The organism is Microbispora sp. NBC_01389 (assembly GCF_045040095.1).
GTDB lineage: Bacteria > Actinomycetota > Actinomycetes > Streptosporangiales > Streptosporangiaceae > Microbispora.
This window is the reverse complement of sequence record NZ_CP109552.1, coordinates 1385172-1615857: the sequence shown is the minus strand read 5'-3', so window position 1 is coordinate 1615857 and position 230686 is coordinate 1385172. Positions and strand designations below refer to the sequence as shown.

Below are 230686 nucleotides of genomic sequence, written 5' to 3'. Positions count from 1 at the left end.
CAGCCGCTCCTCCTCCCGCACCAGCGGGGTCCAGCCGGTCGCGGCGAGGGCGTCGCAGGCGGCGGCGAGCGCGACCGCGCCGAGCACGTTGGGCGTCCCCGCCTCGTGCCGCGCCTCGGGGTCGTCGCTCCACTCGGTGGTCTCACCCACCGCACGCACGGCTCCGCCGCCGCGCAGGTAGGGGTCGGCGGCGGCGAGCCAGTCGGGCCGGCCGGCGAGCACGCCCGCGCCGAACGGCGCGTAGAGCTTGTGCCCGGAGAAGGCGACGTAGTCGAGGTCGAGCGCGGCGAGGTTGAGGCCGCGGTGCGGGACGAACTGGGCGGCGTCCACGGCGATCCGCGCGCCGTGCCGGTGCGCGATGTGCGCGAGCCCGGCGATCGGCCACAGCTCTCCGGTGACGTTGGACGCGGCGGTCACGACGAGCAGGGCCCGGCCCTCGATCGCCGCGAGGGCCTCGTCGGCGGCCCGGACGGCCTCGCCGGGGAAGGCGGGGGGATCGAGCCGTACGGCGTCGGCCCAGGGCAGCAGCGAGGCGTGGTGCTCGGTGCCGAACACGACGACCGTGGTGCCCTCGGGGAGGCTGCGGGCCAGCAGGTTCATCGCGTCGGTGGTGTTGCGCACGAAGACGAGGGCGTCGCCGGGGCGGGCGCCGACGAAGGCCCGCACGGTGTGCCTGGCCTGCTCGTACCGCTGGGTCGTGAGCTGCGAGGCGTAGCCCGCGCCCCGGTGCACACTGGAGTAGGCCGGCAGCGCCGCCGCGACGGCGGCGTTCACCGGCTCCAGACAGGGCGCGCTCGCCGCGTAGTCGAGGTTCGCGTACGGCACGAGCCGGCCGCCCCGGACCGGGACCTCCAGGTCGGCGCCCACGACCGCGGGTGTGCGTACGGGCTCGGACACGGGGTTGGGCTCGGATACCGGATCGGGCTCGGATACCGGATCGGGCTCGGATACCGGATCGGGCTCGGATACCGGATCGGGCTCGGATACCGGATCGGGCTCGGATACCGGATTGGGCTCGGACACGGGGGTGGCGGGCTGCTGCGGGACGAAGGTGAGAGTGGACAACGCCAGGTCTCCTCGGGTCAGGGACCCCTGCCATGGCGTCGTACGGCGGAGCCCGCGCTTGCCCGGCGCACCGCGCGCCGGACCCGGTCCTCACCCGGGGCACCCCGCCGCGAGCGCGAGGGTTGCCGGCCAGCAAGCCGGGGCTTGACGCTGGCACTCATGACCTGAGCGCACTATAACCCGGAGAACGGGCGATCCGGCAAGTCCCCTGGTGAGAGGCGCTTTACCGTTATGGTGTCCTATGTGAAGTTTGATCCCTGGAATCCGGAGTTCGTGGCCCACCCGTACGACGCCTACCGCGACCTGCGGGACAACGATCCGGTCAGCTTCTTCGAGCCGGCCGGGCAGTGGCTCGTCGCCCGGCACGCCGACGTGAACGCGCTGGTGCGCGACCGCCGCCTGGGCCGGTCCTACCTGCACACGGCGACGCACGAGGAGTTCGGCCGGGAGCCCGAGCCGGACTTCCAGGAGCCCTTCTGGCGGGTGATCCGGGCCGGGATGCTCGACGTGGAGCCGCCGGTCCACACCCGGCTGCGCCGCCTGGTGTCCAAGGCGTTCACGCCCCGGATGGTCGAGTCGCTGCGCCCGCGCGTACGGAGGATCGCGACGGAGCTGACCGAGGGCCTGGTCGAGCGCGGCGGCGGCGACCTGCTGGCCGAGGTGGCCGAGCCGCTGCCGGTGACGGTGATCGCCGAGATGCTGGGCGTGCCGGAGGCCGACCGCCACCTCCTGCGCCCCTGGTCGGCGGACATCTGCGGCATGTACGAACTGCACCCCTCGCCGGAGGCCCAGCACACGGCCGTACGCGCCGCGACCGAGTTCGCGGCGTACCTGCGCGACCTGGCCAGGGCCCGCCGGGAGCGGCCGGGCGACGACATGATCTCGGCGCTCGCGCAGGTCGTGGACGACGGCGACCGGCTCACCGAGGACGAGCTGATCGGCACCTGCGTGCTGCTGCTCAACGCCGGGCACGAGGCCACGGTCAACGCCACCGGCAGCGGGTGGTGGGCGCTGTTCCGCAACCCCGGCGAGCTGGCGCGGCTGCGCGCCGACCCCGGCCTGATGCCGGCGGCGGTCGAGGAGGTGCTGCGCTACGACACCCCGGCGCAGATGTTCGAGCGGTGGGTGCTGGAGGACGTCGAGGCAGGCGGGGTGACGATCCCCCGGGGCGCGGAGGTCGCGCTGCTGTTCGGCTCGGCCAACCGGGACCCCGAGGTCTTCGACGAGCCCGACCGCCTCGACGTCGGCCGGGTGGACAATCCGCACATCTCGTTCGGCGCGGGCATCCACTTCTGCCTGGGCGCCCCGCTGGCGCGGGTCGAGATGGCGGAGTCGTTCGCCGCGCTGCTGCGGCTCGCGCCCCGCCTGGAACTCGCCGAGGAGCCCGCCTGGAAGCCGAGCTACATCATGCGCGGCCTGGAGTCGCTGAACGTCACCGTCTGACGACCTGGCTGAGCCAGCCGAAGCCGCCGAGACCGGCGGGGTCGATGAGCTCGGCCTCCTGGGAGGCCCGGCCGAGCGCGCGCACGTAGCCGGCGGGATCGGCGGACGCGAGCGCGAGCGGCGGCCGGGCGCCGGTGACCCCCAGGTCGCGCAGCGCCTCCCGCTGCGTCGTGAGCGTGGACGCCCGCGCGCCCGCCCGCTCGCCGGCCGCCGCGCAGGCGTCCAGCGCGACGTGGGCGGTGACGTCGCACGACCCGTCCGGTACGGCGGGCACCGCCGAGCCGTCGCGATAACCGGTCAGCGTGCCGAGGGCGGGGCGCCGCCCGGCGAGATGGGCGTAGTCCACGGCGACCGCCGTGCCGCGCGCCAGCCGCGCGATCACCCCCGCCCACGCCTCGTCGCGGGGGCGGCCGATCTCCGCGCGCTCCCCGGCCCGGCCTGGCGGCCACCAGCGGTCCAGCCAGGCCAGGTCCTCCGGATCGGGGACGGGACCCGGCCGCTCCGCTCCGGTCGCCGGGTCGACGAGCACCAGTCGGGGGCCCGCGGGGGTCATCTCGGCGACGTCGAGGGGCACGTTGTCCAGCCACTCGTTGGCGACGATCAGCCCGGTGATCCCGTACGGGACCGCCGGCTCCCAGGCGACCTGGGGATCGAGCCCGCCGGGCCGGGGGGACAGGTCCACCGCGACGGCCCGCAGCCGGGCCGCGAGGTCCGGCGGCGCGGCCGCCACGACGCGGGCGGCCAGCAGGCCGTCGCCGCTGCCCACGTCCGCGAAGGTGACCGCCTCGGGGTGCCCGAGGGCCGCGTCGACCCGCTCCAGCAGGCGCAGCACCGCCCCGGCGAAGACCGGCGAGGCCTGGACCGAGGTGCGGAAATGGCGGCCGGGGCGCTCCCGCAGGTAGAAGCCCTCCGCGCCGTAGAGCGCGCGCTCGACGGCCTCCCGCCAGGTGACCTCCACACCGCATCACGCTACCGACACGCGCGGCCCGTGGCGAAAATCAGTCACATTCGTACCTGTAGCTCAACATAGGCCAGTTAGAAACGGGACAAAATCCGACCGTCGGGCCCGCCGTGGTCATACTCGGCATGGCCTGATCCGTGCGGCACGACCTGGCACCGGGCCGGCGGGAGCGCCGCCGCTACGCTGAACCGAGGGGAGGCGTCATGGACACAAGTGACCGCCCGGCGCGGCTCGCCGTGGGAGTGCTCGGCGCGGGACGGGTCGGCTCCGTGCTCGGGGCCGCGCTCATGCTCGCGGGTCATCGCGTGGTGGCGGCCAGCGGCGTCTCCGACGCGTCGCACCGGCGCGCCGCCGACCGTCTCGGCCGCACGCTCAGCAGGCCGGACGAGGTGATCGCGAGGTCCGAGCTCGTGCTGCTCACCGTGCCGGACGACGTGCTGCCCGGCCTGGTCTCCGGCCTCGCCGCCACGGGCGCCGACCTGCGCGGCAAGCTGCTCGTGCACGCCAGCGGCGCGTACGGCCTCGGCGTGCTCGACCCCGCCGCCGAGGCGGGAGCGCTGCCGCTCGCGCTGCATCCGGTGATGACCTTCACGGGCCGCAGCGACGACCTGACCAAGCTCAACGGCTGCTCGTTCGGCGTCACCGCGCCGGACACGCTGCGGCCGGTGGCCGAGGCGTTGGTCATCGAGATGGGCGGTGAGCCGGTGTGGATCGCCGACCAGGACCGGCCGCTCTACCACGCGGCGATCGCCGGGGCGGCCAACCACATGGTGACGCTCATCGCCGAGTCGCAGGAGCTGCTCGCGAAGATCGGTGTCGAGCATCCCGGCCGCATGCTCGGGCCGCTGCTCGGCGCGGCCCTCGACAACGTGCTGCGTCTCGGCATCGGCGGGCTCACCGGGCCGGTCGTCCGCGGCGACGCCGGCACCGTGCGCAAGCACGTGGACGCGCTCATCCTGGCCGCCCCCGAGGCCGCGGACGCGTACGTCGCCCTGGCGCGGCTCACCGCCGACCGGGCGCTGGCGGCGGGGCTGCTCAAGCCGGAGGCGGCCGAACGCCTGCTGGACGCCCTGGGAGGGAACATATGGACGTGACCGTGGCCGCCGACCGGGACGCCCTCGCCAGGGCGAGGGACGCCCTCGGCGCGGGCAGGATCGCCCTGGTCCCCACGATGGGGGCGCTCCACGAGGGCCACCGGTCGCTGGTCCGGCTGGCGCGCGAGCACGCCGACCACGTGGTCGTGAGCGTGTTCGTCAACCCCCTGCAGTTCGGTCCCCACGAGGACTTCTCCCGCTATCCCCGCACGTTCGACGCCGATCTCCGGGTGTGCGAGGAGGAGGGCGTGGCCGTGGTCTTCGCGCCCTCGGCCGAGGACATGTACCGGCCCGACCGGCAGGTGGAGGTCTCGGCGGGCGGCATGGGCGGCACGGCCGAGGGCGCCTTCCGCCCGGGTCACTTCGACGGCGTGCTGACCGTGGTGCTCAAGCTGTTCAACCTGGTGCGGCCGGACGTCGCGGTCTTCGGGCAGAAGGACGCCCAGCAGCTCGCGCTGATCCGGCGGATGACGGCCGACCTCGACGTCCCGGTCTCGATCGTGGCCGCCCCGACCGTACGCGAGCCCGACGGGCTGGCGCTGTCGAGCCGCAACCGGTACCTGTCGGAGGCCGACCGCCGTACGGCTCTCGCGCTGTCGCGGGCCCTGAGCGCCGGCGCCGCGCGGGCACAGGCCGGGCCGGCCGGGGTCCTCGACGCGGCCAGGGCCGTGCTGGAGGAGGCGGCCCGGTTCGGCCCGCCGCTGCTGCTCGACTACCTGATCCTGGCCGATCCCGCGACGTTCGCGCCGGTGGGCGGCGACCACCGCGGCGAGGCGGTCCTGGCCGTCGCCGCCAAGGTGGGCACCACCCGCCTGATCGACAACATGGTCCTCACGCTCTAGGAGGGGCCGGGGCGGGACCACTCGACGAGGGGCGTTATCGTCATTATGACGAAAGGGGATCCCCTCATGGTGGCGCTCGCACGCAGACTCACCGCCCCCGCACCCGGCTGGACCGTCGAGGCCGACGCGGTCGTGATCGGCTCCGGCATCGCCGGCCTCACCGTGGCGCTGCGCCACGTCGAGCTCGACCCGCGGGCGCGGGTGCTCGTGGTCACCAAGGACGTCCTGTCGGCCGGGTCCACCCGCTGGGCGCAGGGCGGGATCGCCGCCGTCCTCGACCCCGAGGACACGCCCGACGAGCACCTCAGGGACACGCTCGTCGCCGGGGTCGGCCTGTGCGACGAGGAGGCCGTACGGATCCTGGTCACCGAGGGTCCCGACGCGCTGAAGCGGCTGATGAGCCACGGCGCCGAGTTCGACCGGGACGTCGACGGAGGGCTCCAGCTCACCCGCGAGGGCGGGCACCGGCGCAACCGCATCGTCCACGCGGGCGGCGACGCCACCGGCGCCGAGGTGCAGCGGGCACTGGCCGAGGCGGTGCTCGCCGAGCCCCGCATCGAGGTCATCGAGCACGCCCTCGCCCTCGACCTGCTCCTCGACGCCGAGGGCCGTGCCTGCGGGGTCACGCTCCACGTGATGGGCGAGGGCGCCCGCGACGGCGTGGGCGCCGTACGGGCCGGGGCCGTGGTGCTCGCCAGCGGCGGCATGGGCCAGATCTACGCGGCCACCACCAACCCCGTCGTTTCCACCGGGGACGGCGTCGCGCTGGCCCTGCGGGCCGGCGCGGTGGTCAGGGACATCGAGTTCGTGCAGTTCCACCCCACGGTCCTGTGGCTCGGGGCGGGCTCGACCGGCCAGCAGCCCCTCGTCTCCGAGGCCGTGCGCGGCGAGGGCGCGGTGCTCGTCGACGCGGCGGGCGAGCGCTTCATGCGCGGCGTCCACGAACTGGCCGACCTCGCGCCCCGCGACGTCGTCGCCAAGGCGATCATGCGCAGGATGGGCGAGACCGGCGCCGACCACGTCTATCTGGACGCCACCGGCTTCGGCGAGGACAGGTGGCGCACCCGCTTCCCGACCATCCTCGCCGTCTGCCGGGAGCACGGCATCGACCCCGTCACCGAGCCCGTCCCCGTCGCCCCCGCCGCCCACTACGCGAGCGGCGGCGTGCGCACCGACCTGTACGGCAGGACCAGCGTGCCCGGCCTGTACGCCTGCGGCGAGGTGGCCTGCACGGGCGTCCACGGCGCCAACCGGCTGGCCTCCAACTCCCTGCTCGAAGGGCTCGTCTACGGCGAGCGCATCGCCGCCGACCTGGCCGCGCGCGACCTCGCGCCGCGCGAGCCGGCCCCGCGCGACGACCGGCCCGAGGGGCTGGCGGACCCGCGTACCCGCGCCCGGATCCAGAGCCACATGAGCCGCGGCGCCGGGGTGCTGCGCGGCGACCGCAGCCTCGCGGAGGTCGCCCGCGCGCTCTCCGACGCCCGCTGGACCCCGGTCGCCGTCGAGCCCTGCACGGAGTCGTGGGAGGCGACCAACCTCCTCACCGTCGCGTCCGCGCTGGTCGCCGCGGCGGCCGTGCGCGAGGAGACGCGTGGCTCCCACTGGCGGGAGGACCACCCCGACCGCGACGACGCCCGCTGGCGGGCGCACATCGACATCGCCCTGACGCCGGAGGGACTGACCTTGACGCACACGCCCCACGACGACCTGCGGACGGAACTGCACGAGGACGGCCTCGACCCGGACGCCGTGCTCGGCCTCGTCCGCGCGGCCCTGGACGAGGACCTGGCCGGGGAACAGGACGTCACCTCGGTCGCCACGATCCCGGCCGGCCAGCGCGCGGTCGCCGACGTGGTGGCGCGGAAGGAGGGCGTGGTCGCCGGCCTGGCCGTCGCCGAGGCCGTCTTCCGCCAGGCCGCCGGGGGAGCCGAGGTCGAGCGGCACGCCGCGGACGGCGACCGGGTGCGCCCCGGCGACGTGGTGATGACCGTGCGCGGCGCCACCCGCGACCTGCTCACGCTGGAGCGCACCGCGCTCAACTTCCTCACGCACCTGTCCGGCGTCGCCACCCAGACCCGGCGCTGGGTGGACGCCGTCGAGGGCACCGGCGCCCGCGTCCGCGACAGCCGCAAGACCCTGCCGGGCCTGCGCGTCCTGGAGAAGTACGCCGTACGGGCGGGCGGCGGCGTGAACCACCGGATGGGCCTGCACGACGCCGCGCTCATCAAGGACAACCACGTCGTGGCCGCCGGAGGCGTCGCCGAGGCCTTCCGCGCCGTGCGGCGGGCCTTCCCCGGCCTGCCCATCGAGGTCGAGGTGGACCGGATCGACCAGATCGAGCCGGTCCTCGCCGAGGGCGCCGACGAGATCCTGCTCGACAACTTCACGGTGGACCAGCTGGCCGAGGCCGTACGCCTGGTGGCCGGCCGGGCACGGCTGGAGTCGAGCGGCGGGCTGACCCTGGACGCGGCCCGCGCGGTCGCCGAGACCGGAGTCGACTACCTGGCGGTCGGCGCGCTCACCCATTCGGCCCCGGCACTCGACCTGGGTCTAGATCTTCGTGGGGCATAATCGGGGGATGCTTCTCACCATCGACGTCAGCAACACCCATACGGTGCTGGGCCTGTTCGAGGGTGAAGAGGTCATCGAGCACTGGCGCATCGCGACCGATCCCCGCCGTACGGCGGACGAGATCGCGGTGGTGCTGCAGGGCCTGCTCGGGCAGTCGCCGCTGCTCAAGGACGCCGACATCAGCGGCATCGCGATCTGCTCCACGGTCCCGTCGGTGCTCAACGAGATGCGGGAGATGTCCCGGCGCTACTACGGCGACGTCACGGCGGTGGTCGTCGAGCCGGGCGTCCGCACCGGCGTGCCGGTCCGGATGGACAACCCCAAGGAGGTCGGCAGCGACCGCATCGTGAACGCGCTCGCCGCCACCACCCTGTACGGCGGGCCCTGCGTGATCGTCGACTTCGGCACGGCGACCTCCTTCGACGCGGTCTCGGCCCGGGGCGAGTACGTCGGCGCGGTGACCGCCCCCGGCCTGGAGATCTCCGTGGACGCGCTGGCCACGGCCGGGGCGCAGCTCCACAAGGTCGAGCTGGTGCGGCCGAGGTCGGTGATCGCCAAGAACACCGTGGAGGCGCTCCAGTCGGGCATCCTCTACGGCTTCGCCGGGCTGGTCGACGGCATCGTGGACCGCATGACGGCCGAGCTCGCCGCCGACCCCGACGACGTCACCGTGGTCGCCACGGGCACCGGCGCGCCGCTCGTCATCGGCGAGGCCCGTACGATCGACGTGCACGAGCCCTGGCTCACGCTCATCGGCCTGCGGCTCGTCTACGTCCGCAACACGTCCTGAAAAACCTGTCCTGACGACTCCCTCGCGTACGGGACCATAGAAGGCAGGATCCCGTTCAGAGAGGACTGACGTGATGGACGCCGACTGGGTGGCGCGTTTCGCCGACGAGGTCATCGCCGAGGCCGAACGGCGCGCACCGGGCAAACCCGTCGTCTGCGCGTCCGGCCTCAGCCCCTCCGGCCCGATCCACCTGGGCAACCTGCGCGAGGTCATGACCCCGCACCTGGTGGCCGACGAGATCAGGCGGCGCGGGCACGAGTGCGTGCACATCATCTCGTGGGACGACTTCGACCGCTTCCGCAAGGTTCCCGCGGGCGTCGACCCCTCGTGGAACGAGCACATCGGCAAGCCGCTGACCGCCGTCCCGGCTCCGCCCGGCAGCGAGTATCCGAACTGGGCCGAGCACTTCAAGGCGCCGATGATCGCCGCGCTGGCGGAGATGGGCGTGGATTACCACGGCATCAGCCAGACCGAGATGTACACCTCCGGGGCCTACCGCGAGCAGGTGCTGCTCGCCATGCGCGAGCGGCGGCGGATCGACGCGATCCTCGACCAGTACCGCACCAAGAAGGCCAAGGCCAAGGAGGTCCTGGACGCCGACGAGGCCGCCGCCCTGGAGGGCTCGGGGGCCGCGGGCGAGGACGACGGCTCCGGCGCGGGGGGCTACTACCCCTACAAGCCGTACTGCTCGTTCTGCGACCGCGACCTGACCACGGTCACGTCGTACGACGACGAGACCACCGCGTTGTCGTACACCTGCGTCTGCGGGCACGGCGAGACCGTCCTGCTGTCCGAGCACACCCGCGGCAAGCTGGTGTGGAAGGTCGACTGGCCGATGCGCTGGGCGTACGAGGGCGTGGTCTTCGAGCCGTCGGGCGTCGACCACAGCTCGCCGGGCTCGTCGTTCGTCGTCGGCGGCCAGATCATCCGCGAGGTGTTCGGCGGGCACCAGCCGATCGGGCCGATGTACGCCTTCGTCGGCATCAGCGGAATGGCCAAGATGAGCAGCTCCAAGGGTGGCGTGCCGACCCCGGCCGACGCTCTGTCGATCATGGAGCCCGCGCTGTTGCGCTGGCTGTACGCCCGCCGCCGTCCCAACCAGTCGTTCAAGATCTCCTTCGACCAGGAGATCCAGCGGATGTACGACGAGTGGGACACGCTGACCAGGAAGATCGCGGACGGGACGGCGCTACCGGCCGACCGGTCGGCCTACCGCCGGGCGTCCAGCACGGCGTCCGCGCCGCTGCCCGAGACGCCGCGCCGGCTGCCGTACCGGACGCTCGCGTCGGTGGTCGACATCGCGACCGGCCACGAGGAGCAGACGCTGCGCATCCTGCGCGCCTTCGACCCGGAGATCGGCGGGCTGGACGAGCTGCGGCCGCGGCTCGACCGCGCCCGGCACTGGGTGAACACCTACCTGCCTCCCGAGGACCGCACGCAGGTGCGCGAGACGCCCGACAAGGAGCTTCTCGACACGCTCGGCGAGGGGGAGCGGGAGTCGCTGCGCCTGCTGCTCGACGGTCTTGACGACCACTGGTCGCTCGACGGCCTGACGACGCTCGTGTACGGCGTGCCGAAGGTGCTGGCCGGGCTGGAGATGGACGCCAAGGCGGCGACGCCGGAGCTGAAGGCCGCCCAGCGCGCGTTCTTCGCCCTGCTCTACCGGCTGCTCGTCGGCCGTGACACCGGCCCGCGCCTGCCCACGCTGCTGCTGGCGGTGGGCCGCGACCGGATCCGCGAGCTGCTCGACCCGGGTCGCACGGCCTGACCGCCCTGCCCGCTGTGTTCCACGTGGAGGACGTGGAGGCCGCCAGGGAGGCGGATGACCGGCGGCCCGCCGCCGCACCTTGACGGCCTTCGGCAAAGGCGTTTACCGTCCCTGGAGGGTGGGCCGACGAATCATCGTCGTGGGGGAGGGCGGACGATGGGTTATCCGGAGGTCGTCTACCGTGGTGAGGACCTCGCCACGGACCTTGAGCGTGCCGGTCTCACCGAGGAGGATCTACTGCTGCTCGCCGAGCTGGCGAAGGGTGTGACCGCCGACCGGGTGGGCCGCAGCCTTGACGTCAGCGGCCGTACGGTGCGGCGGCGACTGCGCTGCATCTGCGACCGGATCGGCGTGGCGACCGCGATCGAGGCGGTCGCCTGGGCCGCCCGCCGCCGTCTCATCTGAGCACGTTCCGAACTCGTCCGGCCGCGCCCGCGGGCGCGGCCGGAGTACGGTGATCGCGCGGGGTGGGATCGCGCGGGTGGGATCGTGCGGGGTGATCAGTCGGCGACGCGCACCCCGCCCGCGAACGGGCGTCCGGCGATCTTGGCGATGTGGATGACGTCACCGGTGCGCGGCGCGTGGACCATGTAGCCGCCGCCGATGTAGAGGCCCACGTGGTGCAGGTCGGAGTAGAAGAACACGAGGTCGCCGGGGCGGAGCTGCGCCGTGGAGGAGATGTGGGTGCCGGCCGTCCACTGGTCGCCTGTGTAGTGGGGCAGGCTGATGCCGACGGACTGGTAGGCCGCCATGACCAGGCCAGAGCAGTCGAACGAGCGCGGTCCCTCCGCACCCCAGACGTACGGCTTGAGCTGCTGCGCGAGGGCCCAGCGCGCCGCCTGGGCGGCCTTGCCGTCACCCACGATCGGGAACGACATCCGCCTGCGCGTCTCGGTGCCGACCTCCCGCGAGACCTGCCGGTAGAGGCTGCTCTCGGTCTTCGTGATGAGCTTCGTGATCGTGTCCCGCCGCGTGTCGAGGGCGTTCAGCAGCTTCCTGACCTCGCTCTGGCGGGCGGCGGCGCTGGACTTGGCCCGGGCGGCGGCGTCCATCGCCTTGCTGACCTCGGCGACCTCCTGGCTCTGCTGTAACTCCAGCGCGTACGTCGTGGAGGCCTGGTCGAGGTACTGCCGCGGATCGGTGGACTTGACGAGCACCAGGGCGTTGCCGAGCCCGTTGGTCATGTAGGAGTGCTGGGCGAGGGCGCTCGCCTTCTGCCGGCGGGTGGCCAGCTCGGCCTCGCTCTTGGCGAGGTTCTTCTTGGCGAGATCGGCGGACCGCTCGGCCGCCTTCAGGCGTACGCGCTCGCCGTTGTACTGCTCGGTGAGGGTCTCGATTTCGCTGTAGAGGTTCTCCACCTCCGCGGCGAGCTCCTTGAGGCTCGGCTTCGGGTCGGCGGTCGCGCGGACCACCGGAGCGCCGAATGTGACCGCGGCGAGCGCGACTCCGACGAGGGTGAACCGCCGGATGGCACCCGGACCGGCCGGGCCGGCTCCGGGCCGTCGGCGACGGGCGTGCCTGCCCGCCTGCCGTCCTCCACGCATGCGCAACCGAGCTCCTCTCCCATAGGTGCTCCCGCACCGGCCGGCGTCGTCGCGACGGGCCGTGTGGCGGGGCACTGCCGAGCGCCTGCCGGGTTAGCTGACGGGTTCGGGCCGGAGCAGCCCTACCTTGCGGATTCACCCCTGGACGATCCGAACCTGAACCGATCCTGATCCCGTGGATTGGGTCCCCGGCTCCTCTCCGCACCCGGCGCCCGACAGGGTCCGGACACCGGCGCTTTGAGGATTCGGCGCCCGATCGTCGAGAGTGCTCACGACGATCGGCATCGTCGCTGGACATTAGTGCACCCTGAGTTGTTGCTCAACCAGAACTCGCAAACCCGTCTACGTTTGACAACCAAATGATCACGGCCGGGTCACGAGTTGATCAGCGATACGGGTGGGTCTACCTGGGTTTGTGGTGCTTTGTGGCCGTCTGAGGTGCTGGTCGGACAGAGGGAAAATCGATGCGGAGCCGAACGTGCGTTCCGGCGGCCGAGCCGGCGCCGATCCGTATCCCGGTGGCTACAGACCGTCAGGCGTGATGTCGGACGGACCGTTTGGGATTGACCGTAAATCGGAGCCTGCCCTCGTCGATCCCCGGGCCACGCGCGGGGGCCGAAGGCGGCGGGAGGGGCACTAGGCTGGCCGTTCATGGAGCAGGTCGCCGCGCAGACACCGAGCGGATCCGGCGCCCGGGGCGTGGTGGTGCGCCGGGCCAGGACCCCGGACGTCAGGGAGATCCGCCGCCTCGTCGACGCGTACTCGGGCGTCGGGCCGCGCCTGCTGAAGAAGAGCACGGTCACGCTGTACGAGGACGTCCAGGAGTTCTGGGTCGCGGAGATCGACGGGGAGGTCGTCGGCTGCGGCGCGTTGCACGTGCTCTGGGAGGACCTGGCCGAGATCAGGACGGTCGCGGTGGATCCGGCGGCGCGCGGAGGAGGCGTCGGCCACCGGATCGTCGCCGAGCTCATCGACGCCGCGCGCGGCCTCGGCGTGCGCAGGGTCTTCTGTCTCACGTTCGCCGTGAAGTTCTTCGCCCGCCATGGTTTCGCCGAGATTCAGGGCACTCCCGTGTCTCCCGAGGTGTACGCGGAACTCCTCGCGTCGTACGACGAGGGCGTCGCCGAGTTCCTCGACCTGGAGCACGTCAAGCCGAACACGCTGGGAAACACGCGAATGCTGCTGCATCTCGATCGCCATTGAGTCATAATGCCGACATTGGTGGCTGATCTTGACGCTGGTGGTCAGCCACTGCAAAGGTGACTGTTGATACGCGTGTCGCTACTTTTAGCGATATCAGCGTGTGCTACTGAGATGCGGCGCATGCGTCTTCGAAACGAGGTGACACGGTGGGCACCGGACAGCCGCCGTACCCCCAGGACGAGTCGGACGGGACGCCACCGCCGCCCTCGAACCACGGGTACAACACGGACAGACCTTCCCAGGACTACGACCCCGAGGCCACGGTCGTCGGCTATCGGGCACAGCAGACGGGTCCGCAACAGACGCCCGGCCAGGACCCCGCCCAGGGCGGCTACGGTCAGCAGCAGGGCTATGGCCAGCAGCATGGTCAGCAGGCGCCGCAGCAGGGCTACGGTCAGCAGCAGTACGGTCAGCCGTCGCAGGGCGGGTACGGCCAGCAGCAGGGCTACGGCCAGGAGACCGGCCCGCAGGGTTACGGCCAGCAGCATGGTCAGCAGGCGCCGCAGCAGGGCTACGGTCAGCAGCAGGGCTATGGCCAGCCCTCGCAGGGTGGCTATGGCCAGCAGCAGTACGGTCAGCCGTCGCAGGGCGGGTATGGCCAGCAGCAGGGCTACGGCCAGGAGACCGGCCCGCAGGGTTACGGTCAGCAGCACGGTCAGCAGGCGCCGCAGCAGGGCTACGGCCAGCAGGCCGGCCCGCAGGCTTACGGTCAGCAAGGCTACGAGCAGCAGGGCTACGAGCAGCAGGGCTACGAGCAGCAGGGCTACGGCGGTCAGCAGGGTCAGCCGACGGGCGGCTACGGTCAGCCGTCCCAGGGGGGCTACCAGCAGTACGGGCAGCAGACCGGCCCACAGGCGTCCGGCTCGCAGGCCTACGGTCAGCAGGGCTACGAGCAGCAGGGCCACGGCCAGCCTGGCTACGGCCAGCCCGGTTACGGGCAGCAGGGTTATGACCAGCAGGGCTATGGTCAGCAGCAGTACGGCCAGCCCGGCTATGGCGGTGGGCAGGCCGCGCCGGGGTACGGCCAGCCCGCCTACGGGCAGTCGTACGCGCCGCAGGGGGCGATCCCGCCCGGCGCGCCGGCCCCGCTTGCGGAGTGGTGGCAGCGCCTCCTCGCCCGGCTGATCGACGGTTTCGTCATCGGGGTCCCCTACGCGATCCTCAACGCCGTCATCTGGAGTGTGGTCTTCACGCCCGCCGCCTTCGACCTGACGAAGGGCGTGACGACCCTGGAGAGCGGCGCCTTCCTGGCCACGCTGCTCGTGTCGGTGCTGGCGGGCGCCGTGATGGCCGTCTACGAGTTCTTCATGCTGCGCTCGCGCGGGCAGACCCTCGGCAAAATGGCGATGGGCATCAAGGTCGTCCCGGTCGGGGGAACGCTGGACGCGGCGGGGCTCCCCCAGGACGTGGCGCTCAAGCGCGCCGGAGTGATCTACGGCTTCCAGTTCCTGTCGTGGATTCCCGTCATCAAGTTCCTCGCGAACCTGGCCGCCCTTCTCAACGTGCTGTGGCTGCTCTGGGACAAGCCGCTGCAGCAGGCCTTGCACGACAAGGTCGCCAACACCGTGGTGGTCAAGGTCAAGTAATGACCGCGGACGGGGCCGATGGCGTGCGCCATCGGCCCCGTTTTTCGTATGGCGTGACGGTTCCGGGCGCCGGCGGCGCCCGCTCCGGAAAATTTGGTAACGGGACCACCGGGACATGCCATGCTTGGCGGACCGGCGCATCCGCCCGTGAGGTGGCAATGACCGCGACCCCGCCGCGTCAATCCCTCCGGTCCGCCGCCGCCACCCCGCCCCAGGCCATATCCGGCCGGAGCGGCTTAAGGAACCCGCTTGGCGCTCTTAAGGGCCCGAAGGTCGCGCACCGGCCCTTATGGGCTCCTCGGCCTGCCCGTCCCCGGGGAGCCCCCGCGCCGTCGCCCGAAAGCGCGGGCGGTTTGCCCGCGCGAAACCATAGGCGGCCACGGCCGCCGGGGACGTCCATACGTTTGTGCCGTGGCCGGTTAAATCGATCTTCGGATCGCCCGCTCAGTGGATCTTGGGGGGAGCGGTGCGGTCCTCTCTTTTTGCGAGCCTTCCCGGTGCCGGGGATCTGCTTAGACGTTTGTATATCCCGTCAAGGGCGCGCCGGTCGTACCAGAAGGGTCACGGTTGCCATGAAGATCCGGTGCCGGAGGACGCGGCGTCCCCTCGTTTCCGTGGCGCTCGTCAACGGCACGGCGTGCCGGGACGGGCCTATTGTGTGTGAGTTGTGCGAGCGTCGGATGGAGAGCCGCATGGAGAGGCCGATTGCCGCTTCCGACTTGTCGTCATCTCTTCGTTCATGGCGGTCGTCATCCCGCTGACCTGCGGCTTCATCGCCGTGAGCGAAGGAGCCGGCGGAGTGGGAGCCCTTGCCGCCCCTCCGTGAGTAGTGGCCGCGAGCGGCTGAAACATCGGGGGTGGACGGCTTCCGGTGACCGTCCGGCCCGGCATTTGGGTACGATTTCGTGGTGCATCCGGTAAGGCCGCTGGAGAGACGAGGATTAGGCTGTGGCCTGCGGGGCACCCCGGAAGGCGCGCCTGGCCCTCCCGGCGCTATGGTCGTATGAGGGTGACCGGCCCGGCAAGGGGCCCGGGACCCCGGCGTGTCCTCGGAATTTCCTCGGGTGCACCTAATGACACCCCGGCACGAGCGAGGCAGAATGTCAGAGGTATTGTCCGCCTTGATACCTTCCGCGGTCGTCGCCGGCGGGGTCGTCTACGGCATCGTAAAGTTGGTACGTTCCGACGCGGCGGGTCTCCGCCCGGCACGGGAGCCACGCGAGAAGTCACCGGACGCAGGAGTTCCTGAGAATCCGCACTCTTGAATTGTCAGCCGGGGGAAACCGGGTATATGTTTGGCTGACGAATCAAAGTATGGGCTGCGAAAGGATTGCCGGATGGCCAAGCACACGCAGGTGATTCTCATCGACGATCTCGATGGCGGCGAGGCCAATGAGACGGTCACCTTCGCGATTGACGGCACGTCTTATGAGATTGACCTGAGCGACGGCAACGCGAAGCGGCTGCGCGACGCGCTGTCGCCTTTCGTCGGCGGCGCGCGGCGGGCGGACAGCGGGCAGGTCCGCGGTCGTCGTCGCGGCGCGGGCGGCGGGGGCCAGCGAGCCATGACCCGCGAGAAGAGCGCGGAGATCCGCGCCTGGGCGAAGTCTCACGGACATCCCGTGAGTGAGCGCGGCCGCATCGCCGCCTCGATCGTCCAGGCGTACGAGGACGCGCACTAGGCGGTGCGGGGTGCGATCCGGATCGCACCTGCCGGGTCTTCACCCGTCGCGGCGGCCGAGTGGCGCCACGCCAGGCGTCACCGGCGAAAGTTCCGGGTGAAGCGCGGAGTTTCCGCGGGACCGGAGAGGCCCACTGCTCTGCTTTGGGCTCCTCTGTCGCATTGTGATGCCTTGCGCCGGGCCGGTCGCCGGTGTGGCGTGATCCGCGGGAAGGTCCGTAACCGCATCGCCGATCGCGCGGTTATCCGGTTCGTCGGAGGACCTGACGATCGCATAACCGCGCGATTGAGTTTGCCCTCCCTAAAACCTCGTTCGCTTGCGGCGTATCGGGAACATGTCACCCCCGGCAGGGGGTTGGATAGAGCGTGAACGCCCTGCGCTTGGGGAACCCTTCCGCCGAGGACCGGGTCGCTGGGTCGGGGCTACCGTGCGGGACGGCGTGCCGGATCTCCCGGATCCGCCTGACCGCTCTGTGAGGAGCGACGACATGTTCGAGAGGTTCACCGACCGTGCGCGGCGGGTTGTCGTCCTGGCCCAGGAAGAGGCCCGGATGCTCAACCACAACTACATCGGTACCGAGCACATTCTTCTTGGGTTGATCCATGAGGGCGAGGGTGTGGCGGCCAAGGCTCTGGAGAGCCTTGGGATCAGCCTCGAGGGGGTGCGCCAGCAGGTCGAGGAGATCATCGGCCAGGGGCAGTCGGCGCCGTCGGGGCACATTCCCTTCACTCCGCGTGCCAAGAAGGTGCTCGAGCTGTCGCTTCGTGAGGCGTTGCAGCTTGGGCACAACTACATCGGCACCGAGCACATCCTGCTGGGTTTGATCCGGGAGGGTGAGGGTGTCGCGGCGCAGGTGCTGGTGAAGCTGGGCGCTGACTTGAACCGGGTGCGGCAGCAGGTCATCCAGTTGCTGCACGGTTACCAGGGCAAGGAGCCGGCGGCGGCGGGCGGGCCGCAGGAGGCGGCGCCGTCGACGTCTCTGGTGCTGGACCAGTTCGGGCGGAACCTGACCCAGGCCGCGCGGGAGGGCAAGCTCGACCCCGTGATCGGCCGGGACAAGGAGATCGAGCGCGTCATGCAGGTCCTCTCCAGGAGGACCAAGAACAACCCGGTGCTGGTCGGCGAGCCCGGTGTGGGCAAGACCGCGGTGGTGGAGGGCCTGTCCCAGAAGATCGTCAAGGGCGAGGTGCCCGAGACGCTGAAGGACAAGCAGCTCTACACGCTGGATCTGGGCGCGCTGGTAGCCGGGTCGCGTTACCGCGGCGACTTCGAGGAGCGCCTGAAGAAGGTCCTCAAGGAGATCCGCACGCGCGGCGACATCATCCTGTTCATCGACGAGCTGCACACGCTCGTCGGCGCGGGCGCGGCCGAGGGCGCCATCGACGCCGCCAGCATCCTCAAGCCGATGCTGGCCCGCGGTGAGCTGCAGACCATCGGCGCCACGACGCTGGACGAGTACCGCAAGCACCTGGAGAAGGACGCGGCGCTGGAGCGCCGGTTCCAGCCGATCCAGGTGGCCGAGCCGAGCCTGTCGCACACGATCGAGATCCTCAAGGGCCTGCGGGACCGCTACGAGGCGCACCACCGGGTGTCGATCACCGACAGCGCGCTGGTGGCCGCCGCGACGCTGGCCGACCGCTACATCAGCGACCGGTTCCTGCCCGACAAGGCGATCGACCTGATCGACGAGGCCGGGTCGCGGATGCGGATCCGCCGGATGACCGCGCCGCCGGACCTGCGCGAGTACGACGAGAAGATCGCCGACGTCCGGCGCGAGAAGGAGTCCGCGATCGACGCGCAGGACTTCGAGAAGGCCGCCGCGCTGCGCGACCAGGAAAAGCAGCTCCAGCTCAAGCGCGAGCGCCGGGAGAAGGAGTGGAAGGCCGGCGACATGGACGTCGTGGCCGAGGTCACCGAGGAGCTCATCGCCGAGGTGCTCGCGGTGGCCACCGGCATCCCGGTCTTCAAGCTCACCGAGGAGGAGTCGCAGCGGCTGCTCCGCATGGAGGACGAGCTGCACAAGCGGATCATCGGCCAGGACGACGCCATCAAGGGGTTGTCACGGGCGATCCGCCGCACCCGCGCCGGTCTGAAGGACCCGCGCCGCCCGGGTGGCTCGTTCATCTTCGCCGGGCCGTCGGGTGTGGGGAAGACCGAGCTGTCCAAGGCGCTGGCGGAGTTCCTGTTCGGCGACGAAGACGCGCTGATCATGCTGGACATGTCCGAGTTCATGGAGAAGCACACCGTCTCGCGGCTGTTCGGCTCCCCGCCCGGCTACGTCGGGTACGAGGAGGGCGGCCAGCTCACCGAGAAGGTGCGGCGCAAGCCGTTCTCGGTCGTCCTGTTCGACGAGATCGAGAAGGCCCACCCGGACATCTTCAACTCGCTGCTGCAGATCCTGGAGGACGGTCGCCTGACCGACGCCCAGGGCCGGGTGGTCGACTTCAAGAACACCGTCATCATCATGACGACCAACCTCGGCACCCGGGACATCTCCAAGGGCATCGGGGTCGGGTTCGCCCGCTCCGACGACACCGAGTCGAACTACGACCGGATGAAGGCGAAGGTGCAGGAGGAGCTCAAGCAGCACTTCCGGCCGGAGTTCCTCAACCGCGTCGACGACATCGTGGTCTTCCACCAGCTGACGCCCAAGGAGATCATCCAGATCGTGGACCTGATGCTCGCCCAGGTGGCCGAGCGTCTCAAGGACCGCGACATGGGCCTGGAGGTCTCCGCGGCGGCCAAGCAGGTGCTGGCCGACCGGGGATACGACCCGGTCATGGGCGCCCGTCCGCTGCGCCGGACGATCCAGCGGGAGCTGGAGGACACCCTGTCGGAGAAGATCCTCTACGGCGAGCTGCGGCCGGGCCAGGTCGTGAAGATCGACATCGAGGGCGAGGGCGACAACGCCACGTTCAGCTTCACCGGCGAGGCCAAGAGCCCCTCCGTGCCCGACTCGGCGGCCTCGATCGCGGAGACGGTCCAGCGCTGACGGTCGAGCGCTGGCGGTCCAGCGACGACCCGTGTAGCCCGGACAACCTGTTCCACCCGAAGGGGCGTTCCGCGAGGGGCGCCCCTTCGGCGTGCCGGAGCACCACACGGCCGGCGAGGCTCCGGACGATCTCCGGGTAAGGCGATCTCCAGGTAACACGCGCGCAACAGAGTAGACGAGAACCGGTATCACACCACCGAACGTAGTACTACACTCTGTAGAGTCAGACTGCCTCACCGGCATGCCGGTGACGCAGGCATGACGGGCCACTCGTGTCATTCCCGCGACGTACCTGAGATCCGCTGCGGGAGGGACGCCTTGGACCGGGCGTACGGGGGAGGCTCGGTCCGGCCGGGTGGATCCCGGTAGTAGGAGGACCGGCGTCCCATGCGGTCGGGACACCCCCCGTGGGTGAAATGGCGGTCCGGAAGTGCACAAGCCTTGGAGGCACCTGATGCGCCTGTTGCACGACGACGGGACGCTGGTTCACCTGGCCTACAACGCGGGAGTACATCCCGCCGAGGACCTGGAGAACCTGATCGCCCACCTCACGCGGTACGCCGTGCCCGTGCGCAGGAGGCTGGGCGTCGACCGGCTGGGCATCGGCCTGTGGCTCGCCCCCGCCGTGGCGGACCACCTGGTCGCCGACCGCATCGAACTCGTGCGGCTGCGCCGCTCGCTGGAGGAGCGCGGTCTGGAGTGCGTCAGCCTGAACGGCACCGGCGGGCGCAACCTGGACGTGCCGGGGCCCGACTGGGCCAAGCCGGAGCGCTACCGCTACACGATGTCGCTGGCGCGGATCCTCGCGTTCCTGCTGCCCGACGACGTGCAGTCGGGCGGAATCTCGACGATTCCCATCGGCTGGCGCCGCGACTGGCCCGCCGACCTGCACGCCATCGCCTCCCGCCGCCTCGAACGGCTCTCGCGGGAGCTTCGCGGCCTCTACAGCGTCACCGGCAAGACGATCCGGGTGGGATTCGAGCCCTGGCCCGGGTGCGTGCTGGAGACCACGGAGCAGGCGCTGGAGCGCGTGTGCGACATCGACTCCGAGCACCTCGGCGTCTGCCTGGACGCCTGCCACCTGTCGTGCGGCGCGGAGGAGCCGGACGCTGCGCTGCGCGGGCTCGCGCTCGCGGGGGCGCCCGTGGTCAAGCTGAGCCACGTGCACGACCACGGCCAGGAGATCCCGAGCACCCAGCCGGTGATCGCCGACACGCTCGCCGCGATCCTGTCGGGCGCGGTGAACGGCACCGCGCACGTGGAGGTGGAGGCCCACCACGGGACCACCCCCAAGGCGAAGAGCCCCGCCGCCCTCGTCGCGAAGCTCGCCGACGATCTCGACTGGACCCGCCGCAACCTCACCGCCCTCGGCCTGAAGCTCGCCGCCTGACGACCTGGCCGCCTGACGACCTGGCCGCCTCACGACCTGGCCGCCTCACGAACCAGCCCCCTGACGAACCGGTCAGGAGGGCAGCTGGTAGGTGCCGTCGGGCAGTGTCTCCGCCAGGCCGTCGTCGAGGAGACCGTCCAGGGCGCGCTCCCGCTGCACGTGGTCGGCCCAGACGGCGTCCAGCGCCTGCTTCGGCACCGGGCCGTGCGCCTCCCTGAGCACGGCGAGCAGGCGTCCCCGGCACTGCCGGTCGGTGCCCGCGTACGTCTGGCCCTGACGCGCAGGGCCGTCGTGGGCGGGGCGGCCGGCCAGCCGCCAGGCGCACCGGGAGGTGACCGGGCAGCGCTCGCACCGCGGCGCCCGCGCCGTGCAGACCAGCGCGCCGAGCTCCATCACGGCGACGGCCCAGCGCGGTGCGCCGACGGGGGGCACCAGCGACTCCGCCAGCCGCCGCTCGGCCGCCGTGGGAGCCTTCGGCGGATACTCCTCGCCCCGTACGGCCCTGGCCAGCACCCGCCGCACGTTGGTGTCCAGCACGGCGTGGCTGCCGCCGTACGCGAAGCTGGCCACGGCCGCGGCCGTGTAGTCGCCGATTCCCGGCAGGGCCAGGAGTTCGTCGTACGTGGACGGCACCCGTCCCCCGTGGTCGGTCGTGACGGCGCGCGCGCAGGCGTGGAGGTTGAGCGCCCGGCGCGGGTAGCCGAGCCGTCCCCAGTGCCGTACGGCCTCGCCGGGAGACTCCTTCGCGAGGGCCTCCGGAGTGGGCCAGCGCTCCATCCACTCGGTCCACACGGGCAGCACACGGGCGACCGGCGTCTGCTGGAGCATGATCTCGCTCACCAGGATGCCCCACGGAGACGCCTCTGGACGTCGCCAGGGCAGATCGCGGTTGTGCTCGGCGTACCAGTCGAGGATGGGCTCACGCAGGGAGGCGGACACAGCCCCGACCCTATCGACCGGCCGCGCCGCGCGGGGCCGGATGGTGGGCTCCGCCGATGCCACGCATCGCCGTCCAAGTCCGGAAAGGACCGGCAGGCCGATGGCCTGGGAAAGCGCATGACACGGCGCGTTGTTTCCCCTGCCGCGCCACGTCTCCTCATACTGTCCGTATGGATCCGGACACTTTCCGTGGTGATGTGGGCGTCGAGGGGGCTGACGTCTACTGGCGCCGCCGGGTGTCGGTGCTCACGGGGATGCTCGTCGTGGTGGCGGTCGTGGCATGGGCGTGCAGCAGCGCCTCGGGACGGTCGGACGACACCGCCGCCGTCAGGGCGACGCCCTCGGACCGGCTGGTGGTCTCGCTTCCCGCAGGCCTGCCCGCGAAGACCGCCGTCTCGGCCGCGATCCCGGGGCAACCGTCCCCGTCCACGCCGGGCTCGGCCTCGCCCACGCCCGGCAGGCCCCGCCGTCCCGGCGACCCCTGCGACGAGAAGGACCTCGTGCTCGCCCTGCAGAGCGGGCAGGACGTGTACGGCAAGGACACCGCGCCGACGTTCCTGCTGACGATCGTGAGCACGGACAGGGTCGAGTGCACGGTGGACGTGGGGCCGCGCACCCTTGAGATGCGGGTGATGTCGGGCGGCGAGCGGGTGTGGTCGACCGCCGACTGCGTGGCCGGCGACGGCGTGGACCGGCAGGCGCTGGATCGGGGGATCCCCTTCGTCCGGACGGTCCGGTGGGATCGCCACCGCTCGGGCACCACCTGCGCGGGCAAGCGGGCGCCGGCCGATCCCGGGACGTACGTCGCGACCGCGCACGCGGGCCGGCTCAAGAGCCCCAAGGTCGTCTTCCACCTGCGGTGATCGGCCCGCCTGGGACACGGGTCAGAGATAGCGCTCCAGGATGGACGACTCGGCGAGGCGGGACAGGCCCTCGCGCACACTGCGGGCCCGGGTCTCGCCCACGCCGCCGACGGCCTGGAGGTCGTCGGTGGTGGCGGCCAGCAGCTTCTGCAGGCCGCCGAAGTGGTCGACGAGCCGGTCGACGATCGCGCCGGGCAGCCGGGGGACCCGGCTGAGCAGGCGGAAGCCGCGTGGGCTGACGGGTGAGTCGAGGGCCTCGGCGCCGTGGTGGCCCAGGATCTGGGCCACCTTCGCCAGGTCGAGCAGGTCGCCGGAGGACAGCTCGTCCAGCTCTCGTGTCGCGTCGCCGTCCCCGTACGGGCGCGCGCCGAGCGAGCCGGGGACGTAGTCGCGGATGATCTGCCGGTGGTCGGTCTCCACCCCGGCGAACAGCTCGTCGAGCTGGAGGGACAGCAACCGCCCGTCGGTGCCGAGCTCGACGACGTAGCCCTCGATCTCCCGGCCGATCCGGCGGACCATCTCCAGGCGCTGCACCACGACCGCCACGTCGCGCACCGTCACCAGGTCCTCGATCTCCAGGGCCGACAACGCGCCGGAGACCTCGTCGAGCCGCATCTTGTAGCGTTCGAGCGTGGCGAGGGCCTGGTTGGCCTTGGACAGGATCACGGCCGACCCCTCCAGGACGTAGCGGATGCCGTCGAGGTAGAGCGCGATGATCCGCATGGACTTGCTGATCGCGACGACCGGGAGCGACGTCTGCCTGGCCACCCGCTGCGCCGTACGGTGCCGGGTGCCGGACTCGTCGGTGGGGATCGCGGGGTCGGGCACGAGATGCACGGCCGCGCGCACGATTTTGAGCTGGGCCACGTCGAGCACGATCGCGCCGTCCATCTTGGCCAGCTCGCGGAGCCGGGTCGCGGAGAACTCGACGTCGAGGGTGAACCCGCCCGTGCAGATGTCCTCGACGGTGCGGTCGTACCCGAGCACGATCAGGCCGCCGGTGTGGCCACGCAGGATGCGCTCCAGGCCGTCGCGCAGCGCCGTCCCCGGGGCGAGCGCGGCGAGCACGGCCCGTCTGCGCTCGTCGGCCGCCTTGTCGTTGTCCAGCACATGCACCTCGATGGGGCTCGCCCGATCGTCTCCGTGGGATCGTCTGTCTACCGGTCTTCTTTTCTACCGGTCCTCTGTCCACCGGCCTCGCGCCGCGAGGTCCGCGACGCCGCGAGGTCCGCGACGCACGCCCCGGCCGGCCGGTCGAAGCCCCTCAGGGCTCGACGAAGGCCTCAGTTTACTCGCGTGACGTCATGCTCATCTGTGGCACAGCGCACCCCACCCCGGCTCAGCCCATGTGGTTGAGGGCGTCCCAGACGTTCTCGACCTCCGTCACCTCGAAGCCCGGCGCGAAGGAGGTGGTGCGGCCGACCGGCGAGCGCAGCGCCACGAGACGGCCGCGGCTCGCCGCGTTGTCCAGCCGGGGGGAGTCCTCCTCCAGCGAGCCGGACGGCACCAGGGCACGGGTGAAACCCAGCCGTGCCGCCTCGGCCAGCCGCCGCCGCACCTCCCGTACGGGCCGCAGCTCACCGGCGAGGCCGACCTCGCCGAGCACGACGAGCCCCGAGGGCAGCGCCTGGTCGCCGGCCGCGCTCACGACCGACAGCATCAGCGCGAGGTCGACGGCCGGGTCGGTCAGCCGGATCCCGCCCACGGTCGCCGTGAAGACGTCACACTTGCCGATCTTCGCGCGGAGCCGCCGTTCTATCACGGCGAGCACCATCGCCACGCGGTAGGAGTCGAGGCCCGAGGAGGTGCGGCGGGGCTGCGGGGCCTCGGTGGGGCCGACCAGGGCCTGAAGCTCCGCCGGGAGCGGCCGGGTGCCCTCGATGGTGACGGTGACGCAGGTGCCCGGCACCGGCTCGGGATGGCGCGAGACGAACAACCCGCTCGGGTCGGAGATCCCGGTGATCCCGCGCTCGTGCAGGTCGAAGCAGCCGACCTCGTCGATCGGGCCGAAGCGGTTCTTCACCGCGCGCACCAGCCGCAGCCGCGAGTTGCGGTCTCCCTCGAAGTGGAGGACGACGTCCACCAGGTGCTCCAGCACGCGGGGGCCGGCGATCGTGCCGTCCTTGGTCACGTGGCCGACGAGCACGGTCGTCATGGCCCGCTCCTTGGCGAGGCGCACCAGGTTGCCCGCGACCTCCCTGACCTGGGTCACGCCGCCGGGCACGCCGGAGACGTCGGCCGAGCCGATCGTCTGGACCGAGTCGACGATCAGCAGAGCGGGCCGCACCTTGTCCACGTGGGCCACCAGCGCGCCCAGGTCGGTCTCGGCCGCGAGATAGAGCCTGTCCTCGATCGCGCCGATGCGGTCGGCCCGCATGCGCACCTGGGCGGTGGACTCCTCACCGGTCACATAGAGGACGGTCTCACCCTGCGCGGTGCGGGCGGCGGCCTCAAGGAGCAGCGTCGACTTGCCGATGCCCGGCTCCCCGGCGAGGAGCACGACCGCGCCGGGGACCATGCCGCCGCCGAGCACGCGGTCGAGCTCGGGCACGCCCGTCGTCCGCGCGCTCGCCACCTCGGCCTTGACCTGGCCGATGGGCACGGCCGGCGCGGTGACCGCGCCCGGCGTGACCACACGGACACCCTGCCGGGCGCCGGCCTCCTCGACCGTGCCCCAGGCCTGGCACTCCCCGCACCTGCCGACCCACTTGACCGTCGTCCAGCCGCACTCGCCGCACCGGTACGCCGGTTTCGCTGCCCTGCTCACGTGCGGGAGGCTACCGGTCGACGCCGACAATCCGTTCCCGAACCCGCTCGGAAGCCGCCCCGAAGCGGTACGGCGGCGGGCACGGTGGTGGGCCGGGCGGCGCCGGGACGCCGCTCAGCTCTCCGGCTGCTCCGGCTTCGCCGGTACGTAGAAGGCAGTGGTGCCGGCGACCGCGGCGTCCACCACGTCCTCCGGCGCGCCGGAGGCCAGGTACGCCTCGCCCCACGCCGCGCTGCTGTGCGTCATGAGCGCGCGCGCCTCGTCCGACCGCTCCCACGCCGAGGGGTCGTCGATCATGTCGCCCCGCAGGTGCAGACCCAGCCCGAGCAGCGCCAGGTCCCAGCCCACTCCGGTGGCCCCCGGCCCGAACCGGTCCCAGAACTCCGCCGGCACCACGGCGACGTGCTCCAGCTCGAACACGGTGCGGTCGTCGCCTTCGGGAGTGAGCCGCACCTCGACCTCGCTGAAGCCGGGGTTCTCGCCGAACAGCCAGCTCACCCGCAGCAGCCGCGGCGGCTCGCACCGCAGGATCTCCCCGCCCGCGTTGCCCTGGAGCTGGTAGTGCCCGCCGAGCTTCAGCTCGCCGGTCACCGGAAGGAACCAGCGGCCGATCCGCTCGGGGTCGGTGCAGGCGTCCCACACGTCCTCCACGGCGGCGTCGTAGGTGCGCCGCAGCAGCACCGTACGGGCCTCTCCTTCCGGCAGGTCGCGCGTGCCGACCCTGCGGTGGACCTCGTTGATGTCGTCGATGAAGTCGCTCATTGCCGCTCTTTCCCTATGTCGTGGACCTCGTGCCGGGCCGTCTGCCGGCCATCGGTGCCGCCGGGCCCCTGCCGGAGCCGCCGTTCCCGTTTTCCCCGCGCCAGTTCCGTGTCGAGCGCGTCGAGCCGCTGCTGCCAGAAACCGCGGAACCGGTCGAGCCACGCGTCCATCTCTCGCAGCGGAGCCGTCTCGACGGCGTACAGCCGCCGCGTGCCCTCCGCCCGTACGGACGTCAGCCCCGACTCGCGCAGCACCCGCAGGTGCTGGGAGACCGCGGGCTGCGAGATCCCGAACTCGGCGCGGATGGCGGCGGTGACCGCGCCCGACGTCTGCTCCCCTTCGCTGAGCAGCTCCAGGATCCGGCGTCGCACCGGATCCCCCAGCGCGTCGAATGCGTGCACGGGCCCACTATGCCGAGGTCAGCTTATAAAAGTCAATGCTTATATAAGCCGCCCCCGGTATCACAGATGGTCCACGAGGTCGGCGAGCAGCAGGCGCTTGGGCTTGGCGCCCCTGATCTGGTGGACGACCTCGCCGTCGCGGTAGAGGTTGAGGGTGGGAAAGCCGAGGACGTCGTAACGCCGCGCGATCTCGGGGTGGTCGTCGGCGTTGAGCTTGGCCACCGTGAGACGGCCGCCGAGCTCGGCGTCGATCTCCTCCAGGATCGGGGCGATCATCTTGCACGGCGGGCACCAGTCGGTCCAGAAGTCCACCAGCACCGGCGTGGAGCTGCGCAGCACCTGCTCGTCGAAGTTCTCCGCGGTCAACGTGATCATGATTCTCCTCGTCGTGTCACCAGGCAGCCGGGGCAGGCCGAGGTGAGCTGGGCGGCCACCTCGGCGCGGCGGGCGAGCAGGTCCCGGATGCGGTCGTCGATCTCGGCCAGCTTGCGCTGGTACACCGCGACCGACTCGGGGCAGGAGCCTCCCGACGGATGCCCCGACCTGAGGCAGTCCACGAACGGCCGGGCGTCCTCCAGCGTGAAGCCGACCGCCATCAGGGCGCGGATCTCGGTGACGAGCCGGACGTCCGACTCGTCGTACTCCCGGTAGCCGTTCGCCGAGCGGCGCGCCCGGATGAGGCCCTGCTGCTCGTAGTGGCGCAGCGCGCGGGTGCTCACACCCGTGCGCCGGGCCAGCTCGCCGATCCGCATCGGTCTCCTCCTCGGCCCGCCCGCCTCCGGGTACGACGGTAAAGGTTGACGCCGGTGACAAGGTCAAGGGCGGAGCTCGGAATTCCCGCACCTCCGAGAATTTCCCCCACCTCCGAGAACTTCCGCCACCTTCAGAATGCCCGCCACCTGAGGACGTTCGGATAGGCGATCTCCAGGCCGCCGATCTCCCGCAGCGCGTCCTCGGCCACCTCTGGGGTGAACTCGATGCGCAGCACCGCCTCCAGGTCGGCCCGCGACTCGAAGGTCATGCGCAGGTCCAGCGGCTCACGCCGCCAGCCCTGCCGCGACCAGAAGCGCTCCACGGCCTCGGGGGAGTACGACGGCACCGACCGGCGGAACCAGCGGCCGAAGGCGTCGCGGGAGGCGTCCACGTCCACGACGAACGCCACGCCGCCCCGGCGCAGCACTCTTCCGAGCTCGCGCAGCCCGGGTTCGCACCCCGGGCCGAAGAAGTACGCCCAGCGCGCCATCGTCACGTCGGCCGACGCGTCGGGGACGGGCAGCGCCTGCGCGGTGCCCGTGCGCACCGCGACGTTGGGCAGCGCCGCGCATCGGGCGGCGGCCCTTGCGGCGAGGCCGCCGTGCGGCTCCACGCCCACCACCCTCGCCGCGGACGCGGCGAGCGCCGGCAGGTGGAAGCCCGTGCCGCAGCCGATGTCGAGCACCGTCGCGCCGTCCCACGGTCGTACGGCCCGCATCGCGGCCTCCACCGCGCCCGCCGGTCCGACGGCGCGGTTCTCCAGCTCGTAGACCTGGGGGGTGTTCCAGATGTTCGGGCTGGGTACGGCCCCGTTCACGATCCGTGCCATGCGCCCCACATTAGTTCGCGACCTTGGGTAGTTGATTGTGGCGAAGCGGCGTGCGGCGCGGGTGCGGCTTAGGCTGGATCCGTGAACGGGCGCAGGGAGCGAACGGACGGCCACGGCCACGGGACTGGAACGTGCCCCGGGGGCCGCCAGGGGAGGCTGGCCTCATGAGTGACATCCGCGTGCCCAGCGGCGAGGTGGCGTTGTCGACGGCGTCGGTGTACCCGGAACGGACGCCGGACGCCTTCGAGCTGGCCGCCAGGCTCGGGTACGACGGCGTAGAGATCATGGTCGGACAGGACCCGGTCAGCCAGGACGTCGAGGTCCTCCAGCGACTGCGCGACCACTACCAGATCCCGGTCCTGGCCATCCACGCGCCCTGTCTGCTGGTGACCCAGCGGGTGTGGGGCCGCGACCCCTGGGTGAAGCTGCGCAGGGCCCGCGAGGCGGCCGAGCGGCTGGGCGCGCGGACGGTCGTCGTCCACCCGCCCTTCCGCTGGCAGCGCGACTACGCCAAGGAGTTCGAGAAGGGCCTGGCGAGGATGCGCGACGAGACCGACGTCGTCTTCGCGGTGGAGAACATGTTCCCGCTGCGGGCGAGGGGCAACGAGGTCGTGCCGTACGCACCGGACTGGAACCCCGTCGACTACGACTTCCCCGACGTGACGCTCGACCTCTCCCACACGGCGGTGTCCGGCTCGGACGCGATGGAGATGGCCACCAAGCTGGGCGACCGGCTGGCCCACCTGCATCTGGCCGACGGCCTGGGCACGACCAACAAGGACGAGCACCTGGTCCCGGGCCGGGGGACGCAGCCGTGCGCGCCGATGCTGGAGCGCCTGGCCGGGAGCGGATATCGCGGGCTGGTCGTCCTGGAGATCAACACGCGCAGGGCGGCCAGCCGCACCGAGAGGATTGAGGACCTTACCGAGGCGCTCGCGTTCGCCAGGCACCACTTCGCCGCCTCCTCGACCGCCTCATGAACGACGGCCTCATGAGCGACGACGGCCTCATGGACGACGACCTCGTGACCGACGGCCTCGCGAGTGGACGGCTGACCGGCAGCCACCGGGTGTTCGACCGCGTCTCGGAGGAGTACGACGCGACCAGGCCGCACTATCCGGAGGCCCTCTACCTCGCTCTGGAGGAGCTGTCGGGCATCCGGCTCGACGGCGCGACGGTGATCGACGTGGGGGCGGGCACCGGCATCTCGACCCGAGGGCTGCTCGACCGCGGCGCCCGGGTCGTCGCCGTCGACCGGGGCGAGCGGATGCTGGCCCGGCTCCGGGCCCGCACGACCTGCCCGGCCCTGCTGGCGAACGGCGACGACCTGCCCTTCCGCGCGGGCGTGGCCGACCTCGTGACCTACGCCCAGTCGTGGCACTGGCTCGACCCCGCGCTGTCGGTCGCCGAGGCCGTACGGGTGACCCGGGCGGACGGCGCGGTCGCGGGGTGGTGGAACAGCGTGGACCCCGGCAAGGCCGACTGGCTGGCGGCCAACCAGGTGCGGATCGCCGAGTCATGCCCGGGCTACATCGGTCCGGTGCTGCCCGGGTGGAGCATGCCGCCCATCGCCGCGGCCATGTCCGGCGATGGTCCCGGCGGCGCCTTCGGCAGTGGTCTCGACGTGGCCGAGACCTGGGTCACCTGGACGAGGTCGGTGCGGCTGGAGGACTTCCTCACCGACCTGCGTACGCACTCCTACATGGCCAGCATGGACGGCGACGTGGTGGCGGGCCTGCTCGCCCGGGAGCGCGCCGAACTCGGCCGCGTGTTCCCCGACGGCAGGCTCACCGTGCCCATGCGCGTGTACCTCGCCGTGGGACGCAGGGGCTGATCGTGACCACCGAGGTCCCCGAGGTGCCGGAAGCCGGCCGCCGGCCGCGGCGTCCCGGCCGGCGGCCGGGCGCGGCGGACACGCGTGGGGAGATCCTGGCCGCGGCGCGCAGGGTCTTCGCGGAGAAGGGCTTCGACAAGGCCACGATCCGGGGCATCGCCCGCGAGGCCGGCGTCGACCCCGCCCTCCTCCACCACTATTTCGACAACAAGGAGGGCATGTTCGTCGCGGCCATGGAGTTCCCCGCGGACCCCTCGACGGTCCTGCCCATGCTCCTCGCGGGGCCGCGCGAGGAGATCGGCGAGCGGATCGTCCGCTTCATCCTCACGATGACGGCGGACCCGGCGGCGCGGGAGCGGGTGCTCGGGGTGATGCGGACGGCGATGGTGAACGAGCAGGCCGTCGGCATGATCCGGGAGTTCTTCGGCACCGCGATCCTGGGCCGGGTGGCCGAGGCGCTCGGCATCCCGCCGCTGCGGACGGAGGCCGCCTTCGCCCAGATGTTCGGGGTGGTGATGATCCGGTACATCCTCGGGATGGAGCCGATGGCGTCGGTGGACGTCGAGGAACTCGTGACGCTCCTGGCCCCGACGGTGCAGCGTTACCTGGATGGGTGAGCGCTGGTCGGGCCCGTCACCGGGGCCGATGGACCGGGGCGGAGCCCGCTTACACTCGTATAGAGCTTCGTTCTAGTCTGGTGCCGCCGGGCGGGAACGCTGTGACACGTGCCACGCGCCCGGTGTGACCGGCATATGTTACTCGTCGGTACCATGCGGAAAGCGGGTTTTCCACAGGGCGGGTCCCAGCAGTCCCGGGGAAGGCCGCGCGTGCTTATGGTGGCAGCCGACGTCGAAAGTGGGAGGGCTCGTGCTCTGGGTAGCGATAGCGGTAGCCGGCCTGGTCGCGACCGCCGCCGCGGTCGCGCTGGCGGCGCGGCGTGTGCTGTTCCTCTACCGGCTCGCGACCAGTGGGCAGCCGGCCCCGGAGCGGATCGAGTACGCCCGGCGGCACGCCGGCGCGGAGGTCAGAGCGCAGCTTGTGGAGGTGTTCGGTCAGCGGAAGCTGTTGAAGTGGACGCCGTCGGGCACCGCGCACTTCTTCGTGATGTGGGCGTTCTTCATCCTGGCCTCGGTCTACCTGGAGGCGTACGGCGCGCTGGTCCAGGGTGCGGTCACCGGCAGGCCGGACTTCCACATCCCGTTGATCGGGACCTGGCCGGTGCTGGGCTTCCTGCAGGACTTCATCGCGGTCGCCGCGCTGGCCGGGCTGGTGGCCTTCGCGATCATCCGGGTCCGGAACTCGCCCGGGAAGCTGGGCCGCGACTCCCGGTTCTCCGGATCGCATCTGGGCGGTGCCTGGCTCATCCTGTTCATGATCTTCAACGTGATCTGGACGATGTTCCTGTTCCGCGGGGCGGCCGTCAACACCGGCAACCTCCCCTACTCCTCGGGGGCCTTCGCCTCTCAGGCGGTCGCGAAGATCCTGCCCGTCAGTGAGGGGCTGGAGGCGGCGGGCCTGCTGCTGCACATCGGCGTCATGCTGGTGTTCCTCGTCATCGTGGTGAACTCCAAGCACCTGCACATCTTCACCGCGCCGCTGAACGTGCTGTTCTCCCGCCGCCCGGACGGCATGGGCCCGGCCCAGCCGATGCGCAGCGACGGCAAGGTGCTCGACTTCGAGGAGGCCGACCCCGAGACGGACGTGTTCGGCCGCGGCAAAATCGCCGACACGTCCTGGAAGGGGTTCCTCGACTTCTACACGTGCACCGAGTGCGGGCGCTGCCAGTCCCAGTGCCCGGCGTGGAACACCGGCAAGCCGCTGTCGCCCAAGATGCTCATCCTCGACCAGCGTGACCACGCCTTCGCGGTCGCGCCGTACCTGCTGGCGGGGGAGAAAGAGAAGGAGAGCCTGCCGCAGGACGTGCTGGCCCTGCTGGACAAGCCGCTGGTCGGGGAGGACGGGGTCATCCATCCCGACGTGCTGTGGTCCTGCACGAACTGCGGCGCCTGCGTCGAGCAGTGCCCGGTGGACATCGAGCACATCGACCACATCCTCGACATGCGCCGCTACCAGGTGATGATCGAGTCGTCGTTCCCGTCCGAGGCGGGGGTGATGCTCAAGAACCTGGAGAACAAGGGCAACCCGTGGGGCATGCCGGAGAGCAGACGCGCCGACTGGATCGAGGAGCTCGCCACCTCCGCGGACGGGCAACGCATCGAGATCACCCTCGTAGACGACAGGATGCCCGAGGACACCGAGTACCTGTTCTGGGTCGGCTGCGCCGGGGCCCTGGAGGACCGGGCGAAGAAGACCACCAAGGCCGTCGCGGAGTTGCTGCACATCGCGGGCGTGAAGTTCGCCGTGCTCGGCCCGATGGAGGCGTGCTCGGGCGACCCCGCCCGGCGTCTGGGTATGGAGTTCCTGTTCAGCATGCTGGCTCAGCAGAACGTGGAGACGCTGAACGAGGCCGGCGTCAAGAAGATCGTCGCGACCTGCCCGCACTGCTTCAACACCCTCGCCAACGAATACCCGCAACTCGGCGGGCACTACGAGGTCGTGCACCACACCCAGTTGCTGGCGCGTCTGGTCGAGGAGGGCAGGCTCACGCCGATCACCCCGATCGAGGAGAGGATCACCTACCACGACCCGTGTTTCCTCGGCCGGCACAACAAGGTCTACGCCCAGCCGCGCGACATCATGGCCAAGGTGCCCGGGGTCCAGGCCCAGGAGATGCACCGCTGCAAGGAACGCGGATTCTGCTGCGGTGCCGGCGGCGCCCGCATGTGGATGGAGGAGCGCATCGGCAAGCGGATCAACACCGAACGGGTGGACGAGGCGCTGACCACCGATCCCGACACCGTCTCCACCGCATGCCCGTTCTGCCTCGTCATGCTCGGCGACGCGATCAACGAGAAGAAGAACACCGGTCAGGCCAAGGACTCGATCGAGGTCGTCGACGTCGCCCAGCTCCTCATCAAATCCGTCAGGCAAGGGTAAACGGCTCTTTGCCGACGGATTGCACAATTTGTGGAATCTCTCCGTCAAGACGAGCGATACAAACATGTTTCAGTGAAGAGCCGACAAACGCTTCCTCCACATAACAGGAGAATCACGGTAACCTCAACGTTGGCTCAATCGACGGGGAGGGGGCAGCGCGTGGGTGTTGTCGTCAGCGACGCGGAGGTCACCCTGGCCGACGTCCTCTCCCTGCGGCTGGCCATCGAGGAACCGCTCGTTGACGGCGCCCGGCTCATCCTGCGGCAGCGGGGCACCGGCCAGGAACGACACGTCACGCTTGGCGCGTCGGGCAGGAGGACGAGGGACGCCAGCGTCGCGATCTCACTCACGCCGCTGGATCTCGGGCCGGGCCGCTGGGACGCCTACCTCGAACAGGACGGCCCCCGCACCCGGATCCAGAGCGTCGATCCCGGCTTCTCGCTCGACCGCCTCGACGCGTACGCGCTCGGGCGGCGCACCCTCGCGTACCGCGCCTACCGCACGCGTAATGGATATCTGGCGCTGAAGATAGACGAGGCGGAGCCGGCCGCCGACGTCCGGGCGGTGTGGTTCCGCGAGGGACGCTTCGAGGTCACGGGCCTGCTGGCCTACACGGGTTTCGACGACGACGACCAGCACCACCCGGCCACGCTCGCCCTGCGGCACGGCGACCCGGGCGAGACCGTGCGGTCCTCGGCCACCGTCCAGGGCGTCCGCTTCCACGCCGCGCTCTCGCTGTGCGACGTGCTGGCCGCCACCCCCGGCTCGCAGGGCACGTGGCAGCCCTACCTGGAGGTCGACGGCCTTGAGCGCGTGCTGTCGCTGAGCGCCCGGCTGGACGACGTCGAGGGCAAGCGACGCCGCGTCCACTATCCGCGCGCTCTCGTGGACGGCGTCCCGATCAGGCCCAGCTTCACCTCCGGCGACGATCTGCTCCTGGAGGTGGGGGCGTGAGAGTCGCCTTCGTGCTCCCGTCGGCGTACGGCATGCGCGGCGACGTGCGGGCCGTCCTGAACCTCGCGGGAGGGCTGGCCGCACGGCACGAGGTGGAGGTGGTGAGCGTCCGGCGGACCAGGGAGGCGCCGTTCTTCCCGGTCGACCGCCGGGTGGCGCTGCGCTGGCTCGTGGACGCCCGGCCCGGCGTCCACCACCTGCTGCCGCGGGGACAGGTGCGCACCGAGGTGGCCCTGTGGCGGATGCTGCGCGGGCTCCGCGCGGACGTCGTCGTCACCACCCGGCCGTCTCTGGGGGTGCAGGCCGCCCGGCACGCGCCGCGCGGAGTCGTCCGAATCGCCCGGGAGTGGACCAGGCCCTCGGTCTCCGGCCCGATCCGCCGCTTCTATCCCCGTCTGGACGCGGTGGTCACCACCACCCCCGGACGCCGCGACGAGTGGGTGCGCCTGCTCGACGACGACCTGTCGGTCCACGTCATCCCGGACGCTCTGCCGCAGGAGCCCTGGCCGCGGTCGCGCATGGACAACCGGATCGTCAGCGCGGGCGGCAGGCTCGTGGCCGGCAAGTCGTACGACCAGCTCGTGCGCGCCTTCGCGATCGTCGCGGACAAACGGCCCGACTGGCGCCTGCGGTTGTACGGCGGAGGCCCGGAGGAGCGGCGGCTGCGCGCCCTCGTCCGCGACCTCGCCCTGCACAACCACGTGTACTTCATGGGCACCACCCCCGACCTGCCGGGCGAGTTCGCCAAGGCGTCGGTCGTGGTGGCGCCGTCCCGGCAGGAGGCCCAGGGCATGGCCGTCATCGAGGCGCTGAGCTGCGGGGTGCCGGTCGTCGGCTACGCCGGGCCACGCGGCCCGGCCGAGTTCCTCCGCCCCGGGCTCGACAGTGTGCTGGCGGCCGAGGGCGAGGACGACGTCGAGCCGCTGGCCGGCGCGCTGCTCACCCTCGTCGACGACGAGCGCCGCCGGATGGCGCTCGCGGCGGGCGCGCTGGAGAGCGCGTCCGGCCACGCAGCGTCCGGCGTCGCCGCCCGCTGGGAGGAACTCATGTACGGCCTGCGCTCCCGTGACTGACGAACCTTCCCCGCATGGGCGGAACCCGGCCGTCCTCGCCGTGCTGACCGGGACTGTGGCCGTGTTCGTCGTCGGCGTGGTCGCCCTCTACCTCGCGTTCGCCGCCGACGACGGGGCCTCGGCGGCCCCCCGGGCGATCCGGGCCTCGCAACCGGCCCCCGCGCCGTTGGTGCTGCCGTCCGCCTCCACGGTCTTCGCGTCGGTGGCGTCACCCAATCCGACAGCGACCTTCATCGAGCCCGTCGACCCGGCAGCGACGACGTCGCCGTCGCCCGGTGGCACGGCTGTGACCTTGTCCGCCGATCCGATCGGGAGAAGAGAGGGAGGGAACGGGTCGGGGACGCTGTCCGTCGCGACCGAGGTGGCCGGGAGGCTGGTCACGCTCACCCACACCGGACCGGGCCGGTTCACCGCCGTGACGCTCGACCGGCAGGGCGTGGAGCTGGACAGGCTCGTGAGCACGACAGGCGACTACAGGGGCACCATGATGCTCGACGTCGAGTCGGGCGAGCCGGCCGCCTCTCTGAGAATCGAGACCGACCGCGTCTGGACCGCCACCATCACGTCACTGACGGCGGCGCCGGTCTGGAACGGCCCGGTTCTCCGGGGGAGCGGCACCCGGGTCTTCCGCCTCGACCGGCGGGTCTCCCGAAGCACCGTGGTACACGCCGTCCATCCGGGTGCCGGCACGTTCTCCGTACGGGTACACGGGCGCTCTCGGTCCACCTACCCCGACAAGCCGGAGGTGCCGGTCGACACGGAAGGCGCCTACTCCGGCGACTTCCGGCTCCAGCCGGGGAGCGGCTGGGTGGAGATACGCGCGGACGGAGACTGGACGCTCACCCGCCCTGCCTGACCGGCCCCGGACGGTGCGCGAAGTCCTACTCGCCGGGGGCGGTGAGGAAGGCGGCGGCGGAGGCGACGGATTCGTGGGCCGGCAGCACCGAGTCGAGGCCGGTGATCCTGAGCATCCGCGCGAAGCGGCCATGCGCGTTGCTGAGCGCCAGATCCCCGCCGACCGCCCTCAGGGCGGGCAGCGCACCCAGGAGAACGCTCAGCCCGGTGGAGTCGCAGAACGTGAGACCATCCGCGTCGACCACGATGCGGGGCGGGGTGCGCAGCCCGACCGCCTCGGCGAGGCAGGAGCGCAGGGCGGGAGCCGCGACCAGGTCGAGTTCGCCGTACATGTGGACGACGACGACATGGTCCTGGAGGACGGTGAGCATCGAGAAGGTCTCGCGCTCTCCGTACGGTCCCCGTTCCACTCGCGCTCGCCTCTGTTCGCCTCGTCCCGTCCGGTCGAGCCCGGGAGCCGCCGGAACCCGTCCGTCAATGATTGCACATGACAAACGATGCCCCGGACAGGCGATCGCGCAGGTCCCGGCAGCTCTCCGCGGGGCAGGCCGGTCGATACCCGCGCCGGGTATCGTTGAAGGATGCACGGGTACAGCGGGGACAAACAGGCTTACCTCACCCGCCTGCGCCGGATCGAGGGACAGATCCGGGGGCTGCAGCGGATGGTGGACGAAGAGGCCTACTGCATCGACATCCTCACCCAGGTCTCGGCGGCCACGCGCGCCCTTCAGGCGGTGGCCCTCGGCCTGCTGGAGGATCACATCGGCCACTGTGTCGCCGACGCCGTCAGGAGCGGCGGCCCCGAGGCCGACGAGAAGATCAGGGAGGCTTCGGCCGCCATCGCCCGCCTCGTACGGTCCTGAGCGGGCCGGGCGCGGCCACCACCGGCACGCCGGAGCAAGCCGTCCCGGGCGCATCAGGACGCCCGGGACGGACCATGCTCTCAGTTCTTCAGTGGCTCGCCGAAGTCCGCAAGCCGAGCGCGTTGTCGAGCTCTTCCAAGGTCAGCCGGTTCTCCGTGATGTTCACGGCCTCCAGTACCTCCACGTAGAGCGCGATCTCGTCCAACGCGACACGGTCGTGGACCCGGGAGTCCAGATCGTCGTGCCCCACCGCGTCGTCCTTCCTTCCGCAGCCCACACCCATCACGAGGTTACGTCCGGGTACTCCGCCGCGACATGGCCCATCGTGACCATTCCCGATCCGCACCTCGTGTCCCTCGGTGACCATTTTTCCGATGCCGAGATCACGATTCGATGAAAGGGACGGTGATGGAGGGAAGGGATTGCTAAAGCGGAGGTAAGGACGAAATATCCGAATTTGACGTTTCGAACAGCCAGGCCCCGGACTCCTCCAGGTCAGGCCGGTGATCCGCCCGCGGCTCCTGCGGGCGCGGGTCGTCCCGCTGCTGGATCAGGCACTGGACGACCGCGGCGGGCACCGCGAAGCCCTCGGGCGGCGCGGGCGTGCCGGTCAGCGCGCACCACGCCAGTCCCGCCGCGTACGCGGCCCCGAGCAGGGCCGCGGCGGTCGTCCGGTCGGGCGGCACCAGCGCGGCCGGCAGCACTCCACCCGCCGGCCAGCACCCCCGCAGCGGATGGGCGGGGTCGGCGAGCGCGAGATAGAGGGCCTGCCGCAGTTCGTCGTCCATCCAGGGATACAGCGCGTTGACTACCCGCGCGGTGCCCGAGGCCCCGGGAGCCCAGGCGGGCTCCGAGACGCCGCAGACGCCCGCGACGTCCGCGGCGAGCAGCGCGGCCGCCACGGCCCGGGGGTCCATCCCGCGCGAGGCGGTGTAGGCGAGCGCCTCGACCAGGTCGTACAACGTGTGCCGGAAGTGCTCGCCGGGCGCCCACTCGGGGAGCGTCGCGGAGACGAGGTGCGGCGGGCAGCGCGCCAGCCAGGCCTGCCGTACGGCGCCGCCGGGGAGGGCATGGTGGTCCAGCCAGGGGCTGGTGAGCAGTGGCTCGGCCATCGCGATCAGCGCCTCGGCGCGCGGGCGGAACCGGGCGTCGGCGCGCAGCACGGTGGCGGTCTCGGCCATCAGCCCGGCCAGTCGCAGGCCCGCCTGCTGCGCGCCGGAGCGCATCCGCTCCGCGTAGAGGGCCACGAGCGCGTCGAGCGAGCCCAGGGGCAGCCAGCGCACCCAGTCGTCACCCGGCAGCGGGCGGGCCAGGAACTCGCCGAACATCGAGAGCATGACCTCGTTGCCGTCGAACGCCGGAGCGTACGCGCACCACATGATCGTGCCCCACACGGCGGCCACCGTGCTCGCGACGTCGCCGGCGAAGATCTCCCGGTAGGCGCCGCCCAGCGGGAAGTCCTCCCGGCGCAGTCCCCGGTGGGCGAGCAGCAGCGCCCGGAGCCGTTCGGTGATCTCGGGCGGCACGTCCGGGCCGACGAACGCCTGCGTGGACCCGCGGTCGTAGGCGAAGTCCGGCCCGGCCGGGATCAGCGCGGGCGGGACCGCCACGCCCGGCGGGTGCGGCCGGGCGCCGGACCGGACCGCCGGGTGCAGGGGGGGAGCCGAGAGGTGCCAGCGGCCGTCCACGCGGTCGAGCCGGTACCAGCGTGCGTGCGCGCCGAAGAGCCAGCGGGAGCCGTCCGGGGCGAGCAGCGCGCGCTGCGCGAGCGTGTGCGCCCGCGTGAGCGGGGGAAGAAGCGTCCAGCGGGGATCGCCGACGACGGCGCGCACGTCCCGTTCCATCGCCGTGAACCCGTCCCAGTACACCCGGTAATGGTAAATCGCCGGTAAGGGCGCGTGCGGAGCACGCGGCCCGGACGGGGTCGCCGGTGAAAGTTTCACCGGCCACGGCCCGTCTGACCGGGTCCGACGACTTTTTTGGCCGTCAGTCGACAAAACCCGGCATGCTTACCTTGGCAGGGACTGTCCATGACGTATTGCATAGGTGCTCGTGACTGAGATCCAGCAGGCGGGGGCCGACCGGGAGCAGGGCGTGGCCGGGGAATCGGCCGACAGGACGCCCGTGGACGCTCCGGACGGCGCCGCGACCGGTGAGCAGACGGAGACGCCGCGCCCGGAGCGGGAGAGTCGCGGATGGCGGTGGCCCGGCCGTCCCGGTGACCGTACGGCCCTGCTGATCTGGTTCTTCTGGCACATCGCGACCTACATCTACATGGTCCTCGCGGCGCCGGGACGCACCGAGGCGCCGCTGCTCGACCGGCTCACGCCCTGGGACGCCGAGAACTTCATCGCCATCGGGCAGTACGGCTACGACGGCACGCCGGGCATGCCGGACGCGCCGAAACTGGTGGCGTTCTTTCCCGGCCTGCCGATGCTCCTGCGGTCGCTGCACCTGTTCGTCTCGAACTGGGACCTGGCCATCGTGCTGGTGTCGTTCGTCGCGAGCGCCGTAGTCGCGGTGGCCCTGCACCGGCTGGGCGAGTCCTATCGCGAGGGCAGCGGCACCTGGGTGGTGCTGGCCTTCTTCCTCAGCCCGTTCGCCACGTTCCTGCTGGCCGGATACTCCGAGGCGCCCTTCCTCGCGCTGGCCGTCCCGGCCTGGCTGCTGGCCCGCAAGGGCAGGTGGGAGGCGGCGGCCCTGTGCGCCGCCTTCGCCTCGTCGGTGCGCATCTCCGGCCTCTTCCTGGCGGCGGGCCTCGCGGTGATGTTCCTCGTCTCCGCGAACGGCCTGCGCTCGACCGGGTGGCGGACGGCTCCCTGGCTGGTCGTCCCGGGCCTGCCGGTGCTGGCGTACATGCTCTATCTGTGGCACCGCACCGGCGACGCGATGGCCTGGAAGGCGGCGGAGGCGGAGTATTGGGGGCGTTTCCCGGAGAAGCCGTGGATCGCGTTCGTCAACACCTGGAACAGGTCGATCGACGAGCCCATCCTCGCCACGTCGTACCGCGAGGACATCATCGCGGGGCTCGTGCTGGTCGTGCTGATCCTCTTGATGCTGGCGCGGCGGAACTGGGCCGACGTCGCCTATCTGGCGCCCCAGGCGGTGGCGCTGCTGGCCATGTCGTCGTTCTACATGTCGATCGGGCGGGCCTCGCTGCTGTGGTGGCCGCTCTACGTCGCGGTGGGCGTCGCGGGGAGCCGGAAACCGTGGGTGATGATGGCCTATCTCGCGATCGCGGCACCAGTCATGGCAATCAATGTCGGGAATTTCACCACAGGTGCGTGGACGGGTTGATCCGCTTCTGAGTAGCTTCCTGCCTTATGGGGGCGTTTGTGGCAGGGGTGGCAATTGTCGGATTTGTGGTGGCCGGTCTTCCGGCGCCCGGCGACACCTACCGGGTGAACGTCCTCACCTACAACGTCTGCGCGGCCGGCAACCGGGCCGGCACCTGCGTCCGCGACCTGACGCCGCAGCGCCGCCGGACCTGGGCCGGCCAGGTCTCCGCGCTGATCCGGTCGAGGGACGTGGACGTCGCCTCCTTCACCGAAATGTGCTACGCCCAGGTCGGCCTCCTGCGTCATGAGCTGCCCGGATATCACCTCGTCTGGTACGGCTACGCCAGGGGCGGCGGGGTGGGCCGCGAGGACCGGTGCAGGACGCTCTGGCGCGACCTCACGCCGCACACGGCCCCGCCGGACGGCAGGACCTTCGGCGTGGCGCTGGCGCTACGGAACGGCACGCAGGGCCCGCCGCTGCGACGGCTGCTGCGCGCCGACGCCCCGGCCGCGCCCGGCGAGACGGTCCACCCGCGCGGCCTGCTGTGCGCCCGGGGCGACGTCGGCCCGCGCCGATCGGTCTGCTGCGTGACGCACATCTCCGGCACCGAGACGCCGCGGCAGGTCACCGGTCTGGTGAAGAGGTACGCCGAGGGCGCCCCGGTGATCCTCACCGGCGACTTCAACCGCGAGCCCGGCGACGCCCAGCTCACCGGCGTGTACGGCATGGGCCTGGGCGACGGCGGCTACACCGAGGCGGACGCCCCCGCGTGCGGGTCCCTGCGCCGGGGCGGCGACCCCACGACGCGCGGCGGCCGGAAGATCGACTACATCTTCGCCAGCGAGGCCGACTACCGCCCGGGCGGCGCCGAGGCCCTTAGGACCGACCCCGAGCTCTCGGACCACCTGGCGCTGGCCGGCACGCTCATCGGGACCGAACCGAGGCCGCGGCGTGACGGCGGGCCTTGGCGAGGTAGTTGTCCGGCGTCCCCGCGAAGGAGGCGCGGTCGTCGTCGGTGAGCTCGCGGACCACCCGCCCCGGCACCCCCGCGACCAGCACGCCGGCCGGGATCCGCCGTCCGGGCGGCACCACGGTCCCGGCGGCGACCAGGGACCCGGCCCCGACGACCGCTCCACCGAGCACGACCGCGCCGATGCCCACCAGCGCCCCCGTCTCCACGTGCGCGCCGTGCACCATCGCCCGGTGGCCGAGGCTCACCCGGTCGTCCAGGATCACCGGTTCGCCGGGGTCGGCGTGCAGGCAGCACAGGTCCTGGACGTTGACCTCGTCGCCGACCTCGATCCGCTCGTCGTCGCCGCGCAGCACCGATCCGTACCAGACGTTCGCGCCGCGTCCGAGCCGCACCCTCCCGACGACCACCGCCCCCGGGGCCACCCACGCCTCCGGGTGGATGATCGGCGTCGCGTCGTCGTCCAGGTCGGCTACGTACGGCATCCCACGATGATCCCATGAGCCCTCCGGCGGGCGTGACGGGACGCCCCGCGGGTTTTCCCGTCCGGCTGCCGCGTTCAGGTTGCGATGTGCGGCGGATAGCAGGAAAGTCGTGTCCTGGCGTGCGTTACCGTCGTTGTCTCCGACCCCCAGGGCTTCCTATGACGAACCAGACCGACAACTTCCCCGACCTGATGAGCGACGACTCGTTCGAAGTCGTGATGCGTGGATACAGCCGCAGGCAGGTCCACGACTACATGGTCCGCACCCGCAACCAGATCCGGGACCTGGAGGAACGGCTCGCGCGTACGATCGACCAGGCCGAGCAGAGCCGGCTCGAACTGGCCGAGGCGCGGCGCAAGATGACCGAGTCGCCGCAGAATCCCGACGAGCTGGGCGAGCGGCTGAGCCAGATCCTCAAGCTGGCGCAGGAGGAGGCGACGGCCAACAAGGAGGCGTCCGAGGCCGAGGCCACGAGGCTGCGGGACGGCGCCACGGCGGAGGCCGAGCGGCTGGTGACGTCCGCGCGCGAGCAGGCCGACGCGATCAGGTCCGCCGCCCAGGACGAGGCCGAGCGCCGGGTCGCCGACGCCACCGCGACGTCGGAGCGGCTGCTGGCGCAGGCGGGCGCGGATGCCGACGAGACGCTGGGCAGCGCCCGCGCCGAGGCCGACGAGACCCTCCGCTCCGCCCGCGCCGAGTCGGAGCGCCTGCTCACGGACGCCCGGACGGAGTCGGAGCGGCTGCTCGTCGATGCGCGCGGCCAGGCCGAGGCCATGCTGGCGGCGGCGCAGCAGCGGGTGACCGCGCTGGACGAGCACACCGGCCGCCGGGTGGCCTACCTGACCGACACCCACACGGAGGTCGTCCGCCGCCTCAACGAGATCGGCTCGGTGCTCGGTGACCTGATGCACCGGGAGTCGACGGCCGGGGCGCTGGTCGACGAGGCCACCGTGCTGCCGCCCGCGCCGCAGGTCCAGGCTCTCGGTGCGGGTGACTTCGCGCCGCAGCCCCGGGAGATCACCGCGCCGTCCGGGGAGGAGCCGCCCGGCGCGTCCGAGTCCGGGATTCACACGCCTGGGAGCCACCCGGCCGAGGGCGACGAGGAGGAGGCCGTCCTGGTCGTGGACGCGGGGCGCGCCGAGCAGCAGGACCACGCCGACGCCGGTCACGTGGAAACCGGGGGGCACGCGGAGATCGGGCCCGACCTGGCGGCGTCGCCCGAGGACACCGACGTCGACCTCGGCCGCGTACGCCGCGCCGCTCCGGGCGAGGAGCGGGTCGCCGGCGAGTGAGCCGCGGGAACGCGCGCTGAACGATCTTTGGTGGCGGAAGCCCCCGCCCCCGATCGGGTCGGGGGCTTCCGCGCTCATGGATCGGCGGCGGCGTCGCACTCCTCCTGCTCGCGCAGCTGCTCGCGCAGCCCGTCGGGCTCGTCGGCGTCGATGGTCATCGCGCAGCCGGCCGCCCGCTGGGCCGAGGTGAGCGGGCGGTGCCGGGTGGCCCACCACCGGCCCGCGTCACTCCGCCAGATCGTCCACTCCGGAAACTCCCGAGCGATCTCGGCAAGGCGTCGGTCAAAGGACACCCGTCCACCTTCCCTCGCCGTAGGCCCGGTGTTCTTGACGTCTCTTTCTTCACGGTGCGGGACTTCTCTAGAGAAATCAATGATCGGGATGGACAGGTCAACCTATCGGCGGACTTGTCCAGTTGATCTACGCGTCGAAGTCGTACTGGAGTACGTACGACGCCGCGTCGAGCGTCATCTCGTTGACCTCCACCGCCACCCCTCCCTCCGCGAAGGCCACCCGGGTGACGGAGATCACCGGCGTGCCGGCCGGGAGGTGCAGCAGTTCGGCCTCCCCGGGCAGCGGCATCCGCGCCCGCACCTCCTCACTGAAGTGGACCGGGGCGTGGCCGAGCTCGCCCAGGCGGGCGTACACCCCTCCGGGACCGGTGTCGGGCAGGACGACCGCCGTGCCCTCCACGAGATCGGCGGGAAAGCAGGACGCCGCGAGCTGCACCGGACGGCCGTCCACCGAGTAACGGCGGCGGCGCACCCAGACCTCCGCCGCGCCGAGCACGCGGCCGGCGTGCTCGCTCGCGGCCTCGCGCAGGATCCGCACCTCGTCCACCGTGTACGAACGGCCACGCGTGTCGGAGTCCCAGATGGCCAGGCCCTGGGCCCACTGCTCGCGCGAGAGCCGGCGGGACCCGTGGCGGCGGATCGGGCGGAACAGGCGTACGTAGACGCCCGATCCTCGTTTCGGCACGGCGAGCCCTTCGTTGATCAGCACGGCGAGTGCCTGCCGCGCCGTGGCCCGTGCGATGCCGTACTCGTTCATGAGCGCGTTCTCGCCCGGTAGCCGGTCCCCGTCACCGAGTGCGCCGGACAGGATCTGATCGCGCAGCCTGTCGGCGATGCGGCGATAAATCGGGGACTCATGATGCACCGGGGACTCCGTCACGTTTGATCACCCTCTGTCACCAACGGGGGATTGGCGTCTCCAGAGAACTTGCCCCGTCTTGTCCACGATCGCACAGAGTCTTGGGTGCGTCTTGTGCTTACTTTGGGCTGATAGTGCCGCTGTGGTGATCTCTGGGGTTTATTGCCGTCCGCATTCGGTGGAACGGTCCCCACCGGTATGGCTCTGCCGTCCACGCTGTGTCATCGCATGCTCTACAAGATCGGATATTTCGGGACATAATGCGGAGAAGGAGGAGGTGCCGATGGGTGTCAGCCGTGCCGAATGTCAGGATCTCGACGCCAGGGACCCGCTGAGAGGGTTCCGGGATGAGTTCTCGCTTCCTCCCGGGGTCGTCTACCTGCTGGGCAACTCGCTGGGCGCGCTGCCCCGGCACACGCCGGAACGGGTGGCCCGCACCGTCGAGACCGAGTGGGGCAGGCACCTCGGGGCCAGCTGGAACACGGCCGGCTGGTGGGACATGCCGCAGACCACCGGCGACCGGATCGCGCCCCTGATCGGCGCGGGCCCCGGCGAGGTGCTGGCGGGCGACTCCACCTCGGTGAACATCTTCAAGGTGGTCACTGCCGCCCTGCCGCTGCGGCCGGACCGCCGCGTGATCGTCTCCGATCTCGACAACTTCCCCACCGACCGGTACGTCGTGGAGGGCGCGGCCCGGGCGCTCGGCTCGTACGAGATCCGCGACATCGGTGAGCGGGGCCCGTCGCTCGCGGACGCCCTCGACGACGGCGTGGCGCTCGTGCTGCTCTCGCAGGTCGACTACCGGACCGGCGCCGCCCGCGACATGGCGGCGGTGACGGAACAGGTGCGGGCGGCCGGCGCGCTGATGGTCTGGGACCTGTGCCACAGCGCCGGGGCGATGCCGGTGCGGGTGGGCGAGGCGGACTTCGCGGTCGGCTGCACCTACAAGTACCTCAACGGCGGGCCGGGCGCGCCCGCCTACCTCTACGTCGCGCCGCGCCATCAGGACGCCGTCCGCAACCCGCTGTCGGGCTGGCACGGCCACGCCGCGCCGTTCGACTTCGAGCCGCACTACCGTCCCGCCCCCGGCGTGCGCAGGTTCGCCACCGGCAGCCCGCCGATCCTCTCGTACGCCGCGCTGAACGCGTCGCTCGACATCTGGGAGCGGGTGGACCTGTCGGAGGTGAGGGCCAAGAGCCTGGCCCTCACCTCGCTGTTCGTCGACCTGCTCGACGACCTGGTCCCCCCGGGGCTCGGGCTCGTCCTGGCCACTCCCCGCGACCCGGAGCGGCGGGGCAGCCAGGTCAGCTACCGCCATCCCCAGGGCTACCCGGTGGTGCGCGCGCTCGCCGACCGGGGCGTGATCGGCGACTACCGCGAGCCCGACCTCGTCCGCTTCGGTTTCGCCCCGCTGTACCTGCGCCACGTGGACGTGTTCGACGCGGCGACCGCGCTGGCGGAGGTGCTCGGCGAGGAGCGGTGGCGGGACGAGCGCTACGCCCGGCGGCTCACCGTCACCTGACCGGACCTCCGGGCGGCCTGTCGCGTCACGCGTACCCGCGTCGGCGCGTCCGGCGGGTGGAGCCGGGTGGAGCCGGGTGGAGCCGGGCGGCGTCCTCAGCGGCGGCGGGCCAGCCCGGCGACGATGTCGCCCGCCAGGGCCACGCACTTGTCGCAGATGCGCCCGCCCTCGCCGTGGACCATGTGGACCCGCGGCCCCGGCGGCCTCCGGCAGAAGGAGCAGGCGACCTCGCGCTTCATGCGGCGGTTGACCAGGTGCCGGTGGGCGAAGGCGGGGGTGAAGCGCCTGCGCGCCGGCCGGTGGACGTAGCCCAGCCGCTCGCCGATGGCGGTCCAGGACGCGCCGGCCTCCCGGGCCCGGCGTACGGCGAGGTCGAGCAGGGCGTCTGCCTCGCCGCCCGGTTCGCCGCACAGCGCGATCGCGGCGGACAGCACTTCCAGGGGATCTTCGGGGTCGGTCGCGCGCGAGCGGGCCCGCTCGAGTAACTCAGATGCCTCCATGGCGCACACCATAAGCCGCCTCCCACAGACGATCAACCGCGTCGACGCGGCGACGCCGTAGCCTGGACGGGTGAGGATGCCCGAGGGCCGAGCCCGCGAGTTGTTCGCGGCGGCCAGGGTCGCCCGCCTCGCGACCGCCGGGGCCGAGGGGGCGCCGCGCCTCGTCCCGGTGACGTTCGCCACGGCGTACGACCCCGAGGCGACCGGTTCCCGGGACGTGGTGGTGACCGCCGTGGACCACAAGCCGAAGAGCACCACGGACCTGCGGCGGCTGCGCGACATCCGCGACGATCCCCGCGTCTGCCTGCTGGCCGACCACTACGAGGAGGACTGGGCGCGGCTGTGGTGGGTGCGGGCCGACGGCCGGGCCCGCGTCGTCGAGGGCGGGCCCGCACACGACCGGGCCGTGGCGTGGCTCGCCGCGAAGTACGCCCAGTATCGCGAACGCCCTCCGGCCGGGCCCGCGATCCTCGTCGAGATCGACCGCTGGTCGGGCTGGTCGTACACCCGGGATTCGGGTCCGCTCCCCGGCGGCGAGTAGACCGGGCGGGGGCGGGCGGAAACGGGACCGGCGGCGAAGGAGCGCCGGTGGGAGCGGGACCGGGATCAGCCGGACGGGAAGGGGTCGTCGCCCCGCGCGATCGCGCCGAGCATGCGGGCCGTGAACTCCTGGGCCGCGCTGTGGAGGCCCGGCCCGAAGCTGATCCGGGCGACGCCGAGGGCCGCGAGTTCGCGGATGGCGGGCATGCCCGGCTGGAAGTACACGTTGACGGGCCCCCCGATCTCCCGCACCAGCGCGCGGATCACCTCGGGGTCGCCCGCGAGGATCGGGTACACGCAGTCGGCGCCGGCCCTCAGGTAACGGCGGCCGCGGTCGATCGCCTCGGCCAGCCGTTCCTCCGGAGACCCTGAGCCGTGGATGAAGGTGTCGACCCGGGCGTTGATCACCAGGTCGACGCCGGCCTCGGCCGCCGCCGCGCGTACGGCGGCCAGGAATTCGGCCTGCTCGGCCGCGCCGAGCAGGGACCCGGTCGCGGGGTCGGAGTCCTCCAGGTTGCAGCCCACGGCGCCCGCCGCGGCCAGTCGCCGGACCAGCAGGGCCGGGTCGAGGCCGTAGCCGCGCTCGACGTCGGCGGTGACGGGGACGGACACGACCCGGCTGATGCGGGCCACGGCGGCGAGCATCTCGTCGACCGGGGTGTCCTGCCCGTCCTCGTAGCCCAGGGCGGCGGCGACCGCCGCGCTGCCGGTGGCGACGGCGGGGAACCCGGCCGCCGCGACGGCCCGCGCCGAGGCGGCGTCCCAGGCGTTGGGCAGGACGACGGGGTCGCCGGGCACGTGGAGCGCCCGCAGGGCCGCCGCTTTCTCGCGGGCCGTCGCCGTGCCGTGGATCTCAACCATGGGGACACCTTAGAGATCGCGGCCGTGCCCTCCGGGCGGCGCCCTGGGCGCGTGCCCGCCGGATCCCGGCAATGCCTGCCGGGAATGAGGGCGGACGCCCGGAGGTTTCAGGGGTCGGGGCGCGTGTCCGTGTCCGTCCCACCTGTGGATACGCTCGCGGAGCCCCCCGATCCTCCGTCAACCTCTTCAGGGGAGTCCGTCCATGAGCGCAACCGGCCAGGCAGGCACCGACAGCCGTCCCAAGGTGGATTTCTACTTCGACCCCATCTGCCCGTTCGCGTGGATCACGTCGCGGTGGATCCTGGAGGTCGAGAAGCACCGGGACATCGACCTGCGGTTCCGGGTGATGAGCCTCTCGGTGCTGAACGAGGGCAGGGACGAGCTGCCCGAGAGCTACCGCGAGCTGCTCGGCCGAGGGTGGGGCCCGGTGCGGGTGTGCATCGCCGCCGCCGAGCGGCACGGCGAGGGCGTGCTGCGCGACCTCTACACCGCGCTCGGCACCCGCATCCACAACCAGGGCAACGACGACTACGAGCTTGTCGCCAAGGAGGCGCTCGCCGAGCTCGGGCTGCCCGCCGAGCTGGCCGAGGCCGCGGGCTCCGACGAGTACGACGAGGCGCTGCGGCGCAGCCACCACGAGGGCATGGACCCGGTCGGCGACGAAGTGGGCACCCCCACGATCCACATCGACGGCGTGGCGTTCTTCGGCCCGGTGATGACCCGCATCCCGCGGGGCGAGGAGGCCGTGCGCGTCTTCGACGGCGCCTACGACATGGCGCGGTTCCCGTACTTCTACGAGCTCAAGCGCAGCCGTACCACCAGGCCGGAGTTCGACTGACCCGGGGCGGTCTCCCGGCGGCTCCCGGCGGCTCCCGGCGGGCCGCCGGAGACCGTCTCCGATCCGCTTCGTTCAGGCTCCGAACAAACGTGGTGGCGACACGCCGTCGTAACGGCCGGGTAACCGGCGGCTGCGACGGTGTGGGCGTAAGAAGGCGCAGCCACTTGTTTTCGCTCCTGAACTAAGATGACCCGTGACGACGGGGAGGTCGGTCATGGCGAGGCCCGAGCGCAGGACGGTGCGGGACATCCGCAGGGGCAACCGGGCCGTGCTGCTGCACACGCTCTACTTCTCCGGGCCCACCAGCCGCAACGACCTCACGGCGCGCACGGGCCTGAGCGCCGCCACGGTCAGCACGATGACCGCCGGCCTGCTGGGCGAGAACATCGTGGTCGAGGCGGGCCAGGTGGAGTCCGACGGCGGCCGTCCCCGCGTCCTGCTGCGGGTCAACCCGGAGTACGGCTTCGCCGTGGGCGTCGACATGGCCGAGAACCACGTCCGGGTGGGGTTGTTCGACCTGGAGATGACCGAGCGGGCCAAGGTCGACTACGTGCTGCGGCCGGCCAGGCACGATCCCGAACTGGTCGCCAGGCACATCCTGGCGGGCGTCGAGGTCGTGCTCTCCGACGCGGGCGTCCCCTCCGAGCAGGTGCTCGGCATCGGCGTGGGCGTCCCCGGCATCGTCGAGCCCGGCCCCGACGGGGTCATCCACGCCAAGCCCTTCGGCTGGGACGGCGTTCCGCTCGGCGCGCTCCTGCGCCGCGGCACCTCGCTCCCGCTGTACGTGGACAACGGCGCCAAGACGCTGGGCCAGGCCGAGCTGTGGTTCGGCTCCGGCCGGGGGTCCACCGAGGCGGTGATCGTGCTGCTCGGGGTGGGCGTGGGCGCGACGATCGTGGCCGACGGCACCACATTCAGAGGGGTCAGCAACAGCGCGGGGGAGTGGGGGCACACCAAGATCGTGGCCGGCGGCCGGCCCTGCCGCTGCGGCGGGCGGGGATGCCTTGAGGCGTACGTCGGGATCGAGGCGATCCTCGACCGGGCCGGCGTCGCCTCCCAGGGCGACTGGGAGGAGGATCTCGACCGGCTGCTCGCCGCGGAGTCCCCGGTGATCCAGGAGACCGTCACCTACCTCGGAGTGGGCCTGGCCAACCTGGTCAACCTGGTCAACCCGGAGAAGATCGTGATCGGCGGCTGGGTCGGCGCCCGGCTCGGCGAGCGCCTGCTGCCCGACATCCGCCGCGCCACGGCCGCCGACTCCCTGGCCGAGCCGTACGCCGCGACGTCGATCGTCCTCGGCCGGCTCGGCCCCGACGCCGTCGCGCTCGGCGCCGCCACGCTCGTGCTGGAGGAGTTCCTCAACACGCCCGAGGTCGCCCGTATCACCGCCGTCGGGTGACCCCGGACGAGGGTCAGAACCATCGGGGAAGAGCCGGGATCACCCCGGTGCTGCTCGTCAGTTCACCTGCCCCGCGCCCGACGAGCCAGCGGACCGCATCGGGCATCGTGCCGGAGACGATGGGGCCGCCGGCACCGAGGACGACAGGGTCGCGGCCGGCCGCGGCGACGGTGACGTCGACTCGTTCTCCGCGCCGCCGCCACGCGCGCAGCACATCAGAGGCGATCTCGCCGAGCAGGTCGGGCGGGAAGTCCCGCATGTCCGCACCGTTGTCCAGGTCCACCGCGTGCACCCAGACCTCCCGGGCGCGCATCCAGGCGGTCTCCCGTACGGGCACCAGCCGTCCCTGCGCGGTGCGCACCTCGACGTCCCAGGCGGCGCCGGGAAGGTCACGCCATTCGACGTCGAGATGCGCCACGGTGTGCGCGAACAGGCTGCGCAACGCATGCGCCGGCAACGTGCCGCCCCGCCGGATCTCCGCGTCCCGCTGCTGCGGGGAGGCGTACATCGGGGTCTCGACCCCCGTGCGGGCCCACTGTAGGAGACGGCTGAGCGCTCTAGCGTTGTATCCGACGTGGGCGACGACGTGCCGGCGTGACCATCCCGGCAGCAGGCTCGGCGCCTCCAGCTCGGCGTCGGTCAGCTCGTTGAGCCTGCGCGCGAAGTAGGCGGTGCCGAGACGTGCCCAGGCCAGTTCTCCGGCGGGGGCGTCGGGCGAGTCGTACCGGGCCCCGGGGCCCTGCCGTTCGCGCAGCGCCGCGCGTGCCGCCTCGTCCGGATCGGTGCTCATCCCGGCACCACCTCGCGACCCGGTTCGGCCACCACGACATTGCACAGCTCGCCGATGCCGTCAACGCTCGTGCTTAGGGTCTGGCCGGCCGCGAGGTAGCGGCCCGGCCTGCGCGCGTGGCCGACGCCACCCGGCGTTCCGGTGGCGATGACGTCGCCCGGTTCGAGGGTGACGATGGTGGAGATGTAACACACCAGTTCGGCGGGGCCGAAGACGAGGTCGTCGATCGCGGCGCGCTGCACCTCCTCGCCGTCGACCCGGGTGGTCAGCAGCGCCCCCGCCGGGATCTCCTCGGCGGTGGCGAGGACCGGACCGAACGGTGTGCTGCTCTCCCAGGTCTTGCCCTGGAGCCACTGCGGAGTGCGGTACTGGTAGTCCCGCATGGTGACGTCGTTGAGCACGGAGTATCCGGCGATGGCGGCGGACGCCTCCTCGTCGGTGGCCCGGCGCACCCGCCGGCCGATGACCACGGCGAGTTCGCCCTCCCAGTCGACGCGGTCGGATTCGGCGGGGAGCCGGAGATCGTCGCGGGGGCCGATGAGAGCCTCGGGGTACTTCGCGAACAGCGTGGGGTGTTCCGGCAGCTCGCGGCCCATCTCCGTGATGTGGGTGCGGTAGTTCAGCCCGACACACACGATCTTGCCGGGCCTGGGCACCACGGGCGCGAGGACGGCGGTGGCGAAGTCGTGCCGGGGGCCGTCGGCGGCGGCCACCGCCGGCAGAGCGCCGGCGCGCAGGAGCGCGCCGACGTCGGTGAACCCCGTCTCGACCGCGGTCGTGCCGTCCACGCGGACGGCGGCGGTGCTCTGGCCGAGACGGATGGTCGCGAGCCTCATCGCTGCTCTCCCTCACTGTGCACACGGTTGAAGTGGAGACGCTCCATGATCGGAGCGTCGGAGAATCGGAACAGGTCGAACCGGCTTCGCGCCCGCAGGGACCACGGCACCCACGACGGGATGACGAACAGGTCGCCCTTGGCGAGATCGTGCTCCACGCCGGCCAGGATCACCTGTCCCGTGCCCTCGAACACCTGGAAGACGCTGGAGCCGACCTCGCGGCGGGTGGGCGTGGCGGTGCCGGTCCGCAGCCGGTGGAACTCCGCCCTGATGGTGGGCATGACGTCCCCTCCGGTGGTGGGGTTGACGTAGCGGACGGCGGCGTGGCCCTGTTCCACTGTCGCCGGCAGGCCCTCGTCCTCCAGCAGGAGCTGCTCGGTCAGCGCGGCATCGGTGTGCTCCCACCGGTAGGCGGCGATCGGAGAGGACACCGTGTCACGCAGGCCGGACAGCGGCCGCAGTCCGGGGTGGCACCACAGCCGCTCGCTGCGGGAGTAGTTCGGCGTGGCGTAGTCGGTGACCCGATCCGAGCCGAATTCGAAGAAGCCGACGTCGGTGTGGTACGAGAACGGGATGTCCAGGCCGTCGAGCCACGCCATCGGCTGGTCGGTCTCGTTGTGGTGGCCGTGGAACCGCCATCCCGGAGTCAGCAGGAAGTCGCCTCTCGACATCCGGACCGGGTCGCCGTCCACGACTGTCCAGACGCCGGAGCCCTCGACGACGAAGCGGAACGCGTTCTGCGTGTGCCGGTGCTCGGGTGCGGTCTCCTTCGGGCCCAGGTACTGGATCGCGGCCCACAGTGTCGGGCTGACGTACGGGCGGCCGGGAAGGCCGGGATTCGCCAGCGCGATCGCGCGCCGCTCGCCTCCGCGCCCCACCGGGACCAGCTCTCCCGCCGCCTGAGCCAGGGGGTAGAGCGTCGACCAGCGCCAGACATGCGGTACGGCCTTCGGCCGCGGGTGCGCCGGCATGAGGTCGCCGATCTGCGTCCACAACGGGATGAGGTGCTCGGCCTCGAAGTCCCGGTAGAGCCGGTCGAGCTCCGGGCCGTCTCCTCGGGTCATCCGGCCGGCGGCCGGTTCGTACGCGACCGGCTGGTTCTGGGGGGTCATCGTCGGGCCTCCGTAGCTGAAAGGCCCGGCCGGCACCCGCAGCCGGGTGCCATGCGGAGCCTCGTCCTCGACGTGCGTTTCCGCAGCTCTCCCGGGGAATGCTGCCAAACTATTCCGTCTCGCGCAAAACTAACCTACTATCTTTCTGTGGAGCAGAAAGATCCGTACCGGGTCGAGGCGGTGGACCGGGCGCTGGCCCTCCTGATGTTGCTGGCCGAACGGGGCCGGCTGAGCGTGACGGAGGCGGGGCGGGAGCTGGACGTCGCCCCGTCCACGGCCCATCGCCTGCTGTCGACGCTGTGTCATCGGGGCTTCGCCGCGCAGGGCGACAAGCGGCTGTACCTGCCGGGGCCCGCCCTGCTGCAACTGCGGACCATCGAGATGCCGGCCCTGCCCGATCGGATACGCCCGTACCTCCAGAAGCTCTTCGACGCCGTGGGCGAGACGGTGCACCTCATGGTGCGGATCGACTCCGAGGTGCTCTTCGTGGACGGGATCGAGGGCACCCAGTCGCTGCGCGTGGGGCTACGTGTCGGCGCGCGGATGCCCGCCTGCCGCACGTCCGGAGGCAAGGCGATGCTCGCCGATCTCGAACCCGAGGAGATCGACGCGCTCCTCGCGGGCGGGACGGCCCCCTCGCCGGGCGAGAAGATCCGTGACCTGGCCGCCCTGCGCCGCGAACTGGCATCCGTCCGCCGCAACCACTTCGGATGCAACCACGACGAGAGCGAGCCCGGGGTGACGGCGGTGGGCGCCTCGATCGGCGTCATCGACGGCAACCACGCCGCTCTCGTGGTCGCGTTGCCCACCGTGCGCATGGCGGCCGGCGGACTCGAGGCCGTGACCGCCGAGCTCCTGCGGGTCTGCCGCCAGGTCGGACGGGACGTTGCCGGGCCCCCGCGCCAGTGACCGCGCTCGCCCGGTCATCGAGGTAGACTCCGGCGATATTCGGTCAAGGCGTCATATAAAGGTCATTCCACTACAAAAACCAACGTTGTTCCGCGTGGGAGGTCCCCGTGCCCATGTCCTGGACGACAGCTTCCGAAGAGCCGCTTCGGCAGCACGGCCGGCTCCGTACCGGCGACGCGGCCCTGGCCGAGCAGGTCGTCGCCGAGGTATACGAGCCGCACACGCTGCGACCCCTGGACGGCACCAGCCTGGACGCCCGGCTCAACGCGGTGCAGAACGGCGGCCTGACGCTCGGCTACCTCACGTACGGCACCGAGGCACGGATCACCCTGCCGCCGAGTGACCACTGGTACCACGTCAACATCACCCTCGCCGGGAGCAGCCGGGTGGCCCGCGAGGGCGGCGAGCGGGGCACGACCAGTGGGATGGGCAGCGCGGCGATTCTGCTGCCACACCGCGCGCAGACGATCGACTGGGCCGCGGACGCGGCCCAGTTCGCGTTGAAGATCCCCCGCGCGGACATCGAGGGCCACCTCGCCGGCCTGGTGCGGAAGACGATCGACAAGCCCATCGACTTCGACCTGGTGATGAACCTGGAGTCGCCCGCGGGCAGGGGGCTGTTGCGGTGCATCGAGTTCGTGCGGGCGGAGTGGGACGAGGGCGGCATCCTCGCGCGTGACGCGGGATCACGCCGACAGCTGGAGTCCATGATCCTGACGAATCTGCTGGTCGCCGCCTCGGGGCCGCACCAGCGGCTGCTGCGGCAGGAGACGGACACGGTGAGACCCGGCGTGCTGCGCCGCGCGCTCGACTACGTCCACGAACACGCGCAGAGCCTGCCGACGCTGGCCGATCTGACCGAGGCGACCGGGGTGAGCGCGCGGACGTTGCAGCTCCAGTTCCTCACCCACCTTGGCTGCACTCCCACCCAGTACCTGCGGGACGTGCGACTCCGCGGGGCCCGGGCCGACCTGCTGCACCCGCCCTCGGATTCGGTGACGGTCGCCGACGTGGCCGCCGCCTGGGGCTTCTACAACCATGGCCGGTTCTCGTCGCTGTACCGGTCGATCTACGGCGAGTCGCCGTCGGAGACGCTGCGCAGGACGAAGAGCACGTGACCGGCGGGGTGGGGACGCGCTGCCGCGCGTCCCCACCCCGGATCGGGCGACTCAGACGACCTGCACGATGTGCTTGTACTCCTGGAACTCCTCAAGGGCGCGGGTGCCGTTCAGCCGGCCAAGGCCGCTCTGCTTGTAGCCGCCCTCCTCGAACTGGTCGAGCACCACGGCCCAGCCGTTCGTCCAGACCGTGCCCGCGTCCAGCGCGTCGGCCACCCGCAGCCCCCGGGCGCCGTCGGCGGTCCACACCGAGGCCGCGAGGCCGTACTCGGTGGCGTTGGCCTTGCGCACCGCCTCCTCCTCGGTGCCGAAGGTCTCGAACGTGGCGACCGGGCCGAACAGTTCCCGCTGCACCAGGGGTGAATCGGTGTCGGACACCCCGTACAGCGCGGGGCGGTAGTAGGCGCCCCGCGCGAGACTCTCGTCGTCGGGCCGGCCGCCGGGCACGATGACCTCGGCATCGCCGCATGAGGCGGCGATGAGATCCTCCAGCCGCTGCCTTCCCGCGACGTCGACGAGCGGGCCCATCTGCGACCCCTCGGCGTCCCCCGGCCCCACTCGCACCTGGCCGAGCGCCTCGGCGAGCCGGGCCTTGACCTCCTCCGCCACCTGCTCGTGCACCAGGACCCGGCTGCCGGCCATGCAGAACTGACCGGCGAACGTGGTGATCCCGGCGACGATCGTCGGCACGGCCGCGTCGAGGTTCGCGTCCTCGAAAACGATCATAGGCGTCTTGCCGCCCAGTTCGAGGGAGAGCCGCTTGAGCGTCGTGCCGGCGTCGGTCATGATCTGCCGGCCGACCGTCGTGCTGCCCGTGTAGCTCAGCGCGGCCACGTCCGGGGAGCCGACCAGCAGCTTGGCGCCCACGCTGCCCGACTCGTTGAACACGTTGAGCACACCGGCGGGCAGCGAGGGGCAGTCGGCCAGCAGTTCGGTGAACCGCGTGTTGACCAGGGCGGTCTGCGCTGCCATCTTCATGACGACCGTGCATCCCGCGGCCAGTGCGGGGGCGAACGAGCGGACGGCGAGGACGACCGGCGAGTTCCACGGCACGATCACGCCGGCGACGCCGATCGGCTCGGCCAGCAGCGTCGAGTAGACCCCGGGGCGGACACGGTCGCCGCGGCCGGAGGAGGTGAGCGCCTGCGCCGCGTAGTAACGCAGCTTCGACGGTGTCAGGCTGAGCTCGAAGTACGCCTCCGGGAGGATCTTGCCGTTCTCGCGGGCGAGCATCAGGGCGAGCTCGTCCGTGGCGGCCTCGATCCGGTCCGCCATCTCGTTGAGGACCCGGGCGCGCAGCTGCCGGTCGGTGCGCCACGCGTGGGTGGCGAAGGTGTGCTTGGCGATCCGGATCGCTTCCCGGACCTGCGCCTCGTCCACCTCGTAATAGGTGCCGAGCGGCTCCCCGTCGGCGGGTGAGCAGGACACTCCTGTCGTGTCAGAGGCGACCCATTCCCCGCCGATGTAGTGCCGGGCGGGGGCCTGACTCTTCACGATTCTCTCCTTGTGTGTCGTGATGTGGCGTATCGGGGTGCGAAGACTTGTCGACGGCCGGATCAGCCGGAGGCTTTCCTGCTGTAGCGGACGGTCAGCGGAGCCGGGCCGAAGGTCTGGCCGGCCAGCCGTTCGGCGAGCACCACCGCGGCCTCGCCCAGCTCGTGCAGTTCGTCGAGGACGTCGGCGGCCACCTCGTGGTCGGCGAAGGCCCGGTCGACGAAGAACGCACTGTTGGGGGCGGTGAGGGCGCCGAACCAGCTCAGCACGTCGCGCAGGTGTCGCTCGGCGGAGAGGTAGTGGTGCGGTGCCGCGGCCACGGTGAGGATGGCCACCGGTTTCGACCGCAGCGCCTCGACCGGCAGCATGTCGATCAACAGCTTGAGCGTGCCGGTGATCGACGCGCGGAAGACCGGAGACGCGATCACCACGGCGTCCGCGTCGCCGACCTTCGTCGCGGCGTCGTCTCGCCAGGTCGACACGACGGGGCCGACCGCCGTCTCCGGCGCGATGCGCTCCACCTCCCACCCGGGACGGCGGTCACGGACGCCGGCCTCCAGTAGCCCGAGTGCCCGTGCCAGTTTGCCGGGAGGAGTGGGACTCCCATAGATCGTCACGAGCTTCACGCGGACACCGCCTCCTGCAGGTCGTAGTCGAGGAACCTGCCCTGGAAGAACAGCAGCGGGTGCCGTGCCGGGCCGGCTGCCAGGTCGTCGACGGATGCCACGACGACCGAGTGGTCGCCCGCATCGATCTCCTCGACCACGTGGCACTCCAGCCAGGCGAGCGTGTCGGGGAGGAGGGGCAGCCCGGATGGCGAGGGGTGCCACTCGACCCCGGCGAACCGGTCGATGCCGGTTCGCGCGAACCGCCGGCCGATCTCCCGTTGCCGGTCGCTCAGCACGTTGACGGCGAGGCGGCCGGCCCGCCTGATCCGCGGCCAGGTGGTGGACGTCTTCTGCGGGCACAGCAGCACCAGGGGCGGCTCTATGGAGAGCGCGCTGAACGCCTGGCACGTGAAACCGACGGGCCTGCCCTCGTCGAGCGAGGTGATCACGGTCACCCCGGTGCAGAAGTGCCCGAGGACCGCCTTGTAGTCATGCGCATTGGTGCTGGTCAGCTTGGTCATGCAGCCGCACCTCCCGGATCGTCCGGCCTCTCAGTTCCGCAGCCCGGCCTCCTTCATCAGGGGCAGCACCCGCTCGCCGAAGTACTGGAGCTCCTCGACGTAGTCCAGGAAGCCGACCATCATGCCGTCGACCCCGGCCTTCGAGAGTTCGACCATCTGCTCGACGACCTGCTCCGGCGTGCCGATCAGGGGGTAGCCGCCGTACCCGAGGATGAAGCGCTCCTGAAGGCTCTTGACCTTGTCGAAGGATCCGCTCTCGGCGCCGAGGCCACCCGACACCATCCGGGCGACCTCCCAGTCGCCCTTTTCGAGGATGTGGGAGAGGAAGGCCTTCGTCTCCTTCTCGGTGTCCCGGCAGATGATGTTGCCGTAGCTGAGAATGCCGAGATCCCGGCCGTGCTGGTGGGCGATGGAACGGACGCGGCTCGCGGTGTCCCTCGCCTCCTCGGGGTCGGCGAAGGCGATGAAGTTGAAGTCGCACTCGCGGGCGCAGAACTCCAGCCCCGCCGGAGAGTTCCCCGCGTTCACCAGCACCGGGTAGGGCTTCTGGATCGGCTTGGGGTCGGAGAAGGCGTCCTTGATCTCGAAGAACTCACCGGTGAAGTCGACGGCGGCGGCCTCGGTCCACATGCGCTTGACGATGGTGATCCACTCGGAGCCGTAGCGGTAGCGGGCGTCATGTTCCCGCTGTGTGCCGCCGAACATCTCCATCTCGGCCTTGTACCAGCCCATGGTCATGTTCAGGCCGAAGCGGCCGTTGGAGATGTGGTCGACGGTGACCGACTCCTTCGCCGCGACGATGGGGTGCTTGGTCGGCACGTGCGTGGTGGAGAACACCATGATGTTCTCGGTCGCCTGCGCCAGGCCCGCGGCCCAGGTGTGGGTTTCGTAGTTCGAGCCGTTGAAGTTGGTCTCCCCGCCCATTCCGCGGTACCTGGCCACCGGGAGCATGGCCTCGAAGCCGAGCCTGTCGGCGATCTGGGCGATCCTCTGGGTGTGCTGCCAGCTGAGCTCGTAGGACGTCTCGGCATGGGTCGCCATCAGCCCGTGGCTACAGTTCGCGCCGAAGATGCCCAGCTTCATCTTGTTGTCGTTGAACATGGCGACACCGCTGGCGCGGCGGGCCTCGAGCAGTTCCTCATAGGTAGGGGCGGGGACGGTAGCGGTCACTGAGATCTCCTGGTTGAGCAGGGACGACGCCGTGGGGGACGGCCTCTCGAGATGTTGCGGCAATGTAAACAGGGGCTCGGAACGGCGACTATGCACAAAGCGCATGAGCAGGGGCCGACAAACGAAGAGGCTCCCTTTCGAGCTCCGGCCACGGGCCTGGTGGTCGCGCTCGCCTACCGGGCTTGACCGCGGCGCGTCTGCACGTCCGTTTTTTCTTATTGTGAACTAAGCCTTGACATAAGAAGCGTGGAGACGGACGCTCATGCCGCCGAACCTCTCCATCCCCCAGGTCCCCCGCCGAGGGGATCCGCCCAAGGAGACCGCATGCCTCCCTCCTCCCGTCTCCGGCCGCGCACCCGGCGCCGGCGTGCCGGACTCGTCACCGCCGGTCTCGCCGCGCTGTCCACGTTCGCGGCGGTGACCGGCGTCATCCCGGCCTCCTACGGCGCCGCGGCGGCCGTGTGCGGCACGGCGAACGCGGCCCAGGGCCGGCCGTCGTCGGCCTCCTCCACGGAGAGCGCGGGCACACCCGCCTCGGCCGCCTTCGACGGCAACACGGGCACCCGCTGGTCGAGCGCGTTCAGCGATCCCCAGTGGATCCAGGTCGACCTCGGCAGCTCCCAGCAGATCTGCCGGGTGGCCCTGAACTGGGAGACCGCCCGCGCCCAGACCTTCAAGATCCAGGTCTCGGCCAACGGCTCGACGTGGACGGACGCCACCGCGACCGTCACCGGCGCGGCCGGCACGCAGACGCTCGACCTCGCGGCCACCGGCCGCTACGTCCGCATGTACGGCCTCACCCGCGCCACCCAGTACGGCTACTCGCTCTGGGAGTTCGGGGTCAACGTCGTCACCGACGGCGGCACCCTCCCCGGAGGCGGCGACCTCGGGCCGAACGTGCGGGTCTTCGACCCGTCGATGTCCGGCGCGAGCATCCAGAGCACGCTCGACACGATCTTCCGGCAGCAGGAGTCGAACCAGTTCGGCAGCCAGCGGTACGCCTTACTGTTCAAGCCCGGCACCTACAGCGGGCTCAACGCCCAGATCGGCTTCTACACCTCCATCGCCGGCCTCGGCCAGTCGCCCGACAACGTCACGATCAACGGGGACATCACCGTCGACGCGGGCTGGTTCAACGGCAACGCCACCCAGAACTTCTGGCGCTCCGCCGAGAACCTCGCCGTCGTCCCGGTGAACGGCACCGACCGCTGGGCGGTCGCGCAGGCCGCGCCGTTCCGGCGGATCCACGTCCGCGGCGGGCTGAACCTCGCGCCCAACGGGTACGGCTGGGCCAGCGGCGGCTACATCGCCGACAGCAAGATCGACGGAACGGTCGGGCCGTACTCCCAGCAGCAGTGGTTCACCCGTGACAGCAACATCGGCGGCTGGACCAACGGGGTCTGGAACATGGTGTTCTCCGGTGTCGTCGGCGCTCCCGCCCAGAGCTTCCCGAACCCGCCGTACACCACGCTGGCGCAGAGCCCGGTGACACGCGAGAAGCCCTACCTGTACGTCGACTCGGGCGGCGCCTACCGGGTGTTCGTCCCGTCTCTGCGCGCCAACTCCAGCGGCGCGAGCTGGGCGAACGGCGCGACTCCCGGCACGTCGATCCCGCTCACGCAGTTCTACGTCGCCAAGCCGTCCGACGGCGCGGCCACGCTCAACCAGGCGCTGGCCCAGGGCCTCAACCTGCTGTTCACGCCCGGCGTCTATCACCTGAACCAGACGCTCAACGTGACCCGGCCGGACACGGTGGTGCTCGGGCTCGGCTACGCGACCCTGATCCCGGACGGCGGCGTCGTCGCGATGAACGTCGCGGACGTCGACGGCGTGAAGCTCGCCGGACTGCTGTTCGACGCCGGGACGGTCAACTCGCCGGTGCTGCTGCGGGTCGGCCCCGACGGCGCCTCGGCGGGCCACGCGGGCAACCCCACCTCGATCCAGGACGTGTTCTTCCGCATCGGCGGCGCGGGCCCCGGATCGGCCACGACCAGCCTCGTCGTGAACAGCAGCAACACGATCATCGACCACATCTGGGCGTGGCGGGCCGACCACGGCGCGGGCGTCGGCTGGAACAGCAACCCGGCCGACACCGGGCTGATCGTCAACGGCGACAACGTGACGGCGTACGGCCTGTTCGTCGAGCACTACAAGAAGTACGAGGTGATCTGGAACGGCCAGGGCGGCCGGACCATCTTCTTCCAGAACGAACTGCCGTACGACCCGCCGAACCAGGCGTCCTGGATGAACGGCTCGACCCGCGGCTACGCCGCCTACAAGGTGGCCGACTCGGTGACCACCCACGAGGCCTGGGGCCTGGGCAGCTACTGCAACTTCAGCACCGATCCCTCGGTCGTGGCCGAGCGCGGCTTCGAGGCGCCGACCAGGTCGACCGTGAAGTTCCACGACCTGCTCACGGTGTCGCTGGGCGGCGTGGGGACGATCGCCCACGTGATCAACAACACGGGCGGCGCGGCCCAGGGCACGGCTACCGTGCCGGTCAACGTGGTCAGCTACCCCTGATCACCGGCTGGGCGAGACGCGGCGCGGCCGGGGGGCCGGGCGGGCATGCGTGGACGCTCCGGCGGCGGGCAGGGCGGGCCGGCGGTCACCTCCGCCGGCTGCCCGGCCCGGACGAACTCGCGCAGGGTGCGGGCGCTGGTGTGGCCGGACAGGGACATCAGCATCGGCGCCGTCCAGCCGTCCTCGGCGAGGTGGGCCAGGCGCGAGTGACGCAGGCGGTGCAGCGTGTATCCCTCGCCTCCGGGGTCGAGGTCCCGGGTGGCCCGTTTGAACAGGTGCTCGGCCCGCTCGTACGACAGGCGGCTCCGGCCGGTGTGCGGGCACAGGTCGGCCGTCGCCGATGCGCGGCCGGGGCCCGGCCTGCGGTCGGTGCGGAAGAGCGGGCCGCGACGCCGGTCGCCGACGAGCGGGGGCAGCAGCGCGGCCGTTCCCGCCTCCCAGCGGATCCGGCGCCGCCTGCCGCGCACCACGGCGCTCATGCCGCGCAGATCGAGGTCCTGCACGTCGAGTGAGAGCGCCCACTCGGCCGGAGCCGCGCTCTCGTAAAGCAGCATCCACAGGGCGCGCTCGCGGGGCGCGACGTCCGGCCGCGCCCACAGGTCCTCCAGGTGCGGCCGGGCGATGGGACGGACTCGCCCGCGAGGCTCGGGCCGCCGGTCGAGCGCCGCGCTCAGGTCGGCGGACTTCAGTCCGTGCCCGGCTGCCCAGGCGGCGAACGACCGTAGCGCGGCGCGGTGCCGGTTCCAGGTCGCGCCCGCCGCCGTGCCCCACTCCGCCGCGAAGACCTCGGCCACCCGCTGGGGGGTCGCCTCCTCCAGGGGAAGGTCCGCGCCGAGGCGCAGGCACAACCGCGAGAGGGTCTGGCCGTACGACCGCAGAGTGCCGGCCGTCAGGCCGGGGCGGGCGAGGAAGGCCCGCACGGCCTCGCCGAGCACGACGCCCTCGACGTCCCCGATGCCCGCGACACCCGCGACGCCGCCGACGCTTCCGATGCCTCCGATATCCGCGACGCCTTCGCCCCCCACGTCCCCGGCTCCTCCGACGCCCGCGACGCCGCCGGCACCGTCGGCGGCGTAGGTCGCGGCGCGCCGCAGCAGGACCTCGCGTTCCGGGGCGTTGCGGGTGAGGGACGCCGCGCGCTCGAACTCCGCGCGGGCCTCGTCACGTCGGCCGAGCCGGGCCAGCAGGTCACCGCGTACGGCGGGCAGCAGGTGATAGCCCGCGAGGGCCGGTTCGCCGGTCAGCGTGTCGGCCAGCGCGAGGCCGGCGTCCGGCCCGTACGCCATGGCGAGCGCGACCGCGCGGTTGAGCCGGACGACCGGTGTGGGCAGCACCTGGACCAGCGCGTCGTAGAGGGCGGCGATCCGCGGCCAGTCCGTCTCCTCCGCCGTGGCCGCCCCTGCGTGGCAGGCCGCGACGGCCGCCTGCAGCACGTACGGCCCGAGCGGCCCACCGGCCTGCCGCGCCCGCAGCAACGCGGCGAAGCCGCGCCGGATGAGCAGCCGGTCCCAGCGTCCCCGGTTCTGCTCGTGCAGCACGACCGGTTCCCCGGACGGCCCGGTGCGGGCGGCCGAGCGCGACTGCTGGAGCTCCATCAACGCGACCAGGCCGTGCGCCTCGGCCTCGCCGGGCACGAGCCCGGCCAGCAGGCGGCCGAGGCGCAGGGCCTCCAGGCAGAGGGACGGCCGCATCAGGTCGTCGCCGGCCGTGACCGAATATCCCTCGTTGAACACGAGGTAGACGACCTCCAGGACCGATGCCAGCCGGGCCGTCCGATCCGGCTCCGACGGCACCTCGAACGGCACCCCCGCGTCGGCGAGCGCGCGCTTGGCCCGGACGATCCGCTGGGCCACGGCGGTCTCGGTGACGAGGAAGGCACGAGCGATCTCGTCGGTGCGCAGGCCGCCGACGAGTCGCAGCGTGAGCGCCACCCGGGACTCGGCCGACAGCACTGGATGGCAGGAGACGAACATCAGTCGCAGGACGTCGTCGCCCACCTCTCCGTCGACCGCGCCCAGAACGTCGTCCATCTCACGGGCGTCGTCGCCGGGACGCGTGGCGAGGTCGTGGGCGAGCCGCTCCTGCCCGCGGCCGTGCCGGTCCTCCCTGCGCAGGTGGTCGACGGCACGTCGTTTGGCGACGGCCGTGAGCCAGGCGCCGGGATTGTCCGGGGTGCCCGACGCGGGCCACTGCTCCAGCGCGGCGAGGACCGCCTCCTGCGCCAGTTCCTCCGCGAGGCCGACGTCGCCGACCATCCTTGCGAGACCGGCGACGATCCTCGCGGACTCCAGCTTCCAGACCGCGTCGATCACACCGCGTTCGTCACGGGAAAGGTCGTCACGGGGAGGGTCGTCGCGGGACGTCACCCGGCCGATCAGAGCATCCGTGCCGCTCACCGCGCAACCCGGGTCCGGCGGCCGGCGTCAGCGGGGCGCGTCCTCCGGGCCGAACACCTGCTGGACGGCGCCCTCACCGTCGCCGACGATCTTCCAGAAGCGGCGGGCCAGTTCGATCGCCTCCTCGCGAGAACGGGCCTCGACCAGCGCGAAGCCGACGACGGCCTCCTTCGACTCGGCGAACGGGCCGTCGGTCACGGTGACCTCGCCCCCTCGGGAGGTCACCCGTAGGCCGCCCGGCTCGAGCCCGCCCGTGGCCAGCAGCACGCCGGACCTGGTCATCTCCTCGATGAAGGCGCCCATCTCGGCCATCATCGCCTCGTCGGGAGTGGAGGAGGTGCTCTTGGTGGTCATCAGGAAGCGCATCGTGGTGTCTCCTTGTGTTCACTGTGCGGGCCGATCGCGCCGGTCCGCCTTGTCTCACCTACACGTCGTACGGGCGCGGGCGAAACAGACACCACCATCTTTCTCCCTCTGACCAGGGCTTCTCTCCTCGATGTGACAGGGAATGCGCACACGTGATCTCACGCGGTGGGCCGGGCGGGCATGACGATCGTGGAGTGGATCCTGCGGACGCGGCCGGGGGCGGGCTGGTTGGCGAGCCGGGGACGCAGGACCGCGGCCAGATCGCGGAGGAACTCCCGGAACTCCTCGTCACTCAGATACATCGCCACCTGCCGGTAACCCACCCCGTCCCGGCCGAGGTCGAAGTCGTCGCGGTCGAGATACCGGTCGAAGTCGGCGAGCAGCGACGCGACGAACGTCATGAACGCCTGCCGGTGGTCGTCCGCGCCGAGCCCGGCCGCGTCCTCCGCGGTCACGTGCGCGTTCGCCGTGCGCAGCCGGTAGGACCGCTCGAACGTGCCCCTGACCTTCCGCTCCGCCACAATCTCGATGATCTCGCCCTCCACGAGCGCGGCAACCTGGCGGTACAGCGTGGCCGTGGGCACATCGGGCAGTTCCGATCGCAGCTCTCCCGTCGTCAGTGTCCGGTCGCCGAGAAGCGCCTGGACGATACGTAGCCGGACGGGATGGAGGAGCAGTTCCGCTGTGGCCATGATCCTATGTTCTCACAATTGACATCATTCTCATAGTCGATAACAATGGCCTCGTACACGACAGAAGCGACGAAGGAGCCGCCCCATGAGCACTGTGACCATCACCGCCGACGCCGTAGCCGTCCGCCTGAGCGCCGCGGAGAAGGTCGGCGCGCTGCGCGGGGACCTCCGCGTGCCCCGCTCGGCGGTCCGGTCCGTCGAGGTCGTCGAGGGCGTGCCGCTGCGGGCCGTCCGCGGACTGCGCACCGGCCTCGCCATCCCGGGCGCACGTAAGCTCGGCACCTGGCACCGGCCCGGTGCCAGGGAGTTCGTGGACGTGCGCGGCGGCCAGGCGGCGGTGCGCATCCACCTGGAGGGGCAGAAGTACGACTCGCTGCTGCTCGGCGTGGACGACCCCCGGGCCGTGGTGGCCGCACTGGCCCCCACCGGGGCGTGAGGACCCCCCGAGATCCACACTGGCGGCGACACAGAACGACACGGAAAGACACGGTCAGGACATGCGCGACATCGACCTCACCTTCGACTCGGCCGGCCAGCGGTTCGCGGGCACGCTGACGCTGCCCGAGGGGGACGGCCCGTTCCCGGCCGCCCTGCTCCTTCCGGGCTCCGGGCCGGTCGACCGCGACTCCGACCATCGGCGGCTTCCGCTGAAGGTGACCCGCGAACTGGCCGAGGCGCTGGCCGCCGCCGGGATCGCGACGTACCGCTACGACAAGAGGGGCGTCGGCGCCAGCACGGGCGTGTTCCTCGCGACGGGTTTCCTGGAGGGCATGACCGACGCCGCCGCGGCACTCGCCGCGCTGCGCTCACGCCCGGAGATCGATCCTTCCCGGGTCGCGGTGGCCGGGCACAGCGAGGGCGCCCTGATCGCGGCGAACCTCGCCGCGACCGCCGAGCCGATCGCCGAGCCGGCCCCCGAGTCGGCCCCCGAGTCGGCCGGAGAGCCCGGCGGGTCCGAGGAAGGGGCCGGAACCGCCGCCCGGCCGGTCGTGGCGGCAGTGGTGCTGCTGTCGCCGTCCGCCAAACCGGGTGCCGAGACGCTGCGGTGGCAGGCGGAGCGCCTGGCGCCCTCGATGCCGGCGCCCGTCCGGTGGCTGCTGCGGCTGACCCGCACCGACCTGGTCACGAAGGTGCTGAAGAACCACGAGCGGATCCGCCGTACGACCACGGACGTCGCCCGGATCGGCGGCGTGCGGATCAACGCGCGCTGGACCCGCGAGTTCCTCGATCACGACCCCGCCGCCGACCTCAAGGGGATCCACGCTCCGGTCCTGGCCGTCACCGGGGAGAAGGACCTCCAGGTGGATCCCGCCGACCTGGCCCGGGTCGCCGAGTTGGTCCCGGGGCCGGTGGAGACCCACCTGATCCCCGACCTCGACCACATCCTGCGCCGGCAGCCTGGCCCGCCGTCGCTGCGCGCCTACCGCCGTGAGGCGCGGGAGCCGGTCGACGCGCAGGTGAAGGGCCTCGTCACGGGCTGGCTCGCCGAACGCCTGTCCCCGGACGCCCACCCCTGACATCCGCACGCCGGGCCCCCTCGCTCTCCGCTTCGCCGGCGACGCCGGCGGATGATCCTCGGATCAGTCGGCGTCTTTCGGCGTCTGGGCCAGGACCTGGTCGGCGGTCGCCGCCACCACGGCCGCCGCCGTGGAGATCTCCCTGACCTGCTCGGCAGGCAGGGCGCGCAGCACCTTCTCCAGGGCTTCCAGATCGGCCTGGTAGGCCGCCGCCATCGCCGCCTGCGCCCTGGTGGTCCGTCCCGCCTGGTCGACCGCCCGGCCGAGAGCCCGGCCGGCCCGTTCGACGACGGCGCCGAACTCCCGCGCCGCCTCGACGGCCACTTTCTCGATGTTTCTCGCCCACTCGGGCGGTTGGTCGCTCATCGCCGTCCTCTGCGTGGAGGTCTTTCCCGTGCGGTCTTCCCGTAGGCACGACTCGCCCCCGGAGTGTGCCGGATCAGGGCCTAATGCCCCCCGTACGGGCACTACACCCGATCACCCGCAACCTTTGGGAGTTCTTCGTGATTGAAACCGGAGTGCCTGGGGCAATAGAGGCGTCATGGGTGCTGGATGGCTCTCCCGATGGCCGGTGATCCGGCAGCTCAAGGGAGAGGACGGCAGGGGGCGGGCGGCGCGCTCGCCACGTACGGACGCCCTTCGCCCCAGGGTGGAGGACGCCGACACGGTGGCGCGCTCCGTCTGCCCCTACTGCGCCGTGGGCTGCGGCCAGCTCGTCTACGTGAAGGACGGGAAGGTCACCCAGATCGAGGGCGACCCGGCCTCGCCGATCTCACGCGGGCGGCTGTGCCCGAAGGGGTCGGCCAGCAAGCAGCTCGTCACCCATCCAGGCCGCCAGACGAAGGTCCTCTACCGCAGGCCGTACGGCACCGAGTGGGAGCCGCTCGACCTCGAGACCGCGATGGAAATGATCGCCGACCGGGTCGTCCGGACCCGGCGCGAGACCTGGCAGCAGACGCACGAGGGTGAGGAGGTCAGGAGGACTCTGGGCATCGCCAGTCTGGGCGGGGCGACGCTCGACAACGAAGAGAACTACCTGATGAAGAAGCTTTACACCGCCCTCGGCGCGATCCAGGTGGAGAACCAGGCGCGCATTTGACACTCCTCCACCGTCCCCGGTCTGGGGACCAGCTTCGGGCGTGGCGGCGCGACCCAGTCCCAGCAGGACCTCGCGAACGCCGACTGCATCGTCATCCAGGGCTCCAACATGGCCGAGTGCCATCCGGTGGGGTTCCAGTGGGTGATGGAGGCACGTCAGCGCGGCACGAAGGTCTTCCACATCGACCCGCGGTTCAGCCGGACCAGCGCGTCGGTGGACCGGTATCTGCCGATCCGCGCGGGAAGCGACATCGCGCTGCTCGGCGCGCTGATCAACCACGTGCTGTCGAACGGGCTCGACTTCCGCGAGTACGTCCTCGCGTACACGAACGCGGCGACCCTGGTGAACAGGGAGTTCCGCGACACCGAGGACCTCGACGGCCTGTTCTCCGGCTATGACGAGGAGACCGGCAGGTACGACCCGTCCACCTGGGCGTACGAGGGCGACAGGCCCGAGGAGGAGGAGCTCACCGAGGGCGGGAGGCACCACGCGGAGGCGGCCGGGTCCGACTCCTACGGCGCGCGCGGCGCGGGCGCGAGCGCGTCGCCGCCGTCCGACCCGACGCTGACCGACCCGCGCTGCGTGTACCAGATCCTCAAGAGGCACTACTCCCGCTACACGCCGGAGATGGTCGAAGAGCTGTGCGGCATCCCGCCGGAGCGGTTCCGGGAGCTGGCCGAGGCGGTCACCGCCAACTCGGGCCGCGAGCGGACCACCGCCTGGGTCTACTCGGTGGGCTGGACGCAGCACTCGGTGGGCGTGCAGTACATCAGGGCCGCCTCGATCCTGCAGTTGCTGCTCGGCAACATGGGCCGTCCGGGCGGCGGGATCATGGCACTGCGCGGCCACGCCAGCATCCAGGGCTCGACGGACATCCCGACGCTGTTCAACCTGCTGCCGGGATACATCGCGATGCCGCACGCCCATCGCCACGACGGCCTCGACGACTACCTGGAGCGGGAGGGCTCCGACACCGGCTGGTGGGGCAACCGGCGGGCGTACGTCGTCAGCCTGCTCAAGGCGTGGTGGGGCGACGCGGCGACCGAGGACAACGACTACCACTTCGACTACCTGCCGCGGCTCACCGGCGACCACGGCCACTACTCGACGGTGATGGGCCAGATCGACGGAAAGGTCAAGGGGTACTTCGTCGTGGGGGAGAACCCCGCGGTGGGGTCGGCCAACGGCAAGGCGCAGCGGCTCGGCCTGGCCAACCTCGACTGGCTGGTGGTCCGCGACCTCGTGATGGTGGAGACCGCGACGTTCTGGAAGGACGCGCCCGAGATCGAGACCGGCGAGCTGCGGACGGAGGAGATCGGCACCGAGGTCTTCTTCATGCCGGCCGCGACCCACGTGGAGAAGGAAGGCACCTTCACCAACACCCAGCGCCTGCTGCAGTGGCGGGAGAAGGCGCTCGACCCGCCGGGGGACTGCCGCAGCGACCTGTGGTTCTACCACCACCTCGGCAAGCGGATCAGGCGGCGGCTCGGCGACGACGAGATCGACCGCCCGGTGATGGAGCTGACCTGGGACTACCCCGAGATCGGCGAGCGGCGCGACCCGTCCGCCGAGGCGGTGCTGCGGGAGATCGGCGGGGTGGACGCCGACGGCCGCCCGCTGGCGTCGCTGCGCGAGCTGAAGCCGGACGGCTCGACGAGCTGCGGCTGCTGGATCTACTGCGGGGTGTACGCCGACGGGGTCAACCAGGCCGCCCGGCGCAAGCCGCACACCGAGCAGGGCCCGGCCGCCCTCGAATGGGGCTGGGCCTGGCCGGCCAACCGGCGCATCCTCTACAACCGCGCCTCGGCCGACCCCGAGGGCCGCCCGTGGAGTGAGCGGAAGAAGTACGTCTACTGGGACGCCGAGCAGGGCAGGTGGGCCGGCCCCGACGTGCCGGACTTCGAGGAGGACAAGGCGCCCGGCTACGTGCCGCCGGAGGGGGCCAAGGCGCAGCACGCGCTGGCCGGCACCGACCCGTTCATCATGCAGTCGGACGGCAAGGGCTGGCTGTACGTGCCGTCGGGCCTGTCGGACGGTCCCCTGCCCACCCACTACGAGCCGCACGAGTCGGCGGTGCGCAACACGTTGTACGGGCAGCAGGCCAACCCGGCCCGCCGGACCATCGACCGGCCGGAGAACCCGTACAACCCGGCGCTTTCGCCCCGGTTCCCGTACGTCTACACGACGAGCCGGTTGACCGAGCACCACACGACCGGCGCGATGAGCCGGCCCCTGCCGTACCTGGCGGAGCTCCAGCCCGAGGCGTTCTGCGAGGTGTCCCGCGAGATGGCCGAGGAGATCGGCCTGGAGAACGGCGGCTGGGCGACGATCGTCACCGCCCGCACCGCGATCGAACTGCGCGTGCTGGTGACCGGGCGGGTACGGCCGCTGCGCGTCAACCGCAGGACCGTCCATCAGGTGATCATGCCCTACCACTGGGGCTACGGCGGGGGCGGCGTGGTCACCGGGGACGTCGTCAACGACCTGGTGTCGGTCGTGCTCGACCCGAACGTCTACATCCAGGAGAGCAAGGCCGGCACCTGCGACGTCCTGCCGGGACGGCGCCCGCGCGGCCAGGCGCTGCTCGACTTGATCGAGAGGTACCGCGATGGCTGAGCGCGTTGGTTTCTTCACCGACACGACCATCTGCATCGGCTGCAAGGCGTGCGAGGTGGCCTGCAAGGAGTGGAACGACGTGCCCGACGACGGGTTCGTGTTCCGCGCCACCTCCTACGACAACACCGGCTCGCTCGGCGCGAGCACCTGGCGGCACGTCGCGTTCGTCGAGCAGGACGGCCGCTGGCTGATGATGTCGGACGTGTGCAAGCACTGCACCCACGCCGCCTGCCTCGACGTCTGCCCCACCGGCGCGTTGTTCCGCACCGAGTTCGACACCGTCGTCGTCCAGCCGGACGTGTGCAACGGCTGCGGCTACTGCGTGCCCGCCTGCCCGTACGGCGTGATCGACCGCCGGGAGGACGACGGCCGGGCGTGGAAGTGCACGCTCTGCTACGACCGGCTGCGCGGCGGCATGGAACCGGCCTGCGCCAAGGCGTGCCCGACCAAGTCCATCCAGTTCGGGCCGCTGGACGAACTGCGGGAGCGGGCACAGGAGCGCGTCGAGCGGCTGCACGCCGAGGGCATGACCGACGCCCGGCTGTACGGCGAGAGCCCCGACAACGGCGTCGGCGGCACGGGCGCGTTCTTCCTGCTGATGGACGAGCCGGAGACGTACGGCCTGCCGCCGGACCCGGTGGTGACCACCCGCGACCTGCCCGCGATGTGGCGCTGGGCGGGCGGCGCCGCGCTCGCCCTCGCCGCCGGCGTGGCCGTGTGCTTCGCCGGCAGAAAGCCGTGATCGGTTCAGTGGGTTCGATGGGTTCGGGTTCGGTGGGTTCGGGTTCGGTGGGTTCGGGTTCGGTGGGTTCGGGTTCGGTGGGGAGGGTCTGATGCCGAAAGGCCAGGGCGAGGTGGTGCCGGAGGCGCCGTTCCGGTCGTACTACGGCCAGCCGGTCGTCAAGCAGCCCATCTGGCACGAACCCCACATGCCGACATATCTCTATCTGGGCGGGCTGTCCGGCGCCGCGGGCGCGATGGCGGCGGCGGCCCGCGTGGCCGGGCACGACCGGCTCGGGCTGGCCGCCCGGGCCACCGCCTTCGCCGCGGCGAGCGCCGGCACCGTCTTCCTCGTCGCCGAACTGGGCAGGCCCAAGCGCTTCCTGAACATGCTCCGCGTGTTCAAGCCCACCTCGCCGATGAGCGTCGGCTCCTGGACGCTGGCCGCCCACAGCGGGCTCACCGGCGTCGCGGCGGGCTCGGCGGTGACCGGCCTGCTGACCCCGGTGGGCGACGCCGCGTCGGTGGCGAGCGGCCTGAGCGGCCTCGCGATGGCGACGTACACGGCCGTCCTCCTCGCCGACACCGCCGTGCCATCGTGGCACGAGGGGATGCGGGAGCTGCCGTTCCTGTTCTCGGGGAGCGCGCTCGCCTCGGCGGGCGCGGCCCTGATGCTGACCACCCCCAGGGCGCAGGCGGGGCCCGCCCGCGCGGCGGCGGTCGCCGGCGCCGTGACCGAGGTCGTCGCCGGCGAGGTGATGGAGCGTCGTCTGGGCCTGCTCGGCGAGCCGTACCGGACGGGCAGGGCGGGCACGCTCATGCGGGCCTCGCGCGCGCTCACCCTCGGCGGCGGCCTGCTCGCCGCGGTCGCCGGGCGCAGCCGGACCCTCACGGCGCTGTCCGGGCTCGCGATCACCGCCGGGGCGCTGTGCACCCGGTTCGGCGTGCTGGAGGCGGGCCGCGTCTCGGCGAAGGACCCGAAATACACCGTCGTCCCCCAGCGTGAGCGCCTCGACGCCGGCCGCCCCGCCCCCGTCCCCGGCCGCTGACCTGGCCTGACCTGGCCTCAGGCGAGTCGTACGACGGCGGTCTCGCGCGGGACGAGCCGGCCGACGACCGGTGCGCCGGGGACCTCGCCCGCCACCAGGAGGCCGCCGGAGGTCTGCGCGTCGGCGAGCAGGAGCAGGTCCTCCTCGCCGAGGCCGCCCGGCTCGAGATGCGGGCGCACCCAGTCCAGGTTGCGGCGCGTGCCGCCGCTGACGAACCCGTCGCGTACGGCCTGCCGCGCGCCCTCCAGATAGGGCACGGCCGCCGCGTCGACCACCGCCGTGACGCCGCTCGCCCTGGCCAGCTTGTAGAGGTGACCGAGCAACCCGAAGCCGGTCACGTCGGTCGCGCAGCGGGCCCCGGCGGCCAGCGCCGCCCGCGAGGCGTCCCGGTTGAGCGTCGTCATCACCTCGACCGCCTGCGCGAACACTTCGCCGGTCGCCTTGTGCCGGGTGTTGAGCACGCCCACGCCGAGCGGCTTGGTGAGGGAGATCGGCGTCCCCGCCCGGCCCGCGTCGATGCGCAGCAGCCGCTCGGGGTCGGCCAGGCCGGTGACCGCCATGCCGTACTTGGGCTCGGGGTCGTCCACGCTGTGCCCGCCCGCGACGTGACAGCCCGCCGCCCGCGCCACGTCGAGGCCGCCGCGCAGCACCTCCCGGGCGAGGTCCATCGACAGGGTCTCCCTCGGCCAGCCCAGCAGGTTCACCGCGACGACCGGTTCGCCGCCCACGGCGTACACGTCGGAGAGCGCGTTGGTCGCCGCGATCCGCCCCCAGTCGTACGGATCGTCCACGACCGGGGTGAAGAAGTCGGCGGTGGCGACGACCGCCCTGCCCCCCTCGATCCTGACCACGGCCGCGTCGTCGCCGTCGTCCAGCCCGATCACCAACTCGTTGGCGTACGCCGACGGATCCGGGGCCACGAGCCCGGCCACGATTGTCTCCAGCTCACCCGGGGGGATCTTGCAGGCACAGCCGCCGCCGTGCGCCTGCTGGGTCAGCCGCAACCCGGCCCGTTCCGTCGTCTCGGTCATGCCGCCCCCGTCCGGGTCGTCGTTCACGTACGCCGCGCCGCCGCCGTGGGGCACCGCCGGGTCCCTACCCCGTTCCAGCTAGGTTTCTGCCTGGAGGTGTGTGGGTGCCTGGTGGCCCCCGCGGTCTTCAAAACCGACGAGGCCGAGGTTCTCGGCCTGGCGGGTTCGATTCCCGTCCACCTCCGCTCCTCGCCGGCCTCTGCGGCAGGCCGCCGGACTCGCCTCTCACGGCCGAAGCGGTGGTAGAACTGCCGCACCGTGGTCCGGATGCCGTCCCTGCGATGGAGGCTCACGTCTGATGCTTCAGGCGCCGAATCGCCGGTGGCTACAGGTGAACTGCCCGGTCACGGTGCTGGTGATCTGCCCGGACAGGCGGACGGCTGACTGGGCGGCGGAGCCCATCGATACCAGCCTGCCCGGCTTCCAGCTGAAGTGCGGAGTGATCGGCCCGGCCGAGATTCCGCCAGTCACCAAAGTCGCACAGGCGGCAGAGCATCCGGAGTTGGCTGCATTGTCGGTGATGAGCCATGGTGACGACATCTCCGTGGTCAGGGCATTCATTTCCGCGCTGGAGTACCTCCCGGACGATCACGCTCCGCAATACTATGAATACGCTTACCGCTTGGCCTCTGAGGTTGCCCGACGTGTCATGGAGGAGATGATGGAGTCCACTACCTGGCCGGTCTACAGTCCTTTCGCCCGGCAACACTACGGCAGAGGCCGAGAGGAAGGCCGTGCGGAGGGTGAGGCAAGGGCGGTGCTGACCATCCTGGAGGTTCGGAACATCCCGGTCTCCGAGGATGACCGCACCTTCATCATGGAGTGCACGAATCTGGAGCGGCTTGACGAATGGGCGCGGCGGGCCGTCACTGCGACCTCGGTCGCGGATCTGTTCACCGAAGAGTCCTGATCGCGCTACGGGTGGGGGATGCGTTCGCCGTACCCCTGGTGCGGCAGCGCCTTCAGTCGTCGTGCGATGAGCGGGTTCTCCTGCCGGCCGTGTAGGCGGCGATCGCGACCAGAAGGGCCGCAACGATCTGGACGGTTGTGGGTGATCTCCCTCGACGCGCGCAGCACGAGTTCGGAGAGCCCCGCCGGGACGCCGGCCGTCCATGGGACTCCTTCCCTGGGCGGTCATCAGGAACTCGCGGACGACGACTCCGCTGTTACGGCCCGGACGGGAGATGAGCGTGACCGGCGGGGCCCGGGGGGTTCCGGCAATCCCGTGCCGGCGCGCGCAGTAGGTTGAAGTGTGGATCCACGGAGGCGGGTGCCGCGTACGGACGCCGTGCTGGCGGACCCCCGGCTGGCCGAGGCGGCCGGGCGGCTCGGCCGTGCGGTGGTGAAGGAGGCGGTCGTACGGGCGCAGCAGCGGGTGCGTGACGGCGAGATCGAGCCGGAGGACGTCGCCGAGGCGGCCCTGGCGGCGCTGCCGAGACACGCGGCGAGCCTGCGGCCGGTCCTCAACATGACCGGCGTGCTGCTCCACACGAACCTGGGCCGGGCCCCGCTGTCCCCGGCCGCCGTCGAGGCGGTGACGGTGGCGGCGGGGGCGACCGACGTCGAGTTCGACCTCGTCACCGGAGCGCGGGCCCGCCGTGGGCGCGGCGCGGCCGAGGCGCTGGCGCGTGCCGTGCCGGGCGCCGAGCACGTGCACGTGGTCAACAACAACGCCGCGGCCCTGGTCCTGGCCGCGACCGCGCTCGCCGCCGGCCGGGAGATCGTGATCAGCCGCGGTGAGCTGGTGGAGGTCGGCGACGGCTTCCGCATCCCCGACCTGCTCGTCTCCACCGGCGCGCGGCTGCGCGAGGTGGGCACGACCAACCGCACCACCCTGGCCGACTACCGGGAGGCGGTCGGCCCGCAGACGGGGTTCGTGCTCAAGGTCCACCCGTCGAACTTCCGGGTCGAGGGCTTCACCGGCGCCGTGGAGGTGGCCGAGCTGACCGGGCTGGGCGTTCCGGTGGTCGTCGACATCGGCTCCGGCCTGCTGGAACGCGATCCGCTGCTGCCCGAGGAGCCCGACGCGGCGAGCGTGCTGCGGGCCGGCGCCGACCTGGTCACCGCGAGCGGCGACAAGCTGCTCGGCGGCCCGCAGGCGGGCCTGCTGCTCGGCCGCCGTGACCTCGTCGAACGGCTCAGGCGGCACCCGCTCGCCCGCGCGCTGCGGGTGGACAAGCTGACGCTGGCCGCGCTGGAGGCGACGCTGCGCGGCCCCGCGACACCCGTACGGCAGGCCCTGCACGCCGACCCCCTCGCGTTGCGCGAGCGGGCCGAGGCGCTGGCGAAGGCGATGTGCCAGGCGGGCCTCGACGCCGACGCGGTGCCCGCCGAGGCGACCGTGGGCGGGGGCGGCGCTCCCGGCGTACGGCTGCCGAGCGTGGCGGTGAGCCTGCCGGAACGGCTCGCCGTACCGCTGCGGCGGGGCGAGCCCCCGGTGGTGGGGCGGGTCGAAGGAGGGCGGCTGCTGCTCGACCTGCGCACCGTGCCGCCGCAGCGTGACGGCGAGGTGCTCGACGCCGTGCTCCGTGCCGTGCTCGGCGCGGTCGGCTGATGCGCCGCCGGCCCGGGGCGAAGGCAAGGCCGCCGCGTGGCGAAGGAGGCGGGAATGCACGTCGTGGCCACGGCGGGGCACGTCGACCACGGTAAGTCGACGCTGGTGCGGGCGCTGACCGGGATGGAGCCCGACCGCCTGGAGGAGGAGCGGCGGCGCGGGCTCACGATCGAGCTCGGGTACGCCTGGACGGCCCTGCCCTCGGGAGAGCGGGTCGCCTTCGTCGACGTGCCCGGCCACGAGCGGTTCCTCGGCACGATGCTCGCGGGGGTCGGCCCGGTGCCCGCCGTGATGTTCGTCGTCGCCGCCGACGAGGGGTGGATGCCCCAGTCGGAGGAGCACCTGGTCGCGCTGCGCACCCTCGGCGTACGGCACGGCCTGCTCGTCGTGACCCGCGCGGACCTCGCCGACCCCGGCCCGGCGGCGAAGGACGCGGGCGGCCGTCTCACCGAGGCCGGTCTCCGTACGGGACCGTCGGGCGGAGCGGTGGAGACGCCGGCGGTGAGCGGGCGCACCGGCGAGGGCCTCGACGCGCTGTGCGCCGCCCTCGACCGGCTGGTGGCGGCGCTGCCCGCGCCCGATCCGGAGGCGCCGGTGCGGCTGTGGATCGACCGGGCGTTCAGCGTGCGCGGCAGCGGCACCGTCGTGACCGGCACGCTGCCCGCCGGCCGGGTCGAGGTCGGCGACGAGCTGGCCCTGGACGGCGAGCGGGTGCGGGTGCGCGGCCTGGAGTCGCTGAAGGAGCGGGCCGAGTCGGTCACCGGGGTGGCGAGGGTGGCGCTCAACCTGCGCGGGCGGGTCGCCGCGGACCGCGGGCACGCGCTCGTCACGCCCGGCGCCTGGACGGCGACCGGCCTGGCCGACGTGCGCGTGACGATGGCCGAGGGCGCGCGGGGGCCGCTGCCGGGGCGGCTCACCGCCCACATCGGCTCCGCGTCGGTGCCGTGCGAGGTCCGGCCGCTCGGCGCGGAGGCGGCGCGGCTGCGCCTGGCCCGGCCGCTGCCGCTCCACCTGGGCGACGTGCTGCTCCTGCGGGACCCCGGCCGGGGACAGGGCGAGCTCCGGGTGCTGGCCCGGGCGACGGTCCTCGACGTACGGCCGCCGGAGCTGCGGCGGCGGGGCGCGGCCCGGGAACGGGCGAGGGCGCTCGCGGAGGCGTCGGCCGACGCGGCGTCTCTTCTGCGCACGCATCCGCTGCTGCGCGAGAGCGAACTGGTCGCGATGGGCTGCCCGCCGCCGGGACGGCCGGTGACCGCGGACTGGCACGCCGGCCCCGGCCACTGGACCGGCCTGCTCGCCCGGCTGCCCGAGGTCGTGCGGCGCTACGCGGAGGCGCATCCGCTGGAGCCCGGGATGCCGCTGGAGGCCGCCCGCCACGAACTCGGCCTGCCCGACCGCAGGCTCGTGACCGCCCTCGTACGGCCCCCGCTGACCGTGGCGGACGGCCGGATCACGACCGGCCGGACGGCGGGGCTGCCCGCTCCCGTCGCCCGGGCGGTGCGGACCCTGCTGGACGGCCTTTCCGAGACGCCCTTCCAGGCGCCGGAGGCCGGGCGGCTGGCGGAGCTGGGCCTGGGGCCGCGCGAGCTCGCCGCCGCCGTACGCGCCGGGGCGCTGCTGCGGGTGGCCGACGGGGTGGTCCTCGCACCGGGCGCCGACGCCCGGGCGGCGGCGGTGCTGGCCCGGCTGCCGCAGCCGTTCACGGTCAGCCAGGCCAGGAGCGCGCTCGGCACCAGCCGCCGGGTGGCGGTCCCCCTGCTGGAACACCTCGACCGCCGGGGGTTCACCGAGCGCGTGGACGACGTCCACCGCCGGTCAGTGTGAGGGGACGTCGCGGGCGCCGGACGCCGGGTTGCCGGGGTCGACGCCGAAGCTGATGACACGCCGCGGGTGGACGCGGATGATCGGGCCCGGGAGGGGCGCCGCCGAGTCCGCCGGTTCGGCCAGGGCCTCGCCGTACCCGCGTATCTCCAGGCAGCGCACCTGCCAGGGATCGACGGACGGGACGTCGTCCACGACGAACGCGACCCTGCCGTTGGCCAGGACGTTGCGGAATTTGCGGCTCGCCGCCATGGCGCGCCCGGCGATGTCGATGGTCCGGAGCCCGGGGTTGTAGCGGAACCCGATCGGGCTCACCTGGAGCGTCCCGTTCGGCTGGAGCGTGGCCAGGCGGCCGATCCGCTGACCGCGGAGGTACTCGATCTCGCGCTCTGTGAAGATCATGGCGCCATTAAATCATGTGTTTGATTGACACTTGTCACTCAACTGAATGAATGGCTAGAGTGAGGCGCATGTCATCAGCACGACGCGCACCTCAGGAGCGCGGGCAGGCGGCCGAGAGGACCCGGGAGCGCATCCTGCGGGCGGCGGTCGAGGAGTTCGGCGCGAAGGGGTACGCGGGCGCCCGTACGGCTTCCATCGCCGAGCGCGCCGGGGTCAACCAGCAGCTCATCTCGTACTACTTCGGCGGCAAGCAGGGGCTCGTCGAAGAGCTGCGCCGCAGGTGGGCACGCGCGCAGGAGAGCGCGACGCCGCCGGGCGCGACGTACGCCGAGAGCGTGGCCGCCCATCTCGACGCGACCCTGGACAACCCGGACTGGTCCCGGCTGGTCATCTGGCAGGCCCTAGGCGACAGCCCGGCAGGCGCGGCCGACAGCACGGTCGGCGCGGGCGGCAGCCCGGCCGGGGACAAGGACGACGAGTGGGCGGCGGCGCAACGCACCCGGCTGCGCGAGGCGGTGGAACGGACCCGCACCCGGCAGGCGGAGGGGGAGATCACCGACGAGCTGGACGCCGAGTTCGTCCTGCTGGTCGCCTACGCCCTGACTTTCGCGCCCATCGCGCTGCCACGGGTGGTCGAAGGGATCGTCGGCGCCGATCCGCTGTCGAAGGAATACCGCAAGTGGGTCGTGGGACAGCTCGCGGCCATGACGAGGAGACGTTCATGAGCAGGACGGTCGTGTTCTCCGCCTACGGCGGTCCCGAGGTGTTGCGCGTCACCGACGTGGAGCCGGGCGAGCCGGGCCCTGGAGAGGTCAGGGTCCACGTGCGGGCGGCGGGCGTGCAGCCGTTCGACGCGCTGTTCCGCAGCGGGCAGGCCCGCTCCTACATCCCCGCGAGCTTCCCGCAGCGGCTGGGCAACGAGTTCGCGGGCGTGGTCGACGCCGTCGGCGAGGGCGTCGGCGGGGTGGCGGCCGGTGACGAGGTCGTCGGCTGGGCCATGCTCGCGTCGTACGCCGAGCACGTCGTCGTCCCCGTGGACCAGGTGGCCGCGAAGCCGGCCGCCATGCCGTGGCCGGAGGCCGGTGTCCTGTCGGCGTCCGGGCAGACCGCCGCGACCGCGCTGGAGCTGCTGCGCGTCGGCGCGGGCGACACCCTGCTCGTGCACGCGGCGGCCGGCGGAGTCGGCACGTTCGCCGTACAGCTCGCCAGGGCGGCCGGGGCGACGGTGGTCGGCACCGCGAGCGAGCGCAACCACGCCTATCTGCGCGAGCTCGGCGTGATCCCGGTGGCGTACGGCGAGGGGCTGGCCGGGAGGGTGCGCGACGCGGCCCCGGGCGGGGTGGACGCCGCGCTCGACGCGGCCGGGACCGTGGAGGCCCTGGAGGTCTCGGTGGAGCTCGTGGCCGACCGCACACGGGCGGGCACGATCGCCTACCAGCCGGCCGCCGACCGGTTGGGCGTGCGGCGGCTGAGCACCGAGCGCTCCGCGGCGCGGCTCGCCGGGCTCGTCACCCTGTGGGAGAAGGGTGAGCTGCGGGTGCGGATCCAGGAGGCCGTTCCGGTCGAGGAGGCGGCGCGCGCGCACCGGCTGATCGAGTCCGGCCACGTCACGGGCAAGCTCGTCCTGGTCTTCTGAGCCTCCGCCCGGTCAGGCGGTGAGCTCGCCGCCCAGGGGGGAGGCGGGGTAGCCGGGCACTCCGCCGCGGGCCTTCCACGGCTCGTGGACCAGGTTGTCCGGCAGGGACGCCAGCTCGGGGACGTACCGCCGCACGTACTCGCCCTCGGGGTCGAACTTCTTCGCCTGCCGCAGGGGGTTGAGCGTGCGGTAGGGCCGGGTGTCGTTGCCCGTCCCCGCCACCCACTGCCAGTTGCCGGAGTTGTTCGCCATGTCGCCGTCCACGAGCCACTCGCCGAAGTGCGCAAGCCCCGCGCGCCAGTCGATCCCGAGCCGCTTGGTCAGGTAGGAGCCGGTGATCAGCCGCACCCGGTTGTGCATCCACCCCTCGGCGCGTAGCTGCCGCATCCCCGCGTCGACGATCGGGACGCCCGTCGTGCCCTCCCGCCAGGCCGCCTCCGCCTCCTCGTCGCGCCGCCACTCCACGTCTCTGTCCCGGTAGTCGCGCCGGCCCATCTCCGGGAAGTCGCTGACGACCTGGTAGTGGAAGTCGCGCCAGCACAACTGCCTGACGTATTCCTCGCCGCCCGGCCTCCCGGCCGTGCGGTCGACGACCTCCGACGGCGACACGCAGCCGAAGTGGAGATAGGCGCTGAGCATCGAGGTGCGGCCCGCCATCCGGTCGCGGTCCTCGCCGTACGAGGCCAGCCCGTGGCGCACCCAGTGGTCGAGCCGCCGCCGTCCCTCGCTCTCCCCGCCGCGCACGATCCCGTACGGCTCCGGCGGCAGCTCGGGCAGCTCTCCGGGTTCGACGCCCGGCGGCAGGCGCAGCCGGTGGGGTGCGCCGAGCACCGGCCGGTGGGCCGTGCCCGACCAGGCCCGCCAGTAGGGCGAGAACACCCGATAGTGGTTCGACCCGGACGAGCCGGGGGTCAGCGCGCCGGGGGGCACCACGGTCACTCCGGGAAAGAGCCGGAACTCCAGCCGGTGGGTCTCGCACTCCGCCGCGAGGCGCCGTTCCCGCCGCCGGGCCAGCGAACTGACGTCCTCACTCGCCCAGATCGCCGACGCACCCGCCTCGGTGGCCAGCCGTACGGCCTGGGCCACCGGATCGCCGTGCCGTACGGCGAGGTTCCCGCCGAGCGCCCGGAGAGACGACCGCAGGTCGTGGAGGCAGGCGTGCAGGAAGTCGCGGCGGTGCCGGGCCTCGATCGCGGGGTCGAGCACGAACAGCGGCACGACGTGCCTCGCCGACGCGCACGCCTCCGCCAGTGCGGGGTGGTCGTGGACCCGCAGATCCCGGTTGAACAGCACGACGACGGCCTCCACGCTCGTCTCTTCGTGGTCCCCGGCATCGATGGTTGCGGGAGCGCCCGGAATCGACGGAGATCGCGAAGATCAGCCGTGCAGGGTGCGTACGGCGAGAACCGCGAGCCAGGCCCAGCCGATGGTGACCGAGACGCGCTGGATCAGTCCGCCCAGATCGACGAGGCTCTCCTTCTGGGCGAAAGCGGCGCTCGCCAGCACCATCGTCGCGGCGAAGAGCAGACCGCTCGCGACGGAATAGATCGCCCACCCAGGCGTGCCCGACCAGGCGAACACGAAGCAGGCCGCGGTCAGCGCCGCGAACCCGGCGAGCGAGAAGAGATCATGCAGAACTCCCGGCCGGGTGTTGGACTCGGGCAGGTCGGGGGTTCCGGGGGGATAACCGCTCACCGGATCCGTACGGAAGATCCCCCCACAGAGCAGGCCGATCGCCCACACGCCGACCAGCAGTGCACCCCAGTGCGAGGGTCCGGCACGCCAGAGGCCGACGGCGAAGGCCAGGGAAAGCAGGCTCCCGACCATGAAATTGGTGGTCTGGGTCCATCCGCGGTCGCCGATGGCGAGGGAGCTGACCGGATGGCGTAACGGCCTGTAGTGGGCGCGCAGGGCGCCTTCCGTGAGGTACGCGACGGTGAAGAGGGGGCCCGCGACCAGCCCGCAGGTGAGCAGCAGTCGATCAAGCATGGTGTCAACGTAGACTGACAAGGACCGGCTGTCAATCTGGACTGACACGTGTCGGGCCGCCTTGCGCCGGGAAATCGCCGAGATCGCGTTTCCGTTGGTCTTCGGCGGCCGTTCCGGGCGACCGTGGCGGGCGGTGCCGGACGGAGGTGGTGCGGGGGCGCGCCGTAATACCGAGAAAGCATGAAAGGCAGATTATTCCCCGGAAATATGAAGGTTATTCGCATCGGATGTGGCGATCAGATGACGGACTGTGGACGGTGCCGGAAATCATCCCCGGGCCGTGCGTGCGCGTGCGAAGAATGGGAAGGTACGTGCAGGTCATACAGGTTGTGCCGAGGGGAAGGGAAGACGTGTCGCGACTTCTCCGGACAAGCTGGGAGATAATAACGGGCATCTCTCCTGGACCCTTTTCGGATGGCCATATCGGTGTTATTTGCGGCTTATCCTCAACTGTAGATTGCTCGGGTTCTTTTCCTTCCCAACACATCCGAGTCAGTCTAAGATCTCGTTCTATGTATCGGTATGCATCGGATTTTCCCGCCGCGCAAGTGGAGCGCCTTGGCCGCGGTGATGCTCTGGCCGAACATGACGCAGTCGCCGTCCTCCACCCGAACCGGTGCGCATGAGCCCGCCCACCGGGGATGTGACGCTCGACCCCGGCCGGGGGATGGCATGGGTCGACGAGCACGGCGCTCATCTCGTGGACTACGCGTCCTACCATCTTGAGTCATCCGCAACGCTCACGGCGGTGACCGCCGCGATGCGGTCGTGCGCCGGCCGGGAGCGGCCCGGGAACGTGACAGACCGCGCCTGGCTGCTGTCCGCGCTGCGCCGGGAGTGCGCCACCGGGCCGGGGCCGGGCTTCCTGCCGGGCGCGGGTTCAGGAGGGCCGGACCCCCGTGCGGTGCGGCGCGCGTGGCGGCTGGCCGACCCCTTGGGCGCCGAGACGCTGCGCCTGCTCTACCGCCATGAACTCGGATTACGCGATCTCGTGCACGTGCTCGCCCTGCCCTCCAAGGAGGCCGGCCGGCTCGTCGCGCGCACGCAGGACGTGGTGGAGATCCTGGTGAGCGCGCTGGACGGCCTCGCCAGGGGCCGTCCCATCTGCCCGGAGCTCGCCCCGCTGGCCGCCGCCGTCTTTCCGGAGGAGAACAGCGAGGCCGCTGACTTCGGCGCCGCTCGTACGGCGCTGCTCACGCACATCGTGACCTGCGTGGTCTGCAAACGGCCCATCAACATCCGATACACCGTGCCGCAGGTGCTCTCCCGCCCGCCGGTGGCCGACCTCACCTCCGAGACGCGGCAGCGGCTCCTCGACGCACTCAACCGCCCCGCCCCCGCCCTGATCGCCCCCGCCCCGGTCGTACCCTTCCGCCGGGCCCCTGCCCCCACCGCACCCGCCCGGCCGTCGTCCCCACAGCCGTCGTCCCCACAGCCGTCGTCTGCCTGGCCGTCGTCCGCGCAGAGCGGGACCACTCGGTCGCCCGTGCCCGGCACGCCCACCCAGCGGTCTGCCACGCAGAGCACGCCCGTCCAGGCGCCGGCCACCCGTGGCACGCCCGGCCGGTCCGCGTCCGCCGATGTCGCACCGGCTCGGCCGGTGCCCGACCAGGACGTGTCCGACCAGGACGTGCCTGATCGGCCGGTGCCCGATGCACCGGTGGCGGACCCACCCGCGTCCGGGCAGGCGGCGTCGGCGGCGGCGGCGTCGTCGGCGCACCGTCCTCCGTCGTCCTTCGGAGTGCCGCTCACCGCGCCGGTGGGGACGGCCCCCGCCCCCCTCGCCCCCGCGACTTCCAAGGTGGTCCCGCCACAGGCCCCGGCCTCCCCGGTCATCCCCGGCAGCGAGCCGGAGGGTGGCCGTGACCTCCGGCGCGACTCCCAGCGTGACTCCGGGCCGGAACGGGGCGCCGGAGCGGCGCCGGAGCGACCGGTGCGGCCCTTCTCCCAGGAGGACACGCAGCCGAGCCTCGTACGGCCCCGAGGCGCGTCACGGCCATCCCGGCCGCCGGGTGCGGGACGGCCGCCGGGCCAGCCGGGCGGGTCGCGGTCCGGGACGTCCGCGCATGCCGCTCCTCCCGGAGCCGCCAAAGCCGGGGCGCCGGGCTCCCCGGGCGGGCCCGCCACGCCCCCGGGCCTGGACACCCCCCTGTACGACGCCCTGCTCTCGCAGATCAGGGCCAGGGAGGCGGCACCCGCCCCCGCGCCCGAGACGAGCGCGGCCCTCGTCCCCGCCCTGGCGTCGGCGCCGGTGGAAGACCTGGAGCGCTCCGCGCGCCCGGCGTCCGGCGTCCAGATCAGGATCGTCGCGATGCTCGCGCGGGTCCTCACGCTGCTGCGCGCGACCGCCGTACGGATCATCATCGTCGTGATCGCGGGAGCGGCGGGGACGGTGACCGGAATCAACCTCTTCGCCCCGGCTCCCCAGCCCAGGGGCGGGCCGCTGGAGGCGGGAATCACGCAGACGACGGCCGGTCCCGGAGCGGCCGGGGCGGGTGCCCCTCTCGGCGCGGGGACGGCGAACACCCCGGCGAACACCCCCGCGAGCATCGCGGTGGAGACCCCGGCGGCCGGAACGGGCGGCACGGGCGCCGGCGGCGACACCCCGGCGGACAAGGCGGCGGCAACGGACGGCACCGACTCGGACACCGGCTCCGGCGGTGACGTCTCGACGGACGGGGCGGCGGGAACCGACGGCAGCACGACCGGCGGCGCTTCGGACGGGGCCTCCGGCGGGCCGGAGACGACCGCGACCGCCTCTTCCGGAAACGGCTCGCAGGCGGGTGGGCAGCCCGCCCCCGCGGACACCCCGGCCTCTCCGGCCGCCGTGCTGATGGGCTCGTGGGGGATCCAGGCGCCGTCCGTCATCACGCTCGACGCCTTCGGCAGAGGCACGATCTCTCTCTCGACGACCGCCGGCAAAGCGGTGAAATGGCGGATTTCGGCTCCCGGCCTGTCGGTCGCGCCGTCCAGTGGAACGCTCAAGCCCCAGCACACCGCCGTGCTCACCGTGCGTGCGCTGCGGGTCCGTTACTGGTGCGGGGTCCCCGCGCCGACGACGACGCCGCTCGTCATGCACGGCCCGAAGGGCGAACGCACCGCCACCGTGCGATGGAGCACCTGTTGACGATGGAACACCTGCTGACCGCCTCCCCGTTCCCCCTCGTTCTCGGTGAAAGGACCCGACCATGACCGAGATCCGCACCTCGGCGCCGACACCACCCGAGCAGTTTCCGGACAGCGTGCCCCTCACGGCCGAGCACCTGCTCATCAACCGCCGTGTCGAACCCACCGGCGGCTGGCGGCGGATCGTCTACCAACTCTCCGGTGGCCGGATCAACCCGTCTGAGTCGGCGGCGGAGCTGGAGCGCCGTACGCTGATCGCCCAGGCGCAGACTCCCGTGGCCAGCGGTCACCACCGGATCGCGGTGATGAGCCTCAAGGGCGGTGTGGGGAAGACCACGACGACGGCGGCGCTGGGCAACACGCTCGCCTCCCTGCGCGGCGACCGGGTGATCGCGATCGACGCGAACCCGGACCGGGGCACGCTCGGCATCAAGGTCAAGTCGGAGACCGCGGCGACGATAAGGACACTGCTGGCCGAGGCGCCGCACATCGTCCGGTACGCCGACGCCCGCGCGTTCACCTCGCAGTCGTCCGCGCGCCTTGAGGTCCTCGCCTCCGACACCGACCCGGCGGTGAGCGAGGCGTTCAACGCGGAGGACTACCGGACGGTCGCCAACCTGATCGAGCGTTACTACTCGATCTGCATCACCGACTGCGGCACCGGCCTCCTGCACGGCGCGATGGGGGCGACGCTGGAGCTCGCCGACCAGATCGTGCTGGTCACCATGGTGGCGGTGGACGGAGCCAGCTCGGCCGCGGCGACCCTCGACTGGCTCACCGCCCACGGCCACGGACACCTCGTCCGGAACGCCATCGTGGTGCTGAACGCGGTCGAACCCAAGTCACACGTCGACGTGGACCTGCTCGAACGCCACTTCTCCGGTCGGTGCCGCACGGTGGTGCGGGTGCCGTTCGACCCGCACCTCAAAGAGGGCGCGGAGGTCGACCTGACCCGGCTGCGGCCCACCACGCGCGGCGCCTACCTGCGCCTGGCCGCGGCGGCGGGGCAGGCGTTCGGACAGCGGCCGGACCGGGGCAACTAGTGGGACAGATCTTCCCCGAGCCGGAGCTCGACTGGGATCTCGGACCACCCCGGCGGTGGGACCCCCGGCACCTGATCGTCGTGATCGCGGGGGTCGTCACCGTCGTCGCGGTGGCGGTGATCGTGCTGCAGACCCGGGACGCCGATCCGCCGGCCACGCCGGCCCGGGCGGTCGCCCCGGCCGTCGCCCTGGCGATGCCCAGCGACCACGAAGGCGACGGAGGCTATCCGGTCGGTTTCCCCCGGACCGAGCTCGGCGCGGCGTCCGCTGCGGCGGCCGCCCTGGAGGCCGCCTGGACGCTCGACGTCGGCCAGGCCGAGCAGGCCGCCGCGCTGTACGCGCCGCCGGACCAGCAGAAGGCGGCGCGCGACGGCGCGCGCGAGGCCGTACGCGGCTGGCGCGAGACCCTCGGCCTTCCCGTCGAGGGCGACCTCCCCGCGGGGGCGGCCCTGCGGACCCAGACGATCGGCGTGCAGTGGAACGTCCGCTCCGACGACCAGGTCCAGGTGTCGGTCCTGGTCAAGGTGACGGCGACCACGGGCGCCGGCGGCAACGGCCCCGTCTACTCCAGCCCGTACGCGATGAGCCTGCTCATGGCGTGGGCGCCCGACATGCGTGGCACGAACAAGGGCGACTGGGTGAACATTCCCGATCCCACGCCTCCGTCGGTGCCCGCAGCCGCTCTCCCGGGGACGCCCGAGTTCGCCGCGGCGGGCTGGAAGTCCCTCGTCGATCCCCGGCCCACCCCCTAGATCGAGGTTGAGCCTCATGCCCCCCCGAATTTCTCCTCGACGCGCCAAACTGGTCTCCGGCCTGCTCCTGGCCGCGGTCTCCGCCACGGCCGGCGCCGTCGCCGCGCAACCCTGGACCGCCGTGGCGGAGCCCGGCCACGGCTCCTCTTCGGACGGATCCATCCCCCTCGACCTCGCCGCCGGACACGCGGACGACTCCGCCGACCGGCCCGACGACGGCGCGTCCGGCGCCCGGGAAGCCTCCGCCGCGGATTCGGGCGGCGGTTCGCGTCACACGGCGTCCGCGAGCGGATCGGATGGCGGTGCGCGTGCGGCGGCGTCGCACGGCGATTCCGCCCCCCGCGCCGGTCGCGAGTCCGCGCCCGCCGGCGGAGGGGCGCGGATGGCACGCAGCGCGGCCTCCGGGGGCGACTCCGGAAGCGACTCCGGCTCCGGAGCCCCCCGCCTCGCCGCCGGCACCTCGGCCGGCTCTTCCGGCAAGGGCGGCACGTCCCACCATTCCTCCGGTGGTTCCCACCGGTCGTCGGGCGGGTCCGGCGGCGACTCGCGGGAGGCCGCCGACACTTCCGCGCACCCGTCGGGCCGCGGATCCGGCGGAGACCCCGCCGGGGCTCGTACGGCCGACGGCTCACGCCCCGCTCGCGTCTCCAAGCACGGCGGATCCGGCGGGAGCGGCGCGCCCGCGCCGTCCGGATCCGGGCAGCCCGTACCCACCGCGAGCGGCGCTCCCACGGAGACGGCGACGCCCGTTCCGACCGATCAGGAGACTCCGGCTCCGCACCCCGAGACGAGCCCGACGGCGGCTCCCCACGACACGGCGACGGCGACCCCGGCTCCGGACATCACGGTGACCCCCGCGCCCGTCCCGTCCCCCGAAACGAGCACGGCCCCCAGCACGGCGCCGAGTGCGGAGGCGTCGCCCACGCCCTCGCCGGCGGACACGGACAAACCGAAGGACAAGGACGAGCCGAAGGACAAGTCCGACGAGAAGCCCAAGTCCGACGACAAGTCCAAGTCCGACGACAAGTCGAAAGGCAAGCCGGCGAAGCCGCCCAAGGCGGCGCATCCCCCGAAGGCCGGTGGCAAGTCCGAGAGCAAGCCGCCCAAGGGGTCGCATCCGGTGCCAAAGCCGATCGTGACCACCACCGCGCCGCCGGCTGCCGCGGCCGAGCCGGCGCTGCCCCCGAGCGGTCAGACGGGAACGATTCCCCTGGCTCTCGGCGGGTCCGGGGCGGTGCCGCCACAGGCGGGCGACGCGCACCAGCCGTCGGCGCCGCTGGCGATCCCCGGCTACCTGCCGCTGCCGCCGCTCGTCTCCCACTCCCACGAGGACGGGTGTGGTCACGGCTACGCCGCGGGCTGCTGGAGCCTGGCGCCCTGGCGGAGCCGTACGTCCGGAGTCCCCCTGGGGATCGTACCGGGCGGGGCGGCGGAGAGCCCAGCGACGCCGCAGTGGGCGTTCGCCCCGCCGGGCGGGAAGATCTCGGTGCCCGGCCCCTCCGGCTCCGGTGTGCCCGGCCTGTTCACGGCTCCCCGGGCGGCGTTCGCCGGGGCGCAGGCGTTCGTCCAGGCCGGGTCGGTCGACGAACGGTCCGGGTGCTGGGCCTTCAGTCCTTCGGCGGTGTGCGCGCGAGCCGACTGAGCCAACCTGGAGGACCCGTGGGTTACCCCGTCGCCGTGCCGGGCACGGTGCTCACATGGAGCGCCATGCGGACGAGCAGGTCACGGCGGCGGTCACGGTGACGCCGTGCGAGGACGGCCCGCTGCTGGTCCGCGGGCCGTTCACGCTCACCACGCAGGACGGGCGGCGCATCGATCCGGGCAGGGCGACGGTGGCGTTGTGCCGCTGCGGCCGTTCCTCGGCCAAGCCGTTCTGCGACGGCTCGCACAAGGCCGTCGGGTTCCGCGCGACGAGCGAGCCCGACCCGGCCATCTGACCCCGGCCATCTGACCCCGGCCACCTGATCTGCCGGCCGTCCTCAGCGGGACACGGGCGGAGCGCCTGATCCGCCGTACGTCCCGTTTTCACGGGGACGCGAGTGGAGCGCGCGGCCCGGTCGCCCGGTGGCGCAGCCGCCGGGTCGAGTGCGCGGCCACCCGCAGGCGCCGCCCGGCGTAGGGGACGCCGCCGAACAGGACCCTGGCCGTGAGCGCCGCCCAGCTGCAGGTGGCACGTTCGAGCACCCACACCGGAGCGAACAGCGGGGCCGTGGCGGGGAAGACGCGGCGGCCCCCGGCCCGGCGGCGTCCGATCTCCGCCAGGCCGGCGACCGCCGCCGCGCCCGCCGCCACCAGTTCCGGGCGCCGTCGCCACAACGCCGCGCCCACGGCGGGCAGCACGGCCAGGAAGACCGCCATCCGCGCGGGCTGCGCGAGGTCGTCGTACGCCTGCCGGACGCGCTGCGACCAGAACCGCCGGGTGCCGGGCGGCAGGCGCCGGACGTACAGGTCGAGCGGGCACGCCTCCCGGCCGCCGTGGGCGCGGACGGTCCGGATGAGCTCCAGGTTCTCGAACAGCACGTCGCCGTCGTAGCCGCCCATCCGGGCGAAGAACGAGCGGCGTACGCCGAAGGTCCCGGGATAGTCGGCGCCGAGACCGCGGTTGAGCAGGGTGCGGGCGCTGTCCCAGCGGGCGTGCCACGGGAGCGGCTGGAAGTGGTTCTGCGGGCGGACCAGGTCGGCGTTCTTCAGCAGGGCGCTGACCCGGCCGAGCGCGGCGATCTCGTAGCGCACGTCGTCGTCGGCGATGATCACGTGCTCGTTCCGGGCTCTGCGCATGCCGGTGAGCACTCCCGCCACCTTGCCGTTGGCGACGTGGACGTCGTCGTCGGGCCGCAGGTGCTCGGCGATCTCCCGCCACAGCCGGGCGTGCCGTTCGAACAGCGGCGCCGGCGAGCCGTCGACGACGACGATCCGCGCGTGCCGCGACAGCCGGCGCAGATAGGCGGTCAGTTCCTCCAGGCCGGTGTCGTCCCGCCAGCGCAGCGGCAGCACGTAGTCGATCGGCGGCGCCGGTTCCGGCTCGTCCCGGGGCGGGTTTCCGAGCGGGTCCCGCAACGGCCTTCCGAGCGGGGCCTGGAGCGGGGTTCCGAGTGGCTGCCGGAGGGAGGACCGCCCGGCCTGCCACCGGCCCAGCAGTCGCTCGGCGAAGATCCGGTCGAGGGCGAGCGCGCAGGCGGCGCCGTACAGGATGTCCCCGGTCAGCCGGGGATGCTCGGCGGCGAACGCGCCGCACATGTCGTGCACGGCGATCTGCTCGTGTACGGCGTCGGCCTGCACGTGCTCCTCGAAGTAGCGGCGCGCGCCGGCGCCGCCGCCCAGCCGCCGCAGGCCCTGGCTGTAGCGGCGGTTGGGGGTCGACGAGGTCATCTCGAACGCCGCGAGGTGCCCGAGGAGCGCGCCCCGGTGGCGGCGGTGCAACCCGAACAGCGACATGACGTTGCCGACCGCGAGCGTCGCTCCGGGAACGCTGTCCAGGTAGGCGCCGTAGGAGTCGTCGAGGCCGAGTGCCCGCATGGTCGCGCGGAACAGTTCGGCGTGCATGCGCTCCGGGCTGCCCCCGCCGTACTCGTCGGCCTGGATCTCGACCAGCGCCGCCTTCGACCGGCCGAGCAGCCGCGGGATGCCCCACGTGTGCGGGTCGGCCTCCTTGAGCTGGTAGAGGGACCGGTGGACGACGAACTCGGCGAACCTGCCGAGATCGGCCCTGGTCCGCAGGTACGCCGAGAGCGAGGGACCCTGGTCGGCGGCGGCCAGGGCCGCCAGTGCCCGGGGCACCTCCTCCGGCGCGGGCGCGGGCGGGCGGGGCACGAGCCTGGCCAGCTCGGCCTCGAACCACCTCTCCAGGCGTTCCCGCAGCGCCAGCACCGACGGGTGCCACTCCCAGCGGTCGTCGACGCCGTCGAAGCCCTGATAGTGCAGCTCGTAACACACGAACAACGCGAGGTGGAGGTCCTCCTCGTCGCCGTACGCCTCGTCGGGCAGCGGGTCGAACAGGTGCGGCGGGCGGGTCAGCTCGCCGCGGAGCCGGTCGGTGATCGGGCCTCGTGGCGCGGGCAGGAGCATCAGCCCTCCAGGACGCGGTAGACGGACACGTGGGCGCGGCTGTCGTCGGTGAACGGCGTGCCCGACCAGTCGGCCCAGCGCCGTTCGCGCTCCATCCCGGCCAGCCGGGCCATGAGATCCAGCTCACACGGCCAGGCGTAGCGGTGGTTGGCCGGCAGCAGCCGCAGGCCGTTCGTGGTCATCCGCAGCTTCGTGGTGTGCATGAGCTGCTCGGCCGGGCACAGACGGGCGGCCTCGACGACCACCTCCTCCTCGGCGACCGACAGCAGGCGCAGCGACGTCAGGGCACGGAACGCCGCCGGGTCGGGCACCCACGCCTCGACCACGAACCGGCCGCCGGGCCGCAGATGGGCCGCCGCGTTGCGGAAGCACCGCACCTGGGCGTCCTGGGTGGGCAGCGCGAAGACGGTGTTGACGGCCAGCAGGACGAGCGAGAACACGCCCTCGACCCGGGCCTCGGAGAAGTCGCCCACGGTCACCGGGACGCGGTCGCCGCCCGGCTTGGCCCGCAGGATCTCCACCATCTCGGGGGAGCCGTCGACGCCCGCCACGGGGACGCCCCGGGCGGCGAGGGGGAGCGCCAGCCTGCCGGTGCCGATGCCGAATTCCAGCACCGGACCTCCCCCGGCCAGCCGGGAGATCGTCTCGACCACGGGCTCGACGGGCAGCCGCCGCGCTGTGTCGTCGTAGATGTCGGCGATCGTCCGCCCGTACGCGGACGCGTCAAACCATTCCCCCACGTGCTTCCCCCCACGTGTTCCCCCCCACGTGTTCCCCCCACCTGTTCCCCACGTGCCCCTCGGTCGCGCCGGCGGGTCCCCCGATCTCGTCCGCCTACCCTTCTGACCTGGTCATACACGTACGCGGACTCACGGGGTGTCCGTGGGCAGCAGCGTGCCGAGAGGGCCGAGATCGAGATTGAGGTCGGAGGGGGACAGGCCGAACCGCTCGCACAGCTCGGTCATCGCCTCCTCCAGGCGCATCAGCGTCAGGCCCAGCGTCTCGATCTGCTCGTCGGAAAGATCGCCCTGGTCCATCCGCCGCACGCACTGACGCTCCACAAGCTGGCGGATCAGCTCGACGAGCGTCAGCACGAGCCGGCTCAGGTCGCGCCGCACCGCCTCGGGATCGGTGTTGAGGCGCCAGGCGTCCGGCCCGGCGCGCGGGTTCCGGCTCCGCTCCCCGGCTTCGGCCGTCCCGGGCACGGCGCCCACCCGCCAGGGGCCCGCGGCGTTCGCCGAGCCGTTCGCCGGACCGCCTGCCGGGCTGTCCGCCGGGTCGTCGGCGAAGGCGTCCCACGGGCTCTTCCCGGCCTCACCACCCGTAGCGGTCATCTTCTCCCTCCCGATGTTCCGTGCGGAGGTGGTCGGCCTCCCGCCCTCTCTCCGCGTACGGCTGACCGAGCGGATCGAAGGGCTCGGTGCCGCGTACGGAGCCGAGCAGCGCCCGCAGGGAGATGCGGACGAGGTCGATGTCGGCGATCGACAGCACGATGTCACCGGCGATCACCACGCCGCCGGCGAGCAGCCGGTCGAGAATGTCGACGAGCGCCACGCGCTCGGGCGGCAGGCGGCCCTCGGCGGCGAGGACCCTGCCCGGCGACCGCTCCGGCGCGTACGGCGGCAGGCCGTCCGGGGTCACCGGACGCCTCCGTCCCGATCCGTCCCGAGCTCGATCATGGTGAACGAGTACGGCGCCCACGGGCCGGTGATCTCGACGTCCAGGAACCCGCCGCAGTGGGCGGCGACCACGGCGGCGAACTCCTCCTCGCGCGCCGGGTCCACGAGATAGGCGCCGTTCAGCAGCATCGACTCGCTCCTTCCGGACAGCCGGGGATCCTGCGGCCGGTGCCGGCGGCTCGCCACGGCGAGCCGCTCCAGCGCGGCGTGCAGTCCTTCCGCCCGCTCGGCGGCCGCGCGCCACAGGTCCTCCCTGCCCCGCAGGCTCTCCTTGCGGCGGCGGAGGTACGCCGCGCCGGGACCGCCGCCCTCCGGCTCGGCAGACGAGGCGCGGGCCGGGGACGGCGCGGACCGCTCCGGGGGAGTGGTCGCGGGCTGGGCCGTCTCGCGGCGCAGGTAGGCCTTGACGCCCCACTCCCGGCGCCCCGCCACGTGGGCGAGGATCTCGGCGAAGTCGTCGTGCCGCCGATCGAGCAGGGCACGCACCTGATCCTCGCCGGTGTAGACGGTCACGAGGCGCACGGGAGCGGCCGGCCCGGCCTCGGCCAGCGCCTCGACGACCGCGTGATGGGCGCGGGCGACCGCCTCCACCCAGTCGAGGTCCTCCAGGTGCCGCCGCAGCGGCTCCTCGCCGAACTCGTCGAGCGGCACGTCGCTGACATGGGCCACGAGACCACCCCGGGCGACCGGCCGCACCGCACCACCGCCCACACCTCGCAGATCGGCGCCCACCGCGCCGCCTTCCGAGCCGCCCCCCACGCCACCCACCACGCCGCCTTCCGAGCCGCCCGCGTCCGGGGCCTCGCCGCCGTGCTGGTCGTACGGCGTCGTGCCGGCGGGCGTCACCGCGTACAGGTAGACGCCATGTCCGGGTCCCTCGACAGGCCCCGCCCCGCCCGCGCCGCCGGCGCGCGGTGTGCCCGCCGGGCCGGGCGGCGGCGGCCGGGTCGCGTCGGCGGGAGCGTGGTCAGTCACGGTCGCGCTCCGTATCGCGCGGGGTGCCGCGCGGGCGCGCCGGCCGCCGGGCGGCGGAGGTTCCGGGCGCCCCACGGGTCGCGGCGGTTCCGGACGCGGTGTCCGCGTTGTCGCCGGGGCGCTCGTACCGGCTCTCGCCCGGTTCCAGCTCCGCCCGGTCCTCCCAGGCGAGCAGGCGCTCCTCGACCGCGGTGAGGCGTTCGCGGAGGCGGCGGTTCTCCTCGACCAGTTCCCGGTCCTTGCCGCTGAGCCACGGGTCGCGTTCCCACCAGTCGATGCCGATCTCCCGGGCGGTGTCGACCGAGGCGATGACCAGCCGCAGCTTGATCGTCAGCAGCTCGATGTCCAGCAGGTTCACCCGGATGTCGCCCGCGATCACGATGCCCCGGTCGAGCACCCGCTCCAGGATGTCGCCCAGGTTGGTCGACTCGCGGGGCATCGCGGACGGCGGCGCGTACGACTCCCGCAGCACGGGACGCGAGCGGGGATCGGTCATACGCCACCGCCGAACGCGCCCGTGCCGCGCCGGTAGGTCCGGGTGCGACGGTAGGACAGGAGGTCGCCGTCGTCGTCGACCTGCACCTCGTAGGTCGACAGCATGTCGCTGGAGGACGGGATCCTGCGGTCCTCGACGACCTCAACGTCGACCACCCAGCCGTCCTCCAGGGGTTCCACCAGCGTGATCCCCTCGGTGTCCTTGGAGGTCAGGTCGGCGATGTACCGCAGGCCGAGCCGACCGGCCGAGGCCGCGTTCAGCGGGCGCCGCCGGTGCGGCTCCTCCTCGGTGTCCTCGTCGAAGCGGTCTTTGCGCCGCGGAGGCACGGCACGTCACCCTCTCCGCGTGCCGCTCATGAGGCGCAGGATCTCCTCCACGGCCTGGGCCTCCTCCTCTTCGGAGATCTGTCCCGAGCGCCTGGCCTCCTCGACGGCCTCCAGCCGCCGCCGCACCGCCGCCGGGTCCTTCAGTTCGTGCTCGACCTGCTGCTGGATCAGCTCGGCCAGCCGGACGACTCCGTGGACCGGGGCGAGCGGCCAGGTGAACAACATACTGACCAGTCCCACGGCGGCCTCCCTTCGGATGGTGACGAGTCAGCTGATGACGAAGTCGTACGGCGCCATCGGCCCGAGCAGGCGGACCTCCACCCGGGCGCCCCACTCGCCGCGCAACTCCTCGACGGCCCGCTCGAAGTCGTCGCGGCGGTCGTTCTCCACGAGGAACGCCACGTGCGCGGCGTCGCGTTCGTGACTGGGCTCCCGGACGACCGCCCCCGCGGTGACGGGCTCGAACCGGTCGACGACCGCCTGCGTGTCGGCCTCCCGCTTGGCGGCGATGATGTGCGTGATCAGCTCGCCGAGCCGCATTCGTTCGCTCCGCGTCACCTCTTCGGGCAACTGCCTGATCCGGTCGCGCAGCTGCCTGGCCTCGGCGCTCTCCGACAGCACCTCGACCAGCACCGGCTGCTCGGCGTACCGCGCTTTGAGGACGTACTGCGCGCGGCCCTCGATCTGCTTGAGCGCCGCCGCGAACGAGTCGTGATGCGGGGCCAGCAGTTCCGCCACGACCGCCTCCGGCGTGGTCATCACGGCGCCGAACCGCAGGGGGAGCACGGGGACCTCGGCGGCGACGTCGTCGAGGAGCCGCTCGTGGGCCACGAGGTCCTGCGCCCGGCCGAGCGGGCGGTCCACGTCGACGTCGCTCACCAGCGCGGCGATCTCGCCGTGCCGGACGATCCTGACCTTGGCCGGGGGATCGCCCACTCCGAGGGCGTCCTCGGTCATCTCGACGTCCTCGGGGAGGATGCCGTAGACGTAGCACGCGACGTCCGGACGGGCCTCGGCGCGGTCGCCGGGTCCGGACTCCCTGATGGCGCGGGACATCTCAGTCCTCCTCCCGTCGCCGGCGGCGGGTCCGCGGGGCGGGTTCCTCGCCGTAGCTCGTCATGAGGTCCTGCAGCTTCTCCCCGGCCGCCTCCAGCACGCCCTGCGCGATGCCCTTGGACTTGCCGCGGGCGATGCTCTGCGGCGCCTCCGACAGGAGGTCGGGCAGTCCCTTCTGCTGGGACGCGATGTCGAGCCGGTTGACCGCCTCCGCGAAGCGGAGATAGGTGTCGACGCTCGCGACGACGACCCGCACGTCGATCGTCAGGATCTCGATCCCGACCAGTGACACCCGCACGTACGCGTCGATCACGAGGCCCTTGTCCAGGATCGTGTCGATCACGTCCGCCAGACCGGATCCCGACGACCGGCCCGGCAGCCCGCCGCCACCCGCTGGTGGAACGGCTATCGTCATGGGCACTCCCTCCTTTTGTCCGTGCCGTGGTCAGCTGTCCCGCGCGTCACTCCAGGGGCCGGCGGCGCCGGACCGGACGCCGCGCCGGCTGCTCGGGCTCGCCGGCCTCCTCGGCCCCGCGCTCCTGCTCGCCTTCGCCGCGCTCGGCCGTCCCGGCGCTCTCCGCACGCCGCCGTGCGGGTGTCGGGGCGCCACGCCGCTCGGGTTCGGCGGTCCGGGCTCCGCGCGTCCGGGTGATGGTCCGCCGTTCCTCGCGTTCCCGTTCCTCGGGTTCCCGCTCCGGCGCGCGCCTCCGGGTGACCACCCGGGCCCTGGCCCGTCCGCCCGCCTCGGCGCGGGCCGGAGCGCGCTCGCGCTCCTCTTCCTCTTCGGGCTCCTCCTCGCCCTCCTCCTCCTCTTCTTCCTCTTCGAGCTCCTCGGGAGCCTCTTCCTCCGGCTCCTCCTCGGCGGCCTCCTCTTCGGCGCCCTCTTCGGGGGCCTCCTCCGCCGCCTCGCCGGCCTCTTCGGGAGCCTCTTCGCGAGCCGCCTCGCCCTCTTCCTCCTCGCGGAGGGCCGTCTCGTGGTCCTTGACGACCTGGCTGTCGCGGATCTCGCCCCGCCAGCCCTCGATCTCGTCGGCGTGCAGCAGGGTATAGGTCATGACGTGCCGCCTGAAGTGCTTGAACTCCAGCCGGACCCGGCGGCCCTGGGCCCGCCACAGATTGCCGATGCGCTCGAACAGGCCCTGCGGGTTGTACTCGATCACCAGCAGGACCCGGGTCATCTCGGGGGTGATCTCGTGGAAGGTGACCGAGCCGTCCGGCCAGCCCTTGGGTCCCTGCGACCGCCAGACGATCCTGCTGTCGGGGACCTGCTCGACGATGGTCGACTCCCACGTACGGTGGGACCACCAGATCTGGGCCTTCCACCCGAGCTTCTCGTCGGACTTCTGCTCGACCGTCTCGACCTTCTTCATGAAGCTCGGCCACTCCTCGAACTGCGTCCACTGGTTGTAGACCACGCGGAGGGGCGCGCCGATGTCGAGCGACTCGACGATGTTGGTGAGCTTCAGCTTCTTGCCCTTGCCCTTGCCCTTGCCGCCACCGAACAGACCCTTGATCTTCTCCTTGCCGTAGGCGAACAGGGCGGCGCGTACGGGGTGGCTGCCGCCGCCGCCCTCGGTCAGCGCCTCGGTGAGGGTGCCGAGCAGGCCGCCTCCGCCGGTGGCGCCGAGGCGGTCGGCGAGTGACCGCAGCAGTCCCTGGCCACCCTGGCCGCCGGTCAGCTTGCTGATCACCCCCGGACCGCCGTTCGCCTGCCTGCCGGTGACCGCGCCGAGCAGGCCGGAACCGCCGTGCTCCACGTATTCGGTGAGACGGCCGGCCATCCGGTCGACCCTCCCCGCCACACCGGACAGCGCGCGTTCCGCCGCGGCCGTCAGCAGGTTCTGGACCTCCTGGCCCAGGCGCTGGGTGGGGAGGGCGGTCTCTTCCGATTCCCGTGCCCGTTCCCGTGTCTCCTCGGTCATGGGGTCACCTCCGGGTCCGTGTCACGGGCCGGGCGGACCGGGCTCGGGGCCTGGGCCGCTCCTCAGGCTCGGGCTCCTCTTCCTCTTCCTCGTACGGCTCCTCCTCGTACTCCTCTTCCTCCTCGTAGGCCTCTTCGGGCTCGGGCTCGGGTCGGCGCGCCCGCCCGCGCCCCGGCCTGCGGCGGGGCTCCTCCGGGCGCTCCTCTTCCGCTTCCTCCGCGGCCCGGCCGCGCCCCCGGGGCTGCCGGAGCGCCTCCGCGCGTTCGTGCAGCTTGTCGCTCAGTGTGTCGATCTGCCGGCTGGTGGCGCGCCTGGCCGCGGCCTTGCCGATGTCCAGCACGTCGCCGCGGACACGTTCGGTGATCTTGCTGAGATCGGGGGCGGCCCCGCCGAGGATCTTGGGCACCTGTTCCAGGAGGGCGCCGGCGGCCCCCTCTCCGCGCAGACGGGCGGCGAGGATGGCCAGCGCGAGCACCAGCGCGAGGCGCAGCTTGTGGTGCCGCCCGAGGTAGTAACCCGCGATGACAGCCAGAGCCACCTTCAGTCCGTCTTTCATGATCGCGCCTCCTCCTGGCCGCCCCGGAGCGTCGATGCCGGTCGCGTCGCCTGCCTCGCCGTGCGGCGTTGCGATCCGATCGAACAAGATGAATGCCCTAGAAGGTGACACAAAAACTCAATCAGTGACATACCGGACAGTTTTGGGATGTCATAACCCCTCCCTTAGGGCATGGGCCCCGGCCCTGCCCGGAGCCGTGACCGGCTCCGTGGTCTTGGTGTGTTCGAGGATCTCCGATGACCCAACCTCGCCTCACCTCGCACGATTACTGTGCGCGAACCGGGTATTACGGCCGTGAATCGGCGGGAAGCGGCCGGAAGCGGCCATATCTGCCGCGCACGCGAAGCGGGGGAGTCACATGACCGAGACCAGAACGTCGTCCGTGACCGCGGAGCAGGCCCCCGTCCGACCGCACGGAGGCCAGGGCGGCTCCAGCCTGATGACCGAGCGCGGGCGCACCACCATCGCGGACGAGGTGGTCGCCAAGGTAGCCGGGATGGCCGCCCGTGAGATCGAAGGCGTCCACGAGTTCGGCGCCGGTGGAGTCCGCGCGTTCGGGGCCATCAAGGGCGCGCTCGGCGCGGAGGACGGCGTCACCAAAGGGGTGTCGGTCGAGGTGGGCGAGCGGCAGGCGGCCGCCGACATCCATCTCGTCGTCGAGTACGGCGTCGCGATCCCCGACCTCGCGCAGGCCGTACGGGGCAACGTGATCCGCGCGGTGGAGCGCATGTGCGGGCTGGAGGTCACCGAGGTGAACATCGCCGTCGACGACGTCCATCTCCCCCGGCAGGACTCGTCGGCGCCCGCCGACGGGGAACCGCGGGTCCAGTGAACGCCGGCCCAATGAACGCCGGCCCAGTGAACGTCGGCCCAGTGAACGCGGGCCCGGGCGACGCGGTCGCGAGCCGGGAGGGCGGCGACCGGGAGGCGGCCACCGGACCTCAGGCGCCGGCGGCGCGGCGGATCGCCGAACGCGTGCTGTCCTGCCCCGACGTCGCCGGCCTGTCCAGAGGGCCGTTCGGCGCGGTGGCGACCTATCTCCCCGGCGACCTCGTCCCCGGCGTGGCCGTACGGGACGACGTGATCGAGGTGCACGTCGTCGCCCGGTACGGCAGGCCGTTCCCGGAGGTCGCCGAACTGATCCGCGACGCGATCGGCGACCTAGCGGCGGGCCGCAGGATGGACGTCGCGATCGCCAACGTGGTCACATCCGACGGAAGGAAGAAATGATCATGGAAGGCTATCCGCTCTGGGGCCTCGTGGGGCTGTTGTTCGGCACGGTGCTGGGAGTGGTGGGGGCCTTCGGCGGCCTCGCCGCGTTCATCATCGTCCTGGTCCTCGGCATCGTCGGGTTCTTCGTCGGCCTGGTGCTCGAAGGCGGCGTACACATGCCCCAGATGCACCCGAGACGGCAGTGAGCGTCCCGGCCGAGCGCGGCACGACGACGATCTCGGAGCGCGCGCTCACGAAGATCGTCGAGCAGGTGGTGGGCGAGGAGGAGCACGTGACGGAGCCGCCGCACGTGTCGGCGTCCTTGAGCGGGATGATCGCGGCGGTCCGCTGCGACGTCACCATCCGCTACCCGTCGCCGGTGCGGCGGGTGGCCGGCGAGATCCGCGAGCGGGTCCGGCGGCGCGTCCGCGAACTCACCGGCGTCGCCGTGGAGAACGTGGACATCGAGGTCGTCGGGCTCGTGCCCGAGCAGAGGAGTGGCGATGAGCGAAGGCGGAGGCCGGTCTGAGAGGACCCCGCTCTTCGTGCCGGTGCGGGGATTCGACGGCGCGGGAGCCGAACGGGCCTTCCGGCCCGGCCGGGGACTGCCCGCCGTGGTCGCCGCGCTCGCGCTGCTGGCGATCGGCGTGCTGACCGCCGTCGAGGTGATCTCAGCGTTGCTCGGGCATCCCGTCGGGCTCGTGCCGTACGAGCGGGTGGCCGGGTGGGCGAGGACCACGGCGTGGAACGACGACCGGGCGCTCGCGGCGGCCGCCGCGCTGGCCCTGATCGGGCTGGTGCTGGTGCTGATCGCGGCCGTGCCCGGGCGGGGGCGGCTGGTGGCGCTGCGCACGGCCGACCCCGACCTGGTGGTCGGCGTGCCGCGCCGCGCGCTCGCGCGGGTGCTCAGCGGCGCGGCCGGCCGCGTGGACGGCGTGCGGGCGGCGGGCGCACGGGTGCGCGGATGGCACGCCGACGTGTCCGTCCGGACGGACCTGCGCGACACCACCGTCCTCCGGGAGCGCGTCCGCGCGGCGGCGGAGCGGGAGATCGCCCGGCTCGCGCCCGCTCACCCGATATCCCTGCGGGTCCGGGTCCACGGGCCCCGGTAGGCCGCAGGGACCGAAGACGTCGAAGGAGGCAGCGACAGTGACGAAGCCGTCCAGAGGGAAGCCGTCCAAGGGAAACAGGACGGGCCTCACGCTGTTCGGGCTGGTCCTGCTGGCCGCGGGCGGCCTGGCGCTGGCGCGGGCGCTCGGGGCCTTCGGCGACGCCGCCGCGCGGCGGCCCGTGCTCGACGCGGGGACCACGTCCTTCGCGGCGACCACCCCGTGGTTCTGGCCGGTGGTGGCCGTGGCCGGCGTGGTGCTCGCGCTCCTGGGGCTGGCCTGGCTGCTCGCGCTGCTCCGGCTCGACCGGCCGCGGCGGCTGCGGCTGGAGTCGGGCGCCTCCGGCGTGACGGAGGTCGACGCCTACCCGGCGAGCGCGGCCCTGGCCGAGCAGGTCGGCGCGTACCCGGACGTGCGCAGGGCGCACGCCGTGCTGCGCGGCTCCTCCGACGACCCGCACCTCGACCTCGGGGTCTCCGCCGTCGCGCCGGCCGACCTCGGGGCGCTGGTCACCCGGCTGCACGAGGAGGCCGTCCCCGGCCTGCGCACCACCCTCGGGCTGCGCCGTCTCCCGACGCTGGTCCGGCTGCGCCTCGCCTCCGGCCGCCGTACGCGGGTGGTCCACTGACGGACGAAGTGACAGAGGTGTAGGTGAAAGTTTCACCTACCGTCACGGCGTTGTGGCTGGTTGCGGTTTCGTCCAGTTTGTCGACCAAATCAACTCATGTTGCGGTCCATGGTCAGGTGTCTATCGTCCGGGTCATGAGGATGCGAATGATCACGGCGAGCCTCGCCATGCTCGGCTCCGTCGCCGCGTCGCTCGTCGTCGGTCAGGCGGCGCATGCAGACACGGTGATCTGCGACAAGTACGGCAGTACCACCGTCCAGAACGGTAAGTACGTCGTCATCAACAACGTGTGGGGCAGCAGCGCCACGCAGTGCATCAACGTCACGAACAACGGCTTCACGGTGACGCAGGCGCAGCACAACAACACGGGCGGCACCCCGGCGGCCTACCCGGCCATCTACGCCGGCTGCCACTACGCCAACTGCTCCACCAACAGCGGCCTGCCTCTCCAGGCGAGCAACAGCCAGTTCAACACCGTGCAGACCAGCGTCAGCATGAGCTACCCGGGCTCCGGGATCTACGACGCGGCGTACGACATCTGGTTCGACCCCACGCCGCGCAAGGACGGCCAGAACACCGGCGCCGAGATCATGGTGTGGCTCAACCACACCGGATCCGTGCAGCCCGTCGGATCCCGCGTCGGCAGCGCCAACATCGCCGGCGCCAACTGGGACGTCTGGTTCGGCAACATCGGCTGGAACGTCATCTCCTACGTGCGGACCTCGGCGACGAACTCGATCAGCTTCGCGGTGCGCGACTTCTACGACGACACGGTGAACCGGGGCTACGGCCAGCGGTCGTGGTACCTCACCAGCGTCCAGGCCGGATTCGAGCCCTGGGTGGGCGGCGCCGGCCTCGCCGTGAACAACTTCTCCTACAGCATCGGCGGCTCCGTCCCGACCTCGACGCCTACCTCGACGCCGACCAATCCGGGCAACGGCGGCGGCTGCAAGGTGAAGTACACGAAGAACGAGTGGCAGGGCGGCTTCACCGCCGACGTCACCGTCACCCCCTCCAGCGCGGTGAACAACTGGACCGTGGGCTTCAACTTCCCGAACGGTCAGAAGATCACCAGCGCCTGGAACGCCACCATGACCCAGAACGGGTCCTCGGTCACCGCGAAGAACCTGTCGTACAACGGCTCGGTTGGCGCGGGCGGCAGCATCTCGTTCGGCTTCCAGGGCACCTGGAGCGGCTCGAACGGCAACCCGACCGGCTTCACGCTGAACGGCACCGCCTGCACCAACGCCTGACATCCCGGAACGACCCGAATACCCCCTGAACGCCTCACACCCCCCCTGTAGAAGGAGCGCCGCCCGAGGGATGTCCCTCGGGCGGCGCTCCCTTCTGCGGGTACACCGGAGCGGCGGGGACGTCCGAGACCTCACAATGGCGTCGCCGAGGTAGAAAAGTGCGGCCGAAAGTGACATGCCTGTCGCGTCAGGAGCCGTAGCCAGGTGGAGATACTCCAGTCAGGAGCCGGACCGTCGGAACGGTCCTGCTCCTGCGGGTCCCCCACCCCGCGAAAGGAACCCGGCAGAGGAGCCCTCATGTTTCTGCCCCCCATGCGCTCGCTCGCGGCGTCGGCCGCGTCGCTGGTGAGCGCGGCCACGCTGGTGGTCGTACCGGCGGTCCCGGTGGCCGCCGCCCCCGACGCCGCGGCTTCGGTCTCCGCGATGCGGGCGGCCGCGCCCGTGGCGACCCTGGTCGGCGTGCGCGCCTCGCACCACCCCGGCCTGGACCGGGTCGTCTTCGAGTTCCGCGGCCCGCTCCCGGCGCGGCGCGGCGCCGGCTACGTGTCCCGGCTGATCGCCGACGGCTCGGGCGACACCATCCCGGTGGCCGGCGACGCGATCCTCGGCCTGCGCTTCGAGCGCGCGGCCGGCCACGACGGGAGCGGCGCCTCCATCGGCCCCGCCCGCGAGACCTTCGCGCTGCCCGGAGTCGTCCAGGTCGTCCGGGCCGGCGACTTCGAGGCGGTGCTCACGTTCGGCATCGGCCTGGCGCGCAAGGCCCCCTACCGCGTCTACACGCTCACCCGTCCGAGCCGGGTGGTCGTGGACATCGGGACGCCGCGCCGCACCGTGCCGGTGGGCGTCCACCTCCTCGACTCCCGCCGCTACGACGCCGGGCGGGAGCCGTACACCAGGGTGGTGCGGCGGCCGGTGGCGCCACCGGCCACCGCGCGCGGCGCGCTCCAGCGGCTGTTCGCCGGGCCGACCCGGGCGGAGTACGCCGCCGGGCTGCGCTTCGTCGCCTCGGGAGCCACCGGTTTCACGTCCGTGGTCGTCCGCGGCGGGGTCGCCCACGTGCGGCTCACCGGCGCCGTCGGCAGCGGCGGGTCGGCGTTCACCGTCGCGGACGAGATCATGCCCACGCTCAAGCGGCTGCCCGGCATTCACTGGGTGAAGATCTACGACGCCTCGGGCCGCACCCAGCACCCGGCGGGCCGCTCCGACTCCGTCCCGGAGAGCCTGGAGCCCTGACCGGGCCGTACGGAGGGGAGGGCCGGAATGACCCGGCCCTCCCCTTTCCATGACCGCATCCTCACCCCTGAGAAGGACGCGGAGCTGAAACTTTCGGACTTCTGTCAAGTTGTCCAACGCCATTATGGCTGTTAGGGCGCGGATTTGTCACCTCGTATTGACCGGCGAGTGAAGGATTCCCGGGGTGCGCCAACGGAAAGTTAAGGCAATATTTCGAAACTTTCGGGCAGTGGCTTCACGACCGCGCGTAGCGCGCTGAAGTGGCACGCCACCGAGCCGCGCGGAGGGCGCCCGGTGTCCGCGCCCGAGAGTCCGGGCGCCGTTCCGGGTCGAACGTGTCGACTGCGTGAGCGGGCCGCTACGTACGTATTTCCGGCTGGTAATCGCGCCGTAACTTTCCGTGTCGAGCATCGGGCGAGGAGGTCACACAGACGCGAGAGGAAACGGTATGCCGTCCATCTTCGATCAGATCGGCGGATCGGCCGCGGTATCGGCCGTGGTCGACGAGTTCTACACGCGGGTCGTCGCCGATCCGATGCTGCGGGGGTACTTCGCGGACGTCGACATGGACAAGCTGAAGGCGCACCAGCGCAGCTTCGTCGCCGCGGCGCTCGGCGGCCCGCAGGAGTACCGGGGCAAGTCGATGGACGTGGCGCACGCCGGGCTCGGCATCACCGCCGAGGAGTTCGACCAGGTGGTCGTCCACCTGGCCGGCGCGCTGGAGTCGTGCGGGGTGGACGGCGAGACGATCGGCGCCATCGCCGGCGCCCTCGCCCCGCTGAAGGACCAGGTCGTGCGGAGCCAGGCCGTCTCCTGATCCGTTCTCCGGCACGCCGGGCTGGAAGGTTAGATTAACCTAGGTTATGTTGGACGCGTGTACTCCGACATAATGATCCTGCGCGGCCTGCTCACCGCGCCGAAGCACGGTTATGAGATCAAGAAGTACATGGAGCGCCTCACGGGCGGTCTTCTCAACAACAACACGCTCTATCCCGCGCTGCGCCGCTTCGAGCAGCGGGGGGAGATCGAGAAGATCGCCGAGGAGGTGGCGCCCGGCCGTCCGCCGCGGACCGTCTACCGGATCACCGGCAAGGGGCGGGAACGCCTGCTGGCGCTGCTGCGCACCGCCGATCCCCAGGTGCTGGTGAAGGACGAGGAGTTCCAGGTCAGGGTCGGCCTGTTCGACCTGCTGCCCGTCGCCGACCGGCGCAGGATCGTCGAGGTCAGGCGGGAGCGCGTCGAACACGAGCTGGCCCTGCAGGAGGAGCTGGCCGCCGCCGCCGGGCACGCGCCCTGGGGTGAGCGCGTCCTCGCCTTCACCGTCGAACGGCTCCGGCTGGAGCTGCTCTGGCTGACCGAGCTGGAGGCGGTGCTGGAGGAGGCGGTGCCGGAGGAGACGGTGCCGGAGGAGACGGAGTGACCGGCGCGGCGGGCGCGGCACCCACCCGCCTCATGTCCGCCGGCCTCGTCGCGGGGCCGGTGCTCTCGATGATCGACTCGTCGGTGGTCAACCTCGCGGTGCCGGATCTCGTCCGCGAGCTGGGCCGTCCGCTGGAGGTCGTCCAGTGGGCGGTGAGCGGCTACCTGCTCGCCCTGGCGATCGGCCTGGCCGCCACGTCGTACCTGGCCAGACGCTTCGGCCTGGTGCCGACGTACGCCGCGAGCCTCGCCCTGTTCACGATCTCCTCCGCCGCGTGCGCGCTCAGCGCGGACGCCGGCATGCTGATCTGCTTCCGGGTCGTGCAGGGCCTCGCCGGAGCGCCCCTGGTCCCGCTGGCGATCGGCCTGCTCATCGGACAGGGAGGCGCCACCGAGGGGGCGGGCGGCAGGGTGCCGCTCACCGCCGGTCTCGCGTTCTTCGCCGCGCCCGCGCTGGGCGTCTCCCTGGGCGGCCTGCTGATCGGCGCGTACGGCTGGCGCTCCATCTTCCTGGTCAACCTGCCGGTCGGGCTGCTCGCCCTGCCCGGCGCGCTGGCGGCCCGCCGGGCCGGCCTCGGCGCGAGGGGCGACCGGGCCGTACGGCCGGACCTGCCCGGGCTGGTCCTGCTGGCGGCGGGGCTCGGCCTGACCACCTACGGCGTGGAGCGCGCGGCGGCGCACGGGTGGGCCACCCCCTCCTGGCCGGCCGGCCTGGCGCTCCTGGCCGCCTACGTGCTGTGGGCGCGCCGCCGGCCGCAGGCCGCTCTGGCGCTCGACCTGGCGCGAGATCCCGTACGGGCGCTCACGCTCGCCCTGTGCGCGGTGTCGAGTGTCGTGCTGTTCGCCGTGCTGTTCATCGCGCCGTTGTATCTCCAGACGATCCAGCACCACACCGGCCTCGTCACCGGGCTCGCGCTCCTGCCGCAGGGGCTGGCGATGGGAGTGTCGGCCGCCGCGGGCACCACGATGGCGGAGCGCTTCTCGGTGCGGTTCGTGGTGGTGGCCGGCATGCTGTTCCTCGCGGTCACGACCGGGCTCATGGCGTTGCTGTCGGCCGGCACGCCCGTCTGGCTGACCACGCTCCTGCTGTGCGGGCGCGGCCTGGCGATCGGGTTCACCAGTCAGCCCCTGGTCGTCTCGCTGCTGGGCGGGCTGCCGCCCGAGCGCGTCCCGGACGCGAACACGCTGTTCAGCGTCGTGCAGCGGCTGGCCGGGTCGTTCGGGATCGCGCTGCTGGTGACGTTCCTCACGACCCGCGGCGCGGCCGCCGGATCCGCGCTCACGGGCTTCCGGGAGACCATGCTGGTCCTCGCCGCGACGGCGCTGCTCGGCGCTCTCGGCGCGGCGCTGCTGCGGCGGCCGGCGGAGCGGGCGTCCCTGGTCAGAGGACCAGTCTCAGCTCCGGGCGGTGACCGGGGAGGCCGATGAGCTCGCGCACCCGCGCCGGCGGCCAGGCGAGCTCCCGCGCGAGCGCGGGCACGGTCAGCCGGGCCTCGGCCGCCGCCATCTCGAAGGCGCGGGCCAGCAGCACGGGCTGCTCGCCGGGGTGGCCCGACACCGGCTCGGCCGCGAAGCCCGGCTGGTCGCGCAGCGCGGCGAGCCGCTGCCAGGCCCGGCCGGCCGCCGAGTCGGAGAGCAGCCCGACCTCCCGGCACCGGTAGAGCAGCGAGTCGACCGACACCCCCCAGACGCGGCGCAGCTCGGCCAGCCGCCGCAGGTCGGCGCGGGCGGGCAGGCTCGGCCCGATGCTGTCGCGCGGCGTGAGGAACTCGGCGGCGAAGGAGTCGGCCTCGCGTTCCTGCTGGCTGTCCCCGGCCGCCGCGTCGCCGTGTAGGACGAGGTGGCCCAGTTCGTGGGCGGCGGTGAAGCGGTGCCGGTAGACGTCGTCGAAGCGGTTGGGCGTCAGGACGACGATGGGCCGGGGCAGGCTGGAGGTGGAGAAGGCGTCGACCGTGACCGCGTCCTCGTCGGCGCGGGGGAAGACGACGACGATTCCCCGCGACTCCATGTGCCGCACCAGGTGACTGACCGGCCCGGCGCCGAGACCCCAGTGTTCCCGCAGCGCGCGGGCCGCGCCCACGGGATCGCGGGGGAGGGCGGTGCCGGAGTCGACCTCGCCCCCGGCGAAGCCCGGCAGGTCGACGAAGGGGAGCCGCACCCGCTTCTCCAGCGCGTACGTCAGCTCCCAGACCTGCTCGACGAAGGCCACGGCCTTGGCCCGCTGGTAGGCGCGGGTGGAGCGCAGGCTGCGGAAGTGCGCCATAGAGCCGTCGAGCTTGCCGTGCGGGCGGCCCGGCAGGAAGAACGCCGCGGGGACCGCGAGCACCTCGGCGAGGAGGGGGACCAGGTCGGGGCGCGGCCGGGTGATCCCGGCCTCGTACTGGCCGACCGCCGCGGGTGACACGCCGACGCGCTCGGCCACCTCCTTCTTGGTCAGCGCGGCGAGCCGTCTGGCCTGGGTGAGCCGGGTCCCGTCGAAGGCGTCCGCCACCGCCTGCGGGCTGGGCTCGCTATCGTCCTTCATCGGCGACGTCCGGCGCCTCCGCCGGCGCCTCGCTCTCCGGCGGCAGGGCCGCCGCGCGCTCGTACGGCGAGCGGGCGTTCATCTCGGGGGCGGGCATCGCGCCCCCGGAGAATACGGGCGGCGTCTCGATGGACAACGTCCCGGCGGGCAGGGTTCCGGTGGGCAGGGTTCCCGCGAGGGCGGCCCCGGCGAGGGGGATCTCCTCGTAGTGGTGCCAGCGCAGGGTGCCGGTGCGGTCGAGCAGCTCGGCCTCGCCCCACCACGCGTCGAGCAGCCCGGCCCCGGCGTTGCACGCGTACGCGATGAGCACCAGGCGGGTGCCCTCGGGCAGCTGCGTCAGCGCCCGGGCGGCCGGGGTGACCGGCTCGGGCATGCCGTCCTCGGCGCCGCCCAGCGTCAGCTGCTCGGTCCAGGGCCGCGGGCCGAAGCGGGTGAACAACGCCTGGACCAGCCCCGACGGCCTGCCGTCGCCGATCCGGGCGTTCACGACGCCGACCGACCGGTCCTTCGCGTAGCGGAAGGGGAAGAGCAGGTTGCCGCCGAGGACGACGAGCTCGTGCTGAGAGCCCGGCGGCTTGACGATCTCGACGTCGGCCATGTCCGCGAACGCGCGGGCCAGCGCCTCGAACTTGCGCGACATCATCGTGAAGCCGAACGGATGCAGATGCCGCGTCCGCGCCGTCTGCTGGGCGTCCTGGGCGTTCTCCAGGGCGACCGTCAGCGCCTCGGCCACGCCGCGGCGGATCTGCCCGGCGCGCGGCCCGAACGTCTCCATGGCCCAGGTCGACAGCATCGGCCACCTCCGGTGCGCTTCGGCCGGCGACCGCCGCACGCCGGGGCCGCTTTATTTTCCAACATCATAGACCCGCAGACGCTTCACGTGTCACAACCGACACACCTCTCCTGACTTATCGTGAAATATGGGGGAGATCCTGGTCGGCACGGCGTCGTGGACCGACAAGACGCTGCTGGAGTCCGGGTGGTACCCGCCCGACGTCACGACACCCGAGGAACGCCTACGCCACTACGCGGGCGAGTTTCCGCTGGTGGAGGTCGACTCGACCTACTACGCGCCGCCCGCCGAGGCCACCGTACGGCTGTGGGCCGAGCGCACGCCCCCGGGGTTCACCTTCGACGTCAAGGCGTTCTCCCTGCTCACGCGGCATCCCACCCGGCCGGCCGCGCTGCCGAAGGACCTGCGGCCGAGTGGCGCCGGGAAGAACCTGTACGCCCGCGACCTCGATCCCCGGATCGTCGAGCAGGTCTGGGAGCGGTTCCTCAGCGCCCTGCTGCCGCTGCGGGAGGCGGGCAAGCTCGGGTCGGTGCTCTTCCAGTTCCCCCGGTGGTTCCCGATCGGCCGGGCGAACAAGCACTACATCCTGGAGTGCAAGCGGCGCTGCGAGCCGCTGCGGATTTCCGTGGAGTTCCGCAACCACACCTGGATGAGCGAGGAGAACCGGGCCGAGACCCTCGACTTCCTCCGGTCGTACGGGCTGCCGTACGTGTGCGTGGACATGCCGCAGGGCTATCCGGACTCGGTCCCGCCGGTCGTCGCGGCCACCTCCGACCTCGAGGTCGTGCGCTTCCACGGGCACAGCGACAAGTGGACCAGTCACGACACCCACGAGCGCTTCGGCTACCACTACTCGCCGGAGGAGCTGGAGCGGTGGGCGCCGAGACTGCGTGATCTGGGTGCCGAGGCGACCACCACGCACGTGCTGATGAACAACTGCTACCGCGACTACGCGCAGACCAACGCCCGGCAACTCGCCGCCGTGCTGGCGGGCATGCCGGACTGCGAGGTCCGCCCCCGTCCGGCTCAGCGAGGCGGATGACCGGCGCTCACGGCCGCCCGGCGTTCGTGTCGTGGGGCCCGCCGGGCCCCCGAGGCCTCCGACGACTCGCTCGCCGTACCGCGGCACTGGCCCATCCCCCGCCGCCCGTACCCCTCGCTGGCGACGGCAGTCGCCGGGGACGGCCCGCGTACGGGCAGCGGCCCGGCCCCGCCTCCGACGTCTTCAGTTGGGCCGTGACGATCGCGTACGCCGCGACCGGGCGGCTGCCCTTCGCCGGGCCGACCGTTCCGGCCGTCCTGATGGCCATCTCGGTCCATGAGCCCGACCTGTCCGGCGTGCCCGCCGACTTCCGCCCGCTGCTGGAGGGTGCCTGGCGAAGGATCCCGCCGTCCGGCCGGCCGCCTCCGCCCTGCTGCGCGCCCTCACCGGCGACGACACGGCCACGGCCGCCACCTCGCCTGCCACCGCCTCACCTGCCACCACGTCAGCGTTCACCACAGCACCGTTCACTCAAGCACCGGACGATCCGGCCCGTACGGTCGTCTCCGGCGGCGCGATCCCGGCAGGCGCGGACACCGGGAACCCGCCTGCTCGGCGGCGATGGCTCATCGGCCTCGCGGCGGGAGCGCCGGCCGTGCTCGTCGTGGGCGGGGTCTTGTACGCGTCCCGCGGCGGCGACGCGGGTCCCAAGGGCGGGAGCCTGCTGTACGGCGACGCCATGCCCTCGGACCGGCGCACGACGCGGGCGGTGCTGTCGAGCGCTCATGTGCCCGAGGCCGGAGGCGGCGCGGTCACCGTCTCGTTCGACGACTTCAGCGTGCGTAAGGCGGGCTAAAGTCACCTGAATGGCGGCGAACCCCTCTCGGCTGGCATGGCTCGACGCGTTGCGCGGAGTCGCCGCGCTGGGTGTGGCACTGCACCACGGGGCCTGGACCTTCGTCCCGGAGTTCTGGGCGAAAGTGGACGGCACCGTCGACGTCGGCACCTGGGGCGTCTTCGCGTTCTTCCTGGTCAGCGGATACATCATCCCGGCCTCCCTGGAACGGCGCGGCGACCTGCGGGCCTTCTGGACCGGCCGGGCCTTCCGGCTGCTGCCCCTGCTGCTCACCGCGCTCGTCCTCGCGCTGCTCCTCGCGTACGCCGGCGCGTTCGTGCCGTCACCCGACCTGAACCGGCGTCCACTGGCGCTCGTCGCCCTCGGCAACCTCACGATGCTGCAGGAACTGCTCGGCCTGCCCGCCGTGATCGGCGTGATGTGGACGCTCTCCTACGAGATGGCGTTCTACCTGATGGTCGCCGGGTTGTTCGCCGTACGGCAGGCACATCGGCCGACGCCGATCGCCGTCGTCCTGGCGCTCGCCGCGGTGCCCCTCGGCCTGCTGCTGCCGCGCGCGACGATCAACGGCCGGGCGGGCGCCGCCGCTCTGGTCCTCGCGGTCGCCGTCGTGCTGGTCATCGTGGCGTCCGCGGGCCCGTACGGCGCCGTCCGCAGGGTGGCGGCGGTGATCGGGGGCCTCCTCGGTGTGGCGCTCGTCGTGCTGGGCAGCCGGGGCGGCGCCGGACAGGGACTGGTCATCGCGGCGGCGATGTTCGCCGGGACGGCCGTCCACCGGGCCGAGTGCGGAGCGATCCGGTGGCGTACGGCCGCGGCGGCCCTGCTGGCCGTCCTGGCCTGCGCGGTGGTCGCCGAGGACGATCCCACGCACACGGTGGCGATCGTGCTCGCCGTGGCCTGTTTCCTGGCCACCTTCGCCCTGCGGGGCCGGGCGTTCCCCCGGTGGCTCACCCACCTCGGAGTGATCAGCTTCTCGCTCTACCTGCTGCACCCGCTCCTCCTGCGGATCGCGCCGAACCTGCCGCTGTTCTTCCTCGCCACGGTGGCGCTCGGCCACGTGACGTACCGCCTCGTGGAGGCGCCGGGCCAGCGCCTCGGCAGACGCCTTTCCGGCCGGAGCGGCGCCCACGACGGCGCGCGGAGCCCTACGGTCGGGGGATGGGCAAGATCCTGATCGGTACGGCCTCCTGGACCGGCAAGTCGCTGCTCACGTCCGGCTGGTATCCCCCCGAGGCGTCCACCCCCGAGACCTGAACACGCCGCCGGGCGTCATCGCCGAGTTCGCCGCGCTGTTCCCGCACGCCGAGTTCGCCGTACAGCCGGGAGCGGGACACTTCCCCTGGCTCGACGACGCCCGCCGCTTCGTGACGACGACGGCGGAGTTCCTCACCCGGCCCTGACACACCGCTCCGAGCCGGGTGCCGGGTCCGGTCTCGCCGGTGGTGTCGGCCGTGCGCGCGACCCGGTAACGCGAATCGGCCGCGACCCGATATTTGGCGGAAAGGTCCGATAACCGGTCATCATTGTTATGATGTTTTCCTGCGCACACGCCTCTCCGGCCCTTGAATGGTCGGAGGACTGAAACTTTCACCTCAAGTGGGAACCGCCGGTCTTCGCCGCGGTTCATCGTTCCACTTCAACAGGGTCAACGGCCGCGCGGGAGGCGAGGCCAAGAGCCCGGCTGATTGACTGATGCCGCGCGCCGGGATTGGCTCGGCAGCACACCACCACCATGAACGGAGCCGCATCCGTGATCGGCCGAAAAATGTTAGCGCTAACAACAACGCGGATATGGACCGACTCCCAAGGGGTGGCCTGATCGCCCGCGGCAGTGGCGCCGCGGAGAACGCGCACATCTCGGAGAATGGGAAACACCTGTGCGAAATGTCAGTTCATTACGTCGGCGCCTGAGGCTCTCTGCCGCCGCCGTCGCCGCCCTTCTGGTGGCCGGCGCCGGTGTTGCGGGGACGCACACGGCCTCGGCCGCCGCGGCCGGATGTCAGGTCACCTACACGGTGTCCAGTGAATGGCCGGGCGGCTTCAACGCGAATGTTAGCGTTAACAATCTCGGTGACCCGATCAACGGCTGGAGGCTGACCTGGGCGTTCCCCGCCGGGCAGACCATCACCCAGCTGTGGAACGGCACCTACACCCAGTCGGGCTCCCAGGTCACGGTCACCAACGTCTCCTACAACGGCGCCATCCCCAGCGGCGGCAGCACCGAGTTCGGGTTCAACGGGAGCTTCAGCGGCTCCAACCCGAAGCCGGCGAGCTTCGCCCTCAACGGCGTGACCTGCACCGGCGGCGTCACCTCTCCGTCCCCCGGCGGCTCGCCCTCGTCGTCCCCTTCGGCGTCTCCCTCGGCGTCGCCTTCAACGTCGCCCTCGTCACCGGCGGGCAACCGGCCGTGTGACATCTACGCCGCGGGCGGCACCCCGTGCGTCGCGGCGCACAGCACGACCCGCGCTCTGTACGGCAGTTACAACGGCGCGCTCTACCAGGTGCGCCGCGCCTCGGACAACACCACCCGGGACATCGGCGTGCTGAGCGCCGGCGGCGCCGCCAACGCCGCCGCGCAGGACTCGTTCTGCGCGAACACGACCTGTCTGATCACGATCATCTACGACCAGTCCGGTCGCAACAACCGCCTCACCCAGGCGCCTCCCGGAGGCTTCTCGGGCCCGGCCGCGGGCGGGTACGACAACCTCGCGACCGCGACCAAGGCGCCGACCACCGTCTACGGCAGCAAGGCGTACGGCGTCTACGTCGATCCCGGCGTCGGCTACCGCAACAACACCACCAACGGCGTCGCGAAGGGCGACCAGCCGGAGGGCATGTACGCCATCTTCGACGGCACCCACTACAACGGCGGCTGCTGCTTCGACTACGGCAACGCCGAGACCAACAGCCGTGACAACGGCAACGGCACCATGGAGGCCATCTACTTCGGCAACATCAAGGTCTGGGGCTACGGCGCCGGCAACGGTCCGTGGATCATGGCCGACCTGGAGAACGGCCTGTTCTCCGGGGTGAACACGGGCTACAACGCGGGTGACCCGAGCATCAGCCACCGCTACCTGACGGCGATCATCAAGGGCGAGCCGAACCACTGGGCCATCCGCGGCGGCAACGCGCAGTCCGGCGGCCTCGGCACCTTCTACGACGGCAAGCGGCCCAACGCCTCGGGCTACAACCCGATGAAGAAGGAGGGCGCCATCATCCTCGGCATCGGGGGTGACAACAGCCACGGCGCCGCCGGCACCTTCTACGAGGGTGTGATGACCTCCGGCTACCCGACGAACGCCACCGAGGACGCGGTGCAGGCGAACATCGTCGCCGCCGGATACCGCTAAGACCGGACACCGGTAAGGCCGGAGACCGGTAAGTCAGACAGAGGCAGACGGGCCTCAGCGGATCCGGAAGCCGGAAGACCGAGCCGCCCCTTGCACCACCGGGGGCGGCTCTCGGCTTTCAGGGTGTACACGCATTCCGGATGGATTTATACTCGCCAATAATCGTTTTCGGATATCTAAATGGCCAGTTAACCGATTGTTCGGGGCGACCGTAAGACGGGCCTGGGAGGTTGCGTGCTGGTCAGCGACGTCATGACGGCGTTCCCGGCCTATATACGACTCGGCGCGACCATCCGGCGGGCGGCCGAAATGCTCAGTGTGTCGGAGGTCGGCCAGCTGATGGTCCTGGACCACGACGGCCGGTTCGCCGGGTCGCTGTCCGAGGAGGATCTGGTGCGCGCCATGCTGCCCGCCTTCGACGACGTGACCGCCGGCGGCGGCACCCTCGCCGACGCCTTCCAAATCTTCCTGGAGCGGGGCCGCACCCTGGCCGACCGGGTCGTCGACCCCCTCGTCGTACGCGACGCGGCGACGGTCCGCCCGGCCGACGAACTCGCCCGCGCCGCGATCGTGATGATCGACCGCGGGATCCGGCGGCTTCCCGTCGTCGACGACGGCACCCTCGTGGGCACGCTGTCCCGGGCCGATCTGTGTCGTGCGGTGATCTACCATTCCTGAGCTCAGGCTGATCCTCACCGACCGGCACACCCGCGAGAGCAGCGAGCGGGTGTGCACACTGCCGGCGACTCTCGGCCGGGACAGCGGCGCGGCTGCCGTGGTGCTGGACGACGGCATGGTCTCCCGGCGCCACGCGAGGCTGGAGATCGTCGACGGCCACCTGGTGCTGACCGATCTCGGCAGCTCCAACGGAACCTACGTCAACGACGCGCGGGTGACGCGACGGGTGCTCGTCCCCGGCGACCGCCTGCGCATCGGCCGCTACGAGCTGACCTGGATGTTCCTCGACCCGGAGGCGACGGGGCTCATCGATCCGGGGCAGCTGACCATGCTCCGGCCGGTCGCGCCGCCGCGCCTGCCCGCACGACGCGTGGTGGAGGCCGCCGAGGCGCACAACCGGGCGGTGGGGCACGAACTCGACGGGTTCCTCTCGCTCGCGCACGGGTTCCTGCCGGCCGAGCCGCCGCTGACGGCCTTCCCGGACTCGCACCGGGCCTGGGACGAGATGAGCGGCCGGCTTCCCGGCCTGTTCCGCCGGCTGGCGCTGCGCCGGGCGTTCGACACGATGCCGGTGCTCGACGCGCGGCCCGAGGCGTTGCCCGACCGCTACCTGCTCCGCGCCTCGACCCTGCTCGGCGTCTTCGCCCACGCCTACCAGTACATGGCGACCGATCCGCCGGCCGCCCTGCCCGAGTCGCTGCTGCGGCCGTGGACCACGGTCTCGCGCCGCCTCGGCAAGGAGATCCCGGCCGTCTCCTACATCGACCTGTTCTTCTACAACTGGCGGCTGCGCGACCCGGCCGGGCCACGGGCGCTGGACAACATGGAGCTGCTGGTCCCGACCTGGGACAACGCGGCGGAGCGGGTCTTCTACCTGGTCACCACCGAGTTCGCGATGGGGCTCACGCCCGTGCTGGGCGCCATGCTGGACGCCCAGGAGGCCGTCGTCGCGGACGACCCGGCGGCCCTGGAGGCCGCGCTCCTGGTGATCCTCGACCGGCTGCGGCACGTCACCCAGGCCATCTATCCGCAGATCGATCCCAACCCCCGCGGGCGGCATCCGCTCGACCAGGTGCTGTGGGCCAAGACGGTCGGCACGGCGGGCGTCCCCATCTTCGACGGCGCGCCCAGCCCGAGCGGCACCGCGCAGCCGCAGATCCACGCGCTGGACGCGTTCCTCGAACGCCGTGACTACGACTCGCTGGTCGGGCGGCAGAGCACGTACCTCGCCGGGTTCTTCCCGCGGCACTGGCAGGAGCTGGTGGCCGCGTTGCGCGAGGTGTCGGTGCGCCGGTATGTCGAGGACACCCGCAACAGCACCCTGCGCGGTGTCTACAACGCCGTGCTCGACGCCTATCTGGGCGACCGCGGCTGGATGGGCCTGCACCGCGTCAAGGCGTACGGCTTCCTGGAGGTGGCGTTCAAGGTCGGCCGGCAGGTGACCACCGGGGCCCGGTTCACCGGCCTGTTCAAGGACCGGACCTGGGACAAGGTGGACGGCGAGCTGGCCGTCGTCCGCGACGAGCGCCGCCCGCCGGTGGGCCCGCCGGTGGTGTTCGGGACCGCCCGCCGGGGCCGTGTCGTCACCGCGGAGTCCGGCGCCTGGACCTGTCACCTGGAGATCGACGTCACCGGGCAGGGCGTGCACCATCTGCCCGGCGACCGGGTCGGCGTGCTGTCCGAGAACGACGACGATCTGGTGCGCCGTACGGTCGCCGCCCTGCAGGCGACCGGCGACGAACTCGTGCGGCTCACCCCGGAGTGGCGGGCGGCGGTGGCCTGCCGTGAGGGCTACGGCGAGGCCGACGTGCTGCCGCTGCGGACGCTGCTGCGCTTCGCCCGGCTCCGCCCGATCGGACGGGAGGTGGCGAAACGGCTGGTGAAGCTCACAGCCGTCGGCGCGTGGCGGCGCGTGGTCGACGCCCGCATGGAGGACCAGTGGGAGCTGTGGGACGTCCTCAATCTGTTGTACGCGGGCGGGTATGACGTCACCCGGCTGTGGAAGGCCGATCCCCACGAGGACGACGCGTTCTGCGCGGTCGTTCCGCCCGAGCCGTTCCGGCTGTACTCGATCGCCTCGGCTCCGCCGCCGGGCGAACCGGCCACCACACTGAAGCTGGTGGTCGCCGGCCTCGGCTACACCTCCGCCCAGACGCCGTGGTCGTACCCACGGGAACGGCAGGGCACGGCGTCGCACTTCCTGCGCCGGGTGAGCGCCGAGGGCCGCCGGCGGCTGCCGCTGCGGATCGTCTCCACGCCCCGGTTCCGGCCGCCGGCCGATCCCGCCACGCCCGTCGTCATGTTCGCGGCCGGTTCCGGGATCGCTCCGTTCCTGGGGTTCCTCGCCGCGCGCACCGGCCCCGCCGACAACATGGTGCCGGGCGACAACACGGTGCCGGGCGAGAATCGGCTCTATCTCGGGATCCGTACGCCGGAGGAGTTCGCCGAGCGCGCCGACCTCGACGCGGCGGCGGCCGCGGGCCGGCTGAGACTCTCGGTGGCGTTCTCCCGCGCCGACGCCGCGATCGGCTTCGACGGTCGGCGCCACGTCGTCCGGGACGGACGGCGGCGCCGGGTGGACGACGTGATCCGCGCCGAGGCGGACGAACTGTGGGAACTGCTGCGCTCCACCGGCGACGGCGGCCGAGGCGCGTTCGTCTACGTGTGCGGAAGCGCGCGGTTCGCCGTCTCCGTGATCGAGGCCTTGATCGGCATCGTGCCCGGCGACGGCCGCGAGTTCCTCCGCGGGCTGGTGGCCGACGGACGTCTGGGCACGGACGTCTTCACCACCTACCTGGGCCACGCGCAGCAGGGTCCCCGGTTCGAGGTGTCGGACCTGGCGCGGCACAACACCGCCGAGGCGGGCTACTGGATGGCGATCGGCGGCGCGGTGTTCGACGTCGGCGAGTTCCTGCACCTGCACATCGGCGGGCCGCACATCATCCGCAACCACGCCGGGCTCGACGCGACCGCGGCGTACCGGAAAGTGCTGCACCACGCGCACGCCGAGATCGACGCCCAGCTCGCGATGTACCAGATCGGCCATCTGCGCCGGCTGCACTTCGGCGCCCGGTGGGGCGTGGTGCTCACCGAGGAGGGCCTGCGCGCGCTGCCGCTGGAAGAGCTGTTCCGCACCTGGGTACGGTTCGTGTACCTGCTGGTCGGCATGGAGAACGCGCTGACCGCCGACTACGGGTTCACCACGACGGTCTCCACCGCGGGCGAGGATCCCCGGGAGCTGACGCCCTTCAAGGCGCAGTACGTCGTCGAGGCGCACCGGCGGTTCCTGGTCAGCTACCTGGACGGGCTGCTGCACGACGACCTGCGCACCCTGTGGCAGCTCACCGCGGGATTCTGCGACCCGCACCTCGACATCCGGTCCTTCGACACCGGCCTCGCCGACATGTCCGCGCGGCCGGACGCCGGGCTGGTGCGGAACTCGGTGTCCGCCGTCAGGCGGCTGCTGCTCGGCGGGGACGACTTCGGCCGGGTGACCGCGATGTGCCGCGTCTACATGCACGGCGACGTCCAGTTGCTGCGTGACCTGAAGACCGCAGTGCTGGAAGGGGTCCGGGCGTTCGAGATCCACGAGGCCGACGTCGTCGAGCGGGCGGGGGCCACGTTGCTGGCCGCGGTGAGTGACGCGCTCGCCGCGGTCTCGGCCTACTATCGGCGCCTCGCCGAGCAGACCCGGGGCCAGGGCATCTCGGCCGACGGCGCGGACGAGGAGACGATCCCGGCCGACCGGGGCCTGCCCGGCCACGGCGGTCCGCTGCTCCTTCCCGATCAGTACTCCAGCCGTAGTTCCTGATCAAGGGACGCGTGCTCGCAGCTCTCACGAGGAGCCGAGGGGCACATAGCGTGAGGAAGGCGACGTCAACCATGCAGCGGATTGTTTGGTTCGGTTAATTCAGGCGAGGCGAACAATCTGTACCGGTTCGTCATGCCGGCGGTGGCCGGTCCGGTCAAGCTTGTCCCACTACCCGCTCTCGCCACGCGGGACGTTACCGAAAACGCGCTTCGCGTGGCCGCCGCACGGGGACGACTCCGTGCGGTCAAGGGTGACGACGGCATGTGGCGTAGTAGCAGGAAGTGGGTGAACGATTACCTCAAGTCGAGGCATCGTAGGTCGTGACGTGTCTGCGGATCATAAGCCAAAACTCCGATAGTGCCTTCATCAACGACCACTGCAGGCTCGTTGGCACCGGTGTCTCCTGTCCGGTTGGCCTCCTGACGGGTGAGGCGTGACCTGCGGTAACTGACTGATCCTGGCCCTTGGTCGCCCGGCTGGACCAGCGTCCGGTCGCGCGCGGAAAAAGTCGTTGATCAGATGATTTCGGCCATTGTGTGAGGTCGACCCTCACGCCTATTGGCCGGGGTGCCGAGAAAATCGTTCGCTCCTCCCGTACGGGCTGCGGCAGCATGACCACGGCGATATCGGCATTCGGGAGGGCTGATGGCTGTGCTCGGATCGACGAACGACGCCGAAGACGGCCAATCCACGCGCAGATCGGCGCTTCTGCTGGCATTGCGGTACTACTGCGGCGAGCTGCGGCGGCAGTGGCCGGTCGCGGTTCCCGCGCTGGTGCTGCCGGCGATCGGGAACATCTGCCTGTTCTATCTGGCGCCGCTGGCGGTGGCGGGCCTGGTGGGGCGCCTCTCCGGCGGCCGGGACGGCTCCTTCGACGTGCTGCTGCCCTACGTGCTCGGCTTCGGCGCGCTGCTGCTGGCGGGTGAGGCGTTCTGGCGGGTGGGGATGCACTTCCTGAACCGCGCCGACGCCCGGGGCATCGAGCGGCTCGGCGTGCTGGGGATGGACGAACTGCTGGCCAAGGACGTCGCGTTCTTCCACGACAACTTCGCCGGTTCGCTGACCAAGAGGGTGCTCGGATTCTCCTCCAGGTTCGAGGAGTTCATGGACACCCTCACGTCCTCGATCATGGCGAAGGTGGTGCCGCTGGCCTTCGCCTCGGTGGTGCTGTGGCGGTACCACCCGGTGCTGGTGCTCGTCCTCGTCGGCCTGATCGTCGTCACCGGCGTCGTCGTCGCTCCGCTCATCCGCCGCCGGCAGGCCCTGGTCGACGCGCGCGAGGCCGCCAAGGTGCTGGTGTCGGGTCACGTCGCCGACGTGCTGTCCAACATGGAGACGGTCCGCGCGTTCGCCGCCGAGACGCGCGAGGCGGTCGAGCATCGGGCCAGGATCGCCGAGCAGCGCCGGCTGTCCGTCCGTTCCTGGGACTACAACAACCTCAGGGTGGACATGGTCGTCGCCCCGATGTCGGTGCTCACCAGCGCGGTGGGCCTGCTCCTCGCCGCGGCGCTCCGGGGCGGCCTCGGCGTGGAGGCCATCGTCGTGACGTTCACCTACTACTCGAACGCGATCGGCATCATGTTCGAGTTCAACATGACATACCGGCGCATGGAGAGCTCGCTCACCGAAGCCGCCCAGTTCACCGAGTTGCTTCTCAGGCCGCCGACGGTGGTGGACCCGGCCGACCCGCAGCCCCTCCGCCCGGCCGACGCGAGCGTCCGCTTCGAGCGGGTGAGGTTCGGGTACGCCGGCGGCGCGCCGCTGTTCGACGGCCTGGACCTGGACATTCCCGGCGGCACCAAGATCGGGCTGGTCGGCCGGTCCGGCGGTGGCAAGAGCACCCTCACCCGGCTGCTGCTGCGTCTCATGGACGTGGACGGAGGCAGGATCCTGATCGGCGGTCAGGACATCTCCCGCCTGCGTCAGGCCGACCTGCGCGGTCTTATCGCCTACGTCCCGCAGGAACCGGCGATGTTCCACCGGTCCGTACGGGAGAACCTCGCGTTCGCCCGGCCGGGCGCCACCGACGCCGAGATCCTCCGGGCCGCGCGGGCGGCCCATGTCACGGAGTTCGTCGAGTCGCTGCCGGACGGCTTCGACACCCTGATCGGCGAGCGCGGCGTCAAGCTCTCCGGCGGCCAGCGGCAGCGCATCGCGCTCGCGCGCGCCATCCTGCGGGACGCCCCCGTCCTGCTGCTGGACGAGGCGACCAGCGCCCTCGACTCCGAAAGCGAGATCCTCATCCAGGAGGCCCTGTGGCGGCTGATGCAGGACCGTACGGCACTCGTGGTGGCGCACCGGCTCAGCACCGTCGTCCGCATGGACCGGCTGGTCGTGCTCGACCGGGGACGCGTCGTCGAGCAGGGCACCCACGGCGAGCTGCTCCAGGCCCAGGGCTCCTACGCCCGGCTCTGGAACCACCAGTCCGGTGGCTTCCTCGTGGAGGACGACGCCCCCGACGCGCTCCATCTGTGACGGGAACGGGCGGCGGCAGGGAGGCACGCACCCGCCTTGTGTGAGGGCGGAGAAGCCGCTGCTCAGGCCGCGCCGGGCGGCAGGACGCGAAGGCCCGGCGGCGGCCCGGCCTCGATGAGCGCGAGCAGGGCGCCGGTGTCGACGCTCTGCTCGACGAGGTCCCCGAGCGCGTCCAGCCGCGCCTCCCGCAGCGCCGCGAAGGAGAGACCGGGATCGGCGTGGAACTCCCGCCCCGCCGCCCGCGCCACCTCGGCGAGGAACGCCCGCCGGAACCCGTCGTTCTCCAGCGCTCCGTGCCAGGTCGTGCCCCACACGTTCCCGGCCCGGCAGCCGTCGAGGAACTCCTCGCCGCCGTCGCGCGTCACGATCCCGTGGTGGATCTCGTACGCCTCCACGGGATGCCCGTACGCCTCGCCGCTCGGCCGCCCGAGGGTCTTCTCGGCGGCGAACACGACGTCGGCGGGCAGCGACCCCAGCCCGGCGACCGTGCCGGCGCCCGACTCGACCTCGTCGGTGATGGTGCGTGCGAGCATCTGGTAGCCCCCGCAGATGCCGAGCACCGGCCCCGTCCTCCGGGTCACGAGATCGGCGATCCCGGTCTCGCGCAGCCAGGCGAGGTCGCCGACGGTGGCCCGCGAACCGGGCAGGACCAGCAGGTCGGCGTCCGCGCACTCGGCGGGGGACGTGGCGAACGTGACCACGACTCCCGGCTCGGCGGCCAGCGCGTCCACGTCGGTGAAGTTCGAGATCCGCGGATATCGCACGACCGTCACCCGCAGCGCCCCGCCGGCCGCCGCCGCGCCCCGCGCCCGGGTGTCGAGCGCCTGGGTGTCGAGCGGCCGGGTGTCGAGCGACAGGGAGTCCTCGACGTCCATCCAGAGCCCGTCGAGCCAGGGCAGGACGCCGTAGACGCGGCGCCCGGTCAGCCCCTCGATCATGTCCAGCCCGGGGGCGAGCAGCTCCCGGGCGCCCCGGAACTTGTTCACGACGAAACCGGCGACGTGGGCCTGGTCGACGGCGTCCAGCAGCGCGACCGTGCCGTACAGGTGCGCGAAGACCCCGCCGCGGTCGATGTCTCCCACCACGACCACCGGCAGCCCGGCCGCCCGGGCCAGGCCCATGTTCGCGATGTCGCCCGCGCGAAGATTGATCTCGGCCGGAGAGCCCGCCCCTTCGCAAATCACCACGTCGAACTCGGCGGCCAGCCGCCGGTACGACTCGACCGCGACGGCCCGCAGCTCGTCCCGCCGGGCGCCGTACTCCATGGCGTCGACGTCGGCGACGGGCCGGCCGCGTACGACGATCTGGCTCCGCCGGTCGCTGCCCGGCTTGAGCAGGATCGGGTTCATGTCGGCCGTCGGCTCCAGCCCACAGGCCGCCGCCTGCACGGCCTGCGCCCGCCCGATCTCCGCGCCGTCGGCGGTCACGTAGGAGTTGAGCGACATGTTCTGCGCCTTGAAGGGCGCGACCCGCACGCCCCGCCGGGCCAGCCACCGGCAGATCCCGGCGGTGACCACGCTCTTCCCGGCATCCGACGTGGTCCCCGCGACCAGCAGTCCACCCTTCACAAGCCGGACAGCATACGGCCGGGGGGCCGTACGGGAAAGGCGGGTCAGGGCACGACGAGCGCGTTCGCGCCCAGGAGGACCTTGATGTCACCGGCGAACGCGCCGTTGGTGATGTTCACCGCGTAGTCGGGCAGCTCCACGACGTTGATCTTCCGGTTGAGCCGCTCCACGCGCAGCCGTACGGGTGTGTCACCGGGGTGGACGGTCAGGATCCGCTTGAGCTCGTGGAGGAGCTCTCTGTTGACGCGCTCCTCGCGCAGGGCGATCACGATGGGTTCGCGGCCGTCGTCCTGGATGCCGGAGATGTCGAGGAACGTGATGTCCATGGCGTTGAAGGAGATGGTCGCCTCGTCGCCGTCGCCGCGTGAGCGGATCCGGCCGGTGACGGCGACGACCAGGTCGGGGGCGAGGTTGCTGCCGTACAGCTGGTAGGTCTGCGGGAAGCAGGGCACCTCGATGGAGCCGTCGTGGTCCTCGATCTTGAGGATGGCCCAGACGTCGCCCTTCTTGGTGACCTTCTTGTCGACGCCGGAGATGATGCCGGCGATGCGGACGTTGCCCTGCCCGGCCTGACCGTCCAGCACCTGGGCGATGCTGAGGTCCCGGTTGCGTTCGAGGATGCGTTCGGCGCCGTTGAGCGGGTGGTCGGAGACGTAGAGGCCGAGCATCTCCCGCTCGAAGGACAGCTTCGTCTTCTTGTCCCACTCTCCTTCGGGGACGGAGATGTGGAAGACGCTGCCCGCGCCGCTGTCGTCGTCGAACGCGCCGAAGAGCGAGTCCTGACCGAGGGCCTCCTTGCGCTTGACGTCGATCACGGCGTCCACGGCCTGGTCGTGGATCTGGATCAGCCCCTGGCGGGTGTGCCCGAGGCCGTCGAACGCGCCGGCCTTGATCAGAGATTCGATGGTGCGCTTGTTGCAGACGACCTGGGGGACCTTGGTCAGGAAGTCGTTGAAGTCGGTGTAGGCGTCCTTCTCGCGGCGCGCGGAGATGATGCCCTTGATGGCGTTCTCCCCGACGTTCTGGATCGCGCCCAGGCCGAAGCGGACGTCCTCCCCGACGGCGGAGAAACGCAGGCCCGACTCGTTGACGTCGGGCGGCAGGACCTTGAGCTTCATCCGCCGGCACTCGGCGAGGTAGAGCGCCATGCGGTCCTTGTTCGTGCCGACCGAGGTCAGCAGGGCGGCCATGTACTCGGCCGGGTAGTTGGCCTTGAGGTAGGCCGTCCAGTAGGAGACGAGTCCGTAGCCGGCGGTGTGGGACTTGTTGAATCCGTAGGAGCTGAACGGCTCAAGGACGTCCCAGACGGCCTTCGCCGATTCCTCGGTGTAGCCCTTGCCGACCATGCCGGAGGAGAAGGTGGCCCATTGCTTGTCCATCTCCTCCTTCTTCTTCTTGCCCATCGCCCGGCGCAGGATGTCGGCGCCACCGAGGGTGTAGCCGGCCAGCTGCTGGGCGATGGCCATGACCTGCTCCTGGTAGACCACCAGGTGGTAGGTGGTGCCGAGGATCGGGTCGAGCACTTCCTTGAGCGAGGGGTGGATCGGGGTGATGTCCTGCTGCCCGGCCTTGCGCAGCGCGTAGTTGACGTGCGCGTTCGCCCCCATCGGGCCGGGACGGCCCAGGGCCAGGATGGACGAGATGTCCTCGAACCGGGTCGGGGCGATCAGCTTGGTGAGGTCCCGCATCATCGAGCTGTCCAGCTGGAACACGCCGAGCGTGTCGCCGCGCGCCAGCAGCTCGTAGGTCTTCTTGTCGTCCAGCGCGAGGCCGAGCATGTCGAGGTCGAGGCCGCGGTTGTCCTTGACGTTCTGCACCGCGTCGCCGATGACGGTGAGGTTCCGCAGGCCCAGGAAGTCCATCTTCAGGGCGCCCATGGACTCGGAGCTGGGCCCGTCGAAGCCGGTGATGCGGGCGCCGTCGTCGGGCCGCTTGAAGATCGGCATGACGTCGAGCAGAGGCTGCGACGACAGGATGACGCCCGCGGCGTGGACGCCGGTGCCCCGGGTCAGTCCTTCGAGGCCGAGCGCGGTGTCGATGACCTGCTTGACGTCGGAGTCTTCCTCGTAGAGCTTCCGCAGCTCGGTCGCCTCGGCGTACCGGGGGTGCTTCTCGTCGAAGATGCCGGTGAGCGGGATCTCCTTGCCCATGACGGCCGGCGGGAACGCCTTGGTGATCTTCTCGCCCACCGGGAAGGGGTAGCCGAGGACGCGAGCCGCGTCCTTGACCGCCGCCTTCGACTTGATCGTCATGTACGTGATGATCAGCGAGACGTTGTCCTCGCCATACTTCTCCGTGACATAACGGATCATGTCACCGCGCCTGCGCTCGTCGAAGTCGAGGTCGACGTCGGGCATGGAGATGCGTTCGGGGTTCAGGAACCGCTCGAACAGCAGGGAGTGCTCGATGGGGTCGAGCTCGGTGATCCCGGTGACGTAGGCCACCATCGAGCCGGTGGCCGATCCTCGGCCCGGGCCGAGCCAGATGCCGCTCTCCCGGGCGTGGCGGCAGATGTCCGCGACGACGAGGAAGTAGCCGGGAAAGCCCATGCCCTCGATGACGCCGAGCTCGTACTCGATGCGCTCCAGCACCTCGGCCGGCACGGGGTCGCCGTAGCGTCGCACCGCGCCGCTCTGGGCCTCCTTGCGGAGCCAGCTCATCTCGGTCTCCCCTTCGGGGACCGGGAACTTGGCGGCGAGGTCACGGTGGGCGAACACCTCGTCGTACGGCTCGACCCGCTCGGCGATCAGCAGGGTGTTCTTGCAGCCCTCGGCCCACAGGTCGGAGCCCGGGTCGAGCGCCCACATCTCCTCGGCGGTGCGCACGTAGTAGCCGTTGCCGGAGAAGCGGAACCGGCTGGGATCGCTGAGCAGGGAGTTCGTGCCGACACAGAGCAGCGCGTCGTGGGCGGTGGACTGGTCCTCGGTCACGTAGTGGGAGTCGTTGGTGACCAGGGGCGGGATGCCGAGGGCCTTGCCGATCCGCAGCAGGTCCTCGCGGACCCCCGTCTCGATCGGGATCCCCCCGTGATCCATGATCTCCAGGAAGTAGTTGTCCCGTCCGAAGATCTCCTGGTACTTCGCGGCGTGCTCCAGCGCCTTGTCGTACTGCCCGAGCCGGAGCCGCGTCTGCACCGCCCCGGAGGGGCAGCCCGTGGTGGCGACGATCCCCTCGTGGTACTGCTCGAACAGGTCGTCGTCCATGCGGGGATACTTCTTCATGTGGCCTTCGAGGGAGGCCAGCGACGAGATCCTGAACAGGTTGCGCAGGCCCTGGGCGTTGACCGCCCACATGGTCTTGTGCAGATAGGTGCCGCTCGCCGACACGTCGCCGCCGAGGCCGGTGCGCTCGTCGGACTTGCGCTGGTGGGGTTCTCCCCAGAACACCGGCTGCTTGTAGTGGCGGGACTCGGGGCTGACGTACCCCTCGATGCCGATGATCGGCTTGACCCCGGCGGACTTCATCCTCGACTGGAACTCGTAGGCGCCGAACATGTTGCCGTGGTCGCTCATCGCGATCGCGGGCATGCCCAGCGCGGCCGCCCGCTCGGCCAGCTTGCCGATCTTCGCCGCTCCGTCCAGCATGGAGTATTCGGTGTGAACATGCAGGTGAACGAACGAATCAGCCACTGGTGATCTCTGGCCTTTCGTGGAGGGGCGAGCAGACCCCCAACCCTATCGAGAGCCCGAAGCGGCTGTCGTAGCTCATCTCGAAACGGGTGATCCCCGGTGCCGCGGCGCGGCCGCCGGTGACGGCTACACGGTCCTGGAATCCCGCGTTCGCCAGGCGACGACGATCAGCCAGATCATCCACGCGAGACTGAGGACGAAGGCCAGCACGATAAAGATCGTTTGCGTTTGTGTGAAGCCCTCGTCGCCGCCTACCCAGCCCTGTGCCAGGTAGGTGAGGCCGGAGAGGCCCATCAGGTAGGCGATCGGCCGGGGGACTCCCACCGCCCTCGCGACGGCGGCCGCGAGCAGGAGCAGAGCCAGGCCCATCGCGAAGTCGTGGTAGCTCCTCACTCCCCACTCGAGCCAGCGGATCGCCTCGGCGCTCGCGAAGCGCGCCGCCTTCTCGGCGTCCGGGGCGCCGGCCCAGGCGTTCACGGCCTGTTTGAGGGCGACCCCGTCCACCGCTTGGAGGATGCCGTACAGCGACAGCGTCGCCACCGCCGAAGCGGCGCCGAATCGCCCCGCCCATCTCGCCGATCCGGCGGGAACTTCCAAGGCGAAGAACAGGGCGAACAGCCCTGCGAGCAGGGTCGCCATGGCCGAGAACTGACCGAGGTGCACGGCCGTCCACGCCCGGCTGCCGGCGTACTCGGCGAACACCGCGGGGTGGTCGTTGGCGGGCCCACCGGTGTGGAGCAGGGTGACCAGGACGAACAGGAGCTGTCCAGCGAGCAGCAGCGTGGCCGGGAGGCGCAGCGACATGCGATCGTCATGGTTCAGGCCAGCGGAGGCATGCGCCCCGGCTTCGGGAGCACGAGGCGTCGGCGGGCGACGACGGGCGCCGATCGTGTCCGCGTACGGTGGGGGCGAATCGGTGTGACGGGGCATCGTGTTTCTCCCGTTTGGGATCGATGATCACGCGGTAGGGGGTCAGGGGCACATCCTCCGGCGTGCCGCTGGCCGGCCGCTGTCGGTTCGCTGTCCGCTCCGGCGGCCCCGCACGCGCTGACTTCCACCGCCACACCAATCACGCTCTCGATGGAGCCTCCGGTGCTCTAGCTGTCCAAGGTGAGCTGCAGGGTGACGGTGGTGCCGCCACGCATTACGGTCGCCGGATAGGTGGTGCCGGCGCGCTTCTGGTCCAGGAAGGTGTCCAGATCATTGACGGTCGGGGTTGGCGTTCCCGCCATGTCGATGATGAGGTCACCTGGTTGCAGCCCCGACGTGTCGGCCTTGCTGCCGGGGTCGACCGTGATCACGCGGACGCCGCCGCCCCTGGGGTTGGTGTTCCTGAGGTTGGCCGCTATGACGGCCTGGACGCCGGGCTTGAAGTTCACCGTCAGCGGCTGAGTATCGCCGTCGAGGGTGAAGGTGCCGCTGAACTGGCCGCCTGCCAGGGGCACGTTGGCGTTGGCGTCGGCGACCACCTCCACGTCGTAGGGGTAGAGGAAGTCCCACGTGTTGACGTTGAACGTGCCGGTGGCCGACTTGCCGTCGGGAGCGATGGCGAACGGGCAGGCCCAGGAGCAGCGCAGATTCAGGCCGGTGATCCGGGTGTACGGGGGAGCCTGAATGGTCACCGTGCTCTGGTGGAAGCGGCGCTTGCCGTCCGGCGGATAGGTGACGGTCTGCGGAGGGCCGGGAACGTCCAGATCCGGGACGTTCTGCTGCGGAGGCAGAGACCGGGCCGGCTGTGCGATCACGGTCGCTGAACTCTCCACGGCGGCGGAGACGCCTCCGGCGGTGAGCAGAGCGGCGCCCATCGCGAACACGGTGCACACCCGCACGCTCCTGCGCGCTGTCCCGGAGCCTGTCCGGTACGACTTTTCAACTTCTTGCGTCCACATACTCACGGAGAGTAGTCATCGGTGAGTGTGGAAGCGGGTAGGCAGGGCCGCCCGCGGAACAGAGTTTGATCAGCCCAAAACCAGCACCAGGTTGCTCAGGCGCCCTCGACGGGAGCAGTGGCCGACAGCGGCTACCGTGCCCGGCGTGACGACTCGGGCGGTGCCGGTGCCGCTGACTCGCGCTGCTTGAGGCGCTGGGCCTCCTTGCGTACCTCGGCCTGAACCTCGCGCTCGCGCTGCAGCCACTCGGGGTTCTCCGCCTTGATGGCGTCGATCTCGGCGGTGGTGAGCGGCCCGGTGATCCCGCCCCTGGCGAGGCCGGAGTTGGAGACGCCCAGCTTCACGGCGACGACCTGCCTGGGGTGCGGCCCGTCGCGCCGCAGGTCGGCCAGCCAGGCCGGCGGATCGGCCTGGAGCGCGTTCAGCTCATCCCTGGAGACGACTCCCTCCTGGAACTCGGCGGGAGTGGCCGAGAGGAGCACACCCAGCTTCTTGGCCGCGGTCGCGGGCTTCATCGTCTGGGTGCTCTTGAGCTTGGTCATGGGGTCAAGGGTATGGCGCGCGGCCGCCTTCCCTGGCATCGGTACGCTGACGAGGTGACCGACAGGGAGTTCCGGCTGGCGTACGTGCCCGGGGTGACGCCCGCCAAATGGGTCGGCCTCTGGGCCGAGCGGGTGCCCGACGTGCCTCTCACCCTGGTCTCCGTCGCCGCCGCCGAGGTGGTGAGGCTCCTGCACGACGGCGGCGCCGACGCCGGGTTCGTGCGGTTGCCCGTGGACCGTGAAGGGCTCAGCGTGATCCCTCTCTACGTCGAGACCACCATGGTCGTGGCACCCAAGGATCACATGGTGGCCGCCGCCGACGAGGTGGCCGTCGCCGACCTCGCCGACGACGAGGTGCTCCATCCGATGGACGACACCCTTCAGTGGACGGACCTGCCGGGGCGGCCGGCTTTCACGCGTCCGGACACGACGGCGGAGGCGATCGAGCTGGTGGCGGCGGGGACCGGGCTGCTGCTGGTCCCGCAGTCGCTGGCGCGCCTGTATCACCGCAAGGACCTGACCTACCGGCCGGTTGTGGAGACCCCGCAGTCGCAGGTCGCGCTGGCCTGGCCCACGAAGGCGACGACCGAGCTGGTGGAGGACTTCATCGGCATCGTGCGGGGGCGTACGGCGAACAGTTCGAGGGGCCGTACCCCCGCGCCTGCCCAGGACAAGGCGCGGAAGCAGCCGCGGACTCCCGCTCCGGGCGGATCGGGCCGCCGGGGCGCGCAGACCGGCCGCGGCAGAAAAGGCCACCGTCCCCGCTGAACCGCGCACCGGCCGAAAGTCGTCGCAGGGTGCTTGACCTGGTCGCGTTGGTCAAGCGATCGCGCCCGGCTATGGACGCGCGCCGAGCTTGTCCACCATGGCACGGTCGAGAACCGCCGTGGTGGCGAGCAGCATGCCTTTCTTCAGCCACCGCGTGTCCTCGGTCTGCACCTTGCGCCGGCCGAGGTACTCCAGCGTCGCCCGGTCGAAGATCCACTCGGTGCGTGCGCCCTTGTCCTCCCGGGCCACCGCGATCCCCTCGCGGCCCGCGGCGTCCTGGGACCTGTCCACGATCGTCACGCCGGGGATCCTCGCCACCGCGCGGTACAGTGCCGCGCCGAGCGCGGGCGGCAGCACCTCCTGCTCAAGCAGGGTGCCGATGGTGTCGAACGCCCGCTGCTCCCTGGTCGTGCCGTCACCCTCCTTGGTCTCGGGGTCGGCGTAGATCGCCTTCAGCAGTTTGTCCGGGTCGGTCGGCAGCGTGGCGAGTTCCTCGTACCGGTGGCGGTAGTCGACGTCGCCCTGGTCGTACTCCTCCTGCCGGCCGTTGTCGATGATCAGTCCCTTGCCGTTGAACCGCCGCTGCTCGACCCAGATCTCTCGCTTGACCATGGGCTGCATGTCCATCGGGCCCTCGCCCGGCATGGTCTGCTCCCGTACCGGGACGGCGAAGGCGTACTGGGTCCTGCGGTAGGAGTACCTGCCTCCCTCCGCCGAGGACCTGGCCGCGACCAGCGAAATGCGTTCCAACTGCCCGCTCACGTCGTCGGAGCTGGCCGCGCCGAGCGGCACCACGGCCAGCCGGCTTGCCGCCACCGCCGTGCCGGCCTGTCGCCGTCCGGGCTCCGGCGTCGCCGCCGGCCCGGCTCCCGCGAGGAGCACGGCCGCACCGACGGCCAGCGCCGCCGCGGCCGCCAGCCCCGCCAGGAGGGGCCGGGGTCGCGTGCGGAACGCACGCCGGGTGGGGGACGTCCTGTGCTCGTCCTTGACGATCTCGGCCATGAAGTGCTCCCTGAGGATCTGGAAACGGCCGGCGTCGAGATTCGAAGACGCGGGCACCGGGAACTCGTCCCTCCGGTCCGCCGGCTGATCGGTGCCGCGGTGCTGGTGCGCGTTCATCGGATCGTCTCCTGTGTCGACCGGGCCGTCTGGAGACGGCTCACCAGGTGCTGTCCGCCGGGCAGGGGCCGTTCGGGTTTCGCACGCGTCTTTTTCAGTTCCTCGTCGGTCAGCTTGGCGAGGCGGGTACGCGCGCGTGACAGGCGAGAGCGCACCGTGCCCTCCGGAATGCCCAGCGCCTCGGGGTCGCCGTGCCGCACTCTCTGGCGCAATGAATGGTCCACACAGGATCCTGTCCGCCATCCGCCGGCCGTTCGAGTGATCCAGCTCACACCGGTCCGCCACGGCACTTTTTTCTCGGCGTCCGGTCCCACGGCCCGGCGCAGCGCTACGTAGCATCGGGCTCTGTGATCGTATGGCTCAACGGCACCCACGGCGCGGGCAAGACGACGACCGCTGCACTCGTGCAGCGACTGATCCCGGACTCACGGGTGTTCGACGCCGAGAAGGTAGGCGAGACACTCATGGACATCACGCCGGGGCTACCGGCGACCGACAACTTCCAGCACTGGCCGCCGTGGCGGCCGCTCGTAGTCGAGACCGCCCGCCTCGTACTCGACTACGCCGGTGGCACTCTGGTGATGCCCATGACCGTCCTGGTCGAGCAGTACTGGCGCGAGATCAGCGCGGGCCTCACCCGACATGCCATCCCGGTACGGCACTTCGTCCTCCACGCCGACCAAGACACCCTCCGCAGGCGCATCGAGGGAGACACTCTTCTCGGCCCCTCCCCCTTCCGTCTCAAATACCTTGAGCCCTACGCGGAGGCGGCCCGTACGTGGCTACACGGCGAGGCCGAGGTCGTCGACACCACGCACCTGACACCTGCCCAGGTCGCACTGCAGATCGCAGAGGCCGTCAGAAGTTGAGGTTCGCCTCCACGCGAAAACCGTGCAAGCCGTAGGCGGTTGCATCGCCCGGTCGCGGCGGCTGCTGGTCGGCCCCGTCTAGGGTCGGCGTATGGCCGAACGGCGTCCCTTGATCGCGCGCAGGCTGCGACCGGGACACTGGGTCGCCGTCGACGCGTTCGCGGCCGTTGCCCTGGCCGCCGGATTCTCGGTGGCGGCGGTGTTCGCGCCGTTCGCCGGGTGGGAGGAGGCGTTCGTGCCCTTGGCGGTCGCGCTGCACGCGGTGGCGCTCCTGGAAGCGCGCCGGACGGCGGTAGCGGCGCTGATGGCCACGCTGGCGGTGGCCGCCGCCGGTGCCGGCCGACGACGGAGGCGGACCCGATGAAGACGGGGACGGGCGCCTCGGCCGCCCGCGTACCCGCCCTGACGCGGTGGCCGCCGACAAGGCGTACTCCTCTCGCCCAACCAGGCCTACCTGCGCCGACGCCGTATCTGGGCGGTGATTCCGGCCGGCTTGAAGATCCGAACCCCGTACAAGCCCTGGCGCCCTAACGGGCGATCACCTGCACCTCGGGAAACCGTGAGGAACGTCTGTCGAGCAGGTCGCCTTTGTGCCGTAGATGGAGATCGAAGAAGGCCATGGTGTAGGCGCGGGTGACGGCCACGGAACGCGCCGCCGACAGTGTCCCGTTTATCGCTCGCAACTGCTCCTTTGACAGGCCGATCACCGGGGCCGCCTGCTCGTACAGCAGCGGCAGGTCGGTATAGGAATTGTGCTTGGCCCCCTTGGTCTTCACGTGCAGCCGCCAGCCCTTCAGCCGGGACCAGAATGCCTTCTGCCCGCGGATGGGCTTGTCGAAGATCTCGGCCTCCATGAGCATGTACGGCTTTGCCAGTCCTTTGGCGGCCACCTTGCCGAGGGCGGGTCCGTCCAGGTTCAGAGCCGCCTTGACCCGCCGATCCTCCAGCATCGTCGCGGCGGCCGTCGCGCCTCCCGCGGAATGGCCGAACATGCCGACCCTGCTCAGGTCGAACGCGCCACGCAGCCCCTCCGGCAGCTTCCTGCCTTCAGCATCAGGGTTCCGCCCCTTGTTCAGCTCCTTGAGCCGGTCCAGCACGAAGCGCGTGTCAGCCACCCGCACCTTGATCTCTTCGGCCTTCTCGTCCAGCCGGCTCACCGGGACTGGCTTCAGGACGTGGCCGGTGACCGTGCCGTTGGGGAACTCCACCTCGCCGGCATCGCCCGGATGATCGATCGTGACCACCATGTAGCCCCAGCTGGCCAGTTCTTCGACCGTGGCGGTGTTCATGGAACGGTCGGCGCCGTTGCCGGGCGAGAACAGTACGACGGGCAGCCCTCGGCCCGCCACACGGGCCCCTTCGCGGCCATGGGTCGAAGGCAGGCTGACAGTCGCAGGCGAGAGGCTGTTGTTGCGATAGAAGGCCTCGGCGGCGCGAGGCGGCAGCCAAGGCGCAGCGGGGTGGCCGTCCGGACGACGCGTGGGATACCACAGGCTGATCATCAGCTCCCGCCGGTCATGTGCCTTGATCCACGGGTCGGCCCTGGAGCCGTCACGCAGGTGCAGCGCGACAGTGCCGATCTCGCGTGGACCTGTCGGCTGGGGCAGGGCCACAGTGACGGGCTTTGACACGGCCTGTACGGCGGGCCCGGTGAGCAGAAGGCCGACCGTCACGGCAGAGGCCACGCCCCCTCTGAGCAGTGCGCAATTCATAACGGCCACGCTAGGGAGGCTCGCTGTCCAGAAACTCCCCACCGGAGATGATTTTGGCACTCGTACGAATGAAGGAAGCACCCGTCCACCCGGAGGGGAGGTCAAGGCCAACTTGAGCTAGACACTGAGGGCACTCCCCGCTAAGCCCTGCCACCCCCGCCACGACGCGGATACCGTCTTCCAGCTCAGCGCGGTCCTTCTCCCACGCCGCCTTCTCGCGGGCGTGCTGCTCGAACACCTCGCACTGTGCTGTCACGTACGGAATCACTAGGCTTGCTCGGCGTGCTGTCGGGCTGGCTGTGGTGGGTTGTGCCGCTCATCGTGACCGTGGCGCTGTACGGCCTGGCCCTGCGGCAGACGGCAGGGGTGGCCGCAGGGGGCGTCGTGGTCGCGTTGGTGCTGACCGTGGGGACGGCGAGCGCCCTCGGGGAGTCGCCCAGGTCCGTCACCGGCGTGACCCTGCTGGCCGCCGGACTCGCCGCGGTTACCTGGGCCCTGGGCAGGGCGCGGCGGCGCGGCCGGGCGACACGCCGGGCCGTGGCCGTCTTCCGCGCGGCCGCGCCCGATGTGCCGGGCGTGGCCGCCGAGGCCGAGCGGCACCGGATCGCCGCCGAACTTCACGACACCGCCGCCCACAGACTCACCGGCATCGCGGTCGGTGCCGCCTCCGCCTTGCGTCTCGCCGACCCGGCTCTCGTGGCGGAGGCGGCCCGGTACGCCGCTGAGACCGGCCGCCTGGCCACCCAGGAACTGGAGGGGCTGACCACCAGCGGCACCGGTAGCGGCTCGGCCGATCTCGCCGACGTGGACGCGCTGGCCGCCACGTGGCCAGAGCCGCGTCTCACCTACGTCAGAACAGCCGGGAGCGCCCCGTCTGAGATCGCCGCTGTCGCATACCGGGTGGTTCGCGAGGCGCTGACCAACGCCCTGCGATACGCGCCGGGAGGCGCCGTACGGGTCGGCGTCGACCGTGAACCCGGCCGCCTGGTCGTCACGATCGTCAACGATCCTGGCGAGCCGGTCGTGGACAACGCGGACGTGGCACGTGGAATGGGTGGTGGATACGGGCTCGCCGGGCTCAGGACGGCGGTGGCCGCCTGCGGAGGGTTCCTGTCCGCGGGCCCGGACGACCGGGGATGGGCCGTGCGCGCCGAATTCCCGCTCACCCCTGACGAGGGCCCGGCATCGACGTCGTACGAGTGGCGTGGCCGGCAGGCGTCGGACGCCGCGCTTGCGATCCTCGCGGTGGCGCTGTCCATCGGTACGAGTCTGTTGACGACCGACCCGCCGGAGAGTCTCCCCGGAGAGGCCGCCCTGCTGGTGCCGCTCTTCTTCGCGCACGCCCTGCCGCTCGGCCTGCGCAGGCGGGCGCCGCTTCTCAGCCTGGCGGCGGCGTTGTCGGTCTATCCGGTCCTGCTCGGCGCCGGACTCCTCGGCTGGACGAAGCAGCCCGCAGGGGACGTGTTCCTGTGGTGCCTGTGGGTTGAGCTGGCGCTGCTCTACGCGCTGGGCGCGTACGGCCCTCGCGCACGCCGGCGGTGGGGGGCTCTCGCCACGGCGGCTGTGGGGGCGATAGGCGGGCTTGCTCTGGCGTGCGGGCCGGGGATCGTGGGAGACCGGGCAGCCGCGTGGGCGGTGCTGGCCCTGGGCGTCTCGGTCCCGTCGGCGGTGGCGTGGGGGCTCGGCCTGGCGGTGGGGTCAAGGCGTGCGCGGCGCCATGCGGCCGTGGCTTGGGAGCGGGATCGGCTCGGCCGCGAGACGGCGACGGTCGTGCTGGCGGAGCGGAACCGGCTGGCGGCGGGACTGCGCCGTTCCGCCCTGCGACATGCGAGGGCCATCGTGGTCGCGGCGGACGCGGGGCGGCTGGACACCGTGCTGGCCGAGGCCAGGGCCGGGCTGGCCGCGCTCAGGGAGTCGCTCGGCGAACTGCGCCGCCAGAGCGGCGACGACCCGCCCCCGACCGTCGCCGGAATCGCCCTGCTCGCCGTGCGGCACCAGGGCTACTTCCGCGAATTGCTGATCACGGCCAAGGACGCCACCGGATGCCCCGGAAGCCCGCCCGCCCCCGTCCACGACAACCCGCCCGGCTTCTACACCAATCAGATGACGTCCGCCGACGCCGCCACCGTCCCCGACCCGCGTCCGAAGCTGCGGACCGTCCATGTGCCCACGCTCATCGTCCGTGGCGAGTGCGACTACCTGAAATGGGCGGTCACCTACGAGTACCGGCGCACGCTTCCCGAGTCGACCCTCGTCTACGTGCGCGGCGCGGGGCATTCGATCGCCAACGGCCGCCCTGACCTCTACCGCGATCTGCTCATGACGTTCCTTCTCGACCGCCCGCCGCCCCTCCCGCCGGTCACGTCGGCGGACGAACCCGCCTGACCCGCGCGACGGCAACGACCTGAAACAGCCCCGGGGGTAAGCATTCACGTCATGCGCGCTTTGTGACCGATGGCTTGCTGGTGTGACGTTCCGTCACTTTGATCGTTGATCTCCGGCATGCTGTGATGGCCGTGTGCCTGGCCTGGAAGAGATGTCGCGTGAGGAGCTGATCGCTCTTGCGCGCGCTCTGGCCGAGCGGACGGTGATCCTGGAGAAGGAGAATGCCGAGCTGCGCGAGCACGTGGCCGTGCTGGAGCAGGAGAATGCCGCGCTGCGTGAGCGGGTCGCGCGGTTGGAGCGGCTGATCTCGCGCAACAGCGGTAACTCGGGGATGCCGCCCTCGGCTGATGATCTGCCGGGTAAGAAGCAGCCCAAGGCCTCTTCCGCGGCCCGTGGGGCGGGCAAGCGCAGGCCGGGCAAGCAGCCGGGCGCTGCCGGGGTGAGTCTGGCGTGGTCGGATGAGGTCGCCGAGCGCGACATGGTCGAGCACTTTCCCGAGGGGGCCTGCGGGTGCGGGGCCGATCTGGCCGGCGCGGCCGATCTTGGGGTGACCGGCCGGCATCAGCAGATCGAGATTCCGCTGGTGACCGCCCGCCGCCTGCAGCACAACCTGCACACGGTCGCCTGCCGGTGTGGTGCGGTGCATACCGCTGCCCGCCCGGACGGGGTGAGTTCCGCGCCGGTCAGCCTCGGGGTCAATCTGCAGGCGTGGTGCGTGTATCTGCTGGTGGTCCACGCGATCCCGGTGCATCGGTGCGTGGAGTTGGTCGCCTCGCTGACCGGGGCGCAGCCGTCGGTGGGGTTCGTGCACGGCCTGATCGCCCGCGCCGCGGGCCTGGTCGCCTCGGCCAATGCGCGGATCCGTGCGCTGCTCACGCTGGCGTACGTGGTGTGCTGCGATGAGACGCCGATCCGGGTCGGACCGAAGAAGGCCAAAAAGTACCTGCTGGTGGCCTGCACGAAGGTGTTCACCTCGTACATGCTCGGCGACCGGGACATGGCCACGTTCAAGAGGTTCGTCGTCGCCGGGTTGACCGGCGTCGTCGTCCACGACCGCTACCAGAACTACGACTCGGCCGAACTCGGCGAGCACGACCACCAGCTGTGCGTGGCTCACCTGCTTCGTGATCTGCAGGACTGCGCCGAGACCTACCCTGGTGCGGCCTGGCCGGCTCAGATCCAGATCGCGCTGCGCGGACTGATCCACGCCGCCAACCTCGCCCGCGAGCAGGGCAGGGACGCCATCGCCGAAGGCACCCGGAGAATGTGGATCAGCAGCTTCCGGCACGGGGTGCGGGTGGGCCTGTCGGAGGTTCGCCGTCTTCCCGGCCCGGCCAAGACCGTCACCCAGCCCGTCGGCCGCGTGCTGCTGGAGGTGTTGCGCGACCGCGAGGACGACGTGCTGCGCTTCGCCCGCGACCTGCGGATTCCTCCCACGAACAACCAGGCGGAACGCGATGTCCGCCCAGCCAAGACCCAGCAGAAGATCTCCGGCCGGCTCCGCTCCGAACGAACCACCGCGCACCGTTACGCCATCCGCGGCTACCTGTCCACCGCGGCCAAGCACGGTGCCGATGTCATGACCGCGATCCGAGACGCCCTCGTCGGCCGCGCCTGGATGCCTCCCGATCCCACACCGGCCTGACCCCAACACCCACCCCGGGACGACTCGCGGCCATGCACCATCACACACCGCGATCAAGCAACACCGGAATGCATCAGAGCTGAATGCTTACCCCCGGGGCCCTTGCGAGGTAATTCGAAATCCCGTCGACCTTGGTGAATGATCCGGCCTACTCTGGCCGCATGGCCCATGGAAAGAGTGAGTAGCAGCAGTAGAAGGCCAGTGCCCCGGTGGCCGGTTGCGGCGGATCAGCAGCCACCGGTGGCCGGGCCGGTGGGTGTCGATGCGGGTCCAGGCCCAGGCGTGCCAAACGAGATCAACTTCTCGCCGCAAGGCCCATCTCGACCGAGAAATTGCAGTTCAGATGGGATGTGGAGTGGTGGGGTGCCAGGGGCTCGAACCCTGAACCGACGGATTAAAAGCGCTCTTGATCAATGCCGTCTGTTGTCACAGCGTGCCACCTTATGTCGTTCTGTCAGGCTTCGCCTCCCGGCGGATGTCGGACCATGGCGCTGTGTGCCACGCTGTATCCCGTACACGCGAGCAACCACCGAGCACTCGTTCGCCCTTGACCGTGGAATTCGTCGACGTCCCTGCGCACTCGCCGACACCGGTGCCGTGATTGCAGTCGGCGACTGTTGCCCGCGTCTCGTCATCGATGGGATCCCCGGCTTCTTCGCGGGAGTCGGCTGGTGCGATGTGGCTGCGTTGCCCCGCGTGCTCGGCGTGTCGGCGGGTAGGGCCTAGGCAGCGATGACCGGAGGAAGGCAGGGCGGCGATGAGGCGGCATCTGCCCAGCGCGCATGGCCATGCCGGGCTGCCCGACCAGAGGTTGCTGCAGGCGGCCTTCGACAGCGCGGGGGCGGGTATCTATCTGACTGATCTTGCTGGCCTTATCACTATGGCGAACTTGCAGGCCGGGGCGTTGCTGGGCCGTCCCGTGGCGGAGATGCTGGGCGCCGATGCCCACGATCTGCTGCACAGGGGCGCTGACGACGGGCTGACTCCTCGCTCCACCTGTCGGCTGATGGGAGTGCTGGAGCACGGTCGTCCGGCGCGTGGCGACGAGTCGACCTTCCTGCGGGGTGACGGCAGCCTGCTGCCGGTCTCCTTGTCGGCCGCTCCGATAGTGCAGGAGGGCGGGCAGGTACTCGGGGTGATCGTCGTCTTCACCGACATCACCGAGCGGCTGAACGTTTCTCGTCAGCAGGCCGGCCATCTTGCCATGTTGGAGGACTTCAACGCCCGCCTGACGCTGCTCACCGAGATCACGTCCGTGCTGACCCAGACGCTGGATGTGGACGAGGCCTTGCAACGGCTGGGCAGGCTGATCGTCCCCCGCTTGGCCGACTGGGCGATGGTGGATCTGCGTGTCGAGCACGACGAGGTAGAGCGGGTGGTGGTGATCCCTCCTGCTGATCAGGTGGCGGGGTCCCCGCTGCCCGAGCCTCCCGGTTCCCTGCTGGCGCGGGTGCTGGATCGAGGTGAGACCGTCTTGCTGGGACCGGGCGACATAGCCCCCAAACCTGACTCCGGCATGGCCGCCGCACGGCGTGAGCTGTTCGCGGCCCGGGGAGTGGTGTCGGCGATCATCACGCCGCTACGCACACAGCGGCAGGTGCTGGGGGCTCTCACCGTGGCGCGTACCGACCCGGCCCGCCCCTTCGACGCCACCGATGTGACGCTGGTCACCGACATCGGACGTCGCGCGGGATTGGCGGTGGGCAACGCGCGCCTGTTCGGCCGGCAACGAGAGGTGGCCGAAATGATGCAACGTCACCTGTTGGCTCCGCTGCCGCAGGTGGGCCACCTTGAGATGGCCGCGCGCTACCTTCCGGCCTCGGTGGGGTCTCAGGTCGGGGGTGATTGGTACGACGCCTTCCTGCTGCCCGACGGCGTCACCGCCCTGGTCATCGGTGACGTGGTCGGCCACGACATCACGGCCGCCGCTGAGATGGCCCAGCTGCGCAGCATGGTGCGCACGCTGGCGTGGGACCGCTGCGTGTCGCCCAGCCTGGTCGTCAACCGGGTGGACCAGGCGATGTCCGCCGTCACGGACGTGCCCATGGCGACGATGATCTTGGCGCGTGTGGAGGGCTCCGAAGATGGTCCCTGGCGGTTGCGCTGGAGTAACGCCGGGCATCCGCCGCCCCTGCTGGTCACCCCTGACGGGCATGCCCGCTATCTGGAACAAGGGCAGGATCTGCTGCTCGGGCTCCGCCTGGGCATCGAGTCAACCAGGCGCGACGCCGTCGAGCCGATGCCCGCTGGGAGCACCCTCGTGCTCTACACCGACGGCCTCGTCGAAAGTCCCGGCAGTGACCTGGCCACCGGATTGGCCCGGCTGCGGGCGCAGGCCGCGGCCATAGCTCACCTCCCGCTGGAGGACGTGTGCGACGAGATCGTGCGACGCATACCCTACGGGACCACCGACGACGTCGCTCTTCTCGCGTTACGCCTTCCCGCGTGCGGCGCCGGCGCCTGATCGTGTACGCGCCCGGCCTACGGCTTGTTCCCGGTATCCGACGGCCATCCGGCCCCGGACTCTCGCCGAGCCCGGGGCTCTCTCATGCCACAGGTTCACCCGCCCGTGCTCATGCCGCGGCCTTGAGCGCACTCGCCGGCGGTTCGGCCGCCGATGGCCGGCCCGGCCCCGGCAGGGCCATCCGCAGGACACGCTTCCAGACCGAGCCGGCCTGCCGGACCAGTGAGCCGGACGCGTAGGGGAGGCCGAACCGCTCGCACAGCGCGCGGACCCGCGGCGCGATCTCGGCGTACCGGTTGCTGGGCAGGTCGGGGAACAGGTGATGCTCGATCTGGTGGCTGAGGTTGCCGCTCATGATGTGGAAGAGGCGTCCGCCGTCGATGTTGCACGAACCGAGCAGTTGGCGTACGTACCACTCGCCGCGGGTCTCGTTCTCGAGCCAGTCCTCGGTGAAGATTTCGGCGCCCTCAGGGAAGTGGCCGCAGAAGATGATGGTGTGCGCCCACACGTTGCGTGCCATGTTCGCGGTCAGGTTGCCGAGCAGGACGGGCAGGAAGGCAGGGCCGGCGAGCAGCGGGAACGCGACGTAGTCCTTGACGATCTGGTTTCGGATCTTGGCCGCCACGGCGCGAAGCTGGGCCAGCGCCTCCTTCGGATCCTTTCTTCCCGAGGGGATGCGCTCCAGTTCGAGATCGTAGATCGCGATGCCGTACTCGAAGAAGAGGGCCAGCAAGGCGTTGTAGAACGGCTGGGCAAGATAGATCGGGTGCCATCGCTGCTCCGGGCTGATCCGCAACGCCGAATAGCCGATGTCGCGATCCTTGCCGAGCACGTTCGTCCAGGTGTGGTGGACGAAGTTGTGTGAGTGTTTCCACTGGTCGGCAGGGGAGGCGGTGTCCCACTCCCACGTGGTCGAATGGATCTTCGGGTCTAGCATCCAGTCCCACTGCCCGTGCAGGACGTTGTGGCCGATCTCCATGTTCTCCAGGATCTTCGCGACGGTCAGTGCCGCCGTCCCGGCGGCCCAGGCGGGAGGCAACCAGGAGGCGAACAGCAGCGCCCGACCCGTCAGCTCCAGCTTGCGCTGGACTGCGATGAGACCCCGGATGTAAGCCGCGTCCCGCTCGCCGAGGCTCGCCAGTACCCCTTCGCGGATCTTGTCCAACTCGCGGCCGAAATCTTCGGCGTCGACCGGGTCCAGATGGAAAGTGGCAGGCATGTGTGTTCCTCTCACAGTTCGATCTCGACCGGGCCGGCCGCCACCGACACGCAGGTCTGGATCATCTCCCCGGCGTCTCCGTGCACCCGGCCGGTCCGTACATCGCGTACCTGGCCGGAGCGAAGGCGCGCGACGCATCCGTAGCAGATGCCCATGCGGCAGCCGCTCGGCATGAGCACCCCCGCGCTCTCGCCGACGGCCAGCAACGGCGTTCCGCCGTCGGCCTCCGCCTCCCGGCCGCTCCTGGTGAAGCGGACGCGTCCCCCCGAACCTTGCGCTGTCGGCACCGGATGGAAACGCTCGACATGGAGCCCGTCCGCCGGCCCGGTCCAGTACGCCGCGATGTCGTCGAGCATCGCGGGCGGTCCGCACGCCCAGACGGACCGCTCGGTCCAGTCCGGGCAGAGCCGGGCAAGATCCGCGGGCCGCAGCCGTCCGTCAGAGCGCGTGTGACGTTCGTGCAGGCGCAGCCGCGGACATCGCGCGGCCAGACTCCGGAGCCGCCCGCCGAAGATGACCTCACCCTGTGCCGGCGCCGAATGAACCAGCACGACGTCAGGGCCGTTCACACCGTCCAGTCGCAGCCCCTCCACCATCGGCATCACCGGTGTGATGCCGCTCCCGGCGGTCACGAACAGCAGACGCGGCGGTGGTGGCTCGGGAAGGACGAACGCTCCCTCGGGCGGTCCCAGCCTGAGCACCGCCCCGGGCGCTGTGCTCCGGACCAGGTAGTCGGAGACGAGCCCGCCGCGTACGGCCTTCACCGTGACGGTGACACGACCATCGGGCCTGCCCGGGGCCGATGACAGCGAGAAGGCGCGCCAGTGGCGCCGCCCGTCGATATCGACGCCGATCCGGACCCACTGGCCGGGACGATGCGCGATCCAGCCCCGACCAGGGCGGATCACCAGGGTCGCCGCATCGCTGGTTTCCGTGTGCACCGCCTCGACCCGGCCACACAGCTCCCCCGTGGCCCAGAGCGGGTCGATCAACCCTAGGTAGTCCTCGGGAACCAGCGGCGACGTCAGCCAGTGAGCCGCCGCCGCCAGCGGGCGAAGGAGCGTTGCAGGGGTTGCGGACGCGCGCGTAAGGGTCACAGATCCTTCCCAGTGGGTCGGGCAACGATCGACGATCCAGGTCGCGGACGGGCTATCCCTACGGACATGTACCCGGCGCCCGCGTCCGGCACCCGTAGGCCCGGGCCACGAAGGCACAGGAAGCGGTTCAGGACCGGTAATGCCCCTCCCGGTACACGCCGGGCGGCCTTGACCGCAGCCGGGCAGGGCGGCCGAGGATGGGCGGGGTGCAGGGTGGCCCAGTGGCTGCGTGCCTGCTGGGACCGATCAGGGGTGGCGACCGAGGTGGTGAGCACCACTGACGCCGGGTCGCTGCGGACCGCGATCCCGTTTGCCGCGTGCGACTGTTTGACCAGGCCTGACGCCGGCCCCCCACCTGTTTGAGGGCGCCACGCTTTGCGCGTTCAACCTATGGTGAAGTGGCCGCCTTCGTTCTCCCAGACATCCTGCTCTGCCCCTTGTCGCGACCGGACCACGGGCACGGGAGTCCGGTTCTCCACAGGAGGCACGCTGTTCGGCTCAGTGGTGGCCGACGCGAATGCGGCCTTCGCCGACGCCGCGGCTTCCGGCGGTATCACCCGCAGCGTTATTCCCTCCCGGCCGTTGATGGTCAGGGTGACCAGTCGGCGGTCCATGGATTGGAACCATCCGACCTTCACGGCCCGGCCGGGGACGGGAATACGGCGGGGAATGTTGCTCCAGGCGTCCACGTGCAGCCCGACCCGGAGTGTCATCCTCCCCAGGTGGCGGTCGACGGCTGCGATGAGACCCGGGAGTTCCGCCGCCGCGTCCGTTGACCGGGGCCACCATTCCCCGTCCACGGCACGCGCGCGGCGAGAGTTGGGTTCCAGGCTGAGCCGTACGGCAGGTGCGCCGATCGGCCGCTCCGGCGGAACACGAGCGATGGGGACTGGCGGCGGCGAGGTGGTGTGCGTCAGCGTCATGATCGGCCGACCCGTCTCAGCCCCGACGGGACTGCGTCTGTGAAGCGCCGCAGACGGTGCCGACGCGACTGCCGGCATTCGAGATGTCCTCGGCGACATCAAGTCTACTCTTCTCCCCTGGCCGCAGAGGGTTCGCGGCAGGCATGGTGGGCGCTGACCACGTCGCCCGGGTGCAGGACGGGCGTGCCGTCCCAGCAAGCCGCGTCATCGGCTGTGATCGCCGGCCGGAGGTTGAGCGATGTCGAGCTCGCCGTGGATGACGGCATGCGCCGCCTCGGACAGGCGCAGGCCGTGGCTGCGCGCATAGATGTGCAAGAAGTTGAAGGCGTCGTCCATGTCGCCGTGGTGGCGCTCGGCCAGCACCCCGGTGGCCTGCTCGACGAGTGTGCGACTGCTGAGCGCGGTCTGTAGCTGCTCTGCGGCTGCCTCGTGCTGCTCCTGCCTGCGCTGGTGCAGGATGCTCATGGTGGCCACATTGGCCAGCGCCTGCCCGATGTGCAACTCATCCGTGGTCAGCCGGCCGGCTGCCGTCCGTAGCAGGGTGAGTGCGCCGATGACCCTGTCGCGGTCGCGCATCGGCAGTGCCTGGACCGCGACGAAGCCGGCGAGCTGCGCCGCCGCGGCGAAACGAGGCCAGCGCCCTCCCTCGGCGACCAGATCGGCACATGTCACCGGCCCGCCGGTGCGGTAACAGTCCAGGCCGGGGCCGTCCACGTCTTGGAATTGGAGGAGTTTCAGCATGCGGGCCTTCTCGGTGGAGGCCGCCATCGGACGCAGCCGACCTTGTTGGTCGGCCAGCAGCAGCCCGGCCGCATCGACATCCAACAGCTGCACACAGCGCATGGTGAGCTGGTGCAACAGGTCGACGACGTCGAAGTCTCCGACCAGGGTGTCCGTCAACTCGGCGAATGCGTCGGTTATTTGGCGTTCCCGCGTCACGACTGCCTCCCGGGAGGGACCTGCTGGATATCGACTCCCGTCCGCCTTGGCGAGAACCGCAGCAGACGGGTCTCCGCCGTGCGCGCTTCCGCTCGCCAGAGCAGCAAGCATGGCGTGCCGAGGTACGCGTGGCCGGATGTTGTCGTCATGGAGGTTCATACCTGACTGCACTGAGGTCATGCCGATGGTCTGATGCGTCCGATGAGCCCGGTTCCTTGGATCGATGAGTCGAGGGCGTCGGTCAGCAGAGCCGCGGTCTGCGTTGAGCCGATGGACTATCGCCCAGTCTCAGGTGGAGATCGCACGCGGCCCGGAACGCTTCTCCGTCCACACTCCGGGCGGGAATCGTCGACGCGGGCTACGACTCCATGCCCCAGATCCTGCGAGTCGTACGCCGATTTCGTGGCGCGAGGCTGCTGAGGTCGCGCACGTCCGCCTGCCGCATGAGGAGGCCCCGGCTCCGCGAGGGTCCGGGGCCAGATGTCCGGCGAGAGGCGGGCACGGGGTGCCCGGGCCTCCGGCCTGTGGAGCTAGTGATGCCCGCCGGGGCGCATGTGCTTCACCGGCTGGCGCGAGTGTGCCGGGGAGGAGGCGCCAAGGCCCCTGTCGCGCCCGCCACGCTTTTCCCCTCCAAGATTTCTCTCGGAAGAAGTGTGAGGCGTCACGACCATCAGGACGGTGCTGTCGTGCTTCCTGGAGCTGTGGAAGACCTGGTTCCAGAAAGTGCCGCTGTCGCTCACCTGGTGATTTTCCCGATCATCGAACGCATTGTTCTGGGCATCCGCGGGCTCAGTGGCCTCGATGGGCTTCGTGACCTCGATGGGCTTGGCTATCTCCGTGGCCTGCGTGGCCTCGGTGGCCTCCGTGACCTCCCTGGCCTTCTTCTCCATCTGAGGTGCCTTCTGGAGGGCCACCTTCTTCTTCTTTTTGATGACGGCGACAGGACATGTGCCGTTGGGGCCGAGGTCCTGAATGAGTACCGGTGAGGTGCTGGCCGCCAGTCCGGGGGCGCCGAGATAGCTGGCGGTGATCCGGGCCTGGCCCTGCGGGAGGTTCGGAAATGATGCGATGGCCTGTCCGGCCGAGTTGAGCGCGACGGTCCCCAGACTGGTCGTGCCGTTCCTGAAGACGACCTCGCCCGTGGGGACGGTCCCCCCTGAGGCTGTCACCGTCGCGGTGAACACGGCCGGGCCCGATTGGCCGGACGTGCACGACGAGGTGAGTGTCGTGGTGGTCGTCTGCACGGGCGGTACGGTGCAGACGGATCGCGTGATCGTGTCCGTGTCCAGGGTCACCGCGCCGTTCCGGGCGAGGGTGCGGCCGTTCACGGTGACGCCGGTGGTCACGGTGATCGAGGTAAGCGCGAGGATGTTGCCCACGAAGCTGGACCCTGTCCCGAGCGTGGCCGAACTGCCGACCTGCCAGAAGACGTTGCACGCCTGGGCGCCGCCGATGAGGGTCACAGTGCTGGCGGAGGCGGTGACGAGGGTGCTCGCCGTTTTGAAGATGAAGACGGCGTTGGGATCTCCCTGCGCGTCCAGAGTCAGGTTGCCGGTGATCGCGAAGGTTCCCGAAGCCGAGGCGTACACGCCGGGCGCGACCGGCGTGCCGATGGTGCCGAGATCGGTGGGAAGGACGGCGTCGACAGGTCGCGCGGCGGCGTCGGTGTACGCGGCGGTCAGGTCGGTCTGGGCCTGGGCGGCGGTGGCGTCGGCGGCGTGGATGGTTCCGTTGACAACTCCGGGCGGGAAGCCGGTCACCGCGGAGCCGGGACTCACGCCGAGGTCGCCGGTGACGACGGTCGCGCCGGTGTTGGTCACCGTCGTACCCGCCAGAACTGCGAAATTGGCGGCCGTGCCGAGCGGCACCGGCGGTGGCGACGCCGCGTTCGCGGCCTGCGGCGTCGCCGCGAAGAGTCCGATGGTCACCATCGAAACGAGAATGGCCGCCAGCCATGGCCGGACCTTGTCTCGTGCTAGGTATGGGCGGCGGGTGCCTTTCACAAAATCATCCCCCTGTGTCGTCACTGCGTGGGTGTGACAGGTCGCTGACTATGCGTCACGATTCACCACGATAACGAGCGCTGCCATCGCAGTCGTTTAACGACATGCATGAACGCGAAGTCAGCCCGTGGTCGCCATGCTTTCGCGCTTATTGCCGCATTTGTAATAGCTATTCTGGAGTGATTTATGCGTTTTTGCCTGCAGCGATGCGATGTCTGGTTCGACGGTTTTGCCGGCCACGTGGCGATGGTCCCCTTCGGACCGCGTCCCCCGACTGGGGGACCGCCCATATCGCAGGAAGGTTCGTCACCACTGCGGAAGGAGGGGAAGCAGAGCACGCAGCGGCGTTGGGGACGAGGTCGGCGGCGGCCCGAGCGGGGGGACACAGATGCCGGCCATGACCACCTCGAACTGGGGGGCGCCGCCCCGCCGACCAGCGGTCACCACCAGCGGCAGCAGCCGTCGACCCTGCTCACAGGCCAGGTGCAGCTTGGTCGCAGGCCGCCGTGGGCGTCCTAGCGCGTGGTCGACGGGCTCGGTGCGCACCCCGCCCGGTGGTTCGGCCGCGGTAGCCGCCGATCGGCCAGGGCCAGGCTCGGAATCACCTGGCGCATGCGTTCCACCAGGTCCTCGCCGACAGCGGCGATCGCGTCCCACGCCGGGCCGGGCCCGAACGCCTGTCCACTTCGCGAGGGCAGCCGCCCAAGATGGCACCCTCCGGAGGGTTCCCGAGGTGAGGGGGGATCGGAGCACATAGATCAGATACGCCGCCAGGCCCAGGGTCACGATGCCCGCCCTCACCCGCTGAGCACTGCCCCGGTGCTTTCCGTGCGGGTACGGAAGGCACCGGGTCAAGTCACAAGGAGCGGTAATCGTTCGCACCGGTGATCGGCTGCGCCGAGATGACGGCCGGACCAGGGGGTATGGAGAAGCACGTCGTTCATGTTGCGACAAACGGAAGCCGTCTGTATTCGTACGGCAGAAAGGCGGACACGCCAGAAATGCTCGGCCAGATCAGGATGAATGGGCGCACTGGCGCGATCCTGGTGCTTGCGCTCGCGGCGCTTATGGCGGGCACCGCCCTGTCGGCGCAGTCGATCGCCCAGGCGGCGGTGATTCCGCAGGGCTCCCCGGCGCATACCCTGGCCGTGCAGGGCTGGGGCGGCGGCAACCGCAATGGCAACGGGAAGGGCAACATCACGGTGGCCAACAGCCCGTCCTTTGTGGACGGCGTTCAGAACATCGTCGTCAGTGCCAACGTACGGTCCAAGACTCAAGCGGGCTTCTGCCGCACGCCCCGAGGCCACTGCAAGATCATCCAGCGACAATAACCCGCCCTTCTCGTCAGAGCGGCGGCAGGATCGCGACTGGGGTGATCATTCGTCGTGACCACCTCGGCGGTGATGCGGGAACCGGTCAATTGACAGGGCATCCAACCCCTGGGCGACTACGCTGCGACCACGTTCGGGGCGAGCTCCGAGATTCCGGCCGAGTAGTGCGCTCCTCCTGGCAGCGCCCCCGGCGCCCTGTGGACATTGATCGCCACAGCGGGGGAGCGCATTCGATGCACGGCTACGGGTCCGGACGAAGTCCGGGAGCGGTGCGGTGAACGGCTGGCTGCTGGCCACGGTCGTCATCGTCGTCCTGGTCGCGCTGCACGTGCCGCTGGGCGACTACATGGCCCGCGCCTACACCGGCTTGCGGCACTGGCCCGCGGAGAAGGCCGTTTACAGGTTCTGCGGGATCGATCCGGAGGCCGAGCAGCGCTGGCCCCACTATCTGAGGTCGCTTCTCGCATTCTCCGCCGCCGGGGTGCTGTTGTTGTACGGGATTCTCCGGCTTCAGCCGGCGCTGCCGCTGTCGCTCGGCCATCCCGCTTTCGCGCCGGCCGCGGCGTTCAACACGGCGGTCAGTTTCACCACCAACACGAGCTGGCAGAGCTACGCGGGTGAGTCGGCCATGGGCCACCTCGCGCTGGCGGCCGGGCTGGGGGTGCAGGCGTTCGCCAGCGCGGCGGTGGGAATGGCGGTGGCGGTGGCGCTGATCCGCGGGCTGGTCCGCGGCGGCACGGACCTGGTCGGCAACTTCTGGGTAGACCTCGTCCGCAGCATCACGCGCGTCCTGCTGCCGCTGGCGGTGGTCTTCGCCGTGGTCCTGGTGGGTCTCGGCGTCGTCCAGAACCTTGACGGTGTCCATGTGACGGCGACCACCCTGGCCGGCGGTCGCCAGCGGTTTCCGGGCGGCCCGGTCGGCTCGTGGGAGTCGATCAAGCTGCTGTCCGGGGACGGGGGCGGGTTCTTCAACGCCAGCAGTGCCCATCCGTTCGAGAACCCCACCCTGGTCTCGAATCTGATCGAGATCACGCTGATGCCGCTCATTCCGGCCGGGTTCATCCGGATGTACGGCCGGCTGGTCGGCGATCGGCGTCAGGGCTGGACGCTGCTGGCCGTGGTCGGCGTCTTGTTCTCGCTCCTGCTCGCCGGCGTCTCGGTCGAGGAGACCGTGCACGGTGGCACCGTCCCCAGCGCCGCGGGTGCCGCGATGGAAGGCAAGGAGACGCGGTTCGGCGTCCCGGGGAGCGCGCCCTTCGCTGTGGCCGCCACCGCTACGGCCGATGGGGCCGCCAACTCCGGTTACGACAGTTTCACCAGCCTGGGTGGCGGAGTCCTGATGTTCGCGATGATGCTGGGGGAGATCAGCCCGGGTGGCTGCGGCAGCGGTCTGTACGGCCTGCTGATCATCTCGTTGGTCGCGGTCTTCGTCGGCGGCCTCATGGTGGGGCGCACTCCCGAATACCTCGGGAAGCGGATTGGCGCCCGAGAGATCAAAATGGCGGTGCTCTACCAGATCAGCACCCCCGCCGTGGTCCTGGCCGGGTCCGCCGTCGCCATCGGATCGTCCGCTGGGCGTACGGCGATGGGCAACACAGGGGCGCACGGCCTGTCCGAGGTCGTCTACGCCTTCACCAGTTCCGCCAGCGGGAACGGGAGCGCGTTCGCCGGTCTGAACGGCGGCACCACCTTCTACGACATCGCTCTCGCGATCGTCATGCTCCTCGGCCGCTACCTGCCGATCGTGTTCGTCGTGGCGCTGGCCGGAAGCCTGGCCGGTCAGCGACCGGTGCCCGCGACCAGCGGCACCCTGCCCACTCACGGGCCGATATTCGCGCTGATGACCCTCGGCACGGCCCTGATCGTCAGCGGTCTCAGCTACCTGCCCGTCCTGTCACTCGGCCCCCTCGCCGACGGACTGCACCGCACCCTCGGGTGAACGGCAGCACTTGGGCGGGATTCCAGCGCGAGCACGAGGGCCCTCTCTTCGGGCTCCCGGCCCACGGCCCGAAGCACCGGCTGTGGTAGACCGAAGACAAGGGGTGTGAGACATGCCTCGTCACGTGGAAAAAGACGCCTTGATGCTGGTGGTCGCGCTGCTTGCTCCACCCGTCCTCTCGGTGATCCTCGTTCCGTTCCGCGGTGCTTTCCGTCCCGTCGACGTAGCCCTGGTCCTTGTCGTGATCGTGGTCGCGGTGGCCGTTTACGGCCGCCGGCTCGCCGGTGCGCTCGCGGCGCTGTCGGCCGCCGCGTGGTTCGACTTCTTCTTCACCCAGCCCTACGGGCGCTTCACCATCGCCAAGGCCCCCGACATCGGGACGACGGTGCTGCTCCTCGTGGTGGCGCTGGTGGTCTCGCAGTTGGCCGCTCGGGCGCGCCGCTTGGAGGTGATCGCCATCACCGATGCCGAGCACCTGTCCCGGATCTACCGGACCGCCGAACTGGCGCAGTCCAGCAGATCGCCCGCCGCTGTCGTAGACCACGTGAACAAGCAGCTCACCGAAATCCTGGGCCTGCGCGGCTGCCGGTTCGAGTACGGCTCGCTCCTCGGCCACCCGGCACGGCTGGCAAGGGACGGCACCGTGGTCGTCGGCCGCAGGCACTGGGACGTCGACCGCAAAGGCCTCCCCGCCGAGGAGATCGAGCTACGCACGTTCGCCAACGGCCACTACTACGGGCGGTTCATGCTCCAGCCCGTGCCCGGGACCACCCCGTCGCCGCAGGCCCGCCTCGTCGCGGTGATCCTCGCCGACCAGGCCGGACGCGCTCTCGGAACCGCTCAACCCGCCCATGAGAACGCCTGAGAATCCTCCTCCGAAGAGGGCCAGCGCGACAGACTCCGTCCGACTCGACATGTCCTGGCCTCCGGGGTGATCGGCGAATTGCGGGGCGTCCGCGCCTGCTTCGCGTACGCCATCGAAAGCGGCAGCGGCAACATCCGGCTGGAGCCGTCCCTGGGCGGCGGAGCCACCTGGGACGTGGGCTGCTACGCGGTGGACGTCCCGTTGGGGGCGGCGACGACTCCAGCCCTGTGACGCATCCCCTTGCGCATCCACCTGGTCGATTCCCGTCACGGCAAGATCCGCGGGACACTCCCTGAGCTCTGCTCATCGGAATACGGAGGCCTCACGTGCATCCCGAACTCGCTTCCCGCCAGGCGGACTGCCTGCTCTTCGACTGGGACGGCACACTGGTGGACACCCAGTATGCCAACTACCAGGCGTTGGCCGGTGCGTTGGCCGAGGAGGCCGTGGAGCTGGAGCAGGAATGGTTCGACGCCCGTACGGGGCTCTCGTCCGCAGACGTAATCAAAGCGTTGGCCGAAAAACGAGACCTGCGGCTGTCCCGTCCCGTGGAGGAGATCGTCGCCCGCCGCGACGCGCTGTTTCTCGAAAGAGCCTGCACGGTGCGTCCGCACACCGAGGTGCTGAAGGTGGTGAACGCCTTCGACGTCCGGCCGTTCACGGGCCGCCCGAGGAGCGACCTTCCTCGCCGCCCTCCTGGCGCCGCTGTCCCGCGACGTCCTGCGCCACCTGCGGCTCCTCGTCCGGCCCGATACCGTCATGCGCCGGCACCGTAATCTGATGAAGCGGCGTCATGCTCGTGCCTGCGTGCCGAAACGGCGCGGGCGCCCGCCAACCGTCCGTTCCATCCGCGCCCTCATCCTGCGCTCCCAAGCTGACGCGCTGCTGGGGGCGATCTGGCTGCCCGTGATCTGGCCCGGCATCGCGTCCGGCTCTCTGCCCGCCTTCGCGATCGGCGATCAGCACGGCCGTTGGTCAGGCCTCTTGACACCGTCGGGGCCCGGAAGGGCGGCGAGGGGAAGCCGAAGCGTGAAGCGTGCGCCGCCGATGGGAGAGTCTCCGGCATGGAGGGTCCCGTCGTGAGCCTGAGCGATTCTACGGGAGATCGACAACCCGAGGCCGGTGCCGCCGCGGTCACGGCGGCGGCCCGCGTTCAGCCGGGTGTATCGTTCGAAGATCCGTTCGAGGTCGCTCTCGGCGATTCCTTCGCCGTCATCGGAGACCGCCAGTTCTGCGGTGCGCCCGTTACGGCTGACCTCGACCCGTACGACCCGTTCGGCGTGCCGTTGGGCGTTGTCCAGCAGATTTGTGAGTACCCGGCCGATCTGGATGTCGACGATCTTGACGTAGACCCCGGGAACGAGCCGCAACTGGACCGGAATACGGTCCGCCCGCCGGGAGACCTCCGCCTTGACCAGCTGCGCCAGGTCGACCGGCGCCCGCCCGTACGGCACGGCGCCCCCCACCCGGGACAGCAGAAGCAGATCGCTGATGATCGCCTCCAGCCGGTCGACGGCGCACAGCGCACGTTGGAGCGTCTCGTGCAGATGAACATCGTCTGGATGTAACTGAGCCTGCTCAAGCTCTGCGCGCAGCCCAGCGATGGGGTTACGCAACTCGTGCGACGTGTCGGAGGCGAACCTCCGCTGTTGCTGCAGTTCCTTGTTAAGCCGTTCCAGCGTGCAGATCACGGCCCGGGTTGTCCGGGCGATCTCGTCTTCACCGAGGGGATCGGAAACCTCCGCATCAAGGTGTGCGACGTGTGCGGGGATGTCAGGACCATCGATACAGCCGGACAGAGCCTTAACGTGTCTCATGTCCATGTCAGTTCTTCCTTCCGCAACCCAGCGGTCGGGGGTGTGTCGGTATCGCCGGCGTGCCTGACGGATCCCCGTGGACCTCGGAGAGCGGTGTACATGCCGAAGCCGGCCGGGATTCCTTCCCGGGACTTGGCCGGGGGCGTCGACGGTGGGATGTCTTGAGGACGACAACGAAGGCCTCATAGCGGCCACGCGCGGCAAGGCCGGCGTGCCCTCTGAATGACAGCGGCGCTCTTCTTTTCCGGGGTACCGGCACGGGGCGTTCTTGAGCCCGACCCCCCGAGGCGGTAGCTCGGGAAAAGCCACGGCAACCCGCGGTGCGATGCATGTTCAACAATCTAGGGAGACGGTAGACGCCCCGCCACCCGCACATGGTCCGGACGGCACCCCCCAAATGGGCCGGATCGCGGCCTCAGCCAGGCTTCCGCAGTCCCGGCAGGAGCCCCGTCCGAGTCGCCACGACAACCGCCTCGAGCTGACTGTGCGCGCTCAGCTTCATCATGACGTTCTTGACGTGGCCTCGAGCGGTGTGGAGACTCACGACGAGCCGCCCGGCGATCGCACGGGGATCGAGCCCTTCGCCCATCAACCCCAGGACTTCCAGCTCGCGCGCGGTTAGCCTCGCCCAGTTCTCGCGTCCGACGTGCGGCGATGCACTGGAATCCTGGAGGAGCGCTCTGAGCGTATCGCCCTCCACCATAAGGATGTTCTCGTCGACCGAGGCGCGGATCACTTCGAGAATGTCCGGAAATCTACTGTCCTTTGCGATGAATCCGGAAGCCCCTGCCACCGCGGCGGCCGCGAACAGGTCGGGGCTGGCATCGCCTGTCAAGATGAGGACGCGGACATGCGGGTGAGAGGCTTTGATCCGCCTCGTGCCCTCGATTCCGTCGACGTCGGGCAGATGAATGTCCATGAGCACGACTTCGGGGCTCCGTACCGTCACGAGCGAGACGGCGTCCTCGACCGTCCCGACGGCGCCCACGCAATGCAGATCGGGCTGGGCGTCGATCGCGATCTCGAGAGCGCCGGCGAGCGCCTGCTGATCCTCGACCACGAGAACTCGGATCACAGGAGGCTCCTGCCCGCCGTGACCTTGACCACTGCTCGGCTCATGGCTGCTCACTTCGTGAGCGGTTTTCGCCGCCGTGCGCCGGCCGGCCGGACCCGCTCCGCCCGTCCCCCGGGTGAGGCGTGGCTTTGAACGGAGAGGATGGATCGGAGCCGGCTGATGAGGGCGCGTCCGCCTTGCCGAAAGCGGGCCGAAGACCCTGTGGCCTGGCCTGCCCCTGTGAACTCATCATGACGCTACCTGCGGTGCATCGTGACGCACAAGTCAGGTCGAACTGGATCGTCGCTCCACGCGAGGGTCGGCGGTGCTTGATGCGTGCGCCAAGCGGGGGGGCACCCCATCCGCTTCGCGTGCCGTCTCCTCTTTCAATGCTCGTTCCTGCCTGTCTGCGGGGTACGAACAGCGGTAGACCGCAAGGCCCCGTCCGGAGCCCTGCGAACGTTGGAGACGGTTCCTGACGTGACCACCTACTCATTCAGGCTGTACGTGGCTGGGAACACGGAGCGGTCCCATGCCGCGGAGGTGAACCTGCGGTTCCTGTGCGACGCTCACCTCTCCGGCATGTACGAGGTCGAGGTCATCGACGCCGTCGAACGGCCCGAACTTGCCGAGGAGGGACGGATCCTGGCCACCCCCACCGTGGTCAGGCTCTCGCCGCCACCACAGCGGCGGGTGATCGGGGATCTGTCCGATCATGGCCGCGCCGCCGTCGCTTTGGGCCTCCCAGCCGCGGACGCATCGCCCTCGGAAGGTCAGTGACGATGACTGGCAGCAACACGATCGCGCGGATCCCCACGGGGATCAACGGCTTCGACCACGTAACCCTGGGCGGGTTGCCCGCGGGCCGATCCACGCTGGTGAGCGGCACGACCGGCAGCGGTAAGACGCTGTTCGCCGTCGAGTTCCTCTCCCGCGGAATCACGCGCTCTAACGAGCCTGGGGTGTTTGTCACCTTCGAGGAGACAATCACCGACATCCGCCGCAACTCGGCCTCGCTGGGCTTCCCCATCCAGCTGTGGGAGGACGAAGGGAAGTGGGCCTTCGTCGAAGCATCGGCGAGTATCGGCGAGGACGCGCCTGCCGTCGGCGCCTACGACTTCGGTGCCCTGGTGGCGCGCATCGAACACGCGGTCCGCCAGACCGGGGCTCGCCGTGTCGCGCTCGACTCGCTCAACGCGATCTTCACCCGGTTCGCCGACATCAGCGTCGTTCGCCACGAACTGTTCCGGGTCGCCTCCGCCCTCAAGGCGCTCGGAGTCACCTCGGTGCTCACCGCGGAACGCCCCGAGGAGTACGACGGTGTGACCCGCTACGGGGTCGAGCCTTTCGTACTCGACAATGTCATCATCCTGCGCAACGTGCTCCAGCAGGGTCGGCGAAGCCGGACGGTTGAGATCGTCAAGTTCCGCGGCGCCCCGCAGCGCACGGGGGAATGGCTGTTCACCATCGATCCACGGGACGGGATCGTGGTGGTCCCCCTCGCGTTCCTCACGCCGTCCGACCACGCGTCGCTCGCCCGCGTCTCGTCAGGCATCCCCGAGTTGGACGAGATGTGCGGCGGCGGCTTCTACCGGGACGCCATCGTCGTAATGACCGGGCCCACCGGCACGGGCAAGACACTGGCGAGTCTGCGTTTCGCGGCCGCCGCCGTCGAGGCGGGTGAGCGCTGCCTGCTCTGCACCTTCGACGGGACCCGCGGGCAACTCTTCCGCACCGCCGCGAGCTGGGGTCTGGACCTCAAGGCCATGCAGGCATCGGGTCTGGTCCGGGTCATGTCCGGCTACGCGGAGGTGACCTCTCCGGAAGACCACTTTCTGCAGCTCAGGCGTGCTATTGAGGAGTTCGCGCCGGCCCGGCTCGTCATCGACACGTTGTCCGCTCTCGAACGCGTGGTCGCGCCGCGGACTCTGCTCGGTTTCATCATCGCGCTGGGGGCGGTCCTCCGGCACAGCGAGATAACCACTCTTCTCACGCGGACACCTTGTGGACGGCTCATCTCGGCAGACGCGCCGGTGATCACCTCCGACATCGCCGGCCTTTCCGACGTCTGGATCCAGCTCCGGTATGTCGAAGGCCCCGCCGAGATCCAGCGTGTCATCGCCGTGCTCCAGGCGCGCGGCTCCGCCCATGACCTACAGGATTCGCCAATTCAGGATCGATGGCACCGGCATGCACATCGGTGAACCTCTGCGAGGCGTCCCCCACGTCTTCACAGGGGCGATCAGTCCCGGGATCGCGTGGGGGTCGCCCGGGTCCGAAGTGACAGAGGATCCGTCGGGGTGAGTGCCAGTGGCGGGTCCTCGCCTGGCGGAAGCCACACAGGAGGCTCCGAGTCAGGGCGGCCCAACGACGTCGAATTCCGGGACGATATCAGCCAGGTCATCGTTTCGGCCTCGGCGGACGGAATCGTCGCCGTCGACAAAGAAGGAATCATCAGGCTCTGCAACCCCGCTGCCGCGGAGCTCTTCGCCCGCTCGGCAGCGGAGCTGATCGGCACCCACTTCGGCTTCCCCATCGCCGCGGGTGCGGCGACCGAGATCGACTTGATGCTGCCCGCCGGAGGCAAACGGGTCGTCGAGATGCGGGTCACCGCCACAACCCTGGAAGGCGAGCCCCTGTACGTCGCCGCACTCCGCGACGTCACGCGGAGCAGGCACGTCGAGCGAGAGCTGGAGGCGGCCCTGGAACGCCAGAACATCGCGGTCGCCGTCGCGGCCCATGAACTCCACAATCCCCTGGCCACCATCAGCGTGCTGGTGGACGTGCTGCGTGACCGCCTGGTCGCGCTCGCAGAGGAGCGAAGAACCGAGATCATCGAGCGCATCGCCGATCGGACTGCCCGCCTCCAAGGGCTCGTCCGAAAGCTCCTCACCGCGTCGACCATTGAAGCGAAGGGCGCGTCCGCCCGCTTGGAACGCGTCCCCGTGCTTCAAGTCCTCCTCGAACGGCTCGGCGAGCTGGACAAACGATCACAGGAGGTGCGCATCTCCTGCAGCCCTGATCTGGAGGCCCTGGTCGATCGCAGAGAGTTCTCTGCGATGGTGGACAACTACTTGGAGAACGCATTCGCCTACGGACGTCCGCCCGTAGACGTGTCCGCGACCGGGCAGCCGGGATGGATCCTTCTCCGGGTGTGCGACCGTGGGCCAGGCGTGCCGGAGGCTTTCGTGCCACGGTTGTTCGAGCGCTTCAGCCGTGAGCGGGAGGCTGAGCGTGAGACAGAGGGGACAGGCTTGGGACTGTGGATAGTCCGAAGCTTCGCCCGGGGCAACGGCGGCGACGCCTGGTATGAGCCCCGCGAGGACGAGGGCGCCTGTTTCTGCCTCCGCCTGCGACGAGCGCCTTCACCCGGCACGCCCGACCGGAGCGGGGAGTAGCCGCGGAGGCGCGGGTCGCGACGTCTGGCCCCGCGTATCATCCGCCGGCACGCCGCCATCGGCGCGGTCAGGCCGCCGCTTTGAGCCTCCTCGCCGGAGAGGCGTCCGAGGCTCAGTACCTGGACAAGCCGCCAAGGGTCCAGGACCTGACTCAGTGACTCCTCCGCTCCCTGAAGGGAGCGGCTTCTCGCTAAGCCGCTTCCGCAGGGTCGCGAAGGGCAAGCCCTGCCCTCAAGATGTTGATTGCCGCGTTCACGTCGGCATGCCCGGAAGTAGGCGGGCGGTCAGCGCGTCTGCGTTTTCTGGTCGCGGAGCGCCTGCTCGACGGCTTCCCGTACGCGGGCGTCCTCCCGCTCCTTCCGCCCTACGCGCTTGCGCCGCGTGAGGAGGACCACTCCCACGACGACCGCGATCAGTACGACGAGCAGCAGCAACTGCGTCCACGGGACGGCCCAGAAGTCCGTCGTGGCCCCGACCGTCTTGAGCGAGGTGGTGGAGCCCGACGCGTCGGTGAGCAGGGGTGTGAGGCTTGCGGTCGCGTCCAGCCTGACTGCGGGTGCCACGCCGTGGACGGGCACCGCCACCTTCCAGCTCTCACCCGGGAGCAGCTCCGGCGGCGAGGCGATCTCGCCCGCTTCAGCCCCCAGCCAGCCGAACAGTCCCGAAACCGACACCGTCTGCTGGGCCGACATGATGGCATTGCCGGTGTTGTGGATTCTGTAGGTGACGGTGGCGTCGCCCATGGCGAATGGGTTGAACGAGCCTGCGTAGTCCACCCGGAGGTCCTCGACCACGACGTTCGGCTTGAGCTCGCCGCTGACTCGCAGCTTGACCCGGATACCGAGGCGCCGATCCACGTTGATGACCTCGGCCTCGTCGGTCTGCGTCAAGGAGGTGAGGATGCCGCCCGCGTAGTCGCCGGGCGTGGCGTTGTCCGGAACGCCGACCGTGAAGGGGACCTTGACGGACTGCCCAGGCTGGATTGTGACGCTGCCGCGGTCGGCGTGGACCCAGGCGCCGATTCCGACGGATTTCTTGTCCTTGGAAAGCAGGTCGAGCTGGCCCGTGTCGGTCGTGAAGCCGTCGGCGGTGTAGACGGCGAGCGTGAGCGGAGCCTTGCCGCGGTTGGCGACGACCATGGCGTCCTCGACCGAACCACCGGGGTTGACGGCATAACTGAAGCTGGACCGATCGGCGCCGTAGCTGTTCGAGTCCGTCTTGACCGTCCAGGCGACGTCGCCGTCCGCTGCCAGAGCGGGGTCGGCACGCAGACCGGTGACCGCGAAGGCGGCGAGCAGGGCCAGGACGGCGGAACGAACGAGGGCGGCGACGGTTGTCTTCCGGCGCTTTACGGGCGCGTGCATCTCGGGTCCTCGGGAGATCTGAGGCGGGTCTGGGAGGAGGGGCGGGGTGGGCGCCAGAGGGCGCCTACCCCGCCAGGTGAAACGGGTCCGGTCAGCTGCTCAGCGCGGTGATCGTGAGGGTGGCGCGGTAACCACCCTTTTCGACGCTGCCCGGGATCTTCAGGTCCAGGTCGGCGCCCAGCTTGGCCTTGCCCTTGGGGTGGCCCTGGCCGGCCCAACCGAGGCCGCGCGAAACGGACAGGCCCTGGCCGTGGTCGTCATAGGCGGAGGGCACCGCACCGCTGGCCTGGGCACCGGCGCCGTCCTCGAGCACCTGCGGCGTCCAGCCGAGGTAGGCGCCGGAGAACGTCTTGCCGGCGTCGTTGAAGTCGCTCACGCTGGCCGAGACCGACCACGGAGCGAGCGAACGGCGGTTGTCCGAAACGACGATCGGGTTGATCTTGCCGGTCGTCCCGAAGTAGTCGCCGTCGTGGTCCTTCGCGGTGCCGAGGTCCACCAGGCCGTTGTAGCCGTCGATCGTCCAGCCGAACTCACCCGGAGGGGCGCCCGGCACGTTGACCTGGAGGGCCTGGCCGTCGCCGTTGTACGGGTGCACGGTGACCTTGTCGACGAGCGAGCCGACCGGCTGTCCCTCAGGGGTGTTCGTGCAGGACAGGCCACGCTCGACCGCCGCGTTCGGAGCCGCGCAGGTGCCGCTCCGGATGTTCTCCACGACGAGCTTGTCCTTGCGCACGCCGACCTTGACGTAGGTGCGGACGTGCTCCTGGTTCTGGGCCGAGTTGTACCAGTAGCTGTTCGGGTTCAGTGGGTCGGCGCCGTTGCCCGCGCCGCTCGTGCCGCTGTTGTCCGGCTTGGTGATGTCGTAGTACTTCGAGCCCGAGGCCGAGTTCGCCGTGATGTAGAGCACCCCGCCGGGACCGGGGTACACCTCGGCGGCGCCGGGCTGCTCATCCGGGTTCGCCTTCTCGCTGTTCTTGATCAGGTAGCTGCGGGAGTAGACGTGGTCGTGGCCCTGCAGCACCAGGTCGACACCGAGCTTGGAGAAGGTGGTCGGGAAGTCGACCCGGCGCACCTTGTTGTCGCTGTCCTTGGCGTGGCTGGCCGGCGAGTAGATCGCGTGGTGGTAGACGAGCACCTTCCACTTGGCCTCGGAACCGTGCTGGTTGATGACGTCGGTCACGTACGCGACGTGCGCCGTGTCGCCGCCGCCCCCCTGGGAGGTGGCGTAGCTGTTGCTGTTGATGTCGATGAACAGCACGTCCTTGTAGATGAACCAGTAGTCACCACCTGACGCGTTGGAGTTCGGGTTCCCGTTGGAGTACAGCGGAGCCGACCGGTCGCTGTTCGGGATGGTGAAGTGCTGCTCGTACGCCTTGCCGCCGACGTCGTGGTTGCCGATGGTGGCGGCCCACGGGTACTGGCGCAGCTTGTCGGGGGCGAGGAACGCGTCCCACTGCGACTCGGTGTTGGCGGTCTCGACCTGGTCGCCGCCCGACACCAGCAGCTCGGAGTCCGGGTTGGCCGCGAGGGCGACGTCCAGGGTGTCCTGCCAACCGGCCCGGTCCTTCGGCACGTCGCCGGACGAGCCGATCTGCGGGTCGCCGAGGAACAGGAAGTCGTAGTCGCCGTCGAAGTCCCGCGTCTTGAAGGAGTACGTCGGGGACCAGCTGCCCTCGGCGCCGACGCGGTAGGAGTACGCCGTGTTCTCCTGCAGGTTGGTGATCGTCACGTGACGGTTGAAGCCGCCGCTGGTGGCGATGTTCGCCCCGCCGACGGCGTCGAAGGTGGCGGCGTCGGCCGGGAACTCGCCGTTGACGAGCTTCGCGTTCGGGGCCAGCTGGACCTTCTGCGCGGTGTCGGCCGAGGAGTACCACGTCACCGTACGCTGGGCCTCGTTGGCGCCGACCCCGAGGATGATGCCGCTGAACGTGGCGGCATCGGCGCTCGCCGGGGTGCCCATGCCGCTGCCGAAGGCCACGGCCAAGCCCAGGAACGCCGCGGTGGCCCCTGCTGCCACGCGGCGCCGTACCCGGCCGGGGGCCTGCGGTGAGATGCCTAATGTCATGTTTAAAATCCTTTTTGTGACCGTATGTACGGAGAGGGGTATTAAAGTCGCGTTGTCCGGTAAACCGCCCGTAAATGCCCTATTTCTGACTGATGGAATGTCCCAGAAGACCTCGGCATCTCAGGACTGGAACACTCGTTTCGGCGAACCAAACCGCCCATAACGGACAAATCTGCATAAACCACGCTGGTCGCCCAGGTTGTCGCGCAGACCCCGCCGTCGGAGGAAGACCGAGAAGCTCTTGGTGACATACAGACGGCACAGCGGGCACGTTGCGACATGTGATTGCCACGTTCCACGTCACGGGTGAATCCCACCCAACCCATTGGCGAACTGTAGGAAAAATAACCCCACAACTACCTCTCAGCCATGAAGCGGGAGGAATCGGGATAGCAGGATGTACGCGCACCAACCGCCACAACTCGGAGGACGATCCCCTTGCGCCCCCCGCTTCGGGCCGCTGCCACGCTGGCCGCGGTCGCCGCGCTGGTCACCGGATGTGGCTCCGGCGGCGACTGGTCACAACCGCACGCCAAGCCCATCGCCATCGGCACCCTCGGCCCGGGTTTCGTCGACCCCTCCAGCACGCCCTCCCCCGAGGCGACCATCACGCCACGGCCCGGCTCCTGGACCGACGTCCATCCGTCGAAGGACTACCGCGTGGTCCTGCTCACCACCGGTGACGACCCGCCCACCAGGACCCTCGTGGCGGCAATCGAGGACTGGGCAGAGGAGGAACACGTCGACCTCAGAACAGTGGTCGCCGACCACCCGTACGACCTCGTTCCCAGCATCACCAGGGCCCTCGACATGGGCCCCGACCTCATCGTCAGCGCGGGCGACGACCTCGTCGACCCGCTGGCCCTGGTCACCGCGAGCCACCTCGCACAGCGGTTTCTCGTCGTGGGCGCGGAACTGGCCGAACCCACCCACAACGTCACGGCCGTCGACTGGTCCGGCGCGTCGTTCCGCGGTGAAGGACTCGGCATGGCCTCGGCCTACGATCCCGCGTCGTTCACGCCCGCCCGCTGTGCGGCCGCCGTCAGGGCAGGCGTCGCGGCCGTACTCAACAACCTGACCGGGATCGTGATCTGGCTGGACGAGCTCTGACCCTTCCTGCGGGATGCCATGCTGACAGCGGGGTGGCGCGCTCCGGGAACAGGTCGCGTTCGCGTACGTTCCGGGTCAGCTCGGCCGCGCGCCGGAACTCGGCGGCCGCCTCCTCGGCCCGCCCTGCTCGCGGTGACCGTCTTCGTGGCCGCTCGGCGCGGTTCGCGTCCGCCCCGGGGTTTCGCGCGGTGATCAGGTACTGCCGGTCATGGCGGCCTCCGCCACGCCTGCTTCCGCGCATCCCTTCGGCCCTCCGGCCACGGCGCGGATCAGCGTCGCCGGATCGCATGTGGCGCTCACGTGGCTGGCGAGCCCAGACGACTTGGTCGCGCTGGGAGTGGCGAAGGGAGCCTTCGCAGACCCGGCGCCCGAACTGACCGGTGAGCAGAAGTTGCAGCGTTCGACCGTGGTGCGCGACTACCTGATCAGCAAGATCACCGTGTCGCAGGGGGGCCGGCCGTGCGCAGGGCAGTTGGCGTCGCTGGTGGGGGTGACCGATCAGGGTGCCCGGTTCACCTTCGACTGCCCCCGTAAGGTGGACGATCTCGACGTGAACATAGGCGCCCTGGTCGACCTCGATGCGAACTACCGCACCGTGGTCACCGCCGATACACAGGGGGCTCCGACGCAAAAGCTGTTCACGGCGACGACGACCACGCAACATCTGAGCTTCTCCGCTTCCGGCGGCAAACCGGCCACTGTCGTCGGCCTCGCCGTCGGCTTGGCCATCGGGGTGGTCGCGGGGATCGGCGGTTTCGTCGCGTTGCGGGTGCGGCGCAGGAGCAAGTCGTCATGACGGGTCTGAGCAGTTTCGACAGCCGGTTCATCGCGTTCTTCGACAGCGGGGGCGTCTTCTGGATCGCGCTGGCCATCGCCCTCGGTGTCGGTGCGATGCACGCGGTCGCGCCGGGGCACGGCAAGAGCGTCACCGCCTATCTGGTGGGCACTCACGGCCGTTACCGCGACGCCGTACGGCTGGGTGTCATCGTCGCGATCATGCACACGTTCTCTGTACTGGTGCTGGCACTGGCCTGGGTCGGCGTCTCCGACCTTGCCGGTGTGGGCACGGAGTCCGTCACCGCGTGGATGCAGGTGGTGGCCGCGGTCGTCGTCATCGGAGTCGGCGTGCGTCTCGCGCTCCGGCACCTGCGCGCTCGGCTGCGTCAGCGCGACCACGGACACGGTCATGGTCATGGACACGGTCACGGTCACGGGCATGATGAGGCGCTCACCGATCCGTGGTCGCGGAAGGGACTGATCGCGCTGGCCCTGTCCGGTGGCCTCCTGCCATCGCCTTCGGCGTTCATCGTGCTGGTGAGCGGCTTGCTCACCGGTCGGGCTCTCGACGCGGTCGTGCTCGTTCTCGCGTTCGGGGTCGGGATGGCCGTCACACTGACTGCGGTGGGTGTCGTCACGATTCACGGCCACGGGCTGCTCACTCGCCGCATGAAGGGCCGGGCAGCGGCCTCTGTCGTAGCAGCCTGGACACCTGTCGCCGCGGGCGTCGCTGTCTCGCTCGCCGGTTGTCTCTATCTGGCCGCCGCCGTCATCGTCCTCACCGCGTAGCTCGCGCCTCTGACCTCGCATGGTTCCGTGGGCGGTTGTTGCGCGTAGTGTTCATGGGCGACGGCCTGTGGCCACTTCTCGTCTGGGACCAGCTTGAGGAGGTCACGCCGTACGGTGCCCGGTACGGGAGACCACAGACGAGCGCGACGCTGGAGCGGATCCGCGCCACGCTGCGGGCCGGGCTGAACGAGGCCGTCCGCGAAGGCCTGATCGACAGCAGTCCCGCCTGCGGCCTGAGGTCGCCTGCCGCGCCTCGTCCGAGGGCGCAGATGTGGACCGACCGGTGGGTGGCGGTGTGGAAGGTCACCGGGGAGAGACCCAAGGTGGCGTCGGTGTCGCCCGTGCTTGGGCCCACGGGCTCCTGGCCGCGCATGGCGGACGCCTGGGGCGTTCACCATGACGACGAGGCGGGCAACGCCGTCTGGTTCAGGATCGGCGGGCCCATCCCAGAAGCCCCGGCGAGATCGACCGGGATTCGTTCCGCACTCCGTTCCGGGGAACGCGGCAGAGTCCTTCTCCGCATGCTCAGTACGAGCGCCGCCGTTGAATCCAACCGGGAACAGCTGATCGACGCGGTTCCCGAGCACTGCGTCGACCTCGTCTGCCGAGTGGCCAAGGAGAGCGCCATGGCGTGGATGCGGTTCGCCGACGAGCTCGGCAGCAGGATGATGCGCCATGGGACGTGATCGGCACCGCCCGCGTCCTCCGGTGTGCAACCGCTGAAAATGAGCGGTTGCACACCACCCGCCCCGGCGGAGCCGGTGAGCGGGTGGTGACTGGGCCGGAGGCATGTGGTCACCGGTCCTGGCTACGATGATCTCCGCGCTGGAGGCGCCGAGGTCCACGCGAGCAAACCGGTACAAATGAAAAGAGAGCAGACCATGGCGACTGCCCCGCCGCTGAACGAGTTGCGTGAGATCTGCCAGCCCAAGGCGAAGCTGGAAAGCCGCAACGGGGAGCACTGGGCGGGCCGTCTGTACATGCGGAAGATATCTCTGCGTTTGACCCGGCAACTCGTCCGCACCTCCGTCACGCCCGACGCGCTGACCTGGACGATGGTGGTCTGCGGGATCGCCTCGGGCTTCGCTCTGCTGATTCCGGGCCTGGCGGGCGCGGTGCTGGCGGCCGTGTTCTTCCAGCTGTTCCTGTTGTTCGACTGCGTCGACGGCGAAGTGGCGCGTTGGAAGGGCCAGAACAGCGCGGTGGGCATCTACGTCGACCGGCTGGGCGCCTATCTGGCCGACGCGGCACTCATGATCGGAGCGGGCGTCCGCGCCGCCCAGGAGGGTTCGGAACTGTGGGTGTCGGCGGGACTCGCCACCGCTCTCGGAGTCGTCCTGCTCAAGGCCTCCACCGATCTGGTCGACGTCGCCCGGGCCCGCAGGGGCCTGCCCGTGGCCGGCGACGAAGCCACCGTCCCCCGCGCCGCGAGCCTCGCCACCGTACGCGAACTCGCCTCCGTCCTGAAGATCCACCGGGTCACCAACGGTATCGAAGCCTCCCTCGTCCTGCTGGCGGCGGCCGCCGTGGACACCTTCACAGGCAGTCTCGACCCGACCCGGGCGGCGCTGCTGGCGATCGGCGTGATCACCTGGGTGATGGTCGTCGCCCACCTGGCCTCGATTCTCTCCTCCTCCCGCCTCCGGTGACCCGCCACAGCGCGATCGTGCTGACCATCAACACCCACGCTCACGTGCTGCCCACATGAGGGGATCGCCCTCGGCTACGGACGCGCGCCGAGCGTGTCCACCATGGCACGATCGAGGACCGCCGTGGTGGCGAGCAGCATGCCCTTCTTCAGCCACCGCGTGTCCGCGGTCTGCACCTTGCGCCGGCCGAGGTATTCCAGCGTCGTCCGGTCGAAGATCCACTCGGTGCGTGCGCCCTTGTCCTCCCGGGCCACGGCGATCCCCTCGCGGCCCGCGGCGTCCTGGGACCTGTCCACGATCGTCACTCCGGGGATCCTCGCCACCGCCCGGTACAGTGCCGCGCCGAGCGCGGGCGGCAGCACCTCCTGCTCAAGCAGGGTGCCGATGGTGTCGAACGCCCGCTGCTCCCTGGTCGTGCCGTCACCCTCCTTCGTCTCGGGGTCGGCGTAGATCGCCTTCAGCAGGTCGTCCGGGTCGGCCGGCAGCGTGGCGAGTTCCTCGTACCGGTGGCGGTAGTCCACGTCGCCCTGGTCGTACTCCTCCTGCCGGCCGTTGTCGATGATCAGTCCCTTGCCGTGGAACCGCCGCTGCTCGACCCAGATCTCTCGCCTGACCATGGGCTGCATCTCCATCGGGCCCTCACCCGGCATGGTCTGCTCCCGTACCGGGACGGCGAAGGCGTACTGGGTCCTGCGGTAGGAGTACCTGCCTCCCTCCGCCGAGGACCTGGCCGCGACCAGCGAAATGCGTTCCAACTGCCCGCTCACGTCGTCGGAGCTGGCCGCGCCGAGCGGCACCACGGCCAGCCGGCTCGCCGCCACCGCCGTGCCGGCGGGTCGCCGTCCGGGCTCCGGTGTCGCCGCCGGCCCGGCTCCCGCGAGGAGCACGGTCGCACCGACGGCCAGCGCCGCCGCGGCCGCCAGCCCCGCCAGGAGGGGCCGGGGTCGCGTGCGGAACGCACGCGGGGTGGGGGACGTCCTGTGCTCGTCCTTGACGATCTCGGCCATGAAGTGCTCCCTGAGGATCTGGAAACGGTCGGCGTCGAGATTCGAAGACGCGGGCACCGGGAGCTCGTCCCTCCGGTCCGCCGGCTGATCGGTGCCGCGGTGCTGGTGCGCGTTCATCGGATCGTCTCCTGTGTCGACCGGGCCGTCTGGAGACGGCTCACCAGGTGCTGTCCGCCGGGCAGGGGCGGTTCGGGTTTCGTACGCGTCTTTTTCAGTTCCTCGTCGGTCAGCTTGGCGAGGCGGGTACGCGCGCGTGACAGGCGAGAGCGCACCGTGCCCTCCGGAATGCCCAGCGCCTCGGGGGTCGCCGTGCCGTACTCTCTGGCGCAATGAATGGTCCACACAGGATCCTGTCCGCAGCCCGCCCGCCGTTCGAGTGATCCGGCTCACACCGGTCCGCCACGGCACCCAGGACCTGTTTCTCGGCGTCCGCTCCCACGGCCCGGCACGGCACTACGTAGCATCGGGCTCCGTGATCGTATGGCTCAACGGCACCCACGGCGCGGGCAAGACGACGACCGCTGCACTCGTGCAGCGACTGATCCCGGACTCACGGGTGTTCGACGCCGAGAAGGTAGGCGAGACACTCATGGACATCACGCCGGGGCTGTCGGCGACCGACAACTTCCAGCACTGGCCGCCGTGGCGGCCACTCGTAGTCGAGACCGCCCGCCTCGTACTCGACTACGCCGGCGGCACGCTGGTGATGCCCATGACCGTCCTGGTCGAGCAGTACTGGCGCGAGATCAGCGCGGGCCTCACCCGACATGCCATCCCGGTACGGCACTTCGTCCTCCACGCCGACCACGACACCCTCCGCAGGCGCATCGAGGGAGACACTCTTCTCGGCCCCTCCCCCTTCCGTCTCAAATACCTTGAGCCCTACGCGGAGGCGGCCCGCACGTGGCTACACGGCGAGGCCGAGGTCGTCGACACCACGCACCTGACACCCGCCCAGGTCGCACTGCAGATCGCAGAGGCCGTCAGAAGCTGAGGCGCGCACTCCCGCGAAAACTGTGCACGGGCTGCTGATCGGCCCCGTCTAGGGTGGGCGCATGGCCGAACGGCGTCCCCTGATCGCGCGCAGGCTGCGACCGGGACACTGGGTCGCCGTCGACGCGTTCGCGGCCGTTGCCCTGGCCGCCGGGTTCTCGGTGCCGGCGGTGCTGGTGCCGGAGTCCGCCGGAGTGCCGCCGTATGCGGCTGTGCCGATGATCGCGCTGGCCTGCCTGCCGCTGGCAGGGCGGCGCCGGTGGCCGGTGCTGGTCTGGGCGCTGGTTCTGGTGGCGGCGGTGTTCGCGCCGTTCGCCGGGTGGGAGGAGGCGTTCGTGCCCTTGGCGGTCGCGCTGCACGCGGTGGCGCTCCTGGAAGCGCGCCGGACGGCGGTAGCGGCGCTGATGGCCACGCTGGCGGTGACCGCCGCCAGTGTCGCGATCGACTCGCCCTCGTGGATGGAGGCGGCGTCGGCGTGCGGATTCGCCTGGCTGGTGCTCGGTCTGGCGTGGACGATCGGGCTTGCCGTACGGGAGCAGCGCGCGTACGCCGCGCAGGCCGTCGCACGGTCGGCGCAGGTCGCGGCCACGGCGGAACGGCTGCGCATGGCTCGTGACGTGCACGACGTCGTCGCCCACAGCATGGGCCTGATTTCCATGCGGGCCGGCATCGCCAACCACGTCGCCGCCACGCACCCCGAGGAGGCGGGCGAGGCCTTGTCGATCATCGAGGAGACCAGCCGCAAGGCGCAGACGGACCTGCGCCGCCTCCTCGGTCTGCTCCGCGACGCCTCCGGGGACCGGGACGGCCCGCCGTACACGCTGGACTCCCTGCGAGAGCTGGTCGCGGCGATTCCGGTCGGCGACGTCCGGGTGGAGCTCGACGTCGAGCCTGGCCTCGCGCTCTGCGACGAGGCGGCCCTCGTCGTCTATCGCCTCGTGCAGGAGTCGCTGACCAACGTGCTCAAACACGCCGGCCCGGCCCGATGTCGGGTGGCGGTCGGCACCCGTGCGGAGCGCGAGCTGGTGGTCGAGGTCGTCGACGACGGTCGCGGGGGTGCGCCGAGTGAGGGGGGCCACGGGCTGGCCGGGCTGGAAGAGCGGGTCATCCTGTACGGCGGGACGTTCTCGGCGGGACCGGAGCCCGGAGGCGGCTTCGCCGTTCGCGCAAGGCTGCTGTTGCCAGGCGGTTCCGGGGAGGATGAGAGGTGAGCACGTTCACGGTGCTGGTCGCCGAGGACCAGGCGTTGCTGCGCGCGGGGCTGCGCAGGCTGATCGACACCGCCCCCGACCTGGAGGCCGTCGGCGAGGCCGGGACGGGGGAGCAGGCGGTGGAACTGGCCCGCGGCCTCCGGCCCGACCTGGTGCTCATGGACGTCCGCATGCCCGGCCTCGACGGGATCAAGGCCACCGAGCTGATCCGGGCCGACCCGGTGACCGCCGAGACGCGGGTGGTGATGCTGACCACGTTCGATCTCGACGAGTACGTCTACGGGGCGTTGCGGGCCGGAGCCAGCGGATTCCTGCTGAAGGACACCCGGCCGGGCGACCTGCTGGAGGCGTTGCGCATTGTGGGGGAGGGACAGGCGCTGCTGGCCCCGTCGGTCACCACGCGGCTGATCGGGGAGTTCGCCCGGCGCGAGCCCACCGGAACCCCGGCCCGGCTGGCGGCTGGGCTCACCCAGCTGTCCGGCCGGGAGCGGGAGGTGCTCGTGCTGGTGGCTCGAGGGTTGACCAACCCGCAGATCGCCGAGCGACTCGGCATCGGGCCGGCCACGGTCAAGACACATATCCGCAGCCTGCTGGCCAAGCTCGCCGCGCACGACCGGGCGCAGCTCGTCATCGCCGCCTACGAGGGCGGCGTGGTCACGGCCGGCGGGCAGGGGCCATCAGCGGCGGTAGGAGACCTCGGGGAAGGTGGCTGACGGGCCCCGCAGCAATGCCTGCGGACGGCCGCGCAAGTGCTGCTCGAAGAAGGCTGGCGGGTAGGCACGCTGGAAGGCCAGCGCCCGCTCGGCCGGGATCGTGCCGACGACTTCCTCGAGCTGCTCCTTTCCCAGCCCCAGCGGCTCGGCCGACATGGGGATGAGCAGGACGTCGTCGCCGAAGGAGTTGTGCGCCGCCCCCTTGAGCGTCACGTTGAGCCGCCAGCCCCGCAATCCGTCCCAGAAGGTGCGCAGCGTCGGATTGGTCGCCATGCCGCCCTTCCCATCGGTGTCGACCACCATGTACGGCCGGTCGAGGCCGGACTGCGCGACCTTGCCGAAGACGGCGCCATCCAGGCCGAGCCCGGCCTTGATCCGCGGGTCGGCGTACATGGCGGAGGAGGTGGCCGCGCCGCCGAGCGAATGCCCGAACATTCCGATCCGCGCGAGGTCGAAGAGCGGCTTCCCGTTACGGCCGGGCAGCTTCTCCTCCAGGGAAGGCAGGCTGTCCAGGATGAAGCGCACGTCGGCCACCCGGACGTCGACCGCCTTGGCGAAGTCGGTCAGCTCGGCGCCCGCCTCTACTCGGCCGCCGGGGAACTCCACCACCGCCGCGTCGTAGGGGTGATCGACGGTGACCACCGCGTACCCCCGGCTGGCCAGCTCCTCGACGACGCCGGTCCCGTACGCGCGCGAGGCGTTGGCGCCCGGCGAGTACAGGACGACCGGCAGCCTGCCCAGGCTCGTGTCGACGGGCGCGCCCTCGTGACCGTCGGTCCTGTCCAGCAGCACCGAGCCCGGCTCCAGGTCGTTCATCTTCAAGTACCGCTCCGCCGCCGCCTTCGGCATCCAGGGGGCGACCGGGTGGGCTTCCACGTCACGGGCCGGATACCACAGGCTGACCATCAGCTCCCGTTTCCTGCCGGAGCCGCTCCAGGGATCCGGGCGGGACTGGTCGACCAGGTGGACCGAGACGGTCCCCACCGGATGCGGGCCCGTCGGCTTTGGGACCGTCAGGCGCTGCGGTGGGGTGGAGCCGCATCCGGCCAGCGTGAGGGCCAGGGCGGTGATGATGAGTGCACGTTTCACCCCATCGACGATGCCGGTCGTGTACGGCTGCCGCCTCTGGCGTGGGTAGGATCTCCGGCTCAACCCAGGAAGGTAGAGCTCGACGAAGATCGTTTTCAGGGATGACGCTCACGAACGAACTGGCGCCATCGCCGCCGGCGGGCCCGGCAGGCATGCATCGCCGCCACCTCGGGGAGCTGCTGCGCAACCAGGCCAGGCTCGCCAGGCAGAGTGTCACCGACGAGCGGATGCGCATCGCCCGCGAGCTGCACGACGTCGTCGCGCACGGCATGAGCGTGGTCACCGTACAGGCGGGATTCGGCGCCCTGGTGATCGACGACGACCCGCAGGAGGCGCGGGCCGCGCTCGTGGCCATCGAGACCATGGGACGCCAGAGCCTGGCCGAGATGCGGCGGCTGCTTGGCGTGCTCCGCGAGGAGGAGCGGAGCGAAGGGCCCGAGCTGGCGCCCGTCCCCGGGCTGGCCGACCTCGACCCGCTCGTGGAGCGGACCGCCGGGGCGGGGGTGCGGGTGGAGCTCGCCATCAGTGGGCAGCCTCGCGCGCTGCCCCCTGGGATCGACCTTTCGGCGTACCGGATCGTGCAGGAGGCGCTGACCAACGTGGTGAAGCACGCCGCCGCCGACTCGGCCAGGGTGACCCTGTGCTACGGGCCGGACGAGCTCTCGATCGAGGTCGCCGATGACGGCGTCGGCTGCCCGGAGGCCGGTGGTCCGCACCTCGGACACGGCCTGGTCGGCATGCGTGAGCGCGTGCACCTGTACGGCGGCGCGTTCCACGCGGCGCCCCTGCCCGGACATGGCTTCCGCGTCACCGCCACCCTTCCCACCACGGAGCACCCGGTATGAACCTCAGCCTGACCGCCGCCCTCGCCGTCCCCGGGCGTGCGGCATGACCGTAGGAGTTCGCCGGCCGCGCTCACCCTGAGCCGCTGGAGGGCATCACCACGCGCGAGCGGGAGGTGCTCGCGCTGGTCGCCGAGGGCCTGTCCAACGACGAGATCGCGGAGCGACTGCACATCGGGCCGGGTACGGCCAAGACCCATGTCAGGCACCTCCTGGCCAAGCTCGGCGCCCGCGACCGCGTGCACCTGGTGATCACCGCCTACCGCAGCGGGCTGGTCGCCGTGCGCTGAACCCGGCATCGGCCGAAAGGCTTAGCCCGCCGGCGCGAAATGAGCCCCGGGGTAGACGACCTTGGCCGGGGCGGGTCACTAGCTTCGGAGCACTCCCACTTCCAATGATCAGAAGGAGTGCGTGTGATCTCCCCGCGAGCGGTGTGCGCCGCCGCCCTGCTGGCCGTCGCGTCGCTGGCCGTACCGACTGCCGCCGAGGCCAAGACACAGCTCAAGACCCAGGCCCGGCCCCAGGCCGCCGCCCCGCCTCAGCTGACCCTTCCGGCGCCGACGGGCCCCTCCCCGCTCGGCACGGTGTCCCTGCATCTGGTCGACCGCTCAAGGAAGGACCCGTTCGCGGGCGCCGGCCACGACCGCGAGCTGATGATCAGCCTGACCTACCCGGCCAGGAAGGTCGCCGCGTACCCGGTCGCGCCCTGGCTGCCGCCCAAGGCAGCGGCCCAGTACCTGCGCCAGGAGGGCCTACCTCCGGGAGCCGTCCTGCTGCCGCAGACCCACGGGCACGAGGGCGCCCCCGCCGACCGGCCCTCGTCGTCCGGCGGACCTAGTTCGGGGGCGAGAGTGCCAGGGCCGCCGTGGAGCAGGGTCATGTGGACCCACTGCGCGGAGACGGGCGCGAGACCGGGCCTGTGGGTGACCGCCCGGTACGGCTCGACCAGGGCCTTTTCGATGACGTCTGGGTCGAACAGGATATGGACGTGGAGATCGGCGCGACCGGGGGGCCATGGATACTCGCGCGATTCCACCTCGGCGTAGAAGTCGTCCATGAAAACTTCCTACCTTTCGGGCACGGCCTGCTGCTGTCACCGCAGACTTCCCACGCAGCCACGAGCGGGGATGAGAGGCAGCCGCATCCTGGGGATCCACACCGAGGGAACGGGAGGCCGTACTACCCTGGTGCTCCTCGACGGCCTGAGCGATCCGCGCCCCAGCCAGTTCCGTCTCGACGGCGAGCAGGTCAGCGACCGCTTCGACGGCGGCGGCGGTTCTCGGCTCGGTCAGCACCCTCCGCGCATCTTCCACCGCTTGGTCGCGATCGATAACGAAGCCTGCCGCCACATGCTCATCGACGACGGCGCGATCTCCGGAGGCGCTTATCAGCAGGACACAGCGTCGCAACTGCGGGTGTGTGTGTAACCTCGCGCGGCCAGCCAGTCGGCGGCTGCGGGGCGGGACGGCCAACTCGGCGCGCGGTGCCGAGCCGTTCGTCCGCGAGGCCATCGGTGCCGCCAAAGCCGCCGGGGCAGGCACCGGCAGGACCAGCGACAGCGGCAGGACCAGCGACAGCGGCAGTATCGGCGGCATCGTGGTGGTGCGTGCCGATTCGGCGTTCTACAGTGCGGGCGTGATCGCCGCCTGCCGGGACAACCACGTGTGCTTCTCGGTGACCGCGACGATGGACAAGAAGATCAAAGCGGCGATCGCGGCGATCCCCGAATCGTCCTGGACAGCGATCCAGTATCCGGACGCGGTCTTCGACGAGCAGGCCGGCCGCTGGGTGTCAGACGCCGAGATCGCCGAGATCTCCTACACCGCGTTCGCGTCGAACAAGGACCGGGCCGCCACCGCCCGGCTGATCGTCCGCCGGGTTAAGCGGCTCAACCTGCAGGAGAAGATCGGCCAAGAGGAGTTGTTCACCACCTGGCGCTACCATGCGATCTTCACTGACAGTCCGTTCACCCTCATCCAGGCCGAGGCCCAGCACCGCGACCACGCGATGATGGAGCAGGTCAACGCCGACCTGATCGACGGACCGCTCGCCCACCTGCCGTCCGGGGTGTTCACCGCGAACGCGGCCTGACTGACCTTGGCCGCTCTGACCCACAATCTGCTCCGCGCGGCCGGCTGCCTGGCCGGCGCGTTTCATGCCCGAGCCCGTGGGGCGACGCTGCGCTGCCACTTGATCACCGTTCTGGCCCGCATCGCCCGGCACGGCCGCGGCCACCTCACCCTCCATCTACCCCAACACTGGCGCTGGCAGGCCGCCTGGCTCAACGTCTTCGACGCCCTTCACCGGCCGTTCCCACGCCATGTGACCTGACCAGCCCAAACCCAAGGTCACCACCAGCTCGTGACGACCAGGCCATGGTCACCCGCGCCCCCAGCACCTGCTCCGTCGGCAACGACGAGATCATCACTCATCGGATCTACTACGACCAGCTGGAGCTGTACAGCCAGCTTGGTGGCGAACTCGTCTTCGGCGGTCCCTCACCGGCATAGCCCGGCGTGCGGTCGAACTCCGCATGCCGTAGGCGGGAGCCCTGCCTGGCAGGCGAGCAGGAAAACTGGTCGCCGACGTGTTGTGGACGCAACGGTCGCCCGAGTTCGGCGGTGAAGACGCAACCGCTGTCGCCGCTGTTGTAGCGGTGCAGGAAGTCTCCGAGGGCATCGGTGCGTTCGTCATTGCTGGCGTAGGGCCGTAGGTGGGCCCATTCCTCTACCAGGCGCCCGACGGCATCGAATCGATCCGTTTTACTGTGAAAGTTCGACACAGGTCTGGATGGTCCTGAGCATGCCAATTTTCGATCTTGGAACCGTGTTCGAGGCGTCCAACGCAGCCTGAAAATTACACGACGTCTAGGACCGCGTGATCTCATCGGGCGTGATGGGAGCCAGACGGCCGAAGTGATCCGATCTCTGTGAACCCTGAGCATTGACAGGTGGGAGCCTGGGCTTAAGTGTGATGTCCGGCCACCGTCGAACCGATACGACGCTCCCATTACGAGGAGACAGGATGCCCCCCCTCAAGCCGTCGGCTTTCGCGGACGAACGGCGACGGCCTGAACGGCCGGGCGGTGGCGCCCGCGGAGGGGCGGCCGGACCCGGGAAGTGCATCACCCACCGGATTCACCCGAAAGGATTACCGATGAAGCGGAGCGATCCCTCCTCCCGTCCTCGACGTCCGGCGAGCAGGTTGCCGGCTGTGGTGGCGGCCTTGCTGGTCGCGTTGATCGGGACTCAGCCGGCTGTGGCGGCACAGCAGTCCACCGCGTCGGAGTCCACCGCGTCGGAGTCCACCGCGTCGGTCGCCGCCGCCGCTGCCGCCGGGGACATCGACGGCTTCACCGCGGGCAATGCCGCGGTCGCCTCGGTCGATCTGGCCGGGACGTGGAGCTTCACGCCGGCGGGCCGGTCGACGACGTCGATCAAGGTGCCCGGAGGCGGCTGGTACAAGCAGGGGTTCACCGATGTGTCCCAGGCGGTGTACTCGCGTACGGTGACGGTGCCGGACTCGGGGCAGCCGCAGTCGGCGTGGATCGAGTTCGGCGCCGTGAACCACCAGGCGACCTTGTCGGTGGACGGCCGGGTGGTCGCGACGCAGACCACGGCCTTCACTCCCTCAAAGTTCGACATCAGCGCCTACGCCGCCCCGGGCACCACTCATACGATCAGCGTCGACGTGAAGGGCCGCGGCGCGTTGAAGGCATCCAACGGCCGGTACCTGGTGCCCGACGCCGCCGAGTGGTCCGAGGCGGTCCCCCAGGGGATCTACCGTTCGGCGTTCCTGCGGGTGTACCCGGCGGTGTACGTCAGCGACACATTCGTGCGTACGTCGGTGGCGAACAAGACGTTGAGCTACGACGTGTCGGTGCGTAACACGTCGGGCAGTTCCCGGTCGGTGACGTTGACCGGGTCGCTGTCGTCCAACAACGGAACGGCTTTCAGCTACCCGGCACTGCCCAGCCGTACGGTCACTGTGGCGGCCCACTCGACCGGGACCGTGACCGTCGGGCCGGTCGCGTGGAACCTCGACAGCACCTCGTACTGGTGGCCCAACGTGCCGTACCGGTCGGGGTACCGGGCGCAGCTGCACCGGCTGACGGTGCATGCCGACACCGATGACGGGCACACCAGCGACGCCACGTACCGGTTCGGGTTCCGGGAGGCCTCCCAGAACGGCGAGTACTACTACCTCAACGGCGTGCGCGTGAACTTCCGCGGCGACAACCTCCAGGGTGCCGACTACGACCGGATCAACAACGGCGGTAAGGGCGACGCCTACGACACGCTGCCCGGATTCCTTCCGCCTTCGTCGGGCAACGGCGGCTGGCCGCAGGCCGTGGACAACTACCAGCGGCTGAACTACAACGTGGTGCGCGTCCACCAGGAGCCGGCCAGCCCGTACATGTTGGATGTCGCCGACGAGATGGGCCTGATGATCATCGACGAGGTCGCGATTCGCGGCTCCCAGTCCGGGCAGGATTGGATCACAGGGCACGACAACATGGTCAACCACGCCCGTGCGCTGGTCCTGCGCGACCGCAACCACCCCGCGGTCATCCGCTGGAGTCAGAACAACGAGCCGAACCAGAGCGGCCAGGATTCCGAACAGTTCGAGAAGGACCTGTACGCGGCGATGAACGGCGCCGACGGCACCCGGCCGGTCATTGTCGAGCTGGGCGTCGGCGCGAATCTCAACATGTATCCCGGGATGACGTACGCCAACTTCGCGGTGATCTCGCACTACGTCGACGGCTTCGGCAGGTACGGGGAGGGCCTGATCACCGTGAATGGGCGCCCCGACGGCGAGGGCGAGTACATCTGGCCGGCATGCAACAACAAGCAGGGCTTCGAGTGGTTCGCCACGGCAACCCTGGCCAAGCGCGGCAAGAACGCCACCGACCTGCGTCCGTACACGCTGCTGTCCGCGTGGGCCAGCGTCGTGCCCGGAGTGCGTTCCACGGACTTCACCCCGGAGGAGGGCGGTCACCCTATCTACGGCGCGGACAACCTCCCGGACCCCTGGAGCAACCCGCAGATCCAGCGCGTGCAGGCGGCGTTCAACCCGGTGGCAGCGGTCGACCTCCCGTACTGGTCCGCCTCCGGCGCCTCGGACTCGAATGGCACCTTCCCGCTGCCGCAGGCCGTGCCCACCTACGCCGCCAACACCTCGGTGACCCGCAACATCACCGTCTTCAACGACGACTTCGCCGACACTTCGGTGGGCTTCACCTGGACGGCGCGGCTCAACGCGCCGGACGGCGCGGTCGTCGCGTCCGGAAGCACGACCCTGACCGTCCCGCTCGGCTCGCGGGTCACCCAGCCGGTCACCTTCACCACACCGGCGAGCGGCTCACGGGTGTACCTGGTGCTGACGACCACCAAGTCGGGTGCCACGACGTTCAGCGACGCGGTCGAGTACTTCAATCTCGGGTCCGGTTCGAGCGGCCCGGTGTCGGGCACGTCCTACCGCATCGTCAACCGCAACAGCGGCAAGCCGCTCGGCGTGGCCGGCGGTTCTTCCGCCGACGGCGCCAAGGCCGTGCAGCAGTCCGGTTCCGGCGCGTGGACCGTCACCAGCGGTCAGGGCGGTGCGTACACCCTGCGCTACGTCCCCACCGGCAAGGTCCTCGACGTCAACGCCAGCAGTACGACCCAGGGGCTGCAACTGCAGCAGTGGACCGCCAACGGCGGCACCAACCAGCTGTGGTACCTGCGCTCCACCGGCGACGGCTACTACACGATCGTCAGCTACAGCAGCGGGCTGCTGGCAGACGTGTACGGCGCGTCGACCTCCGACGGTGCCCAGGTCGTGCAGTGGGCCGCCAACGGCGGCGCCAACCAGCAATGGCAGCTGATCCCGGCCTGAGACCACCTGGTACGGCCCGGCCACGGCGGCCGGGCCGTACCCCGCGCCGTGCCGAAGATCTTGCGGAATCCCCCACGACCTCACTGACCAGCCTCGATGCGCTCGTGTGTGCTTGATGACGGCCTCCCTGGCGGCGAACCCACTCGAACGGCCGCGTTCTCGCCTAAGGCTCCGAAGCGGGATCGGAAGCCAGGCGAAGCTCGGCGGCGACCGCCCGCTCGCGTAGCTGACCGGCCTCGGCCCTGGCCACGTCGAGCTGTGCCCGCAGGTCGGACAGCCGGGCCCGCTCCAAAGTGAGCTCCGCCTGGATCCGGTCACGCTCGGCCGCCGCCGTACGGGCGCTTCCCCCACGGCCGCGCCACGGGAGGTCTCGGCCGCCTCCGCACGAGTGAGCGCCCGGTCCCGGTCGGCCTGTGCGAGCGACACCTCCCGATCCCGCTCGGCTTCCACCCGTGCCACGGCCCGGTCGCGTTCGGCCTCGGCCGCCTGTGCGCGCGCCAGGGCGGCGGCGCTCGCCTGCTCGGCCTCCCGGTGCGCGCGCCGCGCCATCTCCGCCTCGCCGCGGGCGCGCCCCGCCTCCTCTCGCGCACGGTCGCGTTCCCCCTGCGCCTGTACGGCATGCGCCCGAGCTTCGCGCACCTCGGCGGTCGCCCGGTCGACCCGGTCGGCCAGCTCCCGGTCGGCCAGCTCCCGGACGGCCTGCTCGCGAGCGGCCTCGGCGGCGCTCGCCCTGCGGGTGGCCTCGGCGGTCTCCTGGCGGGAACGCCGCTCGGTGAGCGCCGCCTCCCGGAGGGCGGGCGGGGCTTCGTAGTCGCGGGCCAGGCGGCGGTGGAACATCAGCCAGCCGAGGGTGCGCTCCACCGTTCAGCGGCGGGGAAGAGGCGTGAATCCCCTGGTGTTGGGGTCGCGGCGGACGGCTTCGACGTCGATGCCGAGGGTGGCGGCGTGTTCGATGATGGTGGTGCGGTAGGCGCTGTCGGCCCAGGTCTTGGTGATCGTGGGGTGGGTTGCGGCGACGTTGGTCAGCAGGTGCAGGCCGGTGCTGCTGTCGGAGGACACCGACAAGATCAACACCAGGGATGCGTGGCGGTATCGCTGACCTCCACCCGGTCGTGAACACCCCACCGTGTCCTGGTATGGGTCGAGCAGTTGTTACAGCCCTACGGATTATTCGTCCGCTGGTTCTCGAGTTTCCGGCCCGTCTTATCGCGCTCCGTCCCATTTTGTCGGAATGGGTGGGGTTGAAGCGTCCTTGGCCCGCAGAGGGGTCGCAGGTGGGCGAGAGGGCACGCGTGGTGTTCGGTAATGACCTTCCAGCGATCATCTCTGAGGTCTAGCCTGACGAACGGGCTCTGAGCGATCTACTGTGTGCCCGGCACATGCCCGACGGCTGCCGAAGTCCGATGGTTGACCCCCAGCGGGGCGTACACGTGAGCAACCAACGAGCAACCATACGAGATCAACTTCTCGTCGCGAGACCCGTCTCGATCGAGAAAATCGCAGGTCAGATAGGGTGCGGAGTGGTGGGGCGCCAGGGACTCGAACCCTGAACCGACGGATTAAAAGCTCGGACGATCATGGTTCCAAACAGTTCAATGCAGGTCAACGGGCATACGCGATCCACCCTGAACGGCTCGGGATCACCCTGGACTGCAACCCAAACTGCAACCCGGCGTCACAGCTGTGTCGCTACTCCAACGGCGCGAGCTACCGAGATAGGTCAAAATCATGCCCATGACGGGAGAAACCCTGAACGGCTTCGGTGAACTCGTGGACGCCGCAAGTGAACGGCGCGCCATGGAGGTGACCGCGTTACACGAGGCGGGAGAGTTACTGAGCAAGGTGATCCAAGCGGCCGCCATCGTGGCTGATCATCTGCGAGCCGAGGTCGCAGTCTTGCCGAAGCGGCATGTCCTGAGTGATGACACCGGGGATGACCCAGGGGCTCGGCTTGCCGAGGCTGGTGAGCGTCTGAGGAGGATCACGGGTCTTTTGCAGGACGCCGACCTGCATGCTCGTCGGTCCGGCGCTGCGCTGCGACACATCAACGTGCAGGCGGGTTCTGACGAGAGTGAAGACTGAATAGGAGTCTCGCCGGGGACTCGAACGCTGCGGATTACCAGAAACGATTCGATCAAGCTCTGTCGGCTCAGACCTGGAGATGTAGTGTCCGTAGACGTTCGCCAAAGTCCGCTCTCGCCCGGCCCCTTGGCTGTACAGCCAAGGCATTCCACAATCGGCACGCTATGGACAGCGAAGCCACATGACCCAAGGTCGCGTAGTTAAGCCATGAGCGCCATCGTCAACTGGGTTGTTTCTGCAGGTGACAGCCCGTTTATGGAGGCTGCTGGCGGAGTGAGGGCGTAGACGGCGGGAGCGATCTTGTAGATCAGGCCCTTGCTCGCCCACTGGGACAGCTGCACGCAGAAGCTGTTGAGGTTGGCGATCCGCAAGACCTGCGCGAGTTCTCGTCCGCGCCAGGAACGGCCGGGATCAGCGCGAAGAAGAGCCAGTACCTGGTCTTTTCGGCTGGTGGCCGGCTGCGTATCGTCTGCCTGCTCCTGCTCCTGCTCCTGCTCCTGCTCGGGTGGCTGTGGTGGGGCGGACAGCGGGGGTGGGATGGTCTGTCCCTCGTGGACCACGACGAGGACGCCGACGACGTTCTGGCTGGTCAATGGGCGTTCGTCATCCTGCGGGCGGGCGTGGTAGCGAGAGATCGGAGATTTCACCTTGCGGACACTGATGCGAGGACGGCGTGGCGGCAGCAGGCCGTCCAGAATCGCGCGGCCGATAACGCCGACCAGGTCGACCGGGGCAGCCGGGTCGGCGGGAAGGACGCCGGAGGCGAGGATGACCTGGTCACGAGCGGTCTGCATAGCGATCGTGAAACACGCCCGGTCCGGATCGGTGCCGGGCACCGACTCGGCGGCGGCAACCATGGCCATCCGCAACGCCTGATAGACGGTCAGCAGCGCCCACAGTTCCTGTTCCAGGCCGATCGGGTCGCCCGAGCGCAGCACCCGCCCACCCAGCAGGGTGTGCCGTAACGCCAGATAGGCCGATTCGATCTCCCACCGCTCGTGGTAAAGCCGGATCAACGCCGCGGCTCTGTCGCGACGGGGATCGAGCAAGGTCGTGGCGAGTCGATACCGGCCGGTGATCTTCGTGCCGTCGGCGCAGATCACGGTGATGTCGGCATCGATGATCCGCACCACCACCTCGCCTACCTTGGAAAGGAACGAGCCATCGCACAACCGGGCGGCCAGTGGCGGCCGGCGGGTGCTCTTGAGCCGGACCAGGAACTGCGCGCCCCGCCCGGCCACGGCGGCCAGCAGGTCGTTGCCGTCGAAGGCGCGATCGGCCAGCACCAGCATGTCCGCTCCGAGCAGGGCGCACAGCCTGCGCGCGTATCGGCTCTCGCCGGTGGTGGCCGGCCCGAAGACCGCGCCGAGCAGGCCGCGTGTGCCGGTCTCCACCAGCGTCATGAGCATCACCGTCGGATAGCCCGCCCAGCCCAGCCGGTGTTTGATCTTTCCCAGCCAGGAACGGTTCCGCTCGGCATCGGGCACCTTGATGGAGCTGCAGCCGTCGAAGGCGACGGTGCGCCAGCGCCGGTAGCGTGCCCCTGGCGTGGCCGGCTGTGCCAGCGGGCCGGCCACGATCTCGAACAATGCCCGCAGCGGGGCCACCCCCACCCGGCGCCGCAGATCTCGCAGCGCCTTCTCGCACGGGCGCGGCAATCCCAGCTGCTCTAACGCGGCCACCAGCTTGCCCCACACGCCCACATATCCCAGCTCCGGGAACAGGCCCAAGGCCAGCACGAAGTAGACCCCGACCCGTGAGGGCAGGTTCCGCAACCGCCGCTGGATCTTTCCGGTGTCCTCCAGTACCGCATCCACCAACTCGAACGGCAGGTGCTGGGTCAGCTCGCCCAGATGGCCGGGCGCGAAGACGCCGCCGGCGACCGTGAGAGTGCGGGTGAGCGTCGTGGTGGTGGCAGAATCAGTACGCAACGGGACCTCGGGGCTCGGGTGGATCTTGGTCGATCACCCTGATGTATCAGAGGTCCCGTTCCTCTTTTCCCCGGACCCTGCCGTACTCACGAACCGCTTGCCACGCGCCCGAGATCCTTAACTACGCGGCCTTGCCACATGACCAGGGGATAAGAACCCCCACCCGGGATGTCAATCCACCTGTATCCCGCTTCCACGCGGGCTCCCCTGCTTCGATTCATCTTGTCAGACGGATCTTCATCCCAGAGGCATTCGGGTCGGTCTCCGTGATGCTGGGCGCCCCGTCGATCGGTCCATGGCACCTCTCCGGGGACGAGGGCGGTCAGACCGTTGTCCGCCTGGAAGGAACCGCTGACACCTGGCCCGTTTAGCATGGCGTGTCCCTCGGCAAGCGTGAGGCGGACGCTACCAAGTCGTAGGTGGATCGCTATAGGCCGCCTACAACTAGAGCAAAACCTATTAGAGCGAGACCTATGCCCCTTGAGAGGGTGACCTGGCCCGTCAGCAGGCGGCGCGTTCGTTGATTGAGGGGCATGGGCGAACAGTAGGCGAAAAAGGCGAACTCTGCCGACATACTCGCACTACTTCATCTGTCCGATCGTCCCGTCTGTCACCCATAACCCCCGGAACGGCCGCTTACCGCAACCCGGCCATCCGATGGGCCGGGGCTGAGGAACGAAGTCCCGGACCTTCGATCGCCCCCAACCCCGTCAGATGGCCGGCCACTGCATGGCGATCGTCGTGCTGCACTTGGGCGGCGGCGCATGCCCCGGAGCCCCCAGGGCCCGCTTACCCTCGACCGGGATCGGGATTTCGCCACCCGGTGGATGCGCCGCCCGCAGACCGGTGTCGTGCGAGTCAGGCGGCACGGGCGGGCCCCGCCGATCGGCGCCGTCCGGGTCCGGCGGGCTGAAAGTTGCATCCGCGACCTGCATCTTCGCGACCCGCCCGGTCGCGTTGTCGACAGGCCGCGACACTCACTTCTACCGTCTGTCTAGCGCGTCGATCGGTATGCAGGCCACCGCCCCGCCTCCTGGCCGCCAGGGAGTCATCATGCAACGGCGAGTCATCTCCATCGTTCTCGCGGCGCTCACCGCACTGGCCGGGCTCGTGGTGACCACGCCCGCGTTCGCGGCGACGGCTCCCGCACGGATCACGCGGCTCGCCGACACCACCCCGCCGACGGTTCCCACCGGGCTGAGCAGCACGGTCGGATGCAATCCCCTGTCGGTGACGCTGAACTGGACCGCCTCCACCGACAACGTGGGGGTCACCGGCTACGACGTGTACGGCGCGCCCTACAGCGGCGGCACGTTCGTCCCGGTCGGGACGACCTCGGCGACCTCGTACACCCAGCCCATCATGGGGCTGTACCTGTACGAGGTGCGGGCACGCGACGCGGCCGGCAACACCTCCGCCTTCACCGAGCCGGTGCGGGTCGTGCTGCCCCCCTGCCCGACGATGACGCCGGAGCCGCAGCCGCCCACGACGCCAGGTACGCCGACCGCGACCGTCACCTGCGGCTCGGTGACGCTGACCTGGACCGCCTCGACGGACAACGTGGGCGTCATCGGATACGAGATCTGGCGTGCGCCCGGCGCCACCGGCGGCACGTTCGCCCTGGTCGGCACCACGACGACCACGTCGTTCACCCAGTCCGGTGTGGGGGTCTACCGCTTCCAGGTGCGGGCGCGTGACGCGACGGGCAACTACTCCGCCTTCACCTCACCGGTCACCGTCTACGTCCCGGCCTGCCCGACCAGGGGCTGTACGGCCGTGTACAGCCCGGCCGGCGACTGGCCCGGCGCGTTCCAGGGGAAGGTGGTCGTGACCAACACCGGCACCACCGCGACCACCGGTTGGACGGTCACCCTCACCTTCCCCGGCGGCCAGCAGATCACCCGAGTCTGGAACGCCAGCCTGGATGACTTCGCCAATCCGTACACGATCACGAACGCGAGCTACAACGGAGCGCTGGCGCCCGGCGCCTCCACCACCTTCGGCTTCCAGGCCACCACCAGCGGCACCGACAACACCCCCATCACCGCCTGCATCCGCACCCCTTCCAGCTAGTGCGCTGTCCGGCGAAGGTTCACCGGCTCCGGCTCCGGCGCCGTAACAGGCGCCGGCACCGCATCGGCAAGACCGAAGCGGAGGTCACCCGCAAGGTCCAAGAGCTGGAGAAGGCGCGCGACTCGGGGAAGATCGACAAGCCGGGCAAGGTGCCGACGCTCAAGCAGTGGATGCGGGTCTACCTCGACGAGATCGCCCCGCTGAACGTCAGTCAGTCCACCCTCGTCAGCACCTACCGGCCAAAGGTCGAGCACTGGATCATTCCCCGGCTCGGTGCTCATCGGCTCGATCGGCTTCGGCCGGAACACCTGGACGCCTTCTACGGCTGGTTGAACAAGCAGGACCTCCGGCCGAACACGATCTTGCAGATCCACCGCATCCTGTCGCGCGCTATCAAGCTCGCCGTACGGCGGGAGATCGTCGCCCGGAACGTCTGCGGGCTGATCGACGCACCGACCGGCGAGGAGGTCGAGATTGAGCCGCTGTCGGAGGACGAGGCGCGCGACATCCTCGACGTCGCCAAGGATCGCCGGAACGGGACGCGCTGGTCGGTGGCGCTCGCGCTCGGTCTTCGGCAATGTGAAGCGCTTGGCCTGCGGTGGAAGTACGTGGACCTGAAGCGGGGGCAGCTCCGGATCTTCTGGCAGATCAAGCATCAGCGTTACCGACACGGCTGCGCAGATCCCCACGCCTGCGGCGCTGCCCTTCACCGTTACCCCTGCCCGGCCGACTGCCCCAAGGCGAAGCGGACGTCCGGACGGCGGCACACCTGCGTCAAGCAGCGGTGCCCGGCCTCGTGCAACCGGCACGGCGGCAAGTGCCCGAAGTTCTGTGAACCTGGCTGCACCAAGCACGCGCCCTCGTGCCCTCAACGCGTCGGTGGATGGACCTTCGTGAAGCCCAAGGGCAAGAGCAGGCGAGTCGTCCCGCTTCCCCCGCCGTTGATCCCGCTCCTGAAGCTGCATCGTGAAGCCCAGGAGGCCGAGCGCGCGGCGGCGGGGGAGAGGTGGCAGGACCGGGACCTCGTCTGGTGCGAGCGTGACGGCAGCCCGATCGACTCACGGCAGGACTGGGAGGAGTGGAAGGAACTGCTCCGCCTGGCCGAGGTCGAGAAGGACGCCAGGGTCCACGACGCCCGGCACACAGCGGCGACGCTGCTCTTGGAGCAGGGCATAGACATGCGGGTCGTTCAGGTGATCCTCGGGCACTCCCAGCTCACCACGACGAAGCGCTACACCCACGTCACCGAGAACCTGGCGGGCGACGCCATGGCGCGGATGGGCCGGGCGCTGTGGAACGAGTGAACCGGCGACTGCACAACTGCAACCAGAAATGCAACCGGGCAGGCTTCCGAACGATCATGTTTCGGGAGTCTGCCCAGCTCATTGAGGGTGGGGCGCCAGGGACTCGAACCCTGAACCGACGGATTAAAAGTCCGCAGCTCTGCCATTGAGCTAGCACCCCTTGGTCATGCCCTCCGGCCTCCCGCGTCGCGGTGTGATCCGGCAGGGCACTCCCCAAGATGCAGGGTACAGACAGTACCGCGTACCTGGCGACGTCATTGTCCCCGATCGCCCCATCAGGGATCGCGGCCGGGTCAGCGGAAGGCGTCGAGGCCGGTGAGCGCCTTGCCGAGCGTCAGCAGATGCACCTCCTGGGTGCCCTCGTACGTGAGCACGGACTCCAGGTTCGTCATGTGCCGGATGACCGGATACTCCAGCGTGATGCCGTTGGCCCCGAGCACCGTACGCGCCTCGCGGGCGATGTCCAGGGCGGCCCTGACGTTGGCCAGCTTGCCGAAGCTCACCTGGTGGGGCTTCAGTGTGCCCACGTCCTTGAGGCGGCCCAGGTGGAGGGCGGTGAGCCCGGCCTGGCCGAGCGCGACGGCCATCCAGGCGAGCTTCTCCTGGGTGAGCTGGAAGCCGCCGATCGGCCTGCCGAACTGCACGCGGGTGGTCGCGTAGTCGACGGCCGCCTCCAGGCAGGCCCGGCCCGCGCCGACGACGCCCCACAGGATGCCGTACCTCGCCTCGGTGAGGCACGACAGCGGGCCCTTCAGGCCCGTCACCTCCGGCAGGGCCGCGGACGCGGGCAGCCGTACGTCATCGAGGTAGAGCGAGGACGTGACCGAGGCGCGCAGCGACAGTTTGCGGTGGATCTCGGCGGCGGAGAACCCGGGCGCCGAGGTGGGGACGACGAAGCCGCGGATGCCCTCGTCGGCGCGGGCCCAGACCACCGCTACGTCGGCGACCGAGCCGTTGGTGATCCACATCTTGGCGCCGTTCAGGATCCAGTCGCCGGACGGGTCCCGCCTGGCCGTGGTACGCATGCCGGCCGGATCGGAGCCGTGGTCGGGCTCGGTGAGGCCGAAGCAGCCGATGGCCTCCCCGGAGGCCAGCCGGGGCAGCCACTCCTCCTTCTGCTCCTCCGAGCCGTACTTCCAGATGGGGAACATGGCGAGCGACCCCTGCACCGACACGAACGACCGCAGGCCGGAGTCGCCCGCCTCCAGCTCCCGGCAGGCCACGCCGTACGAGACCGCGTCGAGCCCGGCGCAGCCGTACCCCTCCAGGTGCATCCCGAGCAGGCCGAGGGAGCCCAGGGCCGGGGCGAGCTCGCGGGCGGGGAAGACGCCCCGCTCGAACCACTCGCCGACATAGGGGAGGACCTTGCCGGACACCAGGTCGGCGACGGTGTCCCTGATCAGGCGATGCTCGGGATCGAGCTGGTCGTCGAGGTCCAGGAGGTCGTCCATGACGGCAAGGCTATCGGGGCCGCTTCGGGGTAGGGCCAGGGGGAATCCCGATGTGCGCCCGCACCCCCAGAAGGCATTGTGGAGGCATGAACGAGATGAACACCAACGGTTCGGTCAAGCAGCTCCACCGCACTCGAAACGGCAGGATCGTCGCCGGTGTGTGCTCGGGCGTGTCCGAGTACACCGGCATCGACGCCAACATCCTGCGCCTCGCCCTCGCCGTGGCGAGCTTCTTCGGCGGCCTCGGCTTCGGTATCTACGCCGTCGCGTGGCTGCTGCTCCCCGAGGAGGGCAAGCCCACCTCCATCGTCCAGGACCTGATCAACAAGAACAAGGACGGCCACGTCTGGCACGACGCCAAGGCCAAGTGGGACACCGTCCAGCAGGGCTGGCAGCAGAAGCAGTCCCAGTCCGCCCACACCGGCGCCTCGGGCACCGGGAGCTACGAGCAGCACCCGTACGACGGCCGGCCGTCCACCGACGGCCCGCAGAGCCAGGGCGGCCAGGACACGCCGCAGGCCTGATCCCTCAGGCGGCGGCCCGGACCTTGGCGATGATCTCAGCACGCGACTCGGTCCAGAGCACGGCGAGCACCGCCGCGGCGCACAGCCCGGCGACCCCCGCCAGCGTCACGACCAGCTCTGGACCGAGCCGCTGGGCCGCGGCGCCCCCGACGAGGATGCCGGCGCCCTGGGCGGCCATCAGGCCCGACTGCACCAGCCCGAACGCGGCGGCCCGCCCGGACGGCGGCACGCACTGGACGAAGGCCGCGTTCGCCGCGAGCTGGTAGGCCCCGCCGACGCCGGACAGCACCCACAGGGCCAGCACGCACTCCAGCGGCGGCCGTACGACGCACAGCACGAGCGGCGCGCAGGTCAGCATGGCCAGCCAGCCCATTCCCCTGAGCCGGCCCGCCGGCGTGACGAACCGCCCGAAGACGAAGGCCCCGAGCACCGTCCCCGTCGGCATCGCCGCCATCAGCAGGCCCGTGATCACCGCCACCGGCACCCGCCCGTCGGCCAGTGTCGCGGCGTACGGCGCGGCGATCCCCTCCGGCAGCACGTAGAACCCGCAGAGCAGGGCGAACAGCACGAGTGTGCGGAGCCGCCGCTCTCCGAAGACCAGCCGGGCGCCGGTCCGCGTCATCCGCCACACAGACGGCCGCTCGCCGTCCTCCCGTTCAGGAGCCGGACGGCGGCGCACCCCCGCGACGATCGCCAGCGCCGACCCGAGGAACGTCACGCAGTCCAGCGCCAGCGCGCGGTACGGCCCCAGCACGGCGATCGCGGCGCCCCCGGCGGCGAACCCCAGCATCTGTACGGCCTGGTTCGTCATGTTCTGCAGCGCCGACCCCACGACGTACCGGTCGCCCTCCAGCACCTCGGGCAGCAGCGCGGCGCGGGCGGCGGAGAACGGCGCGCCGAGCAGGACCACGCAGAAGACCAGCGCGCACAGCACTGGGAACGGCGTGGAAGGAACGGCCATCGCGGCCATCATCAGGGCGCGCAGCAGGTCGCACCAGAGCATCACCCGCCTGCGCGGATACCGGTCGGCGAGCCCGGCCAGCAGGGGACCGCCGAGGATGGGCGGCAGATAGGTCAGCGCGTAGACCGACGCCGTGGCCAGCGGCGACGCCGTACGGCTGTAGACGAGCACGGCGAGCGCCACCTGGGCGAGCTGGTCACCCAGCAGCGACATGCCCTGACCGAGCCACAGGGACCGGAACTCGGGGATCGCGGCGACCTCGCGGTAGGTGACGCGGGTCTCGGGAGGACGGCGGTGCCGGCCGGAAAGCCTGCCGGGTTCGGTGGCCGCCATCTCACTCCGCGAAGATCGCCTCGCCGGCGACGGCCGCCGGTGTTCGCCGCGGCCGGAGAATCTGACAGTGCGTGGTCACCATGTCACTTACAGTGCCCACCGATGACGACTTTTTCAAGCGGTCGGTCATCCCCAGCCCAAAAGCCTGGGGTCACCACCCGAGTTCGTGCAACCGGTCGTCGTCGATGCCGAAGTGGTGGGCGATCTCGTGGACGACCGTGACCCGGACCTCCTCGACCACGTCGTCCTCGGTCGCGCAGATCTCCAGCGTCGGGTTGCGGTAGATCTCGATCCGGTCCGGGAGCACCCCCGAGTACCAGTCGCCCCGCTCGGTCAGCGGAATTCCGGTGTAGAGCCCGAGGAGCCCGGGCTCGGGCGGGTCGTCCACCACCACGACCACGACGTTGTCCATCACCTTCGCCAGGTCGGCGGGAATGGTGTCCAGCGCCTCGGCCACGAGTTCCTCGAACCTTCTCAGCGGGACGTCGATCACCGACCCATCGTTTCACCGCGTGGTGGCCGTGCGATAGCCGCGTACGGTGACCGGCGGATTCGTGCCCGGGGAGTAGCGGACCAGGAGAGGTAGGGTCGGACAGGCCGGGTTCGAGGAGGCGCTCGCGCCGTACCCCCTCGCACGCGCGGTGACCGGCGCGTCGGTGGAACGACGAGTCCTCCGAGCGCGGCCAGAGGGTCATTCTGTCCGGCATACGGGCGCGTATCGAAGCGACGCGGGGTATGCACGAAAACAATGGAGATCTCCAATTTGAGGGCCTTCGCCCGGAAGGCGGCCGGTAGCCGGACAGCCGCCGTACTCGCGGTCATGCTGGCGGCGGTGGTCGGCGGCTGGCTCGGGCTGGCGCTCGGCGCCAGGGTGGACACACCGGTCGGCCCCGCCGACATCGGCATGTCCATCTCGCCGTCCCTGCACGGGGAGACCGTCGTCGACGTACGGCCTCTCGGGACGCTCAACTTCAACACCCACGAAGGTCCGCTACGGCTCAGCCTGACGATCGAGGCGGTCCATCCGGACATGGCCGAGGACATCCTCAAGAACCCCCGGTGGGCCGACCGGCTCCCGACGACCATCGAGACCGACGTGATCGAGGGGCTGCGTCGGCTGGCCATACGCGCCGCGCTGTTCGCCGTCGGCGCCGGGTTCGTCACGGGCCTGGTCGTCTTCCGGCGCCTGTCGCGGGCGGCCTGGACCGCGGGCGGCTCGCTGGCCATGGTGGCGATCCTCGGGGGCGTGTCGGCGCTGACGTTCAACCCTCGCTCGATCGCCGAGCCCCGGTACACCGGGCTGCTCACCGGCGTGCCGTCCCTGATCGGCAGCGCCGAGTCGATCGTGACCAAGTTCTCCGAGTATCGCGGCCAGCTCACCAAGCTGGTCACCAACGTCTCGCAGCTGTACGAGGCCGGGTCCAACCTGCCGATCTTCGACCCCGACCCGGACATGATCAGGGTGCTGCACGTCTCCGACCTGCACATCAACCCGATCGGCTGGAATGTCATCAAATCGCTGAAGGACCAGTTCAAGGTGCAGTTCGTCGTCGACACCGGTGACATCAGCGACCACGGCACCAAGCCGGAGAACGAGTTCGTCAAGGAGATCGGCTCGCTCGGGGTGCCGTACGTCTACGTGCGGGGCAACCACGACTCCAAGAGCACCCAGGATGCGGTCGCCAAGCAGAAGAACGCGATCGTGCTGGACGGCAACGCCGCCACGGTCGGCGGGCTGACCGTGTACGGCATCGGCGACCCGAGGTTCACCCCCGACAAGGCCGTCCAGGTGGACGGCGACTCCAGCGAGAGCCTCCTCGACCTCGGCCGGACCAACGCCCGGAAGTTGGCGCCCCGCGACTGGTCACGGTCGAAGTCCACCTCCGCCCCCGACCGGATCCCCGCCGACATCGTGGCCGTCCACGACCCCACCGTGGGCCGCGGTTTCTCCGGGTACGTCCCCCTGGTGCTGAGCGGGCACGTCCACGCGCGATCCACCCAGCTGATGCCCACGGGCACCCGTCTGATGATCCAGGGGTCCACGGGCGGCGCCGGCCTGCGCGGCCTGGAGCACGACGAGCCGACGCCGCTCACCGCCTCGGTGCTCTACTTCAACAAGAAGAGCCACCGGCTGGAGGCCTGGGACGACATCACCGTCGGCGGCCTCGGTGAGCAGTGGATCCAGTGCCAGCGTCGTATCGAGCCGGACCCGGGCCGTACAATTTTCCCGGAGTCGCAGCAGGCGCCGTCGCCGACGGCGAGCGGCAGCGGCTCCCCGTCGACAACCGCTTTGGCATCGGGGGCGAACGTCCCCTATGCTTCAGAGGTCTCCGACGGAAGGCGTCACGGAACAGGGCGAAAGCCTTGAGCCCCCATCGTCTAGCGGCCTAGGACACCGCCCTTTCAAGGCGGCGGCACGGGTTCGAATCCCGTTGGGGGCACGTGGAGCGCGTCGAGCGCACCGGAAGACGGAAGGTCGGAAGGCCTCCCGGAAGCTGGTAAGCTAGGCGAGCCGAACAACACGGGAGCGAAAATCTCCCGGACATAGAGGTCCTGTAGAGCAGTTTGGAGTGCTCGCCACCCTGTCAAGGTGGAGGTCGCGGGTTCAAGTCCCGTCAGGACCGCGTACGGCGGCAGCCGCCGAGGTCAGGTAGCTCAGTTGGTACGAGCGTCCGCCTGAAAAGCGGAAGGTCGGCAGTTCGACCCTGCCCCTGACCACCACCCTTGAACAGCCCAAACGCCCCGAGCCGATCACGGCCGGGGCGTTCTTGTATGGGTTTGACGACAACCCTGACGACAACGGTCCTATCGTTGACCGTTGCGACGGCTCATGGGGTTGACCCATTCCATATCGGAGTAGAGGCGGCGGGCTCTAGCCGTGTGGAAGGCGGCGGGCTTGGGTGTGCCGAGGTAGTTGATGTAGCCCTGCACGATCAAGTGTTGGTTCCCGTTCCCCTTGCCAACGCCGTAGCGGAAGCGATCGGCGGTGTCTTCCGCCGCTGCCAACAACATCCCGGCGAGAAGCGGCTCAGGACTACCGAGCGCTAAGCGATCTTCCTGGCTTATCACTCCCAGAGCTAATAGCGCCGCCCGGAGAGCATCTTTGTCTGGGAACCCCTCAGGGCGGGCGGCGAGCAGGGTCCACATGCGCCGCCGGTGCGTGGCCCGTGCCCGCGCCAGTTTGTCCAGTAGGGCGGCGTCGAGTTCGTCGCCGAACAGCCGCCAGGCGGTCACGCCGGAGGCGACCGCCCCGGTTACCACGCTCGCCGCAGCGGTGGTGTCCATCGCGGCACTGACCGAGGTCGCGCCCATCGCGAGCCCGATCGCGACATCGACCAGGACCTGCCCGCGGTCGTGCCCGGGGTGGAAGGCGGGCACGCGCAGCGCCGTGGAGGCGTGGCCGCGTACGCCGGATTCCTCGGCCAACAGCCGGAGCAGAGGGACGCCGGCGGCGGGAACCAGCCCGGTGGCGCCGTCGGTCATCTCCAGTCCGGTCGACCATGCTGACGTGCGCGTTTCCAGTTTCCGGCGGCGGCGCTGCTCTCTAACACGCTTGATCTTCCGCCGCAACCCGGCGGGTGTCGTACGCTTCACTTCCGAGGTGCCGTTCTCCTGCAGGATCAAGATCTAGTCAATCCAGATCATGCCAGGTCAGAGCGGCACCTCTTGCCGTATGTGACGCTAGGTGACGATCACCCGGTGGCCGGTGAATTCACGAGGTCAGTGAGGCCACGGTGAAGAGCCACGTGCTGCACATCTACACCAAACTCGGCGTCAACGACCGGGCGGCTGCCGTCGCCGCCGCCTTCCGACGCGGCCTGCTCACCATCGAGAACGGCTGACCCGGCCAGGCGAAGGCCTGGCGCTGTTCGTCAGCGACGACGGCGACACCCGCCTCAACCCGGCGGCGTGGGTGCTGTGGGGGTCGTCGTGGGGCTCGCCGTCGCGGCGGCTCTTCTGGCCGGTGCGGACCGGCCAGACCATCTCCTACGAGGGCTGGCGACTGCACGTGTGGCTGCCGAGCTGGATCTGATCAGGCACCCTCGCCGGGACGGACCAGCCCGGACTCATAGCCGAGGACTACGGCGTGCACCCGGTCACGCAGGCCGAGCTTGGCGAGTATGCGGGTGATATGCGTCCGTACGGTCGTGGCGGAGATCACCAGCCGGTCGGCGACCTCCTGGTTGTCCAGACCCCGAGCCATCAGCGTGAACACCTCGAGCTCGCGCGCCGTCAGCCGGGAGAACGCGGCCGGCGGCCGGCCCGGCGGCGGGGTGGCGAGGAACCGTTCGATCAGCCTCCGGGTGATGGCCGGCGCGAGCAGCGCCTCGTCACGGACGACGGTCCGGCAGGCGTGGACGAGGTCGGGAGGGTCCACGTCCTTGAGAAGAAACCCGCTCGCGCCGACGCGCAGCGCGTCGTGGACGAGGGCGTCGTCGTCGAAGGTGGTGAGCACCAGGACCTTGGCCGTGGCGCCGGCCCTCGCCAGCTCACGCGTCGCGCCGATCCCGTCGAGCACGGGCATCCGGATGTCCATGAGCACGAGGTCCGGTCGGAGCTCGTGGGCGGCAGCGACCGCCTGCCGCCCGTCGGCGGCCTCGCCCACGACCTCGAGATCTCCCTCGGTCTCGAGAATGAGCCGGAACCCGGCACGTACGAGCGACTGGTCGTCGGCCAGCAGGATGCGGATCACGCCGCGCTCACGGCCCGGACCAGGGGCAGCCACGCCTGAACCCGGAAGCCTCCGCCCGGCCGGGGCCCGGCCTCAAGATCGCCCCCGCACAGCCGGGCCCGCTCCGCCATCCCGATCAGGCCGTAACCGGCCCGCTCGGGCGCTCCGGGCGGGTGTACCCGCGACGCGGGCCGGGTGGCGCCGTCGTCCTCGACCGTGAGACGCACGGCGTCCTCATCCACCACCACGAGGGCACGGGTGGGTGCGCCCGTGGCGTGGCGCATGACGTTCGTGAGGGACTCCTGAACGATCCGGTAGGCGGCCAGGTCGACCGCCGCCGGCAGCCCGCCGACCGAACCTCTGACCGTCAGCTCAACCGGCACGCCGGCGGCACGCATGTCGTCGGCAAGGTCGCCGAGCCGGGTCAGGGAAGGCCGAGGCCCGGCCGGGGGAGCGCCATCGAGGCCCAGCAGGAACCGCAGCTCGACGAGCGCGGACTTCGCGACGGCGCGCATCGAGGCGATCATTGAGCGAGCCTTGCCCGGATCGGACTCCATGATGCGCTCGACCGCGCCGAGCTGGATCACCACCACGCTGACAGTGTGTGCGAGCACGTCGTGCATCTCCCGGGCGATGCGGGAGCGCTCCGCGTCCCTCGCCTCACGGGCCCGTTCCTCCCGCTCGTGCTCCAGCTCGCGGGCCAGGCGTCGCAGCTCGGTGATGCGCAGCTGCCGGTCCCGGATGGTGCGGCCCGCGAGCCAGGGCGCGAGCGTGATCAGCCCGGTGAACGCGAAGTCGGCCACGGTCTGTGACGCGGCGAACGGGATCGCACCCCACACCAGGGCCAGGGCCGCGACCAGGCCGACGACCGCCCGGCGGAGCGGGGCGTAGGCGGCGACCGAGTAGACGGTGAGTATGAGCGCGATCACGGCCGCGTAGCCCTGGCTTGTGACGTCCGCCCCCAAGCCCTCCCCGACGAAGAGTGCCGACCACCCGATCAGGACGGCCGGCAGGGGCCGTCGGCGCCGCCACAGGACGGGCGCCGTCATGGCGACCGAGATGATCAGCGCCGTCGCGCCGCCGTCCCCGGCCATCACCTGCCCGGCACCGAGCGCGACGAGGACGGCGGCCACCGTGCAGTCCACGAGCCGCGGCCGGGACCTCAGCCACCGCACCAGGGCGCCGGCGCCGTCGTCGGTCATGGCACGAACCATAGCGGCGCGCCGCCCCGTGCGGCATCGACCCCGGGAGGTAGGCGCATACGAGCAGGCTCGTATGCGGTTCGGCGTGACCTCCGACGATTCCGGCGCCGGCCGTCCCTAGCATCGGCGGCACCAACCACTGGTTCCCTGGAGGTCCACATGTCACGCCGAAGTACCGCCGTCGCACTGCTCACCGCCGCCGTCGCCGGCCTGGCCGGCACGATCCTCCTGCCGGCGTCCGCCGACGCCTCCGCCCAGCTCGCCCTGATCGAGGCGCAGCCCGCCCGCTGGTTGGGTGCGAACGTGCTGCTCGTCATCTCGTTCCTGTGCTTCGCCGGTGCCCTGTTCGGGCTCACGGGGCTCTTCCGCGCCCAGGGCTCGCGGCTCGGCGTAGCTGCGGCGGTCCTCGCGGCGCTGGGGTGGGCGCTCCACGTCGGTCCCGTCGCCTACGTGATGGCCCAGTACCCGCTCGCCCACCACCCGGACCGGGCAGGTGCGGCCGAGATCGCCGCGGCGATGTTCGAGGCACCGCCCTTCGCCGTGCTCATCGTCCCGGTGCTGCTGGCGACCGTCGCGGGCACCCTCGCCCTCGCCGTCGCCCTCTGGCGGACGCGGCTGGCGCCGCGGTGGGCGGCAGTGACGCTGGTGGTGGCGCTGGCAGCCGACTTCGCGGCGCCCGACGCCGTGTCCGGGATCATGATGTTCGCTCTGATGGGTGTCGCGTTGGCCCCGTTGTCCGCACGGCTGTTCGCGCTGGAGACGACCGCCGGGGCCCGCGTGGCCACGCCGGCCTGACCCGGCCGGCCACGCGGCCATACTTGGCGTCATGGCGGCCTCGAGGGCCGGCCAGTGGATCGCTCTGATCGGTGATCATGATTCCACTGTCTGACCTCGGGCTCCTTGCCCATGTCAGCTCCGAACCTGAATGCCTCATCCACCACATCGTCAAGACTGGAAGAAGTCGAGCTCTGAGATGCGATTCCGGGACGCGCCGCCCTGAACAGGGCACTTAGGCTGTCCGGGTTACGTTGTCGTAGTCTCGGAGGTTGTCCATGTCGATCGCGTCGCGTCCGCTCACCCAGACGGAGCTTCTCCTGGAGCTCGAACCCGTGGTTGGGCGGGAGCTGGATCGGCATCTCGCGGTGGCCAAGGAGTGGTTCCCGCACGAGTACGTTCCGTGGAGCGAGGGCCGGACGTTCGACGGAGTCCTGGAGGGCGAGGCCTGGTCGCCGGAGGACTCCTCGATCTCCGAGGCCGCCCGTGTCTCGCTCGTCGTCAACCTGCTGACCGAGGACAACCTTCCGAGCTACCACCACGAGATCGCCACGACCTTCGGCAGGGACGGCGCCTGGGGCACCTGGGTGCACCGGTGGACGGCGGAGGAGGGGCGCCATGGGATCGCCATCCGCGACTACCTCACCGTCACTCGGGCCGTCGACCCGGTCGCTCTGGAGCGGGCCAGGATGAGCCACATGCAGAACGGCTTCGCCACCGAGTACGACGGCATGCTCCGGCAGCTGGCGTACGTCTCGTTCCAGGAGCTGGCCACCCGTATCTCCCACCGCAATACCGGGAGGGTGTCGGGGGACCCGATGTGCGAGAGGCTGCTCGCGAGGGTCGCCGCCGACGAGAACCTCCACATGGTCTTCTACCGGAACCTCCTCGCCGCCGCGTTCGAGCTGGCCCCTTCGCAGACCATGCGAGCCGTCACCGACGTCGTGACGTCGTTCCAGATGCCGGGCCAGGGCATGGAGGGTTTCGCCCGCAAGTCGGTGACGATCGCCATGGCGGGCATCTACGACCTGCGACAGCACTCCGACGAGGTGCTGCTGCCGGTGCTGCGGCAGTGGAAGACGTTCGACCTCGAAGGGCTCGACGCCGAGGGGGAGCAGGCCCGCGAGGAGCTGTCGGCCTTCCTGGCTCAGCTGGACGCGGCCGCTGCCCGCTTCGAGGAGCGACGAGAGGCCCGGCGGGCGAGAGCCGAAGCCTGAGAACGCCGGTCGAAGGACAAAAAGGGCAGTAGCGGCTGGGGCATTCCGTTGCGAGAGGTCTCGCGGGCAGCACATACTGGAGAGGATGAACACAGCCAGCGGCGAGCACCGCCGTCACCTGTCCACAAGTCCCTTCAAACCCCCGCCTCCCGCTGCGCCTCTCGAGCGGTTCAGCGTGAACGACCAGGTGACCCACGATCGGTACGGCCTCGGTGTGGTCATCGGGGTGGAAGACGGGATCGCCGTGTCCGTCGATTTCCGATCGCGGCAGGAGCGGATCACGGCACCGTTCAAGCGGCTGTACAAACTCTGACACCGCTGCACCGCAGGGAGAGCTCGCCCGGGTGCAGAGCCGGTGCGGAGTGGTAGGCCTCGGGGCCCGGAGAATCCGAGGTCGTCGGCGGCAGCCCTGACGTCGACGTCCACCGCCCTGCCCGTCGTTCGGCAGGGGTGTTGTCGTGGGGCAAGCTGATGACGTGAGTCTCCACGTACCTCCGGACGATGTCGGAGCCCCACGGGCGCAGGCCGGTCCCACTCCGCAGCACCTGCTCGCGACCTTGCTCGGTGAGTACCTCGACTCCTCGGACGCCGACCTTCCGTCGGTGGCGGTGGTCGCGATGCTGGGGGAGTTCGGCATCAGCGAGTCGAGTGCGCGGGCCGCGCTGTCCCGGTTGACCAAGCGTGGCCTGATCGCCGTACGGGGGTCCGGACGACCGCCCGTGTACCACCTCACGCCTCAGGCGATCGCCAGGCACCGCTCCCGGATGGATCATTTTCTGAGCTTCGGAGCACGCCCGCCGCGGTGGACCGGCGACTGGGTGACCGTCTCCTTCTCGGTCCCCCAGTCCGGACAGGCCCCACGGCACGCGGTCCGCAAGGCACTGGGGTCGCTGGGTTTCGCGCGGCTGTACGACAGCGTGTGGATCCGTCCCGGAACCGATTCCGGTCCGGTGAGCCGGGCGCTCCACGACGTCCTGGACGGTGTCGACGGCAGTCGGTGGTCGGTGATGCACGCCCGGTTCGACGAGGAGTCCGGCCCGCACGGTCCGGCCGCGGCCTACGATCTGGCCGGCCTCGCCTCGGCCTACGAGGGTTTCATCGCGCGGTACGCGGACCTGCGGGTGGCCGTCCGCGACGGGAAGATCGACGCGGCGCGGGCGCTGGTGGCCCGGACCTCCGTCATGGATTCCTGGCGGAAGTTTCCGGACATCGACCCGAACCTCCCCGAGCACCTTCTGCCGGAACCGTGGCCCTGCCAGGCCGCCAGGAGCCTCATGCTGGAGATCCACTCCGCTCTCGGCTCGCTCGCCGAGGCACGGCTCATCGAGGTGGTGGCACCGTACTGGCCGGACGCCGCGTCGTGGATCACCCACTTCCAGGCGTCGGAGAACTGCGTTTCGGTCCCCGCCGCCAGGGGCGGGCGCGAGAAACTTTCACGCACCTGAACGACTGCCCGGCCGCCGGGGCGCGTCCCGTGACCCCCTGCGCGTCAGCTTCCCGGCTGGCCGCCGCACCCTGAGGCCCCAACGGTCTGCGCGCGTACCGCCTTCGCGGTGATTGCGATCGCTTGACACTTTTCCTGACCGTAGTGATATTAACTGCACATTGCTCTCATCGGCTCGTTCCGCCTGACAGGAGCACCGAGCGCCGTCGTGACATCTTCGGAGGGCGAAATGAGAAAACGCTCGATCATCAGGGCAGTACTGGCGGCCGCGGTCGCCCCACTCTGCGCTGGAATGGTGGCGCTCGCCTCGACGCCGGCCGCAGCGGCGGTCGGCGGCTCGGGCCCCTATCCGGCGGACTACGAGACCTCCACCGGCTTGTCCAATCACACCATCTACCGGCCCGGAACCCTTCCCTCCGAGAAGATGCCCATCTTCGTATGGGGCAACGGAGGCTGCTCCGCCAATGGGACGGGGCAGCTGAACTTCCTCCGCGAGATCGCCTCACACGGGTTCCTGGTCATCGCCAGCGGCAGCCCGAACGGCTCCGGTTCGACGACGTCCCAGATGCTCACCCAGTCCATCGACTGGGCGGTCGCGGAGAACAGCCGCCAGGGCAGCAAGTACAACGGCAGGCTCGACACCAGCAAGATCGCTGTAGCGGGCTGGTCCTGCGGCGGGCTGGAGGCCTACGCCGTCTCCAACGACTCGCGTATCACCACGACCATGATCTTCAGCAGCGGGCTGCTGAACGACTCGGACGACTACCAGCTCCGCCGGCTGACGAAGCCGATCGCCTACTTCATCGGCGGGCCGAGTGACATCGCCTACCCGAACGCCATCGACGACTGGGGCAAGTTGCCGACGGGGCTGCCCGCGTTCATGGGCAATCTGAACGTCGGACACGGGGGCACCTACGACCAGACCAACGGCGGCGAGTTCGGCCGCGTGGCGGTGCTGTACCTCAAGTGGCGGCTGAAGGGCGATACGACGGCCGGCACGAACTTCGTCGGCCCCAACTGCGGCCTGTGCAACACCCAGTGGCAGGTCCAGCAGAAGAACCTCACCCTCGGCGGCAGCCCCTCCCCCTCCCCGTCGCCCAGCGGCAGCCCGTCCCCCTCGCTGTCACCGAGTCGCAGTCCGTCGCCTTCCCCGTCACCCAGCGGCGGGACCGGGGGCTGCTCGGCGACCTACTCCGTGCAGGACCAGTGGCCCGGCGGGTTCGTCGCCAACGTCAACGTCACCGCGGGCGGCGCCGCGATCAACGGGTGGAAGGTCGCCCTCACCCTGCCCGCCGGAGCCGCGATCACCTCCATGTGGAACGGCGTCAATTCCGGCACCAGCGGCGCCGTGACCGTCACCAACCAGAGCTACAACGGGCGGCTGTCGGCCGGGCAGAGCACCAACTTCGGTTTCCAGGGCAACGGAACCGGCGCCGGAGCCACCGTCACCTGCACCGCCACCTGATCCCACCCGCTTCGGGCAGAGCATGACGTAGCGGCGGGCCTGGACCGATGTCCCGGCCCGCCGCGCCGGCACTGCTCGCGCATGCGAGCTGAGCATTCAAACGGCGAGGGCGTGGCGCAAACCCTGGCCGATGCGCATCATCGTCGGGAGGCTGAGGCTTCCCAGGTCACGTCGTAGGTCCTCTCGGTAGAGGACCACGATGTCGTCACACAGCACCCGCCCGGCCAAGAGATCGTCGGCGGTCAGCTCGATGATGCTCGGCAGGGGAGGCTTCGGCGACGTGGTGATCCGTACGGCGAGGAAGCTCGGCAGCTGCCGGTTGCGGGCGTTGTTGCTCACGACGACGTACGGCTTCTCGCCGTGATCCTCACCCAGGTCCGCCATGAAGACGCGCCCCCGTGAGGGGTATCCGCTCACCGCCATCAGTCTGTGGCGATCTCAGTGGTGCGACGGCGTGCCGCGCGCGTGAAGGCGTGGTCGTCGTCATCCAGCGAAGCGGCGAGCGCCGCGTATCCGCTGACCATGACCTCCTCCAGGACGGCCTTCCGCGCCACGTCGACGAGCGTGTGCAGGGCGGATGACGTGGACGTCTCCAGCCCCAGCGTCTTCCCCACCAGGCGCTCGATCGCGCTGTTCTCGGGCGTGCCAGGTGTGCGGATGGCTTCGAGAAACTCTTTGTCCTGGTCGTTGAGGGGTACGGGGGCGCGGCTTCCGCTCATGCTCCTATGGTGCATCACATGTCGCAGTCGCTGCAACACGAAGTGTCACATCCGTGCCTCGCGTCAAGCGTCCGTACGAGGCGAACTCCGCAGGAACGAGCGGATGGCGGGGACGAGGTCGGCGTGGGCGTCTTCGAGCAGGTAGTGGCCCGCGCGGGCATACAGGCGAATCTCGGCGCCGGGGAAACGCCGTCGCCATTCGTCCAGTACGGCGCGGTCGAAGACCGGGTCGTCCATCCCCCAGGCGATCAGCGTGGGCCGGTCGGCGAACCGCCCCAGCGACGCGCCGGTGGCCCGCAGAAGAGGCCAGGAAGGGTCGCCGGGGCGCAACGGGATGTCCTGGACGAAGCGCTGGATGGCCACCCGGTGCTCGGGCCGGTCGTAGGGGGCCAGGAAGGCCGAGCGCACCGGAGCCGGCATGCGACGCCGCACTCCCAGCGGACGCCACGTGGCGCCGCGGGCGAAGAGGTTGTGGCGCAGGAACAGGCGGGTGCCCAGCCGGGTGTCACGCAACACCCGGTACGGCAGCCGCAGCAGGGGACGTACGCGTTCGCCGTGCGGGTTGGGGAAGGCCGCGGTGTTCAGCAACACGAGGCGGGCGACCCGGTCGGGGTGGCGGCAGGCCCAGGCCATGCCGATCGGCCCGCCCCAGTCGTGCAGGACGAGGGTCCACCCCTGTTCGGGGGCGCCGGCGTCGCCGACGAGGTGGTCGGTCAGGGCGTCCAGGTCGTCCACCCGGGCGGCCAGGTCGTAGGGGTAACGGCCGGCGCCCGGCTTGTCCGACAGGCCCATGCCGATGTGGTCGGGGGCGACGCAGCGGAACTCCTCCCGCAGCGCGAGGATCGGCCGCCGCCACAGGTAGCTCCAGGACGGGTTCCCGTGCAGGAACAGCACCGGCTGCCCCGCCCCCTCGTCCAGGTAGTGCTGGCGCAGGCCGTCACGGCGAGGGTGGGCGAACCACCGGGAGGCGAACGGGTAGTCCGGGAATCCGGTCACCGGGCGCTCCCCGCGGACAGGTGCGCGGTGAGCCGGGCCAGCCCTTCCGCCATGCTCACCCGGGGCCGGTAGCCGAGATCGCGACGGGCCGCGGAGATGTCGAACCAGTGCGCCGTCGAGGCCTGCTCCACCAGGAACAGCAGCGGGGGCAGGCGCCCTGTCAACGGCAACCGGCGGGCCCGCTCCAGCAGCCGGGCCGCCCGCAGGACCGGTCCGGCGGGCGCCCGGCGGGTCACCGGCGGCAGCCCGGCGGCGCGCAGCAGCAGGCCGAGCCATTCCCCGAAGCCGCAGGGCTCGCCCTGGGTGACGAAGTAGGCCCGGCCGGCCACCGGTGAGCCGGGACGCAACCGGTCGAGGGCGAGCAGGTGGGCGTCGGCGGCGTTGCCGACATAGGTGGTGTCGATGGTCTTGTCGGTCTCGCCCAGCAGCCACAGCAGACGGCGCCCCGCCACCAGCCTCGGCAGGAAGTGCGGATCTCCCGGCCCCCAGATGAGGTGCGGGCGCAACGCGACCGCCGTCACCCGCCCGGCCGCCGCGTCGGCGAGGACGAGCCGTTCGGCTTCGGCCTTGGTCCGGGGATAGGCGGCGGGAAAACGGCGGGCATACGGCACGGACTCGTCCACGCCCTCCAGGTCCCGTCCGTCGTGGACGACGCTCGGTGAGGACGTGTGGACCAGAAGTGCCCCGTGGCGCGCGCAGGCGTCCAGCACGTTCCGCGTTCCCGACACGTTGATCTCCTCGTAGTCCCGGTCCCGTCCGTGTACGCCGGCCTTCGCGGCGCAGTGCACGACCGCCTCACAGCCGGCGACGGCGGCCGTCACCGCCGCGCGGTCGCGTACATCGGCGAGATGCTGGGCGACCCCGAGCGCCGCCAGCGCGGGGCTGTGGTGACGCTGCAGTGCGTGGACGGTGTCACCGCGGGCCGCCAGCCCTCGGCAGACGGCCTCACCCAGGAAACCCCCGCCCCCGGTCACCAGGACTCTCATCGCCGGCCCGGCCGTACGCGTCGCGCGGCCCACCGGGCGAGCTCATGCCGGCGGATCTTGCTGTTGTGCCGGGCGTCGACCGGGAACCCGCGATGGAACAGCACGTCCCGAATCCCCTCGGTGTGCGGATGGCGGGCCGCCACGTCCAGGATGCCGGCCGTCACGCGAGCGTCGTCCCGGAAACCCGGTTCGCGTTCCACGACCAGGATCGGACGCCGGGCAGCGGCGGGACCGACGCCGACCAGCGCGGTACGGCGGACCCCGGGCACGGCGGCGAAGACGGGTTCGACCTGGTCGGTGTGCAGGTCGCCGTCAACGGTGCGGACCCGTTCCGATTTGCGCCCGGCGAACCAGAGCCTGCCCTGCTCGTCGAACCGCCCGGCGTCGCCCATCCGGTGCCAGACGCGGTCCCCGTCGCGGATCCGGGCCAGCGCGGTGGCCTCCGGATCGTCCAGGTAGGGGTCGCTGACGGTGGGGGCGGCCACGACGATCTCCCCGATGGCGCCCGGCGGCACGACCAGATCGTCACTCCACCGCTCGATTCGGTCGTCGCCGAGGGCGATGACACGTACCTCGGCGCCCGGGAGCGGGAGACCGAGGCAGGTGCCCGCCCCGGCGGCGGTGGCCGCGGCGTGCCCGGCGAGCGGGCGGCTCTCGATCGCGGCGACCGGCATGCACTCGGTGGCGCCGTACACCGACAACACCCGCGCGTCGTCGCGCAGGCAGCCGCGCAGGCGGTCCATGACCGGCATCGGCAGCGGCGCTCCGGCGGACACCACGTCGCCGAGCGTGTCCAGCACCAGATCATGGGTGGCGCAGTGCCGCGCGAGCCGGTCCAGCAGCGCGGGAGCGGCGAACATCCCGGCCACGCGGTAGCGCCGGATGTCGGCGACCAGGGCGGCCGGGTCGGCCCGCGCCGGATGCCGCGGGTCCATGTCCGGGATGACCACCGTCGCCCCGAACGCCGCCGCTCCGAGGGCGAACGGCGCGAACGTCGACAACACCGGCGTTCCCGGTTCCACCGTGCCGAGTTCACCCAGCAGGGTGAGCTGCGCGGCCAGGTGCCGGTGCCGCAGCGGCACGCCCTTGGGCGGGCCGGTGGATCCGGAGGTGTACGCGATCAGCGCCAGGTCGTCCGGCCCGGCGGGGTGCCACAGATCCGGCCCGCCCGGCCCGAAGCCGGGAACGCGGTCGCGTACGGACTCTCGGGACGGCCAGGCCGCGCCGCGCGGCCGCCGCGAGGGGACGGTGCGTGAGGGGCCGGTGCGTGAGGGGATCGTGACGGACACGCGGACGTCCGGGGTCCAGCCCAGCAGCCTTCTTGCCAGCTGTACGGCGGGAATCGCGACGAACGCCTCGGGCGCCGCCTGGCGCAGGCAGCGCCTGATCGCGCCGGGCGGCAGCCCGGGATCGACCAGCACCGGCACCGCGCGGAGCCGTAGCAGGGCGACGGCGAGCGCGCCCAGTTCCGGGCCCGGCGGCACCAGCAGGGCGGTGCGCATGCCCGGGCGGATCCCGGCCTCCGCGAGGACCGCGACGGCATGGTCCACCGACCGCGACAGCTGCCCGTAGGTGGTGGCCGCCGGGCTGCGGCCGCCGAGCTGGCAGGCGATCACGTCGGGCTGCTCGCGAAACCAGCGCTCGGCGCGGACGATCAGCTCGCTGACCGGCTCGGCCGGGCCGGAGCCGCTCGGAGGAGTCACCTGCGTGGTCACCGGATCACCACCGTACGACGACGATTCCGGCGCTGGCCCCGCTGGCCAGGCCGACGAGGGCGACCAGGTCGCCGCGCCGCACCCGTCCCGAGCCGACCACCCGCGCCAGTTGCACGAGCAGCGTCGCCGCGACGAGGTTGCCGTGCTGGGCGATGGTGACGACGACCTTGCCCTGCGGGATGCGCACCTGGTCGCAGAACCACCACAGCGTCGGCAGCGTCGCCTGGTGCACGCAGATGGCCGCGAAGTCGTCCCAGGTCAGCCCGAGATCGGCGAGGGGTTTGTGGAAGACGGCGTAGTCGATGTTCTCGATGCCGCGCACCAGCTCGGCGGAGTCGACTACGAGTGGCCCGATCGTGGGCCGGCTCGCCGACGGGTCGGTGGTGAGGTTGTCCACCGCCGAGATCGCCGCCTGCCATCCGGCGGAGTACGCGGAGAACCGGTGGGCGAGCACCCCCGGTTCGGCGCCGGCCTCCAGCAGCAACGCGGCGCCGGCGTCGGAGACGGTGTAGGACGCGGCGACGGTGACGTATTCCTCGGCGTCGGCCACGGTCCACGGCGTGCCGGCGGTGGGCAGTTCTCCGCAGCAGACGAGGACCCGCCGATGACGGCCGGCGGAGATGAGCGCGTCGGCCACCTGGATGGCGTTCAGCACGCTGTTGCAGGCGTTGCGTACGTCGAACACCGGGCAGCAGGCGCCGATCTTGGCGGCGACGATGTGCCCGGTGGCCGGTTCCACGGCGTCGGACGACACTCCCGCGTAGACGAGCAGATCGAGGTCGGCGGCCCGCAGGCCGTTGTCCTCCAGGACCCGGCGGGCGGCGTGCGCCGCCAGGTCGGACGGTCTCTCGTGGGGGAGGGCGACGTGCCGCCGCCGCACTCCGCTGTGCGCGTGGATCAGCCCCCGGGGCAGGTCCAGGGTGGGGTTGCGGTCGGCGAGCCGGTCTTCCAGCTCGGCCGTGCTGAGTGTGGTCTCCGGCAGATAGGCGGCCACTCCCGCCAACCGGGTGTGCGACTGGGTCACTGCGGTCCTCACCTCTCGTTCGCTTCAGGCCGGCTGTCCGGTGTGGGAGCCCGCACCGGCGGGCCGCTGTTCGCCGCGCGGCCCGAGGCGCATGAGGATGCCGGAGGCGATGTCGGCGACGGTGCCGCCGCCGCGCATCAGCTCCATGGGCGGGATGTCGACGCCGAACCGCCCGCGGATGGTGGTCAGCAGTTCGGTGGCCATCAGGGAGTCCAGGCCGTACTCGTCCAGCCGCCGGTCGCTCGCGATCTGGCCGACCGGGACGAGCATGACGGTGGAGAGCAACCGGGTGATCTGCTCGGTGACGTACGCGTATCCCTGCTCGTGGCTCATCTCCGCCAGCAGCGACGGCAGGTCGGGCCCCTGCTCCTCCGCGCCGGGCGGCAGCACCAGGGACAGCCACGGACGCCGCAGACCGGGCAGGACCTGCCGCAACCGGCCCCAGTCGCAGCGGCCCACCATGGCGACGTCGGCGTGCTCGCCGAGCATGGCCTCCACGGCGTCCAGCGCCCGGGCGGGCGGCATCGGCGGAATCCCGGCCTTGGCCAGTGCCTCTCCCTGCCTGCCCCGCGTCAGCACCCCGGTCTCCGCGAGCGCGCCCAGGCAGGCCGTCAGTGCGGGCAGGCCCTCCCGTCGCCGCCGCCGGGCCAGCGCCTCCAGGAACAGGTTCGCCGCGACGTACGAGGTCTGGCCGATGTTGCCGACGGTGGTGAGGGAGGAGTACATGACGAACAGGTCGAGGGGGAGATCCCGGGTCAGTTCGTCCAGCACCATCGCCCCGGCGACCTTGGGCCGCAGGACGGCCCGGATGCGGTCGTCGCCGATGTCGGCGAGCAGGCCGTCGTCGAGGTGCATGGCGGCGTGGACGACGCCGCGCAGCGGATGGCCGCCGCCGTCCAGGTCGCGCAGGACCCGCCGCATGCCGTCGCGGTCGGCCACGTCGGCCGCGTACGCGCGGACCTCCACTCCCGATCTCTGCAGTTCCGCCAGCAGAGCGGGAGCATCGGGCGTCTCGGCGCCCCGGCGGCCGACCAGGGCCAGGTGGCGGGCGCCCCGCTGCGCGAGGCGGCGGGCCGTCGCCGCGCCGAATCCGCCCAGGCCGCCCGTGACCAGGTAGGTCCCCTCCGGGTCCAGGCGCGGCGCCGTCCGCTGGGGCCGTACGGTGACCGGTTCGTCGCGCGGGTCGAAGGACACCACGACTTTTCCGATATGCCGGGAATGGCGCATCATGGCGAAGGCGTCGGCGACGCGGGCGGCCGGGAACACCGTGTGCGGCAGCGGCCGGAACCGCCCGGAGCGGTAGAGAGGCGCGGCCTGCGACGTGCTGTCCGCCATCAACTCGGGCGCCTTCCACATCAGCGTGCCGATGTCCACGCCGTGGAACGCGAGGTTGTCGGAGAACGGGCGCAGCAGCAGGGCCCTGTTCTGGTAGATGTCCCGTTTGCCGAGCTCGATGAACCGGCCGCCGTGCCGCAGGCATTCCACGCCCCGGGCGATGGCCTCACCGGCCAGCGAGTTGAGCACGATGTCCACTCCCCGGCCCCCGGTCACTTCCCTGACCTGCTCGGCGAAGTGCAGGCTGCGCGAGTCGAGGACGTGGTCGGCCCCCATCGCGAGCAGCAGATCGCGTTTGGCGGCGGTGCCGGCGGTCGCGATCACGCGGGCGCCGTGGTGCCGGGCGTACTGCAGCGCCGCCAGGCCGACTCCACCGGCGCCGCCGTGGACGAGGATCGTCTCTCCCGCCCTGACCCGTGCGCAGTAGCCCAGCGAATGGTGCGCGGTGGCGAAGGCCATCGGCATGGTGGCGGCTTCGGTGAAGGTCATCCCTTCGGGGACGGGGACAGCCGCCCACGCCTTGACCCTCGCGTGACTGGCGAACCCGACCGGTCCCGCCGCCATGACCCGGTCACCCGGCCGGATGCCGGCGACGGCGGCGCCGACGGCGGTGACGATCCCGGCGCACTCCAGGCCCAGTTCGTGCCCGCCGAAGACCGCTTCGACGGCCTCGGCGGGCAGCAGGTTCACCGCCTGCATGACGTCGCGGTAGTTCAGCCCGATCGCCCGCACCTCGACCACGACCTCGTCGGGCTCGGGCTCCGGCATCGGGATCTCCTCCCAGGCCAGCGTGTACGACAGCCCCGGATCGCACACCTTGAGCCGATAGCCGCCGCCCGAGCCGACGGCCAGGTCGCGGCCGTGCTCGCCCGGCTCCAGCAGTCGCGGTACGAAGCGCCCCCGGCGGGTGAGCAGGATCTCGTCCTCCTCGTCCGGGGCGAGCAGTTCCGCCGCCAGGCGGCCGGCGTCCCGCGCGGCGTCACCGGTGGGGTGCAGGCAGAGCCGGCGTATCGCCGGTCGCGGCTGCTCGTTGCCCAGCGAGCGCGTCGTCCCCCAGGTCGCCGCGTCCTCGGGGTGGAGCCGGACGTCGGCGAGGCGGGGTTCCGGCAGCGCGCCGCAGGGTCGGGCCACCAGCCACACCGTGGTCGCGACGTGCTCGGGCAGCTGCTCGCAGGCCAGCGCGACGGCCCGCAACGCCGCGGCCCGCCGGGTGATCCGCCCGACGATCGCCCCCGGTTCGGTGCCGATGATCGCCTTCGGCTCGGTGTCGTCGGCTCCGCCCAGGATGACCGCGATGGTGATGGTCTCGGCGGCAGGCGGGAAGTGATCGGCCCAGTGGTCGGGGTCGTCGCTGAGTGGCGAGTGGAGGACGTCGCCGCCACGGCTTCGCAGCAGAGCCCCCAGCTCGGCTGTCAGCGCGCCGGTCCCGTCCTCCCCGGCGACAATCCACGTGCCGGCGGCGCCCGGTCCGGCGTGCACGGAACTCGGAGCGGTGGCCGGAACGCCCCGCGGGGTGTCCGGAGTGCCCTTGGCGGTGGCCGCGGCACCACCGGCGGTGGCGAGCATCACCGAGAAGTCGCCGGCCGCGCGCTCGTCGTCGCCAGTCTGGACGACCTCGGTGTAGCCGGCCCCCGCCAGCACCTCCGGCCATTCCTCCCGGGACAGCAGCGGTGAGCGCGGGCGCAGGTGCCGGTCGGTGAAGTCCCAGAACGCCTCCTGCACGCCGAGGAACGGCAGCAGGGTCTCCACCCGGTGCGGTTCGGCGACGAGCAGCTGGCCACCGGGCACCAGAAGAGTGGACAGGTGGCGCAGCGCGGCGGGCAGGTCACGCGCCAGGTGCAGGCTGTTCGCCGCCACCACGAGATCGAATCCGCCCGCGGTCAGTCCCTGCCCGGCCGGGTCGGCGTCCAGGTCGAGGACGGCGTAGTCGACGAAGTCGAAGCCGGCGAAGCGCTGCCGCGCCCGGGTCAACGCCGCCTCGGCGAGGTCGGTGACCAGGTAGCGGGTGCGGTCGGCGGGCAGCACGGGCAGCAGCATGGCGGTGGTGCCGCCCGTCCCCGCACCGGCTTCCAGGACACGCAGCGGCCGGTCGGCCGGCCATCGCCGGACGATCTGCTCGACGAGCGCCCGGGCGATCCGGTTGGTGAACAGGTTGACCGGCCCGATGTCGTGGAACTGCTCGACCAGCTCCTGACCGCCGCCGGAGCCCAGGACCTCGGAGCCGGTACGCCGGCCCGCGAGCAGATCGGGCAGGCACCGCCCGACCCGTACGGACAGGGCGCTCTGGGCGGCGAAGGCCGCTCCCCGCATGAGGAGGTCCCGGTGCAGATCTCGGAGGAGATCCCGGTTCAGGTTCCGGTGCAGGTCCAGCAGTCCGTGCCGTTCCAGCAGCGGCAGGGCCGCGTTGAGCATGCGCCGGTGATGCGCCTCCGGGCACGTCTCGATCAGTTCCTCGACGGTGATCGGCCGCCCATCGGCCGGCTCCGCGCTCAGCTCGCCGAGCGCGCCGGCCAGCGTACGGGCGAAGACCTCTTCGAGCCGTGCCGCGTAAAGGGGGTAGTCCAGTTCGTGCCACGCGGAGCGCAGGCGGTCGATCCGCTCGGCCGCGCCGGCCAGGATCTCCCCGGGGCTCGGCGCCGGCCACGGTTCGGCGGGCGCATCCGCCCGGGGCGCGGCCCGCAGCACCGTCTCCCACCGGGTGACCGGGGTGACGTGGACGCCGGGCATCCGGCGGAGCCGGCAGCCCTCCACCTCGGCGGCGACCCGGCCGTCGCCGTCGGCGACCACGATGTCCCAGCAGACCTCCTCGGCGCCGCTGGAGCGCTCCCGTACGTAGACCAGGCCCTGCGCCGAGGGCGTCCCCCACAGGCGGACGGAGCCGATCGCGGCGGGCATGTAGCCGCGGCCCGCCCGCAGCGACTCCACCAGCCACAGCACGCCGGCCTGCAGCGCGCTGTCCAGCACCACCGGATGCATCTGGTAGCGCCCCTGTCCCTGCTCCGGGCACGAGTAGGCGCCCAGCACCTCCCGTTCGCCCATCCACAGCTCGGTCAGGACCTGGAACTCCGGCCCCCACACCATCTGTCCCTCGGCGGCCCGCGCGTAGTAGCCGGGCACGTCCACGCGCGTGCCGATGCGGGCGCGCAGCGCGGCCACGTCCAGCGGCGGCGGGACCGGGCGCAGCAGCGGCCGTACCCGGGCCCGGAAGTGCTCGCGGGGCTGCTCGGCCTGCCGGCCGGCACTGGCCACGGTGACCACTCCGGTCTCGGCGCACAGCGACGTCTGCGCCCACACCGGATCGGCGGCGGCCTGCGAGGGCACCACCATGGCCCGGCTGATGTCGACCCTGTCCACCTCCACCGCCTCGGCGGCGTCCGGGATGGCGAGGCGGGCGGCGGCGACGGCCATCTCCACATATCCGGTGGCCGGCATGACGGCGGCGCCGCCGGCCCGGTGATCGGCCACCCAGGGCACCCGTACCCGGTCGATCTCCCCCTGCCAGGTGGGGTCCAGCACCGGAAGCCGCTGTCCGAGCAGCGGATGCCGGATCGTCGTGTCGATGTCGGTCCGCACCCAGGTGTGCGGCCCGCCGATCCAGTGCCGTTCGCGCTGCCAGGGGTAGGCCGGCAGCGATCGCACCGCGCCGGGGCGGGGGAAGTACCGGTCCCAGTCGAGCCGCGCACCGGCCGCGACGAGTTCGGCGACCGCGCGGCGGACCCGCGCCGGGCCAGGCTCGTCGCGGCGCAGGGTGGGCACGACGGCAGCGCGCACCCGCGCGGCGCCGCTGATCCGGCGCAGGTACGAGCGGAGCACGGGATGCGGGCCGATCTCCAGCAGCACGTCGAAGCCGTCGCCGAGCACCCGCTCGACCGCGGCGGAGAACCGGACCGGCTCCCGGACGTTCCGCCACCAGTACGTCGCGTCCAGTTCCGGCCCCTGGACCAGGTCGCCCGTCACCGTGGACACCAGGGGGACCCGCGCCGGGCCGGGCCGCAGCCCGGCGAGCCCGTCGGCCAGGGGCTGCCGCGCCGGATCCATGGCGCCGCTGTGGAAGGCGTAGTCCAGGTCCAGCTCGCGGAAGAAGATCCTGCGTGCGGTGAGGTCCTCGCCCAGGGACTTCAGCGATCCGTCCGGTCCGGCGATCGTGACGTCGCGGTCGGAGTTGACCGCCGCGAGCTCCAGGTCCGGGTAGCCGGCCAGGATCTGCCTGGCCGCGGTCTCCGGCAGCCCGAGCGCGGCCATCCGGCCCCGCCCTCTGGTGATCGACTGCGCCATGCCGCGCTCGGAGATCACCTGAGCCGCCTGGGCCGGTGACAGGACGCCGGCGGTGTGGGCGGCGGCGACCTCGCCCACGCTGTGGCCGAGCACCGCTCCCGGCCGTACGCCCGCCGCCCTGAGCATCTCCACCAGGCCGGCCTGTACGGCGAACAGCAACGGCTGCGCCACTTCGGTCGCCGAGAGGCGTGACCGGTCGGCGGGCACGGACAGCTCCTCCAGCACCGACCAGCCGAGCCGATCGGACAGTTCGGCGTCGACCGCTTCCACGGCCGAGCGGAAGTCGTCGTCGGACAGCAGGTCGGCGCCCATCCCGGCCCACTGCGAACCGTTGCCGGAGAACACGAACGCCACCCGCCCCTGCTCCACCGCCTCCGACTCCGCCACCGCCGCGTCCCCGGCTCCGAGCCGCCCGCCCGCCGCTCCCGGTTCACCGGATCCACCGGGCTCACCGGCTGGGGTGGCGGGCTCCGTGGTGTCCGGATTTGGGGCGTCCGGATTTGGGGCGTCCGCCAGGCGCGCCAGCGCCCGCGCCGCCTCCCCGGCGGTGCCGGCCAGCACCACGGCGCGATGCCGGTGGCCGCCGCGCCGCCGGGTCGCGGTGTAGGCCGCGTGGTAGAAGTCCCGCTCGCCGAGCGACGCGAGGTGCGCGGCGGTCCGTTCCACGGCGTCCCGCAGCGCCGGCCGGCTGCGCGCGGACACGACGACGGGCAGGGCTTCCGCCCGCTCGTCTCCGTACGCTCCGGGGACAGGCGGCGCGGCCAGCGCCACATGGGCGTTGGCGCCCCCGAACCCGAAGGAGTTGACTCCGACCACGGGCCGCCCGCCTGCTCCGTCGAGCGGTCGTGACTCGGTGGTGACGCTCAGGCCCAGGGCGTCGAAGTCGATCCGGGGGTTGAGCGTGGCGGCGTGCAGCGAGGGCGGGATCATCCGGTGCCGGAGCACCAGCAGGGCCTTGAACAGCCCCGGCATGCCGGAGGCGGGCTCCAGGTGCCCGAGGTTGGACTTCACCGAGCCGATGGGCAGGGCGCCGCGCGTGCGCCGGTTGCCCAGCGCCCGTCCCAGCGCCCGGCACTCGGCCGGATCGCCGGCCTGGGTGCCGGTGCCGTGCGCCTCAACGTACGCGATCTCGTCGGGGCCGATGCCCGCCGTGGCGTACACCTGCCGTAACAGGGCCTCCTGGGCTTCGGCGTTCGGCAACGCCAGCCCCCTGGTGTGGCCGTCGTTGTTGGTGGCCGCGCCGACGATGACACCGTGGACGCGGTCCCCGTCGGCGATGGCGTCGGCCAGGCGCTTGAGCACCACCACACCGCCGCCCTCCGCGCGGACGAACCCGTCGGCGTCGGCGGAGAACGCCCTGCACCGGCCGGTCGGCGAGAGCATCGACGCCTGGCTGAAGCCGATGAAGGGGCCCGGGCTGAGCAACAGGTTGACCCCGCCGGCCAGCGCGACCCGGCTGGATCCCTCCGCGAGGGACCGCCAGGCCCGCTCCACCGCCGTCAGCGACGAGGAGCACGCGGTGTCGATGCTCATGCTCGGCCCGCGCAGGTCGAAGAAGTGCGACAGCCGGTTGGCCGCGATGGACAGGGTTCCCCCCGACATCGAGTAGGGACCCAGGGCGCCCGGCTCCAGCGCCTGCATCGTGCCGTAGGCGGGATCGGAGATGCCGACGAACACGCCGGTGTCCGTGCCCGCGAGCACCGCCGGGTCGATGCCGGCGTCGTCCAAAGCCTCGGCCGCCATCTCCAGGAGCAGTCGCTGCTGCGGGTCCATCGAGGCGGCCTCTTTGGGGGAGATGCCGAAGTAGGCGGCGTCGAAGGCGGTGACGTCCTCGTCGAGGAAGCCCCCGGCCCGGGTGTAACTCCGGTTCGGCCTCGGCGTGGTGTCGTCGACGAACCGATCGGCCTCGAACCTGCTCGGCGGGATCCGGCCGACCAGATCGGCGCCCTGCCGCAACGCCTGCCACAGCCCGTCCAGGTCCGCGATCCCACCGGGCAGGCGGCATCCCACGCCCACCACCGCCGCCGCGTGCTCCGGCCAGGCCTGTTCCGCTGTCGGGTCGTCCGCGCTCATGTCGCCCTTCCTGCTCAGGTCCACCACGACTCGGCATTTCGCCGGTCGGCTCGCTGTCTCGGCCAGGGTTCACCGTGTCTGACTCGCGCGCCTGACAGAGGCCAGGCGGATCGGTCACCATGTCATCACAACTGCTGGTATGTGCCTAGGTACACTCCGTGTTTGTCCCGAAGAATGATGTTGTGCGAGGTATGGCCAAAACCTTTAGGGCGCACAGCCGTCCGCCGTTCAGGCCAGGACAATCGTCGGCGGGAAGCAGATACTGATCAGAGGTCCCCTGCCGGAGGTACGCATGGAGCTGTGGGAGCGCTCCGGGCAACTGGAGCTTCTCGGCGGTCTGCTGCGGGAGACCGCCCATGGCGGCCGCGTGGCGGTGGTGGCCGGCGAGGCCGGGATTGGCAAGTCCGTGCTCGTGACCGAGTTCGCCCGGCGGTGTGGACCGGCGGCGTGGGTGCTCTGGGGCGGCTGCGACCGGCTGATCACCCCACGGGCGCTCGGCCCCCTGCACGACATCGGCCGACAGACCAGAGGAGCGCTGGCCGAGCGGCTCAACACCGGCGCCACACAGGAGGAGCTCTTCACGGCGTTCCTGGACGAGATCTCCGGCCCCGCGCAGCGCCCGCGCCCGGTCGTCGTCGTGGAGGACGCCCACTGGGCCGACGAGGCCACACTCGACTGGCTGACCTGGACGGCCCGGCGGATCGGCCGCATACCGGTCCTGTTCGTGGTGACCTACCGCGACGACGAGGTGGGCACCGAGCACCCGCTGCGCGGCGCCCTCGCGACCCTGCCCAGCGCGATCACGCGACGCGTGTCGCTGCCGCCCCTGTCACGGGAGTGTGTGGCGGAGCGGGCCCGCCTGACCGGGCGGGATCCGGAGCCGGTCCACCGGCTCTCCGGCGGCAACCCGTTGCTGGTGACCGAGCTGCTGAAGGCGGAGGGGCGGGCGGCGCCGGCCACCGTGCGCGACCTCGTCCTCGACCGGCTGCGGTTGCTGCCGCGGCCCGCCCGGGAGCTGGCCCAGCTGGTGTCGGTGATCCCGACCCGCGCCGACTCCGCCGTCGTGGCGGGAGCACCGGACCTGGTCGACATGTGCGTCGACGCGGGGGTGCTCGTGCCGTCCGGCGACGGTGTGTCGTACCGGCATGAGCTGCTGCGCGGCGCGGTGGAGGAGTCGCTGTCGCCCGCACGCCGCGCCGCGCTGCACCGGCGGGTGCTGGGCACGCTGGCCGAAACCGCCGGAGTCGACCCGGGCCGGGCTGGTCCACCACGCGACGCGAGCGGGCGACGAGGCCGCCGTCCTGCGGTACGGACAGGTCGCGGGGGCCGACGCCGCCCGGCAGGGCGCCCATCGGGAGGCGACGGCGCACTACCGGGCGGCCGCCGGGCACGCCGACCGGCTGCCGGCCCCGCGGCGGGCCGAGCTGCTGGAGGCGTACGCGTTCCAGGCGTATCTGGCCGGGCTGGCCGAGGAGGGGTTGCGGGCCCGGCGGGCGGCGCTGGCCGTACGCGAGGAACTGCGCCAGCCCGGCCCGGCCGGGGAGGACCTGCGCTGGATCTCCCGGCTCGCCTGGTGGGCGGGGGACGCGCGGCAGGCCTGGGAGGCGGCCGAGCGGGCGGTCACCGTTCTGGAGACCGAGCCGCCGGGCCGGCCGCTGGCCATGGCCTACAGCAACCGCTCCCAGTTGCACATGCTCGCGGGCGAGCGGGAGGCGGCGGTCTCGTGGGGGGAGCGGGCGCGAACCCTGGCCGTCCGGCTGAGGGACGTGGAGACCTCCGTCCACGCCGAGATCAACGTGAGCACCGCCCGGCTCGCGGGCGGTGACGCGGCCGCGGCCGCGGCGCTGCTTGAGGTGCACGAGCGGGCCGCGGCCCTCGGGCTCGCCGATCACGCCGCCCGGGCGCTCGTCAACCTGGCGACCTCGCTGGTGCAGCTGGCGGAGTACGAAGCCGCCGCTCCGGCGGTCGAGCGCGCGCTGGCGTACGCCACTGAGCAGGACCTCGACGGCTACCTCCAGTATCTGCTCGGCGTGCGGGCGGGGGTGCGGCTGACGCGTTGCGACTGGGCCGGCGCTCTGGCCGACGCGGACGCCGCGCTGGACCGGCCGGTCAGGGACGGGGTCGCGGTGGTTCCCGCGCTGCTGGCGCGGGGCCGGATCCAGGCGGCCCGGGGTGACCGCGAGGCGTGGGTCACGCTCGACGAGGCCGCCCGCCAGGCCGAGCGCACCGGTGAGGTGCAGCGGGTCTGCCCGGTGGCGGCGGCCCGCTCGGAGTGCTTCCTGCTGTACGGCGACTCAGGGCGGGCCGCCGAGGAGGCCCGGCACGGCCTGGACCTGGCCGTCCGGGCCCGCCATCCGGTGTACGCCGGGGAGCTGACCTACCGGCTGTGGCGGGCTGGGGAGACCGGGCTCCGCCGTGTCGGAACCGGGTCACCCCGTGTTGAAAACGGGTCGTCCCGAGCGGAAGCCGGGCCGTACCAGATGATGATCGACGGAGACTGGGCGGGCGCGGCGGCGGAGTGGGCCCGGCGCGGTGCCGCGTACGCGCGCGTCGAGGCGCTGGCGGGCGGTGACGCGGGCGCCGCGGCCGAGGCCCTGCGGGTCCTTGACGGGCTGGGGGCCACGCGGGCAGCGGGCGGTGTACGGGCCGAGCTGAGAAGGCGAGGACTCACCCGGGTGCCGCGCGGCCCTCGCCCGGCGACCGCCGCCAACCCCGCCGGCCTCACCCCGCGCCAGGCGGAGGTGCTCGCGCTGGTGGCCGAAGGGCTGTCCAACGCCGCGATAGCCGCGCGCCTGTCGTTGTCGGTCAAGACCGTCGACCACCACGTCTCGGCGTTGCTGGGCAAGCTCGGCGTGGCCACCCGGGGCCAGGCGGCCGCGGCGGCGCACCGGCTGGACCTGGCGGGGACGCGCGCAGAATAGGGAGTTCTCCCCAGTCGCGGATCGTCGCGGGGACCTACCGTTCCGCGCGAAGACGCCGTCCCAAGGGGGCAAAATGAGCTATCTCGGCACACCTGACGAATCACCCCTCTACGAAACCGAGCGGTCCGCCCGGGGGTACGTGCCCAACTACCTGAGGGTGCTGGCGCTGCGGCCCGAGGTCTATGGGGCGTGGCTCGGCCTGGGGGAGGCGGTCAGGGCGGGCATGGACCTACGGCGGTACGAACTGGTGACGCTGACGGCGGCCCGCAGTCTCGGTTCCTCGTACTGCGGTCTCGCGCACGCGGCCGTGCTGCTCGAACGGTTCTACGACGACACGAAGTTGCGGTCGATCATGACCGACCGTCGCGACGCGGGGCTGGCGCCGGTGGACGTCGCGGTGATGGACTTCGCCGACCGCGTCGCCCGGGATCCCACCGACGTGACCGAGGGGGACGTCGCGGTCCTGCGCGAGCACGGACTGGACGACGCCGACATCCTCCAGATCGTGCTCGCCGTCTGCCTGCGCCGGTTCTTCAGCGGCGTCCTGTCCGCGGTCGGCGCCGTCCCGGATCCGGTCTTCGACGGGCTGCCCCCGGGCGTCCGGGCGGCCGTCGCCGGGACCGGCGAGGCCTCCACACAGGGCGAGACGGTCGCCTCCTGACCCGGGCGTCGTTCTCTCGCTGATTCGATGGTGGTTCCGCCGGTGAGGTCCTTCGTGGGCGCGGCAGGCATCATCAGGTGCTGTCGATGCCCGTCTTGGCCGGGTGTCCGTGCGTATGCTGCGGCACTACGACGCGCTCGGACTGCTCTGGCCCGCCAGGGTCGACCACGCCACCGGTTACCGCTACTACGAGGCGGGGCAGTTGTCGCGGCTCAACCGCCTGATCGCGCTCAAGGACCTCGGCCTGACGCTCGAACAGGTCGGGCGGATCCTTGAGGAGAAGGTCGGCCCGGAGGAACTGCACGGCATGCTGCGGCTGCGCCGGGCCGAAGTGGCGGCGCGGCTGGCCGACGAGAGCACGCGGCTGGCCAGGGTCGAGGCGAGGCTCCGATTGATCGAAACGGAAGGTCTCATGTCAGTGGACGTCGTCGTCAAAAGCGTTCCCGCGGTCCGTCTCGCCGAGCTGAGCGGCATCGCGGAGAGTTACCAGATTCGTCTGCAGTGCTCCGGCCTTCAGGCCGGGGGTGAAGCGTCCTGGCGGATCAGACGGGACGGTTTTGCTGCTCGATGTATTGGTGTAGGACGCTGATCGGAGCGCCGCCGACGCTCCCGGCGAAGTAGGAGCCCGACCACGGCTTGTTCGCCTGGTAGTAGTGGCGGGTCAGTTCGGGGAACTCGGTCCGCATTCTGCGGGAGGGCACCCCCTTTGAGGGGGTTGACGAGTCTGGACAGTGCGATCTTCGGAGGTGAGTTGACCAGCAGGTGAACGTGGCTGGCCTCGCCGTTGGACTCCGCCGGTTCGCACTCGAAGTGCGCGCAGGCGTCCCGCGTGATCTGCTCCATGCGCTCTAGGCGCTCTATGCGTTCCGGTTGGGCGCCGGTGAACACCTGGTGCCGGAACGTGGTCACGGCAACCAGATGAGCGTGCAGGACGAAAACGCAGTGCCTGCCGGTTCTGGTATCTCGCTGTGATCGGCCGTGCGCCGTCGGTAAAATCATGGGGTGCGGCTCCGGTACAACTACCGCCTCCACCCGACGCCGGGTCAGCGTCAAGCGCTGGCCCGGGCGTTCGGGTGCGCGCGGGTGGTGTTCAACGACGGGCTGCGCGCACGGATCGACGCCCACGACGCCGGGCTGTCGTACATCGGCGACGGCGAGTTGTCCAAGCGGGTCATCACCGAGGCGAAGAAGAACCCGGAACGCTCCTGGCTGGGCGAGGTCTCAGCCGTGGTCCTGCAGCAGGCGCTGGCGGACCTGAACATCGCGTACCGGAACTTCTTCAACTCGATCACCGGTAGACGCAAGGGGCCGAAAGTGGCCCCGCCCCGGTTCCGGTCCCGCAAAGACAACCGGCAGGCGATCCGCTTCACCCGCAACGCCCGCTTCGCCATCACGGCAGGCCGGAAGCTGCGCCTACCGAAGATCGGAGACGTTGCGGTGCGCTGGTCACGGGACCTGCCCGCCGAACCGTCCTCGGTCACGGTGGTCAAGGACGCGGCCGGGCGGTACTTCGCCTCGTTTGTCATCGACGTCGCCGAACAGCCCCTGCCACCCGTCGAGCCCGAGACCGGGATCGACCTCGGGCTGGGGCACTTCGCCGTGTTGTCCAACGGGCGGAAGATCGACGCCCCGCGTTTCCTGCGCCGGGCCGAGAAGAAACTCCGCACGCTCCAGCGGGCGCTGTCCCGCAAGCAGAAGGGGTCGAGCAACCGGGCCAAAGCCCGGTCGGCGGTGGCCCGCCGGCATGCGAAGGTCGCCGATGCGCGCCGCGAGCTTCACCACCAGGAATCCACAAAGATCATTCGTGAGAATCAAACGGTGATCGTGGAAGACCTGGCCGTGAAGGGACTGGCGCGCACGAGGCTGGCCAAGAGCGTGCACGACGCGGGCTGGTCGGCGCCGGTGATCCAGCCGCTGTACGACGAGCTGTTCCGGCGGATCGAGGAGGCGGGTCTGACCGTCACCGGCCCGACGGTCGCCTACTACGAGCAGGTCCCCGAGGGGGTGCGGGTGCACGCGGGAGCCCCGGTGAACGCGGAGCCGGGCGGCGCCTACGACTTCGACATCGTGGACCTGCCCGCGATCGAGCAGGCGGCCACCGTCATCCACCACGGCACCATGGAACAGGCGGACGCCACGACCCAGCGGCTCGCCCAATGGATCGAGGAGAACGGCTACCGCAGTTCCGGCTTCGCCCGGGAGGTTTATCTCACGTACGGCCACGGCGATCCGGCCACCTGGGTGACGGAAATGCAGGAGGTCATTTCCCGGGACGTGTAGCGGCGGGTCCGTCGAGGAGCGAATTCCGCCGGCGCCGGTGTTTCATTCCGAAATCAACGGCTGATCGCCAGAAGTTCGGCGGAAAAAGCGTTTCATTACCTACGATTTGCTGTGTGATCGTGTTCATAACCGTCGCCCTCGTCATGCTGCTGAGCTGCACCGTGGTGCCGGTCTGCGGCTCGATCTGGTTCGCGACGCGTGCGGCCCGATCGGGTCGCAGACGCGGCCTTCATGTGCTCAGGGGACTGGTCGTGGCGGCGGGCGGCGTCGTGGTGCTGGCGCTCGTCGCCTGGAACACGCGCATCGACGAGCACTATGACGACTTCGGTTCGCTGATGACCACGCTCGCGGGCATCGCCGGGGGAGCGCTGCTGGTCGTCGGGATCGGGCCTTGCACCCCGTGGCTGCTGGGCGTCCTTGGCCGGCGGGCCGTACGCCTGCCTCCGGTGTTCCGGACGGCGGCCCGCCGCATGGCTGGCCGGCCCGCCGCCGTGGCCGCCACGGTCGCGGCGACCGCCCTTGCAGCGACCGTGATGATCATCCAGTCCGCCGTGGACGCGCAGGGCAGGGCGACCTATGAGCCCGAAGCCCGGATGGGTACGCCCGTCGAGCGGGGATACGAGTCCGGAACCGGGTGGAGGGTGGTGATCGCGGCGGCGGTCCTCGTCGCCTTCGCCTGCGCTCTGGCCATGATCCGTACGGTGCGCCCGGCGCGCGTCCTCGACCGCGTGAGCGGCGGCCTGCGGATGCTCCTCACCTGCCGGGCCGCCTTCGGGGCGGCCTGTGGCACGGTGATCGGCACGGCCGTCGGCTGCGTCATCGGCCTGCTTCTGGCATGGCCCATGACCGCCCCGATCGACTGGGAGCCGCCCCCTCGGGCGCCGTTCGAGACTCCGTGGGCGCTGCTCGCCGCTCTCGCCTTCGGGCTTCCCGTGCTCGCGGCGGCGGTCACGGTCCTCGCCCCGCTCGTCCTCAGGGTCGCCGGGCGGGATCGCGGCCGGTGACCCGCGTCGCGCTCCCGCCCGGCGGCGGCCGGCAGGCGGACATTCTCCGCGGCGAGTCACGACCCGCGCGGCGACCGGCGGCCGGTGCTGGTGAACCCATCGGAGGGGACGTACGTTTCTGGGGCATGAGATTGCGAACGATCCTGCTCGTGGCGGTGTTGTCGCTGGCAGCGGCATGTGGAGAAGCGACGTCGGCCACAACGGCGGCCCCCGCCGAGGACGCGCCGGCCACGCCGGTCGCCCTGTGGGGCGCCGAAGGCGGGTTCGTGACCCCGACCGTGAACGTGCTGCGTCCGCCCCGGGTGGTGCTGTACGCCGACGGCCTGGTGATCGCGGACGCGAGCAGGCAACTGAAGCTCACCGACGCCGAGACCGGCGAGACGGTCACGGCGATAGAGAGGTATCTGACCGGGCAGCCGCCGACCGCGCGGCCCAGCCCCGGGGCGCCGTCGGTGGCGGACGTGCCGACCACCGTCCTCGCCGTACGGGGGAAGGACGGGAAGATGCTGGAGGTCCGGGCCGAGGCCCTGGAACAGGTCGCGGAGTTCTATCCCAAGGAACTGCTGGACGCGAAGAAGCTGATGGAGGGCCTGGCGGCCCGCGCCGACACGGAGGGCACCCCCTACACCGGCCCGCGCGTACGGATGGTCGCCGAAGGGGTCGTCTCGGCGGAGGGCGAGCCGGCGCCGTGGCCCGCGAAGGTCCCCGAGCCCGACGGCCCGGCCGACCCGGTCTGGCGGAAGGACCTGGACGGCGAGGCGGCGAGCGCGGTCGTCAAGGCCGTGCCCGCCGGGCCGGACCACGCCCGGCCTACCTTCACGACCGCTTCGGGGAAGGTGTTCGTGCTCTCCTGGCGATACCTGCTGCCCGACGAGTGATCCGCTGCCCGGCGGCGGGAACGGCACCGTGCTGCGATCTCAGATCCCGAGCACGCGTTGCACGAACCACACCAGGCCCATCGCGGAGACCCCTGCCGTGATCACCCCGGTCGTCCACAGCCCCGCGACCGGCCGGCGGTGACGCAGCAGGGCGAGCAGCGGGAAGACGGCGACGATGATCGCCAGCTGGACGGCCTCGATGCCCACGTTGAAGACGAGCAGAGACCACAGCAGCGTCCACGACCAGGCCTGGTCGATCCCCAGCGCCGCGGCGAAGCCGAGCCCGTGCACGAGGCCGAAGCAGAAGACCACCGCGAGCCGGGTCCGGCCCGCCCGGTCGAGGCCGAGGCGACCGTGACCGGCCGTCTCCAGATCCGTGGCGTGCGATCGGCGCCGCCAGACGCGCCACAGGTGCCAGCCCGCGACGACCGCGATCGACAGGGCGATGACGGGCTCGACGAACGACGCGGGCAGTCGTACGAGGCCGAGGGCCGCGAGGACGAAGGTCACCGAGTGGGCCAGCGTGAAGGTCGTCGCCGCGAGCACGATCTCGCGCAGGCGGCGTGATCCCGCGATGAGCGCCAGCAGGAAGAGGATGTGGTCGGCTCCGCCGAGCAGGTGCTCGGCTCCGAGCCGGAAGAACTGCCAGAATCGCTCGGCCCATGACTGTTCCGTGGAGAACGATCGATGCCGGGCGTCGAGAGCCGTGCTTCCGGACTTCAGGTCGAGGTCGTAGGTGACGATCGTTTTGCTGTCGCGCACGTACCCCTCGGAGCCTGGGAACAGCCCGCTGTGCACCTCGTGCGCCTCAGCGGACCGCGGGCACCGGTAGTCGAGGACCAGCCGCGCGTACGGGACGCCCTCGCGTTGCCCGATCGCGAAGCCGCCGTCCCGCGTCGGGGCGCACGCCGCGCCTCCGGCCGCGACGCGGAAGCGCTCGGTCACGTACGCGACGACCGAGCCGGCGTGCGCGTCGAGCGCGGCGGCCTGCTCCGCCGTGTCGCCGGCCTCGAACGCGGCGGTCCCCGCCCGGAAGAGCGGGTCGTCCTTCCCGGCGTCGGCGGCGGAGACGACGAGCAGGTCGTACTCCAGCTGGAGCTCGGTGCGGACATGTCCGGTCTGAGGCGAGGCGAGGTGGACGTAGACCGTCGAGGTGAACCCGTGGGCGAGGGCGGGCAGGGCACTGAACAGGACGGCCACGGCTACGGCGGCGATGACGGAACAGACGCGACGCCGCGCGGCGGGGGGCATATTACTCCTTTTCGGGCTTGGCCTACGAAATCTGCTCGATTCGGATGAACCTCTGATATCTCGCGAATGAACCGATGGCGAACCAAGACCGGCGAAGGGCGTATAGGGGCGGAAATGGCGCAGGCGATGAGATGGGAAGTAGGCGCACTTTCCGCCGCCCCGAAGGACGATCCCCATGTGCTCTCGGCTTCTGCCCGCCGGCTCGCTGGCCGTGGCAGTCGCGACCGCCCTGCTGGCAGGTGGATGCGGCTCCGGCGACGACTGGTCCCGGCCGCACGCGAAGCCCACCGCCGTCGGCCACCCCGGCCCGGGGTTCCTCCCGGCCACCTCGCTCGCGCCGGAGGCGACGATCACGCCCCGGCCCGGCTCGTGGAACGCAGTCCGGCCGTCGGACGGCTACCGCGTGGTGCTGCTCATCGTGGGGGAGGGCCACCAGACCCGGACGCTGGTGAACGCGGTGACGGAGTGGGCCGAGGGGGAGCACGTCAGCCTGAAAACCATCACGGCGACGAAGCCGGCCGGCGTGCCGTCCGGGCCGGTGTCGCCGCCGTGATCAGCGGCCTCACCGGCAACGTGATCTGGCTGGACTAGCCGGAGCGCGCGATCCCCCGGCCGGCGGCGATCGGGGTGATCGACGCGATGGGGGGCGAGGCGCCTAGGGCCGGTCCGGCGTCTGGAGCTTGCGGCGCAGGTCGGCGGCGTGGGGGTGGCCGAGACCACGGAGGATCTCGTACGCCTCCCGCCAGTGCTCGCGGGCCGTCTCCGGGTCGCCGACGGCCTCGCTCGCGTCGCCGAGGTGTCCGAGCAGCTGGGCCCGCAGGGCGGGGTTGTCCGTCACGCCGGCCAGTCGCAGGCCACGCCGGAAGTGCGGGATCGCGCTCATCGGGTCGCCGAGCCGCTGGTGGAGCAGGCCCAGCGTGTCGAGGGTGACCAGCTCGTTCGGCCGGTCGCCGGCCCGTTGCTGCAGCTCCAGCGCCTGGAGGTGGTACGGCAGGGCCTCCTGGAGGGAGCCGAGCTCCGACAGGTACCAGCCCACGGCGAGGGCGGCCTTGCCCGCCCAGTAGGGGTCGTCGATCTCGGTGAAGAGCGACAATGACCGCCCGGCCTGGTCGAGCGCACGCTCGCCGTCGCCCTGCAGCCAGTAGACGTAGGACAGCACGAAGCGGTTCTCCGCCTCGCCCGCCCGGTCTCCGGCGGCGAGGCTCAGCCGGAGCGCCTCCCGCATGTGGGCGTGCGCCTCCTCGAACCGGTCGAGCCTGCCGTGGACGGCGCTCAGGAAGCGGTGCGCGTGCGCCGCCGCCGGCCGGTCGGTCATGGCGGTCGCGGCGCGCAGCGCGACCGCCCACGCCGCCCCCTCGTCGTGCCAGCGCCGCTCGTCGTTCAGGAACGTGTCCAGCGCCCAGCTCAGCTGCCAGGCGTGCCGGTGCATCCCCTCCTCCTCGGCCTGCCGCAGCGCGGCCAGCAGCACCGCGTACTCGGTCTTCAGCCACTGCACGGCGGCCGTGAGGTCGAGCACGGGCTTCGGCTCGGCGCCGTCCACGGGCGTGCCGAGAGCCATCGGGATGGGCGCGCGCACCGGGTTCAGCACGAGTTCGGCGTGATAGGCGGTGTGCGTGTAATGGTCGAGCAGCCGGGTCAGCGCCGCCTGCCGCCCGGCCTCGGACTCCTCGGCCCGGACGAGCTCGGCGGCGTACGCGTGCAGCAGGTCGTGCATCCGGTAGCGGCCGGGCGCGTGTTCCACGACCATGCTGGCGTCGGTGAGCTCGGCCAGCGTACGCCGGACCTCGGGCAGCGCCCGGCCGGCCAGCGCGGCGGCGGCCGCGAGCGCGATGTCGGCGCCCGCGACGAGCCCGAGCAGCCGGAACAGTCGCGCCGCGTCCCCGCTGAGCGCGTCGTAGGACCAGGAGAAGACGACGTCGATCTCCAGCGCGGCGATCCGTCCACGGGGATTGCGCAGCTCCCTGGCGATCGCCTCGGGCGGGAACCCGGTCAGCTGCGCCCGCGCGCCGACCAGGGCCAGCGCCAGCGGGAGCCGTCCGCACGCGGCCGCGATCGCGGCCACCGCGTCGCCGCCCTCCCCACCCGGGGCGAGCCGGCGGCCGAGTAGTTCGGCCGCCTCCATGAGGTCCGGGACGTCGAGTGCCAGCGCCGTGGCGCCGGTCTCCGCCACCAGGCCGGTGAGCCGCCGGCGGCTGGTGACGATCGTACGGGCGGCGGGGCCGGCCGGCAGCAGGGGCAGGACCTGCTCGGCGTCGCGGGCGTTGTCGAGCACGACGAGCAGGGCGCGCCCGGCCGAGTGGCTGCGGTAAAGCGCCACCTGTGCCGTGAGGCCGGACGGAACGCGGTCGAGCGGCACCCCGAGCGCGTCGAGGAACCCGCGGATCACCTCCGCCGGCTCCATCGCGTCGTGGCGGGAGAAGCCACGCAGGTCCACGTACAGCCGGCCGTCCGGGAAGCGCGGCGCGGCCAGATGAGACCAGCGGACGGCGAGGGAGGTCTTGCCCACCCCGGCGGGGCCGGAGACGGCGACCACCGCGGACGTGGCCGTGTCGAGCACGCGCAGCGCCTCGGCCCGGCCCGTGAAGCCGTCGACGTCGGAGGGCAGCTGCTCGGGCACCGGCCGCCGTCCGGCCTCGCGCTGCTCGGCCCCGGATTGTCGCCTGCCGGGCTGCGCTGCGGCTGACTCTCCGGCATCCGGCTGCGCGGTGTCCGGCTGTGCGGTGTCCGGCTGTGCGGCGAGCTGGAAGGCGGCCCGGTCCTCGGGAGACAGGTTCAGGGCGTCGGCGAGCATCCGGACGGTGCCGGCGCGGGGCGCCGGGACCCGGCCCGACTCGATCTCCCGGATCTGCCGCTCGCTGACGCCGGACAGCGCCGCCAGCTCCTCCTGTGTGCGCATCGCCCGGATGCGCAGGCCACGCAGCATGCCGCCGAACATCGGCTCCCTTCCGCCGGCCCACGGTGTTCGATCACGTTCGCGCGGACCGCAGCCTAACCGCCGGTCAACCGCCGGTCGAGCGCCTGCCGTCGGGGCCGCCGCCGCTGGTTGGCTGGAGGGGCCTCACCGATCCTGGCAGGACGGAGACGCTCCGGGTCGGCGCTCGCGACGGGGGCAGCGCCGACCTCCACCGGACGGCGGAGCCGCCGGGGCTTCCGGGACCCGGCCGGGGCGGGCGGCAGGAGGGACGGGAGGAACGCGCCGGAGGCTTCGCCGATCGCGATGACCGATGTCACGGGGGTGATGGTGTTCGAGTTCGACGTTCTCGGGCCGCTGCGGATGAGCCGGGACGGAGTGCCCGTCAGGCTGGGCGCGGCGATGTCGCGCCGCCTGCTCGCGACCCTGCTGTGTACGCCGGGCCGGCCGGTTGCGGTGCCGGCGCTGGTCGAGGCCCTCTGGGGCGATGATCCGCCGCGCAGCGCGCACAAGACGCTGCAGATCTACGTGCTGCGGCTCAGGCGGGCGATGGGTGATCGCGACCGCGTCGTCCACGGCCCCGGTGGTTACGCCGCCGCCGTCTCGCCGCCGGAAGTCGACGCGCTGCGGTTCCGCGAGCTGACGGCGGCCGGACGGGCCGCCGGGAGGAACGCGGACCCGGCGAAGGCGGGCGCGTTGTTCCGCCGGGCCCTCGGCCTGTGGCGGGGGCCCGCCTTCGCCGACGCCGGAGACGGGGCGCTCGTGGCCGACGAGGCCCGGCGGCTGGAGGAGGAGCGGCTGCTGACCTGCGAGGAACTGGCCGTGGCCGACCTGGCGTGCGGCCGCCACGCGGAACTGGTCACCGGCCTGACCGAGATGGCCGAGCTGCATCCGTTCCGGGAACGGCTGCACGCCTGCCTCATGCTGGCCCTCTGCCGCGCCGGGCGTCAGGCCGAGGCCTTACGGGTCTACCAGCGGGTGCGCGCCATGCTCGGCGAGGAACTCGGCGTGGAACCCGGCCACACGCTGCGGCGGGTTCACGAGGCGGTCCTGCGGGGCGACATCGGTGCCGACGGCGGCGATCACCGTGACGACTACCGGGGCGATCGGCGTGGTGACAAGGGTGGCGCGCCCGGCTCGGTGGCCGGCCTGCTCCTCGGGCCCGAGGAACAGGCGTACGGGGAAAGCGCGGCGCTCGCGTACGCCCGCCGTACGGACGTGGCGGACCAGGGCGGTGAGGAGGACGCCGGGCCCGTGGTGGCCGCGCCGTGCCAACTGCCACCGGACATCGGCGATCTCACCGGGCGTCACGAGCCGGCCAAGTCGCTGCGGCTGTGGCTCACCGGTGCGGGAGACCCGCCCGCGACGCCGGTCGTGGCGCTGTACGGAAGGGCGGGCGCCGGCAAGACGACGCTCGCGATCCACGTCGCCCACAGCCTGGGGGAGACGTTCGCCGACGGCCGGCTCCACGTCGACCTGCACGGGACCCGCCCGCGGCCGGCCGACCCGGCCGAGGCGCTGGCGCATCTTCTCACCGCTCTCGGCGTGGCCGCGCGGTCGGTGCCGGACGGGCTGGAGGAGCGCGGGCGGCTGTTCCGCGCGGTCCTGGCCGACCGCCGGGTGCTGGTGGTGCTGGACGACGCCGCGAGCGAGGAGCAGGTCAGGCCGCTCCTGCCGGGCGGCCCGGGCTGCGCCGTTCTGGTCACGAGCAGGCGCAGGCCGGCCGGGCTGAGCGCCCGCGCCGTACGCGTCGACGCGCTCGACCCGGCCTCGGCGGCGACGCTGCTCGGGCGGATCGCCGGGCCGGAGCGGATCGCGGCCGAGCCCGGCGTCGCGGCCGAGATCGTCCGCCTCTGCGGTCACCTGCCCCTGGCGGTACGGATCGCCGGGGAACGGCTCGCGCAGCGCGAGCACTGGAGTCCCGAACACCTGGCCGACCGCCTGCGGGATGAGCGACGGCGCCTGGACGAGCTCGTCGCCGGCGACCTGTCGGTGCGCGCGAGACTCGACGCCGACTACCGCACACTCGACGCGACCACCAGGCGGGCGCTGCGGATGATCGGCCTGCTCGACGTCCCCGACTTCGCGGCGTGGGTGCTCGCGGCGGCCCTCGGCGTCCCGGTGCGCGAAGCCGAGGCGTACGCCGACCTGCTCGTCGACGCCCAGTTGCTGAGCTGCGCGGGCGACGACGCCGACGGCCGGTTCCGCTACCGCTTCCACGACTTCGTCCGGGCCTACGCCCGGGAACGCGCCGAACTGGAGGAGACCGAAAGCGAACGGGAGAAGGCGGTCACCCGTGTCCTCGGCGCGCTGCTCGCCACTGCCGGGAAGGCGGAACGCGGCCTGCCGGCTGCGCGGCACCGGGCGGCGCGTACCGGCTGCGGCGCTCGTCACGGACCGGGTCCCGTCTAACGGGACAGGCCGCGGACCACCACGCCCAGCACCTCGTCCGTCCGCAGGTAACCCCAGCGCCGGGAGTCCATGCTGGCGGGGTCGTCGCCGAGGACCACCAGCCGACCGGCCGGGACGAGGTCTCCCGGCGCGGCACGCACGCCCGCCATCACCTGGTCGGGCACCCTGTCGCCCGGCACCGCGGCGATCCGTTTGATCAGCCACGACGTCCCGCCCAGCCGCGCCACCTCCGCCGCCCCGCCGTACGGTGAGCGCGCGCCGCCGGACGAGCCGGGATTCGTGCCGTCGGGGGAGCTCACGCCGTCGGGGGAGCTCGATCCGTCGGGCAGACCGGAGCCCGTGCCGTCGCGGGAGCCGTGCCGGAAAATCACCACCTGGCCGCGTCGCAGGGCCGCGCCGCCGCCGCGCCGGACGAGCACCCGGTCTCCCGGCCGGTACGTCGGGACCATGCTCGTCCCGGACACCCGGACGACGACGAAGCGACGCCGGACGAACAATCCGGCCACGACTCCGGCCGCCAGCAGCCCGGCGACCGCCGCCGACGCCGGCGTTGGAGTAACGAGATATCGCATGTCCACCCTCCCGGCCCCGTCAGTCGGCCCAGACCCCGTCAGTCGGTCGCGGCCTCGGCCCGGCGGCATCCCGCTCGGCCCGGCCCGATCCGGCCCGGCCGACCCCGCACGCCTGGCTCCCGTACGCCTGGCTCCCGTACGGCGCCGACTCTGCCCAGAGCCGGTTGCGCGCCGGCTGCGCGCCGGTTTCCCCGTGCCTGCGCCCGCGCTCCGGCCGGCCGCAACCACGGCGCAGGTCGCGCCGCGCATCCTCACAGGGCGGGCGGCCCAACCACGCCCGCGAACCCCCTCCGAAGGGAGCACCACATGATCCGGACGCTGAACCGCCTGGGAGACCGGATGCTCGAACGGCTCCTCCCCGCCGCCGAGGCGAAGGCGGACCGGTGCGTCGAATACTGGCCGACGGGAGGCTGCAACCGCTACAAGGACTGCTACCCCAACCCCACCGGCTTCCTGTGCATCACGTACTTCCGCAGCAGCTGCGGCGGCGCCTGGCAGAACATCGGGTACTGCTGAGGCCGGCTGACACATCCGTGGTCCACGCCGTCATGGTCTACGCCGTGCTGACCATCCGGCTCGTGCTGGCGGAGGTCTTCCTGGTCTCCGTCCTCACGAAGCTGCGGACGCGGCGGGCTTTCGGTGAGTTCACCACGGCGGTACGGCGACTCGGCGGCCTTCCCACGCCTCTCGCCGCGCCGGCCGCCGTGGTCGTCGTCACCGCCGAGGCCGGGACCGTCGTCCTGCTGGCGGCGCCCGGCCTCGACGGCGACGCCACCGCGGGCCTCCTCCTCGCGGGGGCCCTGCTCCTCGGCTTTGCCGTCGTCCTGGCGAGAGCCCTGCGGCGGGGCGCGGCCGGGCCCTGCCGATGCTTCGGCGGGCCGGACGGGCCGATCGGTCTCCGCGACGTGGCACGCAACGGCGTGCTCGTCGCGTGCGCACTTGCCGGAGCCGTCATGACGTCCGCCGGGTCCGCCGGGTCCGGCGCGGCCGTCGCGCCGGCCGCCGCCGCGCTGTGCCTGCTCGGCGCATCGGTCGCCGTCGGCGCCGTCGTGCTCCTCGACGACCTGCTCGACCTCCTCCGCTGACCACCGAGCAACACCGAACGATCGCCGAACGACCACCGAAGCCCTCTCCGCTGTCGAAGGGAACGCCCATGGCCGTCCTGGTCGCCGCCGTCATCGTGCTCGGCGGGCTCGTCCTGGTGAACCTGCTCCTCACCGCGGCGATCATCCGGAAACTCCGGAAGATCACCAAGGAGCTCCCCGCCGGGAGGGCGCGGGAGGGCTTCGGGCTCCCGGTGGGCGCCGAGGTTCCGGCCTTCTCCGCGCTCACGGTCGCGGACACGAAGGTCACCACCGACGACCTCGCGGGCGGGCACACCCTCGTCGGGTTCTTCAGCACCGACTGCCGGCACTGCCTGCCCAAGGCGCCCGGCTTCGCCGCGACCGCCCGCGACGCCGCGGCCGACGGCGTACGCACCCTGGCGGTGGTCGTCACGGGAGAGGAGGAGCCCGCCGGTCTGCTCGCCGCGCTCACCGGCGACGTGACCGTCGTCGTGGAGAACGAGGGCGGCGGGCTGGCGGACGCGTTCGCGGTCGCGGGTTACCCGTCGTTCTTCCTGGTCGGCCCGGACGCGACCATCGCCGCAAGCGGCCATGAGCCCGAGCCGCTGCTCTCCGCGCCGTCCCCGACCTGACATGGCCGATGTGAGGGCACGGCTCGGGCCGCTGCGGCCCACTCTGGCGCTCGTCTGGCGCGCCGGGCCCGGGCTCGCCCTGACCCAGCTCGCCATGGCGGCCCTGGGCGGCGCCGCTCCCGTCGCGATCACGTGGCTCACCAAGCTCCTGATCGACCGCCTGACCACCGGGACGGGCCCGGCGACGGCCCCGCTGGCCGCCGCCATGGCCGTGCTCGGAGCGCTGACCGCGCTGCTGCCCCACCTGTCCGGGTACGTCCAGCAGGAACAGCGGCGGCGCATCGCCTGGCGGACCAGCGACGAACTGTTCACCGCCGTGTGCCGCATGCAGGGCCTCAGCAGACTGGAGAACCCGGGGTTCCACGACCGGCTCCAGATGGCCCAGCAGTCCGCGCAGACCGCACCGCAGCTCATCACCGAGTCGGCGCTCGGCGTGCTGCGCGGCGGTGTCACCATCGCCGGTCTCCTCGGCGCGCTCGCCACGCTGAGCCCGCCTCTCGCCGCCGTCGTGGCCGCGGCGGCCGTACCCGAACTGGTCATGCAGCTGCGGCTCAGCCGCCGCCGCGCGCACCTGCGCTGGGAGGTGGCCCCCGCCGAGCGCCGCCGGATGTTCTACCAGGCGCTGCTACTCGACCATCAGGCCGCCAAGGAGATCCGGCTGTTCGGGATCGGCGGTTTCCTGCGCGGACGCATGCTGACCGAACTGGACGCCCAGCAGCGGGCCGAACGCCGGGTGGACCTCGCGGCCGTCCGTTACAACGGAGCGCTCACCGCCCTCAGCACGGTCATCGCGGGCGCGGCGCTGATCGTGCTGGTCTCCCGCATCGCGGCGGGTCACGCCGGCATCGGCGACCTGGCCGTGCTCACCGCCGCCCTGGCGGGCACCCAGTCGTCGCTCTCCGGCATGGTGATCCAGCTGGCCCACCTGAACGAGGCGCTCGTCCTGGCCGGTCACTACACCCATGTCGTCACCAGCGGGCCCGACCTGCCGGAACCCGCCACCGGTGGCGCCGTCGCGCCGCTGCGGCGCGGCATCGAGCTCCGCGACGTGTGGTTCCGGTACGACCCCGGCCATCCGTATGTGCTCCGCGGCCTTGACCTGACCATCCCGTACGGGCGGAGTGTGGCCCTGGTCGGCCTGAACGGCGCGGGCAAGAGCACCCTCGTCAAGCTGCTGTGCCGCCTGTACGACCCCGAGCGCGGCAGCGTCCGCTGGGACGGCGCGGACCTGCGCGACCTGCGGATCGACGACCTGCGCCGCCGGATCGGGGCCGTGTTCCAGGACTACATGGCCTACGACCTCACCGCGGCGGAGAACGTCGCCGTCGGCGACGTCGGCTCCCTCGACCGGCCCGAACGCCTCCACGAGGCGGCCCGCAGGGCGGGCATCCACGACAAGCTCGCCGGCCTTCCCCGCGGCTACGACACCATCCTGTCCCGGTTCTTCGCCGCCGACCCGGACGAGGACCCCGGCCAGGGCGTGCTCCTGTCCGGCGGGCAGTGGCAGCGGGTCGCCCTCGCCCGCGCCCTCCTCCGCGCGGACACCGCCGACCTGCTCATCCTCGACGAGCCCAGCTCCGGGCTCGACCCCGAGGCCGAGCACGCCGTCCACCGGCGGCTGCGCGACCTTCGCGCCGGCCGTACGAGCCTGCTCATCTCGCACCGCCTCAACACCGTGCGCGGCGCGGACCACATCGTCGTCCTCGCCGACGGCCGGGTGGCCGAACAGGGGACCCACGACGAACTGATGGCGCTCGGCGGAGAGTACGCCCGCCTGTTCACCCGCCAGGCGGCCGACTTCCAGCTTCCCCGGCCCACCGTCCTCGGCGCACCGGCCGACACGTGACGGGACACGGGCGCCGCGTCACCTCGCCCGCCCGGCCAGGAACTCCTCCCAGGTCCGCACGCCCACGTCGGCGCCGTCCAGGGGCAGGTTCGCGCCGGCCCGGAACGCGCGGGCGGCCCGGCCGGGAGCCGGCATCGACGTGACGAGCCGCCGCTTGCCCACCGCCTTCAGGTAGTCGCGGGCGAGATCCTCCATCGGATACACCCGCGGCCCGGCGAGGTCGGGCACCAGACCGGCCGGCGCGCCGAGGGCCAGCGCGGCGAGCCGGGCCGCCACCTCGCCCGCGTCGACCGGCTGGAACCGTACGCTGCGGTCCGACGGCGGCGTCGCGCGGGCCCGCCACAGCACCGTCGTCACCGGGGCACGGGCCGTGGCGGAGCAGGCGGTCACCTTCGGCTCGCTCTCGCCGTACGCGCGGCCGGCCCTGGTCAACGGAGCCGCCGGAGTCGTCGTCGTGGCGAACGGCCGGCCGCTGTCCGTCATGGCCTTCACCGTCACCGACGGGAGGATCGCCGCCATCGACGTGCTCACCGACCCCGACCGCCTGGCGAGGCTTGACCTCACCGTCCTCGGCGGCTGAGCGCCGCCACCGCTCGCAGCGGCGCTTGAGGCTCTCCGCCTCGGTGCGGACGTGGGACGCGGCACCGCCCTCCTCGTCGCGAAGAACGAGGAGGGCGGGCTTCACGCGGTTTTCGCCATCACAACACCGGGCGGCTTCGCTGGCGATGAGCCGCGGGGTCGCGCCCGGCGAGGCGGGCGCTTGTGAGAAAGCCTCTCACGACGGAATACAACCCTCAGCGGCATCGAGGGCAAGAATTCGCCGCAATCGTCCAAAACGGCACGTCGTCATTCGGGATGCGCCGGGAATTCCGGCGTGGCGGCGACATTCTTCCGGGCAAAATTTCCTTGATGCCGTACGTGAATCCGAATGACCTCGCCGGCCGCGCGCCTACCGTTGGGGCATGCAGCGACAGCCATACGTGAAAAGGCCGCGGTCACGGCTCAGCTACCAGGTGGCCTACGCTCTGCGTCACCCCGGAAAGGTCTGGCCGCATCTGCGGCGGATGACCCGCGACACGCGGCTGCGGCTGACGACCGCCGACCACGTCTCCTACTACCGGGAGGTGATGCGCGCCGACATCGCGGGGATGGACGCGGACGCCGCGATCGGCAGCCACGGCAGGGAGAGCTGGCTGCGGATCGGCAGGCTGCAGTTCGACTACCTGGTCCGGCACGGCCTCACGCCGCGCGACCGCGTGCTCGACATCGGCTGCGGAAACCTGCGGCTGGGATGGCGGCTGATCGACCACCTGGAGCCGGGCCACTATCACGGCATCGACATTTCCCCGGAGATCCTGGTGGCCGCCACGGACACGGTCGCGCAGCGCGGGCTGCAGTCGCGGCTGCCGCACCTGACCCTCGTGAACGACCTCACCTTCGGCTTCCTCCCCGACGCGCACTTCACCGTGGTCCACGCGCACAGCGTCTTCTCCCACAGCCCGATCGAGGTCATCGACGAGTGCCTGCGGCACGTCGGGCGTGTGCTGCACCCCGACGGCTTCTTCGACTTCACCTTCGACCGTACGGAGAAGGCCGAGCACCACGTGCTGCGCGAGGACTTCTACTACCGCACCGAGACGCTGGTGCGGCTCGCCGAGCGGTACGGCCTGAAGGCCAGGTTCATGGACGACTGGGAGCGGTCCCGGCACCGGCAGTCCAAGCTGCGCGTCACCCACTGAGCCGTCCCCACTGAGCTGAGCTGTCCTCACTGAGCCGAGCCGTCCCGCTGGGCCGTCCCGTACGTTCAGCCCCGCTCGGCGGCGGGTGCGGCGTCCCGCGGGCGGGGCGCCCCGGGCCCGCCCTCGCCGCGCGCCCGCAGGGCGGCCGCCGCGACGGCCGCGGCCGGCACCAGGATGACCGCCGCCGCGACGTTGACCGCCTGGAATCCGCCGGTGGCGAGGAGCGGACCCGCCAGTGCGGCCGCCACGGCCCCCGCGTAGCTCATGCCGGCGTCGGTGGCGCCCTGCAATGGAATCCGCAACCGGTCCGGTGCGGTGTTCGCCAGCAGGACCGACGCGGAGAGCATCGACGCGGACCAGCCCAGGCCCAGCACGGTGAGCGCGATCGCGGTGAGCGCGCTGCCGGCCTGCAGGGCGGCGGCGGAGAAACCGAGGACCACGGACGCCGCGAGCATCGCCATCCCGGCGAGGGCGACCCGGACCGGGCCGTACCGGTCGGCCAGCCAGCCGAAGAGCGGGCTCAGCGCGTACATCCCGAGCACGTGCAGGGAGATCACCACGCCCACCAGCCGCAGCGACATGCCCTGGTGCTGCATGTGCAGCGGAGTCATGACCATCACCATCACCATCACCGCGTGCGCCACCGCGATCAGCACCACGCCGAGCCGGGCCACCGGATGCCGCAGAGCCCAGCCCAGCGCGGCGCGCGCCCCGCCCGGATCACCCGCTGCGGCCCCGACGCCGTCGCCGGCCCCGGCCCGACCGGCCGGGACGGGCGCGCGGGCCGCGCGCGGCAGGAACAGCACGGCCACGGCCGCCAGCGCGAAGGACAGGACCGCGAACAGGTACGGCCCGGTCAGCGCGGGCAGGCCCAGCAGGCGGCCGGTGCGCTCGCCCGGCTCGCTCAGGTTGGGTCCGGCCACCGAGCCGATGGTGGTCGCCCACATCACCAGTGACATCAGCCGCGCCCGGGTCGCGGCGGGCACGCCGTCCGCCGCGGCGTACCTGGTCTGCAGGTTCACCGCCTGGGCGACGCCGAAGAGGGCGAGCCCGGCCAGCAGGACGACGACCTGCGCGACCACCGCCGCGGTGATGATCAGTACGGCGCCGGTCGTTGCCAGCGCGTACCCCACCGCGAGTGAGCGGCGCCGGCCGTACCGGGCGGCCAGGCCGGCCAGCGGGACCGCCGCGACCGCCGAGCCGAGCACGCTCGCGGCCTGACCGAGCCCCGCGAACGAGGTGCCGCCCAGCCGTTCGACCAGCAGCCCGCCGACCGCGAACCCGCCTGCCACACCGATGCCGCCGAGCAGGTTGCCGGTGACGAGGAGCCCGATCCTGCGCGTCTGGAACCTCGCCCCGCCCATCGGCGGCCCCCTTCTCCCGGCACTCGTCCACCATCCGGCGGACCGGCACTGATCGTACGCACCCAGACCGACACAACCCGGGCGCGAGCGGTGGCTCTCGTTCCTGCCCCGGGGCCGCGGGCGGTGCGAGGTCCTCACATGTTGATCATGTGGCCGGCCAGGCCGTGGATCGCCTCCTTCACCGCCTCGCCGAGGGTGGGATGGGCGTGGACGTTGCGCGCCACCTCGTGCACGGTGAGGTCCCACTGCTGGGCCAGCGTCAGCTCCGGCAGCAACTCGGTGACCTCCGGGCCGATGAGGTGGGCGCCGAGGATCTCGCCGTACTTCGCGTCGCTGAGCACCTTGACGAACCCGTTCGGGTCGCCGAGGCCGTGTGCCTTGCCGTTCGCCGTGAACGGGAACTTGACCACCTTCACGTCGAAGCCCTGCTCGCGCGCCTGCGCCTCGGTGTGGCCGAAGCTCGCGATCTGCGGCTGGCAGTAGGTCGCGCGGGGGATCATCACGTAGTTGAGCTCCATGGTCTCCGCGCCGGCGATCGTCTCGGCGGCCACGATCCCCATCGACTCGGCGGCGTGCGCGAGCATGAGCTTGGCCGTGACGTCGCCGATGGCGAAGATGTGCGGGGCGCTGGTGCGGCACCTGCCGTCCACGGCGATCGCGCCGCGCTCGGTCAGCCGTACGCCCGTGTTCTCCAGGCCGTATCCCTCGACGCGCGGCTGGAAGCCGATGGCCTGCAGCACCTTGTCGGTCTCCAGCACGGACGTCTCGCCGTTCCGGGAGACCGTGACCCGCACCTTCGCGCCGGTGTCGTCGATCGACTCGACCCGGGTGGAGGTCAGCACGTCGATGCCGAGCCGCCGGTAGCGCCGCGCGAGCTCGGCGGACACCTCCTGGTCCTCCAGCGGGACCATCCGGTCGAGGAACTCGACGATCGTCACCTTGACGCCGTAGTTGTGCAGCACGTACGCGAACTCGACGCCG

At 71.2% G+C, this 230686-nt stretch carries 207 protein-coding genes, 5 tRNA genes, 8 pseudogenes and 2 riboswitches (2 of these 222 only partly in view); of the genes and pseudogenes, 123 read left to right on the top strand and 97 right to left on the bottom strand.

Going from position 1 to position 230686, the window contains the following annotated elements:
• Positions 1–897: the 5' portion of an aminotransferase class V-fold PLP-dependent enzyme gene (locus OG344_RS07175; protein ID WP_405087513.1), read on the bottom strand. The gene continues 336 nt to the left of window position 1, outside the view; 897 of the gene's 1233 nt are visible here — the first part of the coding sequence; it begins with the start codon at positions 895–897; its stop codon lies off the left edge, out of view.
• A gap of 217 nt (positions 898–1114) precedes the next feature.
• Positions 1115–1230: riboswitch (SAM riboswitch) on the bottom strand.
• A 78-nt stretch (positions 1231–1308) separates the two neighbouring features.
• Here OG344_RS07175 and OG344_RS07170 point away from each other — a divergent pair.
• The gene (locus OG344_RS07170; protein ID WP_405087512.1) at positions 1309–2508 is read left to right on the top strand and encodes a cytochrome P450; all 1200 of its coding nucleotides are present in this window, start codon (positions 1309–1311) and stop codon (positions 2506–2508) included.
• Here the strand turns inward: OG344_RS07170 and OG344_RS07165 are convergent.
• Positions 2498–3466 (bottom strand): SAM-dependent methyltransferase, encoded by a 969-nt coding sequence (locus OG344_RS07165; RefSeq protein ID WP_405087511.1) that lies wholly within the window; start codon positions 3464–3466, stop codon positions 2498–2500. The two genes, OG344_RS07170 and OG344_RS07165, sit on opposite strands and share 11 nt — an antisense overlap.
• A gap of 206 nt (positions 3467–3672) precedes the next feature.
• Between OG344_RS07165 and OG344_RS07160 the strand changes: the two genes are divergently transcribed.
• The 6 genes from OG344_RS07160 (at position 3673) to OG344_RS07135 (ending at position 10939) form a co-directional block, all read left to right on the top strand.
• Complete coding sequence (locus OG344_RS07160) at positions 3673–4563, top strand: Rossmann-like and DUF2520 domain-containing protein (RefSeq protein WP_405087510.1); 891 nt, start codon at positions 3673–3675, stop codon at positions 4561–4563.
• A complete protein-coding gene (gene panC / locus OG344_RS07155; protein WP_327048510.1) occupies positions 4554–5405 on the top strand; it encodes a pantoate--beta-alanine ligase in 852 nt (283 codons plus the stop codon). Before OG344_RS07160 ends, panC begins: the two co-directional genes overlap by 10 nt.
• A gap of 66 nt (positions 5406–5471) precedes the next feature.
• A complete protein-coding gene (locus OG344_RS07150) occupies positions 5472–7976 on the top strand; it encodes an L-aspartate oxidase (RefSeq protein WP_405087509.1) in 2505 nt (834 codons plus the stop codon).
• A gap of 7 nt (positions 7977–7983) precedes the next feature.
• A complete protein-coding gene (locus tag OG344_RS07145) occupies positions 7984–8766 on the top strand; it encodes a type III pantothenate kinase (protein WP_111701827.1) in 783 nt (260 codons plus the stop codon).
• Between the two features lie 73 nt (positions 8767–8839).
• Positions 8840–10534: a lysine--tRNA ligase gene (lysS, locus tag OG344_RS07140; protein WP_405087508.1), complete on the top strand. Its 1695-nt coding sequence runs from the start codon at positions 8840–8842 to the stop codon at positions 10532–10534.
• Positions 10535–10690: 156 nt separating this feature from the next.
• Complete coding sequence (locus tag OG344_RS07135) at positions 10691–10939, top strand: LuxR C-terminal-related transcriptional regulator (protein WP_327048507.1); 249 nt, start codon at positions 10691–10693, stop codon at positions 10937–10939.
• Positions 10940–11034: 95 nt separating this feature from the next.
• On the opposite strand, the gene OG344_RS07130 is transcribed toward OG344_RS07135, so the two are convergent.
• Positions 11035–12078 carry an NlpC/P60 family protein gene (locus OG344_RS07130; protein WP_405087507.1) on the bottom strand — a complete coding sequence of 348 codons (1044 nt, stop codon included), beginning with the start codon at positions 12076–12078 and terminating at the stop codon, positions 11035–11037.
• Positions 12079–12145: 67 nt separating this feature from the next.
• A riboswitch (cyclic di-AMP (ydaO/yuaA leader) is annotated at positions 12146–12299 on the bottom strand.
• A 430-nt stretch (positions 12300–12729) separates the two neighbouring features.
• On the opposite strand from OG344_RS07130, the gene OG344_RS07125 reads away from it, so the two are divergent.
• The 5 genes from OG344_RS07125 to OG344_RS07105 all read left to right on the top strand — a co-directional run bounded on the left by OG344_RS07125 (position 12730) and on the right by OG344_RS07105 (position 20931).
• Complete coding sequence (locus OG344_RS07125) at positions 12730–13281, top strand: amino-acid N-acetyltransferase (RefSeq protein ID WP_405087506.1); 552 nt, start codon at positions 12730–12732, stop codon at positions 13279–13281.
• Positions 13282–13427: 146 nt separating this feature from the next.
• On the top strand, positions 13428–14867 hold the full coding sequence (locus tag OG344_RS07120; RefSeq protein WP_405087505.1) for an RDD family protein: 1440 nt from the start codon (positions 13428–13430) through the stop codon (positions 14865–14867).
• 1337 nt (positions 14868–16204) lie between these two features.
• Positions 16205–16549, top strand: coding sequence for an Lsr2 family protein (locus tag OG344_RS07115; RefSeq protein WP_405087504.1), 345 nt, complete (start codon positions 16205–16207; stop codon positions 16547–16549).
• Between the two features lie 487 nt (positions 16550–17036).
• Positions 17037–19541 carry an ATP-dependent Clp protease ATP-binding subunit gene (locus OG344_RS07110; RefSeq protein WP_405087503.1) on the top strand — a complete coding sequence of 835 codons (2505 nt, stop codon included), beginning with the start codon at positions 17037–17039 and terminating at the stop codon, positions 19539–19541.
• 454 nt (positions 19542–19995) lie between these two features.
• Positions 19996–20931, top strand: a complete 936-nt coding sequence (locus OG344_RS07105) for a TIM barrel protein (RefSeq protein ID WP_327048501.1) — start codon at positions 19996–19998, stop codon at positions 20929–20931.
• A gap of 72 nt (positions 20932–21003) precedes the next feature.
• On the opposite strand, the gene OG344_RS07100 is transcribed toward OG344_RS07105, so the two are convergent.
• A complete protein-coding gene (locus OG344_RS07100) occupies positions 21004–21870 on the bottom strand; it encodes an A/G-specific adenine glycosylase (RefSeq protein WP_327048500.1) in 867 nt (288 codons plus the stop codon).
• A 170-nt stretch (positions 21871–22040) separates the two neighbouring features.
• Here OG344_RS07100 and OG344_RS07095 point away from each other — a divergent pair, with 170 nt between their 5' ends.
• Positions 22041–22733, top strand: coding sequence for a hypothetical protein (locus OG344_RS07095; protein ID WP_327048499.1), 693 nt, complete (start codon positions 22041–22043; stop codon positions 22731–22733).
• Positions 22734–22754: 21 nt separating this feature from the next.
• On the opposite strand, the gene disA is transcribed toward OG344_RS07095, so the two are convergent.
• The 7 genes from disA to OG344_RS07060 form a co-directional block, all read right to left on the bottom strand.
• Entirely contained in the window at positions 22755–23843 is a 1089-nt protein-coding gene (disA, locus tag OG344_RS07090) for a DNA integrity scanning diadenylate cyclase DisA (protein WP_405087502.1), read from the bottom strand.
• A 229-nt stretch (positions 23844–24072) separates the two neighbouring features.
• The gene (gene radA, locus OG344_RS07085) at positions 24073–25500 is read right to left on the bottom strand and encodes a DNA repair protein RadA (RefSeq protein ID WP_405087501.1); all 1428 of its coding nucleotides are present in this window, start codon (positions 25498–25500) and stop codon (positions 24073–24075) included.
• Between the two features lie 114 nt (positions 25501–25614).
• A complete protein-coding gene (locus tag OG344_RS07080) occupies positions 25615–26262 on the bottom strand; it encodes an SRPBCC family protein (protein WP_327048496.1) in 648 nt (215 codons plus the stop codon).
• The gene (locus tag OG344_RS07075; protein WP_405087500.1) at positions 26259–26663 is read right to left on the bottom strand and encodes an ArsR/SmtB family transcription factor; all 405 of its coding nucleotides are present in this window, start codon (positions 26661–26663) and stop codon (positions 26259–26261) included. The genes OG344_RS07080 and OG344_RS07075 overlap by 4 nt, the downstream gene beginning before the upstream one ends.
• A 60-nt stretch (positions 26664–26723) precedes the next feature.
• Positions 26724–27038 carry a thioredoxin gene (trxA, locus tag OG344_RS07070; RefSeq protein ID WP_327048494.1) on the bottom strand — a complete coding sequence of 105 codons (315 nt, stop codon included), beginning with the start codon at positions 27036–27038 and terminating at the stop codon, positions 26724–26726.
• A complete protein-coding gene (locus tag OG344_RS07065; protein ID WP_405087499.1) occupies positions 27035–27415 on the bottom strand; it encodes a MerR family transcriptional regulator in 381 nt (126 codons plus the stop codon). The genes trxA and OG344_RS07065 overlap by 4 nt, the downstream gene beginning before the upstream one ends.
• Before the next feature lie 131 nt (positions 27416–27546).
• Positions 27547–28245 carry a class I SAM-dependent methyltransferase gene (locus OG344_RS07060; RefSeq protein ID WP_405087498.1) on the bottom strand — a complete coding sequence of 233 codons (699 nt, stop codon included), beginning with the start codon at positions 28243–28245 and terminating at the stop codon, positions 27547–27549.
• Positions 28246–28409: 164 nt separating this feature from the next.
• On the opposite strand from OG344_RS07060, the gene OG344_RS07055 reads away from it, so the two are divergent.
• From OG344_RS07055 to OG344_RS07025, 7 genes are all read left to right on the top strand, one after another.
• Positions 28410–29225 carry a sugar phosphate isomerase/epimerase family protein gene (locus OG344_RS07055; RefSeq protein WP_405087497.1) on the top strand — a complete coding sequence of 272 codons (816 nt, stop codon included), beginning with the start codon at positions 28410–28412 and terminating at the stop codon, positions 29223–29225.
• Complete coding sequence (locus OG344_RS07050) at positions 29222–30079, top strand: class I SAM-dependent methyltransferase (protein ID WP_405087496.1); 858 nt, start codon at positions 29222–29224, stop codon at positions 30077–30079. The genes OG344_RS07055 and OG344_RS07050 overlap by 4 nt, the downstream gene beginning before the upstream one ends.
• A gap of 2 nt (positions 30080–30081) precedes the next feature.
• Positions 30082–30696, top strand: a complete 615-nt coding sequence (locus tag OG344_RS07045; RefSeq protein WP_405087495.1) for a TetR family transcriptional regulator — start codon at positions 30082–30084, stop codon at positions 30694–30696.
• 250 nt (positions 30697–30946) lie between these two features.
• Positions 30947–33076: a (Fe-S)-binding protein gene (locus tag OG344_RS07040; protein WP_405087494.1), complete on the top strand. Its 2130-nt coding sequence runs from the start codon at positions 30947–30949 to the stop codon at positions 33074–33076.
• Positions 33077–33235: 159 nt separating this feature from the next.
• Entirely contained in the window at positions 33236–34030 is a 795-nt protein-coding gene (locus tag OG344_RS07035) for a hypothetical protein (protein WP_327048487.1), read from the top strand.
• Positions 34027–35103 (top strand): glycosyltransferase, encoded by a 1077-nt coding sequence (locus OG344_RS07030; RefSeq protein WP_405087493.1) that lies wholly within the window; start codon positions 34027–34029, stop codon positions 35101–35103. The genes OG344_RS07035 and OG344_RS07030 overlap by 4 nt, the downstream gene beginning before the upstream one ends.
• Complete coding sequence (locus tag OG344_RS07025) at positions 35096–35959, top strand: hypothetical protein (protein WP_405087492.1); 864 nt, start codon at positions 35096–35098, stop codon at positions 35957–35959. Before OG344_RS07030 ends, OG344_RS07025 begins: the two co-directional genes overlap by 8 nt.
• Before the next feature lie 25 nt (positions 35960–35984).
• On the opposite strand, the gene OG344_RS07020 is transcribed toward OG344_RS07025, so the two are convergent.
• The gene (locus tag OG344_RS07020; protein WP_405087491.1) at positions 35985–36368 is read right to left on the bottom strand and encodes an anti-sigma factor antagonist; all 384 of its coding nucleotides are present in this window, start codon (positions 36366–36368) and stop codon (positions 35985–35987) included.
• Positions 36369–36539: 171 nt separating this feature from the next.
• Here OG344_RS07020 and OG344_RS07015 point away from each other — a divergent pair, with 171 nt between their 5' ends.
• Positions 36540–36821, top strand: coding sequence for a metal-sensitive transcriptional regulator (locus OG344_RS07015; protein WP_327048484.1), 282 nt, complete (start codon positions 36540–36542; stop codon positions 36819–36821).
• An 88-nt stretch (positions 36822–36909) separates the two neighbouring features.
• Here the strand turns inward: OG344_RS07015 and OG344_RS07010 are convergent, their stop codons facing one another.
• Both OG344_RS07010 and OG344_RS07005 read right to left on the bottom strand, forming a co-directional pair.
• The gene (locus tag OG344_RS07010; RefSeq protein WP_405087490.1) at positions 36910–37098 is read right to left on the bottom strand and encodes a hypothetical protein; all 189 of its coding nucleotides are present in this window, start codon (positions 37096–37098) and stop codon (positions 36910–36912) included.
• A 148-nt stretch (positions 37099–37246) separates the two neighbouring features.
• Positions 37247–38689 carry a hypothetical protein gene (locus OG344_RS07005; RefSeq protein WP_405087489.1) on the bottom strand — a complete coding sequence of 481 codons (1443 nt, stop codon included), beginning with the start codon at positions 38687–38689 and terminating at the stop codon, positions 37247–37249.
• 184 nt (positions 38690–38873) lie between these two features.
• Between OG344_RS07005 and OG344_RS07000 the strand changes: the two genes are divergently transcribed.
• Positions 38874–40118 carry a mannosyltransferase family protein gene (locus OG344_RS07000; RefSeq protein ID WP_405087488.1) on the top strand — a complete coding sequence of 415 codons (1245 nt, stop codon included), beginning with the start codon at positions 38874–38876 and terminating at the stop codon, positions 40116–40118.
• Between the two features lie 68 nt (positions 40119–40186).
• Positions 40187–41119 carry an endonuclease/exonuclease/phosphatase family protein gene (locus OG344_RS06995; RefSeq protein WP_405087487.1) on the top strand — a complete coding sequence of 311 codons (933 nt, stop codon included), beginning with the start codon at positions 40187–40189 and terminating at the stop codon, positions 41117–41119.
• Here OG344_RS06995 and OG344_RS06990 read toward each other — a convergent pair.
• Positions 41025–41555: a gamma carbonic anhydrase family protein gene (locus OG344_RS06990; RefSeq protein ID WP_405087486.1), complete on the bottom strand. Its 531-nt coding sequence runs from the start codon at positions 41553–41555 to the stop codon at positions 41025–41027. The two genes, OG344_RS06995 and OG344_RS06990, sit on opposite strands and share 95 nt — an antisense overlap.
• A gap of 158 nt (positions 41556–41713) precedes the next feature.
• On the opposite strand from OG344_RS06990, the gene OG344_RS06985 reads away from it, so the two are divergent.
• Positions 41714–42847: a hypothetical protein gene (locus OG344_RS06985; RefSeq protein WP_405087485.1), complete on the top strand. Its 1134-nt coding sequence runs from the start codon at positions 41714–41716 to the stop codon at positions 42845–42847.
• Positions 42848–42921: 74 nt separating this feature from the next.
• On the opposite strand, the gene OG344_RS06980 is transcribed toward OG344_RS06985, so the two are convergent.
• On the bottom strand, positions 42922–43140 hold the full coding sequence (locus tag OG344_RS06980; protein WP_150939868.1) for a hypothetical protein: 219 nt from the start codon (positions 43138–43140) through the stop codon (positions 42922–42924).
• 127 nt (positions 43141–43267) lie between these two features.
• Positions 43268–44020, bottom strand: coding sequence for a GntR family transcriptional regulator (locus OG344_RS06975; RefSeq protein WP_405087484.1), 753 nt, complete (start codon positions 44018–44020; stop codon positions 43268–43270).
• A gap of 262 nt (positions 44021–44282) precedes the next feature.
• On the opposite strand from OG344_RS06975, the gene kynU reads away from it, so the two are divergent.
• The gene (kynU, locus tag OG344_RS06970; RefSeq protein ID WP_405087483.1) at positions 44283–45521 is read left to right on the top strand and encodes a kynureninase; all 1239 of its coding nucleotides are present in this window, start codon (positions 44283–44285) and stop codon (positions 45519–45521) included.
• A gap of 95 nt (positions 45522–45616) precedes the next feature.
• Here the strand turns inward: kynU and OG344_RS06965 are convergent, their stop codons facing one another.
• Positions 45617–46021, bottom strand: coding sequence for a ClpX C4-type zinc finger protein (locus OG344_RS06965; protein ID WP_327048472.1), 405 nt, complete (start codon positions 46019–46021; stop codon positions 45617–45619).
• Positions 46022–46097: 76 nt separating this feature from the next.
• On the opposite strand from OG344_RS06965, the gene OG344_RS06960 reads away from it, so the two are divergent.
• On the top strand, positions 46098–46562 hold the full coding sequence (locus OG344_RS06960; RefSeq protein ID WP_327049464.1) for a TIGR03668 family PPOX class F420-dependent oxidoreductase: 465 nt from the start codon (positions 46098–46100) through the stop codon (positions 46560–46562).
• Positions 46563–46627: 65 nt separating this feature from the next.
• On the opposite strand, the gene OG344_RS06955 is transcribed toward OG344_RS06960, so the two are convergent.
• The gene (locus OG344_RS06955) at positions 46628–47422 is read right to left on the bottom strand and encodes an isocitrate lyase/phosphoenolpyruvate mutase family protein (protein WP_405087482.1); all 795 of its coding nucleotides are present in this window, start codon (positions 47420–47422) and stop codon (positions 46628–46630) included.
• A 202-nt stretch (positions 47423–47624) separates the two neighbouring features.
• On the opposite strand from OG344_RS06955, the gene OG344_RS06950 reads away from it, so the two are divergent.
• Together OG344_RS06950 and OG344_RS06945 are read left to right on the top strand one after the other, a co-directional pair.
• Positions 47625–48260, top strand: coding sequence for a disulfide bond formation protein DsbA (locus tag OG344_RS06950; protein WP_327048470.1), 636 nt, complete (start codon positions 47625–47627; stop codon positions 48258–48260).
• Positions 48261–48474: 214 nt separating this feature from the next.
• The gene (locus OG344_RS06945) at positions 48475–49659 is read left to right on the top strand and encodes an ROK family protein (protein WP_405087481.1); all 1185 of its coding nucleotides are present in this window, start codon (positions 48475–48477) and stop codon (positions 49657–49659) included.
• Between the two features lie 13 nt (positions 49660–49672).
• Here OG344_RS06945 and OG344_RS06940 read toward each other — a convergent pair whose 3' ends face one another.
• Genes OG344_RS06940 through OG344_RS06930 form a run of 3 tightly spaced genes read right to left on the bottom strand, consistent with a single transcriptional unit; the run spans position 49673 to position 52397 of the window.
• Positions 49673–50449, bottom strand: coding sequence for a maleylpyruvate isomerase family mycothiol-dependent enzyme (locus OG344_RS06940; protein ID WP_405087480.1), 777 nt, complete (start codon positions 50447–50449; stop codon positions 49673–49675).
• Positions 50446–51285, bottom strand: coding sequence for a fumarylacetoacetate hydrolase family protein (locus tag OG344_RS06935; protein WP_327048467.1), 840 nt, complete (start codon positions 51283–51285; stop codon positions 50446–50448). The genes OG344_RS06940 and OG344_RS06935 overlap by 4 nt, the downstream gene beginning before the upstream one ends.
• Complete coding sequence (locus tag OG344_RS06930; RefSeq protein WP_405087479.1) at positions 51282–52397, bottom strand: cupin domain-containing protein; 1116 nt, start codon at positions 52395–52397, stop codon at positions 51282–51284. Before OG344_RS06930 ends, OG344_RS06935 begins: the two co-directional genes overlap by 4 nt.
• Positions 52398–52544: 147 nt before the next feature.
• Here OG344_RS06930 and OG344_RS06925 point away from each other — a divergent pair, with 147 nt between their 5' ends.
• Positions 52545–53306, top strand: a complete 762-nt coding sequence (locus OG344_RS06925; RefSeq protein ID WP_405087478.1) for an IclR family transcriptional regulator — start codon at positions 52545–52547, stop codon at positions 53304–53306.
• A 113-nt stretch (positions 53307–53419) separates the two neighbouring features.
• Entirely contained in the window at positions 53420–54424 is a 1005-nt protein-coding gene (locus tag OG344_RS06920) for an AraC family transcriptional regulator (RefSeq protein WP_327049463.1), read from the top strand.
• 51 nt (positions 54425–54475) lie between these two features.
• Here the strand turns inward: OG344_RS06920 and OG344_RS06915 are convergent, their stop codons facing one another.
• The 4 genes from OG344_RS06915 to OG344_RS06900 form a co-directional block, all read right to left on the bottom strand.
• Positions 54476–55918 (bottom strand): aldehyde dehydrogenase family protein, encoded by a 1443-nt coding sequence (locus OG344_RS06915; protein WP_327048464.1) that lies wholly within the window; start codon positions 55916–55918, stop codon positions 54476–54478.
• 62 nt (positions 55919–55980) lie between these two features.
• The gene (locus OG344_RS06910; protein ID WP_327048463.1) at positions 55981–56544 is read right to left on the bottom strand and encodes an NAD(P)H-dependent oxidoreductase; all 564 of its coding nucleotides are present in this window, start codon (positions 56542–56544) and stop codon (positions 55981–55983) included.
• Complete coding sequence (locus OG344_RS06905; protein WP_327048462.1) at positions 56541–57047, bottom strand: flavin reductase family protein; 507 nt, start codon at positions 57045–57047, stop codon at positions 56541–56543. Before OG344_RS06905 ends, OG344_RS06910 begins: the two co-directional genes overlap by 4 nt.
• 30 nt (positions 57048–57077) lie before the next feature.
• Positions 57078–58217 (bottom strand): LLM class flavin-dependent oxidoreductase, encoded by a 1140-nt coding sequence (locus OG344_RS06900; RefSeq protein ID WP_327048461.1) that lies wholly within the window; start codon positions 58215–58217, stop codon positions 57078–57080.
• Positions 58218–58541: 324 nt separating this feature from the next.
• On the opposite strand from OG344_RS06900, the gene OG344_RS06895 reads away from it, so the two are divergent.
• Positions 58542–60740 (top strand): discoidin domain-containing protein, encoded by a 2199-nt coding sequence (locus tag OG344_RS06895; protein WP_405087477.1) that lies wholly within the window; start codon positions 58542–58544, stop codon positions 60738–60740.
• Here the strand turns inward: OG344_RS06895 and OG344_RS06890 are convergent.
• The 4 genes and pseudogenes from OG344_RS06890 to OG344_RS06875 all read right to left on the bottom strand — a co-directional run.
• Positions 60731–61624: pseudogene (locus OG344_RS06890) on the bottom strand (tyrosine-type recombinase/integrase); the annotation flags it as partial. The gene OG344_RS06895 and the pseudogene OG344_RS06890 sit on opposite strands and share 10 nt — an antisense overlap.
• Positions 61625–61822: 198 nt before the next feature.
• Positions 61823–62995 (bottom strand): annotated as a pseudogene (locus OG344_RS06885) (RNA polymerase sigma factor); the annotation flags it as partial.
• A 168-nt stretch (positions 62996–63163) separates the two neighbouring features.
• Positions 63164–63502 carry a YciI family protein gene (locus OG344_RS06880; RefSeq protein ID WP_405087476.1) on the bottom strand — a complete coding sequence of 113 codons (339 nt, stop codon included), beginning with the start codon at positions 63500–63502 and terminating at the stop codon, positions 63164–63166.
• A gap of 158 nt (positions 63503–63660) precedes the next feature.
• Positions 63661–64194: a helix-turn-helix domain-containing protein gene (locus OG344_RS06875; protein WP_405087475.1), complete on the bottom strand. Its 534-nt coding sequence runs from the start codon at positions 64192–64194 to the stop codon at positions 63661–63663.
• A gap of 85 nt (positions 64195–64279) precedes the next feature.
• Between OG344_RS06875 and OG344_RS06870 the strand changes: the two genes are divergently transcribed.
• A complete protein-coding gene (locus OG344_RS06870) occupies positions 64280–64630 on the top strand; it encodes a hypothetical protein (RefSeq protein WP_405087474.1) in 351 nt (116 codons plus the stop codon).
• Positions 64631–64691: 61 nt separating this feature from the next.
• A complete protein-coding gene (locus OG344_RS06865) occupies positions 64692–65711 on the top strand; it encodes an alpha/beta hydrolase family protein (protein ID WP_405087473.1) in 1020 nt (339 codons plus the stop codon).
• Between the two features lie 63 nt (positions 65712–65774).
• Here OG344_RS06865 and OG344_RS06860 read toward each other — a convergent pair whose 3' ends face one another.
• Positions 65775–66077, bottom strand: a complete 303-nt coding sequence (locus tag OG344_RS06860; protein WP_327048454.1) for a hypothetical protein — start codon at positions 66075–66077, stop codon at positions 65775–65777.
• Between the two features lie 175 nt (positions 66078–66252).
• Here OG344_RS06860 and fdh point away from each other — a divergent pair, with 175 nt between their 5' ends.
• From fdh to nrfD, 3 genes are all read left to right on the top strand, one after another.
• Positions 66253–69426, top strand: coding sequence for a formate dehydrogenase (fdh, locus tag OG344_RS06855; protein WP_405087472.1), 3174 nt, complete (start codon positions 66253–66255; stop codon positions 69424–69426).
• The gene (locus OG344_RS06850) at positions 69419–70168 is read left to right on the top strand and encodes a 4Fe-4S dicluster domain-containing protein (RefSeq protein WP_405087471.1); all 750 of its coding nucleotides are present in this window, start codon (positions 69419–69421) and stop codon (positions 70166–70168) included. The genes fdh and OG344_RS06850 overlap by 8 nt, the downstream gene beginning before the upstream one ends.
• Positions 70169–70259: 91 nt before the next feature.
• A complete protein-coding gene (gene nrfD / locus OG344_RS06845; protein WP_405087469.1) occupies positions 70260–71195 on the top strand; it encodes an NrfD/PsrC family molybdoenzyme membrane anchor subunit in 936 nt (311 codons plus the stop codon).
• 17 nt (positions 71196–71212) lie between these two features.
• Here the strand turns inward: nrfD and selD are convergent, their stop codons facing one another.
• Positions 71213–72280, bottom strand: coding sequence for a selenide, water dikinase SelD (gene selD, locus OG344_RS06840; RefSeq protein WP_405087468.1), 1068 nt, complete (start codon positions 72278–72280; stop codon positions 71213–71215).
• Positions 72281–72318: 38 nt separating this feature from the next.
• On the opposite strand from selD, the gene OG344_RS06835 reads away from it, so the two are divergent.
• The 4 genes from OG344_RS06835 to OG344_RS06820 all read left to right on the top strand — a co-directional run bounded on the left by OG344_RS06835 (position 72319) and on the right by OG344_RS06820 (position 76604).
• Positions 72319–72411 (top strand) — tRNA-Sec (locus tag OG344_RS06835).
• 113 nt (positions 72412–72524) lie between these two features.
• Positions 72525–73136, top strand: coding sequence for a hypothetical protein (locus OG344_RS06830; RefSeq protein ID WP_405087467.1), 612 nt, complete (start codon positions 72525–72527; stop codon positions 73134–73136).
• A gap of 342 nt (positions 73137–73478) precedes the next feature.
• Positions 73479–74780, top strand: a complete 1302-nt coding sequence (gene selA / locus OG344_RS06825; RefSeq protein ID WP_405087466.1) for an L-seryl-tRNA(Sec) selenium transferase — start codon at positions 73479–73481, stop codon at positions 74778–74780.
• A 54-nt stretch (positions 74781–74834) separates the two neighbouring features.
• Positions 74835–76604: a SelB C-terminal domain-containing protein gene (locus OG344_RS06820; protein WP_405087465.1), complete on the top strand. Its 1770-nt coding sequence runs from the start codon at positions 74835–74837 to the stop codon at positions 76602–76604.
• Here OG344_RS06820 and OG344_RS06815 read toward each other — a convergent pair.
• Positions 76596–77003, bottom strand: coding sequence for a PPOX class F420-dependent oxidoreductase (locus tag OG344_RS06815; RefSeq protein ID WP_405087464.1), 408 nt, complete (start codon positions 77001–77003; stop codon positions 76596–76598). The two genes, OG344_RS06820 and OG344_RS06815, sit on opposite strands and share 9 nt — an antisense overlap.
• A 68-nt stretch (positions 77004–77071) precedes the next feature.
• On the opposite strand from OG344_RS06815, the gene OG344_RS06810 reads away from it, so the two are divergent.
• Both OG344_RS06810 and OG344_RS06805 read left to right on the top strand, forming a co-directional pair.
• Positions 77072–77728, top strand: a complete 657-nt coding sequence (locus tag OG344_RS06810; protein ID WP_405087463.1) for a TetR family transcriptional regulator — start codon at positions 77072–77074, stop codon at positions 77726–77728.
• On the top strand, positions 77725–78639 hold the full coding sequence (locus OG344_RS06805; protein ID WP_405087462.1) for an NADP-dependent oxidoreductase: 915 nt from the start codon (positions 77725–77727) through the stop codon (positions 78637–78639). The genes OG344_RS06810 and OG344_RS06805 overlap by 4 nt, the downstream gene beginning before the upstream one ends.
• A gap of 12 nt (positions 78640–78651) precedes the next feature.
• Here OG344_RS06805 and OG344_RS06800 read toward each other — a convergent pair whose 3' ends face one another.
• Both OG344_RS06800 and OG344_RS06795 read right to left on the bottom strand, forming a co-directional pair.
• On the bottom strand, positions 78652–79947 hold the full coding sequence (locus OG344_RS06800; protein WP_405087461.1) for a cryptochrome/photolyase family protein: 1296 nt from the start codon (positions 79945–79947) through the stop codon (positions 78652–78654).
• 69 nt (positions 79948–80016) lie between these two features.
• Positions 80017–80628, bottom strand: a complete 612-nt coding sequence (locus tag OG344_RS06795) for a DUF998 domain-containing protein (protein WP_405087460.1) — start codon at positions 80626–80628, stop codon at positions 80017–80019.
• Positions 80629–81250: 622 nt separating this feature from the next.
• Between OG344_RS06795 and OG344_RS06790 the strand changes: the two genes are divergently transcribed.
• From OG344_RS06790 to OG344_RS06770, 5 genes are all read left to right on the top strand, one after another.
• On the top strand, positions 81251–83755 hold the full coding sequence (locus OG344_RS06790; RefSeq protein WP_405087459.1) for a hypothetical protein: 2505 nt from the start codon (positions 81251–81253) through the stop codon (positions 83753–83755).
• Between the two features lie 61 nt (positions 83756–83816).
• Entirely contained in the window at positions 83817–84797 is a 981-nt protein-coding gene (locus OG344_RS06785; protein ID WP_405087458.1) for a MinD/ParA family protein, read from the top strand.
• Positions 84797–85549, top strand: a complete 753-nt coding sequence (locus OG344_RS06780) for a hypothetical protein (protein ID WP_327048442.1) — start codon at positions 84797–84799, stop codon at positions 85547–85549. The genes OG344_RS06785 and OG344_RS06780 overlap by 1 nt, the downstream gene beginning before the upstream one ends.
• A gap of 16 nt (positions 85550–85565) precedes the next feature.
• Positions 85566–87191: a hypothetical protein gene (locus OG344_RS06775; protein WP_405087457.1), complete on the top strand. Its 1626-nt coding sequence runs from the start codon at positions 85566–85568 to the stop codon at positions 87189–87191.
• Between the two features lie 55 nt (positions 87192–87246).
• Positions 87247–87486: a CDGSH iron-sulfur domain-containing protein gene (locus OG344_RS06770; RefSeq protein WP_405087456.1), complete on the top strand. Its 240-nt coding sequence runs from the start codon at positions 87247–87249 to the stop codon at positions 87484–87486.
• 88 nt (positions 87487–87574) lie between these two features.
• On the opposite strand, the gene OG344_RS06765 is transcribed toward OG344_RS06770, so the two are convergent.
• From OG344_RS06765 to OG344_RS06710, 12 genes are all read right to left on the bottom strand, one after another.
• Positions 87575–89614: an iron-containing redox enzyme family protein gene (locus tag OG344_RS06765; RefSeq protein WP_405087455.1), complete on the bottom strand. Its 2040-nt coding sequence runs from the start codon at positions 89612–89614 to the stop codon at positions 87575–87577.
• Complete coding sequence (locus tag OG344_RS06760) at positions 89614–90354, bottom strand: class I SAM-dependent DNA methyltransferase (RefSeq protein WP_405087454.1); 741 nt, start codon at positions 90352–90354, stop codon at positions 89614–89616. Before OG344_RS06760 ends, OG344_RS06765 begins: the two co-directional genes overlap by 1 nt.
• A 129-nt stretch (positions 90355–90483) precedes the next feature.
• The gene (locus OG344_RS06755) at positions 90484–90948 is read right to left on the bottom strand and encodes a gas vesicle protein K (protein ID WP_405087453.1); all 465 of its coding nucleotides are present in this window, start codon (positions 90946–90948) and stop codon (positions 90484–90486) included.
• Positions 90929–91255: a gas vesicle protein gene (locus tag OG344_RS06750; RefSeq protein ID WP_405087452.1), complete on the bottom strand. Its 327-nt coding sequence runs from the start codon at positions 91253–91255 to the stop codon at positions 90929–90931. The genes OG344_RS06755 and OG344_RS06750 overlap by 20 nt, the downstream gene beginning before the upstream one ends.
• Entirely contained in the window at positions 91252–92268 is a 1017-nt protein-coding gene (locus OG344_RS06745; RefSeq protein WP_405087451.1) for a GvpL/GvpF family gas vesicle protein, read from the bottom strand. The genes OG344_RS06750 and OG344_RS06745 overlap by 4 nt, the downstream gene beginning before the upstream one ends.
• The gene (locus OG344_RS06740) at positions 92261–92764 is read right to left on the bottom strand and encodes a gas vesicle protein (protein WP_405087450.1); all 504 of its coding nucleotides are present in this window, start codon (positions 92762–92764) and stop codon (positions 92261–92263) included. Before OG344_RS06740 ends, OG344_RS06745 begins: the two co-directional genes overlap by 8 nt.
• Positions 92761–93090 carry a gas vesicle protein GvpO gene (gvpO, locus tag OG344_RS06735; protein WP_405087449.1) on the bottom strand — a complete coding sequence of 110 codons (330 nt, stop codon included), beginning with the start codon at positions 93088–93090 and terminating at the stop codon, positions 92761–92763. Before gvpO ends, OG344_RS06740 begins: the two co-directional genes overlap by 4 nt.
• A 6-nt stretch (positions 93091–93096) precedes the next feature.
• Positions 93097–93330 carry a gas vesicle protein GvpG gene (locus tag OG344_RS06730; protein WP_327048432.1) on the bottom strand — a complete coding sequence of 78 codons (234 nt, stop codon included), beginning with the start codon at positions 93328–93330 and terminating at the stop codon, positions 93097–93099.
• A 27-nt stretch (positions 93331–93357) separates the two neighbouring features.
• Positions 93358–94146 (bottom strand): GvpL/GvpF family gas vesicle protein, encoded by a 789-nt coding sequence (locus tag OG344_RS06725; RefSeq protein WP_405087448.1) that lies wholly within the window; start codon positions 94144–94146, stop codon positions 93358–93360.
• A 1-nt stretch (position 94147) separates the two neighbouring features.
• Positions 94148–94561, bottom strand: a complete 414-nt coding sequence (gene gvpJ, locus OG344_RS06720) for a gas vesicle protein GvpJ (RefSeq protein ID WP_405087447.1) — start codon at positions 94559–94561, stop codon at positions 94148–94150.
• A gap of 46 nt (positions 94562–94607) precedes the next feature.
• Positions 94608–96068, bottom strand: a complete 1461-nt coding sequence (locus tag OG344_RS06715) for an SRPBCC family protein (protein ID WP_405087446.1) — start codon at positions 96066–96068, stop codon at positions 94608–94610.
• A 4-nt stretch (positions 96069–96072) separates the two neighbouring features.
• A complete protein-coding gene (locus OG344_RS06710) occupies positions 96073–96624 on the bottom strand; it encodes a hypothetical protein (RefSeq protein ID WP_405087445.1) in 552 nt (183 codons plus the stop codon).
• A gap of 358 nt (positions 96625–96982) precedes the next feature.
• On the opposite strand from OG344_RS06710, the gene OG344_RS06705 reads away from it, so the two are divergent.
• From OG344_RS06705 to OG344_RS06655, 11 genes are all read left to right on the top strand, one after another.
• Positions 96983–97456: an Asp23/Gls24 family envelope stress response protein gene (locus tag OG344_RS06705; RefSeq protein ID WP_405087444.1), complete on the top strand. Its 474-nt coding sequence runs from the start codon at positions 96983–96985 to the stop codon at positions 97454–97456.
• A gap of 41 nt (positions 97457–97497) precedes the next feature.
• Positions 97498–97854, top strand: a complete 357-nt coding sequence (locus OG344_RS06700; protein ID WP_405087443.1) for a hypothetical protein — start codon at positions 97498–97500, stop codon at positions 97852–97854.
• A 2-nt stretch (positions 97855–97856) separates the two neighbouring features.
• Positions 97857–98042 carry a hypothetical protein gene (locus tag OG344_RS06695; protein WP_405087442.1) on the top strand — a complete coding sequence of 62 codons (186 nt, stop codon included), beginning with the start codon at positions 97857–97859 and terminating at the stop codon, positions 98040–98042.
• Complete coding sequence (locus tag OG344_RS06690; RefSeq protein WP_405087441.1) at positions 98039–98365, top strand: Asp23/Gls24 family envelope stress response protein; 327 nt, start codon at positions 98039–98041, stop codon at positions 98363–98365. Before OG344_RS06695 ends, OG344_RS06690 begins: the two co-directional genes overlap by 4 nt.
• Positions 98340–98948: a DUF6286 domain-containing protein gene (locus OG344_RS06685; RefSeq protein ID WP_405087440.1), complete on the top strand. Its 609-nt coding sequence runs from the start codon at positions 98340–98342 to the stop codon at positions 98946–98948. Before OG344_RS06690 ends, OG344_RS06685 begins: the two co-directional genes overlap by 26 nt.
• A gap of 37 nt (positions 98949–98985) precedes the next feature.
• The gene (locus OG344_RS06680) at positions 98986–99573 is read left to right on the top strand and encodes an alkaline shock response membrane anchor protein AmaP (protein WP_405087439.1); all 588 of its coding nucleotides are present in this window, start codon (positions 98986–98988) and stop codon (positions 99571–99573) included.
• A gap of 134 nt (positions 99574–99707) precedes the next feature.
• Positions 99708–100826 (top strand): GH12 family glycosyl hydrolase domain-containing protein, encoded by a 1119-nt coding sequence (locus OG344_RS06675; RefSeq protein WP_405087438.1) that lies wholly within the window; start codon positions 99708–99710, stop codon positions 100824–100826.
• 297 nt (positions 100827–101123) lie between these two features.
• Complete coding sequence (locus tag OG344_RS06670; protein ID WP_405087437.1) at positions 101124–102059, top strand: hypothetical protein; 936 nt, start codon at positions 101124–101126, stop codon at positions 102057–102059.
• Positions 102060–102507: 448 nt separating this feature from the next.
• On the top strand, positions 102508–102876 hold the full coding sequence (locus OG344_RS06665; RefSeq protein WP_327048419.1) for a group 1 truncated hemoglobin: 369 nt from the start codon (positions 102508–102510) through the stop codon (positions 102874–102876).
• A gap of 57 nt (positions 102877–102933) precedes the next feature.
• Positions 102934–103479, top strand: coding sequence for a PadR family transcriptional regulator (locus OG344_RS06660; RefSeq protein ID WP_405087436.1), 546 nt, complete (start codon positions 102934–102936; stop codon positions 103477–103479).
• On the top strand, positions 103476–104906 hold the full coding sequence (locus OG344_RS06655; RefSeq protein ID WP_405087435.1) for a DHA2 family efflux MFS transporter permease subunit: 1431 nt from the start codon (positions 103476–103478) through the stop codon (positions 104904–104906). The genes OG344_RS06660 and OG344_RS06655 overlap by 4 nt, the downstream gene beginning before the upstream one ends.
• Here the strand turns inward: OG344_RS06655 and OG344_RS06650 are convergent.
• A complete protein-coding gene (locus OG344_RS06650) occupies positions 104860–106002 on the bottom strand; it encodes a helix-turn-helix domain-containing protein (protein ID WP_405087434.1) in 1143 nt (380 codons plus the stop codon). The two genes, OG344_RS06655 and OG344_RS06650, sit on opposite strands and share 47 nt — an antisense overlap.
• Positions 105989–106795, bottom strand: coding sequence for a hypothetical protein (locus OG344_RS06645; RefSeq protein ID WP_327048415.1), 807 nt, complete (start codon positions 106793–106795; stop codon positions 105989–105991). Before OG344_RS06645 ends, OG344_RS06650 begins: the two co-directional genes overlap by 14 nt.
• A 127-nt stretch (positions 106796–106922) precedes the next feature.
• Here OG344_RS06645 and OG344_RS06640 point away from each other — a divergent pair, with 127 nt between their 5' ends.
• The 7 genes from OG344_RS06640 to OG344_RS06610 all read left to right on the top strand — a co-directional run bounded on the left by OG344_RS06640 (position 106923) and on the right by OG344_RS06610 (position 118950).
• Entirely contained in the window at positions 106923–107837 is a 915-nt protein-coding gene (locus OG344_RS06640) for a DUF72 domain-containing protein (RefSeq protein ID WP_405087433.1), read from the top strand.
• Positions 107838–108432: 595 nt separating this feature from the next.
• On the top strand, positions 108433–108633 hold the full coding sequence (locus tag OG344_RS06635) for a hypothetical protein (protein WP_405087432.1): 201 nt from the start codon (positions 108433–108435) through the stop codon (positions 108631–108633).
• Positions 108634–108643: 10 nt separating this feature from the next.
• Positions 108644–109807 (top strand): acyltransferase family protein, encoded by a 1164-nt coding sequence (locus OG344_RS06630; RefSeq protein ID WP_405087431.1) that lies wholly within the window; start codon positions 108644–108646, stop codon positions 109805–109807.
• A 703-nt stretch (positions 109808–110510) separates the two neighbouring features.
• A complete protein-coding gene (locus tag OG344_RS06625) occupies positions 110511–111986 on the top strand; it encodes an arabinofuranosidase catalytic domain-containing protein (RefSeq protein WP_405087430.1) in 1476 nt (491 codons plus the stop codon).
• Between the two features lie 234 nt (positions 111987–112220).
• Positions 112221–112664 (top strand): HPP family protein, encoded by a 444-nt coding sequence (locus tag OG344_RS06620; protein WP_405087429.1) that lies wholly within the window; start codon positions 112221–112223, stop codon positions 112662–112664.
• Positions 112665–112713: 49 nt separating this feature from the next.
• Positions 112714–116475: an FHA domain-containing protein gene (locus OG344_RS06615; protein ID WP_405087428.1), complete on the top strand. Its 3762-nt coding sequence runs from the start codon at positions 112714–112716 to the stop codon at positions 116473–116475.
• A gap of 645 nt (positions 116476–117120) precedes the next feature.
• Positions 117121–118950 carry an ABC transporter ATP-binding protein gene (locus OG344_RS06610; RefSeq protein ID WP_405087427.1) on the top strand — a complete coding sequence of 610 codons (1830 nt, stop codon included), beginning with the start codon at positions 117121–117123 and terminating at the stop codon, positions 118948–118950.
• Between the two features lie 62 nt (positions 118951–119012).
• Here the strand turns inward: OG344_RS06610 and OG344_RS06605 are convergent, their stop codons facing one another.
• From OG344_RS06605 to OG344_RS06585, 5 genes are all read right to left on the bottom strand, one after another.
• Positions 119013–120518 (bottom strand): cobyric acid synthase, encoded by a 1506-nt coding sequence (locus OG344_RS06605; RefSeq protein WP_405087426.1) that lies wholly within the window; start codon positions 120516–120518, stop codon positions 119013–119015.
• Positions 120519–120562: 44 nt separating this feature from the next.
• Positions 120563–124147: a DNA polymerase III subunit alpha gene (gene dnaE, locus OG344_RS06600; protein ID WP_405087425.1), complete on the bottom strand. Its 3585-nt coding sequence runs from the start codon at positions 124145–124147 to the stop codon at positions 120563–120565.
• A 126-nt stretch (positions 124148–124273) separates the two neighbouring features.
• Positions 124274–124951 carry a DUF4386 family protein gene (locus OG344_RS06595; RefSeq protein WP_405087424.1) on the bottom strand — a complete coding sequence of 226 codons (678 nt, stop codon included), beginning with the start codon at positions 124949–124951 and terminating at the stop codon, positions 124274–124276.
• Positions 124952–125244: 293 nt separating this feature from the next.
• On the bottom strand, positions 125245–125970 hold the full coding sequence (locus OG344_RS06590) for a PDZ domain-containing protein (protein WP_405087423.1): 726 nt from the start codon (positions 125968–125970) through the stop codon (positions 125245–125247).
• 197 nt (positions 125971–126167) lie between these two features.
• Entirely contained in the window at positions 126168–126578 is a 411-nt protein-coding gene (locus tag OG344_RS06585; protein WP_405087422.1) for a DUF5997 family protein, read from the bottom strand.
• Positions 126579–126632: 54 nt separating this feature from the next.
• Between OG344_RS06585 and OG344_RS06580 the strand changes: the two genes are divergently transcribed.
• Positions 126633–127346 carry a LysR substrate-binding domain-containing protein gene (locus OG344_RS06580; RefSeq protein ID WP_405087421.1) on the top strand — a complete coding sequence of 238 codons (714 nt, stop codon included), beginning with the start codon at positions 126633–126635 and terminating at the stop codon, positions 127344–127346.
• Positions 127347–127415: 69 nt separating this feature from the next.
• On the opposite strand, the gene OG344_RS06575 is transcribed toward OG344_RS06580, so the two are convergent.
• Complete coding sequence (locus OG344_RS06575) at positions 127416–128465, bottom strand: CU044_5270 family protein (RefSeq protein ID WP_405087420.1); 1050 nt, start codon at positions 128463–128465, stop codon at positions 127416–127418.
• Positions 128462–128689 carry a hypothetical protein gene (locus OG344_RS06570; protein WP_405087419.1) on the bottom strand — a complete coding sequence of 76 codons (228 nt, stop codon included), beginning with the start codon at positions 128687–128689 and terminating at the stop codon, positions 128462–128464. The genes OG344_RS06575 and OG344_RS06570 overlap by 4 nt, the downstream gene beginning before the upstream one ends.
• 123 nt (positions 128690–128812) lie before the next feature.
• On the opposite strand from OG344_RS06570, the gene OG344_RS06565 reads away from it, so the two are divergent.
• The 3 genes and pseudogenes from OG344_RS06565 to OG344_RS06555 form a co-directional block, all read left to right on the top strand.
• A complete protein-coding gene (locus OG344_RS06565; RefSeq protein WP_405087418.1) occupies positions 128813–129334 on the top strand; it encodes an AAA family ATPase in 522 nt (173 codons plus the stop codon).
• A gap of 91 nt (positions 129335–129425) precedes the next feature.
• On the top strand, positions 129426–129698 hold the full coding sequence (locus OG344_RS06560) for a hypothetical protein (RefSeq protein WP_405087417.1): 273 nt from the start codon (positions 129426–129428) through the stop codon (positions 129696–129698).
• A gap of 19 nt (positions 129699–129717) precedes the next feature.
• Positions 129718–129821 (top strand): annotated as a pseudogene (locus OG344_RS06555) (IS5/IS1182 family transposase); the annotation flags it as partial.
• 40 nt (positions 129822–129861) lie between these two features.
• Here the strand turns inward: OG344_RS06555 and OG344_RS06550 are convergent.
• Positions 129862–131019: an alpha/beta hydrolase family protein gene (locus tag OG344_RS06550; protein ID WP_405087416.1), complete on the bottom strand. Its 1158-nt coding sequence runs from the start codon at positions 131017–131019 to the stop codon at positions 129862–129864.
• A gap of 309 nt (positions 131020–131328) precedes the next feature.
• Between OG344_RS06550 and OG344_RS06545 the strand changes: the two genes are divergently transcribed.
• The 3 genes from OG344_RS06545 (at position 131329) to OG344_RS06535 (ending at position 137540) form a co-directional block, all read left to right on the top strand.
• Positions 131329–133431 carry a histidine kinase gene (locus OG344_RS06545; RefSeq protein ID WP_405087415.1) on the top strand — a complete coding sequence of 701 codons (2103 nt, stop codon included), beginning with the start codon at positions 131329–131331 and terminating at the stop codon, positions 133429–133431.
• A 151-nt stretch (positions 133432–133582) separates the two neighbouring features.
• The gene (tnpC, locus tag OG344_RS06540) at positions 133583–135076 is read left to right on the top strand and encodes an IS66 family transposase (RefSeq protein ID WP_405087414.1); all 1494 of its coding nucleotides are present in this window, start codon (positions 133583–133585) and stop codon (positions 135074–135076) included.
• 757 nt (positions 135077–135833) lie between these two features.
• A complete protein-coding gene (locus OG344_RS06535) occupies positions 135834–137540 on the top strand; it encodes a SpoIIE family protein phosphatase (RefSeq protein WP_405087413.1) in 1707 nt (568 codons plus the stop codon).
• Positions 137541–137649: 109 nt separating this feature from the next.
• Here OG344_RS06535 and OG344_RS06530 read toward each other — a convergent pair whose 3' ends face one another.
• From OG344_RS06530 to OG344_RS06510, 5 genes are all read right to left on the bottom strand, one after another.
• Positions 137650–138759, bottom strand: a complete 1110-nt coding sequence (locus tag OG344_RS06530; RefSeq protein WP_405087412.1) for a fatty acid desaturase family protein — start codon at positions 138757–138759, stop codon at positions 137650–137652.
• Positions 138760–138770: 11 nt separating this feature from the next.
• Positions 138771–139751 (bottom strand): ferredoxin reductase, encoded by a 981-nt coding sequence (locus OG344_RS06525; protein ID WP_405087411.1) that lies wholly within the window; start codon positions 139749–139751, stop codon positions 138771–138773.
• Between the two features lie 488 nt (positions 139752–140239).
• Positions 140240–140779, bottom strand: coding sequence for a DUF5994 family protein (locus OG344_RS06520; RefSeq protein WP_405087410.1), 540 nt, complete (start codon positions 140777–140779; stop codon positions 140240–140242).
• Between the two features lie 204 nt (positions 140780–140983).
• Positions 140984–141718 carry a GAF and ANTAR domain-containing protein gene (locus OG344_RS06515; protein WP_327048369.1) on the bottom strand — a complete coding sequence of 245 codons (735 nt, stop codon included), beginning with the start codon at positions 141716–141718 and terminating at the stop codon, positions 140984–140986.
• A gap of 530 nt (positions 141719–142248) precedes the next feature.
• Positions 142249–143721 carry an ice-binding family protein gene (locus OG344_RS06510; protein WP_405087409.1) on the bottom strand — a complete coding sequence of 491 codons (1473 nt, stop codon included), beginning with the start codon at positions 143719–143721 and terminating at the stop codon, positions 142249–142251.
• A gap of 923 nt (positions 143722–144644) precedes the next feature.
• Between OG344_RS06510 and OG344_RS06505 the strand changes: the two genes are divergently transcribed.
• From OG344_RS06505 to OG344_RS06485, 5 genes are all read left to right on the top strand, one after another.
• Complete coding sequence (locus OG344_RS06505; RefSeq protein ID WP_405087408.1) at positions 144645–145052, top strand: hypothetical protein; 408 nt, start codon at positions 144645–144647, stop codon at positions 145050–145052.
• Between the two features lie 274 nt (positions 145053–145326).
• On the top strand, positions 145327–146991 hold the full coding sequence (kdpA, locus tag OG344_RS06500; protein ID WP_405087407.1) for a potassium-transporting ATPase subunit KdpA: 1665 nt from the start codon (positions 145327–145329) through the stop codon (positions 146989–146991).
• 124 nt (positions 146992–147115) lie between these two features.
• Positions 147116–147856: a DUF4118 domain-containing protein gene (locus OG344_RS06495; protein WP_405087406.1), complete on the top strand. Its 741-nt coding sequence runs from the start codon at positions 147116–147118 to the stop codon at positions 147854–147856.
• 54 nt (positions 147857–147910) lie between these two features.
• On the top strand, positions 147911–148087 hold the full coding sequence (locus tag OG344_RS06490; protein ID WP_405089054.1) for a hypothetical protein: 177 nt from the start codon (positions 147911–147913) through the stop codon (positions 148085–148087).
• A 95-nt stretch (positions 148088–148182) separates the two neighbouring features.
• Positions 148183–148632: an HAD hydrolase-like protein gene (locus tag OG344_RS06485; RefSeq protein ID WP_405087405.1), complete on the top strand. Its 450-nt coding sequence runs from the start codon at positions 148183–148185 to the stop codon at positions 148630–148632.
• 183 nt (positions 148633–148815) lie between these two features.
• Here the strand turns inward: OG344_RS06485 and OG344_RS06480 are convergent, their stop codons facing one another.
• Complete coding sequence (locus tag OG344_RS06480) at positions 148816–149679, bottom strand: sensor histidine kinase (RefSeq protein WP_405087404.1); 864 nt, start codon at positions 149677–149679, stop codon at positions 148816–148818.
• Between the two features lie 409 nt (positions 149680–150088).
• On the bottom strand, positions 150089–150748 hold the full coding sequence (locus tag OG344_RS06475; RefSeq protein WP_405087403.1) for a response regulator transcription factor: 660 nt from the start codon (positions 150746–150748) through the stop codon (positions 150089–150091).
• 459 nt (positions 150749–151207) lie between these two features.
• Here OG344_RS06475 and OG344_RS06470 point away from each other — a divergent pair, with 459 nt between their 5' ends.
• From OG344_RS06470 to OG344_RS06460, 3 genes are all read left to right on the top strand, one after another.
• Positions 151208–151507: a circadian clock KaiB family protein gene (locus tag OG344_RS06470; protein WP_327048359.1), complete on the top strand. Its 300-nt coding sequence runs from the start codon at positions 151208–151210 to the stop codon at positions 151505–151507.
• 2 nt (positions 151508–151509) lie between these two features.
• Positions 151510–152931 (top strand): circadian clock protein KaiC, encoded by a 1422-nt coding sequence (gene kaiC, locus OG344_RS06465; RefSeq protein WP_405087402.1) that lies wholly within the window; start codon positions 151510–151512, stop codon positions 152929–152931.
• A gap of 96 nt (positions 152932–153027) precedes the next feature.
• Positions 153028–154125 carry an ATP-binding protein gene (locus OG344_RS06460; protein WP_405087401.1) on the top strand — a complete coding sequence of 366 codons (1098 nt, stop codon included), beginning with the start codon at positions 153028–153030 and terminating at the stop codon, positions 154123–154125.
• 284 nt (positions 154126–154409) lie between these two features.
• Here the strand turns inward: OG344_RS06460 and OG344_RS06455 are convergent, their stop codons facing one another.
• Positions 154410–155489 carry a WxL protein peptidoglycan domain-containing protein gene (locus OG344_RS06455; RefSeq protein ID WP_405087400.1) on the bottom strand — a complete coding sequence of 360 codons (1080 nt, stop codon included), beginning with the start codon at positions 155487–155489 and terminating at the stop codon, positions 154410–154412.
• Positions 155490–155580: 91 nt separating this feature from the next.
• The gene (locus OG344_RS06450; protein ID WP_405087399.1) at positions 155581–157554 is read right to left on the bottom strand and encodes a fibronectin type III domain-containing protein; all 1974 of its coding nucleotides are present in this window, start codon (positions 157552–157554) and stop codon (positions 155581–155583) included.
• 438 nt (positions 157555–157992) lie between these two features.
• Here OG344_RS06450 and OG344_RS06445 point away from each other — a divergent pair, with 438 nt between their 5' ends.
• From OG344_RS06445 to OG344_RS06425, 5 genes are all read left to right on the top strand, one after another.
• Positions 157993–158664 (top strand): hypothetical protein, encoded by a 672-nt coding sequence (locus OG344_RS06445; RefSeq protein WP_405087398.1) that lies wholly within the window; start codon positions 157993–157995, stop codon positions 158662–158664.
• A gap of 208 nt (positions 158665–158872) precedes the next feature.
• Positions 158873–159460, top strand: a complete 588-nt coding sequence (locus tag OG344_RS06440; protein WP_405087397.1) for a hypothetical protein — start codon at positions 158873–158875, stop codon at positions 159458–159460.
• On the top strand, positions 159457–160230 hold the full coding sequence (locus OG344_RS06435; protein WP_405087396.1) for a nickel/cobalt transporter: 774 nt from the start codon (positions 159457–159459) through the stop codon (positions 160228–160230). Before OG344_RS06440 ends, OG344_RS06435 begins: the two co-directional genes overlap by 4 nt.
• Positions 160231–160265: 35 nt before the next feature.
• A complete protein-coding gene (locus tag OG344_RS06430) occupies positions 160266–160916 on the top strand; it encodes a hypothetical protein (RefSeq protein ID WP_405087395.1) in 651 nt (216 codons plus the stop codon).
• Positions 160917–161111: 195 nt separating this feature from the next.
• Positions 161112–161879, top strand: a complete 768-nt coding sequence (locus OG344_RS06425) for a CDP-alcohol phosphatidyltransferase family protein (protein ID WP_405087394.1) — start codon at positions 161112–161114, stop codon at positions 161877–161879.
• A 74-nt stretch (positions 161880–161953) separates the two neighbouring features.
• Here OG344_RS06425 and OG344_RS06420 read toward each other — a convergent pair whose 3' ends face one another.
• Both OG344_RS06420 and OG344_RS06415 read right to left on the bottom strand, forming a co-directional pair.
• Positions 161954–163003 (bottom strand): CU044_5270 family protein, encoded by a 1050-nt coding sequence (locus OG344_RS06420; protein WP_405087393.1) that lies wholly within the window; start codon positions 163001–163003, stop codon positions 161954–161956.
• A complete protein-coding gene (locus OG344_RS06415; protein WP_405087392.1) occupies positions 163000–163230 on the bottom strand; it encodes a hypothetical protein in 231 nt (76 codons plus the stop codon). Before OG344_RS06415 ends, OG344_RS06420 begins: the two co-directional genes overlap by 4 nt.
• 128 nt (positions 163231–163358) lie before the next feature.
• Here OG344_RS06415 and OG344_RS06410 point away from each other — a divergent pair, with 128 nt between their 5' ends.
• The 3 genes from OG344_RS06410 (at position 163359) to OG344_RS06400 (ending at position 165803) form a co-directional block, all read left to right on the top strand.
• On the top strand, positions 163359–163880 hold the full coding sequence (locus OG344_RS06410; RefSeq protein ID WP_405087391.1) for an AAA family ATPase: 522 nt from the start codon (positions 163359–163361) through the stop codon (positions 163878–163880).
• A gap of 61 nt (positions 163881–163941) precedes the next feature.
• Entirely contained in the window at positions 163942–165090 is a 1149-nt protein-coding gene (locus OG344_RS06405; protein WP_405087390.1) for a sensor histidine kinase, read from the top strand.
• A complete protein-coding gene (locus OG344_RS06400) occupies positions 165087–165803 on the top strand; it encodes a response regulator (RefSeq protein ID WP_405087389.1) in 717 nt (238 codons plus the stop codon). The genes OG344_RS06405 and OG344_RS06400 overlap by 4 nt, the downstream gene beginning before the upstream one ends.
• On the opposite strand, the gene OG344_RS06395 is transcribed toward OG344_RS06400, so the two are convergent.
• On the bottom strand, positions 165768–166892 hold the full coding sequence (locus OG344_RS06395) for an alpha/beta hydrolase family protein (RefSeq protein WP_405087388.1): 1125 nt from the start codon (positions 166890–166892) through the stop codon (positions 165768–165770). The genes OG344_RS06400 and OG344_RS06395 overlap by 36 nt on opposite strands.
• Before the next feature lie 101 nt (positions 166893–166993).
• On the opposite strand from OG344_RS06395, the gene OG344_RS06390 reads away from it, so the two are divergent.
• Both OG344_RS06390 and OG344_RS06385 read left to right on the top strand, forming a co-directional pair.
• Positions 166994–167737, top strand: coding sequence for a sensor histidine kinase (locus OG344_RS06390; protein ID WP_405087387.1), 744 nt, complete (start codon positions 166994–166996; stop codon positions 167735–167737).
• Between the two features lie 83 nt (positions 167738–167820).
• Positions 167821–168024: a response regulator transcription factor gene (locus OG344_RS06385; protein ID WP_405089053.1), complete on the top strand. Its 204-nt coding sequence runs from the start codon at positions 167821–167823 to the stop codon at positions 168022–168024.
• A 377-nt stretch (positions 168025–168401) separates the two neighbouring features.
• On the opposite strand, the gene OG344_RS06380 is transcribed toward OG344_RS06385, so the two are convergent.
• Positions 168402–168791, bottom strand: a complete 390-nt coding sequence (locus OG344_RS06380) for a hypothetical protein (protein ID WP_405087386.1) — start codon at positions 168789–168791, stop codon at positions 168402–168404.
• Between the two features lie 130 nt (positions 168792–168921).
• Here OG344_RS06380 and OG344_RS06375 point away from each other — a divergent pair, with 130 nt between their 5' ends.
• The 3 genes from OG344_RS06375 to OG344_RS06365 all read left to right on the top strand — a co-directional run bounded on the left by OG344_RS06375 (position 168922) and on the right by OG344_RS06365 (position 170244).
• On the top strand, positions 168922–169161 hold the full coding sequence (locus OG344_RS06375) for a hypothetical protein (protein ID WP_405087385.1): 240 nt from the start codon (positions 168922–168924) through the stop codon (positions 169159–169161).
• Positions 169154–169825 carry a hypothetical protein gene (locus OG344_RS06370; protein ID WP_405087384.1) on the top strand — a complete coding sequence of 224 codons (672 nt, stop codon included), beginning with the start codon at positions 169154–169156 and terminating at the stop codon, positions 169823–169825. Before OG344_RS06375 ends, OG344_RS06370 begins: the two co-directional genes overlap by 8 nt.
• Positions 169826–170109: 284 nt before the next feature.
• On the top strand, positions 170110–170244 hold the full coding sequence (locus tag OG344_RS06365; protein WP_405089230.1) for a hypothetical protein: 135 nt from the start codon (positions 170110–170112) through the stop codon (positions 170242–170244).
• A gap of 137 nt (positions 170245–170381) precedes the next feature.
• On the opposite strand, the pseudogene OG344_RS06360 reads toward OG344_RS06365, so the two are convergent.
• Positions 170382–170522 (bottom strand): annotated as a pseudogene (locus OG344_RS06360) (IS481 family transposase); the annotation flags it as partial.
• Positions 170523–170947: 425 nt separating this feature from the next.
• On the opposite strand from OG344_RS06360, the gene OG344_RS06355 reads away from it, so the two are divergent.
• Positions 170948–173614 (top strand): RICIN domain-containing protein, encoded by a 2667-nt coding sequence (locus OG344_RS06355; RefSeq protein WP_405087383.1) that lies wholly within the window; start codon positions 170948–170950, stop codon positions 173612–173614.
• 163 nt (positions 173615–173777) lie between these two features.
• On the opposite strand, the gene OG344_RS06350 is transcribed toward OG344_RS06355, so the two are convergent.
• Together OG344_RS06350 and OG344_RS06345 are read right to left on the bottom strand one after the other, a co-directional pair.
• A complete protein-coding gene (locus OG344_RS06350) occupies positions 173778–173906 on the bottom strand; it encodes a hypothetical protein (protein ID WP_327048344.1) in 129 nt (42 codons plus the stop codon).
• A gap of 572 nt (positions 173907–174478) precedes the next feature.
• Positions 174479–174688 (bottom strand): hypothetical protein, encoded by a 210-nt coding sequence (locus OG344_RS06345; protein ID WP_405087382.1) that lies wholly within the window; start codon positions 174686–174688, stop codon positions 174479–174481.
• 660 nt (positions 174689–175348) lie between these two features.
• Here OG344_RS06345 and OG344_RS06340 point away from each other — a divergent pair.
• Positions 175349–175696 (top strand): hypothetical protein, encoded by a 348-nt coding sequence (locus tag OG344_RS06340; protein WP_182878201.1) that lies wholly within the window; start codon positions 175349–175351, stop codon positions 175694–175696.
• A 200-nt stretch (positions 175697–175896) separates the two neighbouring features.
• On the opposite strand, the gene OG344_RS06335 is transcribed toward OG344_RS06340, so the two are convergent.
• Positions 175897–177627: an IS4 family transposase gene (locus tag OG344_RS06335; protein WP_405087381.1), complete on the bottom strand. Its 1731-nt coding sequence runs from the start codon at positions 177625–177627 to the stop codon at positions 175897–175899.
• A gap of 1053 nt (positions 177628–178680) precedes the next feature.
• On the opposite strand from OG344_RS06335, the gene OG344_RS06330 reads away from it, so the two are divergent.
• Both OG344_RS06330 and OG344_RS06325 read left to right on the top strand, forming a co-directional pair.
• A complete protein-coding gene (locus OG344_RS06330; protein ID WP_405087380.1) occupies positions 178681–179700 on the top strand; it encodes a cellulose binding domain-containing protein in 1020 nt (339 codons plus the stop codon).
• Positions 179700–181004, top strand: a complete 1305-nt coding sequence (locus OG344_RS06325) for a tyrosine-type recombinase/integrase (protein WP_405087379.1) — start codon at positions 179700–179702, stop codon at positions 181002–181004. Before OG344_RS06330 ends, OG344_RS06325 begins: the two co-directional genes overlap by 1 nt.
• An 88-nt stretch (positions 181005–181092) precedes the next feature.
• Here the strand turns inward: OG344_RS06325 and OG344_RS06320 are convergent.
• Together OG344_RS06320 and OG344_RS06315 are read right to left on the bottom strand one after the other, a co-directional pair.
• Positions 181093–181164: transfer RNA gene (locus OG344_RS06320), tRNA-Lys, on the bottom strand.
• A gap of 133 nt (positions 181165–181297) precedes the next feature.
• Entirely contained in the window at positions 181298–182455 is a 1158-nt protein-coding gene (locus OG344_RS06315; protein WP_405087378.1) for an acyl-CoA dehydrogenase family protein, read from the bottom strand.
• 86 nt (positions 182456–182541) lie between these two features.
• Between OG344_RS06315 and OG344_RS06310 the strand changes: the two genes are divergently transcribed.
• Positions 182542–182979 carry a PspC domain-containing protein gene (locus OG344_RS06310; RefSeq protein ID WP_405087377.1) on the top strand — a complete coding sequence of 146 codons (438 nt, stop codon included), beginning with the start codon at positions 182542–182544 and terminating at the stop codon, positions 182977–182979.
• Between the two features lie 4 nt (positions 182980–182983).
• Here the strand turns inward: OG344_RS06310 and OG344_RS06305 are convergent, their stop codons facing one another.
• Together OG344_RS06305 and OG344_RS06300 are read right to left on the bottom strand one after the other, a co-directional pair.
• Positions 182984–184273, bottom strand: coding sequence for an MFS transporter (locus tag OG344_RS06305; protein WP_405087376.1), 1290 nt, complete (start codon positions 184271–184273; stop codon positions 182984–182986).
• Between the two features lie 151 nt (positions 184274–184424).
• Positions 184425–184766: a metallopeptidase family protein gene (locus OG344_RS06300; RefSeq protein ID WP_327048310.1), complete on the bottom strand. Its 342-nt coding sequence runs from the start codon at positions 184764–184766 to the stop codon at positions 184425–184427.
• Between the two features lie 255 nt (positions 184767–185021).
• On the opposite strand from OG344_RS06300, the gene OG344_RS06295 reads away from it, so the two are divergent.
• The 4 genes from OG344_RS06295 to OG344_RS06280 all read left to right on the top strand — a co-directional run bounded on the left by OG344_RS06295 (position 185022) and on the right by OG344_RS06280 (position 186994).
• Positions 185022–186641, top strand: coding sequence for a metallophosphoesterase (locus OG344_RS06295; protein ID WP_405087375.1), 1620 nt, complete (start codon positions 185022–185024; stop codon positions 186639–186641).
• A tRNA-Glu gene (locus tag OG344_RS06290) sits at positions 186642–186714 on the top strand. It begins immediately after the preceding gene.
• Between the two features lie 108 nt (positions 186715–186822).
• Positions 186823–186897, top strand: a tRNA-Asp gene (locus OG344_RS06285).
• Between the two features lie 20 nt (positions 186898–186917).
• Positions 186918–186994, top strand: a tRNA-Phe gene (locus OG344_RS06280).
• 84 nt (positions 186995–187078) lie between these two features.
• Here OG344_RS06280 and OG344_RS06275 read toward each other — a convergent pair.
• The gene (locus OG344_RS06275; RefSeq protein WP_405087374.1) at positions 187079–187897 is read right to left on the bottom strand and encodes a hypothetical protein; all 819 of its coding nucleotides are present in this window, start codon (positions 187895–187897) and stop codon (positions 187079–187081) included.
• 95 nt (positions 187898–187992) lie between these two features.
• Between OG344_RS06275 and OG344_RS06270 the strand changes: the two are divergent.
• A pseudogene (locus tag OG344_RS06270) lies at positions 187993–188115 on the top strand (LuxR C-terminal-related transcriptional regulator); the annotation flags it as partial.
• A gap of 191 nt (positions 188116–188306) precedes the next feature.
• On the opposite strand, the gene OG344_RS06265 reads toward OG344_RS06270, so the two are convergent.
• Positions 188307–188966 carry a response regulator gene (locus OG344_RS06265; RefSeq protein WP_405087373.1) on the bottom strand — a complete coding sequence of 220 codons (660 nt, stop codon included), beginning with the start codon at positions 188964–188966 and terminating at the stop codon, positions 188307–188309.
• Complete coding sequence (locus OG344_RS06260; protein ID WP_405087372.1) at positions 188963–190147, bottom strand: sensor histidine kinase; 1185 nt, start codon at positions 190145–190147, stop codon at positions 188963–188965. The genes OG344_RS06265 and OG344_RS06260 overlap by 4 nt, the downstream gene beginning before the upstream one ends.
• 159 nt (positions 190148–190306) lie before the next feature.
• Between OG344_RS06260 and OG344_RS06255 the strand changes: the two genes are divergently transcribed.
• The 5 genes from OG344_RS06255 to OG344_RS06235 all read left to right on the top strand — a co-directional run bounded on the left by OG344_RS06255 (position 190307) and on the right by OG344_RS06235 (position 195047).
• Complete coding sequence (locus OG344_RS06255; protein ID WP_405087371.1) at positions 190307–190942, top strand: hypothetical protein; 636 nt, start codon at positions 190307–190309, stop codon at positions 190940–190942.
• 257 nt (positions 190943–191199) lie between these two features.
• Positions 191200–192138, top strand: coding sequence for an acyl-ACP desaturase (locus tag OG344_RS06250; protein WP_327048301.1), 939 nt, complete (start codon positions 191200–191202; stop codon positions 192136–192138).
• 175 nt (positions 192139–192313) lie between these two features.
• Positions 192314–192451, top strand: coding sequence for a hypothetical protein (locus OG344_RS06245; protein ID WP_327048300.1), 138 nt, complete (start codon positions 192314–192316; stop codon positions 192449–192451).
• A gap of 163 nt (positions 192452–192614) precedes the next feature.
• Positions 192615–193583, top strand: a complete 969-nt coding sequence (locus tag OG344_RS06240; protein WP_405087370.1) for a PaaX family transcriptional regulator C-terminal domain-containing protein — start codon at positions 192615–192617, stop codon at positions 193581–193583.
• A gap of 228 nt (positions 193584–193811) precedes the next feature.
• The gene (locus OG344_RS06235) at positions 193812–195047 is read left to right on the top strand and encodes a cellulose binding domain-containing protein (protein ID WP_405087369.1); all 1236 of its coding nucleotides are present in this window, start codon (positions 193812–193814) and stop codon (positions 195045–195047) included.
• 96 nt (positions 195048–195143) lie between these two features.
• On the opposite strand, the gene OG344_RS06230 is transcribed toward OG344_RS06235, so the two are convergent.
• The 7 genes from OG344_RS06230 to OG344_RS06200 all read right to left on the bottom strand — a co-directional run bounded on the left by OG344_RS06230 (position 195144) and on the right by OG344_RS06200 (position 208170).
• Entirely contained in the window at positions 195144–195464 is a 321-nt protein-coding gene (locus OG344_RS06230; RefSeq protein WP_405087368.1) for a type II toxin-antitoxin system PemK/MazF family toxin, read from the bottom strand.
• A 5-nt stretch (positions 195465–195469) separates the two neighbouring features.
• Positions 195470–195766 carry a hypothetical protein gene (locus OG344_RS06225; protein ID WP_405087367.1) on the bottom strand — a complete coding sequence of 99 codons (297 nt, stop codon included), beginning with the start codon at positions 195764–195766 and terminating at the stop codon, positions 195470–195472.
• Between the two features lie 63 nt (positions 195767–195829).
• Positions 195830–196762: an alpha/beta fold hydrolase gene (locus OG344_RS06220; RefSeq protein WP_405087366.1), complete on the bottom strand. Its 933-nt coding sequence runs from the start codon at positions 196760–196762 to the stop codon at positions 195830–195832.
• Positions 196759–197781 carry an NAD-dependent epimerase/dehydratase family protein gene (locus tag OG344_RS06215; RefSeq protein WP_405087365.1) on the bottom strand — a complete coding sequence of 341 codons (1023 nt, stop codon included), beginning with the start codon at positions 197779–197781 and terminating at the stop codon, positions 196759–196761. The genes OG344_RS06220 and OG344_RS06215 overlap by 4 nt, the downstream gene beginning before the upstream one ends.
• Positions 197745–199463 (bottom strand): fatty acid CoA ligase family protein, encoded by a 1719-nt coding sequence (locus tag OG344_RS06210; protein WP_405087364.1) that lies wholly within the window; start codon positions 199461–199463, stop codon positions 197745–197747. Before OG344_RS06210 ends, OG344_RS06215 begins: the two co-directional genes overlap by 37 nt.
• A gap of 4 nt (positions 199464–199467) precedes the next feature.
• A complete protein-coding gene (locus OG344_RS06205; protein WP_405087363.1) occupies positions 199468–200499 on the bottom strand; it encodes a 3-oxoacyl-ACP synthase III family protein in 1032 nt (343 codons plus the stop codon).
• Between the two features lie 12 nt (positions 200500–200511).
• Positions 200512–208170: an SDR family NAD(P)-dependent oxidoreductase gene (locus OG344_RS06200; RefSeq protein ID WP_405087362.1), complete on the bottom strand. Its 7659-nt coding sequence runs from the start codon at positions 208168–208170 to the stop codon at positions 200512–200514.
• 292 nt (positions 208171–208462) lie between these two features.
• Between OG344_RS06200 and OG344_RS06195 the strand changes: the two are divergent.
• Positions 208463–208891, top strand: a pseudogene (locus tag OG344_RS06195) (ATP-binding protein); the annotation flags it as partial.
• A gap of 11 nt (positions 208892–208902) precedes the next feature.
• Here OG344_RS06195 and OG344_RS06190 read toward each other — a convergent pair.
• Entirely contained in the window at positions 208903–209262 is a 360-nt protein-coding gene (locus OG344_RS06190) for a hypothetical protein (RefSeq protein ID WP_405089229.1), read from the bottom strand.
• A gap of 53 nt (positions 209263–209315) precedes the next feature.
• Here OG344_RS06190 and OG344_RS06185 point away from each other — a divergent pair, with 53 nt between their 5' ends.
• The 3 genes and pseudogenes from OG344_RS06185 to OG344_RS06175 form a co-directional block, all read left to right on the top strand.
• Positions 209316–211091: a LuxR C-terminal-related transcriptional regulator gene (locus OG344_RS06185; protein WP_405087361.1), complete on the top strand. Its 1776-nt coding sequence runs from the start codon at positions 209316–209318 to the stop codon at positions 211089–211091.
• A gap of 73 nt (positions 211092–211164) precedes the next feature.
• Positions 211165–211752 (top strand): carboxymuconolactone decarboxylase family protein, encoded by a 588-nt coding sequence (locus tag OG344_RS06180; protein WP_405087360.1) that lies wholly within the window; start codon positions 211165–211167, stop codon positions 211750–211752.
• 100 nt (positions 211753–211852) lie between these two features.
• A pseudogene (locus OG344_RS06175) lies at positions 211853–212341 on the top strand (MerR family transcriptional regulator); the annotation flags it as partial.
• Here OG344_RS06175 and tnpA read toward each other — a convergent pair.
• A pseudogene (gene tnpA / locus OG344_RS06170) lies at positions 212295–212751 on the bottom strand (IS200/IS605 family transposase). The pseudogenes OG344_RS06175 and tnpA overlap by 47 nt on opposite strands.
• Positions 212752–212754: 3 nt before the next feature.
• Here tnpA and OG344_RS06165 point away from each other — a divergent pair.
• The 3 genes from OG344_RS06165 (at position 212755) to OG344_RS06155 (ending at position 215914) form a co-directional block, all read left to right on the top strand.
• Entirely contained in the window at positions 212755–214032 is a 1278-nt protein-coding gene (locus OG344_RS06165; protein ID WP_405087359.1) for an RNA-guided endonuclease TnpB family protein, read from the top strand.
• A 113-nt stretch (positions 214033–214145) separates the two neighbouring features.
• Positions 214146–215036, top strand: coding sequence for a hypothetical protein (locus tag OG344_RS06160; RefSeq protein ID WP_405087358.1), 891 nt, complete (start codon positions 214146–214148; stop codon positions 215034–215036).
• 125 nt (positions 215037–215161) lie between these two features.
• Positions 215162–215914: a hypothetical protein gene (locus OG344_RS06155; RefSeq protein WP_405087357.1), complete on the top strand. Its 753-nt coding sequence runs from the start codon at positions 215162–215164 to the stop codon at positions 215912–215914.
• A gap of 39 nt (positions 215915–215953) precedes the next feature.
• Here the strand turns inward: OG344_RS06155 and OG344_RS06150 are convergent, their stop codons facing one another.
• Positions 215954–217165, bottom strand: a complete 1212-nt coding sequence (locus OG344_RS06150) for a HupE/UreJ family protein (protein WP_405087356.1) — start codon at positions 217163–217165, stop codon at positions 215954–215956.
• A 175-nt stretch (positions 217166–217340) separates the two neighbouring features.
• Between OG344_RS06150 and OG344_RS06145 the strand changes: the two genes are divergently transcribed.
• Positions 217341–217718 carry a hypothetical protein gene (locus tag OG344_RS06145; protein ID WP_405087355.1) on the top strand — a complete coding sequence of 126 codons (378 nt, stop codon included), beginning with the start codon at positions 217341–217343 and terminating at the stop codon, positions 217716–217718.
• Between the two features lie 102 nt (positions 217719–217820).
• Here the strand turns inward: OG344_RS06145 and OG344_RS06140 are convergent, their stop codons facing one another.
• Both OG344_RS06140 and OG344_RS06135 read right to left on the bottom strand, forming a co-directional pair.
• A complete protein-coding gene (locus OG344_RS06140) occupies positions 217821–220100 on the bottom strand; it encodes an ATP-binding protein (protein WP_405087354.1) in 2280 nt (759 codons plus the stop codon).
• Between the two features lie 53 nt (positions 220101–220153).
• The gene (locus OG344_RS06135) at positions 220154–220396 is read right to left on the bottom strand and encodes a hypothetical protein (RefSeq protein WP_405087353.1); all 243 of its coding nucleotides are present in this window, start codon (positions 220394–220396) and stop codon (positions 220154–220156) included.
• Here OG344_RS06135 and OG344_RS06130 point away from each other — a divergent pair.
• Positions 220383–222488, top strand: a complete 2106-nt coding sequence (locus OG344_RS06130) for a BTAD domain-containing putative transcriptional regulator (protein ID WP_405087352.1) — start codon at positions 220383–220385, stop codon at positions 222486–222488. The genes OG344_RS06135 and OG344_RS06130 overlap by 14 nt on opposite strands.
• Here OG344_RS06130 and OG344_RS06125 read toward each other — a convergent pair.
• Entirely contained in the window at positions 222485–223060 is a 576-nt protein-coding gene (locus OG344_RS06125) for a S26 family signal peptidase (RefSeq protein ID WP_405087351.1), read from the bottom strand. The two genes, OG344_RS06130 and OG344_RS06125, sit on opposite strands and share 4 nt — an antisense overlap.
• A 306-nt stretch (positions 223061–223366) precedes the next feature.
• Between OG344_RS06125 and OG344_RS06120 the strand changes: the two genes are divergently transcribed.
• From OG344_RS06120 to OG344_RS06105, 4 genes are all read left to right on the top strand, one after another.
• The gene (locus OG344_RS06120; protein WP_405087350.1) at positions 223367–223576 is read left to right on the top strand and encodes a hypothetical protein; all 210 of its coding nucleotides are present in this window, start codon (positions 223367–223369) and stop codon (positions 223574–223576) included.
• Positions 223577–223593: 17 nt separating this feature from the next.
• On the top strand, positions 223594–224145 hold the full coding sequence (locus OG344_RS06115) for a MauE/DoxX family redox-associated membrane protein (RefSeq protein ID WP_405087349.1): 552 nt from the start codon (positions 223594–223596) through the stop codon (positions 224143–224145).
• 68 nt (positions 224146–224213) lie between these two features.
• Entirely contained in the window at positions 224214–224756 is a 543-nt protein-coding gene (locus OG344_RS06110; protein WP_405087348.1) for a peroxiredoxin family protein, read from the top strand.
• Positions 224757–224766: 10 nt separating this feature from the next.
• Positions 224767–226602 carry an ABC transporter ATP-binding protein gene (locus tag OG344_RS06105; RefSeq protein ID WP_405087347.1) on the top strand — a complete coding sequence of 612 codons (1836 nt, stop codon included), beginning with the start codon at positions 224767–224769 and terminating at the stop codon, positions 226600–226602.
• 18 nt (positions 226603–226620) lie between these two features.
• Here OG344_RS06105 and OG344_RS06100 read toward each other — a convergent pair whose 3' ends face one another.
• Positions 226621–226959, bottom strand: coding sequence for a hypothetical protein (locus tag OG344_RS06100; RefSeq protein ID WP_405087346.1), 339 nt, complete (start codon positions 226957–226959; stop codon positions 226621–226623).
• A 13-nt stretch (positions 226960–226972) separates the two neighbouring features.
• On the opposite strand from OG344_RS06100, the gene OG344_RS06095 reads away from it, so the two are divergent.
• Positions 226973–227182 (top strand): hypothetical protein, encoded by a 210-nt coding sequence (locus tag OG344_RS06095; RefSeq protein ID WP_405087345.1) that lies wholly within the window; start codon positions 226973–226975, stop codon positions 227180–227182.
• Between the two features lie 382 nt (positions 227183–227564).
• The gene (locus tag OG344_RS06090) at positions 227565–228341 is read left to right on the top strand and encodes a class I SAM-dependent methyltransferase (RefSeq protein ID WP_405087344.1); all 777 of its coding nucleotides are present in this window, start codon (positions 227565–227567) and stop codon (positions 228339–228341) included.
• Positions 228342–228406: 65 nt separating this feature from the next.
• Here the strand turns inward: OG344_RS06090 and OG344_RS06085 are convergent, their stop codons facing one another.
• Entirely contained in the window at positions 228407–229705 is a 1299-nt protein-coding gene (locus tag OG344_RS06085) for an MFS transporter (protein ID WP_405087343.1), read from the bottom strand.
• A gap of 134 nt (positions 229706–229839) precedes the next feature.
• Positions 229840–230686, bottom strand: partial view of a dihydrolipoyl dehydrogenase gene (gene lpdA, locus OG344_RS06080; RefSeq protein ID WP_405087342.1) — the 3' portion only. The gene runs 554 nt beyond the window's last position; the window shows 847 of its 1401 coding nt (coding positions 555–1401); its start codon lies beyond the right edge, outside the window — the gene reads right to left on this strand; the stop codon is at positions 229840–229842.

Excerpts from the sequence above, each read along its gene's own strand:
- OG344_RS07160 (WP_405087510.1), top strand. The coding sequence starts at position 3,673 with ATGGACACAAGTGACCGCCCGGCGCGGCTCGCCGTGGGAGTGCTCGGC.
- panC (WP_327048510.1), top strand. The coding sequence starts at position 4,554 with ATGGACGTGACCGTGGCCGCCGACCGGGACGCCCTCGCCAGGGCGAGG.
- OG344_RS07150 (WP_405087509.1), top strand. The coding sequence starts at position 5,472 with ATGGTGGCGCTCGCACGCAGACTCACCGCCCCCGCACCCGGCTGGACC.
- OG344_RS07145 (WP_111701827.1), top strand. The coding sequence starts at position 7,984 with ATGCTTCTCACCATCGACGTCAGCAACACCCATACGGTGCTGGGCCTG.
- lysS (WP_405087508.1), top strand. The coding sequence starts at position 8,840 with ATGGACGCCGACTGGGTGGCGCGTTTCGCCGACGAGGTCATCGCCGAG.
- OG344_RS07135 (WP_327048507.1), top strand. The coding sequence starts at position 10,691 with ATGGGTTATCCGGAGGTCGTCTACCGTGGTGAGGACCTCGCCACGGAC.
- OG344_RS07130 (WP_405087507.1), bottom strand. The coding sequence starts at position 12,078 with ATGCGTGGAGGACGGCAGGCGGGCAGGCACGCCCGTCGCCGACGGCCC.
- OG344_RS07125 (WP_405087506.1), top strand. The coding sequence starts at position 12,730 with ATGGAGCAGGTCGCCGCGCAGACACCGAGCGGATCCGGCGCCCGGGGC.
- OG344_RS07115 (WP_405087504.1), top strand. The coding sequence starts at position 16,205 with ATGGCCAAGCACACGCAGGTGATTCTCATCGACGATCTCGATGGCGGC.
- OG344_RS07110 (WP_405087503.1), top strand. The coding sequence starts at position 17,037 with ATGTTCGAGAGGTTCACCGACCGTGCGCGGCGGGTTGTCGTCCTGGCC.
- OG344_RS07105 (WP_327048501.1), top strand. The coding sequence starts at position 19,996 with ATGCGCCTGTTGCACGACGACGGGACGCTGGTTCACCTGGCCTACAAC.
- OG344_RS07095 (WP_327048499.1), top strand. The coding sequence starts at position 22,041 with ATGGATCCGGACACTTTCCGTGGTGATGTGGGCGTCGAGGGGGCTGAC.
- OG344_RS07080 (WP_327048496.1), bottom strand. The coding sequence starts at position 26,262 with ATGAGCGACTTCATCGACGACATCAACGAGGTCCACCGCAGGGTCGGC.
- trxA (WP_327048494.1), bottom strand. The coding sequence starts at position 27,038 with ATGATCACGTTGACCGCGGAGAACTTCGACGAGCAGGTGCTGCGCAGC.
- OG344_RS07065 (WP_405087499.1), bottom strand. The coding sequence starts at position 27,415 with ATGCGGATCGGCGAGCTGGCCCGGCGCACGGGTGTGAGCACCCGCGCG.
- OG344_RS07060 (WP_405087498.1), bottom strand. The coding sequence starts at position 28,245 with ATGGCACGGATCGTGAACGGGGCCGTACCCAGCCCGAACATCTGGAAC.
- OG344_RS07055 (WP_405087497.1), top strand. The coding sequence starts at position 28,410 with ATGAGTGACATCCGCGTGCCCAGCGGCGAGGTGGCGTTGTCGACGGCG.
- OG344_RS07050 (WP_405087496.1), top strand. The coding sequence starts at position 29,222 with ATGAACGACGGCCTCATGAGCGACGACGGCCTCATGGACGACGACCTC.
- OG344_RS07015 (WP_327048484.1), top strand. The coding sequence starts at position 36,540 with ATGCACGGGTACAGCGGGGACAAACAGGCTTACCTCACCCGCCTGCGC.
- OG344_RS06990 (WP_405087486.1), bottom strand. The coding sequence starts at position 41,555 with ATGCCGTACGTAGCCGACCTGGACGACGACGCGACGCCGATCATCCAC.
- OG344_RS06985 (WP_405087485.1), top strand. The coding sequence starts at position 41,714 with ATGACGAACCAGACCGACAACTTCCCCGACCTGATGAGCGACGACTCG.
- kynU (WP_405087483.1), top strand. The coding sequence starts at position 44,283 with ATGGGTGTCAGCCGTGCCGAATGTCAGGATCTCGACGCCAGGGACCCG.
- OG344_RS06965 (WP_327048472.1), bottom strand. The coding sequence starts at position 46,021 with ATGGAGGCATCTGAGTTACTCGAGCGGGCCCGCTCGCGCGCGACCGAC.
- OG344_RS06960 (WP_327049464.1), top strand. The coding sequence starts at position 46,098 with ATGCCCGAGGGCCGAGCCCGCGAGTTGTTCGCGGCGGCCAGGGTCGCC.
- OG344_RS06955 (WP_405087482.1), bottom strand. The coding sequence starts at position 47,422 with ATGGTTGAGATCCACGGCACGGCGACGGCCCGCGAGAAAGCGGCGGCC.
- OG344_RS06950 (WP_327048470.1), top strand. The coding sequence starts at position 47,625 with ATGAGCGCAACCGGCCAGGCAGGCACCGACAGCCGTCCCAAGGTGGAT.
- OG344_RS06945 (WP_405087481.1), top strand. The coding sequence starts at position 48,475 with ATGGCGAGGCCCGAGCGCAGGACGGTGCGGGACATCCGCAGGGGCAAC.
- OG344_RS06940 (WP_405087480.1), bottom strand. The coding sequence starts at position 50,449 with ATGAGCACCGATCCGGACGAGGCGGCACGCGCGGCGCTGCGCGAACGG.
- OG344_RS06935 (WP_327048467.1), bottom strand. The coding sequence starts at position 51,285 with ATGAGGCTCGCGACCATCCGTCTCGGCCAGAGCACCGCCGCCGTCCGC.
- OG344_RS06930 (WP_405087479.1), bottom strand. The coding sequence starts at position 52,397 with ATGACCCCCCAGAACCAGCCGGTCGCGTACGAACCGGCCGCCGGCCGG.
- OG344_RS06920 (WP_327049463.1), top strand. The coding sequence starts at position 53,420 with ATGTCCTGGACGACAGCTTCCGAAGAGCCGCTTCGGCAGCACGGCCGG.
- OG344_RS06905 (WP_327048462.1), bottom strand. The coding sequence starts at position 57,047 with ATGACCAAGCTGACCAGCACCAATGCGCATGACTACAAGGCGGTCCTC.
- OG344_RS06895 (WP_405087477.1), top strand. The coding sequence starts at position 58,542 with ATGCCTCCCTCCTCCCGTCTCCGGCCGCGCACCCGGCGCCGGCGTGCC.
- OG344_RS06880 (WP_405087476.1), bottom strand. The coding sequence starts at position 63,502 with ATGCGCTTCCTGATGACCACCAAGAGCACCTCCTCCACTCCCGACGAG.
- OG344_RS06875 (WP_405087475.1), bottom strand. The coding sequence starts at position 64,194 with ATGGCCACAGCGGAACTGCTCCTCCATCCCGTCCGGCTACGTATCGTC.
- OG344_RS06870 (WP_405087474.1), top strand. The coding sequence starts at position 64,280 with ATGAGCACTGTGACCATCACCGCCGACGCCGTAGCCGTCCGCCTGAGC.
- OG344_RS06865 (WP_405087473.1), top strand. The coding sequence starts at position 64,692 with ATGCGCGACATCGACCTCACCTTCGACTCGGCCGGCCAGCGGTTCGCG.
- OG344_RS06860 (WP_327048454.1), bottom strand. The coding sequence starts at position 66,077 with ATGAGCGACCAACCGCCCGAGTGGGCGAGAAACATCGAGAAAGTGGCC.
- OG344_RS06850 (WP_405087471.1), top strand. The coding sequence starts at position 69,419 with ATGGCTGAGCGCGTTGGTTTCTTCACCGACACGACCATCTGCATCGGC.
- nrfD (WP_405087469.1), top strand. The coding sequence starts at position 70,260 with ATGCCGAAAGGCCAGGGCGAGGTGGTGCCGGAGGCGCCGTTCCGGTCG.
- OG344_RS06830 (WP_405087467.1), top strand. The coding sequence starts at position 72,525 with ATGCTTCAGGCGCCGAATCGCCGGTGGCTACAGGTGAACTGCCCGGTC.
- OG344_RS06820 (WP_405087465.1), top strand. The coding sequence starts at position 74,835 with ATGCACGTCGTGGCCACGGCGGGGCACGTCGACCACGGTAAGTCGACG.
- OG344_RS06815 (WP_405087464.1), bottom strand. The coding sequence starts at position 77,003 with ATGATCTTCACAGAGCGCGAGATCGAGTACCTCCGCGGTCAGCGGATC.
- OG344_RS06810 (WP_405087463.1), top strand. The coding sequence starts at position 77,072 with ATGTCATCAGCACGACGCGCACCTCAGGAGCGCGGGCAGGCGGCCGAG.
- OG344_RS06805 (WP_405087462.1), top strand. The coding sequence starts at position 77,725 with ATGAGCAGGACGGTCGTGTTCTCCGCCTACGGCGGTCCCGAGGTGTTG.
- OG344_RS06795 (WP_405087460.1), bottom strand. The coding sequence starts at position 80,628 with ATGCTTGATCGACTGCTGCTCACCTGCGGGCTGGTCGCGGGCCCCCTC.
- OG344_RS06790 (WP_405087459.1), top strand. The coding sequence starts at position 81,251 with ATGAGCCCGCCCACCGGGGATGTGACGCTCGACCCCGGCCGGGGGATG.
- OG344_RS06785 (WP_405087458.1), top strand. The coding sequence starts at position 83,817 with ATGACCGAGATCCGCACCTCGGCGCCGACACCACCCGAGCAGTTTCCG.
- OG344_RS06775 (WP_405087457.1), top strand. The coding sequence starts at position 85,566 with ATGCCCCCCCGAATTTCTCCTCGACGCGCCAAACTGGTCTCCGGCCTG.
- OG344_RS06770 (WP_405087456.1), top strand. The coding sequence starts at position 87,247 with ATGGAGCGCCATGCGGACGAGCAGGTCACGGCGGCGGTCACGGTGACG.
- OG344_RS06765 (WP_405087455.1), bottom strand. The coding sequence starts at position 89,614 with ATGCTCCTGCCCGCGCCACGAGGCCCGATCACCGACCGGCTCCGCGGC.
- OG344_RS06755 (WP_405087453.1), bottom strand. The coding sequence starts at position 90,948 with ATGACCGCTACGGGTGGTGAGGCCGGGAAGAGCCCGTGGGACGCCTTC.
- OG344_RS06740 (WP_405087450.1), bottom strand. The coding sequence starts at position 92,764 with ATGACCGATCCCCGCTCGCGTCCCGTGCTGCGGGAGTCGTACGCGCCG.
- OG344_RS06725 (WP_405087448.1), bottom strand. The coding sequence starts at position 94,146 with ATGTCCCGCGCCATCAGGGAGTCCGGACCCGGCGACCGCGCCGAGGCC.
- gvpJ (WP_405087447.1), bottom strand. The coding sequence starts at position 94,561 with ATGACGATAGCCGTTCCACCAGCGGGTGGCGGCGGGCTGCCGGGCCGG.
- OG344_RS06715 (WP_405087446.1), bottom strand. The coding sequence starts at position 96,068 with ATGACCGAGGAGACACGGGAACGGGCACGGGAATCGGAAGAGACCGCC.
- OG344_RS06710 (WP_405087445.1), bottom strand. The coding sequence starts at position 96,624 with ATGAAAGACGGACTGAAGGTGGCTCTGGCTGTCATCGCGGGTTACTAC.
- OG344_RS06705 (WP_405087444.1), top strand. The coding sequence starts at position 96,983 with ATGACCGAGACCAGAACGTCGTCCGTGACCGCGGAGCAGGCCCCCGTC.
- OG344_RS06695 (WP_405087442.1), top strand. The coding sequence starts at position 97,857 with ATGGAAGGCTATCCGCTCTGGGGCCTCGTGGGGCTGTTGTTCGGCACG.
- OG344_RS06685 (WP_405087440.1), top strand. The coding sequence starts at position 98,340 with ATGAGCGAAGGCGGAGGCCGGTCTGAGAGGACCCCGCTCTTCGTGCCG.
- OG344_RS06675 (WP_405087438.1), top strand. The coding sequence starts at position 99,708 with ATGAGGATGCGAATGATCACGGCGAGCCTCGCCATGCTCGGCTCCGTC.
- OG344_RS06670 (WP_405087437.1), top strand. The coding sequence starts at position 101,124 with ATGTTTCTGCCCCCCATGCGCTCGCTCGCGGCGTCGGCCGCGTCGCTG.
- OG344_RS06665 (WP_327048419.1), top strand. The coding sequence starts at position 102,508 with ATGCCGTCCATCTTCGATCAGATCGGCGGATCGGCCGCGGTATCGGCC.
- OG344_RS06650 (WP_405087434.1), bottom strand. The coding sequence starts at position 106,002 with ATGAAGGACGATAGCGAGCCCAGCCCGCAGGCGGTGGCGGACGCCTTC.
- OG344_RS06645 (WP_327048415.1), bottom strand. The coding sequence starts at position 106,795 with ATGCTGTCGACCTGGGCCATGGAGACGTTCGGGCCGCGCGCCGGGCAG.
- OG344_RS06640 (WP_405087433.1), top strand. The coding sequence starts at position 106,923 with ATGGGGGAGATCCTGGTCGGCACGGCGTCGTGGACCGACAAGACGCTG.
- OG344_RS06630 (WP_405087431.1), top strand. The coding sequence starts at position 108,644 with ATGGCGGCGAACCCCTCTCGGCTGGCATGGCTCGACGCGTTGCGCGGA.
- OG344_RS06610 (WP_405087427.1), top strand. The coding sequence starts at position 117,121 with ATGGCTGTGCTCGGATCGACGAACGACGCCGAAGACGGCCAATCCACG.
- OG344_RS06595 (WP_405087424.1), bottom strand. The coding sequence starts at position 124,951 with ATGTCGCTGCGCCTCCCGGCCACGCTGCTGCTCGCTGGACAGCTCCTG.
- OG344_RS06585 (WP_405087422.1), bottom strand. The coding sequence starts at position 126,578 with ATGACCAAGCTCAAGAGCACCCAGACGATGAAGCCCGCGACCGCGGCC.
- OG344_RS06575 (WP_405087420.1), bottom strand. The coding sequence starts at position 128,465 with ATGAACGCGCACCAGCACCGCGGCACCGATCAGCCGGCGGACCGGAGG.
- OG344_RS06560 (WP_405087417.1), top strand. The coding sequence starts at position 129,426 with ATGGCCGAACGGCGTCCCTTGATCGCGCGCAGGCTGCGACCGGGACAC.
- tnpC (WP_405087414.1), top strand. The coding sequence starts at position 133,583 with ATGTCGCGTGAGGAGCTGATCGCTCTTGCGCGCGCTCTGGCCGAGCGG.
- OG344_RS06535 (WP_405087413.1), top strand. The coding sequence starts at position 135,834 with ATGAGGCGGCATCTGCCCAGCGCGCATGGCCATGCCGGGCTGCCCGAC.
- OG344_RS06530 (WP_405087412.1), bottom strand. The coding sequence starts at position 138,759 with ATGCCTGCCACTTTCCATCTGGACCCGGTCGACGCCGAAGATTTCGGC.
- OG344_RS06520 (WP_405087410.1), bottom strand. The coding sequence starts at position 140,779 with ATGACGCTGACGCACACCACCTCGCCGCCGCCAGTCCCCATCGCTCGT.
- OG344_RS06505 (WP_405087408.1), top strand. The coding sequence starts at position 144,645 with ATGGAGAAGCACGTCGTTCATGTTGCGACAAACGGAAGCCGTCTGTAT.
- OG344_RS06480 (WP_405087404.1), bottom strand. The coding sequence starts at position 149,679 with ATGGACATGAGACACGTTAAGGCTCTGTCCGGCTGTATCGATGGTCCT.
- kaiC (WP_405087402.1), top strand. The coding sequence starts at position 151,510 with ATGACTGGCAGCAACACGATCGCGCGGATCCCCACGGGGATCAACGGC.
- OG344_RS06455 (WP_405087400.1), bottom strand. The coding sequence starts at position 155,489 with ATGCACGCGCCCGTAAAGCGCCGGAAGACAACCGTCGCCGCCCTCGTT.
- OG344_RS06450 (WP_405087399.1), bottom strand. The coding sequence starts at position 157,554 with ATGACATTAGGCATCTCACCGCAGGCCCCCGGCCGGGTACGGCGCCGC.
- OG344_RS06440 (WP_405087397.1), top strand. The coding sequence starts at position 158,873 with ATGGCGGCCTCCGCCACGCCTGCTTCCGCGCATCCCTTCGGCCCTCCG.
- OG344_RS06435 (WP_405087396.1), top strand. The coding sequence starts at position 159,457 with ATGACGGGTCTGAGCAGTTTCGACAGCCGGTTCATCGCGTTCTTCGAC.
- OG344_RS06425 (WP_405087394.1), top strand. The coding sequence starts at position 161,112 with ATGGCGACTGCCCCGCCGCTGAACGAGTTGCGTGAGATCTGCCAGCCC.
- OG344_RS06420 (WP_405087393.1), bottom strand. The coding sequence starts at position 163,003 with ATGAACGCGCACCAGCACCGCGGCACCGATCAGCCGGCGGACCGGAGG.
- OG344_RS06405 (WP_405087390.1), top strand. The coding sequence starts at position 163,942 with ATGGCCGAACGGCGTCCCCTGATCGCGCGCAGGCTGCGACCGGGACAC.
- OG344_RS06390 (WP_405087387.1), top strand. The coding sequence starts at position 166,994 with ATGACGCTCACGAACGAACTGGCGCCATCGCCGCCGGCGGGCCCGGCA.
- OG344_RS06380 (WP_405087386.1), bottom strand. The coding sequence starts at position 168,791 with ATGGACGACTTCTACGCCGAGGTGGAATCGCGCGAGTATCCATGGCCC.
- OG344_RS06365 (WP_405089230.1), top strand. The coding sequence starts at position 170,110 with ATGGTCACCCGCGCCCCCAGCACCTGCTCCGTCGGCAACGACGAGATC.
- OG344_RS06340 (WP_182878201.1), top strand. The coding sequence starts at position 175,349 with ATGACGGGAGAAACCCTGAACGGCTTCGGTGAACTCGTGGACGCCGCA.
- OG344_RS06330 (WP_405087380.1), top strand. The coding sequence starts at position 178,681 with ATGCAACGGCGAGTCATCTCCATCGTTCTCGCGGCGCTCACCGCACTG.
- OG344_RS06315 (WP_405087378.1), bottom strand. The coding sequence starts at position 182,455 with ATGGACGACCTCCTGGACCTCGACGACCAGCTCGATCCCGAGCATCGC.
- OG344_RS06310 (WP_405087377.1), top strand. The coding sequence starts at position 182,542 with ATGAACGAGATGAACACCAACGGTTCGGTCAAGCAGCTCCACCGCACT.
- OG344_RS06305 (WP_405087376.1), bottom strand. The coding sequence starts at position 184,273 with ATGGCGGCCACCGAACCCGGCAGGCTTTCCGGCCGGCACCGCCGTCCT.
- OG344_RS06295 (WP_405087375.1), top strand. The coding sequence starts at position 185,022 with ATGGAGATCTCCAATTTGAGGGCCTTCGCCCGGAAGGCGGCCGGTAGC.
- OG344_RS06260 (WP_405087372.1), bottom strand. The coding sequence starts at position 190,147 with ATGACCGACGACGGCGCCGGCGCCCTGGTGCGGTGGCTGAGGTCCCGG.
- OG344_RS06255 (WP_405087371.1), top strand. The coding sequence starts at position 190,307 with ATGTCACGCCGAAGTACCGCCGTCGCACTGCTCACCGCCGCCGTCGCC.
- OG344_RS06250 (WP_327048301.1), top strand. The coding sequence starts at position 191,200 with ATGTCGATCGCGTCGCGTCCGCTCACCCAGACGGAGCTTCTCCTGGAG.
- OG344_RS06235 (WP_405087369.1), top strand. The coding sequence starts at position 193,812 with ATGAGAAAACGCTCGATCATCAGGGCAGTACTGGCGGCCGCGGTCGCC.
- OG344_RS06225 (WP_405087367.1), bottom strand. The coding sequence starts at position 195,766 with ATGAGCGGAAGCCGCGCCCCCGTACCCCTCAACGACCAGGACAAAGAG.
- OG344_RS06200 (WP_405087362.1), bottom strand. The coding sequence starts at position 208,170 with ATGAGCGCGGACGACCCGACAGCGGAACAGGCCTGGCCGGAGCACGCG.
- OG344_RS06190 (WP_405089229.1), bottom strand. The coding sequence starts at position 209,262 with ATGTCGACCAGGTCCGGTGCTCCCGCCACGACGGCGGAGTCGGCGCGG.
- OG344_RS06185 (WP_405087361.1), top strand. The coding sequence starts at position 209,316 with ATGAGCTGCTGCGCGGCGCGGTGGAGGAGTCGCTGTCGCCCGCACGCC.
- OG344_RS06180 (WP_405087360.1), top strand. The coding sequence starts at position 211,165 with ATGAGCTATCTCGGCACACCTGACGAATCACCCCTCTACGAAACCGAG.
- OG344_RS06155 (WP_405087357.1), top strand. The coding sequence starts at position 215,162 with ATGAGATTGCGAACGATCCTGCTCGTGGCGGTGTTGTCGCTGGCAGCG.
- OG344_RS06150 (WP_405087356.1), bottom strand. The coding sequence starts at position 217,165 with ATGCCCCCCGCCGCGCGGCGTCGCGTCTGTTCCGTCATCGCCGCCGTA.
- OG344_RS06145 (WP_405087355.1), top strand. The coding sequence starts at position 217,341 with ATGTGCTCTCGGCTTCTGCCCGCCGGCTCGCTGGCCGTGGCAGTCGCG.
- OG344_RS06140 (WP_405087354.1), bottom strand. The coding sequence starts at position 220,100 with ATGTTCGGCGGCATGCTGCGTGGCCTGCGCATCCGGGCGATGCGCACA.
- OG344_RS06130 (WP_405087352.1), top strand. The coding sequence starts at position 220,383 with ATGACCGATGTCACGGGGGTGATGGTGTTCGAGTTCGACGTTCTCGGG.
- OG344_RS06125 (WP_405087351.1), bottom strand. The coding sequence starts at position 223,060 with ATGCGATATCTCGTTACTCCAACGCCGGCGTCGGCGGCGGTCGCCGGG.
- OG344_RS06120 (WP_405087350.1), top strand. The coding sequence starts at position 223,367 with ATGATCCGGACGCTGAACCGCCTGGGAGACCGGATGCTCGAACGGCTC.
- OG344_RS06110 (WP_405087348.1), top strand. The coding sequence starts at position 224,214 with ATGGCCGTCCTGGTCGCCGCCGTCATCGTGCTCGGCGGGCTCGTCCTG.
- OG344_RS06090 (WP_405087344.1), top strand. The coding sequence starts at position 227,565 with ATGCAGCGACAGCCATACGTGAAAAGGCCGCGGTCACGGCTCAGCTAC.
- OG344_RS06085 (WP_405087343.1), bottom strand. The coding sequence starts at position 229,705 with ATGGGCGGGGCGAGGTTCCAGACGCGCAGGATCGGGCTCCTCGTCACC.